147 protein-coding genes (1 of these 147 only partly in view) are annotated in these 166,958 nt (G+C 30.1%); 94 read left to right on the forward strand and 53 right to left on the reverse strand.

Annotated features, from left to right (window positions below; genetic code table 11):
* From AC1XJX_RS03995 to AC1XJX_RS04025, 7 genes are all read left to right on the forward strand, one after another.
* Positions 1-272, forward strand: partial view of a thioredoxin family protein gene (locus AC1XJX_RS03995; RefSeq protein ID WP_482002671.1) — the 3' portion only. The gene continues 166 nt to the left of window position 1, outside the view; only the last 272 of its 438 coding nucleotides appear in the window; its start codon lies off the left edge, out of view; it ends in the stop codon at positions 270-272.
* Positions 262-1,254 (forward strand): FAD:protein FMN transferase, encoded by a 993-nt coding sequence (locus AC1XJX_RS04000; protein ID WP_482002672.1) that lies wholly within the window; start codon positions 262-264, stop codon positions 1,252-1,254. The genes AC1XJX_RS03995 and AC1XJX_RS04000 overlap by 11 nt, the downstream gene beginning before the upstream one ends.
* Positions 1,255-1,299: 45 nt before the next feature.
* Positions 1,300-1,509 carry a DUF4266 domain-containing protein gene (locus AC1XJX_RS04005; protein ID WP_482002673.1) on the forward strand — a complete coding sequence of 70 codons (210 nt, stop codon included), beginning with the start codon at positions 1,300-1,302 and terminating at the stop codon, positions 1,507-1,509.
* A gap of 33 nt (positions 1,510-1,542) precedes the next feature.
* Entirely contained in the window at positions 1,543-2,958 is a 1,416-nt protein-coding gene (locus AC1XJX_RS04010; RefSeq protein WP_482002674.1) for a DUF3570 domain-containing protein, read from the forward strand.
* Between the two features lie 124 nt (positions 2,959-3,082).
* On the forward strand, positions 3,083-5,998 hold the full coding sequence (locus AC1XJX_RS04015; protein ID WP_482002675.1) for a serine hydrolase domain-containing protein: 2,916 nt from the start codon (positions 3,083-3,085) through the stop codon (positions 5,996-5,998).
* A gap of 29 nt (positions 5,999-6,027) precedes the next feature.
* Positions 6,028-7,164 (forward strand): N-acetyl-alpha-D-glucosaminyl L-malate synthase BshA, encoded by a 1,137-nt coding sequence (gene bshA / locus AC1XJX_RS04020; RefSeq protein WP_482002676.1) that lies wholly within the window; start codon positions 6,028-6,030, stop codon positions 7,162-7,164.
* 478 nt (positions 7,165-7,642) lie between these two features.
* Entirely contained in the window at positions 7,643-9,052 is a 1,410-nt protein-coding gene (locus AC1XJX_RS04025) for a Gfo/Idh/MocA family protein (protein WP_482002677.1), read from the forward strand.
* Here the strand turns inward: AC1XJX_RS04025 and AC1XJX_RS04030 are convergent.
* From AC1XJX_RS04030 to AC1XJX_RS04040, 3 genes are all read right to left on the reverse strand, one after another.
* The gene (locus AC1XJX_RS04030; protein WP_482002678.1) at positions 9,045-10,127 is read right to left on the reverse strand and encodes a phosphotransferase enzyme family protein; all 1,083 of its coding nucleotides are present in this window, start codon (positions 10,125-10,127) and stop codon (positions 9,045-9,047) included. The two genes, AC1XJX_RS04025 and AC1XJX_RS04030, sit on opposite strands and share 8 nt — an antisense overlap.
* Positions 10,121-11,008, reverse strand: coding sequence for a sugar phosphate nucleotidyltransferase (locus AC1XJX_RS04035; protein ID WP_482002679.1), 888 nt, complete (start codon positions 11,006-11,008; stop codon positions 10,121-10,123). The genes AC1XJX_RS04030 and AC1XJX_RS04035 overlap by 7 nt, the downstream gene beginning before the upstream one ends.
* 63 nt (positions 11,009-11,071) lie before the next feature.
* Positions 11,072-11,551 carry a hypothetical protein gene (locus AC1XJX_RS04040; RefSeq protein WP_482002680.1) on the reverse strand — a complete coding sequence of 160 codons (480 nt, stop codon included), beginning with the start codon at positions 11,549-11,551 and terminating at the stop codon, positions 11,072-11,074.
* 136 nt (positions 11,552-11,687) lie between these two features.
* On the opposite strand from AC1XJX_RS04040, the gene AC1XJX_RS04045 reads away from it, so the two are divergent.
* Positions 11,688-14,597, forward strand: coding sequence for an FAD-binding and (Fe-S)-binding domain-containing protein (locus AC1XJX_RS04045; protein ID WP_482002681.1), 2,910 nt, complete (start codon positions 11,688-11,690; stop codon positions 14,595-14,597).
* A gap of 2 nt (positions 14,598-14,599) precedes the next feature.
* Here the strand turns inward: AC1XJX_RS04045 and AC1XJX_RS04050 are convergent, their stop codons facing one another.
* The gene (locus AC1XJX_RS04050; protein ID WP_482002682.1) at positions 14,600-15,460 is read right to left on the reverse strand and encodes a UDP-2,3-diacylglucosamine diphosphatase; all 861 of its coding nucleotides are present in this window, start codon (positions 15,458-15,460) and stop codon (positions 14,600-14,602) included.
* Between the two features lie 189 nt (positions 15,461-15,649).
* Here AC1XJX_RS04050 and aroC point away from each other — a divergent pair, with 189 nt between their 5' ends.
* From aroC to AC1XJX_RS04065, 3 genes are all read left to right on the forward strand, one after another.
* A complete protein-coding gene (gene aroC / locus AC1XJX_RS04055; protein WP_482002683.1) occupies positions 15,650-16,708 on the forward strand; it encodes a chorismate synthase in 1,059 nt (352 codons plus the stop codon).
* 198 nt (positions 16,709-16,906) lie between these two features.
* The gene (locus AC1XJX_RS04060) at positions 16,907-18,232 is read left to right on the forward strand and encodes a dicarboxylate/amino acid:cation symporter (protein WP_482002684.1); all 1,326 of its coding nucleotides are present in this window, start codon (positions 16,907-16,909) and stop codon (positions 18,230-18,232) included.
* 14 nt (positions 18,233-18,246) lie between these two features.
* Positions 18,247-19,068 (forward strand): sulfurtransferase, encoded by an 822-nt coding sequence (locus tag AC1XJX_RS04065; RefSeq protein ID WP_482002685.1) that lies wholly within the window; start codon positions 18,247-18,249, stop codon positions 19,066-19,068.
* Between the two features lie 112 nt (positions 19,069-19,180).
* Here AC1XJX_RS04065 and AC1XJX_RS04070 read toward each other — a convergent pair whose 3' ends face one another.
* Complete coding sequence (locus AC1XJX_RS04070; protein WP_482002686.1) at positions 19,181-19,603, reverse strand: thiol-disulfide oxidoreductase DCC family protein; 423 nt, start codon at positions 19,601-19,603, stop codon at positions 19,181-19,183.
* A gap of 17 nt (positions 19,604-19,620) precedes the next feature.
* Positions 19,621-21,357 carry a tetratricopeptide repeat protein gene (locus AC1XJX_RS04075; RefSeq protein WP_482002687.1) on the reverse strand — a complete coding sequence of 579 codons (1,737 nt, stop codon included), beginning with the start codon at positions 21,355-21,357 and terminating at the stop codon, positions 19,621-19,623.
* Between the two features lie 336 nt (positions 21,358-21,693).
* On the opposite strand from AC1XJX_RS04075, the gene AC1XJX_RS04080 reads away from it, so the two are divergent.
* The gene (locus AC1XJX_RS04080) at positions 21,694-23,289 is read left to right on the forward strand and encodes a thiol-activated cytolysin family protein (protein WP_482002688.1); all 1,596 of its coding nucleotides are present in this window, start codon (positions 21,694-21,696) and stop codon (positions 23,287-23,289) included.
* Between the two features lie 91 nt (positions 23,290-23,380).
* Positions 23,381-24,298, forward strand: a complete 918-nt coding sequence (locus tag AC1XJX_RS04085) for a leucine-rich repeat domain-containing protein (RefSeq protein WP_482002689.1) — start codon at positions 23,381-23,383, stop codon at positions 24,296-24,298.
* A gap of 84 nt (positions 24,299-24,382) precedes the next feature.
* Here the strand turns inward: AC1XJX_RS04085 and AC1XJX_RS04090 are convergent, their stop codons facing one another.
* Together AC1XJX_RS04090 and recG are read right to left on the reverse strand one after the other, a co-directional pair.
* Positions 24,383-26,548, reverse strand: coding sequence for an endonuclease MutS2 (locus AC1XJX_RS04090; protein WP_482002816.1), 2,166 nt, complete (start codon positions 26,546-26,548; stop codon positions 24,383-24,385).
* A gap of 159 nt (positions 26,549-26,707) precedes the next feature.
* A complete protein-coding gene (recG, locus tag AC1XJX_RS04095) occupies positions 26,708-28,810 on the reverse strand; it encodes an ATP-dependent DNA helicase RecG (protein ID WP_482002690.1) in 2,103 nt (700 codons plus the stop codon).
* 71 nt (positions 28,811-28,881) lie between these two features.
* On the opposite strand from recG, the gene AC1XJX_RS04100 reads away from it, so the two are divergent.
* Both AC1XJX_RS04100 and AC1XJX_RS04105 read left to right on the forward strand, forming a co-directional pair.
* Entirely contained in the window at positions 28,882-30,855 is a 1,974-nt protein-coding gene (locus AC1XJX_RS04100) for a M1 family metallopeptidase (RefSeq protein ID WP_482002691.1), read from the forward strand.
* Position 30,856: 1 nt separating this feature from the next.
* Positions 30,857-31,759: a patatin-like phospholipase family protein gene (locus AC1XJX_RS04105; protein WP_482002692.1), complete on the forward strand. Its 903-nt coding sequence runs from the start codon at positions 30,857-30,859 to the stop codon at positions 31,757-31,759.
* A 10-nt stretch (positions 31,760-31,769) separates the two neighbouring features.
* Here AC1XJX_RS04105 and AC1XJX_RS04110 read toward each other — a convergent pair whose 3' ends face one another.
* From AC1XJX_RS04110 to AC1XJX_RS04120, 3 genes are read right to left on the reverse strand one after another with little or no spacing between them, the layout of a single operon-like run.
* Positions 31,770-32,291: a DUF7935 family protein gene (locus AC1XJX_RS04110; RefSeq protein WP_482002693.1), complete on the reverse strand. Its 522-nt coding sequence runs from the start codon at positions 32,289-32,291 to the stop codon at positions 31,770-31,772.
* Positions 32,292-32,304: 13 nt separating this feature from the next.
* A complete protein-coding gene (locus tag AC1XJX_RS04115) occupies positions 32,305-33,867 on the reverse strand; it encodes an FMN-binding glutamate synthase family protein (protein WP_482002694.1) in 1,563 nt (520 codons plus the stop codon).
* Position 33,868: 1 nt separating this feature from the next.
* Positions 33,869-35,140, reverse strand: a complete 1,272-nt coding sequence (locus tag AC1XJX_RS04120) for an amidohydrolase (protein ID WP_482002695.1) — start codon at positions 35,138-35,140, stop codon at positions 33,869-33,871.
* Between the two features lie 139 nt (positions 35,141-35,279).
* Between AC1XJX_RS04120 and AC1XJX_RS04125 the strand changes: the two genes are divergently transcribed.
* Positions 35,280-37,610, forward strand: coding sequence for an ATP-dependent helicase (locus tag AC1XJX_RS04125; RefSeq protein ID WP_482002696.1), 2,331 nt, complete (start codon positions 35,280-35,282; stop codon positions 37,608-37,610).
* A gap of 61 nt (positions 37,611-37,671) precedes the next feature.
* Here the strand turns inward: AC1XJX_RS04125 and AC1XJX_RS04130 are convergent, their stop codons facing one another.
* Entirely contained in the window at positions 37,672-38,337 is a 666-nt protein-coding gene (locus tag AC1XJX_RS04130; protein WP_482002697.1) for a glycosyltransferase family 2 protein, read from the reverse strand.
* A gap of 187 nt (positions 38,338-38,524) precedes the next feature.
* On the opposite strand from AC1XJX_RS04130, the gene AC1XJX_RS04135 reads away from it, so the two are divergent.
* The gene (locus AC1XJX_RS04135; protein WP_482002698.1) at positions 38,525-39,145 is read left to right on the forward strand and encodes an L-threonylcarbamoyladenylate synthase; all 621 of its coding nucleotides are present in this window, start codon (positions 38,525-38,527) and stop codon (positions 39,143-39,145) included.
* 168 nt (positions 39,146-39,313) lie between these two features.
* On the opposite strand, the gene AC1XJX_RS04140 is transcribed toward AC1XJX_RS04135, so the two are convergent.
* From AC1XJX_RS04140 to AC1XJX_RS04155, 4 genes are all read right to left on the reverse strand, one after another.
* Complete coding sequence (locus tag AC1XJX_RS04140) at positions 39,314-41,011, reverse strand: LamG-like jellyroll fold domain-containing protein (RefSeq protein WP_482002699.1); 1,698 nt, start codon at positions 41,009-41,011, stop codon at positions 39,314-39,316.
* Positions 41,012-41,338: 327 nt separating this feature from the next.
* On the reverse strand, positions 41,339-42,178 hold the full coding sequence (locus tag AC1XJX_RS04145) for an OmpA/MotB family protein (protein ID WP_482002700.1): 840 nt from the start codon (positions 42,176-42,178) through the stop codon (positions 41,339-41,341).
* A 94-nt stretch (positions 42,179-42,272) separates the two neighbouring features.
* Positions 42,273-43,262 (reverse strand): glycosyltransferase family 2 protein, encoded by a 990-nt coding sequence (locus AC1XJX_RS04150; protein ID WP_482002701.1) that lies wholly within the window; start codon positions 43,260-43,262, stop codon positions 42,273-42,275.
* Complete coding sequence (locus tag AC1XJX_RS04155; RefSeq protein ID WP_482002702.1) at positions 43,259-43,705, reverse strand: type I restriction enzyme HsdR N-terminal domain-containing protein; 447 nt, start codon at positions 43,703-43,705, stop codon at positions 43,259-43,261. Before AC1XJX_RS04155 ends, AC1XJX_RS04150 begins: the two co-directional genes overlap by 4 nt.
* Before the next feature lie 26 nt (positions 43,706-43,731).
* On the opposite strand from AC1XJX_RS04155, the gene holA reads away from it, so the two are divergent.
* The 11 genes from holA (at position 43,732) to AC1XJX_RS04210 (ending at position 55,665) form a co-directional block, all read left to right on the forward strand.
* Positions 43,732-44,736, forward strand: coding sequence for a DNA polymerase III subunit delta (holA, locus tag AC1XJX_RS04160; RefSeq protein ID WP_482002703.1), 1,005 nt, complete (start codon positions 43,732-43,734; stop codon positions 44,734-44,736).
* A 7-nt stretch (positions 44,737-44,743) separates the two neighbouring features.
* Entirely contained in the window at positions 44,744-45,409 is a 666-nt protein-coding gene (locus tag AC1XJX_RS04165) for a uracil-DNA glycosylase (protein ID WP_482002704.1), read from the forward strand.
* 476 nt (positions 45,410-45,885) lie between these two features.
* Positions 45,886-46,725 (forward strand): 1,4-dihydroxy-2-naphthoyl-CoA synthase, encoded by an 840-nt coding sequence (locus AC1XJX_RS04170; RefSeq protein ID WP_482002817.1) that lies wholly within the window; start codon positions 45,886-45,888, stop codon positions 46,723-46,725.
* A complete protein-coding gene (gene menA, locus AC1XJX_RS04175; protein WP_482002705.1) occupies positions 46,725-47,627 on the forward strand; it encodes a 1,4-dihydroxy-2-naphthoate octaprenyltransferase in 903 nt (300 codons plus the stop codon). The genes AC1XJX_RS04170 and menA overlap by 1 nt, the downstream gene beginning before the upstream one ends.
* A gap of 105 nt (positions 47,628-47,732) precedes the next feature.
* Positions 47,733-48,767, forward strand: a complete 1,035-nt coding sequence (locus tag AC1XJX_RS04180; RefSeq protein ID WP_482002706.1) for an o-succinylbenzoate synthase — start codon at positions 47,733-47,735, stop codon at positions 48,765-48,767.
* A gap of 1 nt (position 48,768) precedes the next feature.
* Positions 48,769-49,728 carry a CPBP family intramembrane glutamic endopeptidase gene (locus AC1XJX_RS04185; RefSeq protein WP_482002707.1) on the forward strand — a complete coding sequence of 320 codons (960 nt, stop codon included), beginning with the start codon at positions 48,769-48,771 and terminating at the stop codon, positions 49,726-49,728.
* A complete protein-coding gene (locus AC1XJX_RS04190) occupies positions 49,712-50,788 on the forward strand; it encodes an AMP-binding protein (RefSeq protein ID WP_482002708.1) in 1,077 nt (358 codons plus the stop codon). Before AC1XJX_RS04185 ends, AC1XJX_RS04190 begins: the two co-directional genes overlap by 17 nt.
* A 32-nt stretch (positions 50,789-50,820) precedes the next feature.
* Positions 50,821-52,584, forward strand: coding sequence for a signal peptide peptidase SppA (gene sppA / locus AC1XJX_RS04195; protein ID WP_482002709.1), 1,764 nt, complete (start codon positions 50,821-50,823; stop codon positions 52,582-52,584).
* Positions 52,585-52,726: 142 nt separating this feature from the next.
* Positions 52,727-53,257 (forward strand): carboxypeptidase-like regulatory domain-containing protein, encoded by a 531-nt coding sequence (locus AC1XJX_RS04200; RefSeq protein WP_482002710.1) that lies wholly within the window; start codon positions 52,727-52,729, stop codon positions 53,255-53,257.
* Between the two features lie 147 nt (positions 53,258-53,404).
* The gene (locus AC1XJX_RS04205) at positions 53,405-54,208 is read left to right on the forward strand and encodes a vWA domain-containing protein (RefSeq protein WP_482002711.1); all 804 of its coding nucleotides are present in this window, start codon (positions 53,405-53,407) and stop codon (positions 54,206-54,208) included.
* 104 nt (positions 54,209-54,312) lie between these two features.
* Entirely contained in the window at positions 54,313-55,665 is a 1,353-nt protein-coding gene (locus AC1XJX_RS04210; RefSeq protein WP_482002712.1) for a M24 family metallopeptidase, read from the forward strand.
* Here the strand turns inward: AC1XJX_RS04210 and AC1XJX_RS04215 are convergent.
* Complete coding sequence (locus AC1XJX_RS04215) at positions 55,662-57,290, reverse strand: acyl-CoA carboxylase subunit beta (RefSeq protein ID WP_482002713.1); 1,629 nt, start codon at positions 57,288-57,290, stop codon at positions 55,662-55,664. The genes AC1XJX_RS04210 and AC1XJX_RS04215 overlap by 4 nt on opposite strands.
* Before the next feature lie 147 nt (positions 57,291-57,437).
* Between AC1XJX_RS04215 and AC1XJX_RS04220 the strand changes: the two genes are divergently transcribed.
* The 6 genes from AC1XJX_RS04220 to ettA all read left to right on the forward strand — a co-directional run bounded on the left by AC1XJX_RS04220 (position 57,438) and on the right by ettA (position 62,586).
* Positions 57,438-57,968, forward strand: coding sequence for an NADPH-dependent FMN reductase (locus tag AC1XJX_RS04220; protein WP_482002714.1), 531 nt, complete (start codon positions 57,438-57,440; stop codon positions 57,966-57,968).
* Between the two features lie 9 nt (positions 57,969-57,977).
* Positions 57,978-58,415: a MarR family winged helix-turn-helix transcriptional regulator gene (locus AC1XJX_RS04225; protein ID WP_482002715.1), complete on the forward strand. Its 438-nt coding sequence runs from the start codon at positions 57,978-57,980 to the stop codon at positions 58,413-58,415.
* A 12-nt stretch (positions 58,416-58,427) separates the two neighbouring features.
* On the forward strand, positions 58,428-59,147 hold the full coding sequence (locus AC1XJX_RS04230; protein WP_482002716.1) for a pirin family protein: 720 nt from the start codon (positions 58,428-58,430) through the stop codon (positions 59,145-59,147).
* A 143-nt stretch (positions 59,148-59,290) separates the two neighbouring features.
* Positions 59,291-60,466, forward strand: coding sequence for an OmpA family protein (locus tag AC1XJX_RS04235; protein ID WP_482002717.1), 1,176 nt, complete (start codon positions 59,291-59,293; stop codon positions 60,464-60,466).
* A 211-nt stretch (positions 60,467-60,677) separates the two neighbouring features.
* Positions 60,678-60,860, forward strand: coding sequence for a CAL67264 family membrane protein (locus AC1XJX_RS04240; protein ID WP_482002718.1), 183 nt, complete (start codon positions 60,678-60,680; stop codon positions 60,858-60,860).
* 34 nt (positions 60,861-60,894) lie between these two features.
* Entirely contained in the window at positions 60,895-62,586 is a 1,692-nt protein-coding gene (ettA, locus tag AC1XJX_RS04245) for an energy-dependent translational throttle protein EttA (RefSeq protein WP_482002719.1), read from the forward strand.
* Between the two features lie 35 nt (positions 62,587-62,621).
* Here ettA and AC1XJX_RS04250 read toward each other — a convergent pair whose 3' ends face one another.
* Positions 62,622-62,852, reverse strand: coding sequence for a hypothetical protein (locus tag AC1XJX_RS04250; protein ID WP_482002720.1), 231 nt, complete (start codon positions 62,850-62,852; stop codon positions 62,622-62,624).
* Positions 62,853-63,167: 315 nt separating this feature from the next.
* Between AC1XJX_RS04250 and AC1XJX_RS04255 the strand changes: the two genes are divergently transcribed.
* The 8 genes from AC1XJX_RS04255 to AC1XJX_RS04290 all read left to right on the forward strand — a co-directional run bounded on the left by AC1XJX_RS04255 (position 63,168) and on the right by AC1XJX_RS04290 (position 74,076).
* Positions 63,168-64,511, forward strand: a complete 1,344-nt coding sequence (locus AC1XJX_RS04255) for a microtubule-binding protein (protein ID WP_482002721.1) — start codon at positions 63,168-63,170, stop codon at positions 64,509-64,511.
* 209 nt (positions 64,512-64,720) lie between these two features.
* A complete protein-coding gene (locus AC1XJX_RS04260) occupies positions 64,721-65,773 on the forward strand; it encodes a hypothetical protein (RefSeq protein ID WP_482002722.1) in 1,053 nt (350 codons plus the stop codon).
* Positions 65,774-65,805: 32 nt separating this feature from the next.
* Positions 65,806-67,767 carry an AAA family ATPase gene (locus tag AC1XJX_RS04265; protein ID WP_482002723.1) on the forward strand — a complete coding sequence of 654 codons (1,962 nt, stop codon included), beginning with the start codon at positions 65,806-65,808 and terminating at the stop codon, positions 67,765-67,767.
* A 2-nt stretch (positions 67,768-67,769) separates the two neighbouring features.
* On the forward strand, positions 67,770-68,351 hold the full coding sequence (locus AC1XJX_RS04270) for an NUDIX domain-containing protein (RefSeq protein ID WP_482002724.1): 582 nt from the start codon (positions 67,770-67,772) through the stop codon (positions 68,349-68,351).
* Positions 68,352-68,355: 4 nt separating this feature from the next.
* Positions 68,356-69,591, forward strand: coding sequence for a DUF6638 family protein (locus AC1XJX_RS04275; RefSeq protein WP_482002725.1), 1,236 nt, complete (start codon positions 68,356-68,358; stop codon positions 69,589-69,591).
* A 44-nt stretch (positions 69,592-69,635) separates the two neighbouring features.
* Positions 69,636-70,160, forward strand: coding sequence for a hypothetical protein (locus AC1XJX_RS04280; RefSeq protein WP_482002726.1), 525 nt, complete (start codon positions 69,636-69,638; stop codon positions 70,158-70,160).
* On the forward strand, positions 70,157-71,851 hold the full coding sequence (locus tag AC1XJX_RS04285) for a hypothetical protein (RefSeq protein ID WP_482002727.1): 1,695 nt from the start codon (positions 70,157-70,159) through the stop codon (positions 71,849-71,851). The genes AC1XJX_RS04280 and AC1XJX_RS04285 overlap by 4 nt, the downstream gene beginning before the upstream one ends.
* 62 nt (positions 71,852-71,913) lie before the next feature.
* Positions 71,914-74,076, forward strand: a complete 2,163-nt coding sequence (locus tag AC1XJX_RS04290) for a S9 family peptidase (protein ID WP_482002728.1) — start codon at positions 71,914-71,916, stop codon at positions 74,074-74,076.
* A 27-nt stretch (positions 74,077-74,103) separates the two neighbouring features.
* Here the strand turns inward: AC1XJX_RS04290 and AC1XJX_RS04295 are convergent, their stop codons facing one another.
* Together AC1XJX_RS04295 and AC1XJX_RS04300 are read right to left on the reverse strand one after the other, a co-directional pair.
* Positions 74,104-74,478 carry a GNAT family N-acetyltransferase gene (locus AC1XJX_RS04295; protein ID WP_482002729.1) on the reverse strand — a complete coding sequence of 125 codons (375 nt, stop codon included), beginning with the start codon at positions 74,476-74,478 and terminating at the stop codon, positions 74,104-74,106.
* 89 nt (positions 74,479-74,567) lie between these two features.
* On the reverse strand, positions 74,568-75,587 hold the full coding sequence (locus AC1XJX_RS04300; protein ID WP_482002730.1) for a formimidoylglutamase: 1,020 nt from the start codon (positions 75,585-75,587) through the stop codon (positions 74,568-74,570).
* Positions 75,588-75,703: 116 nt separating this feature from the next.
* Between AC1XJX_RS04300 and AC1XJX_RS04305 the strand changes: the two genes are divergently transcribed.
* The 3 genes from AC1XJX_RS04305 to AC1XJX_RS04315 all read left to right on the forward strand — a co-directional run bounded on the left by AC1XJX_RS04305 (position 75,704) and on the right by AC1XJX_RS04315 (position 78,008).
* Positions 75,704-76,582: a chromosome partitioning protein ParA gene (locus AC1XJX_RS04305; RefSeq protein ID WP_482002731.1), complete on the forward strand. Its 879-nt coding sequence runs from the start codon at positions 75,704-75,706 to the stop codon at positions 76,580-76,582.
* 152 nt (positions 76,583-76,734) lie between these two features.
* Positions 76,735-77,427, forward strand: a complete 693-nt coding sequence (locus AC1XJX_RS04310) for an aspartate/glutamate racemase family protein (RefSeq protein ID WP_482002732.1) — start codon at positions 76,735-76,737, stop codon at positions 77,425-77,427.
* Between the two features lie 5 nt (positions 77,428-77,432).
* Positions 77,433-78,008, forward strand: a complete 576-nt coding sequence (locus AC1XJX_RS04315) for a Crp/Fnr family transcriptional regulator (protein ID WP_482002733.1) — start codon at positions 77,433-77,435, stop codon at positions 78,006-78,008.
* A 146-nt stretch (positions 78,009-78,154) separates the two neighbouring features.
* Here the strand turns inward: AC1XJX_RS04315 and fumC are convergent, their stop codons facing one another.
* Positions 78,155-79,552, reverse strand: a complete 1,398-nt coding sequence (gene fumC / locus AC1XJX_RS04320; RefSeq protein WP_482002734.1) for a class II fumarate hydratase — start codon at positions 79,550-79,552, stop codon at positions 78,155-78,157.
* A 247-nt stretch (positions 79,553-79,799) separates the two neighbouring features.
* Between fumC and AC1XJX_RS04325 the strand changes: the two genes are divergently transcribed.
* Positions 79,800-80,297: a hypothetical protein gene (locus AC1XJX_RS04325; protein WP_482002735.1), complete on the forward strand. Its 498-nt coding sequence runs from the start codon at positions 79,800-79,802 to the stop codon at positions 80,295-80,297.
* Positions 80,298-80,405: 108 nt separating this feature from the next.
* Positions 80,406-80,579 carry a hypothetical protein gene (locus tag AC1XJX_RS04330; protein WP_482002736.1) on the forward strand — a complete coding sequence of 58 codons (174 nt, stop codon included), beginning with the start codon at positions 80,406-80,408 and terminating at the stop codon, positions 80,577-80,579.
* A gap of 78 nt (positions 80,580-80,657) precedes the next feature.
* Here the strand turns inward: AC1XJX_RS04330 and AC1XJX_RS04335 are convergent, their stop codons facing one another.
* The 4 genes from AC1XJX_RS04335 to prfB all read right to left on the reverse strand — a co-directional run bounded on the left by AC1XJX_RS04335 (position 80,658) and on the right by prfB (position 85,435).
* Positions 80,658-83,189, reverse strand: coding sequence for a TonB-dependent receptor (locus AC1XJX_RS04335; protein ID WP_482002737.1), 2,532 nt, complete (start codon positions 83,187-83,189; stop codon positions 80,658-80,660).
* A 180-nt stretch (positions 83,190-83,369) separates the two neighbouring features.
* On the reverse strand, positions 83,370-83,711 hold the full coding sequence (gene arsC, locus AC1XJX_RS04340) for an arsenate reductase (glutaredoxin) (RefSeq protein ID WP_482002738.1): 342 nt from the start codon (positions 83,709-83,711) through the stop codon (positions 83,370-83,372).
* Entirely contained in the window at positions 83,711-84,328 is a 618-nt protein-coding gene (locus tag AC1XJX_RS04345) for an HAD family hydrolase (RefSeq protein ID WP_482002739.1), read from the reverse strand. Before AC1XJX_RS04345 ends, arsC begins: the two co-directional genes overlap by 1 nt.
* Positions 84,325-85,435, reverse strand: a protein-coding gene (gene prfB, locus AC1XJX_RS04350) for a peptide chain release factor 2 (protein ID WP_482002740.1) whose coding sequence is annotated in 2 segments (ribosomal slippage) — positions 84,325-85,371 and positions 85,373-85,435 — 1,110 coding nt in all. Because the reading frame shifts where the segments join, the coding sequence is not laid out codon by codon here. Before prfB ends, AC1XJX_RS04345 begins: the two co-directional genes overlap by 4 nt.
* Positions 85,436-85,517: 82 nt before the next feature.
* Here prfB and AC1XJX_RS04355 point away from each other — a divergent pair.
* On the forward strand, positions 85,518-87,929 hold the full coding sequence (locus AC1XJX_RS04355) for a zinc-dependent metalloprotease (protein WP_482002741.1): 2,412 nt from the start codon (positions 85,518-85,520) through the stop codon (positions 87,927-87,929).
* A gap of 2 nt (positions 87,930-87,931) precedes the next feature.
* Here the strand turns inward: AC1XJX_RS04355 and AC1XJX_RS04360 are convergent, their stop codons facing one another.
* From AC1XJX_RS04360 to AC1XJX_RS04370, 3 genes are read right to left on the reverse strand one after another with little or no spacing between them, the layout of a single operon-like run.
* A complete protein-coding gene (locus AC1XJX_RS04360; RefSeq protein WP_482002742.1) occupies positions 87,932-88,783 on the reverse strand; it encodes a transglutaminase-like domain-containing protein in 852 nt (283 codons plus the stop codon).
* 47 nt (positions 88,784-88,830) lie between these two features.
* Positions 88,831-89,775: an alpha-E domain-containing protein gene (locus AC1XJX_RS04365; RefSeq protein WP_482002743.1), complete on the reverse strand. Its 945-nt coding sequence runs from the start codon at positions 89,773-89,775 to the stop codon at positions 88,831-88,833.
* Between the two features lie 6 nt (positions 89,776-89,781).
* Complete coding sequence (locus tag AC1XJX_RS04370) at positions 89,782-91,248, reverse strand: circularly permuted type 2 ATP-grasp protein (protein WP_482002744.1); 1,467 nt, start codon at positions 91,246-91,248, stop codon at positions 89,782-89,784.
* 185 nt (positions 91,249-91,433) lie between these two features.
* Between AC1XJX_RS04370 and AC1XJX_RS04375 the strand changes: the two genes are divergently transcribed.
* Positions 91,434-92,447 carry a threonine aldolase family protein gene (locus AC1XJX_RS04375; protein WP_482002745.1) on the forward strand — a complete coding sequence of 338 codons (1,014 nt, stop codon included), beginning with the start codon at positions 91,434-91,436 and terminating at the stop codon, positions 92,445-92,447.
* A gap of 3 nt (positions 92,448-92,450) precedes the next feature.
* Here AC1XJX_RS04375 and AC1XJX_RS04380 read toward each other — a convergent pair whose 3' ends face one another.
* Complete coding sequence (locus AC1XJX_RS04380) at positions 92,451-92,774, reverse strand: YbaB/EbfC family nucleoid-associated protein (protein ID WP_482002818.1); 324 nt, start codon at positions 92,772-92,774, stop codon at positions 92,451-92,453.
* 87 nt (positions 92,775-92,861) lie between these two features.
* On the opposite strand from AC1XJX_RS04380, the gene AC1XJX_RS04385 reads away from it, so the two are divergent.
* From AC1XJX_RS04385 to capB, 3 genes are all read left to right on the forward strand, one after another.
* Positions 92,862-94,922 carry a S9 family peptidase gene (locus AC1XJX_RS04385; RefSeq protein WP_482002746.1) on the forward strand — a complete coding sequence of 687 codons (2,061 nt, stop codon included), beginning with the start codon at positions 92,862-92,864 and terminating at the stop codon, positions 94,920-94,922.
* Positions 94,923-94,996: 74 nt separating this feature from the next.
* Positions 94,997-96,037 (forward strand): cysteate synthase, encoded by a 1,041-nt coding sequence (capA, locus tag AC1XJX_RS04390; RefSeq protein WP_482002747.1) that lies wholly within the window; start codon positions 94,997-94,999, stop codon positions 96,035-96,037.
* 232 nt (positions 96,038-96,269) lie between these two features.
* Positions 96,270-97,529 (forward strand): cysteate-C-fatty acyltransferase, encoded by a 1,260-nt coding sequence (capB, locus tag AC1XJX_RS04395; protein WP_482002748.1) that lies wholly within the window; start codon positions 96,270-96,272, stop codon positions 97,527-97,529.
* 52 nt (positions 97,530-97,581) lie between these two features.
* Here the strand turns inward: capB and AC1XJX_RS04400 are convergent, their stop codons facing one another.
* Together AC1XJX_RS04400 and AC1XJX_RS04405 are read right to left on the reverse strand one after the other, a co-directional pair.
* Positions 97,582-98,703, reverse strand: a complete 1,122-nt coding sequence (locus AC1XJX_RS04400; RefSeq protein WP_482002749.1) for a GTP cyclohydrolase — start codon at positions 98,701-98,703, stop codon at positions 97,582-97,584.
* A 23-nt stretch (positions 98,704-98,726) separates the two neighbouring features.
* Positions 98,727-99,737 carry a transporter gene (locus AC1XJX_RS04405; protein WP_482002750.1) on the reverse strand — a complete coding sequence of 337 codons (1,011 nt, stop codon included), beginning with the start codon at positions 99,735-99,737 and terminating at the stop codon, positions 98,727-98,729.
* Positions 99,738-99,881: 144 nt separating this feature from the next.
* Between AC1XJX_RS04405 and AC1XJX_RS04410 the strand changes: the two genes are divergently transcribed.
* Genes AC1XJX_RS04410 through AC1XJX_RS04425 form a run of 4 tightly spaced genes read left to right on the forward strand, consistent with a single transcriptional unit; the run spans position 99,882 to position 105,375 of the window.
* Entirely contained in the window at positions 99,882-100,145 is a 264-nt protein-coding gene (locus AC1XJX_RS04410; protein WP_482002751.1) for a DUF4834 family protein, read from the forward strand.
* A gap of 31 nt (positions 100,146-100,176) precedes the next feature.
* Positions 100,177-102,648 (forward strand): YfhO family protein, encoded by a 2,472-nt coding sequence (locus AC1XJX_RS04415; protein WP_482002752.1) that lies wholly within the window; start codon positions 100,177-100,179, stop codon positions 102,646-102,648.
* Positions 102,641-103,918 (forward strand): glycosyltransferase family 4 protein, encoded by a 1,278-nt coding sequence (locus AC1XJX_RS04420; protein WP_482002753.1) that lies wholly within the window; start codon positions 102,641-102,643, stop codon positions 103,916-103,918. Before AC1XJX_RS04415 ends, AC1XJX_RS04420 begins: the two co-directional genes overlap by 8 nt.
* Positions 103,918-105,375, forward strand: a complete 1,458-nt coding sequence (locus tag AC1XJX_RS04425; protein WP_482002754.1) for a lipopolysaccharide biosynthesis protein — start codon at positions 103,918-103,920, stop codon at positions 105,373-105,375. Before AC1XJX_RS04420 ends, AC1XJX_RS04425 begins: the two co-directional genes overlap by 1 nt.
* 96 nt (positions 105,376-105,471) lie before the next feature.
* On the opposite strand, the gene AC1XJX_RS04430 is transcribed toward AC1XJX_RS04425, so the two are convergent.
* Positions 105,472-106,623, reverse strand: a complete 1,152-nt coding sequence (locus tag AC1XJX_RS04430) for a hypothetical protein (RefSeq protein ID WP_482002755.1) — start codon at positions 106,621-106,623, stop codon at positions 105,472-105,474.
* A 768-nt stretch (positions 106,624-107,391) separates the two neighbouring features.
* Positions 107,392-107,535 carry a hypothetical protein gene (locus tag AC1XJX_RS04435; RefSeq protein ID WP_482002756.1) on the reverse strand — a complete coding sequence of 48 codons (144 nt, stop codon included), beginning with the start codon at positions 107,533-107,535 and terminating at the stop codon, positions 107,392-107,394.
* Positions 107,536-107,700: 165 nt separating this feature from the next.
* Here AC1XJX_RS04435 and AC1XJX_RS04440 point away from each other — a divergent pair, with 165 nt between their 5' ends.
* Positions 107,701-108,783 carry a DUF3667 domain-containing protein gene (locus AC1XJX_RS04440; protein ID WP_482002757.1) on the forward strand — a complete coding sequence of 361 codons (1,083 nt, stop codon included), beginning with the start codon at positions 107,701-107,703 and terminating at the stop codon, positions 108,781-108,783.
* A gap of 19 nt (positions 108,784-108,802) precedes the next feature.
* Here the strand turns inward: AC1XJX_RS04440 and uvrA are convergent, their stop codons facing one another.
* Complete coding sequence (uvrA, locus tag AC1XJX_RS04445; protein WP_482002758.1) at positions 108,803-111,586, reverse strand: excinuclease ABC subunit UvrA; 2,784 nt, start codon at positions 111,584-111,586, stop codon at positions 108,803-108,805.
* A 238-nt stretch (positions 111,587-111,824) separates the two neighbouring features.
* Here uvrA and AC1XJX_RS04450 point away from each other — a divergent pair, with 238 nt between their 5' ends.
* Positions 111,825-112,409: an RNA polymerase sigma factor gene (locus AC1XJX_RS04450; RefSeq protein ID WP_482002759.1), complete on the forward strand. Its 585-nt coding sequence runs from the start codon at positions 111,825-111,827 to the stop codon at positions 112,407-112,409.
* A 236-nt stretch (positions 112,410-112,645) separates the two neighbouring features.
* Here the strand turns inward: AC1XJX_RS04450 and AC1XJX_RS04455 are convergent, their stop codons facing one another.
* Entirely contained in the window at positions 112,646-113,305 is a 660-nt protein-coding gene (locus AC1XJX_RS04455) for an endonuclease III domain-containing protein (protein ID WP_482002760.1), read from the reverse strand.
* A gap of 35 nt (positions 113,306-113,340) precedes the next feature.
* On the opposite strand from AC1XJX_RS04455, the gene bcp reads away from it, so the two are divergent.
* Positions 113,341-113,793, forward strand: a complete 453-nt coding sequence (bcp, locus tag AC1XJX_RS04460) for a thioredoxin-dependent thiol peroxidase (RefSeq protein ID WP_482002761.1) — start codon at positions 113,341-113,343, stop codon at positions 113,791-113,793.
* A 32-nt stretch (positions 113,794-113,825) separates the two neighbouring features.
* Here bcp and AC1XJX_RS04465 read toward each other — a convergent pair whose 3' ends face one another.
* Complete coding sequence (locus tag AC1XJX_RS04465) at positions 113,826-115,298, reverse strand: TonB-dependent receptor (protein WP_482002762.1); 1,473 nt, start codon at positions 115,296-115,298, stop codon at positions 113,826-113,828.
* Between the two features lie 96 nt (positions 115,299-115,394).
* On the opposite strand from AC1XJX_RS04465, the gene AC1XJX_RS04470 reads away from it, so the two are divergent.
* Together AC1XJX_RS04470 and AC1XJX_RS04475 are read left to right on the forward strand one after the other, a co-directional pair.
* Entirely contained in the window at positions 115,395-116,156 is a 762-nt protein-coding gene (locus AC1XJX_RS04470; RefSeq protein WP_482002763.1) for an MBL fold metallo-hydrolase, read from the forward strand.
* A gap of 9 nt (positions 116,157-116,165) precedes the next feature.
* Entirely contained in the window at positions 116,166-116,669 is a 504-nt protein-coding gene (locus tag AC1XJX_RS04475) for a hydrolase (protein ID WP_482002764.1), read from the forward strand.
* Here the strand turns inward: AC1XJX_RS04475 and AC1XJX_RS04480 are convergent, their stop codons facing one another.
* On the reverse strand, positions 116,670-117,038 hold the full coding sequence (locus AC1XJX_RS04480) for a DNA topoisomerase IV (protein WP_482002765.1): 369 nt from the start codon (positions 117,036-117,038) through the stop codon (positions 116,670-116,672). It lies immediately after the preceding gene.
* 27 nt (positions 117,039-117,065) lie between these two features.
* Positions 117,066-117,437 carry a helix-turn-helix domain-containing protein gene (locus tag AC1XJX_RS04485; protein ID WP_482002766.1) on the reverse strand — a complete coding sequence of 124 codons (372 nt, stop codon included), beginning with the start codon at positions 117,435-117,437 and terminating at the stop codon, positions 117,066-117,068.
* 288 nt (positions 117,438-117,725) lie between these two features.
* On the opposite strand from AC1XJX_RS04485, the gene AC1XJX_RS04490 reads away from it, so the two are divergent.
* From AC1XJX_RS04490 to AC1XJX_RS04500, 3 genes are all read left to right on the forward strand, one after another.
* Positions 117,726-118,880, forward strand: a complete 1,155-nt coding sequence (locus AC1XJX_RS04490) for a M14 family metallopeptidase (RefSeq protein ID WP_482002767.1) — start codon at positions 117,726-117,728, stop codon at positions 118,878-118,880.
* Positions 118,881-118,950: 70 nt separating this feature from the next.
* Complete coding sequence (locus AC1XJX_RS04495; protein WP_482002768.1) at positions 118,951-119,430, forward strand: Lrp/AsnC family transcriptional regulator; 480 nt, start codon at positions 118,951-118,953, stop codon at positions 119,428-119,430.
* 1,326 nt (positions 119,431-120,756) lie between these two features.
* Positions 120,757-121,557 (forward strand): polysaccharide biosynthesis/export family protein, encoded by an 801-nt coding sequence (locus AC1XJX_RS04500; RefSeq protein ID WP_482002769.1) that lies wholly within the window; start codon positions 120,757-120,759, stop codon positions 121,555-121,557.
* Between the two features lie 15 nt (positions 121,558-121,572).
* Here the strand turns inward: AC1XJX_RS04500 and aroB are convergent, their stop codons facing one another.
* Positions 121,573-122,640: a 3-dehydroquinate synthase gene (gene aroB, locus AC1XJX_RS04505; protein WP_482002770.1), complete on the reverse strand. Its 1,068-nt coding sequence runs from the start codon at positions 122,638-122,640 to the stop codon at positions 121,573-121,575.
* A gap of 91 nt (positions 122,641-122,731) precedes the next feature.
* Between aroB and AC1XJX_RS04510 the strand changes: the two genes are divergently transcribed.
* The gene (locus tag AC1XJX_RS04510) at positions 122,732-123,907 is read left to right on the forward strand and encodes a proline dehydrogenase family protein (protein WP_482002771.1); all 1,176 of its coding nucleotides are present in this window, start codon (positions 122,732-122,734) and stop codon (positions 123,905-123,907) included.
* A 10-nt stretch (positions 123,908-123,917) separates the two neighbouring features.
* On the opposite strand, the gene AC1XJX_RS04515 is transcribed toward AC1XJX_RS04510, so the two are convergent.
* A complete protein-coding gene (locus tag AC1XJX_RS04515) occupies positions 123,918-124,289 on the reverse strand; it encodes a hypothetical protein (RefSeq protein WP_482002772.1) in 372 nt (123 codons plus the stop codon).
* 36 nt (positions 124,290-124,325) lie between these two features.
* The gene (locus tag AC1XJX_RS04520; RefSeq protein ID WP_482002773.1) at positions 124,326-125,525 is read right to left on the reverse strand and encodes an alanine dehydrogenase; all 1,200 of its coding nucleotides are present in this window, start codon (positions 125,523-125,525) and stop codon (positions 124,326-124,328) included.
* A gap of 133 nt (positions 125,526-125,658) precedes the next feature.
* On the opposite strand from AC1XJX_RS04520, the gene AC1XJX_RS04525 reads away from it, so the two are divergent.
* Positions 125,659-128,085, forward strand: coding sequence for an outer membrane beta-barrel protein (locus tag AC1XJX_RS04525; RefSeq protein ID WP_482002774.1), 2,427 nt, complete (start codon positions 125,659-125,661; stop codon positions 128,083-128,085).
* Here the strand turns inward: AC1XJX_RS04525 and AC1XJX_RS04530 are convergent, their stop codons facing one another.
* From AC1XJX_RS04530 to porX, 4 genes are all read right to left on the reverse strand, one after another.
* Complete coding sequence (locus AC1XJX_RS04530) at positions 128,086-128,607, reverse strand: hypothetical protein (protein ID WP_482002775.1); 522 nt, start codon at positions 128,605-128,607, stop codon at positions 128,086-128,088.
* Positions 128,570-128,713, reverse strand: a complete 144-nt coding sequence (locus tag AC1XJX_RS04535) for a hypothetical protein (RefSeq protein ID WP_482002776.1) — start codon at positions 128,711-128,713, stop codon at positions 128,570-128,572. The genes AC1XJX_RS04530 and AC1XJX_RS04535 overlap by 38 nt, the downstream gene beginning before the upstream one ends.
* Before the next feature lie 192 nt (positions 128,714-128,905).
* Positions 128,906-129,316, reverse strand: a complete 411-nt coding sequence (gene tsaE, locus AC1XJX_RS04540; RefSeq protein ID WP_482002777.1) for a tRNA (adenosine(37)-N6)-threonylcarbamoyltransferase complex ATPase subunit type 1 TsaE — start codon at positions 129,314-129,316, stop codon at positions 128,906-128,908.
* 93 nt (positions 129,317-129,409) lie between these two features.
* A complete protein-coding gene (porX, locus tag AC1XJX_RS04545) occupies positions 129,410-130,963 on the reverse strand; it encodes a T9SS response regulator signal transducer PorX (RefSeq protein ID WP_482002778.1) in 1,554 nt (517 codons plus the stop codon).
* A 128-nt stretch (positions 130,964-131,091) separates the two neighbouring features.
* Between porX and AC1XJX_RS04550 the strand changes: the two genes are divergently transcribed.
* The 10 genes from AC1XJX_RS04550 (at position 131,092) to AC1XJX_RS04595 (ending at position 141,767) form a co-directional block, all read left to right on the forward strand.
* Entirely contained in the window at positions 131,092-132,312 is a 1,221-nt protein-coding gene (locus AC1XJX_RS04550; protein ID WP_482002779.1) for an HD domain-containing protein, read from the forward strand.
* Between the two features lie 51 nt (positions 132,313-132,363).
* Positions 132,364-133,392 (forward strand): UDP-3-O-(3-hydroxymyristoyl)glucosamine N-acyltransferase, encoded by a 1,029-nt coding sequence (gene lpxD / locus AC1XJX_RS04555; protein WP_482002780.1) that lies wholly within the window; start codon positions 132,364-132,366, stop codon positions 133,390-133,392.
* A complete protein-coding gene (locus tag AC1XJX_RS04560) occupies positions 133,379-134,785 on the forward strand; it encodes a bifunctional UDP-3-O-[3-hydroxymyristoyl] N-acetylglucosamine deacetylase/3-hydroxyacyl-ACP dehydratase (RefSeq protein ID WP_482002781.1) in 1,407 nt (468 codons plus the stop codon). Before lpxD ends, AC1XJX_RS04560 begins: the two co-directional genes overlap by 14 nt.
* A 1-nt stretch (position 134,786) precedes the next feature.
* Positions 134,787-135,572 (forward strand): acyl-ACP--UDP-N-acetylglucosamine O-acyltransferase, encoded by a 786-nt coding sequence (gene lpxA / locus AC1XJX_RS04565; protein WP_482002782.1) that lies wholly within the window; start codon positions 134,787-134,789, stop codon positions 135,570-135,572.
* 4 nt (positions 135,573-135,576) lie between these two features.
* Complete coding sequence (efp, locus tag AC1XJX_RS04570; RefSeq protein ID WP_482002783.1) at positions 135,577-136,143, forward strand: elongation factor P; 567 nt, start codon at positions 135,577-135,579, stop codon at positions 136,141-136,143.
* A 6-nt stretch (positions 136,144-136,149) separates the two neighbouring features.
* Positions 136,150-137,088, forward strand: a complete 939-nt coding sequence (locus AC1XJX_RS04575) for a UDP-3-O-(3-hydroxymyristoyl)glucosamine N-acyltransferase (protein ID WP_482002784.1) — start codon at positions 136,150-136,152, stop codon at positions 137,086-137,088.
* Between the two features lie 74 nt (positions 137,089-137,162).
* Complete coding sequence (sucD, locus tag AC1XJX_RS04580; RefSeq protein WP_482002785.1) at positions 137,163-138,035, forward strand: succinate--CoA ligase subunit alpha; 873 nt, start codon at positions 137,163-137,165, stop codon at positions 138,033-138,035.
* Between the two features lie 117 nt (positions 138,036-138,152).
* Positions 138,153-138,899, forward strand: coding sequence for a 3-oxoacyl-[acyl-carrier-protein] reductase (gene fabG, locus AC1XJX_RS04585; protein WP_482002786.1), 747 nt, complete (start codon positions 138,153-138,155; stop codon positions 138,897-138,899).
* A gap of 4 nt (positions 138,900-138,903) precedes the next feature.
* Entirely contained in the window at positions 138,904-140,937 is a 2,034-nt protein-coding gene (locus AC1XJX_RS04590) for a VWA domain-containing protein (protein ID WP_482002787.1), read from the forward strand.
* 14 nt (positions 140,938-140,951) lie between these two features.
* Complete coding sequence (locus AC1XJX_RS04595) at positions 140,952-141,767, forward strand: prohibitin family protein (RefSeq protein WP_482002788.1); 816 nt, start codon at positions 140,952-140,954, stop codon at positions 141,765-141,767.
* Between the two features lie 61 nt (positions 141,768-141,828).
* Here AC1XJX_RS04595 and AC1XJX_RS04600 read toward each other — a convergent pair whose 3' ends face one another.
* Positions 141,829-142,344 carry a thioredoxin family protein gene (locus tag AC1XJX_RS04600; RefSeq protein WP_482002789.1) on the reverse strand — a complete coding sequence of 172 codons (516 nt, stop codon included), beginning with the start codon at positions 142,342-142,344 and terminating at the stop codon, positions 141,829-141,831.
* 307 nt (positions 142,345-142,651) lie between these two features.
* Between AC1XJX_RS04600 and hisG the strand changes: the two genes are divergently transcribed.
* From hisG to hisIE, 9 genes are read left to right on the forward strand one after another with little or no spacing between them, the layout of a single operon-like run.
* Entirely contained in the window at positions 142,652-143,509 is an 858-nt protein-coding gene (gene hisG / locus AC1XJX_RS04605; RefSeq protein WP_482002790.1) for an ATP phosphoribosyltransferase, read from the forward strand.
* Between the two features lie 10 nt (positions 143,510-143,519).
* Positions 143,520-143,963 (forward strand): GNAT family N-acetyltransferase, encoded by a 444-nt coding sequence (locus AC1XJX_RS04610; RefSeq protein ID WP_482002791.1) that lies wholly within the window; start codon positions 143,520-143,522, stop codon positions 143,961-143,963.
* A 1-nt stretch (position 143,964) separates the two neighbouring features.
* On the forward strand, positions 143,965-145,251 hold the full coding sequence (gene hisD / locus AC1XJX_RS04615) for a histidinol dehydrogenase (RefSeq protein WP_482002792.1): 1,287 nt from the start codon (positions 143,965-143,967) through the stop codon (positions 145,249-145,251).
* On the forward strand, positions 145,248-146,282 hold the full coding sequence (hisC, locus tag AC1XJX_RS04620) for a histidinol-phosphate transaminase (RefSeq protein WP_482002793.1): 1,035 nt from the start codon (positions 145,248-145,250) through the stop codon (positions 146,280-146,282). Before hisD ends, hisC begins: the two co-directional genes overlap by 4 nt.
* Positions 146,283-147,419, forward strand: a complete 1,137-nt coding sequence (gene hisB / locus AC1XJX_RS04625; protein ID WP_482002794.1) for a bifunctional histidinol-phosphatase/imidazoleglycerol-phosphate dehydratase HisB — start codon at positions 146,283-146,285, stop codon at positions 147,417-147,419. It abuts the gene before it with no gap.
* On the forward strand, positions 147,419-148,000 hold the full coding sequence (hisH, locus tag AC1XJX_RS04630; RefSeq protein ID WP_482002819.1) for an imidazole glycerol phosphate synthase subunit HisH: 582 nt from the start codon (positions 147,419-147,421) through the stop codon (positions 147,998-148,000). Before hisB ends, hisH begins: the two co-directional genes overlap by 1 nt.
* 1 nt (position 148,001) lies before the next feature.
* Positions 148,002-148,736: a 1-(5-phosphoribosyl)-5-[(5-phosphoribosylamino)methylideneamino]imidazole-4-carboxamide isomerase gene (hisA, locus tag AC1XJX_RS04635; RefSeq protein WP_482002795.1), complete on the forward strand. Its 735-nt coding sequence runs from the start codon at positions 148,002-148,004 to the stop codon at positions 148,734-148,736.
* A 26-nt stretch (positions 148,737-148,762) separates the two neighbouring features.
* Positions 148,763-149,518 carry an imidazole glycerol phosphate synthase subunit HisF gene (gene hisF / locus AC1XJX_RS04640; protein WP_482002796.1) on the forward strand — a complete coding sequence of 252 codons (756 nt, stop codon included), beginning with the start codon at positions 148,763-148,765 and terminating at the stop codon, positions 149,516-149,518.
* Positions 149,519-149,565: 47 nt separating this feature from the next.
* Complete coding sequence (gene hisIE / locus AC1XJX_RS04645; RefSeq protein WP_482002797.1) at positions 149,566-150,177, forward strand: bifunctional phosphoribosyl-AMP cyclohydrolase/phosphoribosyl-ATP diphosphatase HisIE; 612 nt, start codon at positions 149,566-149,568, stop codon at positions 150,175-150,177.
* A gap of 15 nt (positions 150,178-150,192) precedes the next feature.
* Here the strand turns inward: hisIE and AC1XJX_RS04650 are convergent, their stop codons facing one another.
* A complete protein-coding gene (locus AC1XJX_RS04650; RefSeq protein ID WP_482002798.1) occupies positions 150,193-150,639 on the reverse strand; it encodes a toxin-antitoxin system YwqK family antitoxin in 447 nt (148 codons plus the stop codon).
* A 138-nt stretch (positions 150,640-150,777) separates the two neighbouring features.
* On the opposite strand from AC1XJX_RS04650, the gene AC1XJX_RS04655 reads away from it, so the two are divergent.
* Both AC1XJX_RS04655 and AC1XJX_RS04660 read left to right on the forward strand, forming a co-directional pair.
* A complete protein-coding gene (locus AC1XJX_RS04655; RefSeq protein ID WP_482002799.1) occupies positions 150,778-151,554 on the forward strand; it encodes a tRNA pseudouridine synthase A in 777 nt (258 codons plus the stop codon).
* 39 nt (positions 151,555-151,593) lie between these two features.
* Complete coding sequence (locus tag AC1XJX_RS04660; RefSeq protein WP_482002800.1) at positions 151,594-152,271, forward strand: DUF2461 domain-containing protein; 678 nt, start codon at positions 151,594-151,596, stop codon at positions 152,269-152,271.
* Here AC1XJX_RS04660 and AC1XJX_RS04665 read toward each other — a convergent pair.
* Both AC1XJX_RS04665 and AC1XJX_RS04670 read right to left on the reverse strand, forming a co-directional pair.
* On the reverse strand, positions 152,264-152,710 hold the full coding sequence (locus AC1XJX_RS04665) for a hypothetical protein (protein WP_482002801.1): 447 nt from the start codon (positions 152,708-152,710) through the stop codon (positions 152,264-152,266). The genes AC1XJX_RS04660 and AC1XJX_RS04665 overlap by 8 nt on opposite strands.
* 6 nt (positions 152,711-152,716) lie before the next feature.
* Positions 152,717-153,133, reverse strand: a complete 417-nt coding sequence (locus AC1XJX_RS04670; protein WP_482002802.1) for a glyoxalase — start codon at positions 153,131-153,133, stop codon at positions 152,717-152,719.
* Between the two features lie 341 nt (positions 153,134-153,474).
* Here AC1XJX_RS04670 and leuC point away from each other — a divergent pair, with 341 nt between their 5' ends.
* From leuC to AC1XJX_RS04695, 5 genes are all read left to right on the forward strand, one after another.
* On the forward strand, positions 153,475-154,869 hold the full coding sequence (gene leuC, locus AC1XJX_RS04675) for a 3-isopropylmalate dehydratase large subunit (protein WP_482002803.1): 1,395 nt from the start codon (positions 153,475-153,477) through the stop codon (positions 154,867-154,869).
* Between the two features lie 119 nt (positions 154,870-154,988).
* Positions 154,989-155,585, forward strand: a complete 597-nt coding sequence (gene leuD, locus AC1XJX_RS04680; RefSeq protein WP_482002804.1) for a 3-isopropylmalate dehydratase small subunit — start codon at positions 154,989-154,991, stop codon at positions 155,583-155,585.
* A gap of 3 nt (positions 155,586-155,588) precedes the next feature.
* The gene (locus AC1XJX_RS04685; protein WP_482002805.1) at positions 155,589-157,109 is read left to right on the forward strand and encodes an alpha-isopropylmalate synthase regulatory domain-containing protein; all 1,521 of its coding nucleotides are present in this window, start codon (positions 155,589-155,591) and stop codon (positions 157,107-157,109) included.
* A gap of 10 nt (positions 157,110-157,119) precedes the next feature.
* Positions 157,120-158,178, forward strand: a complete 1,059-nt coding sequence (leuB, locus tag AC1XJX_RS04690) for a 3-isopropylmalate dehydrogenase (protein ID WP_482002806.1) — start codon at positions 157,120-157,122, stop codon at positions 158,176-158,178.
* Positions 158,179-158,359: 181 nt separating this feature from the next.
* Positions 158,360-160,837, forward strand: a complete 2,478-nt coding sequence (locus AC1XJX_RS04695; protein ID WP_482002807.1) for a zinc-dependent metalloprotease — start codon at positions 158,360-158,362, stop codon at positions 160,835-160,837.
* Between the two features lie 25 nt (positions 160,838-160,862).
* On the opposite strand, the gene AC1XJX_RS04700 is transcribed toward AC1XJX_RS04695, so the two are convergent.
* The 3 genes from AC1XJX_RS04700 to AC1XJX_RS04710 all read right to left on the reverse strand — a co-directional run bounded on the left by AC1XJX_RS04700 (position 160,863) and on the right by AC1XJX_RS04710 (position 163,094).
* Entirely contained in the window at positions 160,863-162,125 is a 1,263-nt protein-coding gene (locus tag AC1XJX_RS04700; protein WP_482002808.1) for a mechanosensitive ion channel family protein, read from the reverse strand.
* Entirely contained in the window at positions 162,118-162,414 is a 297-nt protein-coding gene (locus AC1XJX_RS04705) for a DUF3817 domain-containing protein (RefSeq protein WP_482002809.1), read from the reverse strand. The genes AC1XJX_RS04700 and AC1XJX_RS04705 overlap by 8 nt, the downstream gene beginning before the upstream one ends.
* 62 nt (positions 162,415-162,476) lie before the next feature.
* The gene (locus tag AC1XJX_RS04710) at positions 162,477-163,094 is read right to left on the reverse strand and encodes a YqaA family protein (RefSeq protein WP_482002810.1); all 618 of its coding nucleotides are present in this window, start codon (positions 163,092-163,094) and stop codon (positions 162,477-162,479) included.
* A gap of 885 nt (positions 163,095-163,979) precedes the next feature.
* On the opposite strand from AC1XJX_RS04710, the gene AC1XJX_RS04715 reads away from it, so the two are divergent.
* Together AC1XJX_RS04715 and AC1XJX_RS04720 are read left to right on the forward strand one after the other, a co-directional pair.
* Entirely contained in the window at positions 163,980-164,552 is a 573-nt protein-coding gene (locus AC1XJX_RS04715; protein ID WP_482002811.1) for an agmatine deiminase family protein, read from the forward strand.
* A gap of 16 nt (positions 164,553-164,568) precedes the next feature.
* On the forward strand, positions 164,569-165,138 hold the full coding sequence (locus AC1XJX_RS04720; protein ID WP_482002812.1) for an agmatine deiminase family protein: 570 nt from the start codon (positions 164,569-164,571) through the stop codon (positions 165,136-165,138).
* Positions 165,139-165,325: 187 nt separating this feature from the next.
* On the opposite strand, the gene AC1XJX_RS04725 is transcribed toward AC1XJX_RS04720, so the two are convergent.
* On the reverse strand, positions 165,326-166,669 hold the full coding sequence (locus AC1XJX_RS04725) for a sensor histidine kinase (RefSeq protein WP_482002813.1): 1,344 nt from the start codon (positions 166,667-166,669) through the stop codon (positions 165,326-165,328).
* Positions 166,670-166,958: the final 289 nt, after the last annotated feature.

Genomic DNA, 166,958 nt, shown 5'->3' on the forward strand with positions numbered 1-166,958 from the left:
TAGATAAAGAAGTTTGGAGTACACTGGAATTCCAAAATCTGTCAAAAAATCATTTTGTGATGTTAAAAGCTGATTTTCCTAGAAAAAAGGCAAATAAACTATCAGAATCTCTTACAATTCAAAACAGAAAATTAGCAGAAAAGTATAATAAAGAAGGTTTTTTTCCATTAGTTGTAGTTTTAAGCAAAGAAGGAAATGTATTAGGGAAAATGGGTTACGAAAAAACCAATCCTACAGCATACTTCAAAAAATTAACAGATTTTGAGAAATAAATTTGTCATAGGTTTTTTTCTTGTTTTTTTTATAAGTACCCTTGGTTTTTCTCAACAGGTTTATCAAAAAACACTGAAACTAATGGGGAGTCGTTTTGATATTTCTATAGTTGCAGAAAATCAAAATGATGCGGATACTTATATAGCATTAGCAATAAATGAAATTTCAAGAATTGAAAAGTTAATATCCTCATGGGATCCTAAGTCGCAAACTTCAGATATCAATAGAAATTCTGGAATTAAACCAGTAAAAGTTGATGAAGAGCTTTATAAACTTATAGAAAGATCAATAAAAATTTCAAAATTAACAGAAGGCGCTTTTGATATTAGTTATGCATCAATGGATAATATATGGAAGTTTGATGGTAGTATGACTGAAATGCCTTCCACGGAAGCGATAAAAAAATCTGTTACTAAAGTTGGTTTCGAAAAAATAATTTTAAATGAAGAAAGTCAAACTGTTTTTTTAAAACAGGAAGGAATGAAAATTGGTTTTGGTGCTATTGGAAAAGGATATGCAGCTGATAAAGCAAAAGAATTACTCCAAACTAAAGGTGTTGTAGCAGGAATAATTAATGCTTCTGGCGATTTAAATACGTGGGGTAAACAACCAAATGGTAAAGATTGGATGGTAGCGATTGTTAACCCTTTAAATAAAAAAAAGGTGTTTTCTTGGTTACCAGTAAAAAATAGTGCCGTAGTTACTTCTGGTAATTATGAAAAATTTATAAAGTTTAATGATATTTTGTATTCTCACATCATAGATCCAAGAACGGGTTATCCTAGTTCTGGAATTTTAAGTGCCAGTATTTTTACTACCAATGCAGAATTAGCAGATGCTTTAGCTACATCCGTTTTTGTTATGGGTGTTGAAGTTGGATTAGATTTTATAAATCAACTTAAAACAGTAGAGTGTATTATTATTGATCAGGATAATAAAATTCACAGGTCAAATAACATAAATTTTGAACTAACAAATTAAGAATTTTAATATTTTTTAAAAATTCTAAACAATAAATTTAAATTGATGAAAAAGCTTTTATTAATATGTTTAATGGTAATGTCTTTAACTTCTTGTATAGCGGTAAAAGAATATGAAAAGGTAAATCTTAATGATCCTGATATGGCTTTGGTTAAAAAAAGCTCTGATAGGTTTATTACAAACTTTCATGTATATAGAGAAGTTGCTGCAGGTGCCAATGGAGGTAAATCGGGAGGTGGTTGTGGGTGTAATTAATAGTTTAAATATAGGCAATCTGCCTAATTGAATATGAATAATAGGATAACAGTTTTTTTATTTTTTTTTAGCTTAATAACATGGGTTTCTTTTTCTCAAGTCGATTCCAATACAGTTTATAAAAAACGTGTTTTAGAAACTTCAGAAGTAGATTTTTTAACAAGCTATTATTCCCAAGATGGGAATAATGCATCGGTTACAGGAGGCATTGGTGATGAGTATTTAACTGATTTTACTTCAACTATTGTGGTAAGCTTGCCATTAAATGAAGATGATGTTTTAACTATTGATGCAGGCATATCCGCATATACATCAGCATCATCCAGTAATTTAGATCCATTTGATGGTTCTCCTAGAGTTAGTGGAAATCCCATAGGAAGCCCATGGGTAGCTTCTTCAGGAGCTTCAGCTCAAGATGTTTGGTCTAATATTAATGGAATATACACCCATAGTTCTGATGATAGAAATGAAATATGGAATGCCAATGTATCCTTTGCTGCAGAATACGATTATACTTCTGTTGGTTTTGGTGGCGGTTTTGTGAAATTATTTAATGAAAAAAACACAGAATTTTCTGTAAATACTAAAGTGTATTTAGATACATGGAATCCTAGATACCCAATTGAATTACGTTATAGCAATAATTTGAATTCTGCTTTTTTTAATGGTGTTAATATATATGATCAAAATGGAATGTCGATTGATAAAAGCGGAGCTACAGGCTTTATTTGGTCTCCAAAATCTGAGGTGTTAGGCTTTATAAACAATAAAGCCAGAAACTCCTATTCTATTTCTTTTAGTTTATCTCAAATACTGAATAAAAATGCACAGTTTTCATTATTTTTTGATTTAGTTAGACAAGATGGTTGGTTGGGAAACCCAATGCAACGTGTTTATTTTAGTGATACTGATAACTTTTATGTTGGTAACCCAAGTAGTATTTTAAACTATACGTCTAGTACAAATACCGATGTATTTCAATTAGCTGATGATATTGAGCGTTTACCAAGTAGTAGATTTAAAATACCCTTTGGCCTTCGATTCAATCAATATATTAATGAAAAGTTGACTATCAGAACGTATTACAGATATTATTTTGATGATTGGGGAATCAATTCCCACACAGCAGAAATTGAATTGCCAATTAAAATATCTCAAAAATTCACCTTATATCCTTCATACAGATTTTATAATCAAACGGCTGCAGATTATTTTGCACCATATGAACAAAGCCTTTCTAATAGTGAGTTTTATACATCAGATTATGATTTATCCGAATTTAATGCCAATCAATATGGTTTTGGAATTAGTTATACCGATATTTTTGCAAAAACCCATATTTGGAAGCTTGGTTTAAAAAGTATAGATGTAAAGTATAATAGCTATAAGAGAAATACAGGTTTAAGTGCAAATATAATTTCTGCTGGATTTAAATTTGTAATGGATTAGGTTGTTTATAATCTTGTTATAAATCTATCACAAAGTCTTTTAAACTTCTTTTTAAAAGTCTTATTTTGGCATGATTATTATTGATTAAACAATTAATAATAATATCCTTAATTAGTACATTTTTATGCGCCATATCTATTTTATTTTATATTGTTTATTAACTAATTTTTCAGTCTTTAGTCAGGCTAAAAAAAATCCACTTTTAGCAAAAGACTACATTGCCCAAAAAAAATGGGTTGACAGCGTATATAATTCTTTAAATTTAGATGAGAAAGTAGGGCAATTATATATGGTTCAAGTCATGTCTAACCAGGATGAAACTACTAAAAATAAAATTGCTAAAATTATTGAAACCCATCATATTGGAGGAATTATTTATTCTAATGGTGGCCCAAATAGGCAAGCAAAATTGAATAACGAATTACAAGCATTATCCAAGCTACCTATGTTGATTGGTATGGATGCTGAATGGGGTTTAAGTATGCGGTTAGATTCCACCTATGCTTTTCCTTGGAACATGACCCTTGGAGCTATAAAAGCTAATAAGCTAATTGAACAAACAGGGAAACAAATTGGCGAGCATTGTAAACGTTTAGGTGTTCATTTTAATTTTGCACCTGTGGTAGATATTAACACAAACCCTAATAACCCTATAATTGGTAACAGGTCTTTTGGTGAAGATAGAGATAATGTTACTGAAAAAGCTTCAGCTTTCATGAAAGGTATGCAAAGCGCTGGTGTTTTAGCTAGTGCAAAGCATTTTCCGGGACATGGAGATACCGACCAAGATTCTCATCTTATATTACCTTCTATCAGTTTTACAGAAAAACGAATAGATTCTGTTGAGTTATATCCTTATCGTAAATTGATAAAGGAAGGGCTTTCAAGTGCCATGGTTGCTCATTTAAATGTTCCCAGTTTAGATTCAACAGGATATCCTTCATCATTATCAAAACATATCGTAACAGATATTTTAAAAGAAAAGTTAGGTTTTGAAGGATTAATATTTACAGATGCGCTAACTATGAAAGGTGCATCAGATTTTGATGAAACTGGCGATATTGATTTGGCAGCATTTTTAGCTGGAAATGATGTCATGTTAATGTCTGAAGATGTTGGTATTGGTGTTTCTAAAATAATTGGGGCTTATAATACTGGTGCTATATCAGAGGAGCGTTTAGCTCATTCTGTTAAAAAAATTCTTCAAGCTAAATATAAAGTAGGATTAAATAAATATGAACCAATTAGTTTAAATAATTTATCAAAAGATTTAAACAGAATAAAAGATGATGTCCTATACGAAGAACTCATTGAAAATGCATTAACCGTTTTACAAAACATGAAGTCTGTTTTACCAATAAGACAATTGGAGACTAAAAATATAGCATATGTAAATTTAGGAGACGATTCCGGAATTCATTTCTTTAATGAATTAAAAAAATACACTAAAGTTCATGCAATATCTGCAGATGATTTTGAAACTTTAACCAATACACTTCAACCTTATAATACATTGATAATTGGTTTACATCGATCAAATGGTAGCCCTTGGAAACCCTATAAATTTACTAATGAAGAACTAGTTTGGTTAGAAACAATATCAAAAACTCATACAGTAATTTTAGATATTTTTGTAAAGCCATATGCTTTAATGGATTTAAAAAATGTTGAAAATATTGAAGGCATAATAGTTAGCTATCAAAATAGTAAAATTGCTCAAGAAAAATCTGCACAACTTATATTTGGAGCAATTGCATCTAAAGGAATATTACCTGTATCAGCAGGAGATAGTTTTGTTGTTGGAGAAGGTATTACATCTTTTGGAATTAAACGTTTAGGTTATACTTTACCTGAAAGAGTTGGCATGATCTCTGAAAAATTAAACAAAATAGATTCTATAGCGCAATATGCCGTTAGTAAAAAAATGACACCAGGTATTCAGCTTTTAGTAGCTAGAGAAGGTAAAGTTATCTACAATAAAAATTTTGGGAAACATACTTATGAAAGTAAAGAGATCATTGAGTTTGATGATATTTATGATGTAGCGTCTTTAACAAAAATATTAGCAACGTTGCCTTTATTGATGGAATTAGAAGAGCAAGGTATCGTTTCTTTAGATACAAAACTTTCAGAAATTTTACCAGAGTATAAAGATTCAAATAAAAAAGATATCACATTAAAAAATATGCTTTCTCATTATGCACGATTAAGACCATGGGAACCTTTTTATTATCATACTTTAGATAGCCTTACTAAACGACCTAGTGAAAAATATTACCGAACTGAAAAGACCGATGCGTTTAGTATAGAAGTTGCGAAAAATTTATTCTTGAGAACTGATTTTAAGGATTCTATACCTAAGATTATAAAAGATTCAAAATTACTAGAAACCTTAAAATATCGTTACAGTGACTTTCCCTATTATATCTTAAAGAAATTTATTGAAACACATTACGACAAAACATTAGAGGTATTAGTTCAAGATCATTTTTATCAATCTTTAGGAGCCAATTACACAATGTATAACCCTTATCATAAAATTAGCAGTAAAAAAATAGTCCCTACAGAAGAGGACGATTATTATCGCTATCAAAAAATTCATGGTTATGTTCACGATATGGGTGCTGCTATGCAAAATGGTATTGGTGGGCATGCAGGTATTTTTAGTAATGCAAATGATGTTGCAAAAATTATGCAAATGTATTTGCAGAAAGGTTTTTATGGTGGTAAGCGTTATTTTAAAACAGGTACAATCGATAAGTTTAATACCTGTTACTTTTGTGATAATAATAACCGTAGAGGCATTGGTTTTGATAAACCACAGTTGGGAGACGATGGACCAACTTGTGGATGTATTTCCATGACAAGTTTTGGGCATTCAGGATTTACAGGTACTTATGCTTGGGCAGATCCTGAAAAGGAGATTGTTTATGTGTTTTTAGCGAATAGAACCTATCCAAATGCCGGAAAAAATTTGTTGTTAAAAGAAAATATAAGAACTGAAATACAACGATTAATTTATGAAGCTATAGAAGATTAGTAGCTTTAAATTATTGTAATTAATAAGATATGAAAATAGGTATTGTATGTTATCCAACTTTTGGAGGTAGTGGTGTTGTTGCAACAGAGCTTGGGTTGGAGCTTTCAAAACGTGGACATGAGATTCATTTTATAACCTATAATCAACCCGTTCGTTTAGAATTATTAAGTAATAATGTGCATTATCATGAAGTGAATGTGCCAGAATACCCATTATTTCATTACCAACCTTATGAGTTAGCCTTATCAAGTAAATTGGTTGATATGGTAAAACTTCATAAAATTGAAATTTTACATGTGCATTATGCCATTCCACATGCATATGCTGCTTATATGGCCAAAAAAATGTTACAAGAAGAAGGCATTTATGTACCAATTGTAACTACTTTACATGGTACTGATATTACACTTGTAGGCAGTCATCCTTTTTATAAACCAGCTGTAACTTTTAGTATTAATAAATCAGATGCAGTAACGGCTGTTTCTCAAAGTTTAAAAGAAGACACACTCCGATTATTTGATATAAAAAATGAAATAGCTGTAGTGCCTAATTTTATCGATTTAGAAAAGTATAATCATTCTTTTACTAATTGTCAAAGGGTAATGATGGCTAAAGACAACGAAAAAATAATAACACATATTAGTAACTTGCGACCTGTAAAACGAGTGCAAGATGTTATTAATGTTTTCTATAATATTCAAAAAGATGTACCAGCTAAACTTATGTTAGTAGGAGAGGGACCAGAAAGGGAACATATTGAACTACTGTGTCAAAAATTAGGTATTACTGATAAAGTTATTTTCTTTGGAAAAAGTAATGAGATAGATAAGATATTAGGTTTTAGTGATTTGTTTTTATTACCATCCCAAACAGAAAGTTTTGGTTTAGCAGCTTTAGAAGCTATGGCGTCTGGTGTTCCTGTAATATCTAGTAATACGGGAGGAATTCCAGAAGTAAATATTCAAGGAGTTTCAGGGTTTTTAAGTAATGTAGGAGATGTTGATGATATGTCGAAAAACGCCATATTTATTTTAGAGGATGAAAGTAGATTAAAGGAATTTAAGAAGAATGCTCGAAAAGAAGCTTTAAAGTTCGATTTGCACAGTATAGTTCCGCAATACGAAGTAATTTATGAAGATACTTTATCCAAGTGTTTAGTTTTATAATTCTCAAACATTTAATTTATTTTAAATAGCTTGCCAAAAGTTAGTAGATTTTTATGTGGTTCAAATAAAGAAAACTCTATTGTTCCCAGGGCTTAATTTCAAGCGGACCATTTGGATGAATGGCTATACTTTTTTCTATGAAAAGAAGAATAAAGTTCATCAATACTGTCAGTTCTATTATAAACCTGACCATAGTTTTCTTTTGGATTTAGAGTTTATACTCCAAAAAATGAATTTGAATAGCTTCTTTTTCCATAATTAAATTGTTATTATAAATTGTGTTTTCAAATTCTTTAAAACCCAATTTATTTAATAATAATCTTTTGTTATTTCTTTGTGCTCACCCCTAGTTTAGGGTTTATTTCTGGTAGTATTATGCTTTTGTTTCTTATTTATAAAATTAAGTTATACTTTTTATTAATATTAAAAAGTAAATTACTTTTTATATCTTTCTATTTTATTATTAATTGCTAAAATAATGAATAGAAAGTCTTTTTTAAATTTAGGTGCCAGAGCCGCTTTGTTTTTTGGTGCAGCACCTTCATTAGTTGCTTGTAAATCTAACATTGCAAGTACGATTGATTCAGAAAAAGTAAAAGAAACATTATTGATAAATAAAGCTTCTGGATCTAATCTCAATTTAACAGTCAACCCAATAAGTAAAGTTCGTGTAGGAATGATAGGAATGGGGAATAGAGGTAGTGTTTTAATTCAAATGTTTGAGTATTTAATAAAAAATAATCATGCTGAAATTTTAGCGCTTTCAGATTTGAAAGAGAATAAAGTTAACGAGAATGGTAACTATTTAAATACCATTCAAAACACCAAAGCTGATTTGTATTTTGGATCAGAAAATGAATGGAAAAAGGTTGCTGAACGTGACGATATTGACTTATTAATTATAGCAACTCCATGGGAGTATCATACTGAAATGTCTGTTTATGGTATGGAACATGGTAAACATGTTGCTTGTGAGCAACCTATGGCAATGACCCTAGAAGATTGTTGGAGACTGATTGAGGTAGCTGAACGTAATAAAAAACATTGTATGTACATGGAAAACTGTTGTTTTAATGGTGAAGAACTCTGGGTTTTAAATATGATAAACGAAGGTGTTTTTGGTGATATAAATCATGCTGAAGGTGCTTACATTCATGATTTAAGAAAACATATGATGCATGAAACGTACTACGAAAATCAATGGCGAATTAAACATCATCAAACTAAAAATGGTAATTTTTATACAGGTCATGGCTTAGGTCCAGTTAGTTTTTATATGGATATTGGTCGTGGTGATAATTATGATCATTTAGTAAGTATGAGTTCTCGTGAACAAAGTTTAAGTGAAGCCGCTAAAAAAGAAGACTTCTGGGCTAAAGATTTTGCTTGTGGTGATATTAATACCACTCTAATAAAAACAAAAAAAGGTAAAACTATTATGCTTCAGTTTGATACACATACTGGTAGACCGTATTCTAGATTAAATACCGTTACTGGTACTAAAGCAGTACACCAAGGATATCCATCTCGTTTATATTTAGGTCATAAAGAATTGCAATGGGGACACAGTTGGTTAAAAGAAGAAGATTATAAAGATTATAGAGAAAAGTACGACCATCCATTATGGAAAAAATTAAGAGAACAAATTGATGCCAATGCCGTAGGCCATGGAGGTATGGATTTTGTAATGATTTACAGGCTTATTCGTTGTTTAAATCAAGGGTTGCCTTTGGATATTAATTTATACGATAGTGTACTTTGGAGTGCCATAACACCATTATCTGAATTATCTGTTTCAAATAATAGTTCTGCAACTACAATACCTGATTTTACAGGAGGCACATGGGAAACACCAAGAAAAAATGAGGTTTTAAGAGATATTATGTAGCAAAATATAAGTTGGTGATTTCAACAATTTCACAATACTGATTTTCTATACTCTGCAATAATTTGAATTGATTTTTCGCTCTATCTAAATTATGATTTGGATATTTTATTTTATAATAAATGTTGCCATTTAAATAATCGGTAAAAAAACGTAAACCCATAATGTAAATCATGGTTTTGATTGCTAACGGTAAATAGTAAATCTCTAATTCGTTTAAAATATTTTTGGTTTGAAATGAATATCCTTTACAATATGCCTCATAATAATCAAGATTTAATTCCACTAGATTTAAATTTTGTTCATCCTCTTTTGCAGTAGCACAAATGGATCGGACAGAATCTCCAAAATCAAAATGTATAATACCGGGCATAAGGGTGTCTAAATCAATAACAGCTAAACCTTTTTCGTTTTTATCAAAAAGAATATTCGAAAGTTTTGTATCATTATGAGTTAAGCGGAGTGGAATTTTTTTTTGCTCTTTTAATTTCCAAAGCAAGGACATTTTTTCTTTATTCTTTTTGATGGTATTTAATTCATCTAATATAGTTTCTAAATCTATTTCTGTCTTTTTTAAAGCGTTTTCAAATTGTGAAAATCTAAACGGGACACTATGAAAATTTTCTAAAGTTTCTTTAATATCAGATATTGAAATATTGGAAGTTTGTATTAAAAAATTCCCATAAAGTTTTCCTGCCTCAAAAACTAAACTAGAATTATTAGCAACATCATAAGTTTTAGAATTTGCGATATATGGCATTAAATTCCAATGATTTTTATGATTATCTAAATAAATTACTTCATTGTTTATTGTCTCTATAAAATGAATAAATTGATAATTATAATTTTGAGATTTACTTTGAATGAAATTATTAAAATATAGTTTATTGTGAGAAATAGCTTCAATGTTATTAAACACATTGGTGTTTATTTTTTGTAGTACATATTTAGAATTTGATGCAATTGTAATTAAGTATGTGTCATTTATATGTCCGGATTCTAACTTTGAAAAAGCGACACATTCATAATCTAACTTAAAGTTTTTTAATATGATGTTAATTTTATCTATGCTTACCATAATTTTTCAGGATAAATACCTTTAGAAATTAATGTCTTAATTTTTTCAGAAACTATTTCGGAATCTTCTTTATAAGTAATTCCAAACCATTCAGAATCAGTATTTATTATTTTAAATTTTTGTTTATTACCAATAGCTTTTTCAACTACTTTAGTAATGTAAAATTCCGATGCATCATTTTTATAGTTACCTAAAAAAAGATAAAATTCGTTTTCCGCTATTTCTAATATGTCAGGATTAAAACCCCAAAAATTCATAGAAACAATAGATGTTTTTTTTATGGTTTTTGTTTTATTATTTTCTATATAAGTTATTAAATCATGCTTTTTTATTATTTCCTTTCTTTCAATTATTTGATTTAATGAATTGTCAGCATCAAAAACACACTCACCACGAGATACACTACCATTTTCTGATAACGTTTTGTCTAATTGGTAACCAATTAAGAAATTTTGCGTATCATTTATGATAAATAAATTCTCATGCATTTTTTTAAAAGCATCTTTAGTATAAAAATCATCAGCATTTATAATGGCAAATTTATTTTTAACTAATTGCTTTAGAATCAATAACGCATGTCCTGTTCCCCAAGGTGTTTTTCTCTTGATAGATTTATAAGTATCAGGAACATATTCAATTTGTTGAATTACATAATTTACTGTAATATGATTTGGTAATTTGAAATCATATTTTTCCTTAAAATCAGTTAAAATATCTTCGCGTACAATAAATATAATATGATTAAAACCAACTTGAATGGCATCATAAATTGAAAAATCTAATAAAATATAGTCATTTGAAGTAAAACTATATAATTGTTTTATGCCTCCAAATCTAGATCCAAATCCGGCAGCCATAATGGCTAAAGTTTTCTTTTGCATATTTTAAATATAACAAAAAAAGCGCCTTTAAAAAAGCGCTTTTCACATACTGTTCTTTTTTATTTAAAATTGATATCGGATACTAAATGCAATATCAAAATTTAAATCATCGGTAAAATCTCCAAAGCCAAGTTCAGGTCTAAAATCTAGTGCTAAAAGTAAAGGGATATCAAAAGAATATTCAATACCTATATTACCAGCAGCAAAAAGTGCAGTTTCGCTTTCTCCATCTAGAAAATTTTTTCCATCAAAAGAAGCTAAACCACCACCAGCACCAACAAACCAGTTAAATGATCCGTCTAAAGGAAAAACCCATTGGTACAATCCTGTTAGTTTGAAAGCATTATAATCATTACCATCTCTCCATCCAAAATCTAATTCTAATCGGTTATTATCTCCTAAAGCGCGTTGGTATGATATTTCTGCTCCAAGCCCGTTACTGTCCCCTAAACGTAATCCAATTGCATTTTCTGAAATTTCTTGTGCATTTGAAACAAATGTAAAGCCAAGAATGGCTAACGATAATAAAAATAATTTTTTCATAAGTTTTAAAGTTTTAGTTTACAAATTATATACGGCTGTTGTATGTTAAAAGGTCATTTGTTAATATTACGTTGTTTTACAAAAATAACGCCAAAATTGTATTTATATTTATGCAATTAACAGTTTATTTTATAAAATGCCTTTAAAAAGCTTAAAATCAAACCTTTCAGGTGAATTATTTTATGATGATTTATTAAAATCTATATATGCCACGGATGCCTCAGTATATAGAAAATTACCTTTAGCCATAGCTTACCCTAAAAACAATAATGATATAAAATTATTAATAGCATATGCTAATAAGCATAAAACATCATTAATTCCTAGAACTGCAGGAACTTCTTTAGCGGGTCAATGTGTTGGAGAAGGTATAATTGTAGATGTTTCTAAATATTTCACTAAAATATTAAGTTTTGATGAAAAGGCGCAAACGGTAACCATTCAGCCCGGTGTAGTTCGTGATGCCTTAAATAATTATTTAAAACCTTATGGGTTGTTTTTTGGACCAAACACATCTACATCAAATCGTTGTATGTTAGGTGGTATGGTGGGCAATAATTCGTCAGGAACTACTTCCATTCAATATGGTGTAACTCGCGATAAGGTTTTAGAAATGCATACTATTTTAAGTGATGGAACCGAAGTTATTTTTGGGGAGTTATCTAAAGAAGCGTTTCATAAAAAAACAAATATAGAATCATTAGAGGGATTGATTTATAAAAAAATTTACTCTGAATTGGAATCTGAACGTGTTCAAAATCAAATTATTGAAAATTTCCCAAAACCTGAAATTCATAGAAGAAATACAGGTTATGCTATTGACGAATTAATAAAGAGTGATGTTTTTACTAAGTCATCTCAAAAATTTAATATGTGCAAACTCCTTTCAGGTAGTGAAGGTACTTTAGCATTTACAACTCAAATTACTTTAAAATTAGATAAGTTACCACCACAAGAATCAATTATGCTAGCAGCTCATTTTGATAGTATTGAAAGTTGTTTAAATGCTGTTGCATTAACCATGGAGCATAATTTGTACAATTGTGAAATGATGGATAAAACCATTTTAGATTGCACAAAACATAATAAAACACAGCAAGAAAACAGGAGTTTTATTGAAGGTGATCCTCAAGCTATTTTAATGTGTGAGGTTCGAGCAAATACAAAAGATGAGCTAAAAATTTTAGCTGATAAATTAGAAAAATCTATTGAAGAAACCGGATTGAGTTATGCCTACCCAAAGTTAATAGGAGATGATGTTAATAAAGCAAATAATTTAAGAAGCGCTGGTTTAGGTTTATTAGGCAATATAATTGGTGATAAAAAATCAGCAGCATGTATTGAAGATACAGCTGTTGCTTTACCAGATTTAGCCAATTATATTTCTGAATTTTCGGCATTAATGAAAAGTTATAATCAACAAGCTATATATTATGCCCACGCAGGTGCTGGCGAGTTGCATTTAAGACCTGTTTTAAATTTGAAAAAAGCTAAAGATGTTGTTCTATTCAGAAAAATAACAACAGATGTAGCTAAATTGGTTAAAAAGTATAAAGGCTCTATGAGTGGTGAGCACGGTGATGGGATTGTACGCTCTGAGTTTATTTCTATGATGATTGGTGAGGCTAATTATGATATTTTAAAACGAATTAAACAGGTTTTTGATGCAGATGGGATTTTTAATCCCGGGAAAATAATAAATGCTTTGCCAATGGATGAATCATTTCGTTATAAAGCAGATAGAGTAGAGCCAGAAATAGAAACTCTGCTCGATTTTTCTAAATCGCATGGCATTTTGCGTGAAGCAGAAAAATGTAATGGCTCTGGTGATTGTAGAAAATTACCAGAATTTGGAGGTACTATGTGTCCGAGTTATCGAGCCACCAGAAATGAAAAAGACACAACCCGAGCTAGAGCTAATGCGTTGAGAGAATTTTTAACAAACTCAGAGAAAGCTAACAAGTTTAATCATAAGGAATTGAAAGAAGTTTTCGATTTGTGTTTAAGCTGTAAAGCTTGCACTAGCGAATGCCCTAGTAGTGTGGATGTAGCTACTTTAAAAGCAGAATTTCAATTTCAATATCAAAAAGAAAATGGTATTAGTTTGCGCAGTAAACTATTTGCGTACAACAACAAATTAAATACTTTTGGATATAAGTTTTCAAAACTTTCAAATTTTGTTTTTACAAATAATTTTACGGCATCAGTATTAAAAAAGTCTTTTGGAATTGCTAAAGAAAGAAGTTTGCCTCTAATTTCAAGTTTAAGTTTAAAAGCATATTATCAAAGATTCAATCCACTAATAGAAAAAGGAAATTATATTAAAAAAGTGTATTTATACAATGATGAATTTACCAATCTATTAGATTTTGAAATAGGAATGGATGCTTTAGATTTATTAAAAAGCCTCAATTATTTTGTAGAATTAATAGATAATGAAGAATCCGGAAGAGCATTTCTTTCCAAGGGGCTTTTAGAACAAGCTAAGGATTTAGCTAATAAAAACGTATCTATTTTTAAAGATAAAATTTCAAAAGAAACGCCTTTAATTGGTATTGAACCTTCAGCTATTTATACTTTTAAAGATGAATATTTAAAATTAGCTGATGATAAAATTTCTGCGGAAGCGATATCAAAAAACACATTTTTAATTGAAGAATTTATAATGCATGAAATAACATTAGGTAATATAAAACCAGAACAATTTACTTTGGAAAGTAAAAGCATTAAGTTTCATGGGCATTGTCATCAAAAGTCCATGAGTAATCAACTTTCAAGTTTTGCAGTATTGAATCTTCCTAAGAATTATAAAGTAACGATTATACCAAGTGGATGTTGTGGTATGGCAGGAAGTTTTGGGTATGAAAAAGAGCATTATGAAGTTAGTATGCAAATAGGCGAGCAAACTCTTTTTCCAGCCATAAGAAGAGCGTCAAATGAAGTGATCATTTCTGCTAATGGAACCAGTTGTAGACATCAAATAAAAGATGGTACAAATCGAGGAGCTAAGCACCCCATATCCATTTTGAAAGAAGCCTTAATTTAGTCTTAAAATTTTTTAAGCCTTTTCTTGTTTTCCGTTTGTTCTACTATGGTAATGGCTGCAATTAATTCTTTAATATTTAAGGATTCCATGTCATCCTCTACTACAAAAGGCGCTAATTTATCTTTATTGAAATTGTATATTTTCCAGCGTTTAAATTGATATTCCAGAGATGTAAAGTTTTCTACCCAATCACCAGAATTTAAATATATTGTTTTTCCATGTTTATTTTCAAAATGTGCCATTTTAGGTTGATGAATATGTCCGCAAATAACATAATCGTAACCGTTTTCAATGGCAAGTTCAGAAATCACTTTCTCGTAATTATTAATATACTTTACAGCACCTTTTACACTGTTTTTAACTTTTTTTGATAATGAAAAACGCTCTTTTCCGCGCTTTTCTAAAATCCAATTTATTGTTTTGTTTAAAAGCGTAAGCAAATCATAGCCATAGCCTCCTAATTTGGCTAACCATTTTGCATTTTGTATGGAAATATCAAAAACATCACCATGAAAAAACCAAGCTTTTTTATTATCTAATTTTAAAACTAATTTGTCAACAATGGATATATTCCCAATAGTAGTACCGCTAAATTTTCTGAATAACTCATCATGATTTCCAGTAATGTAAATAATCTCAACACCTTCAGAGGTCATTTTCATAAGTTTCTTAATAACCTTAAGGTGAGATTTTGGAAAATATCGTTTTTTAAATTGCCAAATATCAATAATATCACCATTTAATATGAGTTTTTTAGGTTCGATACTATTGAGGTAGGTTAATAAATTTTTGGCATGACAACCGTAAGTTCCTAAGTGAACATCAGATATAACAACAATTTCAATTTTTCTTTTAATTTTCAATTTGGGTATACTCCTTTTTTTTACAAATAACAAGCATTCATATTACGTAAATATTAACCCATAATTATTTATTTATCAGGATATTGTTAATTAATTGTTATGGATTTTAAAATTATTATTTACTAAGCTAAGTACGATTTCATTTCCTTATTTCTAGGATTAACTCTATTTTAGCCAAAAAATATAAATATGGCTGGTAATACGTTTGGAAAACTATTTAATTTAACTACATATGGAGAATCACACGGACCTGCTTTAGGTGGTGTCATTGATGGTTGTCCTCCTGGTATTATATTAGATTTAGATACTATTCAAAATGAACTTGACAGACGTAAACCTGGCCAATCAGCCATCGTAACACAACGAAAAGAACCTGATACTGTAAAATTTCATTCGGGTATTTTTGAAGGTGTAACTACTGGAACACCTATTGGTTTTGTTATTGAAAATACCAATCAAAAATCTCACGATTATTCACATATCAAAGACAGTTATCGTCCAAGTCATGCAGATTACACTTACGATAAAAAATATGGTGTAAGAGATTATCGTGGTGGTGGACGAAGTTCTGCGAGAGAAACAGCTTGTAGAGTTGTTGCTGGTGCAATAGCCAAACAAATGCTTAAAGATATAGAGATTACCGCTTATGTTTCTGGTGTTGGAACCATGAAATTAGATAAACCTTATAATGAATTAGATCTTACAAAAGCTGAACTTAATATTGTACGTTGTCCTGACGAAGCTATGGCTTCAAAAATGGAAACTTATATTAAAGAAGTTCGAAGTAAAGGTGATACGGTAGGTGGTATTGTTAGTTGTGTTATAAAAAATGTACCAGTAGGTTTAGGAGAGCCAGTGTTTGATAAATTACATGCCGAACTAGGTAAAGCCATGCTATCTATTAATGCCGTTAAAGGCTTTGAATACGGAAGCGGTTTTCATGGTAGTTCCATGTATGGAAGCGACCATAATGATGTTTTTAATACTGATGGTTCTACAAAGACCAATTATTCAGGTGGTATTCAAGGTGGTATTAGTAATGGTATGGATATTTATTTTAACGTCGCTTTTAAACCAGTTGCAACCCTTATCCAAGAGTATGAAACCATTGATAAAGAAGGTAAAGTGGTTCAAATGCACGGGAAAGGTAGGCACGACCCTTGTGTTGTACCACGTGCAGTTCCTATTGTTGAGGCAATGGCAGCTTTAGTAATTGCCGATTTTTATTTAATTAATAAAATTTATTAGTAGCTATTTCCCGCTTTCCATTATATCTTTTTTATTTTTTAGTTACTAAGCATATTTTTATTTGTTTTGTAACCTCATAAATTTATAGAATAATCCTTTTTGGTATAAACAAAAAAGGATGCCATTTCAATCGGGGCTGTAGATACGTCATCTCAATAATATTTATTAACTTCAACCCAAGAAAACACAATAAGTTAAATGAAAAAACTAGCATTACATTGGAAGATTATTATTGGAATGGTACTCGGAATCATTTTTGGTTTTATTATAAATACCATTGAAGGAGGCAAAGGTTTTGTTACTGACTGGATAGCACCTTTTGGCACTATTTTCATCAACTTATTAAAACTTATAGCAGTTCCTTTAATTTTGGCTTCTTTGATAAAAGGTATATCAGATTTAAAAGACATATCCAAAATAAAATCGATGGGTTTGCGTACCATTAGTATATACATAGGTACCACGTTAATAGCCATTATAATAGGTTTAACTATAGTAAATACAATTAAACCAGGAAATGGGATGCCACAAGATACTATTGAGAAAATCAAATTAAAATATGTAAATGATGCCGGGGTTACTGATAAATTAATGAAGGCATCTGCTCAAAAAGATGCAGGTCCATTACAAGCATTGGTTGATATTTTTCCAAGTAATATATTTCAGTCTTTTGCTGAGGCTTCCATGTTACAGGTGATCTTTTTTGCTTTATTTGTTGGTATTTGTTTGTTGCTAATTGGTGAAAAGAAAGCAAAACCTTTGATTGATTTCTTCGATTCGTTAAACGAAGTTGTTATGAAAATGGTTGATTTAATTATGCTATTTGCACCTTACGCCGTATTTGCATTATTAGCAAACGTTATCATTGCATTTGATGATACAGAAATTCTTTTAAAACTTTTAATGTATGCTTTGTGTGTAGTTGGCGGCCTGGTATTAATGATTGGTTTTTACATGATGTTAATTAAAGTTTATGCAAAAAAATCGCCTATGTGGTTTTTAAAACAAATAAGTCCAGCCCAATTATTAGCTTTTTCAACAAGTAGTAGTGCTGCTACCTTACCTGTAACTATGGAACGTGTTGAGGAACATTTAGGTGTAGATAAAGAGGTTTCTGGTTTTGTATTACCAGTTGGAGCCACCGTAAATATGGATGGTACTAGTTTATATCAAGGTATAGCTGCAGTATTTATAATGCAAGTTATTTGGCCAGAAGGGTTAACATTTACTAATCAGTTATTAATAATTGGAACAGCGTTATTGGCCTCTATTGGCAGTGCAGCCGTACCTAGTGCTGGTATGGTGATGTTAGTAATTGTATTAGAATCTATAAAATTTCCTGCGGAATTATTACCAATTGGTTTAGCACTTATTTTTGCTGTAGACAGACCTTTAGATATGTGTAGAACGGTTGTTAATGTTACAGGTGATGCTACAGTTTCAGTTTTAGTAGCCAAGTCTTTAAACAAACTTCACGATCCAAAACCTAAAGAATGGGACGACCATTATAAGGAAGTAAAATAGAAAACTTAAAAAAAATGAGCACTACTATTTCATTAAACACTCCAATTGTTTCAGTAAATTGGTTACATGAAAATTTGAAAGTTGAGAACCTAGTTGTTTTAGATGGCACTATAAATAAGGTATTTGACGATTCTAAACTTCAAATTCCTAATGCGAGATTTTTTGATATTAAAAATAAGTTCAGTAATACTTCTGATCCTTTTCCTAGTGCATTTCCATCAATAGAGCAATTTCAAAAAGAAGCGAGACTTTTAGGTATTAATAATGATAGTGCTATAGTTGTTTATGATGATAAAGGCATCTATTCCAGTGCGAGGGTTTGGTGGTTATTTAAAGCTTTTGGTTATAATAATGTAGCAGTTTTAAATGGTGGGTTTCCAGAATGGTTGAAAAATAAGTTACCAACAGAAAACATGAATTTGTATTTTGGTATAGTAGGTAACTTTATTGCGAATCTTCAGCCTAATGCAATGAAGTTTTTTGATCATATGCAAGATGCTTCCAAAAACAAAACCCACATTATTGTAGATGCTCGATCTGAAAATAGATTTAAAAGTTTAGAACCCGAACCAAGAGCAGGTTTGCGTATGGGTACTATTCCTAATTCTGTAAACTTACCTTTTGAAGATTTAATTGAAGATGGTGTTTTAAAATCAAAAAAAGATTTAGCAAAAGCATTTTATATGGTTGCTAATAAAAATGATGATATTATTTTTTCGTGTGGTTCTGGTCTTACAGCTTGCGTCTTGGCTTTAGGTGCAGATATTTCAGGGTATAAAAACATTTCGGTTTATGATGGTTCTTGGACGGAATGGGGGAGTTTGTTTCCTGAATAAACGTCATTACGAGGAATGAGGAACGAATAACGATGTAATCTTTTTATTTCAGCGGAATTCTATTAAAATTAATAATAAGATTGCTTCACTTCGTTTGCAATGACGATAAAAACTATTTCAAAAATTTACTCTTCAACTCTGGAGTTGGTATCATACAAACCTCTTTTTTGCCATACCATTTGTAACGGTTTTTAGCAATAAAATCGTAAACCCAGTTGCTTATAAAACTTGGGATAATTAGAAAAACAGCTAATATATTTGTCGGAAAGCCTAATTGAGAAGCTATTTTTAACGCGGCTTTACTTTTGTAATTAATTTTATCTTTTTCTGGGTTATATAATAATATAGAATCCGTTTTAGTAGTATCAATATTAAATTTTTCTATGATTCGTTTGCTCGTTTCACTTTGCAATGGTGCGAACATAAACGTGTTCTTTTTGTCTCGTTTTATTACGTATAATACAGAGCTGTTACAAAGGTTGCAAACACCATCAAACAGTATTAGTTTTTTATTTTTTGGAACACCTAAACTCATAATGCAAAGATACCATTTTACAATGTATTTAAGAATTGTGTTAAATCGGTTTCTTTATCTAAATTAAGCTTCTTTTTAAGGCGGTATTTCGATTTTAAAACACTTTCAGGCAATACGTTTAGCATAGAAGCAATTTCTTTTGTAGAAAGATTCATGCGCAAAAAGGATGCTAGCCGTATTTCTTTTTCGCTTATATCGGCATAAATATCCTTTAGTTTATTATCAAAGTTGTTGTGTACTTCTGAAAAATAAGATTTAAAAACTTCCCAATCTTTATCTTCGGCACTTTCTTTTTTAAGGAGCATCACCAGCCTTCTAAATTCTACTTTAAACAATTCTGGCGATTGTTTTATTTTTTCCAGGTTCTCTTTCAACTCCTGTATAAACGTATTTTTTTGAACCAAGTGCAAGGTTTGTGTTGCCAGTTCTTTCTTTTTAAATTTAATTTCCTGTTTATAAATTTCTTCTTGTTTCTCGCGTTCTATTTTATTCTTCTTTATACGTTGTTTAAAACCAAAATAGAGCAGTCCTGCTATGGCTAAAAAAGAAAACATTCCAATGCCATGCAGTGTTTTGGTTAACTTATCGTTTTTGGCTTGAATGTTTAAGTTATTAATTTCTTCTTTTTGCAATGCAATTGCAGCTTCTTTCTTTTCTGTTTCAAATTGTAGATGCAGTTCATTTATTTTGTCGTTGCTTTCTTTACTGTAAATGGAATCTTCAATCCTTTGATAATCTTTCTCCGTTTCATAAGCATTCTTATAATCGTTATTCCTCAGATAGTATTCGGTTATAAGACTGTAATCATCTAGCACACCTCTTATATTGCCTGACTTTTTATTTACTTCTAATGATTTATTATAATAATAAAAGGCCTCTTTGTCGTTTTTTTCCAACCCAGCTACACGTCCCAAATCTCTGTAAATAATTGCAGTTGTTTTAAGGTTTTCTGTCTGCAAAGTAATATTAAGCGCCTTGTTATACCATATTTTTGCTGTATTAAAATCTTTTGCGCGTTTATATGCTTGGGCTATCAAATTGTAAATTTTTCCCATTGAGAATGAATCATTTACTTCTTCAAAATAAGCTGCAGATTCTTTATAGGTACTTATGGCTTTTAAATAATCTTTTTTGCTTAATAGTAACATGGCTTTATTAGCTTTTGCTCTCATAAGACCAGATTTGATATTTGCAGATTTAAAGGCTTCTTCGGCTTTCTCCAGATATTTTATAGATAAATCCTTTTTATCGATATTATTATACACTCCTGCAAGACTCATATAAAATCCAGCCATTTTACTTTTATTAAAATTTAAATCCTGAGCTAGTTTTAGCGCTTTAATATGAGACTCTAAAGCTTCATCATAATTTCCCAATTTTTGTTGTGTTATACCAAGCATACTATAAGCTGAAGCTACCTCTGTTTTAAGTTTAAGACTGTCAAGTAATGGTATATTCCTCAAGTAAAGTTCTTCAGCTTTACTAATATCAGATTTTTGCATTAAGTAATAGGCACGCAGAATATCAGATTTAATTATATATTCAGCATTTTTTAGTATTTCTGATTTATCTTTTAAAGAATCAATATATAGTAACGCTATTTCTAGCTTTTTTCCAGAATATAGTTTCCCTAATGCTTCATAAGATTTTAACTGTTCCACACCATTTTGTGTTTTAATAATTTTTAATATACTATCTATTTTTAATGTAGTATTTTCATCTATTACCTGAGCATGATTTAAAGAAATAGACATACAGAGAATTAAGAGTAAAAATGTTCTCATAATGGAAACATGGTTTGTTTTGCTTTGAAAATCAGTAATGTAAACTTACATAAAAATAGCGTTGTATATATAAACTTCTAAAACATTAATACTGCGTTTGTCCATAATATTTCTATTGAGAGAGTTTTTATATAGTTTATTAAGACATTAGTTATCAATAACTTAAATAAGAAATTTAGTTTTTATTATATGTGAAATTTTAAAATACAAAAATTATTCTGTCCATACTTTGTCCATACCAAAAATTAGTTTTCAGTGCCTTTCATGTCTAATTTTGAAGTGTTGAATCACAAAAATTTAGAAATTATGAAAACACATCTATCAACAACCAAGAGAATTATTTACAGTTTATTTTTTATGAGTATTCTATTATCCTGTAACGGGTGTAGTAAAGAAAGTTTAAATAACGAACCTGATGATCAAAATGACAATCAAAACATTTCTGAAGCTGAGAATATTACTGCCTATATAAATTCTTTAAGCTATAATTCGGATGAAATGTTAGGTGTTCAAGATACCGGCGGAGTACCATCAAAGAAAACGCAAGGAACTAGTGAGTCTGATAACACCAATATTTATGGAACAAACACCAATACCGTTTGCACAACTACAGATTATAATTTACAAACCAATTTTGAGTCAATAGCCATATTAAAACCTAATGATGGTATTGTATGGCCTGGAGCCTTAGTTATTGGTGATGCATCTATGAAAAGTGGATTACCAACGCCTTTTACCATTAGTCGTGGCCCAATGACTTTAAGAGTTGATTTACCAGGAATTCAAGATGCTGGAAACATTCTTATAGAAGATCCAAAATTTACTAATGTAGATGCTGGAATTGATAAAGCACTAGAATGGTGGAATGCAAACGCTTATCAAGAAGGTTATATTAATCCTGCCAGCCAATATTCAGAAGCAAAAACATCTTATAGCTCAAAACAAGCTAGTATAGAGCTAGGTTTAAATGCTTCTTGGGCATCTAATGATGTTGCTTCACAATTTAATTATGAGACAACAAGTACTAAAAGGGTTGCAATGATGTCGTTTAAACAAGTTTTTTATACAGTAACTATGGACTTTCCAACCAAACCAAGTGATGTGTTTGCCGATTCTGTAACCTTATCTCAGGTTGAAAGCGCCTTTAATTCTAGCACGCCACCAGCATATGTGCACTCTGTAAGTTATGGGAGAATTATCATGTTTAGAATGGAATCTACCTATGAAGAATCAGAAGCAGACTTTCAAGGTTCTTTTGAGTATGCAGCAGGCAGAAGGTCGGCAACCGGGAGTTTAGCAACTAAATACAAAAATATTTTAGAAAACTCAAATATCACAACCATAGTAATTGGCGGTAATGCCGAAGTTGGTGCTGAAGCCGTTTCAGCTAAAAATTTTGGAGACCTTGAAAAGATTATAAAAGGAGAAAATGCTGTATATAGTAGAAATAACCCAGGTGTGCCAATTTCTTATAGTATTAGATATTTAAAAGATAACACATTAGCAAAATTGGGAGAAAGTACAGATTACAAGGTAATAAACTGTGAAACTAATGGAACTGTGCACAATGAAATTACGTTTACGAACAGGTTAGCCGATAATTTTAGAATAGGAATAGAATATAAAACAAATCTGCCAGGTGAAGATAGTGTTACATACGATAGTATTGACTGGAAATATAACACTACTGATGGTGCAATAACTTCAATTTATCCTCCAGATGGAGCTTACGACATATTTTATCATGTAGAACGCGATAGGTTTGGAAGTAATAGCGGATATGAATCTAAATTAAAACGTAATGTTGGGAATTGGGTGCATACCAGCGGCCAATATTATGAAAGTTGTTGGGAATCATACCGAAATTTGGTTGGTTCTGCTGAAGTAAGGCTTTGTAATTAAATAATAATAAAAAAAATACAGCTGGCACCTAAAGTTGTAGATTCAACAACTTGGTGTTGGCTGTTATTTAAAAATTTAAAAACCATAGACAATGAAAACACAAATACACATATTTATATTTTCTCTTATAATAAGTTTTACGAATTTAAATGCTCAAACTTTTGAATTTGAAGGTATAAACTATAATATTTTGAATGCTAACGAAGTTGAAGTAATAAGCAAACCAAGTTGTTATGATGGTGGTATTGTTGTTCCTGAAACAGTTGAAGATTCTGGAACAACTTACAATGTTATAGGAATTGGAGATAAGGCCTTTGAATATTGCAATATAACGAGTATTGACTTACCAAATTCCACAACCTATATTGGAGAATTTGCATTTAGAGATTGTAGGGATATTACATCTATAACCTTACCCAGTTCAGTAACAAGTATTGGATATGCCGCTTTTTTATATTGCACAGAACTTACTTCTGTTAATATTCCAGAAAATATTACGGTTATAAATATGCACACTTTTGCACAATGTGGAAAATTAACTTCAATAACAATCCCAAGTTCAGTTACATCAATAGGTACTTATGCTTTTAGTAGTTGTTTTAGTTTGGCAACTGTGAACATACATGTAACACCACCAATTAATATTACTATTCATAGATTTTGGAATCTGGATTTATCTACAATAGCGCTTAATGTTCCTGTTGGAAGTGAAAGTGCTTATGCTGCTGCATCAATTTGGCAAGATTTTGGAACTATTAACGCAACATTAAGTAATTCGTTATATGATTATCAATTTGGTTATAAATTATATCCAAATCCAGCATCAGATTACATCTCAATTTTTGGAGTTGAACAAGCCGAAAACTATAAAATTTATAATATAACAGGAAGCAAAATAGCAGAAGGAATGTTCTCAAGAAATCAACCTGTAAACATTCAAAGATTTAAAAAAGGTGTATACTTTATCAATTTTGAAAATAGACCTGCATTAAAATTCGTAAAAAATTAACTAAGGCTTAAAGAAAATAATTTAAGCCATTAATCAAAATAGCTGGCACCTTAAGTTGTTGATTCAACAACTTGGTGTTGGCTATTACTTTTTTGCTTCTACCAACTCCAGTTGTTCTAAACTAACATTGGTGGTAAAAACCCCATAATTAACAACGGCTTTATTTTTTTCAATTTTATCAATGCTACCAATAGCGCGGCCATCTTCCATCCTTACACGATCGCCAACTTTTAAAATCGGTTTTGGTTTTGGAACTTCAATCGCTTTTTCTTTTGCTTCTTTTTTCTTTTTTCGAATAACCGTCACCACTTTTTCAACGTCCTGTTTAACTTTTTCCTCCTTTTCTTTTATGACTTTTTTCTGTTTAGCCGATACCTTTTTTCGCTTCGAATTTTCTATTTGAACTATTTTAAAAAGTTCGCCCATTAATTCTTTTTTCTGCTTGTTTTCAAAATATTTTTCAGCAATATCATTTATTTTTTGTCCAAGATAAATAAGTCTTTGATTGCTATCATATAGTTCCTGATAGCTTTCTAGTTTTTTCTGAATTTTAGCATTTATCTCTTCTAACTTGTCTGCTTCTTGAATTTTTTTCTTTTCATTTAATTTTAAAGATTCACCTGTTTTTTCAAGTTTTGAGCGTTCTTTTTGAAGCTTTGCAATGGTAGCATCAAACCGTACTTTACTGCGTTCAATCTTCTTTTTAGCTCTATTTATCAAACTAAAAGGAATGCCGTTTTTTTGTGCGACTTCAAATGTAAAACTACTTCCGGCTTGACCGATAACCAGTTTGTATAATGGTTCCAAAGTTTTTTCATCAAAAAGCATATTCGCGTTGAGCATAAAAGGTAGTTCGTTTGCCAATATTTTTAAATTAGAATAATGCGTTGTAATAATGCCAAAAGCTTCTCGATGGTAAAATTCTTCTAAAAAAGTTTCTGCCAAAGCACCACCAAGTTCGGGATCACTTCCTGTTCCAAATTCATCAATTAAAAAAAGCGTGTTTTTATTGCACTTCTTTAAAAAATAATTCATTTGCTTTAATCGGTAACTGTATGTGCTTAAATGATTTTCAATAGATTGATTATCACCAATATCGCTTAAAATTCTATCAAATAAAGTAACTTTACTCCGTTCGTTTACCGGAATTAATATCCCACTTTGAAGCATCAATTGTAATAAACCAACTGTTTTTAAAGTGATGCTTTTTCCACCAGCGTTTGGCCCAGAAATAACAATAATTCTGCTATTTTCTTTTAATTCAATTGTTTGAGGAAAAGTTTTTTCTTTTTTTTCTAAGTTGTTTAAATAGAGTAGTGGATGATAAGCATCTCGTAGATAAATACTTTTATCATCTGAAAATTCAGGAAGAATTCCATTCATAGATTTTGCGTATTTCGCTTTTGCGGAAATCACATCAATATCAATTAAAAATGTTTGATAATCTTGAAGAAGTGTTAAAAAAGGTCTAATAAAGTCGGTTACATCTTTTAAAATTCTTATTACTTCTTCACGTTCTTCATATTCTAAATTATTTAATTCTCTACTGTATTGTAAGGTGGTTTCAGGCTCCATGTAAACAATACTTCCAGTTTTGCTTCCACCCATAATAGCGCCTTTAACCTTTCTGCGATACATGGCTTTTACTGCCAATACACGTTTGTTGTCAACCACCGATTCTCTAATATCATCAAGATATTCAAGGTTGTGATACATATTCAAGGCGCTTGAAAAACTGCTGTTTATTTTGCCTTTAATTTTGTTTATGGATTGTCTTAAATCAAATAAAAGCGCCGATGCATTATCTTTTATATCACCAAAACGATCAACAATAGCATCAACTTTTTCAATAATTATTTTTGTTATTTCAATATGGGAGGCATAGTTGTTTAAATCGGGGTAGTATTCTTCAAATTTATTTAAAAAGTTGACAATGGCATTTGTGGTGATAGATATAGCAACTATTTTTTTTAAGCTATGTACTTCTAAATATGTGTTTTCAATTCGTAAAAGCTTTAATTCTTTAGTAATAGCATCAAATCCATGATTTGGAATTCTATTATCATTATAATATGATGAAAGATACTCGTTTGTTAAATTTAATGAAACAACAAGATCTTCTTTAGTTTTAAAAGGTAAAATTTCTAAAGCTTTTTCATGCCCTAATGGTGTAACACAAAGCTCGCTAACTTGTTTCAAAACCGTTTGAAACTCTAAGTCTTGTAATGTTTTTTCGTGAATATTTATCATCCTTAAACTAGCATCTTTTATAAGAATTGCAAAGTTAAACATTATACTTCAGAAGTTTTACTACATAAAATGAGTTCTTTTGTCTATAAAATCAAATTATAATTTAAATACTTAAAAAAGTTACTTTTCAGATCGTATATAGTAATTTGGTGATGTTTTTTAACTGATATAATTCCAAATATTCTTGTATTTGGTTAGTTGTTTGTAGGTGTTTAAAATAGCTTCGTTTTCCTTTGAAGATAATGTTTTGTCGTTTTGAAGTATTTTTTTCGCATAAAAACGAGCACTTTGTAAAATAGCGTTATCCTTAATGATATCAGCTATTTTTAAGTTTAAAACTCCGCTTTGTTGAGTTCCCATTATGTCTCCAGGTCCGCGTAAGCGTAAATCTACCTCGGCAATTTCAAAGCCATCATTGGTGCGAACCATGGTTTCTAATCTGGTTTTACTATCACTACTTAATTTATGGCTAGTCATTAATATACAATAGCTCTGTTCGGCTCCTCGACCTACACGACCACGTAATTGATGGAGCTGAGATAAGCCAAAACGTTCTGCACTTTCAATAATCATCACAGAGGCATTAGGTACATTTACACCAACTTCAATAACAGTAGTTGCAACCATTATTTGAGTTTCGCCTTTAATAAAACGTTGCATTTCGTAATCTTTATCGGCAGGTTTCATTTGTCCGTGTACAATCGATATTTGATATTCTGGCATTGGGAAGTCTCTAGATATACTTTCATATCCATCCATCAAATCTTTATAATCCATTTTTTCGCTTTCTTGAATGAGTGGGTAAACGATATAAATTTGCCTTCCCTTTTTAATTTCATCTCGAATAAAGCGGAAAACATTAAGTCTATTTTTATCATACCTATGAACCGTTTTTATAGACTTTCTTCCCGGTGGTAATTCATCAATTATGGAGATGTCTAAATCTCCGTAAACGGACATAGCTAAGGTTCGTGGGATAGGTGTTGCAGTCATTACTAAAACATGTGGTGGAGACGTGTTTTTATGCCATAATTTGCTTCGTTGAGCAACACCAAAACGATGTTGTTCATCAATAATGGCGAGACCTAAATTTTTGAATTTCACTTTTTCTTCAAGAAGCGCATGGGTACCAATTAGTATTTGTAATTCTCCATTTTCTAACGCTTCATGAATTTTTTTTCTTTCTGAAGTTTTACTTGAACCAGTCAATATTGAAACACTGATATTCAATTTATTACACATTTCTAATAACCCGTTATAGTGTTGTACTGACAAAATTTCAGTCGGCGCCATTAAACACGCTTGAAAACCGTTGTCAAGCGCTATTAACATTGACATTAACGCCACAATAGTCTTCCCAGAACCTACATCGCCTTGTAAAAGTCTATTCATTTGCGCATTACTGCCTAAATCAGCTCTAATTTCTTTTAAAACACGCTTTTGTGCATTGGTTAATTCAAATGGTAAATGCTCTTTAAAAAAGGTGTTGAAATAGTTTCCTACTTGCTCAAAAGGAAAACCTTTAATTTTTAATTTATGAATTAAATTTTTAATAATTAATTGTAGCTGTATATAAAATAATTCTTCAAATTTTAATCGAAATTGAGCTCTAGAAAGCAGCTCTTGGCTTTTAGGAAAGTGTACGTTAAATAAAGCTTCTTTTTTACTTAATAATTTAAGCTCAAAAAGTATATCAGAAGATAGTGTTTCGGTAAACTTGCCATTAGTCTCGATAAATAATTGCTGCATGATTTTACCAATAACGCGATTAGAAATGCCTTTATTCGAAAGTTTTTCAGTTGATGGATAAATAGGTTGCATGGCTGATCGGATATTTTTTTCATGATCTTCAAGCAATTCTAAATCGGGATGCGGCATATTGAATTTATCACTAAACCAATTCGTTTTCCCAAAAGCCACATAAGGTTTGTTGATAATTATGTTTTCACGAATCCACTTTTGACCTCTAAACCAAACCAATTCCATAGTTCCTGTTTCATCTTGAAATGTTGCTACTAATCGTTTTCCTTGCTTTTGGGCTACCTCTTTAAAGGCAACTATTTTGCCAATAACCTGAACATCGGCACTGTTTTGTTGCAATTCGTTAATTTTATAATAACGTGTTCTGTCAATATATCTATTTGGAAATAAGCTTATTAAATTTTGGTAAGTGTAAATGCCTAATTCCTTTCGTAATAAATCAGCACGGTTTGGACCAACGCCTTTTAAATAATCTATGGGAGTTTGAAGGTTTACAGACATAAAGCGAATTTAAGGTATTTAGATTAAGATTAAAAGTGCTATTTTGGTCTATTACTTGTTAATATTTTGCAATGAAGTATTTGTTTTACGGTTTTTTCTTATTTTTTTCATGGTTTGGGATAGCTCAACAAACTGAATATGTTGATTTTAAAAGAATTCAATCCGTCATTCTTTTTAATCAAATGACGGTTGATAGTACTATTTTTAATTCTAGCGAAGTTAAGTTTGATATTCTAAAGAAAACGGATTCTATCTATTTAGACGCTATTAATATGCGTTTTATAAACATTTCATTAAATGGCGATATTGTTTCATATAAAAATGATGGAAAAAAGCTGTTTATTTACTATGATTTTGAACCGTTTATGAGTTATAATCTTAATTTTCTTTTTTTTGCTTCACCTAAAAAAGCGATGTATTTTATTGATTGGGATAAAGAAGATGGAAATAAACAAATATGGACACAAGGTCAAGGTAAATATACGAGTAATTGGTTGCCCAGTATAGATGATATGAATGATAAAATTGAGTTTGATTTAACTTTCGTAGCTCCAAAAGGCTATCATGTTATCTCTAATGGTAAAATGATTTCAAAAAATATTAGTCCAAGTTATAATTTATGGGAATTTGATATGCAAAAACCCATGTCAAGTTACTTAGTGGCAGTTGCTATTGGGAAATATAACAAAAAAGTAGAGTTTTCTAAAAGTGGTATTCCCCTAGAAATGTATTATTACCCTAAAGATTCTCTAAAATTCGAGCCAACTTACCGTTATTCAAAAGATATATTTGATTCTTTAGAAGATGAAATTGGGGTACCATATCCTTGGCAAAATTATAAACAAGTACCAGTAAAAGATTTTTTATACGCTGGTATGGAAAACACAAGTGCTACATTTTTTTCAGATAGTTTTGTAATTGATTCTATATCTTTTGTAGATAAAAACTATATTAATGTAAATGCACATGAGCTTGCGCATCAATGGTTTGGAGATTTAATAACTGAAACATCAGGAACGCATCATTGGTTGCAAGAAGGGTTTGCAACGTATTACGCCCTTTTAGCCGAGCGTAAAATTTTTGGAGACGATTATTATTACTGGCGATTATACGAATATGCAAAAGAATTAGAAGTGCAAGATAAAGTAGGGGGGAGTACATCGTTATTAGACCCCAAATCTAGTAGTGCTACATTTTATAAAAAAGGTGCTTGGGTATTACACTTGCTTAAAGAAAAACTAGGAGATAAAACTTTTAAAAACGCCATTAAAAATTATTTAGAAAAGCATCAATTTAAAAATGTAGAAACTGATGATTTTATAGTTGAAGTTAAAAAGGCAAGTGGGCAAGATTTAAGTGGTTTTTTCGAAACTTGGTTAGATTCAAGTGTATTGCATTATGAAGAAATGATTGAAAATTTAGAACGACTATCAGTATCTATAAAGGACTATTTAAATTATGATTGTAAAGAAACACCTGAAGCTTGTAAACTTATTTCATTAGGAAAAAATGATTCTTTTTTCAAATCGAAAATTATTGAAAGTCTTGAAGGTAATATTTCAAAATCAACATTCATTACAGATGATGTAAAAGTGCGTCAGGCTATTGCTCAAACCTTAACTAATATTCCTTTAGAATTAAAAGAAGCTTATGAAACGCTTTTAGATGATGCATCTTATACGACAATTGAAACAGCTTTATTTAATTTATGTGTGAGTTTCCCTCAAGATAGACAGAAATATTTAGAGAGAACAAAAGATATACAGGGCTTCAATAATAAAAATGTTAGGATTTTATGGTTAACATTAAACTTGATTTCAGCAGATTTTGAAGATAGAAAGACAAGAAATTATTACCAAGAATTAACGGATTATACGAGTTCTAAATATAGTTTTGAAATTCGTCAAAATGCCTTTCAATATTTAAACCAAATACAAGCTTGTAACGATGTTTGTATAGAAAACTTAAAACAAGCTACAAAACATCATAGTTGGCAATTTTCAAAATTCGCTAAATCTATGTTAGAATCAATTAATAGAAATTAAAATGAAAGCTTTAGTAATCTCTGGAGGTGGAAGTAAAGGGGCCTTTGCTGGCGGTGTTGCTCAATATCTTATTAAAGATTTAAATCGCGAATATCAGATGTTTATAGGCACATCAACAGGTAGCTTGTTGGTTTCTCATTTAGCTTTAAATAAAATTGACAAGATAAAATCAGTTTATACTAACGTTTCTACAGATAGTATTTTTAACGTTTGTCCGTTTGTTGTCAAGAAAAAACATGGTACTCAAAATATTGGTATTAATCACTTAAGTGTTATTCTTAACTTTATTAAAGGCAGTAAAACTTTTGGTGAAAGCTTAAATTTAAGAGCATTAATTAAGAAAAATTTTACAGAAGACGAATTTTTTGAATTAAAAAAATCAGATATAGATATAGCTGTAACCGTTTCAAATTTATCACTCAATCAAGTAGAATATAAATCGATTAATGATTATTCTTATGAAGAATTTTGTGATTGGATATGGATATCTTGTAATTACACCCCTTTTATGAGTTTAGTAAAAAAAGAGGGTTGTGAATATGCTGATGGTGGTATGGGCAATATGGTGCCAATAGAGGAAGCAATATTAAGAGGCGCAACTGAAGTTGACGCTATTATTTTACAAACCGAAACGAATCAATTAAACAGGATGCCTTCAAGAAACCCATTTTCTTTATTAACTTCCATGTTTGGCTATATGCTTGATCGAATAGAGTCTCAAAACATTAAAATAGGAAAGTTTGCTGCATCACACAATAATGCCATCATAAATTTTTATTATGCTCCAACAGTTTTAACTACAAATTCGTTGATTTTTGATAAAGATAAAATGACTGAATGGTGGCAAAACGGTTATGATTTTGCAAAATCTAAAAATCAAGATTTAAGTCAGCTTGAAAATTAAATAAATGCGTTTACCATAATTCTGAAACCTCTTCTTTGATAAAAGAAAGAGCTGCATCACTTGGCGATCTACGTTCCATCATTTCAGTTAAAACAACTTCTCTTAGTTTATTTGCAGTATCCGTTTTTTCTAACATGCTTGCTTTTCTAATAAGCTGAATTGTAGCGTTTTTTGCGGTCGTAACTATACTCCAACACTTGTCACTAATATAAATTTGTTGCGATAAATTATGTTCAAATTCCTGCTCAATATTTTGTATAAGTAATGACTCATAATTATCTTTATTTGAGTCTATTGGATTTATTCTAACAAGTATTTTTGATGGAGATATGCGTTCAAGAAAAAGTGCCATACGTTCATATGCTTGTAACCTTAACGGCATGGCATTTATTTGCATATCTTTTTTCAAAAGAAATCGTCTTCTACCATCTTCATTTTTGGTATGTTCTTTAAAAAAATAGTATGCAATTACGCCCGTTATTAAAGAAGGAATGGCAAATAAAAAAAGATCTAAGATTCTACTAACATCCATAAATAATAAAGTTTTAATGATTCTTTGTTCCACCCAAATATAAACAATCTTTTAAGCTTTGCATACCATTAAATGGTACAGGTGTTTTTTCATACATATAAGTTCTACTAAGTTCTTTTGAAAGATTATGATCATCAACATTAATTTCAATATCAGTCATTTTAAACTGACAAGGGTGCTCATAACCGGAAGCATGTGTAATCTCTATAAGTTCTTTTTTAAATGTTTTAAAATATTGGGCTAAACGTTCAGATTTTAATGGCACATTTATACCGTTTTGTGTCCATTTTTTTTGAGTAGCAATCCCTGCAGGACAACGGTTGGTGTGACAAACTTGCGCTTGAATACAACCAATACTCATCATAGCTTCTCGTGCTACATTTATACAATCAGCACCCATAGCGAATGCCATAGCGGCTTTGGCAGGAAAACCAAGTTTACCACTACCGATAAATACAATTCGTTCTGATAATCCTTTATTTTTAAATAGTTTATACAAATCACTGAAACCATATACCCAAGGTAAAGAAACATGATCGGCAAAGCTAGGAGGTGCTGCACCAGTGCCACCTTCGCCACCATCAACGGTAATGAAATCTGGTCCTTTACCTGTTTTTTTCATAATATTAGCCAGCTCTTCCCATTGTTCCAATTTACCAATAGCCGCTTTAATTCCAACTGGTAATCCTGTAGCTTCTGCAATAGCTTCAATAAAATCAATCATTTCTGGCACATTGGAAAATGCTTTGTGATTTGGAGGTGACAATACATCTTTTCCAACTTCAACACCTCTTATTTCAGCTAGTTCTTTTGTTATTTTTGCTCCTGGTAAAACGCCACCCTTACCTGGTTTAGCACCTTGTGATAGTTTAATTTCAATAGCTCTTATAAATGGATTTCTTTCAACTAATTCAACCATTTTGTCCATTGAAAAACCACCAACATCATCTCTCACTCCAAAATAACCAGTTCCAAAATGAAAAACCACATCGCCACCATGGCTATGATATGGTGATAAACCACCTTCGCCAGTGTTGTGATATGCATCAGCAATTTTAACGCCTTTGTTTAAAGATTCTACTGCTTTTGCAGATAAAGATCCAAAGCTCATGGCAGATACATTTATAACAGATGCTGGACGATAAGGTTTTCTTCGTTTATTAAACTCCCCCATAACTTTAGCACAGGATAAAAATGTTATATCTTTTGAGTTTGGGTGGTTTTGAGGAATTTCAAAAGGAATCATAGCGTTATTTATAAACACATAATGATGCTCATAAATGTTTATATCTGTTCCAAAACCTTCATAATTATTTTCATTTTTAGCAGATGCATAAATCCAACCACGTTCAATCCGATTAAAGGGGAGCTCTTCTCTATTATTTGCTACAAAATATTGACGCATTTCTGGACCAATACTTTCCAACCAATACCTTAAATGTCCAATAATAGGGTAGTTGTGGCTAATGGTATGTGCTTTTTGGAAGAATATATCACGAATAGCAACACTTGCTAAAAAGATTATAATCCATTCCAACCAAGAGATGTTTGTTAAAAAATCTAAGATATCATTCATACTACTTGTTCAAAAAATCAAAGGTTAGTTGTGTTAATGATTTTACTCCCAATAGTAAACCACTTTCATCAATTTTAAAATCAGGTGTGTGGTGAGGAAAAGCTTCTTTTGTTCCTGGAGTCATGCCACCTAAATAAAAATAAAAACCTGGAATTATTTCTTGAAAATATGAAAAATCTTCACCACCAGTTGTTGCTTTCATAGTAATGACATTTTTATCTCCAGCAACTGTTTTTAACGTTGGTAACATTTGATTTACTAAGGCTGTGTTATTAATTGTAATAGCTGTAAAATTTTCAAAAGTAATAGTTGCTGAGCCTCCATAAGCTTTTGCAATCATTTCAGTCATTTCGGTCATTCTTCTTACTATTTTCTCTTTCATTTCAGGATTTAAAGTTCTAACGGTTCCTATCATTTCAGTACTTTCAGGAATGATGTTAAAACGCGTTCCAGCTGAAATTTTTCCAACGGTTATTACGGCTGCTTCTTCAATTAGTTTGGATTCTCTACTAATAATGCTTTGAAAACCATCAATAATTTTTGCAGAAATAAGAATAGGATCAACTCCAGACCATGGCTGAGACCCATGCGTTTGTTTTCCTTTAACATTAATAACAAAACGCTCAACAGCAGCCATCATCCCTTCCGTTTTGTATTTAATAGTTCCTACAGGTGTTTCAGAGTTAATGTGTAAGCCAAAAATAGCATCTACTTTGGGGTTTTCTAAGACACCTTCATTAATCATTAGTTTTGCGCCGCCTTCTTCACCAGGAGGAGGTCCTTCTTCAGCAGGTTGAAAAATAAATTTCACAGTACCTTTTATTTTATCTTTATTTTTTGAGAGAATCTCAGCTACACCCATTAAAATTGCTGTATGGGTATCATGTCCGCAAGCATGCATAACGCCTGTTACTGTATTTAAAAAAGTAGTTTTAACTTCAGATTTAAAAGGTAAATCGTTACGTTCGGTTACAGGAAGTGCATCAATATCGGCTCTTAAAGCAATTACTTTACCTGGGCTATTCCCTTTTAAAATTCCAACAACCCCCGTGTGAGCTACACCTGTTTGTACTTCAAAACCCAATGATTTTAAGTGTTTTGTAATTTTTTCAGCTGTTTTAAATTCTCGGTTGGAGAGTTCTGGATTTTGATGAAAATCACGTCGCCATTCGATGACTTTCGATTCGATATTTTCAAATTGTTTGTCTAAACTAGTTTGTCCAAAGGAATTCATGATTCCTAAAAAGGCACATAAAAATAGAAGTTGTTTCATAAATAATATTTTGAACCTTAAATATATTTAAAAAAAATCCCAAAGTACTAATCAACTTATAATTGTTTATAATTATTAATAAATACGCTTAATTAAAAGGCTAACAATAGTTATTTTCACAACTTAAAATGAAAATGAATTGGAGAAGTATTTAAGTCAGTTAAACGACGCACAATTAGAGCCTACTACCCAAATTGATGGTCCTATGATTGTTATAGCTGGAGCAGGTTCTGGTAAAACACGTGTACTTACCTATCGAATTGCATACATGATGAGTAAAGGGATTGATTCCTTCAATATTTTGTCGCTTACTTTTACTAATAAAGCGGCTCGTGAAATGAAAGATCGTATTGCTACCATTGTAGGTGCAAGTGAAGCAAAAAATTTATGGATGGGTACATTCCACTCTGTATTTGCTAGAATTTTAAGGAGTGAAGCCGATAAGTTAGGATATCCAAGTAATTTTACTATTTATGACACTCAAGATTCGGATAGATTGATAGCTTCAATCATCAAAGAAATGAACCTTGATAAAGATATTTATAAGTATAAACAAGTACGTTCTAGAATTTCATCATACAAAAATAGTTTGATTACAGTACGTGCTTATTTTCAAAACCCTGAGCTTGTTGAAGCTGATACTATGGCTAGACGACCACGTTTGGGTGATATTTATAAAGAATATGTAGAGCGTTGTTTTAAAGCAGGCTCCATGGATTTTGATGATTTGTTATTAAAAACCAATGAATTATTAACGCGGTTCCCTGAAGTTTTAATGAAATACCAAAACCGATTTAAATATATTTTGGTAGATGAGTACCAAGATACTAACCATTCGCAGTATTTAATTGTTAGAGCTTTATCTGATAAATTTCAAAATATTTGTGTGGTTGGTGATGATGCACAAAGTATATATGCGTTTCGTGGTGCTAACATCAATAATATCTTAAATTTTCAAAAGGATTATGATGATGTAAAAGTATTTCGTTTAGAACAAAATTACCGTTCAACAAAAAATATAGTTAATGCTGCCAATTCCATTATTGATAAAAACCAAACTAAACTAGATAAAATTGTTTGGACAGCTAATGATGAAGGTGAAAAAATAAAAGTTAATCGATCTTTAACTGATGGAGACGAAGGGCGTTTTGTTGCCAATAGTATTTTTGAGAACAAAATGAATAATCAGTTACCAAATAGTGATTTTGCTATTTTGTACCGAACGAATGCCCAATCTAGAGCGATAGAAGATGCGCTTAGAAAACGTGATATTCCTTATCGAATTTATGGTGGTTTATCATTTTATCAGCGCAAAGAGATAAAAGATGTTTTATCTTATTTGAGATTAATTATTAATCCTGCTGATGAGGAAGCTTTAAAGCGGGTAATTAATTTTCCACCAAGAGGAATAGGGCAAACCACTATTGATAGACTAATAGTCTCTGCAAATGGTTATAACCGAACCATTTTTGAAGTGATGAAAAACATTGATAAAACCAATGTTAATGTAAATTCTGGGACTAAAAATAAACTTCAAGATTTTGTAACACTCATTGAAAGTTACCAAGTTTTAAACCAAAGCGCTGATGTTTTTGAACTTGCAGAGCATGTTACCCGAACCAGTGGTTTAATAAGTGAATTTAAAAAAGACGGAACACCAGAAGGTGTTACCAGAATGGAAAATATTGAGGAACTTTTAAACGGTATGAAAGATTTTGTAGAGGGCCAAAAGGAGTTGGCTGATACCACAGGCTCTTTAGCCGAATTTCTTGAAGATGTTGCTTTAGCTACCGATTTAGATGCTGATAAAGGCGACACAAACCATGTGGCCTTAATGACTATTCACTTAGCTAAAGGTTTAGAATTTCCTTATGTTTATATTGTTGGTTTAGAAGAAGATTTATTCCCTAGTGCCATGAGTATGGGAACACGAAGTGAATTAGAGGAAGAACGGCGATTATTTTACGTAGCTTTAACAAGAGCTGAGAAACAAGCATATTTAACATACGCGCTTTCCCGATATAGATGGGGTAAATTGGTGGATTCTGAGCCAAGTAGATTTATTGAAGAAATTGATGAGGAATTTTTAGATATTATTACACCTATTGAAGAACGTCGTTTTAATCCGATGCTATCAGCTGATATTTTTGGCGATGTAGAGCCTAATAAAATTAGATATAAACCCGCTAAACAAGTAGAATTAAAAAAAGGAACTACTAGAACAGAACCTGAAAAATTTCAAATTTCAATTCCTAAAAACTTAAAACCTGTTGCTAAAACAAATAGTAACACTAATTTGTTTGATAGTAAATTAGTTGTTGGTAACATTGTAAAACACATCCGATTTGGAACCGGAGAAGTCTTGAAAATTGAGGGTACTGGTGCAGATATCAAAGCTGAAATTAATTTTCAGCACGGTGGTGTTAAAAAATTATTATTACGTTTTGCTAAGTTGGAGGTAATAGGATAACTTTTTTAAAAAAAAAGCGCCATAGTTTTTGAAAACTTAAAAATGCTCTTGTAATAATAATTTAAAAAATGCTATTAGCTATACTTATACTGTTTTGTGCACGTGTATAAATGTAAGTTTTGGGTTCATTTAATTTATAAATATTGAATTTTTTTTCAGCTCTTTCCAAAAACTCAGTATCCTCACCGTAGTTAAGGTTATTATATCCAGACATTTCAAAAAATACATTTCTTTTACCAAAAAAAGTAGACCCCAAAACACAGTTTTCTACATTAATCAGTTTTCCAGGTTTATAGTAGTCTGCAACAAAAATTTCTTCATCTATTTCTACACCTCCGTATATTAAGTCTATATCAGGATTTTGAGTAATGTAATCTAAACGACTTTCAATATGGTTTTCTTTAAAGGTATCATCACTATCCAAAAATGTAATGTACTTTCCTAAAGAAAGTAATAAACCAATATTTCTAGAAAGTGCTAGTTTGATGTTTTGGTGTTTTACATACCTAATGTTTGGGTGTTTTGTTAAATAGCAATTTACAATTTCAAAAGTATTATCATCACTTCCATCATCAACAATAATTAATTCCCAATTCTTATTGGTTTGGTTTATAATACTATTTATGCAAGTACTTAAGTATTCAGCACGATTATAGGTGCAGATAATGATGGAAATAAGTGGTGGATTATCAATTTCTAGAAACTTTTCGTATACAGGATTACGCATAAGTAGAATTTTCAGTGATTTAGTTAAAACAATTTTTTTTGCAAATTTAATAAATCCAATACTAGTTATGTTATAAAAAATCTCATACTTCATATTAATTTAAGAGTTTTAAAAAAGATTATAATAAAATGCTGAAACCTAAGCTAATTATTAATTATTTTGTAAAAGAAAAAGAAGGAGATTTATTATGGCTGAATTTATTAAAATATATGAAGAAAATCCAAACACAAAGGAGATCGATAAGGTTGTTAAGATTTTAAAAAGAGGCGGTCTTATTATTTATCCAACAGATACAGTATATGGCTTAGGTTGTGATATTAACAATATAAAAGCACTAGAACGCATAGCAAGAATAAAACAAGTGAACCTAGAAAAATCTAATTTTTCTTTCGTTTGTCACGATTTAAGTAATTTAAGTGATTATGTGAAGCAGATAGACACCTCTACTTTTAAAATATTAAAACGCGCATTACCAGGGCCATATACATTTATTTTACCTGGTTCAAAATCGTTGCCAAATCCTTTTAAAAAGAGAAAAACAGTAGGAATTAGAATCCCTAATAATAACATCGCTTTGGATATTGTAAAAGCTTTAGGAAACCCCATAATATCAACCTCTATACGTGATGAAGACGAAATAATTGAATACACCACAGACCCCGAATTAATTTTTGAGAAATGGGGACATTTAGTTGATCTAGTGATTGATGGTGGTTATGGTGATAATGAAGCATCTACAATTATTGATTTATCTGAAGATGAACCTGTAATATTAAGAGCAGGTAAGGGGAGTTTAGAGATTTTTTAAATTTAGACTTTTTTGGAGGGGTTCGTTTATAGCGGACATGTATATGAAAATTTTCGTGTTTGTGAGCGAGGATTTTCCGAAGGAAAAATCAGAAGCTAGCAAACAAGAAACCAAAATTGTTTTAGTCAAAACTAGCAATTTTTATACACTCTGTTTTAGGTAGTTTATTTATTTGTCTATTTTCACAAATGCAGGAATAATAAATTTTCTGACTATTTCATTAACTCCAATCCCACTACCAGTAGGACTATTAGTTGTTACAATTATCAAGTCAAGTTCAGATACTATAGTAATAGTTTGTCCACCAAAACCAATAGAGGAATAACCATATATGCTTTTATCTTCAATAGACTCATTAAATCTCCACCAAAAATAATTGTATTTAAAATCGCTAATATTTTTATCAGTTGCTTTTTTCACCCATTCTTCACTAAGAACTCTTTTGTTTTCAAACATTCCTTTATCTTTATATAATATGCCAAATTTTAACATATCTCGCGGAATCATAACTAGACCTGTGCCTCCATCTATAGTTCCTGTCTGTTCTTTAAGCCAATAATAATTTTTGATGCCTAGAGGCTCAAAAAGGTATTTGTTTGCAAAATTTAAACCTTTTATATCTGAGTTTTTAAAGACTGTATGAATTATAATCTCAGGGTTCAATTCATTATAATTAAATACCCCAATATTACATCCAGTTTGATTCGATAATATTTGAGAAATCCATTCTTTCTGAGTTCTAAATTTATGAGCGATATCAATTGGAATAATTCCAGATTTATGATTTAACACATGTTTAAGTGTAATACTATCTAAACAAGGTATATCTTCAGATTTGTAAAAGTAAAGGGACGAAAGTGGGGTGTCTTCATTTTTAATAAATCCTTTGTCTATAGAAATACCTAAAAGGGTTGAAGTAAAGCTTTTAGTTACGGAACTCAAACCGTGAAGAGTATTGAATGCATATCCATGAAAATATTCTTCTAAAACCAGTTGATCTCCCTTATATATTAAAAGGCTTTCAAGACTTGCATTATTATCATTTAGTTGATTTTCAACTACATAAAAAATGGAGTCATAATTACAAATTTTAGTACGTATATCTCCAATATTAATTTTATCATTACGTTTTTTAGGAATTGTATAAACGTATTCTTTTTTAGTTGTAGATACTTTTGATTTTATATTAACTTTGTTGGTTTTAGTGAATATTTTAAATAATTTTTCTATTTCAGTTTCTGAGATAACCTCATTAAAAAAGATAACCTCGTCAATGTAACCATGATAGAAAATATAATCATCCCATTGTAATCCAAGAAATACGGAATCTTTGGAGGACACGTACTTCTTTAACTCATATTCATGTTCAATTTTACCATTGATATAAAGTTGTCCTTTTTTATTTTTTGGAGAAAGGGTATAAACCATATGAGTCCACTGATTTAGAGGGAGAGAATATTCGAGCGTTTCATCTTGCCAAAAATTATCGTAAAACGCAAAGTTCAAGTTTTTATTTGCTGGCCAACCAAATCCTAATCTAAATTGTGATTTAGAATTACCATTATTAGGTTTTGATATCCATGATGCTGCTTGCTTATATCTTAAAGGTGCAATCCATAGGCTAATAGAAAAATCGTTATTAGTATTTAGGTGTGGTATCTTAAATGATATAAAATCGTCAATACCATCGAAAAAAGCAGCTTTGTTATTTTCTTCTCCTACTATCCTAACTCCATGGATAGACACACCTTTTACTTTTTTAATATTAGAATCAAAGTTTTCAACTAATAGGATATTAGAGTTGCTTTGACCAACACATATTAAAGATGATAGAAGAGTAAAGAAAAATAATATGTTTCTTGTCATTTTGTTTGACTAATCTTAACTGAAAATTACCTTCAGCAAATAGATATGAAATCGTTTTAATGTTTTATATCAAATGTCAAACTAAGTTAGTTGTTTTTCTAACTAAATCAAGTATTAAATTGTATTGTGGATATGTTTTTAAACTTGATTGTTCGCTTATGTTTTGTATTGTCGCAAGCTTATTGTTTTACTACGTTTAGGATAGTAGCGGCATCCTTTTTTTGAGATACGAAAAAAAGATATAACGGATTGCGATACCTTTAGGTTACGCCATAAAAAAAGCTCAACTTGAGAGTTGAGCTTTAGTTAAACTATTATTTATGCTGATTATTTTCCGCCAGCTGCTAGATTTTTCATTTCTTTTTCAATCATGTCGTAAAACTGATCGATTTTAGGAAGTACCACAATACGCGTACGTCTGTTTTTTGCTCTGTTTTCAGCAGTATCGTTGTCTGCTAAAGGCACATAAGAACTACGACCTGCTGCAATTAATTTGCTAGATTTTACACCTAGAGTTTCTAAAACCCTAATGATAGACGTAGAACGTTTAACACTTAAATCCCAGTTGTCTATTAATGGGTCTTTTTTATAAGGTACATTATCTGTATGGCCTTCAACCATACACTCAAAATCTGGTTTGCTGTTCACAACTTTAGCAACTTTAGCTAAAACATCTTTGGCTTGAGCAGTTACGTTGTAGCTACCGCTTTGAAATAATAATTTATCTGCTATAGAGATAAACACAACTCCTTTTTCAACATTAACTTCAATATCTGGATCGTTGATACCAACTTCACGCTTTAAACTCGTTACTAAAGCCAATGTAACACTGTCTTTTTTAGTAAGGGCGTCTTGCAAACGTGTGATTTTTAAATCTTTTTCTTTAATACTCTCAAGGGTTTTTTCTACGTTACTAGCACCTTTTGCAGATAAAATTTGAAGATTATCATTGCTTTTACGTAAATCTGAAATTTGCTCTTCTAAAGCTGTAGCTCTGGCTGTTGCAGATGCTCGGTCTTCTAGACAAGAGTTTAATTTAACAGTGGCAGAATTAAGCAAATCTTGTGTTTCTTTTTGTTTTGCTTGTAAATCTGTGAATTGTTTTTTTGATACACACGAGCTCAATAGGATCATTGCAGATGCACCAAGTAATAAAATTTTTCTCATAATTATTTTGGATTAATTTTTTCTTAATTGTTTGAACAAAAGTATATAAAAATTAACACGTTTATGCATTGTTAACAAAACTTTTGCTAACTATTTATAAACTTTTAAATTCAGACTTTTTATTTACGAAATATTCGAATACTATGGATGTTTTGTTGTAATATTTTATTTTGTGTTTTGTCAAATTTCGTTGTTCTAGCAATCTTTTTAAATGATAATAATAGCTAAAATGTGCTTTTAAAATGGCTAATGTGTGTTTTGGTTTTAAATCTGTTAAAAACTTTATGGCAGCAATACCATCTAAAATCAATCGAATTAATATGATTGGGAACAAATTTCCTTTAGCATTTTTTGTAAGTGTAAACAAACTATTTCTGAAGTTTAGATATGTTTTTTTAGGACTGGTATGGTTTAAAGTTGCACCACCAATATGGTACACTACAGAATTGCTAATAAATTTAACAGTATATTTTGAGTTTTTTACGCGCCAACATAAATCAATTTCTTCCATGTGCGCAAAAAAATAATCATCAAATCCATTTAATTTGTTAAAAACTTGGCTTCTTATAAAAAAACAAGCTCCAGAAGCCCAAAATATCTCAGAAGTATCATCATATTGACCAAGATCTTCTTCAATGGTATTAAAAATACGACCTCGGCAGTATGGGTAGGCATATTTATCAATAAAACCTCCTGCTGCACCAGCATACTCAAAATAAGCCTTTTTTTTGTAATCTTTTATTTTAGGTTGAATAATGGCTGTATTTTTGTTTTCTTCGAAAGTTTTTAAGATGGGTAAAAGCCAATTTTTGGTCACTTCTACATCATTATTTAATAAACAAAAAATATCGGCTTCAACGTGCTTTAAGGCATTGTTATAGCCCAGTGCGTAACCTCCATTGCTTTGGTTTTTGATGATTTTTATGTTTGGGTATGCTGATTTTACAAAGGCAACCGAATCATCACTAGAAGCATTATCTGCAACATAAATAGTAGCTTCTTTAGAATGCGCTACGACTGATGGCAAAAATTTTTTAAGTAATTCTTTTCCATTCCAGTTTAATATGATAATGGCTAATTTCATTTTTTGTAATCTGGTAAATCTGTCATAAAATTATAACATTCATTTATAAAATCCATCTGGCAATAATAATGATTTAATCCATTAGTGACCATTAAAAAATTGGCGTTTAAAGATAAATTATAACGTGCTATTTGATCGAATGTATCTTGATTTATATCAATTTTAGTAGATTTACATTCCACTATCAAATGAATGCTACCATCGTTATTAAAAACCACAATATCATATCGTTTTTTTAAAGAATTTATAATAAGTTCTTTTTCAACATTAATTAATGAAATGGGATATCCTTTTTGAGTAATTAAAAATTGAATACAATTTTGACGCACCCATTCTTCAGGTTGTAAAACCACAAACTTTTTACGAATACTATCAAAAATAGAAATTTTATTTTCGCTACTTTTGAAACGAAACGAATATGTAGGAAAGTTTAATTTTTGCACTACACAAATTTGGTGATTTTTTTTTAATGGACGAAGTAAAACAATTAGTAACAGATATAAAAAGCAGGAAATTGAAACCCATTTATTTTTTGATGGGAGAAGAAGCTTATTACATTGATAAAATATCTAATTTTATAGAAACAACGGTTTTAACTGAAGAGGAACGGGGTTTTAATCAAATGGTTTTATATGGTAGAGATGTAACTATTGAGGATATTGTTGGAAACGCCAAACGTTATCCCATGATGGCAGAATATCAAGTTGTTATTGTAAAAGAAGCGCAAGATTTATCTCGTACCATAGAAAAATTAGTTTCTTATGCTGAAAACCCCCAAAACACAACCATATTAGTTATTAATTACAAGTACAAAAAAATAGATAAACGCAAAGCTTTATACAAAGCTATTAATAAAATTGGCGTTGTTTACGAAAGTAAAAAACTGTATGAAAACCAAGTGTCAGACTGGATAAGGCGTGTTTTGTCAACAAAAAATTATACAATTTCTCCTAAGGCCGCTCAAATGCTTTTAGAGTTTTTAGGTACTGATTTAAGTAAAATAAATAACGAATTAGAAAAGCTACAAATCATTTTACCTCAAGGGACACAAATTTCGCCAATACATATAGAAGAAAATATAGGAATAAGTAAGGATTATAATAATTTTGAATTGCGAAAGGCCGTTGGAGAAAAAGATACTGTTAAAGTTTTTAAAATAGTGAATTATTTTGCCGAAAACCCAAAGGATAATCCTATGGTAGTTACAGTCTCCTTATTATTCAATTTTTTTTCACAATTACTTCATTTTCATGGATTGAATGATAAATCACCTAGAAGTGTTGCGACAACCTTAAAAATTAATCCGTATTTTGTTAACGAATATATTATAGCGACTCGCAATTATCCAATGCGTAAGGTAAGTGAAGTCGTATCTGTTCTTCGAGAATTTGATGTTAAAAGTAAAGGTGTCGGTTCTAATGCGGTTTCTCAAGGGGATTTACTAAAAGAGTTGTTAGTTAGAATTTTAAATTAATTTTAATATGAATTTTGATATTCATGATACTTGGAAACCATTTCTTGATGATGAGTTTAATAAATCTTATTTTAAAGAATTAAAGGATTTTATTGATTATGAATATGAGAATTATGTTTGTTATCCTCCAAAGAATCAAATATTTAATGCTTTTAATCATTGTCATTTTGATCAAGTTAAAGTAGTTATAATAGGACAAGATCCTTATCATGATTTTAATCAAGCAAATGGATTGTGTTTTTCAGTCAATGATGCTGTTAAACATCCACCTTCATTATTGAATATTTTTAAAGAGATTGAGAACGACTTAGGAATTCCTCATCCTATTAGTGGAAATTTAATAAGATGGGCAGAACAAGGTGTTTTATTATTAAATGCTACCTTAACAGTAAGGGCTCATATTTCTGGGAGCCATCAAAAAAAAGGTTGGGAAATTTTTACAAATGAAATAATAAAACAAATAAGCGATAATAAAAAAGGGGTTGTATTTTTATTATGGGGTGGTTATGCTAAACAAAAAATTAAGTTTATAAATATAAAAAATCATGTAGTTTTAACAACAGGACATCCATCACCATTGAGCGCAAATAGAGGATATTGGTTTGGTAATGGTCACTTTAGCAAAACTAACTACCTGTTGGAGCAAGCGTCTCTGGCTCCCGTGATATGGTAATCTCAGGTCTAAATTTAACAGGTTCTTTAAACTGTTTTTTGGTTTTATCAATTTTATTGCAACTAATTTTTAAAAGTAATAAGTTGACAAGAGTAAGGACTAAGATAGAGAGTGTAATTTTTAATAACATAGGCATTGGGGGATTAAATACTCGACAAAATACATGAATTTTTCGATTAAAAGCAAATTTATTGTTAAATATTTTAAAAACATTTAAAATTATAAATTATTGTAAGGCAAAACAATACGTACTTCTACGTATTTTTGGTTTTTGTTATATCAAAAAAATAAAATAAGATTTTTAATAATATTTTAAATAGAAGCTATCAAAATATGGTTTTCATAAATTTAGTATCGTTAATTGGCTTTGAATTATTTAATTGAAAAATCAATTTAGTCATTTTTGATATTCATTATTTTATAACATCATGAGAGTTTTAATTAAATAAAATTTATTTTTGAAGAAAATATTGAAAATGGATGAGCCAAAATGGGTGGTATGTAAAGAATATGAAGATATCACATACCAAAAGTGTAATGGTGTGGCTAGAATAGCATTTAATAGACCAGATGTGCGGAATGCTTTTAGACCAAAGACAACGAGAGAGCTTTATGATGCATTTTACGATGCTGGAGAAGATGTAAATATTGGTGTTGTATTATTATCGGCAGAAGGACCATCAACAAAAGATGGTGTTTATTCATTTTGTAGTGGTGGCGACCAAAAAGCTAGAGGTCATCAAGGATATGTTGGAGAAGACGGTTACCACAGATTAAATATTTTAGAAATCCAGAGACTTATTCGTTTTATGCCAAAGGCAGTCATTGCAGTTGTAACAGGTTGGGCAGTTGGTGGTGGACATAGTTTGCATGTGGTTTGCGATTTAACTTTAGCCAGTAAAGAGCATGCTATTTTTAAGCAAACTGATGCTGATGTTACAAGTTTTGATGGCGGTTATGGGTCTGCATACCTAGCCAAAATGGTTGGACAAAAAAGAGCTCGTGAAATTTTCTTCTTAGGTAGAAATTACTCCGCACAAGAGGCGTATGATATGGGAATGGTTAATGCTGTTATACCTCATAATGAGTTAGAGATTACAGCATATCAATGGTCTCAAGAGATACTTGCAAAATCACCCACATCTATAAAAATGTTAAAATTTGCAATGAATTTAACAGATGATGGCATGGTAGGACAACAAGTTTTTGCTGGAGAAGCAACGCGTTTAGCATATATGACTGATGAAGCTAAAGAGGGTAGAAATGCTTTTTTAGAAAAGCGTAAGCCTAATTTTGAAAAAAAATGGATTCCATAATGAAAAAGTTTTCAATCTGGATTTCTACCATGCGTTTAAGAACTTTGCCATTATCTATATCTGGTATTATCCTAGCATCTTGTTTTGCATATTATAATGGTTTTTTTGATTGGGAAATATGTTTGTTCGCAATTTTAACCACATTAAGTTTTCAAATACTTTCTAACTTAGCAAATGATTATGGTGATGGTGTAAAAGGCACTGATAACAATAATAGAATTGGCCCTGAAAGAGCTATTCAATCTGGTAAAATATCACCTGAGGAATTATTTAATGGCATAAAACTAAATATTATTATCTCCATAGCACTTTCTTGCGCTCTTGTATATATAGCATTTGGTGTAAAGTATATTTTTCTCGCGCTACTTTTCTTTATATTAGCCATAGCTTCTATAATATCAGCAGTAAGATATACAGTTGGAAAAAATGCCTATGGCTACAGAGGTTTAGGTGATTTTTTTGTTTTTATTTTTTTTGGTTTAGTTAGTGTTATTGGGTGCTATGTGTTGTTTGGAAAAAAAATAGATCATGTCACAATACTTCCTGCTATTACAATTGGTTTGTTGAGTGTAGCTGTATTAAATCTTAATAATATGAGAGATATTATTTCTGATAAAAAATCTAACAAAATTACTTTAGCTGTTATTCTTGGAGAAAAGAATATTAAAGTTTATCACAACCTACTTATTTTATCAGCCATAGTAATATCTGGTTTATTCGTAATATTATACTATATAAACCCACTTAGTTTATTTTTCACAATATCTTATGTACCCTTATTAATACACCTAAAAAAAATCAATCAAAATAAAGAACCTAAATTATTAGATCCTGAATTAAAAAAATTGGCACTAACTACCTTTTTATTATCCGTTTTAATGGGTTTAGCTTATTTGATTTGAATAATAAAAGTGTTAATTATAAATTATTGTGATTTGAAAATGATAAGATTTAGTTTTTGTAGACATGCTAGTTAAGTATTTTAATTGATTATTTTAGAGGCACATATGACTGCGACTTACCAAAAGTATATTCTCGATTTTAAACAAGCTAGTGGGACTTCTCGTGGTGTTTTAAAAACTAAAGAAACTTGGTTTATCATTATAAAGAATAATAATAAATTGGGTATTGGAGAATGTGGTTTGTTTAGAGGTCTTTCAATAGATGATAGAGCAGATTATGAAGACAAGCTGGAATGGGTTTGCAAAAACATCAATTTAAGTTTAAATGAATTGTTATTAGAGTTGGAGGAGTTTCCTAGTATTCAATTTGGAATAGAAACAGCATTTAAATCTATAGAAAATCAAAACACTTTTGAATTATTTCCTTCAAAGTTTACAAAAGGAGAAGATTCAATTTGTATAAATGGTTTAATATGGATGGGCTCTGAAGCTTTCATGAAACAACAAATTAAAGAGAAAATTGAAGCAGGTTTCAATTGTATCAAAATGAAAATTGGAGCGATTGATTTTAAAAAAGAAATTAACCTTTTAAAATCAATAAGAACACATTTCACTTCAAAAGATATTACATTACGTGTAGATGCTAATGGTGCATTTTCTCCTTTTGACGCTTTAGAAAAATTAAAAATGTTATCAGACTTAGATTTACATTCTATAGAGCAACCTATTAAGCAACGACAAATTCAAGAAATGGCACTATTATGTGATAAAACACCTTTGCCTATTGCTTTAGATGAAGAATTGATAGGTGTGTTTTCTGTAACAAATAAAACAGAATTATTACAAACTATAAAACCACAATATATCATACTAAAACCAAGTTTAGTTGGAGGTTTTCAAGGAAGTGATGCTTGGATAGAAACTGCTGAAAAAAATAATATAGGCTGGTGGATTACAAGTGCTTTAGAAAGTAATATTGGATTAAATGCTATTGCTCAATACACCTACAAAAAAAACAATACTTTACCTCAAGGACTTGGAACAGGAGGACTTTTTACCAATAATTTTGATAGTCCTTTAGAGGTTGAAAATGGTACTTTGAAATATAATAACTTAATAGATTTTAAATTTAATTTATAATATGAATTACATACAACAAGCGTATAAAGGAAAACGAGAACTTTGGATGTTTTTAATAACAGCTTTTTTAATTTCTGGTATTTTTATTGTAAACCTCATAGTATATCTTTTTACTTCAAAAGAAGATATGCAAGCGGCTTATGATATGATGAAGACAATACCTTCAAACCTGTCATTAGTTGTAAATCTTTTGCCTTTTGCATTTTTGTTAGGATTACTCTTTGTGATGGTGAAATTTATTCACGAAAGAAGTATTTTATCCCTTACAACCGCTAGAAAAAAGGTGGATTTTAAAAGATTTTTTTTGTCATTCGGCCTCATAGTAACCATTACAATACTATCTTTTACTATGGCTTATTTTTCAGATCCTAGTCAAATACAATTACAATTTAATCCAGTTAAATTTGCTGTTTTATTTTTTATTAGTATTATTTTATTTCCTTTTCAAATTGGTTTAGAAGAGTATCTTTTTAGAGGATATCTTATGCAGCATATTGGCATAATTGTCAAAAACAAATGGTTTCCTTTAATATTTACTTCTGTTTTATTTGGGGTGGCTCATAGTGCTAACCCTGAAGTTGCAGAAATGGGTTTTATAACTATGATATTTTACATTGGAACCGGGTTACTACTAGGAATTATGACTCTGATGGATGATGGTTTAGAATTAGCCTTGGGTTTTCATTTAGGTAATAATTTATTAGCAGCACTTTTAGTTACAAGTGATTGGTCTGCATTACAAACCGATGCCATTTTTAAATATACAGCTGAGAAGGCTAGTACGACTGTGATGGAAATTTTAGTTCCAGTTTTAGTTTTTTATCCAATCATATTATTTATTTTTTCTAAGGTTTACAAATGGAGTGATTGGAAAAATAAACTTTTTGGAAGCGTTGTAGAGCCACCAAAAGAAGATTATAAAATTATAGAAGATATAGTTGCTAATGATTCCCAACTTTAAGAACATACATTTAAAATTCAAGTTAAATGGGTATAGCTATAACTTTAATGGGCTTAAAGATATTGCTTATAGCTATATTAAGGAAGGTGAAACTTATCAGCGTGAAATTGGTAATTTTTTACTTGATTGGTTGGATGATAACCATGAGATAGAATTACAAACATCTGGCTCTACCGGTAAACCAAAAAAAATAAACACTAAAAAGCAGGCTATGGTAAATTCTGCCATAGCAACAGGAGACTTTTTCAACCTAAAACCTGGTAATAAAGTTTTACATGGTTTGCCATCAAATTATATAGCTGGTAAAATGATGCTGATAAGAGCTATTATATTAGGGCTAGAATTAGATACTATTCAACCTACAGTAAATCCGAAAATTGATTCAGCAAAAGTCTATGATTTTTGTGCATTTACGCCCATGCAACTTAAAAATGTTGTTAAAACAATTGATAATATAAAAACAGTTATTGTGGGTGGTGGTCAAGTTTCAAAAGCTATTACAGATGCCGTTCAAGATATAAATACTAATATTTATGAAACGTATGGAATGACAGAAACCGTTACCCATATTGCTTTAAAAAAGTTGAATCATTTTGAAGTAAACAAAAACGCTCATTCATCTTATTTTAAAACATTACCAAATATTATTTTGTCGACAGACTATAGGGACTGTTTAGTTATTGACGCACCCAATCTTTCAAAAGAAAAAATAATCACCAATGATGTCGTTACACTTTATTCTGAAACTAGTTTTGATTGGTTAGGTCGTTATGATAACGTCATTAATTCTGGTGGCATTAAATTATTTCCTGAAGAAATAGAACGCAAATTAAATAATAAATTAGATCAAAGGTTCTTTATAGCATCAAAACCTGATGACACTTTAGGGCAAAAAGTAATCCTTGTTTTAGAAGGTAATAATAACAACCTAGATTCTCAAATTTTTGAATGTTTAGATACTTATGAAAAACCTAAAGAAATATTTAATATTCCAATTTTTAAAGAAACCAAATCTGGTAAAATACAACGAAAAAACACTATAAATCTATTAAATTTGTAAACTAAATTTTAAGTGTTTCAAAAAGAAAATATATGAATTTTATAAAAAGAGTATTATCAACAGTTACAGGTATTTTCGTATTCTTATTTATCTGTTTTATTGGTTTAATTATTCTAGGAGCTTTGTTTGGTTCTAATGATGAAGAAATTGTAAAAGTAAAACCAAATTCTGTATTAGACTTAAGATTAGATTTTACCATCAAAGATTATGCTGGTAAAACAATTTTTGATGAATACACATTTTTAAATGAAAATAAAAAAAATGGGTTATTTAATATTATAGATGCCATCAATTATGCAGCATCAGATGATAATATTAAAGGAATTTCAATTGATAATAATTTTATAGATGCTGGTATTTCACAAACAAAAGCTTTAAGAAGAGCATTATTAAAGTTTAAAGAATCAGGCAAGTTTATTGTGGCATATGCAGATATCTATTCCCAAAAAGACTACTATTTAAGTTCTGTTGCAGATACCATTTATATAAATCCTGTTGGAATGATGGAGTTTAAAGGTCTGTATTCTGAAAGTTTATATTTTAAAGATTTTCAAGAAAAATCTGGTCTTAAAATGGAAGTGATTCGTTTAGGGAAATATAAAAGTGCTGTAGAACCATTTTTAGATAATGAAATGAGTGATAATAATAGAGAGCAAATTTTAGCTTATTTAAATTCTCTTTGGAGTGAAATAAAAAATGATATTTCAGAAAGTAGAAATATTAGTGTTGAAAACTTAAATAATATCGCGGATAGTCTTTTAGCTAGAAATCCAAACTTAGCTAAATCATCAAAACTTATTGATAAAATAACATTTTATGATGAATATATAAATGAAATTAAAAATGAAGTTGGTGTTGATTACTCAGATGATTTAAGATTCATTACTATTGAAGATTATGCAGAATATGCTTCAACTAAATTGCAGAATTATTCCATAAAAAATAAGATAGCTGTTATTTATGCTGAGGGAGAAATTATTTATGGAGAAGGTGATGAGAACACTATTGGTCAAGGCACTATGAGTAGTTCTTTGCAAGATGCAAGAGAAGACGATAAAATTAAAGCCATAGTATTAAGAATTAACTCGCCTGGAGGTAGTGCTTTAGCAAGTGAGCTAATTTTACGTGAAATAGAACTTACAAAACAAGTTAAACCAATAATTGTATCTATGGGAGATTTAGCCGCCTCAGGTGGTTATTATATAGCATCAAATGCCAATCATATTGTTGCAGAACCAACTACTATTACAGGAAGTATTGGTGTTTTTGGAACGCTACTTAATGGTAAAGGATTGGCAGATAAAATGGGTATAAACGCAGAGCAGGTTGCAACCAACAAAAACGCTGTATCTTTTAGTTTTTTTGAAACACTAGATGACACCCAACGTGCTTTCATTAAAGAAGATGTTTTAGGTGTTTACCAGTTATTTACTAAACGTGTTTCAGAAGGTAGAAATTTGACTATGGATGAAGTTGAAGCCATTGCCCAAGGGCGGGTTTGGACTGGTATTGATGCTTTAAATATTGGCTTGGTTGATGAATTAGGTGGTTTAGACTTGGCTTTACAACGTGCTGCTGAAGCTGCTGAAATTGAAGATTACAAAATAAAAGAATTTCCAGTCTTCAGAAAAAATCTTGACAAAATACTTGAAGATTTTGGTTTAGTAAAAGCTAAAGAGAAGCTTTTAATAGAAGAATTAGGCGAAGAAAATTACAAGATGTACAAAGAAATAAAAGCCCTAAAACAGAAAAAAGGTATTCAATTATTATTTCCCTTTAATACAGAAATTAAGTAAAAACTAAAAAAATAAAAAGGGTTAAACGAGCGTTTATCCCTTTTTTAATGCTTTACTCACCCAAAAACATCATTCACTCATTACTAGTTTTATAATCTTATTGTTGGTTTTAGTTTTATGGTAAACTTATAAATCAACTATTATGAAAACAGTATTAAAAACATTTTTTGTATTTCTAATTTCAATACAAATACACTCACAAGAACGATTGATTTCTGGTGTAGTTACTGACGAATCAGGACTTCCATTACCAGGAGTAAATGTCTTAGTTAAAGGAACCAGTAAAGGCGTTCAAACAGATTTTGATGGATTATATTGGATAAACGTTAAAGATTCAGATGTTTTAGTTTTTTCATTTATTGGATATATTACTACTGAAAAAAAAGTAGAAAAACATATAGAAATCTCGGTCTCCCTAGAAATTGAAAAGGCATCTTTAGATGAAATAGTTATTGTTGGCTATAGTACTAAAAGGGAAAGCAAAAGTTTAAGTTATACTGTTAGTTCTTTAAAAACTGAAAGTGTGTCAAGAGCGTTATCAGGAAAAGTTGCTGGTTTAGAAATAACAGATTCAAAATCAAAAACAGCATACGATTCAATTTCTGAGCCTCAATCTGGACAGTTAACTGCTGGAGAAATTAATGATTTAGAAAAATGGAGTGATTGGTTATGAGCGCTAAAAAGTAGAGAGCCAAAAAACATTCAGAATAATTGGGGCTTTTATCTCCAAAACAAAATTGAAGTTTATGTTTTAAATAATGATGGAAACCCTGTTAATAACGTTAAGGTTACGCTATTTAATGATTTCAATGAGCAAATCATGACTGCTAAAACTGATGTTTCAGGAAAAGTAGTCCTATTTAAGGATTTAAATAAATTGTATAAAAATAAATATTTTGTGGTTCAAGTTATTAATGGAAATAATGTATTGGGTAAGAAAATAACAGATAATCATAAAAATGTCAATTTTTTAATTGATTCTGAAAATGTTTCAAATGATATTGATGTTATGTTTACTGTTGATGCAACTGGCTCTATGAGTGATGAAATTAATTATTTAAAGTCTGAAATTAAAAATATTATTTCAAGATTAGATAGTAAGATTGATAAAAAAAGAGTGGCTTTAACATTTTATAGAGATAGTGGGGATGAATATTTAGTTAGAGATTTTGATTTTGATGAAGACATTGAATCTGTAAGGCATAATTTATCAAAACAATCAGCCAATGGCGGAGGCGATTACGAAGAAGCTGTAGAGCAAGCATTAAAGATTTCTTTGGAAAAAGCTTGGAACGAAAATGCCAAATCTAGATTAATGTTTTTATTATTAGATGCGCCACCTCATTTAACTCAGGAAAATGTTTCTTTAATAAAAAATCAAATAAAAAAAGCACAAGAAAAAGGCATAAAAATAATCCCAATAGTAGCTAGTGGTGCTGATAAAAATGTTGAGTTTTTAATGAGGTTTTTTAGTTTGTCAACAAACGGAACCTACGTGTTTTTAACAGATGATAGTGGTATAGGTAATCCGCATATAAAACCTACTACTCCAGAATATAAAGTTGAAAAGTTAAATGATTTAATTGTTAGACTCATAAAAAAATACTCAGGTATAATTGGATAAATCAATTTAAGATAAAGTAGTTTGGAGTTTTAAAAAGTTTACCTGTAAAATTAATATTTGGAATAAAAGATTAATTCCATAAATTAGTTGGAAAAAGCTAACCAATGACGAATTTCAAATTACTTTCTCTATTTATTCTTTTATTTTCTTTAAAAATAAATGCGCAACAAATTCTTTCTGAGCAAAAAAGAGCAGAGGTTTTAGATCTTATTTTAAATGAACGATTTACTAATCTATTACCAGAATTAATGGATGCTTCAGGTATTGATATGTGGTTAGTAATTTCAAGAGAATATAATGAAGATCCAGTAATTAAAACCATGTTGCCAGCAACTTGGTTAAATGCTCGAAGAAGAACCATTTTATTGTTTTATAGAGATAAAGCTAAAAATACTATTGAAAAGTTAGCAGTTGCGCGATATAATGTTGGTAAAAATATTATTTCTGCATGGGATAAAGAAAAACAACCAGATCAATGGAAAAGGCTTATCGAATTGATAGAAGAACGTAAACCAACTAAAATAGGTTTAAATTTTTCTAAAGACCATAATATTGCAGATGGTTTAGTAAAAACTGATTATGAGGAATTTATGACTTATCTTCCTAAAAATATGCATTCTAAAGTAGTTTCTGCTGAGCAGTTAGCTGTTAGATGGATTGAAATGAGAACACCTACTGAAATGATTATTTATAATCAATTAGTCGATATAACTCATGATATAATAGCTGAGGCATTTTCAGAAAAAGTTATAACACCAGGTATTACAACAACAACAGAAGTTGAGTGGTGGATGCGTCAAAAAGTGACAAATTTAGGACTTGAAACTTGGTTTCATCCTACTGTGGATGTTCAAAGAAGTAGTGAGAAATTAGTAAATCATTTATATTCATTTTCAGGTAGACCAGATGACCTGACTATTTTACCGGGAGATTTATTACATTGCGATTTCGGAATAACGTATTTGCGATTAAATACAGATTGTCAAGAGTTAGCTTATGTTTTAAAGCCAGAAGAAAAAGAAGCTCCAAAATTTTTAGTTGATGGTCTTAAAGAAGGAAATAAAGTTCAAGATTTTTTAACAAATAATATGGTTAAGGGTAGAACAGGAAATGACATATTAGCAAAATCTTTAGAAGAAGCTAAAAATGCAGGTTTCCGACCTTCCATATACACACACCCATTAGGTTCTTATGGACATTCAGCAGGAACAACAATTGGTATGTGGGATTCTCAAGGTGGTGTTATGAAAGATGATGGTGAGAATTATCCTTTAAATACCAATACCGTTTATGCTATTGAGCTAAACACGACTATAACAATTCCTGAATGGCAAAGAGATATACGTATCATGCTAGAGGAAGCTGGTTTTTATGAAGAAGACGGTTTTAGATATGTAAATGGGAGACAAACAGAACTATTACTAATTCCAAGAGTTAAGTCTCACCAAGGTAACTAAACTTGTAAAACTCCCAAATTAAACTTCTTTTCAATAGGTGCGTGGTTAGCGGCTTCAATACCCATACTTATCCAGGTTCTTGTATCAAGAGGATCTATAATAGCATCAGTCCATATTCTGGCTGCGGCATAATATGGTGATACTTGATCGTCATATCTATCTTTTATTTTATTGAAAAGTTCCGCTTCTTTTTCAGGTGTAATTTTTTCACCTTGTTTTTCAAGCGAAGCTTTTTCAATTTGTAATAAAACTTTTGCAGCAGAGTTTCCGCTCATAACTGCTAGTTCTGCACTTGGCCATGCAACAATTATTCTAGGGTCGTATGCTTTTCCACACATAGCGTAATTACCTGCTCCATAGCTATTTCCGACAATTATAGTAAATTTTGGAACAACAGAATTACTAACGGCGTTTACCATTTTAGCACCATCTTTTATGATACCACCATGTTCACTTTTGCTACCTACCATAAAACCTGTTACATCTTGTAAAAAGACTAGTGGTATTTTTTTCTGATTACAATTCGCAATAAAACGAGTTGCTTTATCTGCACTATCGTTATAAATTACTCCTCCAAACTGCATTTCGCCTTTAGCTGTTTTTACAAGTTTACGTTGGTTCGCAACGATACCCACTGCCCAACCATCAATACGCGCATAACAGGTAATAATAGTTTTACCAAAACCTGCTTTATATTCATCAAATTCAGAATTATCAACCAATCGTTTTATAACTTCATACATATCGTATTGATCTGCACGACTTTTTGGAAGAATCCCGTAAATATCCTCAGGATTTTCTTTGGGTTTCTTTGAATCATTTCTGTTAAAGCCAGCTTTGTCAAAATCACCAATTTTATCAACAATATTCTTTATAGTGTCTAAAGCATCTTTATCATCTTTAGCTTTATAATCTGTAACTCCTGAAATCTCACAATGAGTTGTTGCGCCTCCAAGCGTTTCGTTATCAATAGTTTCGCCAATAGCAGCTTTCACTAGATAACTGCCAGCTAAAAAGATACTTCCTGTTTTATCAACTATCAAAGCTTCATCACTCATAATAGGGAGGTATGCACCACCAGCAACGCAACTTCCCATAACCGCTGCAATTTGGGTAATTCCCATACTACTCATGATAGCATTGTTTCTAAAAATGCGACCAAAGTGTTCTTTATCAGGGAAAATTTCATCCTGCATTGGTAAATAAACACCAGCAGAATCAACTAAATAAATAATTGGTAACTTGTTTTCTATGGCAATTTCTTGCGCTCTTAAATTCTTTTTTCCTGTAATAGGGAACCAAGCACCCGCTTTAACTGTAGCATCGTTAGCAACAACTATACATTGTTTCCCCTTAATATAACCTATCTTAACAACAACACCTCCGGATGGGCAACCACCATGTTCTTTGTACATATCTTCACCAGCAAAAGCGCCAATTTCTAAAACTTTTTTATCAGAATCTAATAAGTAATTAACACGCTCTCTAGCAGTCATTTTTCCTTGCGCATGTAATTTTTCTATTCGTGTTCTCCCACCACCGAGTTTAATTTTTGCAAGGCGTTTATTGAGTTCTGAAACAAGAAGTTTGTTGTAATCTTCGTTTTTATTGAAGTTGATATCCATAGCAATTTAGTTTGTGCTAAGTTACAAAAGTTTCAAAAATTTTTAGATGTAGTTGTTAATGAATTCATAAATTATATAACACGGAATTAGTTTCCTTGGAAAATAAATTACTTCAAACTATCTTTGTCACATAAAAAAATAAAACATATGAAAAATATAATTGCTTTTGCAGGTTCTAATAGTAAAGAATCAATTAATAAACAATTAGCTACCTATGCATCAAGTCTAGTTAAAAATGTAAATGTTACATTATTGGATTTAAATGATTTTGATTTACCAATATATAATATAGACTTAGAAAACGAGAGTGGAATTCCAGATAATGCTCATAAATTTTTAGATATTTTAAAAAACACAGATGGAATCGTACTGTCTTTAGCAGAGCATAATGGAACTTATGCTACGGTATTTAAAAATCTTTTTGATTGGTTAACTAGAATAGAAGGAAAAATGTTTTTCAATAAACCTATGTTGCTTATGGCTACATCACCAGGAGGTCGTGGTGGTTTAACAGCTTTAGAAATTGCTTCAGCAAGATTTCCATATCATGAAGCAAATATTATCGAAACTTTTTCTTTACCATTTTTTGGAGACAACTTTAAAAACGGAGAAATAGTTAATGATGATTTCAGTTCTCAGTTAAATAACGCTGTTAAACAATTTCAAAAAAGTATTTAATAATTTTCAATGGGAGATATTAGTAAAGATATTAACTCAAAATTCCCAAACAATAAGGTTAAGGCCCTATTGAATATTTTGTATACTGCCAATTGGATTTCCAGTTGTCAAAACGAGTTTTTTAAACCTTTTGGGATATCTCCTCAGCAATATAATATCTTGAGAATTTTGAATGGTGCAAATGAAGCATTAAATGTTCAAATTATTAAAGACAGAATGATTGAACGTTCTCCCAATGCTACACGATTAATGGACAAACTTTATTTAAAAAATTATATAGATAGACTACCATGTATACACGATAGGCGAGTGGTAAAGATTGTAATCACAGGAAAAGGTAAAGAGCTATTACAATCAATTCCAGATAATTTAAACAAGGACTTATTAAAAAATTTAAACGAAGAAGATGCTCTTGTTTTAAGTAATTTACTTGATAAAATGAGATAAAAAAAAGAAAAAATGAAAACAGTTATTCACAAAGCAGAGAGTAGAGGTTTTGCAAACCACGGTTGGTTACAAGCTAATCATTCATTTAGTTTTGCTAATTTTTTTGATAAAGATAAAATACAATTTGGAGCATTAAGAGTTCTAAATGATGATGTTATTGCGCCAAATATGGGATTTGGCACACATCCTCACGATAATATGGAAATTATTACTATTCCATTAAATGGTGTACTGAAGCATAGAGATAATATGGGTGATAAGTGGATTCCAGTCATTCCAGGTGAGGTACAAGTGATGAGTGCTGGAACAGGTGTACAGCATTCTGAAATAAATGGTTCTGCAACTGAACATTTGAGTTTATTTCAAATATGGATACTTCCTAATAAAAGAAATGTAACACCTCGATACGATCAAAAAACTTTCCAAGCAGCCGAAAGAAAAAATAAACTTCAAACTTTAGTTTCGTCAATTGATGAAAATCATGAAGGAAGTTTGAAAATTCATCAAGATGCTTTAATATCAAGAATTGATTTAGTTAAAGGTGAAACTTTTGATTATCAATTAAAAAGTAATAATCACGGTGTTTATGTTATGACCATTTATGGTAAAACTCTGATAAATGAAAACTCATTAAAAACAAGGGATGCTATAGGTGTTTCAGATACAAAAAGTTTTAAAATAGAGACAAATGAAGATTCTGGACTTTTATTTATTGAAGTTCCTTTAATTTAATTTATTAGCCAAAAGCACCTAAAAAGGTGCTTTATTTAATTATTATTATCATCTCATCGACAAAATAAACAGTTTAAAGTTTAAATTGTTTTATATAGTTTTATTTAAATAAAATTTGCATCGCAACCCAAATCGCAATTAAAATGAAACTTAAAAAAATACTTTTAGTAGTATTACTAACATCTACTGTACAACAATTTACAGCTCAAGAATTACTATTAACAAAAAAAGACTCAATAGTAGTGAGTTCCTGGATTTTTGGATTAGGATACAATACTATTGATGACTCTGGTGATGTTTTAAATAATTTATTTAATGTTAACCAGTCTTGGAATAGAGTTCCATATCCATCACGTGTAAGTATTGGTAAATATTTTGAAAACGGATTAGGGATTGAAGCTATTGCTGCTTTTTCTAAATACAACAAAGGAACCAGAGTTGATAAAATTAACATTAACGAAGAAAAAGAGTTTTATTCTTTTGATGCGCGATTAAGTTATGATTTAAATAAATTTTTTGGTGAAACAGGTTGGTTTGACCCTTATGTAGGTTTAGGATTAGGTTATTCTAAAGCTAATAGTATCTCAAGAGGAACTTTTAATGGAGTTTTAGGTTTTAGAGCCTGGTTTTCAGATAATTGGGGATTAGATGTTAATTCAACTGGAAAATGGTCTTTAAATTCAAATGCAACTAATTATAAGCAACATGCTATTGGTGTTGTTTATAGATTTGATATTAAAAAGGAATTAACAGAAAAAGGCAGAGAAAAATTAGCGCTAATCAATCAATTAGAGGCTGAAAAAATCAGAATAAATGATTCTATTGCTATAGCTACTAAGGCTGAACAAACTGCAAGAGAGTTATCCGAGAACTTAGCTAAAGAAAAAGAAATTACTAGATTAGCAGAACTTGAAAAAGAAAAGCAAGCTGCTAAAGAAAATGAACTTATTGAGATTGAAAAATCTATTAACGCTTTAGAAAAAATATATTTTAATTTTAACTCGTCTAATTTAAACACACCATCTAAAGAGATACTTTCTAAGTTAGTAACAATTTTAAATAAGTATCCAGAATTAATAATTGAGATTACTTCTCATACAGATTCTAGAGGACCTAAGGATTATAATCAGATACTCTCTAAAAAGCGACTTAAATCAACCATTGATTATATTTTAGAAAATGAAATTTTAGAGCATAAAGTTTTAGGTAAAGCCTTTGGTGAGACTAAACTAATTAATGAATGTGATGACAATACTAAATGTTCTGAACAAAAACATAGACAAAATAGAAGATCTGAAATTAAAGTTATTAAACACTAATTTTTAAACTATTTAAAATTTGAAATAGCTTGAGTTAAACTCAAGCTATTTTTTTATGTAATTGAAATAAATTATAAATTTTTGTTAGTAATTTTGTTAAAATATTTCAGTCAAATTAAATTAGTTTAAATATAGAACCTTTCATGTTTAACTTTTACTACTAAAACACGATATTTGCCTGTAAACTAACCATCAAAAAATAGAAAAGATTATGTCAATGAATAAAAATACAGTTTTAGCCTGGGCTACAACCATAATGATTATAGTAGGATTAGCTTTAGTCGCTTTAGGCGCGTTTAGATATAAAGATGTTGCAGGTTGGGGTTTTGCCTCAGTTGGAATTGGCTTTTTTGCTATTGCTTGGGTTTTTAATGCTTTAAAAGGACGTGTTTAATTTTTTTTCATAATAAAAAATAGTAGCTACAAAAATGAGTGACGATAAGAAAGTGATTTTCTCGATGTCTGGTTTAACTAAGACATTTCAAGGTGGTAATACACCTGTTTTAAAAAATATTTATTTAAGCTTTTTCTATGGAGCTAAAATTGGAATTTTAGGTTTAAATGGTTCTGGTAAATCTACATTACTTAAAATCATTGCAGGCGCAGATAAAAATTATCAAGGCGATGTAACATTTTTACAAGATTATTCTGTTGGTTATTTAGAACAAGAGCCAAAATTAGATGAAACAAAAACAGTTATTGAAATTGTAAGAGAAGGTGCTGCTGAAACTGTTGCTATCCTAGACGAATACAATAAAATTAATGATATGTTTGGTTTAGAAGAAGTTTATAGCAATCCAGATAAAATGGAGAAGCTTATGAATCGTCAAGCCGAGCTTCAAGATAAAATAGACGCGTCCAATGCTTGGGAATTAGATACTAAGCTAGAAATAGCAATGGATGCACTTCGTACCCCGGATGGTGATAAGAAAATAAGTGTTTTATCAGGAGGAGAACGTCGTCGTGTGGCTTTATGCCGTTTACTTTTACAAGAACCTGATGTATTACTTTTAGATGAGCCAACCAACCATTTAGATGCAGAGTCTGTACATTGGTTAGAGCAACATTTAGCACAGTATAAAGGAACCGTAATTGCGGTAACTCACGATAGGTACTTTTTAGACAATGTAGCTGGTTGGATTTTAGAATTAGATAGAGGCGAAGGAATTCCATGGAAAGGTAATTACTCTTCTTGGTTAGATCAAAAATCGAAACGTTTAGCTCAAGAAAGTAAAACTGCATCTAAACGTCAAAAAACACTAGAACGCGAGTTAGAGTGGGTGCGTCAAGGTGCAAAAGGACGTCAAACCAAACAAAAAGCACGTTTGCAAAATTATGATAAATTATTAAGTCAAGACCAAAAACAACTTGACGAAAAATTAGAGATTTATATTCCTAATGGACCTCGTTTAGGAACTAATGTAATTGAAGCAGTTGCTGTAAGTAAAGGTTTTGATGATAAATTACTTTATGAAGATTTAAACTTTAAATTACCACAAGCAGGTATTGTGGGTGTTATCGGTCCTAATGGTGCTGGTAAAACAACTATTTTTAGAATGATAATGGGTGAAGAATCACCTAACAAAGGCGAATTTATTGTTGGAGAAACTGCTAAAATAGCCTACGTAGATCAAGCGCATTCTAATATAGACCCAGAGAAAACTATTTGGCAAAACTTTAGTGATGAGCAGGAACTTGTTTTAATGGGTGGGAGAGAAGTTAATTCTAGAGCTTACTTAAGTCGATTTAATTTCTCTGGTGGCGAGCAAAACAAAAAAGTTAAATTACTTTCTGGAGGAGAAAGAAACCGTTTGCATTTAGCCATGACACTTAAAGAGGAAGGTAATGTATTACTTTTAGATGAGCCTACTAATGATTTAGACGTTAATACGTTACGTGCATTAGAAGAAGGTTTAGAGAACTTTGCAGGTTGCGCTGTAGTGATTAGTCATGATAGATGGTTTTTAGATAGAATTTGTACGCATATTTTAGCTTTTGAAGGAGATTCTCAAGTATATTTCTTTGAAGGTAGTTTTAGTGAATATGAAGAAAATAAAAAGAAAAGACTTGGTGGCGATTTAACACCAAAACGCATTAAGTATAAAAAATTAGTAAGGTAAAATATTAAAAATGCTCGCTTTTAAGTGAGCATTTTTTAGTTATTGCCATACATATGCCCATCAGTAAAATCTTGATAGGGTTTTTCTTCATCTTCAGCTATTTTTCTATTAATCTCATCCAATCGTTCATTTTCCTTCTTTAATTTATAAGACTTTCTAATTCCCAGAAGTAATAAAACACTAAAAAAGACCACTACAATGGTTAACATAGTAACAATACTCGACTGATCTACAAATAAAAAAGGGAATAATTGGTTAAGATGCATAGTTAACGCAAAAATTTAATTAATAGCTATTCAAATATATAATTATTTTATTACAAAACACGAAAAACAAAAACATTCCAGAGTCCCTTTTCGTATATTAATTTCGTAGATATAATCATAAATTTTTGTAAATCAATTATTTAATGTTATAAAAAAAACCTTGTTGTAACGTTTTAATAAAAAACTATACAAATACAATAAGCAATTATATTTTAAATAAAAATGTAAAAAGTAACAGGTATTTACTTTTAGAAATCATATTTTTTAACGAAATTGCTTAACATAACAAGTTCAATTTAAAACACAAGCCATACTATGTCTGATGATTTTGATTTATTAGAAACCAATTCAAACCAAAAAAGCGAAAAAGTTGATGTTAACTGGGGAAAAGCCATTGACACCATGAAATCTAAATTGTCTCAAGAGGATGATCCTCAAGTGCGACAAAAAATTCTAAATGCTACTTTGGATGATGTGGTTCATATGGCAGAGAAAGATAGAACAACACTTTTAGATGCCATCAAAGATTTAACCGATTATCAAGATGAAGTTGGTATCATTTTTGAAAAATTTTCAGCTTTAAATCCTACCGAGCAAAAAGTAATAGATGATGCCCAAAAAGCATTAGAGCGTGCTAGAATTGAGTTAGAAGATGCTAAAAATAAACCAGATACATGGTGGAACAACCTTTGGGGTAGAAAAAGTAAAATAGCAAAAGCAGATGCCGCTTTAAAAGCAGCCGAAAAAGTAAGAGCTGGCGCAGATAACAAAGCAAAAGCTATGTTTCAAGAGCGTATAGAAAGCGCCGATGTTCAAACACTTTTAGGAGAGCTTTCTTATAAATCTCAAGCGGCGGTTTCTCGTTTAAAAAATCGCGAAATAGAGATTAAAGAAGTAGAAGATAAATTACAAGACGCAATTGTTGAAGCTACAAAAAATCATACAAAAGCTTTAGAGAAAAAGAAAGAAGTTGAAACAAAGTTAGAAGAACAGTATGCTTTGTTAAAACAAGCACGCCAAGAGTTGGAAGATATTGTTGATAAACAATCTGCTGATTATGCACAAGCAGTTGGTAAAGTAACTCAACTTGAACAAAAAGTTGAAGAGTTGGAAGGTCTTAAAAATGCATACACTACGCTAGCTTCAAGTAAAGACAGCTTTGTACATAAACATAATTTAACAATAAAAGTATTAACATCCTTACGTAGTAATTTGCAAACACATCGTGCTAAATTGAAGAGTGATACTGAAGAGCGTATTAAATATTATGATGGTTATATAATAGCTCTTAAGGCAAGAACAGACCAAGAATTCGCAGCTATTTTAGAGCATTTAGGGGTTAAAACAGATGAACATATTGGTGAAACTTTAGCATCTATGCATACAGCTAGTGCCAAAGCACGTCAAGATATGATGGATAATATTCCGGTTCACGAAAAAGTAATGCAAGGTGTTTATAGTAGTTATGCAGAGGCTCTTCAAGAAATTCGTGCAAAAGATGGCGAAATTCAAAAGAATTTTGCAGAGCGTTATGGGATTGATATGAAAGAGATTTTTGAAGATTACTATAAAGCTGATGCCAATAAACCATCTGGCGATGATGGGAAACCAGAGGGCAAACCAAAACCAGAAGCTAAAGAAGACGATTTGTTATCTTAATAATATTCTGATTTTCTTTAACATTCTCCTCTTTTGGATGGGTTTTGTTAGGTATTCTGCGTCAAGGATTGAACGGTTTGTTTGAGCTCCCTGACGAAAGAAGGAGCGAGTAGTGAAAGCCTGACCTTTAGGTAACGCATAAATTATTAAAATATTAGTGAATTTATGGTAAAGCCACATACTGTATACTGCTAACTCAAGACTAAAAAATGTCCATAAACCACATAGTAACACCCTTAGATTCTGCAATTCTCGATTCGAAAGAGCAATATATTTTTTATCACAAAATGATTGATTTTGCTTTTAAAGAATTAATTGTTGTTGTGCAGAGGCAAAAACTTTGTTCTGAACAGGAGGTTTTATTATTCAAACAATATTCTGATTTGCTTTTGTATTCTATTGAAGCCATGCGCATTAAATATATGTATGATGAAGAGGATCAAATGAAAGTAGATTTAACAGATTCTGGATTTCCAAACTATTTAGAATTTCGGTATTTGTTTAATGATTTAGAATTACGGGATGAATATTTAGATAAATTAACACCAGTAACTACTTTAAAGGAACAATTTTTAGAAACCTTAATGCATAAGAAGCAATCTATTAAAAAAAACCTGTTATTTCAGGCTGCTTCGATTGTTTATTATACCTCAGTTAACAAACAATTTATTTTTAATCGTTTTGTGCAAGGTAAAATTTTAAACGCACCAGAGGGTTATGATGCAGATTTATTAACTAGCTGGAGCTTTTATGATGTTTCAAACAACAGACCATTTATCTGTTTTATGTATTTTAATTATGATGGTACTAGGATAAACGATTATAAAAATGAAATTTATGAAGTACTAAAAACTACTTCGGATAGAGAAATGTCTTTAGATACTATGGCTTATACTATTGATAGAAAATTACCAAAAATTGCACCTAAACTTATAAGACGTTTAGATTTAGGTCCTATACACAATGTGTTTGCAAAAGATGAAAATGAATTAACTCATGCTATTTTAGAAGGTATTGGAAAAAAGGAAATTCCTTTAGAATCGTATGCGATTTCACTAAAAATAGATGAATTAAAATCTAACAGTGAATTTGAAGAAGGTGGTTTTTTTAGCAAGCAAACCCTTCAAAAATGGGACACCGTTTTTAAACAAAAATATGTTTTAGCGCCACATCGCATCATTCAACTATTATATAGTAAAACACCAGAAATGATGAATAACTTGACTAAAGCGCCTATTGAAATAGCTGGTTTGAAAATTTAAAAAGTTTAAACTTAAAACTTTTAACTAAAGAAATGGAACACAACTCAACATTCCCTATAAAATTATCCGAACTCGATATGCTTCGTGATGAAGCTGCATCCTATTTAAAAAGTGTACAATGGGAGCAAGGTGCCAAAGCTAAAAGCAGAGATAAAGATACTAAAGACGAATCAATTTTATTGTATTTATCACGAGCTAACAATGGCTCTATTACTGCTGAAATCACATCGGTTTCCAAAACGATTTTAGCTTTAAAAAAGCGTTTATTGCCCAATTCTGTGGCGATTCCTATTTATTTGAATCAAACCCTTTTCGCCGTTCAGGAAGGTCTAACTCTAGGTATTTGGATTAAAGATAGTTACTATGATGCTTCTGGCTTATCCAGTTTAAACGAGAATAAATCAGCTTTAGATACCAACGGTAAACGTGAATTTGAAAGCAAAATGCTTACCGCAACAGCGTTCATGCTATTTTCAATAGCTTATAAAATTCTAAACGATTTAAAACCTTATGCCTCAGACGGTTTAAGTGTGATGAAACAAAAGTTTGCTGGCATTCCCGAGATGTCATTCATGTCGCCTATAAAAGGTATTTCTTGTGGTTTGTTTTACTATGACAAGTATCTGGGGCATCCTGAAATCATTAAGTCAGATAAAGATGTCATTGATTTTACGGTGGTTTATTTTGAAGCATTGATTGATGAAATCCAATTGCGAAAAAGCTCTTTAGAATATACCGAAACCATTGAAGACAGAACTTACAAGCTTGAAAAATCGGAGTTTGCCATTTCGGGTTGGAATAATGTATTTCAAGGCACAGCAAAAAGTATTGAGTTTAATAAAATAAAGTTCGAACAAATAGTTGGAAATAGAGATGCAAAACATTTTGCTCGCCGTTTAACTGAGCGTATGTTGAGTTACGACTTTACCGCTAAAAAAAACCCGTTTCAAGAATTGGGTGGTTTTATGCCTGTGTTTATGGGTTATGGGATTCCAGGAACAGGAAAAAGTATGCTCATTGCGGCTATAGCTACGCGATTGAAAGAGCATTGTGATACGTTGGATATCCCATTTTTATTTCACCCCATGCCAGACACTTTGATTTCAACGTTTCAAGGTGGTTCTGCTGAAAAAATGGTAGAATGGATGAAACCTCTTAAAGATCCAACTAAACTCATTTTTGCACCTATTGACGATGCCGAAAATAATTTGCAAGAACGAACAACCCAAGGTGTTTCAGCAGGCGTGAAAGAAGTTATTGGTGTGTTTTTAAGATATACCGAAGGTGCTTACGCTGTGAATTATGGTAACAGTTCTATTGGACTTTTCACCAATCTTCCAGAAATGTTAGATAAGGCTGTTTTATCACGCGTGCAAGGGCGTTTTAAAATTGATGGAGCTCGAACAGAACATGACTTTTTAGACCAAGATTATCTTTGGTGGCGAAAATTGGATGAAACTATACCTAATTTTGTAAACATGCAAGGACCAGAAAATTATGCCTATTTGCAAGAACAAGGTTTAGCCAAAAATATGGGTGAAATTTTGAATGTTTCAGAAAAGCCAACAGAAGAGCGTGTTCATGCCATTTATGATAAGGTTGAAAAGCAATTTAAATCCGATCAGCATTTGTTTTATGCCAATTTATATAAAGAAATTCAAAAAGTATTTCCTTTTTTCTCTTCGCGAGATATTCGGAATATACAAAGTACCGTATCGTTGCGTTTAACTGATTTTGATTTGGAAGAAAATTGGTTTGAGAACCCAGAAATTTATTTCAAAAAAGATTACGATACTAAATTTACTATGCTTCAAGAATTGATGCGCACTAATATGAAAGGATTAGATTTCTCAGAAATTCGCCGTCAGGAAGTAGTTCGCTATTTAGACAACGTAGCAACTATTGCTGATACTGATTTTAAACGAAAAGTAGATGAAAGAGTGAATCAATTAAATATTGAGATTGAAGCAAGAAAAACATTAGATAACAAGTAAGCGTGGAAGATAAATTAAGAAATATAACTTATACCGAGTTGTCCAGTGAATGGGCAACTCTTAATAGAATTGATTATGATTATAAATTTAACGATGGTAGTTGGAAACGATTATCGCGAGAAAGTTATGATAGAGGTAACGGAACTGGTATTTTGCTTTATAACAAAGAAAAAGGAACCATTATTTTAACAAAACAATTTAGAATGCCAGCTTTTGATAACAATAAAAAAGATGGCATGTCTGTTGAAGTTTGCGCTGGAGCTATTGATAAGAACGAAGCACCAGAAGTCTGTATTATTCGTGAAGTGGAAGAAGAAGTAGGTTATAAAATTGAAAGTGCTAAAAAAGTTATAGAATGTTATACCTCTCCGGGTGCGGTTACCGAAAAAATGTTTTTGTTTGTGGCCGAATATAATGACGCCATGAAAATTAATGATGGTGGTGGATTAGAGATTGAAAATGAAGAAATTGAAGTATTGGAAATTCCTTTTTCCAAAGCTTTAAGTATGGTAGACCATTTTGAGATTATTGATGCTAAAACCATTTTGTTGTTGCAGTATGCACAGATAAATAAGTTGTTATAATAAAATGGACAAACTAAAACAAGCCAATTTATATAGAAGTGAACTTATTCCTGTAAGCGGAAAACTAGTTGAGCGTTATAACAAATGCTTGGTGAAACTTGGGTTTACCGAAACCAAGCTTAAAACCTTTTCTATTGATGGTGTTGGCTGGAGTCCAGAAATATCAGAGGAAAAGAAAGACAATTACTATCTAAATAATGGCGAAGCCAATCCACATGGTATTATTATTTCGCCTTTACAAAAAGGAAAACCCTTGTATTTGCCGTCTCATACCTTTGATAGGGACTTGATGAAATTCGTTTTTAAAATCCATGGCGAGAAAATAAAGGATATTACCAGAGATTCTGCCATTTGTTTGGATTTTGACCAAGGCATCGATGCTTTTTATGAGCCTTTGGATGTTTTAAAATATGATAAAATTACTGTTCATTTTCATTTGATTGATAATCTAGATCGAATTCAAAAAGAACAATTACAACTGGTGGATAAATTTAATAGGGACCATAATTTTATTGATGAAACCATCCATCAGCAATTGCTTGATTCCGCAAAAAAATATGGTGATTTGCGCAACCGTGATTTAGATTTACACGAACTCCAATACACCACCGATTCCTTTTACACCAAAGCTTTTGGTGGAGTTTATGTGTTACGCGACTTCATTACACCTATTGTGGTTTTTGAGGATGAAACATGGTATAAAGAAGCTATTAAAGATACGAATTACGAGGTATTGATATTTCATATCCATCAGCCTGAACTTATGGAAAAACTTCGAGACCATGTGATTATTGAACATGATTTAGAAAAAGTGGTCAAAACCAACCGCTACGAGCGCATCAAAAAATATGAAATGGCACAATGCTTAAAAGATACCCAACATCCCACTAAAGATATTTTAACTGACCCTATTTTATTTAAAAGTTATTTAAACAAATTGGATATTGAGTCCCGTAAAAAAGTAATGAGTGTGGAACGTTATTTGGAAAAATTGGAAATCAGTAACGAATTTAAAATTTCTGATATAGTGGACACCAAACTCTTTGAGGCTTTACTCGAACCACATTCGTCCTTGGAACCAAAACACCAAGATTTAATTTGGAAATTGTTGGTGAATATTGCTCCAAAGGACGTGTTATTTTGGTATTGGTACGATAAAGAAGCCTTTTATGAGGCTTTTAAAACATGGGATGAATCCTTCAAAGATTGGGTTGTTGAAACCATTAGTAACAATATTTAAAAATTATAGACTAACTTTATAAAAGTAACCAAAATCCTAAAATCATGACACTAGAGTTAATCATCTTCATCGGTTCGATACTTTTTGGAGCTTTAATATACTGGCGAGAGTCTCAAGGAAACGGTTTATATCGATTTTTTAATAAACTCATGTATTCCAAAGACTTACAAATGAAACCTACCGATAAAACCGGATTTGTATATCAGCAAAAATTTATTATCAGATTGGTTTTTATCGGATTTTTATTTTTGATAGGAATTCTGGTTACACGTTTCTTAATTCCCATAGATATTGCCACCATTTCCATTTTTGCATCCATGATTGTGGGCACTTTGGCAGGAACCTATTTAGCAAATTTTATATTTAAATCCAGTGAAGTTATTGATAAAAAAAGTGATTCATTGGAAGATATGGTTCATGATACTATTGAAAAAGGAAAAGATTTTATTGAAGATTTGAAAACCAAAGATGCCAAAGTGGTTGAAGAAACTAAAAAAGAAATCAAAAAGCAATCTGAAACTGAACAAAAAACTGCTAGGGAACGTTTAAAAGATAAAGGGTTATTATGATTAAAAACTACTGGAATAAAGGCATAAATCAAAAAACAATAACCATAGTTGTTTTGCTCATTCTACTCATAGCTTTGTTTATATTGCGAGATGATTATCAACCTGCATTGTTATTCGTTAGAAAATACATTTTTGTTATTCTATTAAGCGTCATTGTGTTGTTTTTTGGATTGCGAAAATTTAGAAGCTCCGCAAGTACAATTGGTAGGCTTGGTATTTTAGGAATGTTATTAGTGTTCTTTGGGATTTTATATGTGGTGGGTTGGCATTTCAAAATGTACGATTATATGAAAACATATAATGTTTTCAATAACTTAAATAAAGTTGAAATAAACGAATTGCCATTAACTCAAAACGAGCGTATACAACCATTACGTAATATTTTTTCAATGGCAAATGAAAGTGTTGGAGAAACTAAAGATGTTTCACTTCCACATTTGGTTAGAATTGGTGATGAAAATAAATGGACGATGGCTATACAGCCAACAGAGAAATATATGTGGCAAGGCATAACAGATAATACTGAAGAAGTTTTTGCAGTCTCTAGCACCACACCATTCCCTAGATTTTCAAATGATAATAGAATTTCAGTAACGTTTTCTATTGGTGAATCTTTAAAATTCAGTAGAAACACCTACAATTCTGTTGTTCAAAGGTTTAATTTTTTGCAACTATTATCCTTGGAACCTAGTGATACTTATTATATGAAGAATGATACGGGACAGTGGGTAGAAGTGGTGAGTTTAATTAAATGGAAAGGTTTTTTCTTTCCATATCCAACCTTTGGAGGCATAATGGTTATTGAGAGTGGTGAACACGATTATAAAGATTATATAGAACGTATTTTGATAGGAAAAGGAACCTATATTAGTCCTAAAAACATGAAAAACCATCCTTATTTAACAAGACAAAATACGCTCGCTGTAAAGGTTTCAAGGTTACAAGCCGAATCTTTAAAGTTTTTAGGTGGTTTTAGTGATCCATTACCTTGGAATATGGAAACGGCGGTTAAAATTCCTGAAATGCCTAAAGATCAAAATCAACAACCTTATGTAACCGATTTTGATTTTTCTAATACCAATACCGATGCATTTAGCGGATTGTATCATTGGTTTGGACTCGAGCCAGTGGGAGATGAGCGAACTAGTTTAAGTTTTAGTGTATTTGTACCTGCAGATGGAACAGATAAATTCTATTATTATAATCATGCAGCTAAAAAAGAGGGTTATGCAGGTGTTTCGGCAATGCCTTTAAAAGTACAAGAGTCTCGTAAAGAATATGATTGGACAGCCAATACACCTGTGGAGTTTAGACCCTATATTAAAAATTTGGCTGGTAAAAAACGTATGTTTTTTATGGGGACTGTTTCATCAATAAGTGATAAAAATGCACAACAATTTGACGGCTCTGCAACCCCAGATTTGGTGTTAATTGATAGCGAATATAGAGATGTAATTTGGATTGATGTAAAACACCCGAGTCAATGGGATAAAACAGTTTATGAGCAATTAAATGAAGCTTGGAGAGCGAGCGAAAAAATTGGTTATTATTTTGTTGAAGAAACTAAAAATATAGAATTGGCAGCGTCCGTAAAAGATTCTATAAGCCTTATAGTTCCTTTTAAAGATGAAAAAACGGAGTTGCTAGAAAAACTTCAAAAGCAGATTGATTCGTTGAAAACAATTAATTAACAAATTATATTTAATCTTTAAAGTATTAATTCGTTCCTTTATAATTATAAAAATCGACCATTATGAAAACCACATTTTTTTCACTTTTAACCTTTTTTGTTTTACTTTCTTCATGTAAAAAAACTGAAACAACAAAACCATACCTAACACTAGAAACTCCAGTTGCAAAAAAAGTGCCATTAGAGTTAACAATTCATGATGATACACGAATTGACAATTACTTTTGGATGCGATTAAGTGACGAACAAAAAAATGCTGAAACACCTGATACCCAAACACAAGATGTTTTAGATTATTTAAATGCTGAAAATAAGTATTTAAATAAAGCTATGGCACATACCCAAGGATTACAAGATAAATTATATACAGAGATTGTTGATCGTATTAAAAAAGATGACCAATCTGTTCCCGTAAATGATAATGGTTATTCTTATTACACACGTTTTGAAGAGGGTGATGATTATGCACTGTTTTGCAGAATAAAACTTGAAGATGGTGCTTTAGAAGAGATTATGCTTAACGGACCAAAAATGGCAAAAGGATATTCATATTATGGCATAGGAGGACAGTCTGTGAGTCCAAACAATACCATATTAGCATTTGGTATTGATACGATTTCAAGAAGGCAATACACGATTTATTTTAAAAATTTAGAAACAGGCGAATTATTAAAAGACAAATTAAGCAATACTGGTGGCGGTGCAACTTGGGCTAACGATAATAAGACTATTTTTTATACTACTAAAGATCCTCAAACGCTACGTCAGAATAAAATTGTTAAACATATTATTGGTACAGATCAATCTGAAGATGTCGTTGTTTTTGAAGAAAAAGATGATACATTTAGTTGTGGAGTTGGTAAAACTAAGTCTGATGCGTTTTTAATTATAGGTAGCTCGCAAACGTTATCAACTGAATATAGATATTTAGATGCCAATACCCCTAATGGTGAATGGAAAGTTATTCAACCTAGAGAGAAAGATTTAGAATATAGCGTAGATCATTTTGAAGATTATTTTTATATAAGAACAAATAAAGGCGCCAAAAATTTTAAATTAGTAAAAACTCCAATTAATAAAACTGAAAAAGAAAATTGGATAGATGTTATTCCTCATAGGGAAGACGTCTATTTTCAAGGCATGGATTTATTTAAAAACTTCTTAGTGGCCGAAGAGCGAAAAGATGGTTTAAGAACTATTAGAGTTATGGATTGGGATGGTGTTGATTATTACTTAGAGTTTAATGATCCAGCTTATTATGCAAGTACAACTTCAAATATTGATTTTGATACTAATATGTTACGTTATTGGTATAGTTCTCTTACAACACCAAATAGTACATACGAGTATAATATGGCTACAAAAGAGCGTGTATTATTGAAGGAAGAAGAGGTATTAGGCGGTAATTTCTCCAAAGAGAATTATGTTTCTGAACGTTTATTTGCTACAGCAACAGATGGCACTAAAGTTCCTGTATCTTTAGTTTATAAAAAAGGTATTGAAAAAAACGGGAATAACCCATTATTCTTGTATGCTTATGGGTCTTACGGTAGTAATTCTGAGCCTACATTTAGTTCGTCGAGATTAAGTTTACTTGATAGAGGCTTTATTTACGCTATCGCTCATATTAGAGGTGGACAAGAAATGGGTAGAGATTGGTATGAAGACGGTAAACTATTAAAAAAGAAAAACACTTTTACCGATTTTATTGATGTAGGTAAATTTTTAGTTGATGAAAAATTTACAAATAGCAAACAACTATATGCTTATGGTGGATCTGCAGGTGGATTACTTATGGGTGCTATTTTAAACATGGAACCAAATTTATGGAATGGTGTTGTTGCTGCTGTACCATTTGTTGATGTGGTTTCTACTATGTTGGACGAAACAATTCCATTAACAACATTTGAGTTTGATGAGTGGGGAAACCCTAAAAATAAAGAGTATTATGATTATATGAAATCTTACTCACCATATGATAATGTAGAAGCTAAAGATTATCCAAGTATTTTAATTACAACTGGTTATTGGGATAGCCAAGTTCAATATTGGGAACCTGCAAAATGGATTGCCAAATTAAGAGAATTAAAAACTGACGATAATTTGTTGCTTATGGATTGTAACATGGAAACAGGACATGGTGGAGCTTCTGGTAGATTTGAACGATACAAAAGGCTAGCTTTAACGTACGCTTTCATCTTCGATTTAGAAGGTATAAAAGAATAAAAACTATTAAAAAAGCCTTGAAGAAATTCAAGGCTTTTTTAGTAAAAGTTGCATTTTAATATTGCAGCGTTCATAGGGGCAATTTTCTTCTAAAGGAATTTCTATAAACCCATATTTCCTGTAAATATATATGACATTTTCTAATTTTTTACTTGAGTAGATTATTAGTTTTGGAATCTTATTTTTATTAGCAAAATCTATGCAATGTTGCATAATTTGTTGGCCAATTTTAAAACCTCTGTGTTTTCGAGAAACAGCCATTTTTGTAAGTTCAAAATAATTGGTATTACCAATTGGCATTAAGGCTATAGTACCAACAATTACTTCGTTTAGCTTTGCAAAAAATATGTATCCGCCTTTATCAATTATATTTTTTTTCAGGTTTACTAAAAACTTCCTCATCATAAGGTTCAACGCAAAAAAAAGTTTGTAACCACTCAATATTTAAAGAATAGAAATTTGATGCATATTCTTTTTCAAAAGAAATTATATTAATTTTCATGTGCTTTAATAAAATCGGTTATTAAATAAGTTATCAATTTCCCAACTTGATTATTTGTACTTTTATTAGGTGAAGCTTCACAGATATGTAAATAAGCTGCATTTGACTGTTTTCCAAAAAAGTTTACAAAGCTTCTAGTATTATTAACACTAAAACCACTAGGTGTTTTAGCACTACTAGGTATGTTTTGTATAGCATCGCAATCTATTTCAATACCAAAAACATCATTTGAAATATGATTTAAAGCAATTTCCATTTCTTGTTTAAAATTTAATTCATTTCTTATTTCAATAGCTTCAAATGTGTTGAATCTTATATTTTTCAAGTTATCTAATGAATTAAAAATTTTATCTGATGTATAATTTTCATGAAGACCAAAAATAAAATAATTCCCTAAAAAACCTTCCGTTAAAGCGTAACGAAAACCATTACCGCTATGGCGTCCTTCTTCAGTTCTAAAATCAGAATGTGCATCAAAATTAACAACATTTATTGGTTTGTTTAATGCTAAACTAACACCTTTTATATTTCCGTAGGCATTGTTATGTCCACCACCAATAATTATAGGTTTTTTGCCAGCTAAAACAATTTGGTATATTAAATGAGTTACACAAGTATCAATAGTTTCAACTAATTTTTGAGCTTTAAAAACATCTTTTTTCTTGGATTTATTAAGTTTAGAAACTTCCTCTTGTTCTTTTGTAAAATCTAAATGTCCTAAGATTAAAACTTTTTCAGCCTTTGTAAAACGATTACTTTGAATGTTTAGTATGGTTTTTAAAGTGCCTTCCCATGCTTTAGAGGCACCTACATTTCCTTGATTAGCAAAAACCCCAACATCTTCTGGTAAACCTAAAATAACATAGTTAACATCCAAATTTATAAGTTGCTCGTATATATTGGAAATGTTGGTTAATATTTTAATGTGTTCACCAAATTTGGATTCACCTCGGCGTTTATTTAATAATTTATTGCAAATAGTTTTATTGAATAAAACGAGCTTATCCATAATGAGTAGTTGAATTTTGGAAATTAAAAGTACACTATTATTTACTCATAATTATCAAAATAAATATAATAACAAAAAACAAGATTTAAATTTAAAAACTCAAAAAACAAGTAATTATGGAAAACAACAAAAGTAGTATGGGACTTAAAGTAGCACTAGGTATTGCAGTAGTTTTATTTTTAGCAACTGGTTTTTATACCATGAATTTATACTCTTCTAGTAAGAAAGTAGAAAATGATTTAACTGAACAAAAACAGTTAGTAATGAATGATTTAAATGCTATGGCTAAACAATATGATGAGGCTATAGGTGAAAACGAAGTTGCCAATAATAATTTAATTGAAGCTAGAGCGCGTATTCAAGGATTGATTGACTCATTAAAAATTTCAGAAACTAATGTGAAAAGTTTATGGAGATACAAACAAAAATATGCTTCATTACAAAAAGAAATGGATGTTTTATTAGCTCAGAATGATTCTTTAAGAGTTGAGAATTCTTATTTGGCAACATCTTTAGATAGTACTCGAGTTCGTTTAGAAGAGCGAACTATTTTTACAGATTCTTTATTAGTTCAAAATAATGCTTTAGCAGAAGTAGTTTCAAATGCATCCGTATTATCGGCTGTAGATTTAAAAGCTTCCGGAGTTATTGTGAGAACGTCTGGTAAAGTAATACCTACTGAAAGAGCTAGCAGAAGTGACAAAATTAGAGTATGTTTTATTGTAGCTAAAAACAAATTAATTCAAGCAGGAGAGCAAGAATTATATGTACAAGTTATCGATTCAAAAAACAATACTTTAGGATTAAATGAGCAAGTTTCTTTTGGAGAAAAAACTTTAAACTATAGCTTAATTAGTAAGTTTAATTACGAGAATGCCAACTTAAACATCTGCGAGTTTATAACATCATCAGGTGATTTTGCCTCAGGACGTTATATTGTAAATGTATTTAATGAAAAAGATTTAGTTGCAACTTCTGAATTTACTTTAAAATAAATATTATATAATTTTAAATTTAAAACCTCAAACTCAACGTTTGAGGTTTTTTATTCTTATAGAATTGATTATAAAATTTTTTTATCAATATTATTAATATTATTAAGTTTCTTTTATAAAATTTAGCCATAATTTAGTTAAAATTTAAAGCAATGAAAACAATTGGTTTAATTGGTGGAATCACTCCTCAATCTACAGTTATGTATTATGAGGTTTTGAATAGATTAGCTAGCGATTATTTTGGTGAAAATCACTCTTCTAAAGTTATTATTAATTCGGTTGACTTTGCTGAAATATCTAATTTACAACATCAAAATAGATGGGATAAATTAAATGATTTAATGGCGATTTCTGGAAAAAGTTTAGAGTTAGCTGGAGCAGATTGTATTTTAATTTGTGCAAATACGATGCATTTAACTATTGATGCTGTTAGAGACTGTGTTAACATCCCCGTGATTCATATTGCAGAAGCTACTGCTGAAAAAATTATTGAAAAGAATATTAAAAAAGTAGCTCTTTTAGGAACTAAATATACTATGGAAAAAGATTTTTATATTGATATTTTAAAATCTTACGGTATTACAACTTTGGTTCCAAATGTTGAAGATAGAAATATGGTTCATGATATTATTTATAAAGAATTATCGAAAGGCATCTTAAATGATACATCTAAACAAGTTTATTTGCAAATAATAGATAAATTAGTAGAAAATGGTTGTGAAGCTGTAATTTTAGGTTGTACAGAAATACCTCTTTTAATAAAACAAGAAGATTTATTAGTACCATCTTTTGATACAACTACCATACATGCTAATAAAGCATTTAATTTTTCCATAATTAAATAAATTTAATGAAAGAAAGCAACTCAATATTGAATTTATTATCTGGCTTTTCACATGAAAAGGTTAATCAACTTATTGAGCTTGCTGATTATAGAAAAATAGAATCCGGAATTCAATTAGTCAAGCTAGGTGAAGTGCCAACTAAAGTCTATTTTGTTATTTCTGGGGTAGTTAGATGTTATATTTGCACTGAATCAGGTAAGGAGTTTAATAAAAGTTTTTACTTACCAAATAGTTTTTTAGGGTCGTTAACGGCTTTAATAACTAAAAAACCTTCAAATCTAGTTTTTGAAACCCTTACAAGCTGTAAGTTATATGAAATAGATTTTAATAAGCTAATGCAAATGTGTAAAAAAAGCCATGAGCTAAGTTTATTGTATTCAAGTATTCTAGAATATATTTATATAAAATATGAAAAGCGATTAGTTGAATTAATTTCGCTAGATGCAAAGGACAGATACTTAGAATTAAAAAGTCAAATTCCTGATTTAGATAATTTAATTCCACAATACCATATTGCTTCTTATTTGGGTATTACTGCAGTTCAATTAAGTAGAATTAGAAAAAAATTAGATAGCGATTAACATTTGTTAATTTTTAATAGACTTTCAAATTCTATATTTGTTATAGATATCCTTTTAATTTGTTTAAATAGGATTAATAGCTAACTAACCAAAGATAAAAACAGGTAAATTTTTTTACCTGTTTTTTTTAAGATAAAATTTATAGTTTATTTTAAACCACCAACCATTTCTTCAGGTTTTACCCATTCATCATATTCAACTGCAGTTACATAACCTAAATTTATAGCTTCTTCTTTTAGAGTTGTACCATTTTTATGTGCAGTATTAGCTATTTCAGCAGCTTTGTAATAGCCTATTTTTGTATTTAGGGCTGTAACTAACATCAAAGAATTGTTAAGTAATTTTGTTATGATTTCATAATTTGGTTCAATACCTACGGCACAATGCTCATCAAAACTCTTACAAGCATCACCAATTAACTGTGCAGATTGTAAAACATTTGTAGCCATTACCGGTTTAAAAACATTAAGCTCGTAATGCCCCTGCAAACCTCCGACTGAAACTGCAACATCATTACCAATAACCTGCGCACATACCATAGTTAAAGCTTCGCATTGAGTAGGGTTTACTTTTCCTGGCATTATAGAACTACCAGGTTCATTTGCAGGAATAATAATTTCTCCAATACCACTTCTTGGTCCAGATGCCATCATTCTTATATCGTTAGCTATTTTATTTAGTGAAACAGCTAATTGTTTTAAAGCTCCATGTGTTTCCACCAAAGCATCGTGTGCTGCTAAAGCTTCAAATTTATTTGGAGCTGTTACAAATGGTAAGTCAGTAAATTTTGCAATATATTCAGCTACACGTTTACTGTAACCTTTTGGGGTATTTAAACCAGTACCTACAGCGGTACCTCCTAGTGCTAATTCACTTAAATGTGGTAAAGTGTTCTCTAAAGCTTTTACGCCATGATCTAATTGAGCTACATATCCAGATATTTCTTGCCCTAAAGTTAATGGCGTAGCATCCATTAAGTGAGTTCTACCAATTTTAACAACAGATTTAAAAGCTTCAGACTTTTTCTTTAGAGTATCTCTCAACTGTTTAACTCCAGGTAGGGTTATTTCAACTATTTTTTTATAAGCAGCAATATGCATCCCGGTAGGAAAGGTATCGTTTGATGATTGGGATTTATTTACATCGTCATTTGGTTGAATTGTTTTTTCACCTTCCCCTATAACTTTTCCGGCAATTTGGTGTGCTCTATTAGCAATTACTTCATTTACATTCATGTTACTTTGTGTACCAGAGCCAGTTTGCCAAATAACTAATGGAAATTGATCATTATGTTCACCAGCCAAAATTTCGTCACAAACGGTAGCTATTAGGTCGCGCTTTTCAATTGTTAAAACACCCAGTTCACAATTTGTAAACGCAGCTGCCTTTTTAAGATATGCAAAACCATAAATAATTTCTAGTGGCATTGAAGCAACTGGACCTATTTTAAAATTATTTCTAGAGCGTTCTGTTTGAGCTCCCCAAAGTTTATCAGCTGGTACTTTTACCTCGCCCATGGTGTCTTTTTCTATTCTAAAACTCATTCTAAATAACGATTTAAATTACAATGTAAATTTATGAAAAAATGCCTTTTATTTTCAATTTTCTCACTATTAAGTTTTAGTTTTTATACAAAAAGATTATGTTTAAGTTATTTTTATAAATTATTTAAAATCAATTGTTTATAGTCTATTTTTGTAAAATTATAGGAATGTGTTTTAAATTATTATCAGGAGAATTTAAAATTCAATTGTTTAATAATAAATAACCAATTTTAATAAAATAAAAAAAATGAAAAATAATCTGCTTTCCGTTATAGTACTTTTAAGTTTTATTAATTTTTCATCCTGCGGAAGTAACGATGTTAATGAAAACCAAGAAATAATAGAAGTTTTAGGTGAATGGGAAATGTATAGAAATGAAAATTTAGAGTCAATTATCGATAAATGGACTGGAACAACATGGACATTGAAAGATGTTTGGTATGCTAACAGAAGAGAAGATTCAAGAATAATTCTTCAGTTTAATGAAGATGGAACGTTTGTGGATCGTTATGCAGATGTACAAGTTGCAAATGGCAATTGGGTAAAACTTAAAGAAGGACTTTATTATTTTGATTATATTGGGCATAATTTAAATGAAGTATTAACTCAAAGAAGGTTTTTAAACTTGATATGTGAAAACACATTTACTATAGAATATGATGGTAATGAAAGAAGAATTGATTATTACCGAAAAGTAGGAACATCCGAGTGTTCTGATTTAATTACCTATAAACTAATTGATTAACACTAAGTTTTTAAAACTTAAAAACTATGTTAATAATTATAAATTTTGTGTTGTTTAAAAAAAGAGTTTAACTTATCTTTGTTTGATATTTAAAAATAGACAACAATTATGTTTGAATTTGATCAATACTTAGGATTTTTAGCATTTCTAACCATTTTAACAATTGGATTTTGGTTAATGATATTTTTATTAACTTTTGTAATTCCTTATTGGATTGGAGGTTCTTTAATCGAAAGACTAAAAGAAATAAGAGAAGAAAGAAAAGCGAAGCGTCAAGCTTAAGACATAAACTTTATATAAAAAAAAGGAAGCTAATAAATTTAGCTTCCTTTTTTTATTTGTAATTTTTCAGTCTAACTATTAACCTTGAAATTCAAAGTCATCATCTCTATTTGGATTTGAATTTCTGTTTTGATTCTTTTGTTTTTGTTGGTTGAAACGATACATTAATGATAAATTAATTTGACGCTGCCTCCACTGCGATTCATTATATCTTGAGAAAAATTCAGTGTTAGTTAAAGATCTTCTTTTTCTTGAGTTAAATACATCTCGAGCATTAATAGATATGGTTAAATGTTTATCAAAAACCTCTTTACTAAAGGCTAAATCCATAGAGAAAATACCTTTTTGCTCACTTTGTGCATTTTGATTTGGACCAGTGTATGAAGCGTTAGTTTGCCAATCAATATTTGATGGAAGTGTTATCTTACTACTAAAACGAGCAAACCAGCTTGTATTTTTAGCACTATAATCTACACCATTAAACGCTCCTTTTGTTTCAAATTGAAAAAAGTTGAAACTTGAATTTAATCGTAGCCATTTTTCAGGATTATAAAGTATTCCAAATTCCGCTCCTGTTCTATCATTCGTTGATAAATTAACAGGAATTGTTCTAATAATATCAATTCCATCAGTTGTTTGTAAACCAGTATTTTCTTGAACACGCTCAAATGAATCCGTTTCATGCTGATAATAAATAGAGGTCGTTAAAGTTAATTTATCCCATCGTTTTAAATATCCAATGTCAAAAGCACTAGAAAATGCAGGGCTAAGATTTGGATTTCCTTGAAACACATTAGTTCTACTAGATCTTGAAGGAAATGGGTTTACAAACCATCCTCTTGGCCTGTTTATCCTTCTGTTATAACCGAAAGTTACACTTTCTTCAGAGTCACTATCACTGCCTCCTAGATTATAAATTAGATTTAGAGTAGGGAAGAGCCCTAAGTAATTATTATCGAAATCTGTATCAATTGGAAAACCAAACGAAGCTTCAAGTTCAGCATCATCAAGTCTTGAATCAATTTTACCTTTCAGTTGGGTATTCTCTAATCTTAAGCCTAGAAGAAATGAGAATTTACCAAATTTTGTTCCGTATTGGGTATAAAGTGCATTTACGTTTTCTGTGTAATCAAAAATGTTAGAAATTGTATCATTAACAAATAGATTACCAGTTCCTATGTCTTCTTGTTCTAAAGTGTAGTCATTTATTTGATTTTCAAAATTGCCTCTGTAACCAGCTTCAAATCTAGCATTTTCTCCTATAGGCAAAATATAATCTATTTGAAATAGCGATTCATTTTGGTCTTGTACCTGAAATATTTTTTCTTGTTGAAAAGCTTCTGGATTAATCTGGTTTGTAATTATAAAATCTTCATTTATATCAGTAAACTGATCTTCAGAACCATTTTCGAATTGAAAATCTGCAGTCAATTCATGCCCTTCATCATTAAACTTAGTAATATAGTTTAACGATACTTGAAAATTGCCACCATTTTCATCTTGTTTTTCACTCCTAAGAGTTTGCTCAATAATGCTTCCGCCATTAAATCTATCACTATTATTTATACCTAAATCTGCATCATCACCATATCTGTAAAATAAACTTCCAGTGACGGATGTTTTTTTAGTTAAGAAGTATTCCATTCCAAAACTAGCATTGTAACCTCTATTCAATCGTGTTATTTCTTCATCTTCACGAATTCTTTCGAATTCAGGTTCTGTGACTACACCATTTACTAATCTGTCAAAATATTCAGTATCGTTGAAATCATTTCTTGGTGCATCAAAATATCTAAATCCAACATTTGAAAATAAATTAAATTTTTCTGTTCTGTAATTTATATTAGTAGAAAGTCCTAAGTTATCAGGATTACCAACTGTTGCGTTTATTGATCCGTTAAAACCTAGGGTTTCTTTTTGCCTTAAAATAATATTTAAAATACCAGCAGTACCTTCAGCATCATATCTAGCTGAAGGAGATGTAATTACTTCAACACGTTCAATAGCTTCAGCTGGCAACTGACTTAAAACATTTGTATCACCAAAACCTGCCATAGCAGAGGGTTTTCCATTAATTAAAATACGAACATTTTCATTGCCTCTTAAGCTTATACCTCCCTCAATATCTACCGATACAGATGGCACATTATTTAGTGCATCACTTACTGTACCACCAGCTGTAGTCAAATCTTTACCTATATTATAAATTTTCTTATCGAGTTTTATTTCAACACTAGTGCGTTCAGCTACAACTTCAACAGCGTCTAGAGACTCAATATTTAATTCAAGTTCAATAATTCCTAAATCTAAGTTTTGTGTAATATTTTTATTTGTAAGTGTAATGGTTTTGTATGAGATATATTCGATTTTGATGTCGTATATATCTTCCTCAAGTTTAATATTAAAATCTCCATTTATATTGGTTATAATACCATCAACAATTTTTTCTTGAGAATAACTGAAAAATGAAATAGTTGCATATTCTAAAGGTTGCTTAGTTTCAGCATCGATAACTTTCCCTTTAATAGTTATATTTTTATCTGTTTTGGCATTTAGAGGAATTGAAATAAATATTAAAAATAATAATAAAAATATTTTTAGGTTTTTCATTGGATAGTTTTGTAGTAGGACTTGAAATTATTTTTTTTGTTTAATATCGTACTAGTTAAAAATTTGTTAAACTAATTGTTGATTAAATAATCTGGTTGATTTCGAAACAAAATTATAATTATGAAAAGTTTATTAGGGTTAATATTTTGTTAAATCATTATTTAAAAAAATTAAACAAAACTAAATAATGCTAAGAATGAATTCTGGAGGTCTGCCTATTACTGCCTTATTTTTATTGATAACTATTGGTCTTTCAATAAGTTTAGGATTATTAACCATAGCTTCAATAATGGTATCATCTGTTAATAAATTTCCTTTGAAATTATTTTTCCAAATTGATTCATTTTTTCTAACTAGGTCAATAGGATGTATTCCTAAAAGGTCAATTATTTTTTTTATTGTTTGATGAGATAGTTTTTCGTCAAAATATTTTATTATCTCAAACGGTTTACCAGAATTTTTTAAAATTTCTAAACCTTCTCTTGATTTAGCACAACGTGGATTATGAAAAATTTTTATCATTATACTTTAATATTAAATGCTTTTAAAGCAACTTTTAATTGCTTTGGATTTTCATAATGGATGCCATTTATTCCAAGTTTTTTAGCAGCTTTGATATTTCTCAGATTATCATCAATAAAAATAGCTTGATTTGCAATAATATCGAATCTATTTAAACAGATATCATAAATTTCTTTAAAAGGCTTTCTGGTTTTTTCGTCACCAGAAACCACAATGCCATCAAACCAATGCAGAAACTCAAACATTTTTAATGCAATTGGAAATGTTTCTGAACTCCAATTTGTTAATGCTACAACCTTGAAATCATCATTTTTTATCAAGCTATCTAAAATATTAACAGTGCCCTGTATAGGTCCACCAATCATTTCTTCCCATCTACTATAAAATTGTTCAATTTCAAATTTATATTCTGGGAATTTAGAGACTAAATCTTCTGTTCCTTGTTTTATAGGGTATCCAGCATCTTGATTTTCATTCCAATCACTAGTACATATATTGTCTAAAAACGACCGCATTTTTTTATGATCATTGTTAAAAATACCTTTAAAAACATATTCGGGGTTCCAATCAATTAAAACACCACCTAAATCAAAAATTATAGTGTTAATTTTTTTCATAGTTGATTATTTTCTTCTGTTTTTTGTCCCATCATCATCAGATATGATTTTAAAAACGAATCAATATTTCCGTCCATCACAGTATCTACATTTCCGGTTTCATGACCGGTTCTTACGTCTTTAATTAATTTATAAGGATGCATCACATAATTTCTAATTTGACTTCCCCATTCAATCTTCATTTTACCAGCCTCAATATCTTCACGTTGTGACATCTGTTTTTGCAATTCTATCTCATACAATTGAGATTTAAGCATTTGTAAAGCCCTAGAACGGTTATCGTGTTGCGAACGCGTTTCAGAGCATTGAATTTGAATACCTGTTGGTTTATGCGTTAGTTGTACTTTAGTTTCAACTTTGTTTACATTTTGGCCACCAGCACCACTTGATCGTGCTGTAGTAATTTCAATATCAGCAGGATTAATTTCAATTTCTATGGTATCATCAACAAGTGGGTAAACATAAACAGATGCAAAACTAGTGTGTCGTTTTGCATTACTATCAAAAGGGGAAATTCTTACTAAGCGATGCACGCCATTTTCACCTTTTAACCAACCAAAAGCAAAATCGCCTTCAATCTCTAAAGTCACTGTTTTTATACCTGCTACATCACCCTCTTGAAAATTGAGCTCTTTTACTTTAAAGCCACTTTTTTCTGCATACATTAAGTACATACGCATAAGCATGCTAGCCCAATCACAACTTTCTGTTCCGCCTGCACCTGCAGTAATTTGAAGTACTGCACTTAAGGAATCTCCCTCTTCAGAAAGCATATTCTTAAACTCTAACTTTTCAATAATATTAATGGCATTCTCAAATGAGTTTTGAACATCTTCAGTACTAGCTTCGTCTTCTTTAAAAAACTCATAAACAACTTCTAAATCTTCAACTAAAGTTTTTGATTTTTTATAATCTTGAACCCAACTTCTTTTCTCTCTAAGAGATTTCATAACCAATTCGGCTTGTTTGGAATTATTCCAAAAATTGGGGTCGAAGGTTTGTTCTTCTTCGTTTTGTATTTCTATAAGTTTGGCATCTATGTCAAAGATAGTGCCTAAGTTTGTCAAGGCGGGTATTAAGGTTTTTAATTTGATCTGATGTAATCATTTTTAAAATTTATTTTGAGCAAAAATAAGATATATAGCTAGATATTAAAATTATATGTAGATTTATAATCAAAATTTAAATCATGAAAAAAATCACACTAACCATTTGTTCTCTAATTTTTGTTTTTATCGCTTTTTCTCAAGAATCAAAAGAAAAAAAACTAATGGATTATAAAGGTTTTTTTAATTTTTCATATGATGAAAGTGAAGATAAAATATTTCTGGAAGTAAGTAATTTAGATAAAGAGTTTTTATATGTTAATGCTTTGTCAACTGGAATTGGCTCTAATGATATTGGTTTAGATAGAGGACAATTAGGTAATGAGCGGGTTGTGAAATTCACAAAAGCTGGCAATAAATTATTATTGGTACAGCCAAATCAAAATTACAGAGCAATTACGGATAATGATTTAGAGAAACGAAGTATAGAACAAGCTTTTGCCAAGTCTGTGTTATATGGCTTTAAAATAATAGAAGAAAAAGAAGGTACATATAAAATAGATATTAGTCCATTTTTAATGGAGGATGCGCATGAGGTATCAAACAGATTAAAACGTTCTAATGAGGGTGCTTATAAAGTAGATTTGACAAAAAGTGCTTTGTCATTGGAAAGAACAAAAGCATTTCCAAAAAATGTAGAATTCGAATCACTATTAACATTTGCTGGCGCACCAACTGGAGGAAAACTCCGAAGTGTTGTACCTACTCCTTCTTTGGTTACAGTAATTCAACATCATTCCTTTATAGAATTACCAGATAATAATTATAAACCTAGAGTTTTTGATGTAAGAAGTGGTGCGATACCAATGTCATATTATGATTATGCAACACCTATTCAAGAACAAATAAATAAACGATTTATTATTAGGCATCGTTTAGAAAAGAAAGATCAAGAAGCCACTATTTCTGAAGCTATAGAGCCTATTATTTATTATTTAGACCCAGGAACTCCTGAGCCAGTTAGAAATGGTCTACTTGAGGGTGCTTCTTGGTGGAATCAAGCATTTGAAGCTATAGGTTTTAAAGATGCTTTTCAAGTAAAAATGCTACCAGATGGAGCAGATCCATTAGATTGTAGATATAATGTGATTCAATGGGTTCATCGCTCAACTCGTGGCTGGAGTTATGGTGCTAGTGTTACTGACCCTAGAACTGGTGAAATTATTAAAGGCCATGTTAGCTTAGGTAGTTTGAGGGTTCGTCAAGATTTTTTAATTGCACAAGCATTATTAAATAAGCCTTTTGCAGATCAAGATGATAATTACAAACCGATGTTGGATATGGCTATGGCTAGAATTCGTCAACTTGGTGCACATGAGGTAGGGCATACCTTAGGATTTACACATAATTTTGCAGCTAGTACGAATAACAATGCTTCCGTTATGGATTATCCACATCCACAAATTGATTTAGTAAATAGTGAAATTAATTTAGAAAATGCTTACAGTGTTGGTATTGGTGATTGGGATAAGGTATCAGTAGCTTATAGTTATAGTGATTTTAAAGAAAATGAAGACGAGAAAAAGGCTTTAAATACTATACTTGATGATGCTACAAAAAAAGGATTACGTTTTATTGCTGATAGTGATGCCAGAGCATTTGGTGGTGCACATGCCTTAGCACATTTATGGGATAACGGTAAAAGTCCTTCTAAAGAGTTAGATGCTATTTTATCAGTGAGACAAAAAGCTATTTCTACTTTTTCAGAGGATAATATTCGAACATATGAGCCTTTTTCTGTTTTAGAAGATGTTTTTGTTCCATTATATTTTTTGCATCGTTATCAAACTGAAGCAGCCACAAAAGTAATAGGTGGATTGGATTATAATTATGCTGTTAAAGGTGAAGCAAATTTCACTACTAAGGTAATTGATGCTTCAGCTCAACGCGAAGCTTTAAAAGCTATTTTAAAAACACTTTCTGCTGAAACATTAGCCATTCCAAAGGATAAATTAAGTTTATTTCCACCAAGAGCGTTTAGTTATAATAGAACTAGAGAATCTTTTGAAGGGTTAACAGGTGTTAGTTTTGATCCTCTAAGTGCGGTTTCAACATCAAGTGAATTGACACTTAAATTTTTATTACATCCTGAAAGGATGAATAGATTAATTCAACAAAAAAGTATTGATGGTGAACAATTAGGATTAGAAGAGGTTTTAAATGATTTAATTAATAATTCATTTAAAATTAAATATACTGATACCTATTTGAATGAAGTACAGCAAATGATAAATGTAGAGATTCTAAAATATTTGATGAATTTAGCGGTTGATAATGATACATTTTTACAAGTTAAGTCAGAAGTAAATAGCGCGATAAACAAGATTTTAAAATTACTTAATGATAAAAAGAAACCTGTAAAATATGCAAATCAATATGTTATAACCATTTCTAATTTTAGAAAAAATCCTGAAAAATTTGAATTAGAAGACGCTCCAAAAATACCAGATGGGTCGCCAATTGGTTCAGATGTTTGCACCTATAATATTAATTAAATTTATTGTTGTTGCCAAACCTCAACAGAATGTGTGGTTTCATTTTTGCCAGATGCATAAATTATGCCTTTAATAGGAGGACAATCATTATAATCTTTTCCATGACAAACTTTAATATGGTTATGATTAACTAGAATATTATTGGTAGGATCAAATCCTATCCAACCAATATTTGGTAAAAAAGCTTCAACCCAAGCGTGCATCTGAGAGTCTCCAAAATAACCATTTCCTTGATGTAAATAACCAGAAACATATCGTGCTGGAATATTATTTTCTCTAGAAATTGCGCAAAATAAATGAGAAAAATCTTGACAAACGCCTTGTTTTGAAACAACTATTTCTTTTAGTAAAGTATTAACTTTGGTAACACCAATTTTGAACTGAAGATAGTTGTAAACCCAGTTGTTTAAATTATTTAAATTCTCAAATACAGTAAATTCTTTGTTGAATTTATGAATGGTTTTTATGTTTTCTGGAAGTTTTGTAAGTTCTGTATGTTTTAAGAAATTATCAAATTCAACTTTAAAAGAATGATTTTCTGTTAAATTGTAATCTAATAAATTATTAAAAATTGGTGAAAATCCGAAAGGATTTATGTCCTTTTTATGCAATCTAAATTCAGCTTCAAAACATATTTTGTCAAACGGTTTTTTACAATGAATACGAGTTGTTTCAAAATTATAACCGTTAATTGAGTTTTCTATTCTAGCATCTACTGTAGTTCTAAAATTACTATATAAAACTTCTTGAGTTTCATTATTTTCTGGAGTCACTAAAAATTGCCAATACGCTTCAGAAACTGGGTTTTCATAAGTATTCTTTGATTTGTATTTTATCCTGTAATGTAATGACATTTATAAGAAACTATTCTTACTAAGGTATAACAATTTTAAAGCAATATTTAATAATTAAAATATTCTTCTTCTAATTTAATACTAATTTTAATTAATTTATTTAAAGTGTCCTCTATAAATTCTCTCACGTTTTTCTGAACCTCTTCTATAGTTTTAAATTCATATTCTGAACGCATTTTCCCAATTAAAAACGATGAAGAATTTATATTATGAAGTTTTAGAGAATCTAATTGACTTATGTGCTTGTAACTCTGGTTTAAACTGTTTGTTACAGATCTAGGACAATTTGGATTTAACAATAAAAATTCTAATGTTGTAAGTTGTGTTGGCGTTTTTCTGTAAAAGCGTCTCATCATATCATAGGATTCAGCACATTTTAAAAGCGTTGTCCACTCATAACTATTTTTAAAAGGATTGGTGTAACCACCAGTTGCTCTTTCTGCATCATCAAATTTTGTTTTTATAATTCTAGTAATTTGAGTAGCTCTTTCAATATTCATTCCCAACATTATAAGGGCATATACTTCATCATGTAGAATGGTGCCTCTAATTTTAGCTCTCAAAATAGCGGTATGCTCTGTAACAGTTGTAGTGAAATCGAAAAGTCCATTTTTAACAAAAGTTTCCTTTGGATAACTAATTACAAAATGGTAAAATTTATTTATAGATTCATAAAATTCAGTGGAAATTAAATCTCTAGAACTATTAGCATTTTCTCTTGCAGACTTTATACATTTAATAATTGAATATGTTTTTTCTGGATTTAATGCAATATCATACAAAACTTCATTTTCTTTTAATTCAGAAGTATTTTCAACTCTATTATCAACCAATGCATACATTGAGTTAAGTACAAATGTTCTGGATTGAGATAATTTATTAGGTGCATCTAATGATGAAAAATAGTTTACATTTAAATATCTTGCAGTATGTTCTGCTCTTTCAATATAACGTCCCATCCAAAATAGATCATTGGCAACTCTTGCTAGCATATAAATTTATTTTTTTAATACCCAAGTATCTTTTGAGCCACCTCCTTGAGATGAATTAACAATTAAATTTCCTTTTTGTAGAGCAACTCTAGTTAGTCCTCCTTTTAGAACAAATTCTTTATCTTGACCTAAAAGTGTATAAGTTCTTAAATCTACATGGCGTTGTTCAAAAGAACTTGTTTCATCTATATATGTAGCATGCACAGATAGCGACATAATTGGTTGTGCTATATATTTACGAGGATTTTCCTTTATTGCTTTTTTAACCTTTTCTATTTCTTCTTTAGTAAGTCTGTTTCCTATTGAAATACCATAACCTCCAGCTTCATCTACCGGTTTTATTACTAATTTATCAACATTTTCTAAAATATATTTTAAATCTTCTGGCTTACTACAATGGTAAGTATGTACGTTATTTAAAATAGGTTCTTCGTTTAAATAATACTTTATAATTTGAGGCATGTATGTGTAAATTGCCTTGTCATCTGCAACGCCTGTTCCTGGAGCATTTACAAGAGTAACATTGCCTCTTTTGTAAGCAGCAAATAGCCCTGGCACTCCTAAAACGGAATCTTTCCTAAATTCTAATGGATCTATGAATAGGTCGTCAATTCTTCTGTAAATAACATCAACTTTTTCAGGACCGTTGATAGTTTTCATATAAACAAAATCATTTTCAACAAACAAATCCCTACCTTCAACAAGCTCTATACCACTGCTTTTGGCTAAATAACAATGTTCGTAATAAGCAGAGTTGTATACTCCAGGAGTAATCACTACACAATTTGGTGAATCGACACCTTTAGGCTTAACAGATTCCAACATCTCAAGAAGGTTCTCGGCATAATCAGTAACCGTATGGATTTCGTAGTGATTAAAAACTCCAAATAAAGCTCTTTTTAGTGCGTTTCTATTACATATTACATAACTAACACCAGATGGGCAACGTATATTATCTTCCAAGACATAGTATTTACCATCTGAATGTTTAATAAGGTCTGTTCCAGAAATATGATTATAAATACCTCCTGGAGGATCAAAACCTTCCATTTGATGCAAATAATTGGCTGATGTATTTATTAAATCAATTGGTACAATACCTTCTTTTATTATATTTTTATCGTGATATACATCCCATAAAAAAAGATTAAGAGCTTTGCTTCTTTGTATAACACCTTTTTCAATGGTATCCCATTCTTTAGCTTCAATTATTCTTGGAAATAAATCAAATGGAAATATTTTCTCCTGAGCTTTTTTATCACTGTAAACTTGAAATGTGATACCTTGATTAAAAAAAGAGGCTTTAGCTTTTTCGTTTAGACTAGCAAAATCTTGAATAGAATGATCACTATATAATTCAAGAATCTTTTTATATGTAGGTCTTACATTTTCATTTTCATCAAAAATTTCATCAAATAAATTGGAGTTCTTTTGATATGAAGAAAAAATAGGTTTTGATTTGTTATACTTCATAGGATGATTTTTGACTAAAATACATATTTGTTTTTTTAAATATTATGAGAATCACAAATAAATTCATGCCAAGATTTATTAAAAAGATAAAAATTGGTTACTAAAATTGATATTTTATTAAGGGATAAATTTGCATTTTGATAGAATTCTTTAATAAATTAGTTCGTTTTTTAAAAAAACTGTGTATGATAATAGATTTAAGAAGTGATACCGTAACAAAACCATCTAAAGGTATGTTAAATGCAATGATGGATGCTCAAGTTGGAGATGATGTTTTTAGAGAAGATCCTACTGTAAATAAACTTGAAAGACAGCTAGCTGAAATGTTTGGAAAAAAAGAAGCATTGTTTTTCCCAAGCGGCACTATGGCAAACCAAACAGCTATTAAATTACATACAAACCCCGGTGATCAAGTTATTTGTGATAAATATGCTCATATATATAATTATGAATCTGGAGGTGCTTCCTTTAATAGTGGTGTTTCGTGTAAATTATTAGATGTAAATAATGGCATGTTTACAGCACAAGATGTGGTAAATGCAATTAATCCAGATGCTTACTATTATAGTAAAACTAGCTTGGTTGAAATTGAAAATACAGCAAATAGGCGAGGAGGTAGTTGTTGGGATTTAGATGCGATAAAAAAGATAAAAACCGTTTGTGATGATAATAATTTAGGATTTCATTTAGATGGTGCTAGAATTTGGAATGCACTAGTTGCTAAAAACGAAAAAGCTAGTCAATATGGTGAAGTATTTGATACTATTTCTGTTTGTTTAAGCAAAGGATTAGGTTGCCCAATTGGTTCGGTTTTGATTGGAGATTCTAAAATAATGGAAAATGCCATAAGAATTCGCAAAATTTTTGGAGGGAATATGAGACAAGCTGGTTACTTAGCTGCAGCTGGGTTGTATGCTTTGGATAATAATATTCAGAGATTAAATGAAGATCACAAAAAGGCGAAGGAAATTGGTGATGTTTTAATAAACCTGCCAATTATAAAAGCAGTAGAACCTATCGATACCAATATAATTATTTTTGAATTAAACCCAGATATTAACGAACAAAAATTCGTTCAAAAATTAGCTAAAAATAACATTTTTGTTATTAGCATGGGTGGCAATAAATTAAGAATGGTTACACATTTAGATTATAATGATGATATGCATACAGAATTATTAAAACATCTAAAAAGTTAAGTATTACTTAAACATATCCAGCCCAGGAATATTGGGCATACCTTCTTTAGCAACAGAAGATAATTCATTTTCGTTAACTCGTGTAGCCTTTTTTATGGCTTTATTAAGAGTTAAAATTAAATAATCTTCCAGTTGTTCTTTGTCTTCGAGTAACGAGTCATCAATTTCAATAAACTTAATAGTCCTATTTGCAGTAAGGGTAACTTTAAGTTTATTATCATTAGTAGCTTCATCAATTAAAACAGTATCTAAACGCTTTTTGGTTTCTTCAACTTTTTTTTTGGTTTCTTTAAGTTTACCCATCATATTCATCATATCTCCAAACATAATTTTATAATTTTTGTTTTGCATTACAAAATTATTTAATTTTTCTATTTTTGATGACTTAAAATTTAAGAATAAAATACCTTTTTTTTGAAAAACGATATACAAGTTCCAAAAGCGAAAAAAATACCAAAAGAGTTGAAAATTCATAATGACTTAAGAATTGACAATTATTATTGGTTAAATGATAGGGATAACCCAGAGGTTATAGATTACTTGAATGCTGAAAACGCTTACACTAAAGCAATGATGAACCATACCGAAACTTTTCAAACTGAATTATTTGAAGAAATGAAAAGTAGAATTAAAGAGGATGATACTACGGTGCCCTATAAATTTAATGGATATTGGTACATAACACGTTATGAAAAAGGGAAAGAATATCCAATTTATATTAGAAAAAAAGAAAATTTAGAGGCTCAAGAAGAGTTGTTATTCGACTGTAATATTATGGCTGATGGTTATTCATATTTCAATCTAGGAAGTATCTCTATAAGCCCAGATAACAAACTTGCAGCGTATTCATACGATACTGTAAGTAGAAGGGAATATATCATTCAAATTAAAAATTTAGAAACAGGTGAAATTTTTACTGATAAAATATTAAACACAACAGGAAGAGCTACTTGGGCTAACGATAATAAAACTTTATTTTACACTACAAAAGATGAAGTGACTCTTCGTTCGCACAAAATTTTTAAGCATAAATTATATTCAAGTACTGATGAAGATACAGAGGTTTATCACGAGGTAGACGAAGCTTTCAATACATATATTTACAAAACAAAATCAAAAAAATATATAATTATTGGGTCTTCAAGCACATTATCTTCCGAATACCGTATTCTCAATGCTGATACACCAGATGCCCGTTTTAAAATTTTTCAAAAAAGAACCAAAAATTTAGAATATTCCATAGCGCATTATAATGATAGTTTTTATATTATTTCAAACACAGATGATGCTATAAATTTTAAAATTTCAAAAACTAACGAAAATAATACATCACGAAAGAATTGGGTAGATTTAATCCCTCATAGAAACACAGTTTTAATTGAAGATATAGAAATTTTTAAAGAGTATTTAGTAATTAACGAGCGTGAAAATGGGTTAAATAAATTACGTATTATAAGTTGGAATGGATTAGAAGATTATTATTTACCTTTTCATTCAGAAACATATACAGCCTATATTGGTAATAATACTGATTTTGAAAGTGATGAATTACGTTATGGATACAATTCTCTAACTGCACCTAGTTCAGTTATTGATTATAATTTTAAGACTAAAACGAGCGAAATAAAAAAAGAGCAAGAAGTATTAGGAAGTAAATTCTATAAAGAAAATTATGAATCTAAACGTATTTGGGCTCCTGCTAGAGATGGTCTGAAAGTGCCAATTTCTTTAGTTTATAAAAAAGGAATAAAGTTAGATGGAAGTAACCCATTACTGCAATATGCTTATGGTTCTTATGGTTCAACAATCGACCCTTCTTTTTCAACAATTCGCTTAAGTTTATTAGATAGGGGATTTGTATACGCTATTGCACACATTAGAGGTGGCGAATATTTAGGTCGTGATTGGTATGAAAATGGAAAATTACTCACTAAAATAAATACTTTTACTGATTTTATTGATTGTTCTAGATATTTAATTGAACTAAAATATACAACAAATAAGCACTTGTATGCTTATGGAGGTTCTGCAGGTGGTTTACTTATGGGTGCTATTATAAATATGAATCCAGAGTTTTATAATGGTATTTTGGCAGCAGTTCCTTTTGTTGATGTAGTGACAACCATGCTAGATGACACTATACCTTTAACAACTGGAGAGTATGATGAATGGGGAAATCCAAACGATGAAGTATATTATCATTATATGAAATCATATTCTCCATATGATAATATTCAACCTAAAGATTACCCCAATATGCTAATTACTACAGGCTTACATGATTCTCAGGTTCAATATTGGGAACCTGCTAAATGGGTGGCTAAACTTAGAGAGTTAAAAACAGATACAAATATATTATTGTTACAAACCGATATGGATTCGGGTCATGGTGGGGCTTCAGGACGTTTTGAAAGTTTAAAAGAGGTTGCCTTAGAATATGCCTTTTTGTTAGATTTAGAAGGAATCCATGGTTAATAAAAAAAAAAGTTTTATTTTTGACAGGTTTTGAACTGTTTTATTTCTTAAAAGGCAGTTTGTAAAAAGCGTTTATGAAACACAGAAATCAAGTTTTTGATAATGTATTAGATTTAGTAGGTAATACTCCACTTATTAAACTTAATAAAATAGCTTCCAAGTTTAAAGGTAACTTTTTTGCAAAAGTTGAATCTTTTAACCCAGGTCACTCATCAAAAGACAGAATAGCACTTTATATTATAGAACAAGCTGAAAAGAAAGGTATTCTTACTCCAGGCGATACTATTATAGAAACTACTTCTGGTAATACAGGTTTTAGTATTGCTATGGTAAGTATAATTAAGGGTTATGATTGTGTTTTGGCTGTAAGTTCTAAATCCTCTGCAGATAAAATAGATATGCTAAAGACAATGGGTGCTAAGGTATATGTTTGTCCTGCTCATGTAAGTGCAGATGATCCAAGGTCTTATTATCAAGTTGCTAAGAGATTACATGAAGAAATGAAAGGTTCGGTATATATAAATCAATATTTTAATGAATTAAATATCGATGCACATTACAAATCTACAGGTCCTGAAATTTGGAAACAGACTGAAGGTAAAATAACTCATTTAGTAGCTTGTAGTGGTACAGGAGGAACCATTTCTGGAACTGCTAAATATCTAAAAGAACAGAACCCAAAGATTAAAGTTATTGGAGTTGATGCTTTTGGATCTGTAATAAAAAAATATCATGAAACTAGAGAGTTTGATGAAAAAGAAATTTATCCATACAGAATAGAAGGTTTAGGTAAAAATTTAATCCCTTCTGCTACTGATTTTGATGTGATTGATAAATTTGTAAAAGTTACCGATGAGGAGAGTGCACACATGGCAAGATATATTGCGAAAACCGAAGGGATGTTTGTTGGTTATACTTCTGGAGCTGCTATGCAAGCTATAAAACAACTAGGGGAACTGGGTGAGTTTAATGAAAATGACAACATTGTAGTTATATTTCCTGATCATGGTTCACGATATATGAGTAAAGTTTTTAGTGACAAATGGATGAATGAACAAGGCTTTTTTGATAGTAAAAATGAAGCTGCTGCTCAAAATATTCAATATATTAAATAAGATAAGTATTAATTATAGACAAAATGGTGATTTGCTTTTAGTAAATCACCATTTCTTTTTTATTTTATTAATAATTGAGCAATAAAAATTATGTTCAAATCATTTAAATATTTAATTTTGCAGCAACTAACTAATACTAAGCTTTACTAAAATTATAACATTTTAATGTTTTCATTTCCTATTAAAGCACCATTTAGTTACAACTTAATTTAATAGCATAAGTTTACAATAAATGAAAGATTTATTTGAAAAAATTTATAAAGACAAAGGGCCATTAGGTAAATGGGCTTCTCAAGCAGAAGGCTACTTTGTGTTTCCTAAGTTAGAAGGAGAAATTTCAAACAGAATGAAATTTCAAGGAAAAGAAGTAATTACTTGGAGTATAAATGATTATTTAGGATTAGCAAATCATCCAGAGGTACGAAAAGTAGATGCTGCAGCAGCAGCTCAATATGGATCAGCTTATCCGATGGGAGCTAGAATGATGTCTGGTCATACAGATTTGCATGAAAAACTTCAAAATGAATTAGCAGCTTTTGTTAAAAAAGAAGCCGCGTATCTTCTAAATTTTGGATATCAAGGTATTTTATCCACTATTGATGCTTTAGTAGGTAAAGATGATATTATAGTGTATGATGTTGATGCTCATGCATGTATTATCGATGGTGTTCGTTTGCATATGGGTAAACGTTTTACATACAAACACAACGATGTTGAAAGTCTAGAAAAAAATCTTGAAAGAGCTACTAAAATGGCAGAGCAAACAGGTGGAGGGATTTTAGTGATTTCTGAAGGTGTTTTTGGTATGCGTGGCGAGCAAGGTAGATTAAAAGAAATTGTTGCCTTAAAGAAAAAATTTAATTTCAGATTTTTAGTTGATGATGCACACGGTTTTGGAACTCTTGGTGCAACTGGAGCAGGAGCAGGAGAAGAGCAAGGTGTGCAAGATGATATAGATGTTTACTTTGCAACATTTGCAAAATCCATGGCTAGTACTGGTGCATTTATTGCTGCCGACCAGGAGATTATAGATTATTTAAAATATAACTTACGTTCACAAATGTTTGCAAAATCATTGCAAATGACATTAACTGTTGGAGCATTAAAGCGTTTAGAAATGCTTAAAACAATGCCAGAATTAAAACAAAATCTTTGGAAAATAGTTGATGCTTTACAATCTGGATTAAAAGCTAGAGGCTTTGATATAGGTACAACTCAAAGTTGTGTAACACCAGTATATTTAAAAGGTAGTATTCCAGAGGCTATGGCTTTAGTTAGAGATTTACGAGAAAACTATGGTATTTTTTGTTCTATAGTTGTATATCCAGTAATCCCTAAAGGTTTAATATTATTAAGAATGATTCCTACAGCTACACACACTTTACAAGATGTTGAAGAAACTCTAGATGCTTTTGATGCAATTAGAGAGCGTTTAGACAATGGAACTTATAAGCGTTTATCTGCAGCTGTTATGGCAGCAATGGGTGAATAGAAATTATTTTATATCATAAAAAAACTCCAATTCAATTTGAATTGGAGTTTTTTTATGATATATCTTTTCTAAAAGTTTTTCTTCGTTTGTAAACTTCAGGATCAAAATGTTTCCATATTTGGTGTATGGCATAATTATCTTCTAACTCAGGTGTTCTAAAACAAGTTTCTATACCTTTTTCTGTAAATGTTTCGTAATATTCATTGAAAATTACCGCGTGTACGCCCTTATTTTGATAATCTGGATGAATCCCTATTAAGTAAAAAATAACATCTTTACTGTTCTTTTTTGCATTCAAAATATGTCTAAAGCCAAAGGGAAATAATTTTCCATTTGCTTTTTGTAAAGCTTTTGCGAAAGCAGGCATAACAATGGCAAAACCTACCATTTTATCATTTTTATCAACTACAAATTTGATATACTCAGGATTTACAAAACTGATAAATTTTTTTTTAAAATATTGTTTTTGAATATCATTTATAGCAACGAAAGACGATAATGACGAATAACTTTCATTAAATAAATCAAACATTTTATCAACATAAGGCATCACTTCCTTAGTTTTTGTAAGTTTTAATGCAGTAAGTTGATAGCGTTTTTTTATTAGTTCTTGCGCTTTATAAAAAAATTCTGGTTTTACATTTTTAAAAGGAAACTTACTTTCCGAATATGATTTTTCAATTACAAAATCAGCTGCTTCATAATGTTTAACATAGTATGAGTGGTTATACCAAGTTACCATAGGAGCTATAGATTCAAAACCCTCAGTCATAACACCAACTTTATCTAAATTCGAAAATCCGACAGGTCCCTCGGTATAATCTAAATTATTGGCTTTTCCAATGCTTTCTACTTTATTTAAAAGTGTTTGGGAAACTTCTAAATCATCAATAAAATCAAACCAACCAAAACGCATTTTCTTTTGGTTTTGTTCTTTAACTTCCAGCCAATTAATAATAGTAGCTATTCTGCCTACAATTTCATTGTTTTTATAAGCTAAAAACAACCTCGCCTCGGCATCATTAAAAACTGGATTTTCTTTTTTATTGAAGGTTTTAATTTCTTGACTTATAATTGGTGGAACCCAATATTTAGAATTTTTATATAATTTAAAAGGAAATTTAACAAATGCTTTTAAATCCTTTTTTGTAGTGACTTCTTTTAGTGTAATCATATTAAATATTAAAAGATCAATGCTTAATTATCAAAATCTATAACTTTCTTATTTCTTTTCTTTGCGTTCTTATCAGCATATTTATTGTCTTTTTTCTTCTTTCCTTTTCTATTTTGTCTTCTTTGAACTTCATCTTCTACAGAGTTACCATTGTCTAATTCTTTGTCTTTGTGAAAATCAAGTCTGTAAGATGCACCAAGCGTTAGATTTAAAACAGACGGCGTGTCTTTAGTATTAAAAGTTAGTGCAGTATCTAATTGAAAGTCTTTCCCCCATAAATAGGCCCCTCCAAATCTAAAAAGATTATCGGCATAAAAATCACTTTGAATACCTTGTGTCTCACCAAAAATCACCCATTTTGGATTGAATGCATGTGTTAGAGTTAAAATATATTGAAAATCTGATTGATTGGTTCCAATTCTATCTTTAATTAGGTTAACTACAAAAACCCAACCACCAGAGAAATTATTTTGTGCTGCTATCATGATTTTAGGGCTAAAACCTTCAACTCCAGGAGCTGTGTACGGATTAGCTTCTGTATCAAAATTAGCACCTAAATAAACAGCAACAGCTGGTATTAATGATTTCCAGTTAAAACGTTGATTAGCTTTCCAACTGTATAGATTAGTTTTTTCTTCTTCTAAATTTTTGTAAGGATCAAATATTAGATACTTAGCACCAATGGCTAAAAACTTAAAATTAGCACGGATATCTTCCGTTGAAAAAGAGGATGTTAAAGTTTTTGTATCTCTTTGGAAAGTTCCTTCAACATTTAATTCTAATTCCTCGAATAAAAAGCCATAACGAGCTGCAAAATCAACTCCAAAACCAGAAACCTCGGTAGCAGGAACAGGTATCCTTTTTTCGTTTACTAAATATGGGCCAACTTCAAATTGTACCACATTAGTGCCAACAGAAAAAGCACTTCTAGAAACCCCTGGACGATTAGAATTTATAACATCTGTATATTGACTAAAACCAGTTTGAGTTAAAAAAACAAATAATAAAAATAAGATAGATTTATATGGGTTCATAATTTATAAATTTTAGTATCACTTTTTGATTTTCACAAAATGCTTTTCAAATATAGATATTTTATAATTTTTTTATCATTTTTGAAGGTTTTTTAAATAATTAGATTTGTATTTTTGTTTTAATTCTAATTAAATATTTTAATAATGGGTTTATTAAGAACCATATTTTTTATTGTTTTATTTTATTATATTTTAAGGGTACTTTCTAGATTATTTTCACCTTATTTAATCAAATTTGTTGCCAAAAAAGCTGAAGAACGCTTTGGAGGTCAATTCGGACAGTTTCAAAAAGAACAGCAAGAAGCAAAATCTAAAAAAGAAGGTGAAGTAACAATCGATAAGATGCCTAAAACCAAAACTTCAAATAAAGATGTTGGTCAGTATGTAGATTACGAAGAAATTGATTAATTTTCAAAATCATTTTTCTTAAAAATATTTCATGCAATTTTCCATAAAAAAAATACTTCCTCACTTATTAGTATTATTAGGATTTATAATCCTTTCATTAGCTTATTTTAATCCTGTTTTAAAGGGTAAAGAAATTTATCAAAATGATATTGTGCAGTTTATTGGTATGAGTAAACAACAAAAAAATTTTAAAGAAAAGACAGGAGAAGAAACCTATTGGACAAATAGTGCTTTTGGGGGTATGCCAACGTATCAATTAGGGGCAAAATATCCAAACAACTATATTAAAAAACTTGATTTAACTTTAAGATTTTTACCAAGACCAGCAGATTATTTATTTCTTTACTTGCTTAGTTTTTATATTCTTTTACTAGTTTTAAAAGTAGATTTTAAGCTTGCTACTCTTGGTGCCATAACCTTTGGTTTTTCAACATATTTAATTATCATATTAGGTGTAGGGCACAATAGTAAAGCGCACGCTATTGCTTATATGCCCTTAGTTTTAAGTGGTATTTTACTTGTCTTCCAAAAAAGATATACTGGTGGGTTTTTATTAACCACAATAGCCATGGGCTTAGAGTTGGTGGCAAATCATTTTCAAATGACTTATTATTTGATGTTTTTGGTAATTATTTTAGGTATAGCCTATTTAGTTGATGCTTTTAAAAAGAATATATTACCACATTACTTTAAATCTTTAGGAATATTGATTGTAGCAGTTATACTATCTGTAGGTTTAAATGCTACTAACATTTTAGCCACTAAAGAGTATGTAAAGGAGAGTAAGCGAAGTAAAAGCGAACTCACCATTAACCCTGATGGTTCAACCAAAGCAGTAACTTCTGGTTTAGATAGAGATTATATAACTCAATTTAGTTACGGGATTTCTGAAACATTTAACTTGTTTATACCAAGATTTATGGGTGGTGGAAATAGTGAAGATATTGGTAAAGATTCTGCTACTTATGAAGCCTATAGAAAATTAGGAGCAACCACAACACAGGCAGCCCAAGAGGCAAAACGTGCACCTATGTATTGGGGTGAACAACCTATTGTTGAAGCGCCTGCTTATGTTGGTGCCACTGTATTGTTTTTGTTTGTATTGGGCTTGTTTTTAGTAAAAGGTAGATTGAAATGGTGGCTTCTTGGTGGAACTTTTTTTTCTTGGATTTTATCTTTGGGTAAGAATTGGTTTTTCGTTACTAATGCCAAGCCCGATAGTAATCCAATAACAAATTTCTTCATTGATCACGTGCCACTTTATGATAAATTTCGAGCAGTAACTTCAATACAGGTTCTTTTAGAATTGTGTATTCCCGTTTTAGCCATTTTTGCGTTAGTTAGATTGTTTAACGATTTTGAAAAGAAAGAGGATAAGATAAAGGCTTTAAAATATACTACGATAATTACAGGTGGTTTAGCTTTAATGTTCTTACTCTTTAAAACTTCGTTTGACTTTATTGGAATTGATTTTGTTGGTGTTAATGATGGTTTTTATCGTCAGAATTATGGGCAAGAGTTTATTGATGCAATAAAACAAGATAGAAAATCCATTTTTACTCAAGATACTATCAGAACACTGATTTTAGTTTTTCTTTCAGCTGGAACTATTTTTATGTTCTTAAAAGATAAATTAAAAGAAACATTATTAGTTTTTGTATTTGGGGTTCTTATTCTTTTTGATTTAGTTGGTGTTGATAGACGCTATGTAAATAATGATGATTTTGTTTCCGGAATAGCAATGAGTAAACCTTTTCAGGCTAATGAAATTGATAAAGAAATTTTAAAAGACACTTCGCATTTTAGGGTATTCGATCTAGTTTCTGGACCATCTAAACCATCTTACTTCCATAACTCATTAAATGGTTACAATGCTGCTGAATTAAGACGTTACAGTGAAGTTTTTGATTTTTATGTGCGTCAGAATAACATAAACGTGCTGAACATGTTAAACACCAAGTACATTATCGCACAAGATGAAAATGGTGGTGTATTTAAGTTTGAAAACGAACAAGCAAATGGTAATGCTTGGTTTGTTAACTTATTGGAAAAAGTAACTACTGCTGATGAAGAAATTAAAGCATTAGACTCCTTGGATAATAAAAATAAGGCAATTTATAGTGTTTCTGTGTTATCTAAAATGAAAAATTATAAAACTAATTTTAATGTAGATTCATCAGCAACTATCAAACTTATCGAATTTAAACCAAACTATTTAAGATACGAAACTGATAATTCAAATGATGGTTTTGTGGTGTTTTCAGAGATTTATTATCCAATAGGTTGGAAAACGTTTATAAATGGCAAAGAAACTAATCACATACAGGTTGATTATATTTTAAGAGGAATGGAAGTTCCAGCAGGAAAACATATTATTGAGTTTAAGTTTGAGCCTGATGTTGTTAAAACAGGAAGTAAAATTTCGTTGGCTACTTCAGTTTTACTGGGTTTACTTTTAATTGTTGGATTATTATACGAGTTTAAGAAGACTAAAAGTGTCTAAAAAGGTGCTCATCATAACATATTATTGGCCACCAGCAGGTGGTCCAGGTGTTCAACGTTGGTTAAAGTTTGTAAAATATTTGCCAGAGTTTGGTATGGAACCTATAGTTTATATTCCAGAAAATCCAAATTATCCAATTTTAGACCATTCATTAATGTCTGAGGTTTCTAATAAAATTATCATCTTAAAACAACCTATAAAAGAGCCTTATAAATTAGCCCGGTTATTCTCGAAGAAAGCTTCAAGAACAATTAGTAAAGGCATTATTTCAGAACAGAAAAAGCAAAGTTTTATTGAAAAATTGATGCTGTACATTCGTGGAAATTTTTTCATTCCTGATGCACGTAAAAATTGGGTTAATCCATCTATAGCATTTCTTGGAAATTACATAGTTAATGAGCATATTAATACTATAATAACTACGGGTCCGCCACATAGTTTACATCTCATTGGATTAAAACTTAAAGAATCACTAGGAGTGAAGTGGTTAGCTGATTTTAGAGATCCTTGGACAACCATTGGATATCATAAGCAATTAAAATTAACTCAAACTTCGAGAAACAAACATAAAGCACTAGAAAAGTCTGTTTTAAATATTGCTGATCAAATTATTGTTACGAGTTTAAACACTAAAATTGAATTTCGAAACATTACAAATAGCCCGATTGAAGTAATTACTAATGGATATGATATTGAGACATCAGTTGATTTCGAAATCGATTCAAAGTTCACTTTATCTCATATTGGGTCTTTGCTTTCAAAAAGAAATCCTGAAGTTTTATGGAAAGTTTTAAGTGAACTTGTAAATGAAAATGAAAGTTTTTCAAAAGATTTTCAATTAAATTTCATTGGCTCAATCAGTGAAAATGTTTTAAAATCTATTGATAATAATAGTTTAAGTAATTATATAGATAATATAGGATATATTTCACATAAAGAAGCTATTAAGTTTCAAAAAAAGTCTCAAGTATTATTGCTAATTGAGATAGATTCAGAAGAAACTAAAGGCATTATCCCAGGTAAATTATTTGAATATATGATTTCTAACAGACCTATTATTGCTTTGGGACCAAAAGGATCTGATGTTGAGAAAATTATTAAAGAAACTAACACAGGTAACTACTTTAATTACGATGATTACAAACAATTAAAAACAATTATATTAGAACATTATAAAGCATATCAAAATAAATCATTACAAAGTAACGCAATTGGTTTACAAAAATATCACAGAAAGGTACTTACAGAATCGCTTTCAAAATTACTATAATGGGGATAGTAGCTTCACAATCATTTAAAAATATCATTTCAACCTATTTAGGGTTCTTTATAGGTGCTTTAAACACTCTGTTTCTTTTTACCAAATTTTTAAGCGACGATTATTATGGTATGGTAGGTTACATCTTCTCGTTAGCTAATGTAATTATGCCATTAATGGCCTTTGGCGTTCACAATACCTTGGTTAAGTTTTACACAAGTTTTAAAACTAGAGTAACATTAAATAGTTTTTTAACTTTTATGCTTTTTTTACCAATATTTTTCATTACACCAATAAGTTTATTGACTTATTTATTTTATGAAAACATAGCTGATTTCCTTTCAAGTAAAAACACAATTATAAAAAATTACGTATGGCACACTCTAATTATTGCGACCGCTTTAGCTTATTTTGAAGTATTTTTTGCCTGGGCTAAAGTACAGATGCTTACAGTTTTTGGGAACTTTATGAAAGAAGTATTCCATAGAGCAGGAGTAACGATTCTTTTGTTTTTATTGCATTTTAAATGGCTGAACTTAGAGCAATTTATGTGGGCTTTAGTAATAGTTTATGTTTTACGAATGCTAATAATGCTTTTCTATGCATTTAGTAACAAACTACCAGTTATCACCTTTAAAAAAGTTAATAATTTAAGCGCTATTTTAAAGTATTCATTCTTAATAATTATAGCAGGTTCTATAGCTACAGTACTTTTAGATGTTGATAAAGTGATGCTTGGATTTTATATTGATATTAAAGAGATTGCTTATTATAATGTTGCTATTTTTATTGCTATAGTTATCGCTGTACCGCAACGTTCTATGCACCAAATATTATTGCCACTATCTGCTAAATATTTAAATGATAGGGATTTTGATTCTTTAGGAGATTTATACAAAAAAAGTTCACTAAATTTATTTATAGTAAGTGGTTTTATTTTTTTGTTAATCATATTAAATATAAATGAGCTTTATTTAATTATTCCAGAGCAATTTAATAATGGATTGTTTGTTGTATTAATTATAAGTCTTTCAAAACTTTATGACGCCCTATTAGGAAGTAATAATGCTATATTGTTTAATAGTGATTATTATAGAATGGTACTTGTTATGGGTATTATTTTGGTGGTTTTAATGGTTTTTTTGAATATACTTTTTATACCGCTTTATGGAATAAATGGGTCTGCTATTGCTACATTTTTAGCCATATTTATCTATAATACCATTAAATTGGTTTTTGTTTATAAGAAATTTAAAATATTTCCTTTCACCATTTATACAATAAAAATAGCCGTTTTAATATTATTAAGCACATTGCTATTTTATTTCTGGGAATTTCCATTTAATCCCTTCATTAATATTGCTCTTAAATCCTTATTGATATCACTTGTTTATATTTTCGTCGTTTTTAAATTCAACTTTTCTGAGGATATTTCTAAGCTTTTAAAAAAATATTTGAAACTTAAATAAATGTTAAGAAAAGTAAATTATTAAAAAGAGAAAACCCCACGATGTCGCTTTGAGGCAAACATATCGTAGGGCTTTCCAAACTAACCAACCAAATTTTTACGATCTTCTTTTAGTATTTGTCGATCTGTTATTGTTGCTAGAATTACCTCTACTTTCTGTAGCTGTTAGTCTGCTGCTTTGTGTATATCTAGTAACAGTTCGTTCTTCAGTTTCAGGTTTTTGTTTACTTACAGTACGTTGTGTTACTTGCGTATTTCTAGTGTTATTATCATTTGTATTATATCTACGTGTATTTATATTATTTGGTTTTTCTATACGCGTATTATTTTCTCTACGAGACTCCGTTCTGGTATTTGAACTATTAACATTCGATCTAATTGTTGTGTTAACGCTCTGTCGTGTTCTATTATTATTATTAGTTACTCTAGATTGGTCTCTATCTGATGAATTTCTTACAGAATTATTTCCTCTAACGTCATTTCTAGAAAAATTCGAGTTGTTTTGAGCAACCCTTCTAGAATTAGCTACGGTATTTACTTGTGTAACATTTCTATTACTTCTATTTACAGTTGCATAATTTATGTTTCTTACAACATTATCGCCACGTCTACTAGCAATGGCAGTTCTAGGTCTAAAATTATTATAAAACGGTCTGTTGTAAACATATCTCACTGGATTATAAAATTGTCTGTAAGGTCTATTATACACAACACAATAATCAAATGTTGGAACACTATAAAAACGGTGCCATGGTCTAAAAACGTATCCTCTGTTATAAACATTGATAAATCCAGTGTGATGAGTAAATACATTATACCTGTTATAATGAACAAATAAACCACCTACTCGAGACATATACCCAAAATTGTTATATAAGATATTAATGTTGCCAACTTGGTTTACGCGACCATAATAATCATAAAAAATTGGTGTGTTTTCAATTTGAATGATGGCTCCAAATTCATCATACTGCACAAAAGCATTATAATCGAAACCCGAGTTGAAACTGATGTTTACATTTGGAGAACCAATTGATACATTTAAATTCGAATTGTTTCTTAAAATATTAAAATCGAATTGTCCATCACGGAAAACCGAGAATTCAATACCATCCTCAACAAATATGAAAGAGTTGTCATAACCGCCATAATAAGTTGATGAACTATTAGTAATGATGTTGGTTGTGTCTGCATTAACTGTAAATCCTGATAGGACTAAACTGGCTAATAAAAATAAATACTTTTTCATAATTTCTAGTTTTAATTGTGATACGATAATATATTTACAAACAGCGTGCCAAAAATATAAAATATGCTTCAAACCCTTTTAAACACTAATTAAATAGTTTTTTTTAATTTTGAAAAACTATCTAAACTAACTAGATATAGTATTTGAAATTTTAAAAATTTTTCACTTTTATTATTTAAATTAAATCCAATAAAAAAATCCTCAAAGTTTTTAAACTTCAAGGATTATCATTTTAACTAATAACAATTAAATCAAATTATCTTTTATTCTTCTTTTTGGTTTTTGTTTTTCCATTTTGTTTGTAGAAATAAAAATCCTCATCATAATAATTGATTATTGCTTTCTCTATCAATATCAACACTGTTATTATAATTATTAAATCGATTTGAGCTATTTATAACGCCTCTTGTGTTTGTAATTTCTCCCCATTTGTTATACTTAACTTGTAATCCTCCAACTTGTGTAACTAATATGCTATTTCCTCTGCTATAGTTTGTAAAAACAGAACCTGCACGTGTAATATTTCCGTATATTATAATTTAAAATAACATTACCAATACGTCTCACTTTTCCATCACGGTCTCTAATTATAGAAAAACCTCTATTAATATTTATATCCGAAAATTGAATATTTGTATTTGGCCCTCTAAACGAAGCATTTATATTATTTCTTCTCGAATTATTATTATAATATTCGTTGTCATAAAAGCCTGTATTCGTATTAAAGTCAAAACTTCCATCAGGAAAAATTAAAAATTCTATTCCTCGTTATACAAATACAATAGGTTGCACAAAACGATGTTGTTTGGATTTTACCAATTGATTATTTGATGCTCTTTCTAATTGTGCATTAACTGATGCGGTTGTTAATCCTATTAACAAGCTTGCAAATAATAGTAATGTTCTTTTCATAATTATAGGATTTTATATTTTGCCTACTCTTTAGTTTTTAGGCTTACGCTCTTGTATAATAGTTTAAATTTGTATGCCAAAAATGTAAGTTATTGATTATCAATTTTATATTATTCAGGTATTCTAATTTCTTTTTTATATTTTTATAATAATCAATCAAACTTCATGGAAAATAAAACCATTAATTGTGCTAATTGCGAAAAAGAATTTGAGGCAGGTTTTGAATTTTGTCCGCACTGTGGTCAAAAAACAAACGAAAATTTAACTTTAGGGGTGCTTTTTTATAATACCATAAGTAACTATTTTTCCTTTGATGCTAGGTTTTTTAAGAGTTTTATTCCACTAATGTTTAAACCTGGGTATTTAGCTCAAAAATTTTTAGAGGGTAAACGTTTGTTGTTTTTACATCCTGCACAAATGTATCTTTTCATATCTGTAGTTTTCTTTTTTATTATTTCGTTTACTGTACAAGATTTTGCAAGTAAAACAGATGCTGCTTTAAAAAAGGATTTTGATAACGCTTTTGAAGAAGAAGTTTTAGATTCTTTAAATATTAAAAAACAAGAAATTGATTCCGTAAAGGTTGCTGAAATAATGAAGCCTTTAAGGGATAATAAGAAGTTTTTAGGTATTAAAGAAGAAGATTTACAAAAAGCAGATTCAATTATTAAATATGAATCAAATAAACCTGTAAATTTAAATTCATCTTTCGATTTTAATCAAAAACAAATAGACTCCTTAATTGCTTCAGGCTCTGACGATAGTTTGATTTACAAAGAAATGGGATTGGATGAAAGTGCTGGATTTTTTAAACGCAAGTTTTACGAACAAATGCTTAAATTTTATAAAACCAGAGGTCTATCACCTATGATTAATACGTTTTTTAACAGTATACCGATAGCTATGTTTTTTTTATTGCCATTTTTTGCACTGTTGCTCAAGTTTTTTTACTTTAACAAAGGAGTCTATGCGCACCATTTAGTATTTAGCTTTTACTATTTTTCCTTTTTGTTTATGGTTTTTAGTTTAATTTTTGGAATAAACAGATTTTGGGACATACCAGATTGGATAGACTGGCTTATGGCATTATCAACGTTTGTTTATTTGTTTTTAGGTATAAAACGTTTTTACAAACAGCATTGGTTTTTAAGTTTATTTAAAAGCGGTGTTATCTCTTTTGTTTTTCTATTATTGGTAATGCCTTTAGCTTTTTTAATTCTAACAGGTTTTTCATTTTTGTTTTACTAGTAATTTATTTTAGAAGTCTTTACAATTTATCTTTTAGATACTTACCAGTTTCTGAAGCTTTAATTTTTACGATGTCTTCTGGAGTTCCTTTAGCTACAAGGTTTCCGCCATGTTCTCCACCAGTTGGTCCTAAATCAATAATATAATCGGCGCATTTAATAAGCTCTAAATTATGTTCTACAACAATAATGGAATGACCATTTTCTATTAATGCATTAAATGATTTCAATAATTTTTGAATATCATGAAAATGTAAGCCTGTTGTAGGTTCATCAAAAATAAAAAGGGCTTTATCTTTATTGTTTCCTTTTCCTAAAAAAGATGCCAATTTAATACGTTGGGCTTCACCCCCAGAAAGGGTGGAAGAACTTTGACCTAAAGTAACATAACCCAACCCTACATCTTGAAGTGGTTGTAGTTTTGTTTGGATTTTAGTTTGTTTATTTACTTCAAAAAAATCAATAGCATCATCAATAGTTAAATTTAAAATATCATCAATATTTTTATTAGCAAAAGTAACTTCAAGTACTTCTTTTTTAAAGCGTTTCCCTTTACAAGTTTCACACTCTAAATGGACATCTGCCATAAATTGCATTTCAATTGTTACTTCGCCTTCACCCTTACAAGTCTCACAACGTCCGCCATCAACGTTAAACGAAAAGTGTTTAGCTTGATAGTTTCTTATAGCGCTTAGTTTTTGTTTAGAAAACAAAGATCTAATATCATCATAAGCTTTAATATATGTTACAGGGTTTGATCGAGAGGAACGACCAATCGGGTTTTGATCAACAAATTCAATATGTTTTATATTGCTAAAATTGCCTTCTAACGAAGAAAAATGACCAGGTTTATCACCAAAATCAGTTAGCTTTTTTTGAATTGCAGGATATAAAATTTTCTTTACTAAAGTGCTTTTCCCACTTCCAGAAACGCCTGTTATAACGGTTAACATACCTAGTGGAAAACTTACATTTATATTTTTTAAATTGTTCTCTCGGGCTCCAATAATATCTATTTTATATTTTGAAGTTCTTCGTTTTTTAGGTACTTCAATTCTTAAGGTTTCATTTAAATATTTAGCCGTTAAAGAGTTAGAAGCTAAAATGTCATTATAAGTACCATGTGCCACTACGTGTCCGCCAAAAGTTCCGGCTTCAGGACCTATATCTATAATACTATCTGCAGCTTTCATAATATCTTCGTCATGTTCAACTACAATAACAGTGTTTCCTAAATCACGTAATTGTTTTAAAACTAAAATCAAACGCTCTGTGTCTTTTGGATGAAGTCCAATGCTAGGTTCATCTAATATATACATAGAGCCAACTAAACTGCTACCTAAAGATGTGGCTAAATTGATACGTTGACTTTCACCTCCAGAAAGGGTGTTCGATTTTCTATTTAATGTTAAATAATCTAATCCAACATTACTAAGAAAAAGTAATCGGTTGTTAATTTCTTTTAATAATCTATTAGCAACTTTTAAATCATAATAACTTAACTCAAGTTGATTAAAGAAATTTGCTAATCTATCCAAAGGCATTTCAACTAAATCCGTAATAGTTGCGCCCGAGATTTTAACATAATTAGCTTCAACGCGTAAGCGTTTGCCATTACAAGTTTTACATTTTGTTTTTCCACGATAACGAGATAGCATCACTCGATTTTGAATCTTGTAAGCTTTTGACTCTAATTCTAAAAAAAAAGTATTTAGGCCTTCAAAGTATTGATTTCCATCCCAAATAAGTTGTTTTTGTTGCTCACTTAATTTGAAATAGGGTTTATGAATAGGGAAATCAAATTTATGAGAATTATTAACTAGTTGGTCTCTATACCAACTCATGCTTTCTCCTCGCCAAGGAAATATAGCATTTTCGTAAACGGAAAGCCCCGTATTTGGTATAACTAAATCATCATCAATACCAATAATATCTCCATAACCTTCACATTTTGGACAAGCACCATAAGGATTATTAAAACTGAATAAATGCACATTTGGTTCTAAAAAACTCATGCCATCTAATTCAAATTTATTACTAAAATGACGTTGTTTATTATCTGTTAAAGTTTCTATGTAGCATTCTCCTTTGCCTTCAAAAAAAGCAGTTTGAACAGCATCTGCTAAGCGATTAAAAAAATCTTCTTCATTTTTAATGATGATTCTATCTACTACAAGTAGAATAGTATCTTTATGGTTAATGTTTTTAGCTTCGTCAATTCTAACCACTTCTTCATTTACCTTTAAACGTGCATAACCCTGCTGATTTAAAGTTTTTATTTTATCCTGAATAGTTCTACCTTCTTCCAAATAAATAGGAGCGAGGAGCAATAGTTTTTTACCTTCAGAAAATGATTTTAAATAATTTAAAACATCAGATACGGTATCTTTTTTTATTTCATCTCCAGAAATAGGCGAATAGGTTTTACCAATTCTAGCAAATAACAATTTTAAGTAATCATAAATTTCAGTTGTGGTTCCAACAGTAGAGCGCGGATTTGTGGAATTTACTTTTTGTTCAATCGCTATAGCAGGAGCAATTCCTTTAATGTAATCTACTTTTGGTTTATTTAATCTTCCTAAAAACTGCCTAGCATAACTAGACAAACTTTCAACGTAACGTCTTTGTCCTTCAGCGTACAAAGTATCAAAAGCTAAACTAGACTTCCCAGAACCTGATAACCCTGTGATAACTACCAATTTATTTCTTGGGATGACAACATCAATATTTTTTAGGTTATGAAGTTTAGCACCTTTAATGATGATATTTTCTTTAGGATTTACTTCAGAAATGTTAGTATTCATAGGCTTTTACAGGAAATCGAATCGCAAAGATACTATAAGTATTTCAGCATTTAAAATACATGCCAACTAAAATATTTGTTAAAAAAAAGTTCAATTTTTTGTTTTTTAGGAATGATTGTTGTTATATTTGATGATATATTATTCATTTTAATTAATACTTGCCTATAGCACAACATTACTTTTAAACTATTTAATCCCAAGCAAAGAAGCCCACTTCTAAGCATTAAAAGTAATTATTATGCAAAACGAACTTATTTCAGATGCTACATTAGTTAGCAATTATATTAAAGGTGAAGAAAGTGCTTTAGAAACTCTTATTATTAGGCACAAACAAAAAATTTATAGTTTTATTTACTCTAAGGTTTACGATAGAGATGTAGCGGAAGATATTTTTCAAGATACTTTTATTAAAGTTATCAAAACACTCAAGCGAGGTACTTACAATGAAGAAGGTAAATTTTTACCATGGGTAATGAGAATTTCTCATAATCTAGTTATTGATTTCTTTAGAAAAAACAATAGAATGCCAAAATTTGATAATACTGGTGATTTTAATATTTTTTCTGTTTTAAGTGATACAAGTTTAAATGCTGAAAAAAGCATTATTAAAGAACAAGTTGAAAATGATGTAAGACGTTTGGTTGATGAACTACCTGAAGATCAAAAAGAAGTATTATTAATGCGAATTTATAACGATATGAGTTTTAAGGAGATATCTGATAAAACGGGTGTTAGTATCAATACGGCTCTAGGAAGAATGCGATATGCATTAATTAATTTGAGAAAGATTATTGATAAGCATCATATTGTTTTAACTAATTAATACAATAAATTAAATTTGGTTGCGTTATTGATTTAAATTAACCCTTAAATTAATAAAATGGCGAAAATTTACTCTAAAAAAAAATCCTCAAAAAATTCAAATGATTTAGAACCGAATGAGGAAACGGTTAAATTTCTTATTAATTATTCAAAGGCTTTGAGTGTTATAAATTGTAATAATATGAAGTTTGAAGCACTTCTTAACTAAGTTTACAAAAGTCCTAATAAACTATATTATTAGGACTTTTTTGTTTTCATATAATCATTTAAAACAGATTGTCTCCCAATAGTTTTAGTAATAATATCTTTTTCTAAATCCCAGCCTCTTGCCTGTGAATATTCTCTACCGTACCAAATAATTTGAAGGTGTAAGTCGTTCCATAATTCTTTTGGAAAGAGTCTTTTTGCATCTTTTTCTGTTTGAACCACGTTTTTACCATTGGTTAAATTCCATCGATACATTAATCTATGTATGTGCGTGTCAACAGGAAATGCAGGAACTCCAAAAGCCTGAGACATCACTACGCTAGCCGTTTTGTGTCCAACAGCAGGAAGTTCTTCTAAAGCTTCGAAACTTTGAGGCACTTGCCCTTCATGTTTTTCAATCAGTATTTTTGAAAGTCCATGAATACCCTTGCTTTTCATTGGTGATAATCCTACAGGTTTTATAATCTCTCTTATTTCTTCAACGGTAAGCTTAATCATATCATAAGGATTATCAGCTCTTTTAAATAACAAAGGTGTTATTAGATTAACTCTTACATCGGTACTTTGAGCAGACATTAAAACTGCAATTAATAATGTGTACGGGTCTTTATGGTCTAAAGGAATGGGGATTTCTGGATATAAATTATTTAAGGTTTTTATAACAAAGTTTACCTTTTCTTTTTTAGTCATTAATCGTATTTTTGTTAAAAATCAAAGTTAATACTATGAAAACATTAAAACAAGGTGATGCTGTACCTAATTTTACAGCAAAAGATGAACAAGGAAATAAGGTTGCATTAAGCGATTATAAAGGAAAAAAACTTATTGTGTTTTTTTACCCTAAGGCTAATACGCCAGGTTGTACCGCTGAAGCATGTAATTTAAGAGATAATTATGCAGAGTTACAAGAAAAAGGTTTTGAATTATTAGGTGTTAGTGCGGATTCTGAAAAGCAACAAGCTAATTTTAAAAATAAATATGAATTTCCTTTTCCTTTATTGGCTGATGATGATAAAACGGTAATTAATACGTTTGGAGTTTGGGGACCAAAAAAGTTTATGGGAAAAGAATATGATGGTATCCACAGAATGACTTTTTTAATTAATCAAAATGGTATAGTAGAAAAGGTTATTGATAAAGTAAAAACAAAAGACCACGCTGCCCAAATATTGGAATAAAAAAAAGCGACTATAATTTATAGTCGTTTTTTTTACTTATTGAATTTTCGTTTTCTACTTAATGTCAGAGGTCTTCTTGTATAGCCAAATAATCTGTAGTCTTTGATTAAGTCAGCTGTTCCTTCTGGAACCATATCTTCCCAGCCATCTTGTCCGCTTGTTATTTTTTGAAGTATTTCTCTAGAGAATATATTCATGATACTTTTATCATAATCTTCAATATCTATAACTTTACCATTATACTTAAAGAATTTGTAAAGCTCTTTCATTCTCGGATATACCTTTAGATTTTCACTGGTTATTAACTCACCACTTTGGGAATCAAACATTGGGTACAAATAAACTTTTAAATCTTTAAAGAATAGTTTACCAAAAGCTTCAAGAATACCTCCACTGATGTGTCGATAATATTTTTCATCAAATATATCCACCAAATTACTCACTCCCATAGCTAAACCCATTCTAGCTTTTGTATAGTTTGAAAAATATTCAACTACTTTGTAATATTCTTGGAAATTTGATATCATTACTGATTGTCCTAAAGAGCAAAGTAAATCTGCTCTATCTATAAAATCTTGCTCGTCAATTTCGCCTTCAGCTCTAAGATTGGATAAGGTTATTTCAAATACAACTACGGTTTTATCTTTGTCAACTTTATTTTCTTTAATAAACATATTATATGATTTCTCATACATTGCCATGTTTACTTTAGTTACTGGTCTAAAACTACCTCTAAGTGCGAGAATGTTTTTCTTGTAGAATATTTTAGCTGGCAGCACGTTTGTTCCATCGGGTCCAAACATTACTGCATCAGTCATACCATTTTTAACCAACTGTAAACTCATCAATCTGTTATCTACATTTTTGAAAACAGGACCAGAGAAATTGATAGTGTCAATTTCTACTTGATCTTTATCTAAATGGTCATATAAATATCTCAATAATTTTTTTGGCTCATTGTATTTGTAAAAAGCACCGTAAATTAGGTTTGTGCCAAGAATACCTAAAGTTTCTTGCTGTAATCTAGCATCAGTTTCCTTAAATCTAATATGTAAAATTATTTCATTGTAATCCCCTTTAGCGTCAACTTGGTATTTGATACCAACCCATCCATGACCTTTAAATTGTTTAGCAAAATCTATGGTAGCAACAGTGTTAGCATAGGTGAAAAATATTTTATTAGGATGTTTATCTCTTGTTAGCCTATTTTCCATAAGACCCATTTCATGGGTAAGCATTTTACGTAAACGAGCTTCTGTTACATAACGACCATCATCTTCAGCTCCATAAACAGCGTCACTAAAATCTTTATCATAAGCGGACATGGCTTTAGCTATAGTCCCTGATGCACCACCAGCTCTAAAAAAATGTCTACAAGTCTCTTGACCTGCTCCAATTTCAGCAAATGTTCCGTAAATATTTTCGTTTAAATTTATGCGAAGTGCCTTGGATTTTAAAGAAGGAATGTCATCAAATTCTTTATCTCCCTTTATGGTAATTTCCATATCAATTTATAGGTTATAGCTAATAATTACAAAGGTATTAAATAACTATAGGAAACAAAAAAATAAACTTATTTTTGTATTAAACTTAACACAAATTTGAAAATAACATTTCTTGGTACTGGTACTTCTCAAGGCATTCCAATTATTGGAAGCAAACATCCTGTTTGTTTAAGTGATGACATAAAAGATAAACGTTTACGCGTGTCTGTATTGGTAGAATGGGATGATTATACTTATGTAATTGATTGCGGGCCTGATTTTAGATATCAAATGCTAAGAGCCAAATGCGATAGAATTGATGGTATTATTTTCACGCATGAACACTCTGATCATGTTTTAGGATTTGATGACATTAGACCTTTTTATTTTAGACAAGGCGAAATACCAATTTACGCGCACAAAAGGGTTTTAAAGGAGTTAAACAAACGTTTTGATTACGTTTTTGAAACCGAAAATAAATATCCCGGAGCGCCAACGGTTATTGAGAACAGGATTAAAAACAAACCATTTCGATTAAAAAACTTAACAGTAATCCCGATTAACGGCAAACATGATAAGTTGCAAGTTTTTGGTTTCCGATTTAATGATTTTGCATATTTAACCGATATGAAAACTGTTAAAAATAAAGAAATAGAGAAGTTAAAAGGTGTTAAAGTATTAGTAATTAATGCTTTACGAATTAAACCTCATAGATCACATTTTAATTTAGAAGAAGCTTTACAATTTATTAAAAAAGTAAATCCAGATGTTGCTTATTTAACCCATATTAGTCATTTGCTAGGATTTCATGAAGAAGTTGAGCAAATATTACCTAAGAATGTTTTTTTAGCATACGACGGCTTACAAATAACTATTTAATTTAAAAAAATGAAACAAAGAATTTTAACTTATCTATTTGTATTTTCAATTTTATTAATCATTTTTCAATTTGTAAACTCTAAACGTGTTTTTGAAGATATGAATAATAAATTAGGGAATTATAAAAGTCAATTAGAAAAATATAAAGATTCTGTTTTAGTACTTGAAAGAGATGTGGCTGAAGCGTCTCATTTTAATTTAGAAAGAAATGAAGATGCCATTAGTTATTTTGAAAATCAGGATTACAATATAGATGAGTTAATTCCTTTTATAAAAGACGAGTTATATAAATTAAACGAGGTTAAAGGAGACCATCCAATTGTGCCATATGCTGCTAGTGAAGGTAGAAAAATGTTAATAAACACCGTGAAAATGTTAAATCATAAATGGATAATTGCAGATTTTTCAGATGGTCAATATTGGGGAGAAATATTTTTAACTTATGAAATAACAGATAATAAACAGTTAAAATTCAATTTGGTTGAATATTTCTTATATCCGTTTGATAAATAATTATTTGATTTTGTAAGCTACGCCCTTTTGTTTTTTTGTTTCTCCTACATAAGAATACTCAAAAGTGTATGAAGAATCTGTTGTCGTTAAGATTTTTAGGTGAATATCTTTTTTTTCAGCCATATTCTTTGGATTAATTGTTTTAAATACAACTTCACAATCGTTTATCCAGCGTAATTGAGAAGAATCCTTTTTGTTATTATAAACTTCTACCTGAATATTTTCACTTCTGTTAAAATTAGATGTATACAAAACACCGTCAATAGTTACTTCGCTATAAAATGTTCCAGTCCTAAATTTTTTACACTCTCGATTATTAGTGTAGCAACTAAAAACTGTAAGTAGAAGTAATACATATAGGAATTTCATACAAAAATATTGAACTGCAAAATTACGCTAATTATTGAAATTTTTAAAAGTTCCATCCGAATAAAAAATCACAATCCGCTCAATCGTTTTATTATGGTTTTCTATTTCTGAGTTTAAAATTTTATTTTCTAAAAGAGGAGGTGATTGAGTTTTGAATTGTAGTGTTTCAACTTCAGAAGGGAATTCTCCATTACCATTAAATAACCAATATAAATCTACTTCAGGAAAAGCAGAAAGTATTTTTAAAATAAAATCTAAACTTGGTTTATTTCTACCAGATAAAATATGAGAGATGCTAGATCTTTGAACTCCAATTTTTTCAGCAAAAGAAGAGGATGATTCACCGTAGTAATCCATTACTTTTTGCAATCTTTTCATGAAATCATCAGTGTTTATCATTGTGAAATTGGAATCATAAATTTTATTTACAAATCTAACAATTTAACGCAAAAAAAAATCATTTATTGTAAAATACATAAGTGTAAAAATAAACTAAAACTTAATATAAGTATAGTTAAAAATCTAGAAATTAATTATTTAAATATAATTCATTTATTTGGTATTTTTTATTGTTTAAAATTTATTACAATTCTTTAAAAACGTATACAATTGTATACATAATTCGAATTTTAATTGTTTACAATTGTAATATTCTAATTGTTTACATTTGTAACGTAAATAATTATCATGCAATTAGAAGAAATAAAATCAACATTTTTAAAGTATAAAGAAACAAGTTTGTTTCACAGATATATTACCAATAATCATATAGAACCTTTGATTAAAAACCTAAGTAAATTCATAAAAATAAATGAAATTGGAAAATCTGTTTTAAAGGTTCCTATTTATAGTTTACAAATTGGTGATGGTAATAAAAGAATATTAATGTGGTCTCAAATGCATGGTAATGAATCTACCACAACTAAAGCCATATTCGACCTCTTAAATACTTTAATTTCCAATGATGAATATGCGCTTAAAATACTAGAAAAATGTTCGATAACCATTATTCCAATACTAAATCCTGATGGCGCTAAAGCTTACACAAGAATTAATTCGAATGAAGTAGATTTAAATAGAGATGCTCAAAATTTAACGCAACCTGAAAGTAGAATTTTAAGAACTATTTTTGAAGAATTTAAACCACATTTTTGTTTCAACCTTCATGGTCAACGTACTATTTTTAGTGTTGGAAATCTAAACAAACCAGCTACGGTTTCTTTTTTAGCTCCGGCTCAAGATCAAAAATGCTCTATAACACCCAATAGAATGATAGCTATGGAAGTTATTAGCGAAATGAATAAGGTTTTGCAACTTATTATACCAGGGCAAGTTGGTGTTTATGATGATACTTTTAATTTAAACTGTGTTGGAGATACTTTTCAAAGTAAAAATGTGCCTACTATTTTGTTTGAAGCAGGGCATTTTGAAAATGATTATTCAAGAGATAATACCAGAGAATTTATTTACATTTCTTACATAACAGCCTTAAACTATATAAGCAAAAGTAATATTACCGGATCATATTACAAACCGTATTTTAATATCCCCGAAAATGGAAAATGTTTTTATGATGTTATTATTAGAAATACTAAGTTAAATAATGACTCAAAAACTGTTACGGATATTGGTTTTTTGTTTCACGAAAAGTTGGTTGATGATAAGATTCTTTTTGTACCTAAAGTTGATGTAATAGGGAAGCTTGATTCGTTTTATGGACACAAAGAAATACAAGCAAACAATTGTCTAACATTAAATGAACATGCAAATAAGTTAGAAATTGGTAGCGAAAACGTTTTCGTAATAATTAATAATGAGAAAATCTCATTATTTTCAAAATAAAACGCATCAAAAGTGTGTTATCTTTAATAAAAATGTGTTAATTTTGACTTTTATTTAAGAATAATTAATTATGGGTAAAATTAAATTAGACGAAATTGATCACCAAATTCTTGACATGTTAATTGACAATACAAGAATTCCTTTTACAGATATTGCTAAAAAACTATTAATATCAGCCGGAACTGTGCATGTTCGTGTAAAAAAAATGGAGGAAGCCGGAATTATTAAAGGGTCTTCTCTAACATTAGATTATAAAAAACTGGGATATTCTTTTATTGCCTATGTAGGTGTTTTTCTAAACAATACTTCACAAACTCAATTTGTTTTAGAACGTATTAACGAGATTGCTTATGTAACTGTTGCTCATATAACAACTGGTAAATTTAACATTTTTTGTAAAATTAGAGCTAGAAGCACTGAGCATGCTAAAGAAGTTATTTTTCAATTAGATGATATAGAAGGTGTTTACAGAACAGAGACTATGATATCATTAGAAGAAAGTATCAATGATAAAAAACGATTGATGCATTCTATCTTTAATGATTTGTAATTTTTATTGTTTTTAAATTTTCCCTTTACTATTTGACACCTTCACTAAAAATATACTTAGTTATATAATTTAAATTTTTAATAGTTTTATTGATTTATGCTAAAGAATGAGGTGAATCATCGATAAAATTATTTGCATGTTTCATTTATGTACTCTTAATTAGAATATTATAATGAGATAAATGGTTTTAATTATAGAAGCTAATTCTAATAAAGTAGTTTTCTAACCAAAATTCATATTATAAATATTGTTTGATGCAGAATTGAGAGTTATGGTAAGTGATTTTAAATTTATTTCAATTACATATCCTATTTATGTAAAATCCCAGTAATAACTACCTTATTCATTTATTATTGTGTTTTGTAATTTACTAATTGCTGAAAGAATTTTCTAATTACAGCGGTATAACTACCATCAGTGTCTTTTTGTTTTCCAAAAAAAATCAAAAGATCTTAAACCTAAAGTATTAAAATTAGATGTCTTAAAAAAATATCTGCATATAATTCGTTAACATATTTGGTGTTTATATTTATATATGGAGAATGATGTTTGCAAATAATATTTTCAAATTTAGGTAAAGCATCATGTTAAATAACTTGCTGCAAAAATAAATCAACTTACATTAGCGTCTCTAGCGGTAATAAGTATATTTAAAATATTGACACGTTAACCTTATTAGAAGTTATTGGGGTTGTTAATAGATATTTAAACTAATCCTAAATCTGTTTGATGAAAACAAAATCTATATTATAAAGCCTTTTACATACTTTTAAATACCTTATAATTTCTTCTATTTAATCAAAATTAGAGTTATCCAAAGAAGTTTCAATATTTTTTATCGGTTGAAAATTATAAAACAAAGAACAAATCCGTTATTATCTTCTAAAGTTTCACATATAATAGGTCTAATAAAATCAGCATATCCTATTGCTAACATATATTTTCCTGATGCTTTAGTAAAACTTTCTTTGGTCGTATAATTATTATTTATTTTAAAACTAACATATCATAAAAAAGTAAGATGTTTTGAAGCAACTAACTTTTTTTAAGAAATTTTCAAAAAGTTCAATAGTATTTAACCGAAATTAAACACTCTTTTAGCGATTTACTCGCACTCAATAGCTTTTAACTCAAAACAATCATTAAATTTACTCAGTTAAAATCAAATTTTATAATATCGACTTATGTTTATTTGTTCTAACAAAATTTAATTAAAAAATTTAATGAAAGGATTTGAGGAAAACAAACTACTTATTATATTTAAAAGTTTAACATTGTAAAGATTTCAAAAATAAAATCCTAATATAATTCATAAACCCCAAACCTATGTTTCATAATTACTTTAATCCTAAAGCAATAACAATCAATAAATCAATTTTTAAGTTTTTATTTGGGCTAATAGCTTTAACTTTAGTTACATCATCATGTGTTACAAAGAAAGATATTATTTATTTTCAAAATGCCAAGAATTTTGAAACAATGGTAGATACTGATTCATTTAAGCCAAAATTAAAAGTTGGAGATATTATTACAGTATATGTTTCTACCCTTAATCCGGAATTGACTAGACCTTATAACTTAGTTTTGCTTGGAGGTCAAGGTCAAATGGTTGATTACATCATTGATGTAGAAGGTAATATAGATTATCCTGTTTTAGGGAAAATTAAATTAATGGGACTAACAGTTGAAGAGGCCAAACAATTATTTAAAAAGAAATTTGAGGACGGAAACCTTTTAAAAGACCCTGTTGTAATCATAAGAATTATGAATTATAGAATTACTATTGATGGTGCCGTAAATGGACCAGGTGTATATCCTGTTACTGGTGAAAGAATATCTATAATAGAAGCTTTGGGTATGGCAGGTGGATTAAATATTAAAGCACGTAGAGATAATATATTAATTGTAAGAGACTTTAATGGTACTAAAACATTTTCAAGAATTGATTTAACTAGTAAAGAGGTTTTTAATTCTCCAGTTTACTTTCTAACTCAAAATGATTATGTATATGTAGAACCTAATAATTCATTTATCAGTGGTGCTTCAGGAGACTCTAGAATTGGTGCTATGATAGGAATCACTACCTCGCTTATAGGACTTGTACTTATATTCGTATCAAGAAACTAAAATTTAAATAACTTCTTAACTGTTATAAAAATCTAAAGCTTCAATTATTAAGGCATCTTCAACTTTGCAATCTATTTTAGGATTTCCAATAGATTCAAGTAAAACGAAATTTATATTTCCATGATTGTTTTTCTTATCATATTTAAGCAATTCTATAATTGTTGAATAATCACTTTTGTTAATTACTACTTTGCCATAGTAACCAATAAATAATTCTTTAATATCTAAAGTTGTTTGCTCAGGAAAGTCTAATAGTTTAGTGGAGATATAGTTTGCTAAAATCATTCCAATGATGATAGATTCACCATGAAGTAAAGTTTTTTTATTTTGATTACTTAAAAAATAAGACTCAATAGCATGACCTAATGTGTGTCCATAATTTAAAGTTTTTCTTAAACCATTTTCAAATGGATCTTCATCTACAACATTTTTTTTAATCATTACTGATTCATAAATCAACCCATCTAAATCATTTAATGATAATTTAGATAATTCTTTAAACTTATTCCAATAGATTTTATTACTTATTAGGCCATGTTTAAGCATTTCGGCTAAACCAGACCGCATTTGATTGCCTGGCAATGTATCTAAAAATACAGTATCAATTAAAACCAAATCAGGATTACTTATAACACCTATTTGATTTTTTAAATGCCCTAAATCCACACCTGTTTTTCCTCCAACTGAGGCATCAACCATTGAGAGTAGAGTAGTAGGCACATTAATATAAGACATACCTCGTTTAAATGTGCATGCAACAAAACCACCTAAATCTGTAATAACACCACCGCCAATATTAATCATTAAACTCTTTCTGTCGGCATCTAATTCTGATAGTGTATTCCAAACGCCAACACAAGTTTCAATGGTTTTGTTTATTTCTCCAGATTCAATTTCTATAATTTCAATAATTACATTTGTTTCTAATTTTTCTATAAAAATTGGTAAGCAATAATTATGAGTATTTTCATCTACTAGGATAAAAATTTTCGAAAAGTTTTTGCTTTTAAGATGCGCGTTTAATGATGTGTAGCAATTTTCATTAAAATGAATAACACAATTATTTGCGGTAATAGAATCCATAAAAATATTAATTATTTTAGGTTGTGAAATTAAGGAGATTTTGTATAAAATTATAACATAGCTATAATTATCTTTGCTTAAATTTTTATAAATGAATACAGATTTAATTTTTGATAATACAGAAGTTGCATTTGCTTTAAAAACAGATTCGGAGCTTGAACGTGCTTATTTTTTGTTTAAAATGATATCTATTGAACCTTTAGTTAGAATAGGTACTGCAGCAACAAACTTCGCAATTAAAGCTCATTTACCTGTTGAAGGCTTGATTAGAGCAACTGTATTTGATCATTTTTGTGGAGGTGTTAATGAAAAAGATTGTTTGTCTGTAATTGATAAAATGTATGAAAAAGGTGTAAGTTCTGTATTAGATTATTCTGTTGAAGGTAAAGAAAATGAGAAAGAGTTTGATGATGCTAAAAATATGATTTTAAATATTATTGAGTTTGCTAAATCAAAAAATGCAATGCCAATCGCGGTATTTAAACCAACAGGTTTTGGACGTTTAATATTATATGAAAAAATAGGTAGAGGAGAAGTGCTTAATGAAAATGAGCAAGAAGAATGGTCGAGAGTTGTAAATAGATTTGATGAAGTTTGTAAAAAAGCAAAAACATGTAATATAGCTGTTTTAATTGATGCTGAAGAGAGCTGGATGCAAGATTCTTCTGATCAATTGGTAACGGAAATGATGAAAAAATACAATACTGAAAAACCTATAGTTTATAATACCTTACAAATGTATAGACATGATAGACTTAGTTTTTTAGAGCAAGAACATAAAAAAGCTAAAGCAGGAAACTATTATTTGGGTTTTAAATTAGTTCGTGGAGCTTACATGGAAAAGGAAAATGATAGAGCAGAAGAAAAATGCTATAAAACACCAATTTGTGAGAGTAAATTTGCTACAGATCAAAACTTCAATAATGGGCTTAAATATATTATGAATAATTTAGATAGTATTTCATTATTTGCTGGAACTCATAATGAGGATAGTTCTTATTTATTAATGCAGTTAATGAAAGAGAAAGGTATTCAAAATAGTGACACTAGAGTATGGTTTGCTCAGCTTTATGGAATGAGTGATCACATTAGTTTCAATTTATCGTATAAAGGTTATAATGTTGCTAAATATGTGCCATTTGGACCTGTAAAAGACGTGATGCCTTATTTAATTAGGAGAGCTGAAGAAAACACTTCGGTGGCAGGACAAACTGGTAGGGAGTTAGCGCTTTTAACTAAAGAAAAAAAGCGTAGAAAAAAATTATAGTCACAAAATACTATTCTACTTTCAAATCAATAATAGTTGCAATACTATCACAGTTTTCTATAAATAAAATGATTTCCTTTTCGTTTACATTAGCTTCTATATTATAGACACCACAAGGTTTTTGCCTACTATTACTTTCTGAAAAATCAATACTACCCTTTTTTAAAACATATTTAATTTCTGAAGAATCAATAGTTTTATTTTTTAAATAGAAAGAAATCTTTTGATTGTAGATGATTTTTTTAGAATTAATGTTTTTTAAAACTCTAGCTTCTGGACCATAACTACATGAGGTTTTCTTTCCGTTTAAAAAGAATGCCAAAATTATTAAGCCAATAGAAAATCCACCAAGATAATAGCCAATTCGTTGAATAAGTTTCATTTAAAATATTTTGATTGTAATTAAGAATTAAGTTTTTTAAAAAATAAGCAAATTTACATCACTATAATTTAAATCAAACCATTCTCCAACAGATTTACTTGTTAAAATACCGTGATAAAAATACAATCCGTTTTTTAAACCTCTGTCAAATCTTAAAGAATTTTCTAAACCGCCATCTTCAGCAATTTTTAATAAATAAGGTGTAAAAATATTACTTATTGATACTGAGGAGGTTCTAGGGTATCTAGCAGGAATATTGGGCACGCAATAATGTACTACATTGTGTTTAATAAACGTTGGGTTTTTATGAGTAGTTACTTCGCTAGTTTCAAAACATCCACCCATATCAATACTTACATCAATAATTATGGCACCTTTTTTCATACACTCAACCATAGTTTCAGAAACGATTATAGGGGATCTGTTAGCGCCTCTTACTGCTCCTATAACTACATCACATCTTTTTAAGGCTTTAGTTAAATTTTTTGGTTGTAAAGTTGAAGTAAAAAGTGGCCGACCTAAATGTGTTTGGATGCGTCTTAATTTTGTTATTGAATTATCAAAAATCTTTACATTAGCACCTAATCCTATAGAGCTTCTGGCAGCAAATTCACCAACTGTTCCAGCTCCGATAATAACAACTTCAAGAGGCGGTACACCACTGATATTACCAAACATTAACCCGTTACCATTTTTAGTATCGGATAATAATTCTGAAGCAATAAGTACAGAAGCTGTACCAGCAATTTCGCTTAAAGATTTTACAGCAGGATAATACCCATCGGTATCTCTAATAAACTCAAAAGCTAGGGCAGTTATTCTTTTTGAAGCTAGAGCTTCAAAATAGCTCTTTGATTGTGTTTTTATTTGTAAAGCAGAAATTAATATGGTTTGTGGGTTTATCAGTTTAATTTGTTCTAAACTTGGTGGTTCAACTTTAAGAATCATTGGACACGAAAAAACCTTTGAAGTATCTTTGGTTATTTCAGCACCAGCTTCACTATAATCCTTATCACTAAAATTAGCACCTTCGCCAGCACCAGCTTCAAGTAAAACTCTATGTCCATTATTTACAAGTGCATAAACAGCGTCTGGGGTTAAGCAAACACGTTTCTCTTGAAATGCTGTTTCTTTTGGTATTCCTATAAATAGTTCGCCTTTTCTTTTAAATATTTCTAAAGTTTCTTCTTGAGGTAAAAGTTGTTGTTTTGTAAAAGGTGAAATTGGTTTAGACATTGCTATTTCTGTTTATAAAAATCAAATTACAAATAAATTTTCTAATGGTAATAAAATCTAAAAAAAATAATTATTTTAGTGCTTTATGCATTCAAAAATTATTCTGTTAAGTTTGCATTATATTATATTTTTTATGTTAAAAAAAACAGTAAACTACTTCATCCTTTTAGTTTCATTACTAAGTTTTTCTCAAGAATTTAATATAACTGGTAATTTAAAAGATATTAATGATCAACCTATATCTTTTGCTAATATAATATTAATCCAAACAGAAGATGCTTTAGTTATTAAAGGAACTTCTTCTGATGACTTGGGAGATTTTTTAATTGAAAACATTAATAAAGGAACTTATTCTTTAAAAATTAGTTTCATAGGATATGTTGAACAAGTAATTAATATTCAAATTGATAAAAATATTAATTTAAACACCATAATACTTCAAGAAGTTCTAGAAGAACTTGAAGGTGTAACTATTATTGCTAAAAGGCCAACCGTAAAACGTTTAGTAGATAGGTTGGTTTTTAATGTAGAGAATTCTACTTTATCTAATAATAATGTTTTGGATGTACTAAAACAAACTCCAGGTGTTTTGGTTAATGATGGTATTATAACAATAAAACAATCCATTCCAACAATATACATTAATGATAGAAGAGTACATTTATCTATTAGTGAAGTGCAACAATTATTAGAGGGTACTTCAGCGGGTAATTTAAAATCAATCGAAGTAATTACAAATCCACCAGCAAAATACGAAGCAGAAGGAGGCTCAGTTCTAAACATTGTTACTAACAAAAATATTATAGCTGGTTATAATGGTAGTGTATTTGGTAATTACCAACAAGGTTCTGAATTTCCAAAATATTTATTAGGTACAAGTCATTTTTTTAAAGCTGAAAAATTAAACACTTATATTAATTACAGCATAAGTCCAAGAAAAGATTTTCGTTATAAAGATGAAACAGTTAACTTTATTGATGACTTTGGACAAAAAGTTACAAGCTGGGAAACTGATTATAACAGAACTAGAGAGTCGGAAAATCAAACTATTAATGCTAATATTGATTATGAGTTTAATGAAAACAATAATCTAGCTTTTACAAGCAATATGTTAATAGTACCTAGAAGAGGTACAAGAATAGGTATTAATTCTTTAACAGAGGTTTATGGCGCAAGTAATGTAATAGATTCCATTTTCGATACTTCTGTTAAAGCTGTTGATGAGACTTTTAATTTAGCTTTCACATTAGACTACAATCATAAGTTTAAAAAAGAAGGCGAGAAGTTGTCTGTGAGTTTGCATAAAACGTACTATGATTTTTCCAATTTTCAGGATGTAAATACAGAATACTTTCTTCCTAATAACAATGCTTTTTTCAGAGATAATAGATTTCAAACATTCTCTAGTCAAGAGATTAATTTGTACACTGGTCAGATTGACTACGAATTACCAACTAATAATTCTGCACAATTTGAAGCAGGTTTAAAGGTATCTAATATTAATTCTGAAAGTATTTTAAATCAGTTCAATTTTCAAAATGATATAAAAGTTGAAGATTTACTAAATTCTGATACTTTCTTATATGATGAAACCAACTATGCAGCATATACGAGTTATGCGCAAGATTGGGAGAAATGGAATTTAAAATTAGGCTTACGAACAGAATTTACTAACATTAAAGGGAGTTCGGTTTCTACTAATACAGATAATAATAATGATTATGTTAAATTTTTTCCATCATTTTATTTGTTAAATATTTTAAATGAAAACAATGAGATTTATTTTAGTTACAATAAACGTATTTATAGACCTAGATATGAAGAGTTAAATCCATTTAAATATTTTTTAAATGATAATACTTTCTTGACTGGAGATCCTAATTTAAGTCCCCAAATAGATGATGTTTTTATTTTAGGATATACATTTAATAGAAATTACACATTTGAAGTTTTTTACAGATATGAAAATGATCCTGTATTTGAAATTGCACTACAAGATAATGATGAAAACATCCTAAAATATATAAATACTAATATAGACAATGGCATTTCGTATGGTTTAGACTTTACTACCTATACTCAAATATCTAATCTGTGGAATATTTATGTATTATCATCAATATTTAATTATGAAAACGAATTTTTATTTGAAGGAAGTAATGATTTTGTTAAAACTGAAAAATGGTCTTTTTACGCTCAAATCATAAATTATTTCTCTCTCTTAAAGGACAATAGTTTAACACTAGATATTTCATATAGTTATATTTCTCCATTTGTTGATGGCCCTACTACGGTGAGTACTAGGGCTGGTTTAGATATTAATTTGAGAAAAACGTTTTGGGATAATAAAGCATCATTAAATATAGGTATGATTGATATTTTTAATACACAAAATTTTAATCAAACTACTAAGTTTTCAAACCAAGATACCTTTTTTAGATCAGAGATAGAAAATAGACTATTCACCTTAGGATTTAATTATAAATTTGGTAATTTCAAATTAAACAATAATCAAAGAGATGTTGAGTTAAATGAAAGAGATCGATTGGAAAAAAAGTAATTAAAAATATTCTTTCACTTTCCCCCAGAAATTTTTTGGTTTTATTTTAAATTCTTCTTCTAATTCCTCAAGAGATTTACTAGCATCAACCATTCTATTAAATATTTGAGCTCTAATTAAATAAATTGATGGGATTACAATAGCCATCAAAGGTATCATATACATTAGTTGAAACTTATCTAAAGCCTGATCTTGAAAGAATAAATCAAATATTTGATAAATATACATAGCTATAGGAACTAGTAAAGAATGAAACCACCAATGGCGACAAGTAAAAAACCAAATAGTTATTAAAAGTAAGGGTACCAATTTACTGGTTAATATCCAAAAAAATAAATTGGCATCACCCCAATGGTTACTATCATAAACAAAAAAATAAGCGTCCCAAACTTGCGAGCTTGGAACGCTATCATGTATTGAATAAAGATAAGGTGTTATTGCTATTATGGTGGCAATAATACTACCTTTAATTAAAGTGCCTTTTTTAGTAACTTCTTGGTTTTGGAAAAGGCTTTCTTTCAATTTTTGATGTTTGTTCTCCATTTAGGTTGTATTGATTTGCTGCTTGAGCTAAAAACAACACGCCTCCGAAAATTGCTAGGGCAATTACATACTTTTTAGTTTTCATAATTTAAGGGATTTAATTAATTAATTACCCAAACTTATGTAAACTATTATTTCTAGTTTTTACTAAAATGTTAAAATTATGTTAAAAACAATGTTTTTTAAAATTTCAGCTGCGGGTTTCCCGTAAAACTTAAAAATTCAGAGTTAAAAAATGCTATTTCTTGCTTTTATCAGTGTGATTTTAGGACTGTTTTTAATTATTTATTTTTAAAATTCTTAACTTAATATTACTATCTATCTCAATATTAATTTTATCATAATTATTATTCAAAATGGGTTCAATTAATTCGGGCCATTCTATTAATATCCAATGGTCTGAATCTATATAATCTTCAATTCCAAAATTATAAGCCTCTTCAAGATCTTCTATTCTGTATAAATCAAAATGATAAATTTTATCTTTCCTTATATTATATTCATTAACTATAGAGAACGTAGGACTATTTACCACATCATTACTACCTAAACGTTTTACTAAAGTTTTTATGATTGTAGTTTTACCAACACCCATATTACCATAAAACAAAATCGTTTTGGTTTTAACGTTTTTGATTATCTGGTCTACTACATCTTCAACCTCTTCTAATCCATAGTAAATTTTCAATAATATAAATTTTTTTATGCAATATTAATGATTAAAATTGATTAAACCTAATAAAAAGTGTATTTCATCGGAAAAATATAACACTTTATGGATTTATTTAGGTTTGAAAACTACAAATGGAATTATCATTTCTTCTAATGAAACACCTCCATGCTGATACGTGTTTCTGTAATAACTTACGTAATGATTATAATTATTAGGATATGCAAAAAACAAGTCGCTTTTAGCAAATATATATGAGCTACTCATATTTATTGAAGGTAAATGAAGCTCTTTAGGATCTTTAGTTACAAATACATCTTTATTATCAAAGGTTAAGCTTCTTCCGGTTTTGTATCTTAAATTTAAACTGGTATCTCTATCACCAACAACTTTAGAAGGATTTTTAACATTTATAGTACCATGATCTGTTGTTAATATTAATTTAAAACCCATTTGTTGCGCTTGTTGAATCATCTCTAGTAAAGGTGAGTTTTTAAACCAACTTAATGTTAAAGACCTGTAAGCTTTATCATTTGAGGCTAACTCTTTTACAACTTCCATTTCTGTTTTAGAGTGAGAAAGCATGTCAACAAAATTATAAACAACTACAGTTAAGTCGTTGTTTTTTAGGTTTTTAAAATTATCAGATAATTTTTTTCCAGATTTTAAATTTGTTATTTTATGATATTCGTAATTTAAGTGATTTAAACCTAAACGTTTCATTTGTGTATTTAAAAAATCAGCTTCATGTAAATTTTTTCCACCTTCATCTGTATCGTTTTTCCAATATTGTGGAAATAATTTTTCCATATCACTAGGCATTAAACCTGAAAAAATAGCATTTCTTGCATACTGTGTTGCACTTGGTAATATACTAAAAAAGGCTTCTTCTTTTTCTTTCTTATAATAGTTATTAATAATTGGCTCAAAAACTTTCCATTGGTCGTATCGCAAATTATCAATAACAATTAAAATAGTAGGTTGCTCTTTACTAATCTCTGTAACAATTTTTTCTCTAAATAAAGTATGAGACATTACAGGTGCATCTGTATTTGGCTCAAACCAATCAGCATAATTTTTTTCAATAAATTTTCCAAATTGAATATTTGCTTCATTTTTTTGAGATTCTAAAATTTCAAACATGCCAGCATCTTCAATGTCTTCTAACTGAATTTCCCAATAAATCAATTTTTGATATAAACTCACCCATTCTTCATAACTATTTACCATAGATAAATCCGTGGCAATTTTTCTGAATTCTTGTTGGTAATTAGAAGTTGTTTTTTCAGAAATTAAACGCGAATGGTCTAAATTCTTTTTTAAACTCAATAATATCTGATTTGGGTTTACTGGTTTTATAAGATAATCTGCAATTTTATTACCAATGGCTTCCTCCATTATATACTCTTCCTCACTTTTAGTTATCATAACAACAGGAAGGTTATCCTTTTTTTCTTTTATTTCATGTAAAGTTTCTAAACCTGTAAGACCTGGCATATTTTCATCTAAAAAAACAATATCAAAATTTTCATCTTCTAATACCTCAAGGGCTTCAGTTCCACTTTTACATGAAGTTACTGCGTAATTTTTCTTTTCAAGAAATAAAATATGAGGTTTTAGTAAATCAATTTCATCATCAACCCAAAGTATTTTTATTGTATTCATTAGTAAGTTTTATTGTTATTTAATTTGATATGTTTTTCGGATTTCTATTATTTCAGTACCATTGAAATTTTTAGTTATGCCCATTTATATAGCTATATTTGTAATTATTTAATGTAAAAATTTAAAGTTTGAACAAACTTAAAATATTAAACGACCCAATTTACGGATTTATTACAATTCCAAATTCTCTAATTTTTGATTTGATACAACATCCGTATTTTCAAAGACTACGGAGAATTACACAAATGGGTATGTCTTATTTAGTGTATCCAGGTGCACATCACACAAGATTTCATCATGCAATAGGTTGTGTGCATTTAATGCAACAGGCTGTTAATGTGCTTCGTTTTAAAGGTGTTACGATTTCTGACGATGAAGAAACTGGACTTTACATTGCTATTTTGTTACATGATATTGGGCACGGTCCATTCTCTCACGCCATGGAACATAGCATAGTAAATAATGTCTCTCATGAAGAAATTTCGTTGCTTCTAATGGATGATTTGAATAAAGAATTTAACGGAAGTTTAACGCTTGCTATTGAAATCTTTAAAGGAAACTACCCAAGAAAATTCATGTGCCAACTTATTTCTGGCCAATTAGACATGGATAGGGCAGACTATTTAAAGCGAGATAGCTTTTACACGGGTGTAGCTGAAGGAAATATAAATAGCGAACGTTTAATAACGATGCTAAATGTTGTTGACAATGAATTAGTGGTTGAAGAAAAAGGAATTTATAGTGTAGAAAAATTTATTATAGCTAGACGATTAATGTACTGGCAGGTTTATTTGCACAAAACAAGTTTAGTTGCCGAACAATTATTAATTAGAGTTTTAAAACGTGCAAAAGAGCTTTTTGATAATGGACAGCAATTGTTTGCAAGCGAAGCTTTTTTGTATTTTTTGGAGAATAAAATCACCCTTGAGAATTTTGACAAAAAAACACTGGGGATTTTTTCGCAACTAGATGATTATGATATTATTTCAGCAATGAAACAATGGCAACATCATGATGATTTTGTATTAGGTAATTTATGCGAAATGATAATTAATAGAAATTTATTAAAAATTAAAATTAAAAATAAATCTATCAAAGAAATAAACTTAAAAAAGCATATCGATTTATTGATAAAAAATCATCAAATTTCTGAAAACGAAGCACAATATTTTGTTTTTACAGGAAGTATTTCTAATCAGGCATATCAAGTAAACACAAAGCGAATTAATATTTTGCATAAATCAGGAAAAATTGAAGATATTGTTAAGGCTTCAGATCAACTTAATCTTAAAGCCTTATCAAAACCAGTTACTAAATATTATATATGCTACCCTAAGGATATACTTTAGTACATTTTTCTTATTTTTGCCAAAATTAAACTAAACAATTATTAATAAAGTTTGAAATTTACAGCACAACAAATAGCAGGAATTTTGGAAGGCGATGTAGTAGGTAATCCTGATATTGAAGTATCTAAGCTATCTAAAATTGAAGAAGGGTTTGAAGGCTCATTAACCTTCTTAGCAAATCCAAAATATACACCTCACATATATTCAACAAAAGCTTCTATTACCATTGTTAATAAAAGTTTTGTTCCTGAAAGTACTATCAAAACTACTTTAATAAAAGTTGATGATGCTTACTTAGCTTTTTCAAAAATTTTAGAATATTATAATGCTGTAAAGTATAATAAAATAGGAATTGAGACTCCTTCATTTATATCAGATTCTGCAAAATATGGTGAAAACATTTATATTGGTGCTTTTAGCTACATAGGAGATCAGGTAGTTTTAGGAGATAATGTTAAGATTTTTCCGAATGTATATATTGGAGATCATGTGACTATTGGTGACAATTCTATTTTATTTGCTGGTTCTAAAATCTATTCAGATTGTATTATTGGAAATAATTGTGTTTTAAATTCCGGTGCTATAATTGGAGCCGATGGCTTTGGTTTTGCTCCCAATGATGATGGTAGTTATAGTAAAATTCCTCAAACCGGGAATGTTATACTTGAAGACAATGTAGATATTGGAGCTGCAACTACAATCGATAGAGCTACTTTAGGTTCAACAATAATAAGAAAAGGTGTAAAACTAGATAATCAAATACAAATTGGTCATAATGTTGAAGTTGGTAAAAATACAGTTATAGCGGCTCAATCTGGTATTGCAGGTTCGTCTAAAATTGGTAAAAACTGTCAAATAGGCGGACAAGTTGGTATAGCTGGACACATAACAATAGGTAATAATGTTAGAATTCAAGCGCAATCAGGTATCGCAAGAAATGTAAAAGATAACGAAGTGCTTCAAGGTTCTCCTGCTTTAACATTAACAGGTTACAATAAATCTTATGTGCATTTTAAAAACTTACCTATAATTGTAAAAGATATTAATGATTTAGAAAAAAAAGTAAATGGGAATAGTTAATACTGATATAAAGCAAAAAACTATAAAATCTGAAGTTTCTTTAACCGGTGTGGGGTTACATACAGGTAAAGATGTAACTTTAGTATTTAAACCTGCTCCAGAAAACTATGGTTTATGTTTCAAAAGAATAGATTTAGAAGGTAATCCTGTAATTGAAGCTGATGCTAATTATGTAACTAATACACAAAGAGGTACTTGTTTAGAAAAAAATGGTGTAATCATTCAGACTTCTGAACACGTATTAGCTGCACTAGTTGGTTTAGATATTGATAACGCCATTATTGAATTAAACGAATCTGAACCTCCTATTATGGATGGTTCTTCCAAGTTTTTTGTTGAAGCTATTGAAAAAGCTGGTGTTGTTGAGCAAGATGCTTTCAGAGAAGAGTATGTAATCACTGATATTGTTTCTTATGTAGATGAAGAAACAGGTAGTGAAATTTTAGTCATGCCTTCCAACGAATACCAAATTACTACTATGGTAGATTTTGGTACTAAGGTGTTAGGAACTCAAAACGCAACTCTAAATCATATATCAGACTTTAAAGAAGATATTTCTAATTCAAGAACTTTTAGTTTTTTACATGAAATTGAAATGCTTTTAGAACATGGACTTATAAAAGGTGGAGATTTAAATAATGCTATCGTTTATGTAGATAAAGCTTTATCTCCTAAAACTATGGAAAAGCTAAAATTAGCTTTCAATAAAGATTCTATTGCAGTAAAACCAAATGGAATACTCGATAATTTAACATTACACTACCCTAATGAGGCTGCTAGACATAAATTGCTTGATGTTTTAGGTGATTTAGCATTAATTGGAACTAGAATTAGAGGCAAAGTTATAGCTAACAAACCTGGACATTTTGTTAATACGCAATTTGCTAAAAAATTATCAAAACTCATTAAAAACGACAGACGTAACAATGTTCCATGTATAGATTTAAATCAAACACCATTAATGGATGTTACTCAAATCATGGCGATGCTTCCTCACAGACAACCTTTTTTGTTAATAGACAAGGTTTTTGAGCTTTCTGAAAATCATGTTATCGCTACAAAAAATGTAACAATGAATGAAGAGTTCTTTAGAGGACATTTCCCTGGAGCACCAGTAATGCCAGGGGTTTTAATTGTTGAGGCGATGGCTCAAACAGGTGGTGTTTTAGTTTTAAATACAGTACCAGATCCAGAAAATTATTTAACTTTTTTCATGAAAATGGATAATGTTAAGTTTAAACAAAAAGTAGTTCCTGGAGACACATTAATTTTTAAATGTTCGTTAATAACCCCAATACGCCGTGGTATTTGTCACATGCAAGGGTATGCTTATGCAAATGGCAAACTTTGTGCGGAAGCTGAACTGATGGCTCAAATATCTAAAGTAAAATAATATGAACCAACCACTAGCATATGTGCACCCTGGTGCCAAAATCGCAAAAAATGTTGTAATTGAGCCATTTGCTACTATACATAACAATGTGAAAATAGGAGAGGGAACTTGGATTGGTAGCAATGTAACAATCATGGAAGGAGCCAGAATTGGTAAAAATTGCAATATTTTCCCAGGTTCGGTGATTTCTGCAGTACCACAAGATTTAAAATATAATGATGAAGATACAACTGTAGAAATTGGAGACAATGTAACAATAAGAGAGTGTGTTACCATTAATAGAGGAACAACAGATAGAATGAAAACTGTTGTAGGAGATAATTGTTTGATAATGGCTTATTGTCATATTGCACACGATTGTATTGTTGGTAATAATTGTATTTTCTCTAATAACAGCACACTTGCAGGTCATATTACTGTTGGTGATTTTGTTGTTTTAGCTGGTATGACAGCGGTTCATCAATTTGTTTCTATTGGAAATCATGCTTTTGTTACTGGAGGTTCTTTAGTTAGAAAAGATGTGCCTCCTTATGTTAAAGCAGCTCGAGAGCCATTGTCATATGTAGGGATAAATTCAGTAGGTTTAAGAAGAAGAGGTTACACTACAGATAAAATCAGAGAAATTCAAAATATTTACAGAATTTTATATCAAAAAAATTACAATAATACACAAGCTTCAGAAATTATTGAAGCAGAAATGGAAGCAACATCAGAGCGCGATGAAATTCTTCAATTTATCAAGAATTCACATCGAGGCATTATGAAAGGATATTTTAAATCAAATTAATTATATGGCAACTACAAGTGATATTAGAAACGGATTATGTATTCGTTATAACAATGATATTTATAAAATTATAGAATTTTTACATGTAAAACCAGGCAAAGGTCCTGCTTTTGTTAGAACAAAAATGAAAAGTGTAACTAACGGAAAAGTTTTAGATAATACATTTTCTGCTGGACATAAATTAGAGGATGTTCGTGTAGAAACGCATAAATTTCAATTTTTATATAATGATGGTGAATTCTATCATTTTATGAATCAAGAAGATTATACTCAAATAAGATTATTAGAAGCGGCTTTAGATAATCCAACTCTAATGAAAGAGGGTGAAGTCGTAACTGTTATTATAAACACAGAAGATAATATGCCATTATCTGTTGAAATGCCTGCTAGCGTTATATTAGAGGTTACTCATACTGAGCCTGGCGTAAAAGGCAATACAGCAACAAATGCAACAAAACCGGCTACTGTTGAAACTGGAGCTATTGTAAATGTGCCTTTATTTATAAATGAAGGTGATAAAATTAAAATCGAGACCGAAAAAGGAACTTACAAAGAACGTGTTAAAGAATAGTATTCATTGAAATTTCCTAAACCACAAACTTTAAAAAACATTGCAGACTTAATTGATTGCAATTTTATTGGTGATAACGATTTTCCTATTCTTGGTATGAATGAAATTCATGTGGTAGAGTCAGGAGATATTGTATTTGTTGATCATCCTAAGTATTATGACAAGGCTTTAAATTCAGCTGCAACCATAATTTTAATTAATAAAGAAGTAAAGTGTCCGCAAGGAAAAGCACTTTTAATCAGTGATGATCCTTTTAGAGATTTTAATAAATTAACAAATCATTTCAAGCCATTTAAAGAGGCTTTAAGTCAAATTTCCGATTCAGCTAATATTGGGCAAGGCACAATTATACAGCCAAATTGTTTTATTGGTCATAACGTTGTTATTGGTAAACATTGTGTAATACATGCTAATGTAAGTATCTATGACGATGTCATAATAGGTGATTATGTAACCATACATTCCGGAACAGTTTTAGGGGCTAATGCTTTTTATTACAAAAAAAGACCAGAAGGGTTTGATAGATTAAAATCTTGTGGACGCGTAGTCATTGAAGACCATGTTGATATTGGTGCATCATGTACCATTGATAGAGGTGTTACAGGAGATACAACTATAAAATCAGGAACTAAAATGGACAATTTAATTCAAATTGGACATGACACAATCATTGGAAATAAATGCTTAATTGCATCTCAAGTTGGTATTGCTGGATGTGTTGTGATTGAAGATGAAGTAACTTTTTGGGGTCAAGTTGGTTGTACAAGTGGCGTTACTATAGGGGCAAAAGCTGTAATACATGCGCAGTCAGGAATTAGTAAATCTCTTGAAGGTAACAAAACTTATTGGGGGACACCTGCACAAGAAGCAAGAGCTGAAATGAAAGAAATGGCTAATATTAAACGAATTCCAGATCTATTTGATTTTTTTAAAGCAAAAAAATAAATTTAATGCTTTAAAGTAAGTTCAAATCAAGTATTTTTGCACAAGCTTTTTTTTTAAAATAAAAAAATAAACAAATGAGTGTTTTAGTAAATAAAGATTCAAAAATTATAGTTCAAGGTTTTACTGGCAGTGAAGGCACATTTCACGCTAGTCAAATGATAGAGTACGGTAGCAATGTAGTTGGAGGAGTTACTCCAGGAAAAGGTGGTCAAACTCATTTAGATAGACCTGTTTTTAATACAGTTGCAGATGCTGTTAAAGAAGTAGGTGCAGATACAACCATCATATTCGTACCGCCAGCCTTTGCCGCTGATGCTATTATGGAAGCTGCTGATGCAGGAATTAAAGTTATTATTACAATTACAGAGGGTATTCCTGTAGCAGATATGATTACTGCTTCTAGTTATATAAAAAATAAAGATTGTCGCTTAATAGGTCCAAACTGCCCAGGTGTTATTACGCCAGGAGAAGCAAAAGTTGGTATCATGCCTGGATTTGTATTCAAAAAAGGTAATGTAGGTATTGTTTCAAAATCAGGAACTTTAACTTATGAAGCCGCAGATCAAGTAGTTAAACAAGGTTTAGGGATAACTACAGCCATTGGTATTGGAGGAGATCCTATCATAGGAACTACAACTAAGGAAGCCGTAGAACTATTAATTAACGATCCAGAAACTGAAGTAGTTGTAATGATTGGTGAGATTGGTGGTCAATTGGAAGCTGATGCTGCAAATTGGTATAAAGCTAGCGGTAGTAAAAAGCCTATAGTTGGATTTATAGCTGGTGAAACAGCGCCTGCAGGACGTACTATGGGACATGCTGGAGCTATTGTAGGGGGTAGTGATGACACGGCTCAAGCTAAAAAGAAAATTATGAGAGCTTGTGGCATTCATGTTGTTGATTCTCCTGCTGAAATTGGCAAAAAAGTAGCTGAAGTTTTAGCTTAAAAAATTCATTTTAAATTATAAAACCTTACAAATCATGTGAGGTTTTTTTATTTGTTGACATTTGTATTTCTTATATTTGAAAACATCAACTTAATTAACAAACTAACTGATAAATAAATGAAATTATTAGAAGGAAAAACAGCCATAGTTACTGGTGCTAGCCGAGGAATAGGAAAAGGAATTGCGCAAGTGTTTGCTCAACAAGGTGCTAACGTAGCTTTCACTTATAGTTCTTCAGTAGAAGCTGCTAATGAATTAGAAAAAGAATTAAATGCTTTAGGTATCAAAGCTAAAGGATATAAAAGTAATGCTGCCAATTTCGATGAAGCACAGATATTAGCTGATGAAGTTGTAGCTGAGTTTGGAAGTATTGATATTTTAGTTAATAATGCAGGTATCACTAAAGATAATTTGTTAATGAGAATTTCAGAAGAAGATTTTGATACTGTAATTGAGGTTAATCTTAAATCTGTATTCAATATGACTAAAGCGGTTCAAAAAACCATGCTAAAACAACGTAAAGGCTCTATCATTAATATGAGTTCTGTTGTTGGTGTTAAAGGTAATGCAGGTCAAACCAATTATGCAGCATCCAAAGCTGGTATTATTGGTTTTTCAAAATCTGTTGCTTTAGAATTAGGTTCAAGAAATATTAGAAGCAATGTGGTTGCTCCTGGTTTTATTGAAACTGAAATGACTGCTAAATTAGATGAGGAGGTTGTAAAAGGATGGAGAGCTGGTATTCCATTAAAACGTGGAGGAACTCCTGAAGATATTGCTAATGTTTGCGTTTTTTTAGCAAGTGATATGAGTGCTTACATCACAGGACAAACATTAAATGTAGATGGCGGAATGCTAACTTAATTAAATGCAAACAGAAACTGTATTATATGTAGTATTAGTTGGAATTATAGCACTATTTTTAGCTAGTTTTCAATATTATAAAAAGGAAAAAAGCATGTCTAAACTAAACATGCTTTTTTCTTTTTTAAGATTCATTACTGTTTTTTCTGTTTTATTATTATTGATAAATCCACGATTTGAACAAATTAAGTTAACAGTAGAAAAACCAAATTTAATAATAGCTGTAGATAATTCTAGTTCTATTAAATATTTAAAACAAGATTTAATAACAACTGATTTTGTTTATAATTTAATGAATAATAAAGCGTTAAATGAAAAGTTTAATTTAAAATATTACACTTTTGGTGAATCATTAAAAGTGTCTGATTCGTTATCTTTTACAGAAAAACAGACAAATATTTATGATGCGTTTAGCCAATTAAATCAAGTTTACAAACAAACTATATCGCCAACAATCTTAATTTCAGATGGAAATCAAACCTATGGAAATGATTATCAATTTATTGCAAATTCTTTCAAACAACCTATTTATCCCATAATTTTAGGCGATACAATTTCTTATGAAGATTTAAAAATTGAACAATTAAATGTAAATAAATACGCTTATTTAAAAAACAAGTTCCCCGTTGAAGTTATATTAGTTTATAATGGAAATGAAAACAATACTTCAGATTTTGTTGTTAAAAAAGGGAACGTAACGGTTTATTCTCAAAGCGTTAACTTTACAAAAGATATTAACTCAAAAGTTTTAAATTTCACTTTACCTACAAATTCAATCGGAATAAGTAATTATAATGCTTTCATAATTCCTTTAAAAAATGAAAAAAATGTAGTAAATAATTCTAAAAATTTCGCTGTTGAAATTATAGACCAAAAAACAAAAATTGCAATTGTTAGTGAGTTTTACCATCCAGATTTAGGTGTATTAAAGAAAAGTATTGAAAGTAACGAACAACATTCGGTTCAATTTTTAAATTCAAATGAGATAATTAGTCAAATAAATGATTATCAATTAGTTATATTATACCAGCCAAATAATTTATTTAAACAAATTTTTGAACTTTTAGAGATGCAAAACAGAAATAAATTTGTTATTATTGGTTCTAAAACAGATTTAGAATTTATAAATAAAGTCAATGATGATTTTGATTTTGAAATCACAAATCAAACTGAAAATTATCAAGCTGAATTAAACAAAAGTTATGCACCTTTTTTAGTTGATGATATAAATTTTCAATCATTTCCTCCTTTAGTATCTAATTACGGATCAGTTATTTTTTCTAAACCTATCGAAACTATTTTAAATAAAACGTTGAATGGTATTTCTACTAATGATCCATTACTTTTTACTTTTGAAAGTAATGGAACAAGAGAGGCTGTTTTATTAGGAGAGAATATTTGGCTATGGCGCGCTCAGAGCTACATGAATTCAAAGTCTTTCAACGAATTTGATGATTTTTTAGGGAAATTAGTACAATATTTAGCTTCAAATAAACAAAAAAGTAGATTAAATATCGATTACGAATCATTTTATTATGGCAGTAGTAAAATTGTTATTAAAGCTGAATTTTTTGATAAAAACTATGTGTTTGATACTCGCGAAACACTTAATATCACTTTAGTTGATAATGTTTCTAAAGAGCAAAAGGTGTTGCCTTTAACTTTAAAAAACAATAATTATCAAGTAGATTTAAGTAGTTTAAAACCTTCTAGTTACACTTTTACTATTAAAGCTTCAAACGAAAATTTATCAAATTCTGGTAGTTTTCAAATTTTGCAATATGAAGTTGAGCAACAATTTTTGAGTGCCAATGTAACAAAAATGAAACAATTAGCTACCAATAGTTGTGGAACTACTTTTTTTATAGATAATACTAAAGATTTGTCAAGTGCCTTAATAAATGATAATAGATTTACTTCAATTCAAAAAAGCAGTAAAAATACCATACCTTTGATAGATTGGAAATATTTACTAGCTATTATAGCATTAAGCTTAGGAATAGAGTGGTTTTTAAGAAAATATAACGGATTAATTTAAATTAAAATTAGACAATGGAAAAATTACCAAAAATTGCAATACCATTAATAATAGCAGCTATCATTTTAATAGTTGTTTTATCAAAATCAGCAGTAACAATTAACTCAGGTGAAGCAGGTGTTTTATTTGAAACTTTCGGAAAAGGTGTTGTTACCGATGAGCCACCTATGGATGAGGGCTTTCATATCGTAGCACCATGGAATAAGGTTTATGTCTACGAAGTACGTCAGCAAGAACTTTTTGAAAAAATGAAAGTGTTATCTTCAAATGGATTAGAAATTCAAATTGACGCTTCAGCTTGGTACGAACCAATTTATAACGATTTAGGAAATTTGCATCAATCACTTGGCCAAAATTATTTACAACGTGTTATTCAGCCAGCAATTCGCTCAGCAGCAAGAAGTGTTGTAGGACGTTATACCCCAGAACAACTATATTCTAGTAAGCGTGATGCTATTCAAGATGAAATTTATGCTGAAACAAAAAAAATATTAGACAAACAATATGTACAACTAAATGAAGTTTTAGTTCGGGATGTTACACTGCCTAATACCATAAAAGAAGCTATTGAACGTAAATTACGTCAAGAACAAGAATCTTTAGAGTACGAATTTAGATTAGTTACAGCAGCAAAAGAAGCAGAAAAAGTAATTATTGAAGCACAAGGTAAAGCAGAATCAAATCGTATTTTAAGTGCGTCATTAACTGATAAAATTTTACAAGACAAAGGTATTGATGCAACTATGAAATTAGCAGAATCACCAAATAGTAAAGTGATTGTAATTGGTTCTGGAGACAGTGGTTTACCAATTATTTTAGGAAATCAATAATATATTGGGGTATTAATAAAAAAGCGTGTAACTCTTTTGAATTACAAGCTTTTTTATACTATCATTTTGTGAAAATTTTTGAAATAATATTTAATTCATCAGGTTTTAACGAAGATGTCATTTCTAACTTTTTAATAAAAATGGCAACTTCTTCCTCGGAGGATGGACAACCTAAATTTTGTCCCTTTTCATCAAAACTATCTGCTAATAATTCGCCATCACTATTAAAAATTAACCAAAACGGAATACCACTATTCCCACCTTTATATTTAATCAATAAATCTTCTGCACCCGGATTTTCAAGATGTTTGTTGTTAGAAGATTCTTTAACAGTTAAATGTTCAATAACATAATTAGTATCAAAAAAAGATTTACAAGCTTCGTTATTCATTCCCTTATCCATCTTCTTGCACCAACCACACCATGACGCATTAAACATTACAAATACATTTTTATTTTCTAATTTAGCTTTTTTAGAAGCATTTTTAAGAATATCAGACGCTGTATCTTGGGCGCCAGATAAATTAACCATTACAAAAAGAATAAGTAAGAAGTAAACAGAAAATTTGAATTCCATATTTTTATTTTAGGTGTTTGTTTTATGAAAATATTTAATTTTATTCATTTAGATATTAAATAAACCATAATATTTTAAATTTTAAATATAAAAACTTTTAATTATAAATATTTATTCATGATATTTGCTAAATAAAATAAATAATGAAAATTGTTCAATTACATCATCATCATTTTCAAATTTGCTCTCAAGCGAAGTGAAGATGTATTGAATAAAATCAACATATTTAAAACCCGTTTGAGACAATCAAGCGGGTTTTTATTTTAATCTAAAGCTTGATTGTTTTAAACTCATAAAAAAAATCAAAATGAGTGTATTAAGAATTGCAGTACAAAAATCTGGTCGTTTACACGACGAATCGATGGAACTATTGAAAGACATCGGAATTTCAATCGATAATGGAATTGATCAACTAAAGGCTTCGGCTAGAAATTTTCCAGTAGAAGTTTTTTATTTAAGAAATGGCGATATCCCTCAATATTTAAAAGATGGTGTAGTAGATGCTGCTATTATTGGAGAAAATGTTTTAATAGAAAAAGGAGAAGGCATTAATATTGTCGAAAAATTAGGTTTTTCTTCTTGTAGAGTTTGTATTGCTGTTCCAAAAAACATGGGATACAAAAGCATAAAAGACTTAGATGGCAAACGTATTGCAACGTCGTATCCTAATACAGTACAAATGTATTTAGATAAGGAAGGAGTTAAAGCTCACTTACACATCATTAACGGTTCTGTTGAAATTGCTCCTAATATAGGTTTAGCCGATGCTATTTGCGATATCGTTTCTAGTGGCAGCACCTTATTTAAAAACAATTTAAAAGAGGTTGAAATGATTTTGAAATCGGAAGCTGTTCTTGCAGTTTCTCCTATTTTAGATGAAGAAAAACAAGCTATTTTAGATAAAATTCAGTTCAGAATTAAGTCTGTTTTAAAAGGAAGAAATTCAAAATACGTGTTATTGAATGCTCCAAACGATAAAGTTAAAGATATTATTAGTGTTTTACCAGGCATGAAAAGTCCAACCGTTTTACCTTTAGCTGAAGCAGGTTGGAGCTCGATTCACTCTGTAATTAGTAAAAACCAGTTTTGGGATGTTATAGACGATTTAAAAGCTAAAGGAGCCCAAGGTATTTTAGTTTGTCCTATTGAAAAAATGGTTTTATAATACTTTATTTATGGACGAATGTTTTATTATAGAATTAATTCCATACGAACGCATGGAAACTATTCTTCCATTGGTAGTTTTGCTTAACGAAGATAGATTTACCTATGCTCTTTTGCAAAAAAGACTCAATGCCATGTTAGATATGGGAGGTTACCAATGTATTGGTGTTTATCATAAGGAAGAACTTATTGGAATTTGTGGTTTTTGGGTTTTAAATAAGCTTTACGCAGGAAAACATTTAGAGCCAGATAATGTATATGTTAAACCAGATTATCGTAGCCATGGTATAGGTAATTTAATGATGAATTGGTTGTTTGATTATGCAAAGCAAATTGGTTGTGAGGGATTGGAAGTGAACTGCTATGCAAAAAACATAAAAGGTAAGAAGTTTTGGGAAACTCAAGGTTTTGAACCTTTGGGATTTCATATGATTAAAAAATTTAGTCAATTTTAAAATGAATAAAATATACAACCCAGATAAAAACGACTGGAACGATGTTTTAAAACGGCCAACACAAACTGTTGGAGATATTGAAACTAAGGTTCTCGAAATTTTTAACGATGTGCGCTTTAATGGAGATAAGGCAATAGCTAAATACACCCTGCAATTTGATGGCATTACTTTAGACTCTAATGTGGTGACTGCTCTAGAAATTGAAAAAGCTGTTACAAGTGTTTCAGATGAACTAAAAAATGCCATTAAAACTGCAAAGCAAAATATTGAAGTATTTCACACAGCTCAAAAAACAAATAGAGTTGAAGTAGAAACTTCTAAAGGTGTACAATGTTGGCAAGAAAAGCGTCCAATTCAAAAAGTCGGCTTGTATATTCCAGGTGGTACGGCGCCATTATTTTCAACAGTTTTAATGTTAGCTGTTCCTGCACAAATTGCAGGTTGTCAAGAAATTGTTTTGTGTTCTCCACCTAATAAAACAGGTGCATTGGCGCCAGAAATTTTATATGCAGCACAACTTTGTGGTGTTACAAAAATCATTAAAGTAGGAGGTATTCAGGCCATTGCAGGATTAACTTTTGGAACTCAAAATATACCGCAAGTTTATAAAATATTCGGACCTGGAAATCAGTTTGTAACAGTAGCGAAACAATTAGCAACTAAGTTTGGTGTAGCTATTGACATGCCTGCTGGCCCTAGTGAGCTTTTAGTAGTTGCAGATGAATTAGCAAATCCTTCATACATTGCTTCAGACTTATTAAGTCAGGCAGAACATGGAATTGATAGTCAGGTTATTTTAGTATCCACATCTATCAACTTAATTAACGAAGTTTCATTCGAAGTTGAAAAGCAATTGGCTTTACTTCCGCGTAAAACAATAGCAGAAAAAGCGATAGCAAACTCTAAACTTATTTATGTTGAAAATGATTCTGTAGCCTTAGACATGATTAATGAGTATGGTCCAGAACATTTTATCATTTGTTCTAAAAATGAAGATTTTTACGTCAATAATATCGCAAATGCAGGCTCCGTATTTATTGGAGATTATACTCCTGAAAGTGCAGGCGATTATGCGTCGGGAACCAATCATACGCTTCCAACAAATGGGTTTAGTAAAGCCTATTCTGGAGTTAATTTAGATAGTTTTTCTAAGAGTATGACATTCCAAAAAATATCAAAGGAAGGAATTTTGGATATAGGTAAAACCATCGAATTAATGGCCGAAGCCGAGGGATTACAAGGTCATAAAAATGCGGTATCTATTCGATTAAAAGATTTAAAACAATGAGTATTCAAAATTTAATTCGTCCAATCATTAAAGCTTTAAAACCTTATTCATCAGCACGTGATGAGTTTCAAGGTGCTACTGATAATATGGTGTTTTTAGATGCTAACGAAAACCCTTTTGAAAACGGTGTAAACAGATATCCTGATCCACATCAAAGAACATTAAAAGCTATGCTTTCTGAAATTAAACACGTTTCAACAAAAAACATCCTATTAGGTAATGGGAGTGACGAAGTTTTAGATTTAATTTTTAGGGCTTTTTGTGAACCTAATCAAGACAATATTCTCATTTTGCCACCTACTTATGGTATGTATGAAGTATTAGCTAATTTGAATGCAATAAGTATTAAAGCGATAAATTTAGATGAAGCTTTTCAACCTAAACTGGATGCTATTTTAAATGCAGCTGATTCTAATAGTAAATTGCTTTTTATTTGTTCGCCAAACAATCCCTCAGGGAATAGTTTTAATACCAAAGTCATTGAAGAATTAGTTTCAAAATTTAAAGGCATAGTGGTTATTGATGAAGCTTATATTGATTTTTCTAATGAAATGAGTTGGATTTCAAAATTAAATACATATCCAAATTTAATTGTAACCCAAACATTATCCAAAGCTTACGCAATGGCTGGAATTCGTTTAGGTATCTGTTATGCTTCCAAGGAAATAATTAGAGTTTTAAACACTATAAAACCACCTTACAATATAAACGAATTGACTCAGAAAAAAGCCATTGAATTATTAAGCATCAAAGATTTAGCTCTTAATCAAATTCAAGATATTTTAAAAGAACGTGATTTGATGATTTCTGAGCTAGAATCTATAAATTTTATCTTTAAAATATATCCATCTGATGCTAATTTTGTTTTGGTTAAAGTTGATGATGCTAATAAACGTTACAATCAACTTATCGAAAAAGGCATCGTGATAAGAAATAGAACAACCCAACCTGGATGTGAAAACACATTACGATTAACAGTTGGTACAGCTCAAGAAAATAAAACCCTTTTAAGCACTTTAAAGACATTATAAATGAAGCGCGTATTATTTATCGATAGAGACGGCACTTTAGTTTTAGAGCCACCAGTGGATTATCAATTAGATACTTTAGAAAAATTAGAATTCTACCCAAAAGTATTTCAATACATGGCTAAAATAGCTAGAGAATTGGATTATGAATTGGTTATGGTAACGAATCAAGATGGTTTAGGTACAGATTCTTTTCCAGAAGATACTTTTTGGCCTGCACAAAATAAAATAGTAAACGCTTTTGAAAAAGAAGGTGTTGTGTTTGATGCAGTTTTTATTGACAAAACATTTCCGTATGAAAATGCACCTACTCGTAAGCCAAGAACAGGTTTATTAACTAAATACTTTTCTGAAGCATACGATTTAGAGAACTCATTTGTTTTGGGTGATAGAATCACGGATATGGAATTAGCTAAGAATCTTGGTGCTAAAGGCATCTATCTTTCTAAAGATCCGGATTTAGGTGCTAACGAAATTGAAACTTCTCAAGAAGATGTATTTAACGCCATTGCTTTAAAAACCACCGATTGGGAGAAAATATATGAGTTTTTAAAACTGAAAGATCGTGTTTCTGAAATAACTAGAAATACCAACGAAACAAAAATATATATCAAGTTAAATCTTGATGGTTCTGGTAAAAACAATATTGATACAGGACTTTCTTTTTTCGATCACATGCTAGATCAAATAGGTCGTCATGGAGCTATGGATTTAACTATTAAAGTGGATGGCGATTTAGATGTTGATGAGCACCACACCATTGAAGATACCATGATTGCTTTAGGGGAATTATTCAATAAAGCTTTAGGAAATAAATTGGGTATTGAACGCTATGGATTCTGTTTGCCAATGGATGACTGTTTAGCGCAAGTGGCAGTAGATTTTGGCGGACGTAATTGGTTAGAATGGGATGTTGAATTTAAACGCGAAAAAATAGGCGATATGCCAACCGAAATGTTTTTTCATTTGTTTAAATCATTTACTGATGGTGCTAAATGTAATTTGAATATTAAGGCCGAAGGCACCAATGAACATCATAAAATTGAAGGTATTTTTAAAGCCTTTGCAAAAGCTATGAAAATGGCAGTAAAACGAGATGCAAACAAGATGTTTTTACCATCAACTAAAGGCATGTTATGATGAAACTTGTAATTATAAATTACGGTGCAGGAAATATTAAAAGTATTCAATTTGCCTTTAAAAGACTGGGGGTTAATGCTATTTTATCTAACGATCCGGAAGAAATTTTAAATGCAGATAAAATTATATTTCCAGGTGTTGGTGAGGCTAGTACGGCTATGAAAATGTTAGTTGAAAGTGGATTAGATACATTAATACCTACCTTAAAACAACCTGTTTTAGGAATTTGTTTAGGGATGCAATTATTATGTAAATCTACTGAAGAGGGAAATACCAAGGGATTAGGCATCTTTCAAACAGATGTTAAACGATTTCCTAATGATTTAAAAGTACCTCAAATGGGTTGGAATGTTATAAAAGAGCTAAAGTCAAATCTTTTTAGTGGTATTAAAGAAAATGAGTACATGTATCTTGTGCATAGTTATTATGCCGAACATTGTAACGAAACTATATCCGCAACAGATTACGGATTAAATTATGCTTCAGCTTTAAAGCATAAAAATTTTTATGGGGTTCAATTTCATCCAGAAAAGAGTAGTTTAGCAGGAGAACAAATTTTAAAGAATTTTTTAGAATTATAATATGAGAATTATACCAGCCATTGATATTATAGAAGGAAAATGTGTTCGCTTAACAAAAGGCGATTACGGCACCAAAAAAATATATAGTGAAAGTCCATTAGAAATCGCTAAAACTTTTGAAGCTTCAGGTATTGAGTATTTACACTTAGTAGATTTAGATGGAGCAAAAGCAAAGCACATTGTCAATTATAAAGTCTTAGAGCAAATAGCTTCTAAAACAAGTCTTAAAATTGATTTTGGAGGTGGATTGAAAACTAATGAAGATTTACACATAGCATTTAATTCTGGTGCAAAACAAATCACAGGAGGTAGTATTGCAGTTAAAGATTCTAAAACTTTTGAAGGATGGATTTCTAAATATGGAGCTGCTAAAATTATTTTAGGAGCTGATAGTGATGCTGGTAAAATATCTATTAGTGGCTGGATGGAACAAAGTGAGGAAGAGGTTATTCCGTTCATTAAGTCATATCAAAAGAAAAGTATTCAATATGTAATTTGTACAGATATTTCTAAAGATGGTATGCTCGAAGGGCCTTCTGTAGATTTATATAAACAAATTATTGAAGAATGTTCAAATAGTAGTAGTGGGCAGTCTATAAAATTAATTGCTTCAGGAGGAATTTCAGATATTTCCGAATTACCCATTTTGAAAGAAATTGGATGTGAAGGCGTTATTATAGGTAAGGCTATATACGAAAACAGAATTACACTCAAACAATTAGAGAAATTTGTATAACATACTTTCACAGAAATAAAAAAAATATGTTAACAAAACGAATTATACCATGTCTTGATATAAAAAATGGACGAACCGTAAAAGGTGTCAATTTTGTTGATTTGCGTGACGCTGGAGACCCTGTTGAACTCGCAAAACAATATGCAGATGTAGGTGCAGATGAATTGGTTTTCTTAGATATCTCAGCAACTTTAGAAGGAAGAGGAACCACTTTAGATATGGTTTTGCATGTTGCCGAACAGGTTAACATCCCTTTTACTGTTGGTGGTGGTATTTCGTCTGTTGAGCATGTTGATGCCTTACTTAAATGTGGTGCAGATAAAGTTTCCATTAATTCTTCAGCTGTAAAACGTCCAGAATTGATTAATGAATTAGCTGAAAAATTTGGAAGTCAATGTGTAGTCGTTGCTATTGACGCTAAACAGATTGATGGCAATTGGAAAGTGCATTTAGCAGGTGGTAGTATTCCAACAGATATTGATTTATTTCAATGGGCTAAAGAAGTTGAATACAGAGGTGCTGGTGAAATTTTGTTCACATCCATGGATCATGATGGTACAAAAAACGGATTCGCCAATGAAGCATTAGCTAAGTTATCAGTTGAATTAAACATTCCCATAATTGCTTCTGGAGGCGCGGGGAAAGTGCAACATTTTATCGACACTTTTAAAGAAGGAAAAGCAGATGCAGCATTGGCAGCAAGTGTTTTTCATTTTGGTGAAATACCCATTCCAGAATTAAAAAAAGAATTAAAAGCTTATAATATAGAAGTAAGACTATAGTTAAATTATAATATTGCCTTGAGCGCAGTCGAAAGGTTTTTTTGGCATTGAAACGAAATAAAATTATGAATATTAAATACGACTCAAACGGACTTATTCCAGCTATTATCCAAGATGCATCTACAAAAAATGTGTTGATGATGGGGTTTATGAACGAGGAAGCTTACCAAAAAACATTAGAAACTAGACAGATTACTTTTTTTAGTAGAAGTAAACAACGTTTGTGGACTAAAGGTGAAGAAAGTGGTAATTTTTTAAATCTGGTTGATATTAAAAACGATTGCGATAACGACACCCTTTTAATTCAAGTAAATCCTGTTGGACCAATATGTCATAAAGGAACGGATAACTGTTGGGGAGAAGAAAACAAGGCTAATTATGGATTCTTTTCAACTTTAGAAAATATCATATCAGAGCGTGTTGCCAATAAAGATTCTAAAACCTCTTATGTTGCTAGTTTATTTGAAAAAGGTATAAATAAAATAGCTCAAAAAGTAGGCGAAGAGGCTGTTGAAACGGTTATTGAAGCCATGGATAACAATGATGAATTATTTCTTTATGAATCTGCCGATTTATTTTTTCATTACTTAATTTTGTTGAAAGCTAAGGGGTTTAGCTTAAAAGATATTGAAAATGAATTAAAAAGTAGACATAAATAACTTCGTGAAAATTTATTATCGGGTATAGGTCATCGTAGATACTACATTCCCTTTTTTGTCGTAATAAATCCATTTGCCTATGGGTTGTTTCCAATGTAAATATTGCCCTTTAGATTTTACATTTCCATCTTCATAATAAAAAGTTATAGGACCTTCAACACGATTGTCTTTGTAGGTTCCTTCACAAACTTTAATACCGTATGGGTCAAAATCTATCCATTTTCCATTACCTATACCATCAACATAATCTTGCATAGTCATGTAATTTCCATTATCGTATTTAGCATATAAAACTCCTGTAAAAGGTTTGTTAGTTCCCAATTCATAGTAAACCGACCCTTGTTTGTAGACTTTTTGGTAAGTGTCAGACATAGCAACTAACTTCTCTTTGGAGTCTTTGTACTGCCCATAAATACTAATTGAAATGAGTAGCATACAAATAAAGTTAATTAGTGCTTTCATGATTTTTTTTATTTTATATACACCAAATTGTTAGTTTTAGATGAGCTAACTAAAAAATTGACTAAAGTAAACAATACAAGTTATAAATTCTTTGTCACAAATTATAAATAACTTACTTTTCAAATTCTTAAAAAAAGCATGAAGAAGCACTTTTACGTTATAAAAATTCAGTATTTGGGATATCGTTTTCATGGTTGGCAAAAACAACCTAATGTAAAAACATTGCATTTAATGGTTGATAGAACCTTGAATTTTATTCTAGAAGGTAAATATTTTAAGAGTTTAAGTTCTGGTAGAACCGATGCGATGGTATCGGCAGAATGTGCTGCTTTTGAATTATTTTTAGAAGAACCACTAGAAGACCAAAATGCTTTTCTCAACCTTTTCAATAAAAACTTACCACAAGATATTAGAGCAATTAGTATTCTAGAAGTCGATTCAAAATTCAATATCATTAACCATTCAAAAATTAAAGAATACTTATATTTATTTACTTATGGTGAAAAATGCCATCCGTTTTGTGCACCAATAATGACCACTATTTTAGATGATTTAGATATTGATTTAATGAAAGAAGGCGCTAAACTTTTTGAAGGTTCACATTATTTTAAATCTTATTGCTTTAAACCCACCAATAATGGTATTTACAATAGAGATATCCTACTATGTGAACTGGTTGAAAATACTAAATACACCGCCAATTACTTTCCTGAAAAATCATATATTTTACGAGTAAAAGGTAAAGGTTTTATGCGTAATCAAATACGTTTGATGATGGGTGCGCTTATTGATTTGGGAAAAGGAAAAATAACAATAGATACCATAAAGCAAAGTTTAGAACAAGACCAATTTATTAAATTAGAATATATCGCTCCCGCTTCAGGTTTAATTTTAAACAATATAGAATTTGAATAACAACTTGATTTTTGTAGTTTTAAAAAGAAATATGATATTATGAGTTTACAAGTTCCAAAAGAAGCCTTAGATTTTTTTAAAAAGTTAGAGAAAAACAATGACCGTGATTGGTTTAATGATCATAAACTCGAATATAAAAAAATTGAAAAAGAGGTAAAGGGTTTTTATAATGCTGTATTTTCAAGTTTAAAAGAACATGATGATTTAGATAAACTGAAAATGTTTAGAATTTATAGAGATGTACGTTTTTCAAAAAATAAATCACCATACAAAACTCATTTTGGAGGCTCTTTTCATAGAGCAAAACCTAAATTAAGAGGTGGTTATTATCTTCATATTCAACCTAATAATGAGAGTTTTATAGCTACTGGTTTTTGGGAACCTGCACCTGCAGATTTACTTAGAATACGAAAAGAATTTGAAATGGATGATAGTGATATAAGAGCCATTTTAAAAGATGAAAATTTTAGTAGTGTTTGGGGCGGTTTTGTGGGTGATGAAGTTAAAACGGCTCCAAAAGGATTCAGTAAAGACCACAATGCCATAGACTTAATAAAAAAGAAACAATACATCTTCGTTAAAAAATTTAGCGATAAAGAAGTTTTAGATGAAAGTTTTGTGAATCAAATAAATTTGTCTTTTAAAGCCATTCGCCCATATTTTGATTATATGAGCGATGTTTTAACCACAGATTTAAATGGAGAATCTCTTATATAATTTCTTTAATAATATACTTAGATTGATTAAACTCGAATTGGTCATTAACTTTTTTATTTTTTAATAATTGACCAATTGGTGAGCTTAAAGAAATAGCAAAATAACTTTCGTTTTCTAAATCAATTTTACCAATACTTGTGGAAATATAAAAATTCATAAGATTGGTTTTAACAAGGCTTCCTAGAATAACATCATTATTGATAATACCTGTTTTTACAAGTTGTAAATGCGTTTTAGTTTGTTGAGCATCATTAAGATGAACCAGATTTTTTTCCAAATCGTTCAATAACTTGCCATTTCCAGAATCATCATCTAAATCATTAGATTTATCGTTATTTGAAATGGCATCTTTTATTAAATTGATTTCTTCTTTATAATCATTAATACGCTTATCTACACGTTCATTACAAATTTGTAGAAGTTGTTTTTTTATTATCATTAAATATTAAAAGGCTTTTAAAAGTTCTGGTTTTTCAAAAAGTTGGATATTACTAATAAGTCGATCTTTTACAATATTCATCATACGCTTATTTAATGCTGATGAATTTTTGATATAAATACTGTATTCTTCAACAGTAAATACCCCTATAATCATACCTTTTAAAGAATTACGAAATTTTATATCTTTTTGTATCGCATTGTCAATGTAAACTAAACGTTTTTCTGTAGAAAAACTATAGAAAACAGACTTGTGTTTAACAATATAATTTTTAAATGCTTCAATTAATAAATCATTTTGAAATTTTATAACAGGTCGTAATACTAAATTTTGAAAACGCTCATTACTGCTCATGTCATTATTTATTGTAGCATTTAAAATTTCAGGACGCATACTTTTTAAGTTAAAATCTCTGCTATTCATATCTTTGGAGTTTTTAATAAAAGTATAGATTATTGAAACCAAAAATAGAAGAAACTAAGTATAAATATCAACTACCTTATCAACAATTTTCTTTTTAATTTAGAAGTTAACATGAAATTAATTTTAAATAGAATTGTTTTAAATATTATAAACAAATTTAGGCTTCTATTGAATAAAATTCAGTTTATAGTTCATCTATTGGTAATTTTATAAAAATTAAATAACTAATAGTTTTAAAGTTTTAAATAATCGTAATAAACTTTAAATTTGTTTTCTTGTTTGGTTGTTAAAAAGAAGACTATTTTATCAACTAGCGTAAGGTATACAAAACAAAATTATTTATGAGCAAAACATTGTTTGATAAAGTATGGGATTCCCATGTAGTAAGAAAGATTGAAGGTGGACCAGATGTGTTTTTTATAGACCGTCATTTTATTCACGAGGTAACGAGTCCTGTTGCGTTTTTAGGATTAAAGAGTAGAGGGTTAAAAGTATTATATCCAGAACGCACATTTGCAACTGCTGATCATAATACACCTACTATAAACCAACATTTACCAGTTGAAGATCCACTTTCTGCTAATCAACTTAAAGCTTTGGAAGATAATTCAAATGAATACGGAATTAGCCATTGGGGGTTAGGACATAAAAAAAACGGCATTGTACACGTTGTTGGGCCAGAAAATGGAATTACGTTCCCTGGAGCAACAATTGTATGTGGCGATTCTCATACATCTACACACGGTGCTTTTGGTGCTATAGCTTTTGGTATTGGTACTTCAGAGGTCGAAATGGTACTTTCTACACAATGTATCATGCAACCAAAACCTAAAAAAATGCGCATTAACATTAATGGGCCATTAGGAAAAGGAGTAACACCTAAAGATGTGGCTTTATTTATTATTTCAAAGTTAACAACCTCTGGCGCAACTGGATATTTTGTTGAATATGCAGGTGATATTTTTGAAAATATGACTATGGAAGGTCGTATGACGGTTTGTAATTTATCTATTGAGATGGGTGCACGTGGTGGTATGATTGCTCCAGATGAAACAACCTTTGCATATTTAAAAGGAAAACCATTATCTCTAAAAGATGATGCTTGGGATGCAGCTGTAACGCATTGGAAAACACTAAAAACAGATGCTGATGCAACTTTTGATAAAGAATTAGCTTTTAGTGCTAGCGAAATTGAACCTATGATTACCTACGGAACAAATCCAGGAATGGGCATGGGTATTTCTAAAAACATACCGAATGCTGAAGCTATTGAAGGTGGCGTTGCAACTTATAAAAAATCTTTAGATTATATGGGTTATGATGAAAACGACTCCATGATTGGAAAAAAAGTAGATTATGTTTTCTTGGGAAGTTGTACTAATGGGAGAATTGAAGATTTTAGAGCTTTTGCATCAATTGTCAAAGGTAGAAAGAAAGCAGATAATGTTATAGCGTGGTTAGTTCCTGGCTCTCACGAAGTGGAAGATAAAATAAAAGAAGAAGGTATTTTAGATATTATTACAGAAGCAGGTTTCTCTTTACGTCAACCTGGTTGTTCGGCTTGTTTAGCTATGAATGATGATAAAGTACCTGCTGGAAAATATGCAGTTAGCACGTCAAACAGAAACTTTGAAGGCCGTCAAGGTCCTGGTTCAAGAACCATGTTAGCAAGTCCTTTAGTGGCTGCAGCCGCAGCTGTAACTGGAGTCGTAACAGATCCAAGAGAACTTTTGTAAGTTCGAAGTATACAGTTAACAGTTTTAAATCACATTAAACGAAAATTGATGCTGTATGGAAATTATTAAAATAAATTATTGACTGCCAACTAAACACTGGCAACTGAATACTAAAAACTATGGCTTACGATAAATTTAATATACTAACAAGTACCGCAGTACCACTTCCATTAGAGAATGTAGATACAGATCAAATTATACCTGCTCGTTTCTTAAAAGCTACAGAACGCAAAGGTTTTGGAGATAACTTATTTAGAGATTGGAGATACAATGGTGATAATACCCCTAAAGAAAGTTTTGTTTTAAACAATCCAATCTACGGTGGTAAAATTCTTGTAGGTGGTAAGAATTTTGGTTCAGGTTCCTCAAGAGAGCATGCTGCATGGGCAATTTACGATTATGGTTTTAGATGTGTGGTATCTAGTTTTTTTGCAGATATCTTCAGAAATAACTGTTTAAATGTTGGTGTTTTACCAGTACAAGTATCGCCTAAATTTTCCGAACAAATATTTAATGCTATTTACGAAAATCCTAATACAGAAATTGAAATTAATCTTACAAACCAAACCATAACCATACTTTCAACGGGTGCTCAAGAATCATTTGAAATTAACAGTTACAAGAAAGATAACATGCTTAATGGTTTTGATGATATTGATTATTTACAAAACATAAAAGGTGAAATAGAAAATTTTGCAAATAGTTTGTTGCTGTAATAAATGAATTCAAAGAGAATTGAAATAATGGATACGACGCTGCGTGATGGTGAACAAACCTCAGGTGTGTCGTTTTCTGCTTCTGAAAAGCTTACCATAGCCAAACTTTTATTGGAAGAATTAAAAGTAGATCGTATTGAAATAGCATCTGCAAGGGTATCAGAAGGTGAACTTCAGGCAGTAAAAGATGTTACAAAATGGGCAAGTCAAAATGGCTATCTAAACAAAGTTGAAGTACTAACTTTTGTTGATGGAGGTGTCTCTATTGATTGGATGATAAACGCAGGAGCAAAAGTTCAAAATTTACTTACAAAAGGGTCATTAAATCATTTAATACACCAGCTTAAAAAGACTTCTAATCAGCATTTTAAAGAAATATCAGAAAATATTTATTTAGCTAAAACTAAAGGGATTGAAACAAATGTTTACTTAGAAGATTGGAGTAATGGTATGCGTAATTCTAAAGACTATGTTTTTGAGTTTTTAGAATTTTTATCAACGCAAACTATAGAACGTATTATGCTTCCAGATACACTTGGTATTTTAACACCAATAGAGTCCTATGAATTTGTTAAGGAAATTAAGGATAAATATCCCAATTTGCATTTCGATTTCCATGCACACAATGATTATGATTTAGGTGTTTGGAATGCCATCGAAGGTTTAAGAGCTGGTGCTGATGGTTTACATTTAACCATTAATGGTATGGGAGAAAGGGCTGGTAATGCTCCCATGGCTAGTACTATTGCTGTAATTAATGATTTTATGCCACAAATTGAGGTTGGTGTGAATGAAAAAGTTTTATACACTGTAAGTAAATTGGTAGAAAACTTTTCTGGTATTATGATTCCTGCTAATAAACCTATTATTGGTGCTAATGTTTTTACGCAAACTGCTGGTATTCATGCTGATGGGGATAATAAAAAGAATTTATATTTTAGTGATTTAATGCCTGAACGTTTTGGTAGAAAACGCCAATATGCTCTTGGTAAATCATCAGGAAAAGCTAATATTCAAAAAAATCTACAAGAATTAGGACTTCAACTAAATGATGACGATTTAAAAAAAGTAACACAACGAATAATTGAATTAGGTGATAAAAAACAAGTGGTTACAAAAGAGGATTTACCTTATATAATTTCTGATGTTTTAGATAGAACTTATGAGGAAAAGGTGAAAGTTAATTCTTATGTATTAACACATTCTAAAGGTTTAAAACCATCAACTACGATTTCAATTACTGTTAATGATAAGATTTATGAAGAAAACGCCCAAGGTGACGGGCAGTTTGATGCCTTTATGAATGCAATTAGGAACATCTTTAAAAGAAAGAATCGAGTTTTGCCAGATTTAATTGATTATGCCGTTAGAATACCACCTGGAAGTCGATCGGATGCCTTATGCGAAACTATAATTACATGGAAAAGTTCTGAAAAGGAATTTAAAACTCGTGGTTTGGATTCTGATCAAACAGTTTCGGCAATTAAAGCGACCGAAAAAATGCTAAATATTATTACTAATTAAGACTATATAAATGAAATTTAATATTGCCCTTTTAGCCGGAGACGGTATTGGACCTGAAGTTATTGAACAAGCTGTAAAAGTAAGTGATGCTGTTGCTGCTAAATTTGGACATGAAATTACTTGGAAACCAGCGTTAACTGGTGCTGCTGCCATTGATGCGGTAGGTGAGCCTTATCCAGACGAAACACATGATATATGTATAGCATCGGATGCTGTTTTATTTGGTGCTATTGGACATCCACGTTTTGATAACGATCCATCCGCAAAGGTTCGTCCAGAGCAAGGTTTATTAAAAATGCGTAAAAAATTAGGCCTATTCGCTAATGTGCGACCTACATTTACGTTTCCATCGTTATTAGATAAATCGCCATTAAAAAAAGAACGTATTGAAGGTACGGATTTAGTTTTTTTACGTGAATTAACTGGTGGTATTTACTTTGGAGAAAAGGGGAGAAGAGATGGTGGAGAAACAGCTTTTGATAACTGTGTTTATACAAGAGTAGAAGTACAACGTTTGGCAAAAAAAGGTTTTGAATTGGCTATGACTCGTTCTAAAAAATTATGCTGCGTTGATAAAGCAAATGTTATGGAAACCTCTCGTTTGTGGCGTGAAACTGTTCAAGCTATGGAAAAAGAATATCCAGAAGTTGTTGTGAGTTATGAGTTTGTTGATGCTGTAGCGATGCGTTTGGTACAATGGCCAAATAGTTATGATGTTTTAATTACTGAAAATTTATTTGGTGATATTTTAACGGACGAGGCATCTGTTATTTCAGGGTCTATGGGATTAATGCCATCAGCTTCTATGGGAACAGATATTGCTTTATTTGAACCAATTCATGGATCGTATCCACAAGCAACTGGATTAAATATTGCAAATCCAATGGCAACAGTTTTATCGGCAGCCATGATGTTTGAAACTGCTTTTAATTTGCATGAAGAGGGTAAAGCTATAAGAGATGCAGTTAATAAAGCTTTAGCTGAAGGTATCGTTACTGAAGATTTGGCAGACGGCGGAAAAGCTTACGGCACCAAAGAAGTAGGAGACTGGTTAGCTGCAAATATATAATTTAAAAGAATTACAATTAATTATAAATGGATTTGGTAAGTTTTACCGAATCCATTTTTTTTGAGTGTATTTTTATTAGTGTTAGTAATATTTTAATTAACTACTTAAAGTTTTGTGAAAAGAGATTGCAAAAACATTCTATTGGTTATTTTTATTGAAAAATTAACAAAAACCAATTTTTATGAAAAAAGTATTGCTTTTTGTGTTTTCATTATTTTTAAGTTTAACACCTAATTTTATAGAAGCACAATCTACTAGAAAGAAGAAAAAAGACTCAGAAGTTGAAGTTCCAAAACCAACTCCAACAAAGAAAGAAGGCAAAATTAAACCTTACGATAAGGTTATTACCAGAGATGCTGTATCTGATAATGGCTTATTTAAAACGCATAAAGTAGATGATTCTTATTTTTTCGAAATCCCAAATGAACATTTAGGTAAAGATATGCTTTTGGTAAGTCGTATTGCTAAATTACCTGCAGATTTAGGTAATGGTTACGTAAATGCAGGATCTAAAACTAGTACGCGTTTAGTGACTTGGGAACGTTTTCAAGATAAAATATTAATCAAAGAAAAATCGTATAATGCAGTAGCTGATGATGAATTACCCATTAGTATTTCTGTAAAATCAAATAATTACGAGCCCACATTATTTGCTTTTGATATTGAAGCTTTAAGCAAAGATTCAACTGCAGTTGTGATAGATGTTACTAAATTTTATGTAACTGATGTTAAAGCTTTAAGTGGATTGTCATCACAGTTAAGAAACACCTATAAAGTAAAAAATCTGGACGCTTCGCGTAGTTTTATTAATTCAGTAAAAAGTTTTCCAGAGAATATTGAAGTAGTTCAAGATATGACTTACAATGCCTCTGAACCACCATCATTTGGTAGTACAGAATCTATTAGTCTTAAAATGAATCAATCTATGATTTTATTACCAGAAAAACCAATGCAACCTCGTTTTGCAGATGAAAGAGTGGGCTGGTTTACAATAGATCAAATAGATTATGGAAGTAAAGAATTAAAGTCTGATACTAAAACATATATTAGAAGATGGCGTTTAGAGCCGAAAGACCCTGAGGCTTATGCTAGAGGAGAACTTGTAGAACCAGTAAAACCCATTGTTTATTATTTAGATCCTGCCACACCAGATAATTTAAAAAAATACATGAAAGAAGGTGTTGAGTTATGGCAAAAATCTTTTGAAAAAGCTGGCTTTAAAAATGCTATAATTGCTAAATATGCACCTACAAAGGAAGAAGATCCAGATTTTAGTCCGGAAGATATTCGCTATTCTGTTGTTAGATATGTTGCGAGTACAACTAGAAATGCCGTTGGACCAAGCGTGTCTGACCCAAGAAGCGGAGAAATTATTGAAAGTGATATTATTTGGTATCATAACCATTTACGCTCTTACAGAAACCGTTATTTATTAGAAACCGGTGCTGCAAACCCATTAGCTAGAACCTTAAACACGCCTGCTGAAGAGATTGGAGAAATGATGAAAATGGTTATTGCTCACGAAGTAGGGCATGCTTTAGGTTTACCTCACAATATGGGTGCTAGTAAAGCCTATGATGTTGAAAGCTATAGAGATGGTAACTTTACTCAAAAAAATGGTATTGCAGCTACCATTATGGATTACGCGCGTTTTAATTATATAGCTCAACCAGGTGATAAAAACATCCGTTTTATCCGTCAGATGGGACCTTATGATGATTATGCTATTAATTGGGGCTACAGATACATTCCAGGAGCTGATACACCAGAAAAAGAAGTTAAAACTTTAGATAGTTGGATTCTTGAAAAAGCAGGAGATCCGAAATATATGTTTGGAAAACAAAGTAGTCGATTTAATCCTAACTCTCAAACAGAAGATATTGGAAATGATGCTTTAAAAGCTGGAGATTATGCTCTAAAAAACCTAAAATATGTTGCTGAACATTTACCAGAATGGACCAGTGATGCAACTAATAATTACGAAGATTTAGAGGAATTATATGGTGAATTTTTAGGCTGCTACAATCGTTATATAGGCCATGTACTAACTAATGTTGGAGGGGTTTATGAAAACTTGTTAAATCCTAATCAAGAGGGTGTGCCATTTCAAGCAGTTCCAAAATTACTACAAAAAGCATCGGTGCAATGGCTTCATAAAAACGCCTTTGAAACTACTAATTGGTTGGTTGACAAAGACTTACTTTCAAATATTGATTATGCAGGTTATATTTACCGTTTGGGGCAACTACAAAACAGGTATCTTACGAGTTTGTTAAGCTTTGAGCGTTTAGGGCGCTTATCTGATCATGAGGCTATAAATACTAATAACTATGGCACTTTAGAAATGATGCAGGATGTTAGAAAAGGTATTTGGGCAGAAGCTAATGTTACTAAAAATGTAGATGTGTATCGTCGTAATTTACAACGCGCATATATAGATCAAATGGCAAATTTAATGACAGGAGATTTAAGCTCAAGAGATCCAAAACAATTTAATGTATCACAATCAGACATTAGAGCTTTTGTAAGGGGTGAACTTAATACTTTAAAAGTTATCGTTTCAAGTGCTTCAAATAGAGCTATAAACACGGTTACAAAATATCATTACAAAGATTGTTTAGAACGTATCAATTTAATTTTATCTCCTAATAAGATTTAAATAATATTAAACAAATGAGCTTGTTTTAATTAATAAGCTTATTTTTTTTACTAAAACTTGAGTGACTAGGTAATTCAAAAACTTCTAACTCAAAATAAGGTAGCGATGCTAAAAGATGATCAAAAATATCAGACACGATATACTCGTAGTTTTCCCATCGTTTATCACTACTAAACGCATAAATCTCTAAAGGTATTCCTTGAGTAGTAGGTGCTAATTGGCGTGCCATAATCATCATGTCTTTATTAATAGCTGAATGATTTTTTAAATAGGAATCAATATATTTTCTAAAAACACCAATATTGGTAAGATTTCTACCGTTTATTAGGATGGTTTTATCAATCGTATTTTCAGTATTGTAGGACTTAATATCATTCTGACGGTTATTTAAATAAGACGTTATAAGTTGAATTTTTTTAAGTTTTTCTACGTCACTTTCTGTTAAATATTTAATACCATTTTGTTTTATATAAAGAGCTCTTTTTATCCGTCTTCCATTAGAATCCGTCATACCACGCCAGTTCTTAAAAGAATCTGAAATTAGGGCATAAGTAGGAATGGTTGTAATGGTTTTATCAAAGTTTTGAACTTTAACAGTGGCTAAGTTAATTTCAATAACATCACCATCGGCACCATACTTTTCAAAAGTAATCCAATCGCCAATTTGAACCATATCGTTTATAGATACCTGAATACTTGCTACAAAACCTAAAATAGTATCCTTAAATACTAAAATAACTACCGCAGAAATAGCACCCATTCCAGTTAAAAACCGCATGAAAGGAATGTTGGTAATTATAGCAATTGCTGATAAAAACCCAGCAACCCAAGCAAAAATCATAAAAACCTGAATATAGCTATCAATAGGTTTATCTTTTAATCGGGGTAATGTTTTAAAATAATCTCTAAGGGTGTTAAGTAAGCTTCTTACAATCCAAAGAGTTAAAATAAGAGCAAATACTTGCAATACTTTTTCTATAACAATATCTGAGTTTGGAAAATCAGCAAATACTAATGGTGTAAACTCTAAAGCTATTAACAAAGGAATGATGTGTGCTATGTTTCTAGGTACGCGGTTAGTAATTAATAAATCATCAAAATTAGTTTTGGATTTGATAGCAAATTGTGTAAAAGTGCTTCGTATTAATTTTCTAATTGTAAAATCTACTATAGCTATAACAAGGATTAAAACTATTAGTAGCGCTAGCATATTTAAATATTTAGCTACAACTTCAGTAACACTGTGTGAAACTAAATAATCATAAATTAAATGTTTGTAATTAGTCATTATGCGCTGTTTTTAAATACTTTTTATCAATATAAAAGGTTCCAAAAGGGATGATGGATACAACAAGTACCAGTATAAAAGTTTTGTTATTCCATTTAAAATCTTTTTTAAATGCGAAAGCCAATGCGATGTAGGCAATAAATAATACACCATGTGGCATACCTAAAAATTTAACATATATAGGGTTATCTGCTATATATTTAATAGGCGTAGCTATAAATAGCAATAATATATAAGAAACACCTTCAAGAAACGCTACAACTCTAAAAATATTTACAAATGAAAACATGTGTTTTTTTATGCAAAAATAGGGTACAATTACCAGATAACAGACCTCAATTTAAGAGTTTTTTAAAACACATTAAAAATGATTAATCCGTAGATTACAAAACGAAGCAAACGTAATGAACCATAAAGAACCACATTTTTAAAAGGAAACTCGATAAGTCCCGCAGCCATACAAGAAATTGAAAAGGGTAGCGGTAATAAGGCACCAACCACAATTAAAAAACTACCCCATTTTTTTGAGTTTTTGAGTTGTTTTTCCATTTTAACCTCCAAATAGTTATGTACAGAAGGTATTTTAGTAATAGCATGCCCAATCCAATAAGCTAATAATCCGCCAGTATACGATAGTATAGCTAAAATACTCAAGTAAAACCATGGACTGTACATTTTGCCAGACCAAGCAATAAAAATTTCTGGTGGAACCAGACCTAAAAGGGTTTCTGAAACAAAAAAGAAACTTAAAACACCATAAGCCGGTAAAATTTCTGTTAGTGTTACTAAGGCATTGTTAATATCAAAAAAATGATTTAAAGTATAAATTATACCAACGATAATAATAATATACGGAAGTGCTTTTTTTATAGCTAGCCATACAAACGAATAAAACCCGGTATAATTATAATACTGATGTAATAATTGTAAACGAGATTTTTCAATCTTTGTTTTAGACTTTGGTTTCATAACATTCTGATAATTTTAGGGCTTACAAATATAAGCTATAGATTCTATTTAAAATAGTTATAGTAGGAGCTTATCATAATTTTAACACAGGTAATAAAATATTCTATTTTACATAATATAAATTATAGTACAAATTTTCATTATGTAGTTTAGGGCATTGTTTCCATTTGATAGCTATAATTCAATATTATGTAAAATATCCCTGAAGCATTCGTTTTCATAAGATTAATTGGAAGTTGGGTCATTAAACTATTAAGCGGTTTGCTTCGCAGCGTTTAAAAAACATTTGTATCTATAATTAGCCGTTATGTAAAATAGCCGCTACCAAGCGCTCGATTGTTTTATAAAATCAAATTGCTCTGGCAATTTATTTTACACACAAATGCGTAGCATTCATGAGCTCCTTATTAAAACAATAAAAATCTGCGAATAACTTCCATCGCTTGCCAACGCCAAAATAAAAGCTAACCTTTTTGCTCTTATTAAAAATCGCGTATTCGATAAAATGTACGTCATAAAAAATTTTATACGATTCTCGTAAGCTTGCCACCAGAGCATAAATTTTAAGAAATCGACTTTTTAGGAGATTCACGAACACATTTGAAGTTTTTGCAAATAATTAAATATGTGAGTAAAAATAAAATTCTATGCACTTGTTATATTTAGAATTTCAATTAATCCTTTTTTTTGTTTCATTATATTGATAATCAATTTATTATTTAAAATAGTGTATTGAAACAAAGAAACAAAAATTAAAGGCTGCATATAATTTTGGAAACAATCCTATTTGATAAATAAGCGCTCATTTATGTTTACGCATTTGTGATTATATAAATAAAATTTTTATCTAAATTAGCTTAGTTCCAACTAACAGGAATATCCGAAATGAAAACAAAAATAATTGGACTTGTTTGTCTGGTAATGGCAGCAAGTTTAACTTGGTTTTTTATCTTTTATGATCAAGATTATCAACCTACTACAGATTTTGATGAAACCGAATCGCATTTAGTAGTTTGTTCTGACCAATATGCTAATATCTATCTCAATTTTATCAAGAATTTAGCTGAAGATGAGCATGTTACTTTGTACATTCCCGAGATATCAATGAGTAAGAGTGTGCATAAAGTGCTTGAGGCTTTTGGTGTTCGTATGGATAACGTTGAACTACAACTTATATCTGATGATAATATATGGATTAGGGATTTTGGTCCTGTTTTTTTAATTAATGAAAGTGGAAAGTCCAAAACTTTGAGTTTCAAGTATTATGGGGAAAACATGTTTCCTTATGAATATCAAGCTCTAGCAAAAGAGAGGTTGCTGGCTTCTAATATTATAAGTATAGGGGGCGCTAGAGAATTAAATGGTAAAGGACTCGCCATAATGGTTGAAAAGCACGAAGAGTTAAGAAATCCAACTGTTACCAAAGACGACATCACTAAAGAACTGAAAAAAAATTAGGTATAAAAAAAATTATTTGGTTAAAAGTGGGCTTCCACAAGATGAAATATTAATGGACTTACCGTTTATTGACGCCATTTACACCAGCGGTGCAGGACATCATATTGATAGTTTTTGCAGGTTTATTTCACCAAATACCGTTTTGCTCGCTCAGGTAAACAGTAATGAGGTAGCTACCAACCCTATTATGAAAATAGCCTATGAACGGCTAGAGGAAAATTATAATATTCTTAAAAATGCTTCAGATCAAGATGGAAAGCCTTTAAATATTATAAGAGTTCCTATGGCTCCGTTGTTTTTTGAAAATGAAACAAATTTTAATGTAACACGAACCTTTATTCGGTCTAACAGTTATTTAAACTTTATTTTGACAAAGCATAAAGTTATTGTACCAAGTTATGGACAACAGATTAAAAGTGAAGATGCTATTTCTAAAGATCTAGAGATAGAAAATAAATTCAGAACTATTTTTCCTGGAAAAAAAATAGTTATGTTAGATTGTGCGGACTTAAATAGAAATGGCGGGGGATTTCATTGTATAGCAATCAATAAACCGAAGAAAAAGAAAAAGAAAAAAGTAGCATAACTTTTTGTGAACAATTTAGAGGTCTAAGTTTTTAATTTTTGTCAATTTCTCTATTCAACACTAATTATTTTAACCCCTAACCTTATAAGTAGTTAGATTAAGTATAATGTTAATTTTTTTAACCAATCCTGTTGATGATTAATAATTAAAATAGATTTAGACGTGATTATAAATTATTTTATACTTATTAAAAATCCTTTAAAAGTCTAAAATAAAAAGTGGTTCCAATACCTTCCTGACTTTCTAACCAAACAGAACCATTATAAAAACTGATAATTTTTTTAACAATAGACAATCCAATTCCAGAAGACAATCCTGTGCTTTCTAACTTGGTAAAGACTTTAAATATTTTATCAAAATAATCTGACTTGATACCAATACCGTTATCTTTTACAAAAAACTCATAGTTTGCAACATTTTCTTTACATCCTATTTCTATTAGTCCGATTTCTTTATCGCAAAATTTTATCGCATTATGAATCAAGTTTTGAAAAACCTGTTTAAACCTCCAAGTGTTTCCGTACAAACTAGGTAAGTTTTCTTGAATAGAAACTTGTATATGACCTGGTATTAACATGGTTTGTAATACTTCCTTTATTATGAAATTAAAATCTACGAGTTTGTCATCTTCTTTTAATTTATCAATTGTAGAATAGTCTAAAATTCCTTTTATTAAAAAATCCATTTTTTCTACATTAAACAATATTTGATTTAATGATTTTAATGCTTTATCATCTAAAATGACTTTATGATCTTCCATGAACCAACTAACCAAGGTAAAGATGTTAATTAATGGTGCTTTTAAATCGTGTGATACCACATGCGCATATTCATTAAGCTCTTGATTTTGATTTGATAAACTTTTAAGCAATTCTTCTTTTTTCTTTTCTTGGGCTTTTATTCGTTCTTCATATTCTTTTTTCTGTAGGACATTAACCAACATATTAGCATAAACAAAAAGGATTTCTTGTTCGTTTTCAGTATAGGCATTTAATTTTTTAACCGAATCAAAACCAATAAAACCAATTAACTCATTATTTTTTATTTTAGGTATAGTTATTAAACTTTTTATGCCTTGAGGTTCTAAAATAGCACGTAAACCAAACTCGCCATCTTTTGGTAAAAGACTAACATCTTCAACATAAAATGCGTCTCCTTTTTTGTGTGCATTTAACCAATGCGTAATATAATCTATTGGTATATTTTGTAAATTATCTATCTCTGGGTCTATGCCTTTAGCACACCACTCGAAGGTATTAGAGCATGTATTGTTTACAAAATCATAAGAGAAAATATAACTCCTGTCTGACAAAACAAACTCACCAATTTGCTGTAAAGATTCTCGTATTAACTTATCTATATCTGATAAATCTGAATTAATATATTTTGTTGAAATACTAATTAATAAGTCTTGAAAACGTAAATGTCTCTCTATAATTTTATCTTTCTCTATTTGTGAAGCAACTTGATTATTCTGATTTATATCAATTACAGAAATATTATCAGTTGTATTTAGGTTTTCTTTTTGCATTTCTCTTGTTAGGATTTTATTTAAAGAGTTATATTGTTTTAACTAATATAATATATTTATTATAAAATTGATATTTATAAGTTAAAACCTTTATATTTCAATAAAATATTATTCCATACAACGCACAAGTGGCTTGTATCCTACTATTTATTTCGTACCGTAGATGCTTACTCTAATTATATTTTTGTTTTAAATTACTATAAGAAACATCATTTTTTAAAAATCTATAAAAACTTTTTAATAAATTAAAAAAAACCAAAAATGTGAAAGGAACTTTGTGTTAATAAAA

The organism is Flaviramulus sp. (assembly GCF_982512915.1).

Coding starts and splice junctions, on each gene's coding strand:
- AC1XJX_RS04005 (WP_482002673.1), top strand. CDS start 1,300: ATGAAAAAGCTTTTATTAATATGTTTAATGGTAATGTCTTTAACTTCT.
- AC1XJX_RS04010 (WP_482002674.1), top strand. CDS start 1,543: ATGAATAATAGGATAACAGTTTTTTTATTTTTTTTTAGCTTAATAACA.
- AC1XJX_RS04015 (WP_482002675.1), top strand. CDS start 3,083: ATGCGCCATATCTATTTTATTTTATATTGTTTATTAACTAATTTTTCA.
- bshA (WP_482002676.1), top strand. CDS start 6,028: ATGAAAATAGGTATTGTATGTTATCCAACTTTTGGAGGTAGTGGTGTT.
- AC1XJX_RS04025 (WP_482002677.1), top strand. CDS start 7,643: ATGAATAGAAAGTCTTTTTTAAATTTAGGTGCCAGAGCCGCTTTGTTT.
- AC1XJX_RS04030 (WP_482002678.1), bottom strand. CDS start 10,127: ATGGTAAGCATAGATAAAATTAACATCATATTAAAAAACTTTAAGTTA.
- AC1XJX_RS04035 (WP_482002679.1), bottom strand. CDS start 11,008: ATGCAAAAGAAAACTTTAGCCATTATGGCTGCCGGATTTGGATCTAGA.
- AC1XJX_RS04040 (WP_482002680.1), bottom strand. CDS start 11,551: ATGAAAAAATTATTTTTATTATCGTTAGCCATTCTTGGCTTTACATTT.
- AC1XJX_RS04045 (WP_482002681.1), top strand. CDS start 11,688: ATGCCTTTAAAAAGCTTAAAATCAAACCTTTCAGGTGAATTATTTTAT.
- aroC (WP_482002683.1), top strand. CDS start 15,650: ATGGCTGGTAATACGTTTGGAAAACTATTTAATTTAACTACATATGGA.
- AC1XJX_RS04060 (WP_482002684.1), top strand. CDS start 16,907: ATGAAAAAACTAGCATTACATTGGAAGATTATTATTGGAATGGTACTC.
- AC1XJX_RS04065 (WP_482002685.1), top strand. CDS start 18,247: ATGAGCACTACTATTTCATTAAACACTCCAATTGTTTCAGTAAATTGG.
- AC1XJX_RS04070 (WP_482002686.1), bottom strand. CDS start 19,603: ATGAGTTTAGGTGTTCCAAAAAATAAAAAACTAATACTGTTTGATGGT.
- AC1XJX_RS04075 (WP_482002687.1), bottom strand. CDS start 21,357: ATGTCTATTTCTTTAAATCATGCTCAGGTAATAGATGAAAATACTACA.
- AC1XJX_RS04080 (WP_482002688.1), top strand. CDS start 21,694: ATGAAAACACATCTATCAACAACCAAGAGAATTATTTACAGTTTATTT.
- AC1XJX_RS04085 (WP_482002689.1), top strand. CDS start 23,381: ATGAAAACACAAATACACATATTTATATTTTCTCTTATAATAAGTTTT.
- AC1XJX_RS04090 (WP_482002816.1), bottom strand. CDS start 26,548: ATGATAAATATTCACGAAAAAACATTACAAGACTTAGAGTTTCAAACG.
- recG (WP_482002690.1), bottom strand. CDS start 28,810: ATGTCTGTAAACCTTCAAACTCCCATAGATTATTTAAAAGGCGTTGGT.
- AC1XJX_RS04100 (WP_482002691.1), top strand. CDS start 28,882: ATGAAGTATTTGTTTTACGGTTTTTTCTTATTTTTTTCATGGTTTGGG.
- AC1XJX_RS04105 (WP_482002692.1), top strand. CDS start 30,857: ATGAAAGCTTTAGTAATCTCTGGAGGTGGAAGTAAAGGGGCCTTTGCT.
- AC1XJX_RS04110 (WP_482002693.1), bottom strand. CDS start 32,291: ATGGATGTTAGTAGAATCTTAGATCTTTTTTTATTTGCCATTCCTTCT.
- AC1XJX_RS04115 (WP_482002694.1), bottom strand. CDS start 33,867: ATGAATGATATCTTAGATTTTTTAACAAACATCTCTTGGTTGGAATGG.
- AC1XJX_RS04120 (WP_482002695.1), bottom strand. CDS start 35,140: ATGAAACAACTTCTATTTTTATGTGCCTTTTTAGGAATCATGAATTCC.
- AC1XJX_RS04130 (WP_482002697.1), bottom strand. CDS start 38,337: ATGCGTAATCCTGTATACGAAAAGTTTCTAGAAATTGATAATCCACCA.
- AC1XJX_RS04135 (WP_482002698.1), top strand. CDS start 38,525: ATGGCTGAATTTATTAAAATATATGAAGAAAATCCAAACACAAAGGAG.
- AC1XJX_RS04140 (WP_482002699.1), bottom strand. CDS start 41,011: ATGACAAGAAACATATTATTTTTCTTTACTCTTCTATCATCTTTAATA.
- AC1XJX_RS04145 (WP_482002700.1), bottom strand. CDS start 42,178: ATGAGAAAAATTTTATTACTTGGTGCATCTGCAATGATCCTATTGAGC.
- AC1XJX_RS04150 (WP_482002701.1), bottom strand. CDS start 43,262: ATGAAATTAGCCATTATCATATTAAACTGGAATGGAAAAGAATTACTT.
- holA (WP_482002703.1), top strand. CDS start 43,732: ATGGACGAAGTAAAACAATTAGTAACAGATATAAAAAGCAGGAAATTG.
- AC1XJX_RS04165 (WP_482002704.1), top strand. CDS start 44,744: ATGAATTTTGATATTCATGATACTTGGAAACCATTTCTTGATGATGAG.
- AC1XJX_RS04170 (WP_482002817.1), top strand. CDS start 45,886: ATGGATGAGCCAAAATGGGTGGTATGTAAAGAATATGAAGATATCACA.
- menA (WP_482002705.1), top strand. CDS start 46,725: ATGAAAAAGTTTTCAATCTGGATTTCTACCATGCGTTTAAGAACTTTG.
- AC1XJX_RS04180 (WP_482002706.1), top strand. CDS start 47,733: ATGACTGCGACTTACCAAAAGTATATTCTCGATTTTAAACAAGCTAGT.
- AC1XJX_RS04185 (WP_482002707.1), top strand. CDS start 48,769: ATGAATTACATACAACAAGCGTATAAAGGAAAACGAGAACTTTGGATG.
- AC1XJX_RS04190 (WP_482002708.1), top strand. CDS start 49,712: ATGATTCCCAACTTTAAGAACATACATTTAAAATTCAAGTTAAATGGG.
- sppA (WP_482002709.1), top strand. CDS start 50,821: ATGAATTTTATAAAAAGAGTATTATCAACAGTTACAGGTATTTTCGTA.
- AC1XJX_RS04200 (WP_482002710.1), top strand. CDS start 52,727: ATGAAAACAGTATTAAAAACATTTTTTGTATTTCTAATTTCAATACAA.
- AC1XJX_RS04205 (WP_482002711.1), top strand. CDS start 53,405: ATGACTGCTAAAACTGATGTTTCAGGAAAAGTAGTCCTATTTAAGGAT.
- AC1XJX_RS04210 (WP_482002712.1), top strand. CDS start 54,313: ATGACGAATTTCAAATTACTTTCTCTATTTATTCTTTTATTTTCTTTA.
- AC1XJX_RS04215 (WP_482002713.1), bottom strand. CDS start 57,290: ATGGATATCAACTTCAATAAAAACGAAGATTACAACAAACTTCTTGTT.
- AC1XJX_RS04220 (WP_482002714.1), top strand. CDS start 57,438: ATGAAAAATATAATTGCTTTTGCAGGTTCTAATAGTAAAGAATCAATT.
- AC1XJX_RS04225 (WP_482002715.1), top strand. CDS start 57,978: ATGGGAGATATTAGTAAAGATATTAACTCAAAATTCCCAAACAATAAG.
- AC1XJX_RS04230 (WP_482002716.1), top strand. CDS start 58,428: ATGAAAACAGTTATTCACAAAGCAGAGAGTAGAGGTTTTGCAAACCAC.
- AC1XJX_RS04235 (WP_482002717.1), top strand. CDS start 59,291: ATGAAACTTAAAAAAATACTTTTAGTAGTATTACTAACATCTACTGTA.
- AC1XJX_RS04240 (WP_482002718.1), top strand. CDS start 60,678: ATGTCAATGAATAAAAATACAGTTTTAGCCTGGGCTACAACCATAATG.
- ettA (WP_482002719.1), top strand. CDS start 60,895: ATGAGTGACGATAAGAAAGTGATTTTCTCGATGTCTGGTTTAACTAAG.
- AC1XJX_RS04250 (WP_482002720.1), bottom strand. CDS start 62,852: ATGCATCTTAACCAATTATTCCCTTTTTTATTTGTAGATCAGTCGAGT.
- AC1XJX_RS04255 (WP_482002721.1), top strand. CDS start 63,168: ATGTCTGATGATTTTGATTTATTAGAAACCAATTCAAACCAAAAAAGC.
- AC1XJX_RS04260 (WP_482002722.1), top strand. CDS start 64,721: ATGTCCATAAACCACATAGTAACACCCTTAGATTCTGCAATTCTCGAT.
- AC1XJX_RS04265 (WP_482002723.1), top strand. CDS start 65,806: ATGGAACACAACTCAACATTCCCTATAAAATTATCCGAACTCGATATG.
- AC1XJX_RS04275 (WP_482002725.1), top strand. CDS start 68,356: ATGGACAAACTAAAACAAGCCAATTTATATAGAAGTGAACTTATTCCT.
- AC1XJX_RS04280 (WP_482002726.1), top strand. CDS start 69,636: ATGACACTAGAGTTAATCATCTTCATCGGTTCGATACTTTTTGGAGCT.
- AC1XJX_RS04285 (WP_482002727.1), top strand. CDS start 70,157: ATGATTAAAAACTACTGGAATAAAGGCATAAATCAAAAAACAATAACC.
- AC1XJX_RS04290 (WP_482002728.1), top strand. CDS start 71,914: ATGAAAACCACATTTTTTTCACTTTTAACCTTTTTTGTTTTACTTTCT.
- AC1XJX_RS04295 (WP_482002729.1), bottom strand. CDS start 74,478: ATGAGGAAGTTTTTAGTAAACCTGAAAAAAAATATAATTGATAAAGGC.
- AC1XJX_RS04300 (WP_482002730.1), bottom strand. CDS start 75,587: ATGGATAAGCTCGTTTTATTCAATAAAACTATTTGCAATAAATTATTA.
- AC1XJX_RS04305 (WP_482002731.1), top strand. CDS start 75,704: ATGGAAAACAACAAAAGTAGTATGGGACTTAAAGTAGCACTAGGTATT.
- AC1XJX_RS04310 (WP_482002732.1), top strand. CDS start 76,735: ATGAAAACAATTGGTTTAATTGGTGGAATCACTCCTCAATCTACAGTT.
- AC1XJX_RS04315 (WP_482002733.1), top strand. CDS start 77,433: ATGAAAGAAAGCAACTCAATATTGAATTTATTATCTGGCTTTTCACAT.
- fumC (WP_482002734.1), bottom strand. CDS start 79,552: ATGAGTTTTAGAATAGAAAAAGACACCATGGGCGAGGTAAAAGTACCA.
- AC1XJX_RS04325 (WP_482002735.1), top strand. CDS start 79,800: ATGAAAAATAATCTGCTTTCCGTTATAGTACTTTTAAGTTTTATTAAT.
- AC1XJX_RS04330 (WP_482002736.1), top strand. CDS start 80,406: ATGTTTGAATTTGATCAATACTTAGGATTTTTAGCATTTCTAACCATT.
- AC1XJX_RS04335 (WP_482002737.1), bottom strand. CDS start 83,189: ATGAAAAACCTAAAAATATTTTTATTATTATTTTTAATATTTATTTCA.
- arsC (WP_482002738.1), bottom strand. CDS start 83,711: ATGATAAAAATTTTTCATAATCCACGTTGTGCTAAATCAAGAGAAGGT.
- AC1XJX_RS04345 (WP_482002739.1), bottom strand. CDS start 84,328: ATGAAAAAAATTAACACTATAATTTTTGATTTAGGTGGTGTTTTAATT.
- AC1XJX_RS04355 (WP_482002741.1), top strand. CDS start 85,518: ATGAAAAAAATCACACTAACCATTTGTTCTCTAATTTTTGTTTTTATC.
- AC1XJX_RS04360 (WP_482002742.1), bottom strand. CDS start 88,783: ATGTCATTACATTACAGGATAAAATACAAATCAAAGAATACTTATGAA.
- AC1XJX_RS04365 (WP_482002743.1), bottom strand. CDS start 89,775: ATGCTAGCAAGAGTTGCCAATGATCTATTTTGGATGGGACGTTATATT.
- AC1XJX_RS04370 (WP_482002744.1), bottom strand. CDS start 91,248: ATGAAGTATAACAAATCAAAACCTATTTTTTCTTCATATCAAAAGAAC.
- AC1XJX_RS04375 (WP_482002745.1), top strand. CDS start 91,434: ATGATAATAGATTTAAGAAGTGATACCGTAACAAAACCATCTAAAGGT.
- AC1XJX_RS04380 (WP_482002818.1), bottom strand. CDS start 92,774: ATGTTTGGAGATATGATGAATATGATGGGTAAACTTAAAGAAACCAAA.
- capA (WP_482002747.1), top strand. CDS start 94,997: ATGAAACACAGAAATCAAGTTTTTGATAATGTATTAGATTTAGTAGGT.
- capB (WP_482002748.1), top strand. CDS start 96,270: ATGAAAGATTTATTTGAAAAAATTTATAAAGACAAAGGGCCATTAGGT.
- AC1XJX_RS04400 (WP_482002749.1), bottom strand. CDS start 98,703: ATGATTACACTAAAAGAAGTCACTACAAAAAAGGATTTAAAAGCATTT.
- AC1XJX_RS04405 (WP_482002750.1), bottom strand. CDS start 99,737: ATGAACCCATATAAATCTATCTTATTTTTATTATTTGTTTTTTTAACT.
- AC1XJX_RS04410 (WP_482002751.1), top strand. CDS start 99,882: ATGGGTTTATTAAGAACCATATTTTTTATTGTTTTATTTTATTATATT.
- AC1XJX_RS04415 (WP_482002752.1), top strand. CDS start 100,177: ATGCAATTTTCCATAAAAAAAATACTTCCTCACTTATTAGTATTATTA.
- AC1XJX_RS04425 (WP_482002754.1), top strand. CDS start 103,918: ATGGGGATAGTAGCTTCACAATCATTTAAAAATATCATTTCAACCTAT.
- AC1XJX_RS04430 (WP_482002755.1), bottom strand. CDS start 106,623: ATGAAAAAGTATTTATTTTTATTAGCCAGTTTAGTCCTATCAGGATTT.
- AC1XJX_RS04435 (WP_482002756.1), bottom strand. CDS start 107,535: ATGAAAAGAACATTACTATTATTTGCAAGCTTGTTAATAGGATTAACA.
- AC1XJX_RS04440 (WP_482002757.1), top strand. CDS start 107,701: ATGGAAAATAAAACCATTAATTGTGCTAATTGCGAAAAAGAATTTGAG.
- uvrA (WP_482002758.1), bottom strand. CDS start 111,586: ATGAATACTAACATTTCTGAAGTAAATCCTAAAGAAAATATCATCATT.
- AC1XJX_RS04450 (WP_482002759.1), top strand. CDS start 111,825: ATGCAAAACGAACTTATTTCAGATGCTACATTAGTTAGCAATTATATT.
- AC1XJX_RS04455 (WP_482002760.1), bottom strand. CDS start 113,305: ATGACTAAAAAAGAAAAGGTAAACTTTGTTATAAAAACCTTAAATAAT.
- bcp (WP_482002761.1), top strand. CDS start 113,341: ATGAAAACATTAAAACAAGGTGATGCTGTACCTAATTTTACAGCAAAA.
- AC1XJX_RS04465 (WP_482002762.1), bottom strand. CDS start 115,298: ATGGAAATTACCATAAAGGGAGATAAAGAATTTGATGACATTCCTTCT.
- AC1XJX_RS04475 (WP_482002764.1), top strand. CDS start 116,166: ATGAAACAAAGAATTTTAACTTATCTATTTGTATTTTCAATTTTATTA.
- AC1XJX_RS04480 (WP_482002765.1), bottom strand. CDS start 117,038: ATGAAATTCCTATATGTATTACTTCTACTTACAGTTTTTAGTTGCTAC.
- AC1XJX_RS04485 (WP_482002766.1), bottom strand. CDS start 117,437: ATGATAAACACTGATGATTTCATGAAAAGATTGCAAAAAGTAATGGAT.
- AC1XJX_RS04490 (WP_482002767.1), top strand. CDS start 117,726: ATGCAATTAGAAGAAATAAAATCAACATTTTTAAAGTATAAAGAAACA.
- AC1XJX_RS04495 (WP_482002768.1), top strand. CDS start 118,951: ATGGGTAAAATTAAATTAGACGAAATTGATCACCAAATTCTTGACATG.
- AC1XJX_RS04500 (WP_482002769.1), top strand. CDS start 120,757: ATGTTTCATAATTACTTTAATCCTAAAGCAATAACAATCAATAAATCA.
- aroB (WP_482002770.1), bottom strand. CDS start 122,640: ATGGATTCTATTACCGCAAATAATTGTGTTATTCATTTTAATGAAAAT.
- AC1XJX_RS04510 (WP_482002771.1), top strand. CDS start 122,732: ATGAATACAGATTTAATTTTTGATAATACAGAAGTTGCATTTGCTTTA.
- AC1XJX_RS04515 (WP_482002772.1), bottom strand. CDS start 124,289: ATGAAACTTATTCAACGAATTGGCTATTATCTTGGTGGATTTTCTATT.
- AC1XJX_RS04520 (WP_482002773.1), bottom strand. CDS start 125,525: ATGTCTAAACCAATTTCACCTTTTACAAAACAACAACTTTTACCTCAA.
- AC1XJX_RS04525 (WP_482002774.1), top strand. CDS start 125,659: ATGTTAAAAAAAACAGTAAACTACTTCATCCTTTTAGTTTCATTACTA.
- AC1XJX_RS04535 (WP_482002776.1), bottom strand. CDS start 128,713: ATGAAAACTAAAAAGTATGTAATTGCCCTAGCAATTTTCGGAGGCGTG.
- porX (WP_482002778.1), bottom strand. CDS start 130,963: ATGAATACAATAAAAATACTTTGGGTTGATGATGAAATTGATTTACTA.
- AC1XJX_RS04560 (WP_482002781.1), top strand. CDS start 133,379: ATGGGAATAGTTAATACTGATATAAAGCAAAAAACTATAAAATCTGAA.
- lpxA (WP_482002782.1), top strand. CDS start 134,787: ATGAACCAACCACTAGCATATGTGCACCCTGGTGCCAAAATCGCAAAA.
- efp (WP_482002783.1), top strand. CDS start 135,577: ATGGCAACTACAAGTGATATTAGAAACGGATTATGTATTCGTTATAAC.
- sucD (WP_482002785.1), top strand. CDS start 137,163: ATGAGTGTTTTAGTAAATAAAGATTCAAAAATTATAGTTCAAGGTTTT.
- fabG (WP_482002786.1), top strand. CDS start 138,153: ATGAAATTATTAGAAGGAAAAACAGCCATAGTTACTGGTGCTAGCCGA.
- AC1XJX_RS04590 (WP_482002787.1), top strand. CDS start 138,904: ATGCAAACAGAAACTGTATTATATGTAGTATTAGTTGGAATTATAGCA.
- AC1XJX_RS04595 (WP_482002788.1), top strand. CDS start 140,952: ATGGAAAAATTACCAAAAATTGCAATACCATTAATAATAGCAGCTATC.
- AC1XJX_RS04600 (WP_482002789.1), bottom strand. CDS start 142,344: ATGGAATTCAAATTTTCTGTTTACTTCTTACTTATTCTTTTTGTAATG.
- hisG (WP_482002790.1), top strand. CDS start 142,652: ATGAGTGTATTAAGAATTGCAGTACAAAAATCTGGTCGTTTACACGAC.
- AC1XJX_RS04610 (WP_482002791.1), top strand. CDS start 143,520: ATGGACGAATGTTTTATTATAGAATTAATTCCATACGAACGCATGGAA.
- hisD (WP_482002792.1), top strand. CDS start 143,965: ATGAATAAAATATACAACCCAGATAAAAACGACTGGAACGATGTTTTA.
- hisC (WP_482002793.1), top strand. CDS start 145,248: ATGAGTATTCAAAATTTAATTCGTCCAATCATTAAAGCTTTAAAACCT.
- hisB (WP_482002794.1), top strand. CDS start 146,283: ATGAAGCGCGTATTATTTATCGATAGAGACGGCACTTTAGTTTTAGAG.
- hisH (WP_482002819.1), top strand. CDS start 147,419: ATGAAACTTGTAATTATAAATTACGGTGCAGGAAATATTAAAAGTATT.
- hisA (WP_482002795.1), top strand. CDS start 148,002: ATGAGAATTATACCAGCCATTGATATTATAGAAGGAAAATGTGTTCGC.
- hisF (WP_482002796.1), top strand. CDS start 148,763: ATGTTAACAAAACGAATTATACCATGTCTTGATATAAAAAATGGACGA.
- AC1XJX_RS04650 (WP_482002798.1), bottom strand. CDS start 150,639: ATGAAAGCACTAATTAACTTTATTTGTATGCTACTCATTTCAATTAGT.
- AC1XJX_RS04655 (WP_482002799.1), top strand. CDS start 150,778: ATGAAGAAGCACTTTTACGTTATAAAAATTCAGTATTTGGGATATCGT.
- AC1XJX_RS04660 (WP_482002800.1), top strand. CDS start 151,594: ATGAGTTTACAAGTTCCAAAAGAAGCCTTAGATTTTTTTAAAAAGTTA.
- AC1XJX_RS04665 (WP_482002801.1), bottom strand. CDS start 152,710: ATGATAATAAAAAAACAACTTCTACAAATTTGTAATGAACGTGTAGAT.
- AC1XJX_RS04670 (WP_482002802.1), bottom strand. CDS start 153,133: ATGAATAGCAGAGATTTTAACTTAAAAAGTATGCGTCCTGAAATTTTA.
- leuC (WP_482002803.1), top strand. CDS start 153,475: ATGAGCAAAACATTGTTTGATAAAGTATGGGATTCCCATGTAGTAAGA.
- leuD (WP_482002804.1), top strand. CDS start 154,989: ATGGCTTACGATAAATTTAATATACTAACAAGTACCGCAGTACCACTT.
- AC1XJX_RS04685 (WP_482002805.1), top strand. CDS start 155,589: ATGAATTCAAAGAGAATTGAAATAATGGATACGACGCTGCGTGATGGT.
- leuB (WP_482002806.1), top strand. CDS start 157,120: ATGAAATTTAATATTGCCCTTTTAGCCGGAGACGGTATTGGACCTGAA.
- AC1XJX_RS04695 (WP_482002807.1), top strand. CDS start 158,360: ATGAAAAAAGTATTGCTTTTTGTGTTTTCATTATTTTTAAGTTTAACA.
- AC1XJX_RS04700 (WP_482002808.1), bottom strand. CDS start 162,125: ATGACTAATTACAAACATTTAATTTATGATTATTTAGTTTCACACAGT.
- AC1XJX_RS04705 (WP_482002809.1), bottom strand. CDS start 162,414: ATGTTTTCATTTGTAAATATTTTTAGAGTTGTAGCGTTTCTTGAAGGT.
- AC1XJX_RS04710 (WP_482002810.1), bottom strand. CDS start 163,094: ATGAAACCAAAGTCTAAAACAAAGATTGAAAAATCTCGTTTACAATTA.
- AC1XJX_RS04715 (WP_482002811.1), top strand. CDS start 163,980: ATGAAAACAAAAATAATTGGACTTGTTTGTCTGGTAATGGCAGCAAGT.
- AC1XJX_RS04725 (WP_482002813.1), bottom strand. CDS start 166,669: ATGCAAAAAGAAAACCTAAATACAACTGATAATATTTCTGTAATTGAT.